The following is a 221,745-nucleotide window of genomic DNA, read 5'->3' on the forward strand; positions in this document are numbered from 1 at the left end:
CTGGATGGCGGCGTTCTCGGCGGGCAGACCGAAGCTGTCCCAGCCGATCGGGTTGAGCACGTTGTACCCGCGGTGCCGCCAGAACCGGGCCACGATGTCGGAGTACAGGTAGTTCTCGGCGTGGCCCATGTGCAGGTCGCCGGACGGGTACGGGAACATCGCGAGGACGTACTTGCGCGGACGGGTGTCACTATCGTCGCCGGCGCGGAACGGGTCGGCCTGCGCCCAGAGCGTCTGCCACCGGTCCTGGATGGCGTGCGGGTCGAAGGCGGTGCCGTCGGCGGAGGCGGAGGTCACGGAGCTGTCGGTCGTGGACACGGAAAACCAATCTGGGAGCGGGTGCGAAGGCACGTCTCCCCAGATTACCGGACCGTCGTGCTCACCAGTCCGGCGGCAGAGCGGCCCCCAGCGCGGCCAGGGGCGCGCGCGCCTTCAGCGCGACCTCGGCGACCTCCGCGGCCGGCTCCGAGCCCCACGTGATGCCGCCGCCGGCGCCGACATAGGCGCCGCCGGGGTGGACGACGATCGACCGGATCACCATCGCCAGGTCGGCGGCGCCGTCGGCACCCACCCACCCGAACGCGCCGGCGAACACGCCGCGGGGGCCGTTCTCGAGGCGGTGCAGGATCGTCATCGCCGACAGCTTGGGGGCGCCGGTCATGCTGCCGGCGGGGAAGGCGGCGTCGATGATGTCGCCGAAGCGGATGCCGGGCCGCAGGCGTCCTCCGACCGAGCTGACCAGCTGGTGAACGGCGGGGTACGACTCCACCTGCAGGAGGGCTTCGGCGGCGACCGTGCCCGGCAGGCAGACCCGTTGCAGGTCGTTGCGCATGAGATCGACGATCATGACGTTCTCGGCACGCTCCTTGGCGCTGGCCAGCAGTTCCGCGGCCAGGGCGGCGTCGGCGGCCGGGCCGGCGCCGCGGGGGCGGGTGCCCTTGATGGGGTGGGTGCGCACGATGCCGTCGGCGATCTGCAGGAACCGCTCGGGACTGGCCGACACGAGCGTGAGGTCCCCGGCACGGATGAAGCCGGCGTGATGACTGGGGGTGGCCTCGCGCAGGGCGAGGAAGGCCGCCACCGGGTCGATCGATCCGGTCACCTCGAACCGCGTCGTCAGACACAACTGGTAGGCGTCTCCGGCGCGGATCGCGTCGCGGCAGCGTTCGATGAGCTCGGCATACGCCGCCGCGCTGTGCCGCGCCCGCACCCTCGCCGTCCCGCGAGCGGGAGCCGCCTGACGTGGGTGGGCGGCGCCACGGCGCGCCCAGTCCGCCACCCGCTCGGCGTAGCCGGCGAGGTCGTCGGCCGGGGCGACGGCCCACACCTGGCGCGCGCTGTGATCGAACGCCACGAAGCGGTCGACCGCCAGCCAGCGGGCCGTGCCGTCGCCGTCGACGGCGGCCGGTGCGCCGGCGCGCGCGGCGGCATCGTCGTACCCCAGCCAGCCGATCCACCCGCCGTGGAAGGCTCCGGGGAGGCCGGCACCGGCATCCATCGCCCGTCCCTGTGCGGCGCACACAACGTGGGCGGGCCCCGCCGACCGGGCCCCCTCCCCCAGCCAGCTCCACCCGTCGGCGGCCTCCGGGCCGGCGTCGAGCCAGAACGCATCGGCGGCGTCGGCAGGGCCGCCGGCGAACACCGTGGCCGGGTCGATCCAGGCGTCGAGGCTGCGCGCGGCGAGAACAGGGAGCACCCTCACAGGTTAGAGGGAAGGGGCAGGCTCTAGCCTTGAGCCGTGAATGAGATCCTCACGTCGTTGCTCGACGCCGTGCAGGCAGTCGACCCGGTCGTGCGGACCCTCATCGCGGGGCTGGCCATCATGCTGGAGACGAGTGTCCTGATCGGCCTCGTCGTCCCCGGCGACACCGTGGTGATCGTCGCCGGCACCGCGGTGTCCTCGCCCGTGGAGGCAGTCGTGCTGGTGGCCGTCGTGATCGTCGGCGCACTGGTCGGCGAGAGCATCGGATTCTTCCTCGGCCGGTGGCTGGGACCGCGCATCCGCTATTCGTGGATCGGCCGCAAGGTGGGCGACCACAAGTGGGAGCGGGCCGAGCTGTATCTGCGTCGCCGGGGCGGTCCGGCCATCTTCCTCTCCCGCTTCCTGCCGGTGCTGCACTCGCTCGTGCCGCTCACCGTGGGCATGAGCGGGTTCGCGTACCGCCGTTTCCTGTGGTGGACGGCTCCCGCCTGCCTGGTGTGGTCGGTGGCCTACGTCGGCGTGGCGATGGCCGCGGCCGGCTCCTACCGCGAGCTGGCCTCCCGGGTGCATTCGGCCGGGTACCTGTTCGTCGGCATCATCGTCCTCTTCCTCGTCCTGGTGTGGCTCGTCAAGCGGATCATCGTCGCGCGGGAGGCCCGCCACTTCCGTCCGGACGACGAGCCGGCGGTCCGGGAACCAGATCATTCCCAGGGCGGCATGCAACACTGAGGTGATGTCCTCTTCACCCGATCCGGACACGAAGGTGCTCTGGCTTGCGCGCCTCGAGTACCGTCTGCACGCCTGGCGCGAGCGCCGCGCACGCCGACGCGGCCACCGGCCCACTGTCGCCGCCTTCCCCGGCTACGGCACCCAGACCTGGGTGCGGGTCCTGGGGCGTGTGCTGATCGTGCCGCCGCAGCCACCCCGCGACGGGGGCGAGTATGCGGGCGTGCGTGGCTGGCGCAGTTTCGCCGCCGTGCCCATCGGGTTCGCCCAGGTGTCGATCACGATCGCCGGCACGACGCATGAGGTGGTGGCCGATCGCGGTGGTGTCGTCGACGTCCGACTGGCGGCGGAGCTGGAGCCCGGCTGGCAGAAGATCACCATGTCGGTCGAGGGGTCTGAGCCCGTGGAGTCGCGCGTGTTCATCGTCGGCGCGGACACCCGCTTCGGCGTCGTGTCGGATGTGGACGACACGGTCATGGTGACGGCGCTGCCCCGTCCGTTGGTGGCCGCGTGGAACTCGTTCGTCGTCAACGAGCATGCCCGCCAGCCGGTGCCCGGCATGGCCGTGCTGCTGGAGGGCATCGTCCGCGACAACCCGGGCACTCCCATCGTGTACCTGTCGACCGGGGCGTGGAACGTCGCGCCGACCCTGGAACGGTTCCTGCGCCGCCACCTGTTCCCCATGGGGGCGATGCTGCTGACCGACTGGGGCCCGACGCACGACCGCTGGTTCCGCAGCGGCAAGGCGCACAAGCACAAGAACCTGCGGCGGCTGGCCGAAGAGTTCCCCGATGTGAAGTGGCTGCTCATCGGCGACGACGGCCAGCACGACGACGACCTCTACACGTCGTTCACGGCGGAGTTCCCCGACCGTGTCGCAGCGGTCGCGATCCGGCGCCTCACGCCGGCCGAGGCGGTGCTCGCCGGTGGCCGCACGGCCGTGGACCACCACACGGCGGCCGCTGTGCCGTGGGTGACCGGCGACGACGGTGCCGCGCTGCGCGAGCGCCTGGCCGACGTCGGGGTGCTCCCGGTCAACTGACCGGCCCCGGGTGTCGGCGCCCGCGCGTACGCTGATCGGTATGTGCGGACGTTTCGTCGTGGCCGATGTCGGTTCCGAGCTGGTCGGGGTGCTGCGCGTCGACGTGGCCGGGGATGACCTGCCCGCGCCCTCGTTCAACGTGGCCCCGACCGATCAGGTGGCGATCGTGCTCGACTCCACCAAGACCGAACCGCCCACCCGGCGGCTCGAGTCCGCGCGCTGGGGCCTGGTGCCGTCATGGGCGAAGGACCCGTCGATCGGACCGCGGGCCATCAACGCCCGTGCCGAAGACGTCGAGGACAAGCCGATGTTCCGGCAGGCGCTGATCAAGCGGCGTGCCGTGATTCCGGCGTCCGGCTACTACGAGTGGAAGACCTTCGAGGGGGTGAAGACGCCGCACTACATCCACCCCGCCGACGGCTCGCCGCTGCTGTTCGCCGGTCTGTACGAATGGTGGCGCGATCCGAGCAAGGCCGACGACGACGCGACGCGCTGGTTGCTGAGCTTCACCATCCTGACCCGTGATGCGGTCGGGTCGCTGGGTTCCATCCACGACCGGATGCCGCTGTTCGTCGACCCGGACTACGCCGACGCGTGGCTCGACCCGACCACCGACAACGTCGGCGACGTGCTGGATGCCGCGATCGACGCCGCGCCCGCCCTGGCGGACACGCTGGAGGCGTACGTGGTCGACCGGGCGGTGGGCAACGTCCGCAACAACGCGCCGCACCTGATCGAACCGGTGGCCTGAAAACACGAAATCCCCGGATGAACCGGGGATTTGGTGGACCTGAGGGGACTCGAACCCCTGACCCCCTGCATGCCATGCAGGTGCGCTACCAGCTGCGCCACAGGCCCGGATGGTCTCGCGGATGCCCAAAACCCTCGGAATCTTGCGCTTCGGCTTCACTCCGGTGGTGCTGAGAGACAGCTTACGCGACTGGCCTTCGATGGATCTGGACGCGCTTGGAGGGATCTCGAAGTATCTGAACCGTCGAGTAAGTGTCGACATCTCGAGTCCGGGCCGATCGGGTGCTGGTGGGCGGGTGCGCACCTTCCCGATGAAGACGGGAGATCGAAATGAACAGCACCACCCCCGCATCATTCGATGCGATGGCACCACCGGTGGAACAGCGCTGGATGAGCATCGTCTTCATGCAGGGCGAAGAAGCCGACGCCGTGCTCGACATGATCGATAAGGACGGACCCGACACCGCAATCCAGCATCTGTCCCAGTGGGACTTCGGCGACGAGACGAGGGATGCCGCACTGGTCAATGGTTACGTCTACGAGGAGATCGCTCAGAGTCCGACAGACCGGGTCGTTCGAGATGAGTCTTCCGAGTATGCGTTCACGTACAACAAGCAGTTCGGATACGTCTCGCTACTCCGCCGCTTCGATCTCGTGCCGTTCCTGGACTGGGACGTCGAGATCGGCCGCATCATCTGCAGCACCAACGCGATCGAGTCGCTCAACGCGAGATACCGGCGCGCAGTGCGCGCACGAGGGCACTTCCCGAACGATGCCGCCGCACTGACGTGCCTCTACCTCGTGACCCGCTCACTTGACCCGACAGGTCGCGGGGTGCGTCTCGTAGCGTGGTGTCACTTCCCGCGGGGTCCTCGTCGTCGTTGACGTAGGAGGGTCATCGTGGGAGACCTGTTGTTCCGCCAAGAACCACGAAAGTGACCCCACGATGACCCACGACCAGTCTGCCCTGACGACCCTGATCGGCGAAGTCCTCGCCGATCCCGACCTGGCCCACTCGGATGTGTTCCGCCGGATGCTGCAGGCCGGCCTGCAGGACCTGATCAATGCGGAGGCGACGGCGAAGATCGGCGCGGCTCCGCATGAGCGCACTCCGGAGCGGACGACCCGTCGCAACGGGGTCCGACCGAAGCTGCTCGCGACCCCGGCCGGGGAGGTGGATCTGGCGATCCCGAAGCTGCGGGAGGGGTCGTTCTTCCCGAGTCTGCTCTCCCCGCGGCGCCGTGTGGACAAGGCGCTCTACGCGGTGATCTGCCAGGCCTGGATCGACGGGGTGAGCACTCGGAAGGTCGACCAGCTGGTCCGGGCCCTGGGCAACGACACCGGTATCAGCCGGTCGACCGTGTCGAGGATCTGCGGCGAGATCGACGAGGCGGTGCAGGAGTTCCTGCACCGGCGGATCGATCACACCTGGTTCCCGTACCTGTTCCTGGACGCCACCTACCTCGACGTCCGCCACCGCGGCCGCGTCGTCTCCCAGGCCCTCGTCGTGGCCACCGGCGTCTCGGGCGAGGGGCGCAGGGAGATCCTCGGGATGGCGCTCGGCGACGCGGAGACCACGGACTTCTGGACCGAGTTCCTCCGCGGCCTGCGCGACCGCGGGTTGAAGGTCGCCACCGACGCCGACCCGCTCGGCGTCGCTTTGGTCACCTCCGACGCGCACGCCGGCCTGAAAGCGGCGGTCAAAGCGATCCTGCCCGGGAGCGGGTGGCAGAGATGCCGAGTCCATTTCGCCCGCAACATCACCCAGAAGATCGGCTCCGCCCGCTCCAAGCCCGTCAACGCGCTGATCTCCACGATCTACGCGCAGACCACCTCAGAGGCCGTGCTCGCCCAATACCAGGCCGTCACCGACAGCCTCCGCGGCTCATTCCCGGAGATCGCGGCCATGCTCGAGGCAGCCGAACCCGACCTCACCGCGTTCGCACCACTGCCGCGGGAGCACTGGCAGAAGGTGTGGTCCAACAACCCGATCGAACGTCTCAACCGGGAGATCAAACGCCGCGCCGACGTCGTGCAGATCTTCCCGGACCGCGACTCCGTGACGCGCCTGATCGGCGCCGTCCTGCAAGAGCAGCACGAGGAATGGGGCTACGGCGAACGCCGCTACTTCTCCGACATCTCCATGCGCAAGCTCGCCCACACCCTCCACGACCACACCGAGCAGCCCCACCCCGAGCTCTACCTCACCGCCTGACCATCACCCGACACAGGAGACAACCGGAGTGACACCACTTCATGGGACTTGACCAGGTCGCGGCAGGGCACACTGGGCCACGAGATGGAAGCCGGCGCTGAACGCGTTCGCGATCGCCTTCGAAGGCCGAATCAACTAATGACCGCTCGACCAGATCCACCGACGGTCCTATAGAAGTCAAGTAAGTCCGAGGTCGATTCTGAGGTCGTGATAGACCTCGCGGGCGATGAAGCGTTTGAGGCAGCGGATCGTGTCCTTCTTCGAGAGGCCTTCCGCGAGCCGTCGGCTGACGTAGTCGATCGTGGGCTGGTGGTAGCGCATGCGGCAGACGGCGATCATGTAGAGCGCGGCGTTCGCCTGACGATCGCCACCTCGATGCAGTCTCATGCGATGCGTCTTGCCCGATGAGACGGGTATCGGTGCAACGCCGCAGAGCCTGGCGAATGCCGCTTCGGAGTGAAGCCGGTCAATGTTCTGCCCCGCGGTGATCAGCAGCTGCGCGGCATGGCCGGGACCGATCGCTAGCTTCGAGATGAGCGTGGGCGCGCAACGCTCGACAAGTTGCTTCAGCGCGGTGTCGGCCTCGGCGATCTCTTCGTCGAGCATCTGGATCCGTCGGGCCAGGGTGCGCAGAGCACGCTTGGTGGCCTGCAGCGGCTCATCGAGACGACTCAGGTCAGGTCGCAGTCCTGAGCATCGTGCGACGAGCACCATCGCGGATCGTTCGGTGAGTTGTTCTCGCAGCTTCGCGGGAGCGGTGACCAGCAGGCTCCGCAATTGGACGAGTGTTCTCGTTCTGGAACGAACCGCGGATTCACGGGCCAGTCGCAGCACCCGAATTGATTCCACCACGCCGGTGGTGATCTTCGGCACCGCGGTGGCCTGGCCGGACAGCGCTTTGCGTGCTGCGGCCTCGGCATCGATCGCGTCGTCCTTTCCGCGGCGGGCTCGCAGGTGCGGATGCGGCTGATTGACCTCGACGACATCGATGCCGGCGGCCAGGAAGAACCGTGTGATTCCTGCCGCGTAGGAACCGGTGGATTCGATGCCGACCTTGTCGACCACGCCAAACCCGGCGAGCCAGTCCAGTGCGTCGCGATAGCCGCGTGAGGACGCCGGGAATGGATGATCGCCGAGCATCTTCCCGTTCGCGTCGAGCGCGACGACGTGATGGGTGTCGGCATGCGCGTCGATACCGCCGATGACGAACACGGCTTGCGTTGCGCGCGCGTTGCTACTCATGCTGGTGACGTCTCCCTTCAATAGGGATGACCTCGCCGGGCCGGGCGGACACAACAATGACGAGTCATTGGTCGAGCAAGGTCCTATGAAGTCACGTCCCGCCCGGTCCGGCCACCCGGAACGAGTGCGCCCCCGGACGGGCCGACCGGTCGGTGTCAGGACAACAGCCCAAGGGCCGCGTCAGTTAATCGGGAGGTCAGGCCCGCCCGGAACCGCATGACCATCTTCATTGTTTATCGGACAGGCCCGAAAGTCCTAGTTGACGCTGTCAGCGGAAACCTCGCCGGCGCTCCGATACAGTAGAGCATGGCCACGCAGGAGCGACCAAACGTCGTCTGGAGGATTGGGATCGTCCTTCTGGGGACCGCCGCGATCTGGAGCCTGATGATTTGGGTCGGGTTGACCGTGTTCGACCGAACGATCAGCCCGCTCAGTCGCCTGGTCAGCGCTGTCATCGTCTTCGGTCTCGCTGTGCCGATGATCGTTCTCGCGCGCAAGCACCTGGACCGCAGACCCTGGTCCACACTCCGCGTCCAGGTCGGTCGTACCGCGTCGCGACCCTTCCTCATCGGAGTCACGTCGTTCCTTGTGCCATCCGCACTGGGCCTGACCGTCGCTCTTTCGGCCGGATGGGTGAGCGTCACCATTCGCGTGCCATGGTGGGAGCTGATCGCGTCGACCGCGTTCCTCATCGTGATGGTGCTCCTATTCGAAGCGATCCCGGAAGAACTCATCTTCCGCGGATATATCTACCGGAACCTGTCAGCTGCGATGGCTCCCATCGCAGCGGTCTTCATCCAGGCTGTGCTGTTCGCCGCCTTCGGTACCGCGCTCTGGGTGCTCACATCCGGATGGTCCGTATTGATCGAACGCGGAACGATCTTCCTCGCGATGGGCATCGTCGCCGGACTCCTCCGGCTCATCTCTGGCAACGTGTGGAACCCGATCGGGTTCCACCTCGCGTTTCAAGTCGTCGCGCAGACCCTGTTCGGACCCCTGATTGCCGTGAGTGACTCCGGCGCGGCGACCGTGTTCGCAATCGTCGTCGCCTTCGTCTTCGCAACCACCATCACCCTGTTGCTGACCCGTCGCCGGCCGAACTGGACCTCCCGCGAATCCGACGACGCACTCGGCGAAGCTCAAGAAGCGCGAACACGGGCGCCTGGTGCGAACGAGGACCGGCTCGCGTAGAACGGAGCCCCGCGTCCGCCGGGCTGTCGCGCTGCGGAGTGTGCGTCGCAACGTGTGTGCGCGATGGGACTGCGCCGCGCGATGACCGAACCGCAATCGCGCAGCGCGCGGACAGGGATCCATATAGGGGCAGTGCCCGTGAGCGGGGCGTCGGCGCGCGCACAGTCTATGAACTAGAACTTGAAAGCGAAGTTTCGGCGTGTTGATCAGCCGGGTTGGCCGCGTCGTTCTCGACTGTGGACACCCAGTTGCCTTCATCGTCACCGATACGCACCTGATTGGCTTCGAACTGTTGACGCACAGTCCACAGGTCCGAGCCCGCCCGATGCCTGCCGAGGAGCTCGTCGGCTGACCCCGTCAGATTGGCGGCGAGGAGACGCACCACAAGTTCATTGATCACGCTCACCAGAGAAGTGTCCAGTAAACGACTACCAAACATTCAAACTCCCTGTTCGGGGAGTGAAGTTTCGGTGCTTTACCGGGAGTTTTGGTGGACCTGAGGGGACTCGAACCCCTGACCCCCTGCATGCCATGCAGGTGCGCTACCAGCTGCGCCACAGGCCCTTGGTCGCCGCTCGCGGCAACCGTTCCAGACTACTACATCCTGGAGGGTGCTTCGAACCATCCCACCCTATTCGGCCGATTCCGGAGCCGGGACTGTGACGGGGATCGCCGGGCAGTCGCTCCACAGGCGCTCGAGGCCGTAGTAGGCCCGCTCCTCCTGGTGGAACACGTGCACGACGAGGTCGCCGAAGTCCAGGAGCACCCACCGGGCCTCGGACCGTCCTTCGCGGCGCAGGCACTTGTAGCCGGCCTCGAGCATCTTCTCTTCGACCGCGTCGGCGATGGCCGCCACCTTGCGTTCGTTGTCGCCGGTGACCAGCAGGAACGCGTCGACCAGCGGCAGCGGGTCGGACACGTCGAAGGCGACAAGGTCTTCGCCGCCCTTGCTGTCGGCGGCCGCGGCGGCCAGCTGGACGAGGTCGAAGGTCGACTCGGCCGCCGTCATCGGAACACTCCGGTCGCCAGAGCGACGATGAGCACACCGGCGAGGGCGAGTGCCAGCACCCCGGCGGTGATGGCCAGCGCCATCATCAGGCGGCTGCCCTTCTCGGGTGCGGGCGGCTTGATGATGTCCTCCGCGCTCTTGATCGTGCTGATGGCCGAGCTCGCGGCGATCGGCGTGGGCGACGACGCGGGCGGCAGCTCACCGTCGACGAGCGTCGCGTCGATCTCCTTGCCGTCCGACGTGCCGGGAGCCCGCCCGGTGGCGCCGTAGTTCTCGGGCAGGCTGAACGCACCGGTAATGAGCACTTCGCCGGTCGCCGTGATCGGCGACACGAGTGAGCCGGCCTCCGGTGTCTGCGACAGGATCAACGCATTGGGCACGGACAGCGACCCGGTCACGCTGCTGCTGCGCGTGAGCAACTGGTCGAAGGACGGGGGCTGCTCCGCGGTTCCGGTCGACCCGCCGACCAGCAGTCCCGCGCCGAAGGCGGCGCCCAGCACGCGGGGGCTCTCTGTCGGAACCGCATCGTCGACTGCTTCGTCCTCAGCGTCCACCGCGCCGTCGAGCGGGGTGTCGAGCGCCGGCTCGACATAGGCGATGACGGCCTCGTCGGCGGGGGGTTCGGCCTCGTGCGGCTCTTCGCCGGCGGGCTCCGCGTCGGTCGCCGCTGCCTCGGCATCCTGGGGTTCGGGTTCGGGGGTCGTGTCGGCGACGGGGTCGGGGTCCGCGTCCGTTGCCGATTCACCGGGCTCGTAGGCGGGCTCCGCCTCCTCGGATGCGGGTGTGAACGCAGCGTCCGGCTCGTCGCCGGCATCCTCGCCGCCGGCGGCGCGGTCTTCCGCGGCCTCCGGCGTGTCTGCGACCTCCGGCGTGTCTGCGGCGTCGGCGGCCTCCGCGGTCTCGTCACCCGTCGCGGCGGCGTCCTCGGCGGGAACGTCCTCCGTCGGGGCATCGTCGCGCACCGCGCCGGGGGTGTCGTACTCGGCCGGGGTGACGGCGGTCTCCCCCGGCGTCGCGGCCGGTTCAGCGGCATCCACCTCGGGGGTGATGACCGGGACGGACGCGGTCCGTAGCTTCTCCTGCAGACGGGCCTGCCGCCGGGTCAGCGCCGGCGCGTTGAGGTCGATCGTCTCGTCCGCGGCCGGCGGGGCGGGGACCTCGACGGGCTCGGCGGCACGCGGCAGCGGCGCCACGGGCGGCGCGGCCGGCGTCGGCACCTCGGTGTCGGCGGTGATGATCGGCGTGGAAGCCGTGTTCCGCAGCTCTCGCAGCTGCCGACGGGTCAGTTGCGGAGTGTCGGGCTGGTCGGGTGTGCTCATGCCTCGCTCCGGTAGAGGTGATGCTTAGCAATGTATTGGACGACGCCGTCAGGGACGAGATACCAGACGGGGTGTCCGCGACGCACGCGGTCTCGGCAATCGGTCGAGGAGATCGCCAGCGCGGGGATCTCGAGTACGCTCACAACGTCTTTCGGCAGGCCGGCTGTGCTCAGCACGTGACCGGGTCGGGAGACCGCGACGAAGTGTGCGAGATCCCACAGCTCATCATGGTCTCTCCAGCTGAGAATCTGCGCAACGGCGTCCGCACCGGAGATGAAGAACAGCTCCGCCCCCGGGTACACCTCGACCAGGTCCCGCAGCGTGTCGATCGTGTAGGTCGCGCCGGCGCGGTCGATGTCGACCCGGCTGACGGTGAACTGCGGGTTGGATGCCGTGGCGATGACAGTCATGAGGTAGCGGTGCTCGCTCGCCGTCACATCGCGCTTCTGATACGGGACGCCGGTGGGGACGAAGACCACCTCGTCCAGGTCGAACGACTGGGCGACCTCGCTCGCCGCGACGAGGTGACCGTGATGGATGGGGTCGAACGTTCCGCCCATCACCCCGATCCGCGCAGCGCGCGTCTGTGCCATCGGGGCGGCCTAGTGGTGGCCGTGTCCCGCCTGCTCGAGGTCGTGGCCGTGGGTCTGCGCATAGGCCTCTGCCTTGTGCGAATGGCGGTTCGCGACGTTGCGGTACGACAGGGTCACGGCACCCAGCAGCAGGAAGATGAGGAGCGCGACGACGCCGTAGCCGATGTTGTCGAAGAGGCCGACATGGTGCTCCTCGGTGGCGGCGAGGGCGACAATCGTGGCGAGGGTCATTCGGGCTCCGTTCGTTGCTCGGGTGGCACACCCAGTTTAGGTGGTCAGTGGCGGATCTGCCCGGCACCACGGGCGAGCCACTTCGTGCTCGTCAGTTCGGGCAGGCCCATCGGCCCGCGGGCGTGCAGCTTCTGGGTCGAGATGCCCACTTCGGCGCCGAAGCCGAACTCGCCGCCGTCGGTGAACCGGGTGGACGCGTTGGCCATCACCACGGCCGCGTCGACCTCGGCGAGGAAGCGCTCGGCGATCGCATCGTCGGCCGTGATGATCGACTCGGTGTGCTGGGTCGAATAGGTGCGGATGTGCGCCAGCGCGGCGTCGAGATTATCGACGACGCGCATCGACAGGTCGAGGCTCATGTGCTCGGTGGCCCAGTCGGCCTCATCGCCGGGCACGACACCGTCGGCGAGCTGCTGTGTTGCGGCGTCGCCGTGCACGGTGACCCCGGCATCCTGCAGCGCGGCGACCACCGGCGGCACGAGGCGCTCGGCGCCGTCGCGCAGCACCAGCACGGTCTCGACCGCGTTGCACACGCTCGGGCGCTGCACCTTCGCGTTGACGACGATGTCGCGGGCCCAGTCCAGGGGTGCGGTGGCATCGAGCACGATGTGCACGACACCGGCGCCGGTCTCGATGACGGGCACGCTCGATTCGGTCACCACCGTCTCGATCAGCTGGGCGCTGCCGCGCGGAACGAGCACGTCGACGATGCCGCGCGCCTGCATCAGCTCGCGGGCCCCGTCGCGGCCGAAGTCGTCGACGGTCTGGATCGCCTCGGGATCGATGCCCCGGTCGGCGAGGGCTCCGCGCATCACCTGCACCAGTGCGGCGTTGGACGACTGGGCGGCGGTCCCCCCGCGCAGGACGACGGCGTTGCCCGAGCGCAGTGCCAGGGCGGCGATGTCGACCGTCACGTTCGGCCGGGCCTCGTAGATCGATCCGATCACGCCGAACGGCACGGACACCTTCTGCAGACGCACGCCGTTGGGCAGCGTGCGCTCGTCGAGCACCCGGCCGACCGGGTCGGGCAGCGCGGCGACGTCGCGCACGGCCGCGGCCAGCGCCCGCACGCGGGTCTCGTCGAGCCGCAGCCGGTCCTGCAGCCCAGTGGACAGGCCGGTGGCACGTCCCCGCTCGAGGTCCTCCGCATTGGCGGCCACGATCTGCGGCACGGCCGCGTCGATCGCGTCGGCGATCGCACGCAGTGCGTCGGCCTTGTCCTGGTCGCCGAGCAGACCGATGCTGCGCGCGGCGGCCTTGGCGGCCAGCATGCGTTCGCGGGCGGTGGTGACAGTCGTGCTCATTCCGCCAGTCTAGCCAGCGCGCCGGCGGTCGGCCGCGCTGGTCAGCGTCCGTCGGCGACCGGGATCGGTGCGGTACGGGAGACGGGCTCCAACTCGGGGTTCGGGGCGAACCAGGTGCCGATGTCGGCGCCGGTGAGCGCCTGGTCGATCATCGTCGCGCTGGTGATGAGCACCGCGACGCCGGCCTGTGCGGCCAGGCGGGCGGCGGAGACCTTGGTGGCCGCTCCCCCGGTGCCGACGCTGTTGACCACGACCGACCCGAACTCGAAGCCCTCGAGGTTCTCGCCGTACTCGATGCGCCGGATGGGTGTGGCCCCGGGCACCTCGGGCGGACGGGTGTACAGGCATTCGATGTCGCTGAGCAGGACCAGGGCGTCGGCGCCGATCAGCCGCGCGACCATGGCGGCGAGCCGGTCGTTGTCGCCGAACCGGATCTCATGCGTGGCGACCGTGTCGTTCTCGTTGACGATCGGGAGGATGCGCAGGCCGAGGAGCCGCTCCATGGCCCGGCGGGCGTTGGACCGCGGCGTGGGGTTCTCCAGGTCCCCGGCGGTGAGCAGCACCTGGCCGGCGACGATGGCGTACGGACGCAGGGCGTTCTGGTAGCGGTAGATGAGCACGTTCTGGCCGACGGCGGCGGCCGCCTGCTGGGTCGCGAGATCGACAGGACGCGAGTCGAGCGCCAGGTAGGGCATGCCGGTGGCGATGGCCCCGGACGAGACCAGCACCACTTCGGTGCCGCGCTGGTAAGCGCCGGCCAGCGCCTCCACGATGGGCTCGATGTTGTGCGCGTTGTCGCCGCTGATCGACGAGGAGCCGACCTTGACGACGACACGGCGCGCCCCGAGAAGCTCAGAGCGCTCGCGCAGGCTCACCGGGCGTCCTCGTCGCCGGCGATCCGTTCCGCCTCCAGCTCGGCGCGGGCGGCGGCCTTCGCGTCCATCCGCTCGTGGTAGCGCTCACGGCGCTCACTGGTGGTGCGGCGCGGGTTCAGGTCGAGGCGGGGGTCCGTGCCGCGCGGCGCGCTCATCAGCTCAGCCGCCGACGACAGCGAAGGATGCCAGTCGAAGACCACGCCGTCGCCTTCGCCGATGACCACGGTCGAGCCGGCCTCGACGCCCAGGCGGAACAGCTCGGTTTCGATGCCCAGCTTGTCGAGGCGGTCGGCGAGGAACCCGACGGCCTCCTCGTTCTGGAAATCGGTCTGCTGCACCCACCGCTCCGGCTTGGCACCCAGGATGCGGTAGATGTTGCCGTAAGTGCCGCCCTCCACCCGGATGGTGAACTCCTTCTCGGAGCCCTTGGGGCGGATGACCACGCGTTCGGCGACCGGCTCGGCGGCGACCGCCGCCCGGTGCTGGGAGACGATGTCGGCGAGGGCGAACGTGAGGGGACGCAGCCCGGCGTGGCTGACCGTCGAGATGTCGAACACGCGGTAGCCGCGCGCTTCGAGGTCGGGGCGCACAAGGTCGGCGAGATCCTGCGCTTCGGGGACGTCAAGCTTGTTGAGCGCGATCAGCTGCGGCCGTTCCAGCAGCGGCACCTGACCTTCGGGGACGGGGTAGGCCGCGAGTTCCGCGAGGATGACGTCGAGATCGGAGATCGGGTCACGGCCCGGTTCGAGCGTCGCGCAGTCCAGGACGTGCACCAGCGCGGTGCAGCGCTCCACGTGCCGGAGGAACTCCAGTCCGAGACCGCGGCCCTCGCTCGCGCCTTCGATGAGGCCGGGGACGTCGGCGACGGTGAACCGCACGTCGCCGGCCTGCACGACACCGAGGTTCGGGTGCAGCGTGGTGAACGGGTAGTCGGCGATCTTGGGCCGGGCCGCCGAGATCGCGGCGATCAGGCTGGACTTGCCGGCGGAGGGGTAGCCGACCAAGGCGACGTCGGCCACGGTCTTCAGCTCGAGGACGATATCGCCCTCCCAGCCGGGGGTGCCCAGCAGGGCGAAGCCGGGGGCCTTGCGCTTGGGCGAGGCCAGTGCGGCGTTGCCGAGGCCGCCCTGCCCGCCGGGTGCCGCGACGAAGCGGGTGCCGGGGGTGACGAGGTCGGCCAGCACCTCGCCGGAGACGTCCTTCACGACGGTGCCCACGGGGACCGGGAGCTCGACCGACTCGCCGAGCGCGCCGGAGCGGTTGTCGCCCATGCCGAACCCGCCGTTGCCGCCGGTGCGGTGCGGCGAGTGGTGGTACGACAACAGCGTGGTGACCTGCGGGTCGGCGACCAGCACGATGTCGCCGCCGTTGCCGCCGTTGCCGCCGTCGGGGCCGGCCAGCGGCTTGAACTTCTCCCGACGCACCGACACGCAGCCGTTGCCGCCCTTGCCGGCGCGCAGATGCAGCGTGACGCGGTCGACGAAGGTCACCATGCTGTTCTCCTGAATGTGAACAGGCGAGGGGCGGGCCTCAGCCCGCCCCTCGCCCTGGGAATCTGTGTGATTACTCCGCTGCCGCGGCCACGATGTTGACGACCTTGCGGCCGCCCTTCGAGCCGAACTCGACCGCACCGGCGGCCAGGGCGAAGAGCGTGTCGTCGCCGCCACGGCCGACGTTGGCGCCGGGGTGGAAGTGGGTGCCGCGCTGACGGACGAGGATCTCGCCCGCGTTCACGGTCTGGCCGCCGAAGCGCTTCACGCCCAGTCGCTGGGCGTTGGAATCGCGACCGTTACGGGTGGAGCTTGCGCCCTTCTTGTGTGCCATCTGCGTCTCTCCCTGGCTTACTTGATGCCGGTGATCTTGACGCGCGTGAGGTCCTGACGGTGCCCCTGGCGCTTCTTGTAGCCGGTCTTGTTCTTGTACTTCTGGATCACGATCTTCGGGCCGCGCTCCTCACCGAGGACCTCGGCGGTGACCTTGACCTTTGCGAGCTTGTCGGCGTCGGTCGTGACGGCATCGCCGTCGACGAGCAGCACCGCGGGCAGCTCGAACTTCTCGCCGACCTTGGTGGCCTGACGATCGAGGACGACGATGGAGCCGACTTCGACCTTCTCCTGACGGCCGCCGGCGCGCACTACTGCGTAAACCACTTCACACCTGTTCTTCTTCAGTGGAGCGCTCGGCTCCGATTGTCTTGTGAGACTGGAAAGTCGTGGTGCCCACTCGCGGCGAACTCGCTCGCCGCCGAGCATGCCGAACCAGCGACACGCGACGCACCAAGGGTCTAGTTTACCGGATGCCGGGCACGACGGCAAAAGCGCCCGGGCGCGTGTCGCGGCCGTAGGATCTGGGGGTGATCCTGATCGACGATGCGCGCTGGCCGGCACACGGCCGCCTGTGGGCGCACCTGGTCAGCGACAGCGACCTGGACGAGCTCCACCGGTTCGCGCAGAAGCACGGCATCCCGGCCCGTGCATTCGATCTCGACCACTACGACGTCCCCGAGGACGCAGTCCCCCGCCTGATCGCCGGTGGCGCACAGCCGGTCACCGCCCACGAGCTGGTGCGCCGGCTGATCGCCTCCGGACTGCGGGTCACCGCGCGGGAGCGCCGCGGCCGCTGACGATCAGTCCTGGCCCGTTTCCGGAGTGGGCGACGCGCTGATCGGGGTGCCGCTGAGCGCCGCCGTGGTCACCCGACGACGCGACCGCCCCTGCCCCGGGGCCTTCGGCTCGGGGAGAGCGTCCAGCACCGAGTCGAGCAGCAGTTCCTTCTCGGTCTTCGGAGTCGACGACGTGGCCGCCGGCTTCTTCTTGCGCGCCTTCTTGGGCCGCTCCGCGGCGGCCGGCGCAGGCGCCGACGTAGGCGCCGGTGCCGTAGCGGACTCTTCGGCGACGGGGTGGATGGTGGATGCCGCGATCTGCGCGAGCGCGGACTTGGCGCCTTCGGTGATCACGTGCGTGCCCCCGTTGCCGGGGGTGGGCGCGGACTGGCGGGAGCGACGCGAGTTGCCGCCACCCTGCGAGGACCGGTGCTTGACGACCGGATCGTGATGCACGATCACCCCGCGGCCGGCGCAGACCTCGCACGGCTCGCTGAAGGTCTCCAGGAGCCCCAGGCCCAGCTTCTTGCGCGTCATCTGCACCAGACCCAGCGAGGTGACCTCCGCCACCTGGTGCTTGGTGCGGTCGCGGCTCAGGCACTCGACGAGCCGGCGCAGCACGAGGTCACGGTTGGATTCGAGCACCATGTCGATGAAGTCGACGACGATGATGCCGCCGATGTCGCGCAGCCGCAGCTGGCGGACGATCTCCTCCGCCGCTTCGAGGTTGTTCTTGGTGACCGTCTCCTCGAGGTTGCCGCCCGATCCGACGAACTTTCCGGTGTTCACGTCGACGACGGTCATGGCCTCGGTGCGGTCGATGACCAGCGAGCCGCCCGAGGGCAGCCACACCTTGCGGTCGAGGGCCTTCTCGATCTGCTCGGTGATGCGGAAGTGGTCGAACGGGTCGGTGTCGCCCTCGTAGCGCTCGACGCGCTCGAGCAGATCGGGTGCGACGCCGGTCAGGTACGACGTGATGGTCTGGTGCGCGTCCTCGCCCTGGATGAGCATCTTGGTGAAGTCCTCGTTGAAGACGTCACGGACGATCTTGACGAGCAGGTCCGGCTCGGAGTGCAGCAGCGACGGCGCTTTGCCGGTCTCGGCCTGGGCGCTGATGTGCTCCCACTGGGCGGTGAGGCGCTGCACGTCGCGCGTCAGTTGCTCCTCGGTCGCGCCCTCGGCCGCCGTGCGGACGATGACGCCGCTGGACTCGGGCAGCACTTCCTTGAGGATGCGCTTGAGCCGCGCACGCTCGGTGTCGGGGAGCTTGCGCGAGATGCCGTTCATGGCGCCGCCGGGCACGTACACCAGGTAGCGGCCGGGCAGTGAGATCTGGCTGGTCAGGCGCGCGCCCTTGTGGCCGACGGGGTCCTTCGTCACCTGCACGAGCACCCGGTCACCCGACTTGAGGGCCAGTTCGATGCGACGCGGCTGGTTGCCCGTCTCGACGGCATCCCAGTCGACCTCGCCCGAGTAGAGCACGGCGTTGCGGCCGCGCCCGATGTCGACGAAGGCGGCCTCCATGCTCGGCAACACGTTCTGCACGCGGCCGAGGTACACGTTGCCGATCAGCGACGCGTCCTGGCTGCGGGCCACGTAGTGCTCGACCAGCACATCGTCTTCGAGGACGCCGATCTGCACGCGGCCGTTCTTGGACCGCACGACCATGACGCGGTCGACCGCCTCACGGCGGGCGAGGAACTCGGCCTCGGTGACCACGGCGCGGCGACGCCCCGCCTCGCGGCCGTCGCGGCGGCGCTGCTTCTTGGCCTCCAGACGGGTCGATCCCTTGATGCGCTGCGGTTCGGTGATGAGCTCGACCGCGCGACGGCGCTGCCCGGACGACGACGAGGACGATGAGGGTGCGGAGGTCTCCCCGCCGTCGTTGGTGCCGGAGCCGGATCCCGAGCCGCGCCGCCGGTTGCGGCGACGGGAGCTGGAGGAGGACTCGTTCTGGTCGTCGTCGCGGTCCTCGCGCGGCGGCAGGGCGAGCACGGGCGGGGCGTAGAAGTGCAGCTCGGTGGAGACGGCGGAGACGAACACCTCGGGCAGCAGGCCCAGGCTCACCGCGGTCACCGGCTCCTCCGTCTTCGGCGCATCTCCCTCAGCGTCAGCCTTCGGCCCGTCCGCCGACGGTGCGTCGGCGGGCCCGGGCGTGTCGGCGTCGCCGGCATCCGGTCCGGGAGTGCTCATCGCATCGGTGCGCGGCTGCTCCTGCGGTTCATCGGTCGTGGGGTTCTCGGTGTTCTCATCGGCCATCGCTGGCTTACTCCTATGCGGACGGCTCCGCGTGCCGTCCGGCGAAACTCTGGCGGCGCCGCTCCGGTTCGGAGGAGCCGCGAACTCACTCGGTCTGCAGTCGCGTCCGGCTCGGTGGCTGAGGCCGCTGGCTGCGGGGCGTTCATCGCCCGAAGTCTTCGATGGTTCCGCACGCGGCGCGGCCGCGGCGGGGTATCGCGATCCATTATCGCACTTTCGGCATGCGATTGCGCAGACATCGTCACGTGAGCCGGATGCCCGCCGGCGGATGGGATAATCCGAGGATGCCGACCCGACTCACGCACACCCGTCCGCAGGCGCTGGCGATCTGGCTCATCGTGGCCGGCGTGATCGGCTGGTACGCCGCGTTCCAGCTCACGGTCGAGAAGTTCCACCTGCTGGCCAACCCCGGCGCGATCGCCTCGTGCGACATCAGTCTGGTCGTGCAGTGCGGCAAGAACCTCGACTCGTGGCAGGGCGCCGTGTTCGGCTTCCCGAACCCGATCGTGGGGGTCACCGGCTGGATGGCCCCGATCGTGGTGGGCGTGGCGATCCTGGCCGGAGCCCGCTTCGCCCGCTGGTTCTGGTGGCTGTTCTGGGCCGGCATGGCCTTCGCCTTCGGCTTCGTGATCTGGCTCATCTCGCAGAGCATCTTCGACCTGGCCACCCTGTGCCCGTGGTGCATGGTCACCTGGGCGGTGACGATCCCGACCTTCTACGCGGTGACCGGGCACCTGCTGCGCAGCGGCCTCGTGCCGGCGCCGGCGGCGGTGCGCTCGGTCGCCGACACGCTCATGGGGTGGCTGCCGCTGCTCGCGGTGCTCAGCTACGCCGTGATCGCCCTGATCGCACAGCTGCGGCTCGACTGGATCGGCACGCTGTAACGGCTCAGAACCAGATGCCCAGCTCGCGTGCGGCCGATTCGGGGCTGTCGCTGCCGTGCACGAGGTTCTGCTGCACCGCAAGACCCCAGTCCCGGCCGAAGTCGCCTCGGATCGTGCCGGGTGCGGCGGTGGTCGGGTCGGTCGTGCCGGCCAGGGACCGGAACCCCTCGATGACGCGGTTGCCGGCCAGGCGGATGGCCACCGACGGCCCCGACATCATGAAGTCGAGCAGTGGCTCGTAGAAGGGCTTCCCGGCGTGCTCGGCGTAGTGGGCCTCGAGCAGCTCCCGGTCGGGCTCGACGAGCTTGATGTCGACCAGCGCGTAGCCCTTGGCCTCGATGCGGGCGAGGATCGCGCCGGTCAGGCCGCGGGCCACACCGTCGGGCTTGACGAGGACGAGGGTCTCTTCGGTGGTCATGAGGGGTCTCCGTTCGTGTCGGGGGTCTGAGCGGCGAGCCGGGCGTTGCGCGCGTCGAGCGCGCCGCCCTTGATCGTCGCATATGCGTACATGCCGCCGAAAATGAGGGCGACGAACAGCAGCGCCGGGACGATGAAGCCGCCGGCGGCGATGATCACCTGCCACACCCAGCCCAGCGCGATGCCCCAGCGGTACCGGAGCACCGGGATGGTGAGGACCAGCACCACGGCGAACACGACGCCGGCGACGATCCCCCACCACGACGGCACATTCGGGAGGGCGTCGAGGCCGTGGAGGGTGAGACCGCCCAGGAACACCACGACCGTCTCGAGGCCCAGAACGATGGATGCCAGGGATTCCCGCGCCCCGCGCACCCGGCGCACACGTGCGTTCACGCCCCGCCTCCCTTCCAGTCCTCATCGGCCGCGAGCAGCAGGGCCTCCCCCGCCAGCACGACGCTGCCGGCGATGACCACGGCCCGGCGGTCGGCGGCCTCGGCCCAGCGGCGCGCCTCCTCGGCCGCGGCGCGCAGACCGTCGTGCACGGTCACCGGCACCCCGGCGGCCTCGACCAGGTCGGCCAGGGCATCCGGGTCGGCGGCGCGCTCGGAGTCGGGCGCGACGGCGAACACGTGCGCGGCGGCCGGTGCGATCTGCGCGACGATGCCGGCGGCGTCCTTGTCTCCCAGCACTCCGAGCACCACGCCCCATTCGTCGAAGTCGAACGAGGTCGCCAGCGCGTCGACGAGCGAGCGCATGCCGTGCGGGTTGTGCGCGCTGTCGACCAGCACGGTCGGCGCGACGCCCAGCAGCTGCAGGCGCCCGGGGCTGGTCACCTCCGCCAGGGCTTCGGCCAGCACATCGGGCGACAGGGCCTGACCGCCGGCGCCGATGAGCGCCTCCACGGCGGCGATCGCCAGGGCCGCGTTGTGTCCCTGGTGGGCGCCGTACAGCGGCAGGTAGAGGTCGTCGTACTGGCCCGCCAGCCCGCGCACCGAGATCATCTGGCCGCCCACCGCGAGGGTCTGCGCGGTCAGCGCGAACCCGTCGTCCTCCACGGCGAGGGTCGCGCCGGTCGCAGCGGCCGCGTCGCGCAGCACCGTCAGCGCCTCGGGCGTCTGTACCGCGGAGACCGCGGCGGCGCCGGCCTTGATGATCCCGGACTTGACCGCGGCGATCTCGGCGATCGTGGCGCCCAGACGGTCGGCGTGATCGACGGCGATCGGCGCGACGACGGCCACGTCGCCGTCGGCCGTGTTCGTCGAGTCCCAGGCTCCGCCCATGCCCACTTCGATGACCGCGACGTCGACGGGGGCGTCGGCGAACGCGACGAAGGCCAGCACCGTCAGCAGTTCGAAGAAGGTCAGCGGCGCGTCGCCGCGGGCGGCGAGCTCCGCGTCGACGATGTCGACGAACGGCTCGACCTCGTCCCAGGCGTCGGCGATCAGTCCATCGTCGATGGGGGCGCCGTCGACCATGATCCGCTCCGTGAAGCGCTCCAGGTGCGGGCTGGTGAACAGGCCGGTGCGCAGGCCGTGCGCGCGCACGATGGACTCGACGATGCGGCTGGTCGAGGTCTTGCCGTTCGTGCCGGTGACGTGCACGACGCGGTAGGTGCGCTGCGGGTCGTCGAGCAGTTCGAGGACCCGGCGGGTGCGCTCGACACGGGGCTGGACCCACTGCTCACCCTGGCGGGTCAGCAGCGCGGCGTACACGGTGTCGGCGCGGGCGCGGTCGTTCATGAGGTCGCCTTTCCGACGCCGGTCGCGTCGATCGTCACGAGGAGCGGGGACTTGTCGGTGCCCAGCGCCCGGGCGCCGCTGACATGCACGCCGCCGTCGGGGTCCACCGCCTCGTCGACGAGCCGGTCCACGTCGTCGGCGGTCACCACGGTGTAGCCGACGGCGAGGGTCTCGGCGGCGATGAGCTCGGCGTGCGTGCGCAGCGCGTCGGCCGGGCCGGCGGCGGCGGTCAGCGTGAGCACGATGCGGTCGGAGACGTCGAGTCCGGCGTTCTTGCGGGCCTCCTGCACGACGCGGATGGCGTCGCGGGCCAGGCCTTCGGCCTCCAGCTCCGGCGTGGTCACGGTGTCCAGCAGCACGAAGCCGCCGCCGGGTCCGGGCAGGAGTGCGATCGCGGTGCCCTCGGCGACCCCGCCCGCCTCCAGGGTCAGCTCGTACTCACCCTCCTGCAGCGCGATGCCGTCGACGACCACGACGCCGTCCGTCTCGGTCCACACCCCGGCCTTGGCCCCGGCGATCACGTGCTGCACCTGCTTGCCCAGACGCGGCCCCGCCGCGCGGGCGTTGACGCTCAGGCGCTGGCTGATGCCGTACTGCTCGGCCAGGCCCTCGGTGAGCTCGACGAGGTCGACCCGCTTGACGTTGAGCTCGTCACGGAGGATGTCCTCGAACTGGGCCAGCCCCGCGGCGTCGGGCACGGCGACGGTGAGCGAGGCCAGCGGCAGACGCACGCGCTTGCCCTCCTTCTTGCGCAGCGCGTTGGCGACCGACGACACTGTGCGGACGGTGTCCATCGCGGAGCGGATGTCGCTCGCGGGCGCGAAGTCTGCGGCATCCGGCCAGTCGGTCAGGTGCACGCTGCGGCCGCCGGTCAGCCCCTGCCACACCCGTTCGGACACGAGCGGGATGAGCGGTGCCGCGACCCGCGTGAGGGTCTCCAGCACCGTGTACAGGGTGTCGAACGCCTCCCGGCTGCGGGGGTCGTCGTCCACCCCCTGCCAGAAGCGGTCGCGAGAGCGGCGGATATACCAGTTGGTGAGCACCTCGGCGAACTCGCGCAGGCGCGCCGCGGCGGTCGTCGAGTCGAGCGCCTCCAGCTCCGCCGCGACATCGCGCACCAGGTCCCCGGTCAGCGCGAGGATGTGCTGGTCGAGCACGTGCGTCGAGTCGGTGCGCCACGTGGCGGTGTATCCCCCGGGACCGGCCGCGTTGGCGTAAGTGGCGAAGAAGTACCAGGCGCTCCACAGCGGCAGCAGGAACTCGCGCACACCGGCGCGGATGCCCTCTTCGGTGACGATGAGGTTCCCGCCACGCAGCACCGACGACGACATGAGGAACCAGCGCATGGCGTCGGAGCCGTCGCGGTCGAACACCTCGCTGACATCCGGGTAGTTGCGCAGCGACTTCGACATCTTCATGCCGTCGCTGCCGAGCACGATGCCGTGGCAGGCGACACCCGAGAACGCCGGGCGGTCGAACAGCGCGGTCGACAGCACGTGCATGACGTAGAACCAGCCGCGCGTCTGCCCGATGTACTCGACGATGAAGTCGGCCGGTGCGTGCTCGTCGAACCACTGCTGGTTCTCGAACGGGTAGTGCACCTGGGCGTAGGGCATCGAGCCCGAGTCGAACCACACGTCGAACACGTCCTCGATGCGCCGCATCGTGGACTTCCCGGTGGGGTCGTCGGGGTTCGGGCGCGTCAGCTCATCGATGTACGGGCGGTGCAGGTCGACCTCCCCGGCCTCGTTGCGCGGCAACCGGCCGAAGTCGCGTTCGATCTCGGCGAGGGAGCCGTACACGTCCACGCGCGGGTGCTCTGGGTCGTCACTGCGCCACACCGGGATCGGCGAGCCCCAGAACCGGTTGCGGCTGATCGACCAGTCTCGCGCGCCCTCGAGCCACTTGCCGAACTGGCCGTGCTTGACGTTCTCCGGGGCCCAGGTGATCTGCTCGTTGTTCGCGAGCAGACGGTCCTTGATGGCGGTGACCCGCACGAACCAGCTCGACACGGCCTTGTAGATCAGGGGGTTCCGGCAGCGCCAGCAGTGCGGGTAGGAGTGCTCGTAGCTGGCTTCGCGCAGCAGGCGCCCCGCGGCGCTGATCAGCCGGATCAGGGGCCGGTTGGCGTCCATCCACAGCTGCCCGGCGACATCGCCGACCTGCGGCAGGAACCGCCCGCCGTCGTCGAGGCTCATGATCAGCGGAATCCCGGCCGCGGCGGTGACGCGCTGGTCGTCCTCACCGTAGGCCGGGGCCTGGTGGACGATACCGGTGCCGTCGCTGGTGGTGACGTAGTCGTCGACGAGGATCCGCCACGCGCGCTCGGTGCCCCACACCTCGGCGTCGGCGTAGTAGTCGAACAGCAGGTCGTAGTGCACCTCGGCCAGCTCGCTGCCCAGGAGCGTGCGCTCCACGGCGGCACGGGCGTCGTCGGCCGACGCGTAGCCCAGGTCCTTGGCGTATCCGCCGAGCAGGTCGGATGCCAGCAGGTAGCGGTGTGCGGCGGCTTCGGCCCGGCTCTCGTGCACGTCGCCGGCACCGTTCGGCCCGCCGGGGACGACGACGTAGGTGATGTCCGGTCCGACCGCGAGGGCGAGGTTGGTGGGCAGCGTCCACGGCGTCGTCGTCCACGCGAGGGCGCGCACGGCGGTGAGTCCCAGGGCTTCCGCCTTGGCGCCGACGAGCGGGAAGGTCACCGTCACGGACGAGTCCTGCCGCATCTGGTAAACGTCGTCGTCCATGCGCAGTTCGTGGTTGGACAGCGGCGTCTCGTCACGCCAGCAGTAGGGCAGCACCCGGTGCCCCTCGTAGGCGAGGTCTTTCTCCCAGAGCTGCTTGAACGCCCAGAGCACCGACTCCATGTACCCGGTGTCCAGTGTCTTGTACCCGCGCCCGAAGTCCACCCATCGGGCCTGGCGGGTGACGTAGTCCTCCCACTCGCGGGTGTACGCGAGGACGGACTCGCGCGCTTTGGCGTTGAAGGCCGCGATGCCCATCTGTTCGATCTCGGCCTTCTCGGTCAGCCCGAGCTGCTTCATGGCCTCGAGCTCGGCCGGCAGCCCGTGCGTGTCCCAGCCGAACACCCGGTCGACCTTCTTGCCGCGCATCGTCTGGAACCGCGGGAAGAGGTCCTTGGCGTAGCCGGTGAGCAGGTGGCCGTAGTGCGGCAGGCCGTTGGCGAACGGCGGGCCGTCGTAGAAGACCCACTCGTCGGCGCCGTCCCGCTGCGCGATCGACGCGGCGAACGTGTCGTCCTGCTGCCAGAAGTCGAGCACCTCGCGCTCGATGGCGGGGAAGCGCGGGCTCGGGACGACCTCGGCCGCGGGGCCGAACGCTGAGGGCTTCGGATAGGTCATGTCTCTCCAGCAGGTTGCGATGCTTCCTGCGAGGACGACCCTCCCGACGGGAGAACCGCGGTACCACCCCGCGTTGCCGGGCCTGGGCCCTGCCACTCTCACTGCGGCTGTGACGGGCCTGCCCCGCCCGGTTCTACTCCCCCGGCCGTGGCCGGGGTTTCTTCCGAGTGCTCCCCGGTGATGGCCGGATCGATGCGTGTGCCCCAATTCTAGCCGGTGACGCGGCCGCTGTCCGCACCGGACGGCGCGCTGCGGTGACGTCGCCGCCGCGCGGGCGTGGAACGCCTTTCAGCCCGCGGCTTCGAGGAGGTCCGCGAGGTGGGCCAGTGCCGCGGGCCCCGTCAGCTCCCCGGCCACCAGCGGCACCTCGATGGGTGCGAGCCCGGGCAGGCGCCGGCGTACGTGCGCGAGGTGCGTGTCCTCCGCCGCGCGGCGCGTGCGCAGCAGTTCGCCGGCGTCGTGGGGCGACCGCCGGTTCGCGATGAGCGCGGCCACGTCGACCTGCAGCGCCCGCAGTCCGTCCACGACCTCCAGGGTCTCCGCGACAGGGAGGGCTTCCGCGGTGAACACGATGACGAACCCCGAGCGCCGCGGGTCGGCGATGGTCTGCTGCAGAGCATCGAACCGGTCGCGGCGCCGTTGCAGGCTCCGGCGCAGTTCGGCCTGGGCGGTCGCCTCCGGGTCGTCGCGGCCGGTGAGGCCCCGCATCGCCGCCGAGAAGCGCTCCGAACGGTCGCGGTTGCGCAGCAGGGTGTCGGTCCATCCCGCCAGCTGCCCCGGCAGCGCCAGCAGGCGCAGGGTGTGACCGGAGGGCGCGGTGTCGAAGATGACGGCGTCGTAGTCCTCCTGGCCGAGCTGCGCCAGTTCCGCGATGCGCTCCAGGACGGCGGATTCGTGGCTGCCCGGGGCGTCTTTGGCGCGCAGCAGGTGCGCGCGGGCGGCGCGGTGCTGCCGCTCGGGCAGCAGACGCAGCATCGTCTCCTCCACCGCCGCGAGGTGGCGCAGGATCGTCGCCTGCGGGTCGATCTCCACCCCCTCGACCGCACCCAGGTCCAGGTCCAGGAGCCGCACGGGCCGGTCTCCCACCGCGCGCTCCCAGAGGTGGCCGAGGTTGTGCGCCGGGTCGGTCGAGACCACCAGGACCCGCTCCCCGGCACGCGCACGCGCGACCGCGAGGGCGGAGGCCAAGGAGGTCTTGCCCACGCCTCCCTTGCCGCCGACGAACAGCACCCGACGGCGGAGAGGCTCTAGCAGCATGAAATGTGGTCCAGGGGCGTGCGCGGCATGCCCATCCGGCGATGCCAGTCGTGGAAGTCGGTGGCCACCAGGGGCACCAGCTCGACACTGTAGTAGGCGGCGGGGTCGGGCACGCCGAGCGCCTCGCCGAGCACGATGAGGGTGAACAGGTCGTCCTCGTCGCGTCGTTCCCGGGCGAGGGTCTGCCGGTAGGGGCCCGCGTAGTAGTCCGCGAGCCCCTGCCGGAAGGCGGCCCAGCGTCGCTTCCGACGCCGGGCCGCCGTGGAGTCACCCATCGATCAGGATCCGTCCCACTCAGACTTCTTCGCGGACGGCCTGCAGCTGGGCGTCTTCGTCGTCGTCCTCCGGCGGCTCGGTGGCCGCCTTGCGCATGGCGATCACCGCCTCGACGGCCACCCACACGCTCGAGGCGATGATGATGATGTCGAGGACCAGCAGGAGCCAGTCCGGGTTCGCCGGGTCGGCGAACGACGACAGCTGCTCGATGGCGGCCCAGAACGAGAGCACGAACACGATGATCAGCGGGATGAGCGCCGGCAGCGGGTTGCGCCGCTTGCGGATCAGCATCACCGCGACGATCGACAGCGTCAACGAGGCCAGCAGCTGGTTGGTGGTGCCGAACAGCGGCCAGATCCGCAGGCCGCCCTCACCGCCCAGCCCCTGCGAGAAGGTCAGACCCAGGCCGACGGCCACGACGATGAAGGTCGCCGGGAGCTTGCCGACCCGCACCTTCATCGATGTCCCGATCTCCTGCACCACGAAACGCAGCAGACGCATACCGGTGTCCATCGTGGTCGCCGCGAACAGCACCGCCATCGTGGCCAGCACCGTGGCGCTGAGCGAGCCGGGCAGGCCGATGCCGGACTCCATGATGGCGCCGCCACCGGTGACGAACGCACCGACGCCGCCGGCGCCGAACGCGCTGTACACCTCTTCCCATTCGGCGACCGTGCGGAAGCCGGCGATCACGGCGAGGATCGTGCCGAGCGACAGCAGTCCCTCGCCGACGGCGCCGAAGTACCCGACGAAGCGGGCGTCGGGCTCCTTGTCGAGCTGCTTCGAACTCGTGCCGGAGGACACCATGCCGTGGAAGCCCGAGATCGCGCCGCACGCGATCGTGACGAACAGCAGCGGCACCATGCTCGGCGTGCCCTCGGGGACGGCCGTGTTGACCACGGGCGCCACGATCTGCAGCCCGTCCGCGGTGAACAGGGTGGCGATCAGCACGGCGCCGAACAGCAGGATGAGGCCCACGAACAGCTGCACCCCGTTGATGTAGTCACGCGGCTGCAGCAGCACCCAGACCGGCAACAGCGACGCGATCGCACCGTAGATGAACAGGGCCAGGATCCAGAAGGTGGCCGGTCCCATGCCCAAGAAGTCGTCTGGCAGCACGACCGGCACCTGGTCGCCGAGGACGATGAGCGCGTAGAGGGCCACGACCCCGACGATGGTCACCGGCAGCAGGTGCCACCGCAGGCGGTACACCGCCACACCCACCAGCAGCGCCACGACGATCGCACCCCACGTGGGGATGACCGCGGTGGGGGTGCTGATCAGCAGGTTCTTGATGACGACGGCGAACGCCGCGATGACCATGAGCAGCAGCAGGAAGATGACGACGAGGAACAGGCTCGCGCCGCGCTTGCCGATGTAGCGCTCCGACAGCGCGCCGATGGAGCGTCCCTTGTTGCGGTTGGACGCCCACAGCGCGCCCAGGTCGTGCATGCCGGCGAAGAAGACCGTGCCGATGGTGACCCACAGGAAGGCGGGCAGCCATCCCCAGATCACGGCGATCGCCGGTCCGACGATCGGCGCGGCGCCGGCCACGGAGGTGAAGTGGTGGCCCCACAGGATGAACTTGTTCGTCGGCACGTAGTCGATGCCGTCGTTCAGTTCGTGGGCGGGTGTGGTGAAGCGGGGGTCCAACCGGAAGATGCTCTTGCCCAGATAACGGGAGTAGAAGAGGTATCCGGCGGCGAAGATCGCCAACCCGATCAGCATCAAGAGGACAGGGGACATGGGACTGTTCATCCTTTCCGGCGGTGGCTTCGTCGCCGACCGCTACCGGGAAGTTAGCATGCCTGGGAAAAGGCTGTGAGGACCACGCCGCGCGGCGGCGCACCGTCGTCCGCGGCACGCCTCGCCCTGCGGTCCACGGTGGCGGCACGGGTAGACTGACGGGACCACCCACACTCAGGCACGCTCACACAGTGCCGCACATATCGTTCGAGGAGACCCATGACCGACGCGCACATTCCCGACAAGCCGGCACTGGAAGGCCTCGAACAGAAGTGGGACGCCGCCTGGGCCGCGCAGGGCACGTATCTGTTCGACCGTGACGCCGCCAAGGCGAAGGGGCGCGCGGGCGTCTTCTCCGTCGACACGCCTCCGCCGACCGCGTCGGGGTCGCTCCACATCGGTCACGTGTTCAGCTACACCCACACCGACATCAAGGTGCGGTACGAGCGCATGCAGGGCAAGACGGTGTTCTACCCGATGGGCTGGGACGACAACGGCCTGCCGACCGAGCGTCGCGTGCAGAACTACTTCGGCGTGCGCTGCGACCCGTCACTGCCCTACGACGCCGACTTCACTCCCCCGTTCCAGGGCAACGCGAAGAGCCTGAAGCCGGCCGACCAGGTGCCGATCAGCCGGCGCAACTTCATCGAGCTGTGCGAGCAGCTCACCATCGAGGACGAGAAGCACTTCGAGAGCCTGTTCCGCCAGCTGGGTCTGTCGGTGGACTGGACGCAGACCTACCGCACCATCTCGGACGAGACGATGCGCACCAGCCAGCTGGCCTTCCTGCGCAACCTGGAGCGCGGCGAGGCTTACCAGGCGCTGGCCCCCACCCTGTGGGACATCGACTTCCGCTCGGCGATCGCCCAGGCCGAGCTCGAGGACCGGGACCAGCAGGCCTCGTTCCACCGCATCGCCTTCCACCGCACCGACGGCGACGGTGACATCCACATCGAGACGACCCGGCCGGAGCTGCTCGCCGCGTGCGTGGCCCTGGTGGCCAACCCCGACGACGAGCGTTACCAGCCGCTGTTCGGCAGCACCGTGCGCACGCCCCTGTTCGACGTCGAGGTGCCGGTGCTCGCCCACCCGCTCGCCCAGCAGGACAAGGGCTCGGGCATCGCCATGGTCTGCACGTTCGGGGATGTGACCGACATCGTCTGGTGGCGCGAGCTGCAGCTGCCCAACCGCACCATCCTCGGCCAGGACGGCCGCATCATGGCCGAGGCCCCCGAGGCGATCGTGTCGGATGCCGGACGTGCCGCCTACGCGGAACTGGTCGGCAAGACGGTGTTCAGCGCCAAGAAACGCATCGTCGAGCTGCTCACCGACTCGGGCGAGCTGCTCGAGGTTTCCAAGCCGTTCTCCCACCCGGTGAAGTTCTACGAGAAGGGCGACCGGCCGCTGGAGATCGTGTCGACGCGGCAGTGGTACATCCGCAACGGCGCCCGCGATGAGCAGTTGCGCGAGAAGCTCATCGCGCTGGGCCATTCGATGTCCTGGCATCCCGACTTCATGCGGGTGCGGTACGAGAACTGGACCAACGGGCTCACCGGTGACTGGCTGATCTCGCGGCAGCGGTTCTTCGGAGTGGCGATCCCGGTCTGGTACGCGCTGGACGAGAACGGCGAACGCGACCACGACCGCGTCCTCACCCCCGACCTGGCCAGCCTCCCGGTCGACCCGACCGTCGACGTGCCCCCGGGGTACACCGAGCAGCAGCGCGGGGTGCCCGGCGGGTTCGAGGGCGAGAAGGACATCTTCGACACGTGGGCGACCTCGTCCCTGACGCCGCAGCTGGCGGGGGGATGGCAGCGCGACGACGAGCTGTGGGAGCTCGTGGCCCCGTTCGACGTGCGCCCCCAGGGTCAGGACATCATCCGCACCTGGCTGTTCTCGACGATGCTCCGCAGCGCGCTGGAGGACGACCGTGCACCGTGGACCGACGCCGCCATCTCCGGCTTCATCGTCGATCCCGACCGCAAGAAGATGTCGAAGTCGAAGGGCAATGTCGTCACCCCGGCGGACATCCTCTCCGGTCACGGCACCGACGCCGTCCGCTACTGGGCGGCCTCGAGCCGGCTGGGTGCCGACGCCGCGTTCGATCCGCAGAACCCGACGCAGGTCAAGATCGGCCGGCGCCTCGCGATCAAGGTGCTCAACGCCGCGAAGTTCGTGCTGTCGTTCCCGGTGCCCGAAGGCGCCGAGATCACGCACGCGCTGGACGCGTCGATGTTGACCACGCTCGACCAGGTCGTGCGCGATGCGACCAGCGCATTCGAGGCCTACGACCACGCGCGCGCCCTGGAGGTCACCGAGTCCTTCTTCTGGACCTTCTGCGACGACTACCTCGAGCTCGTCAAGGAGCGCGCCTACGACCAGACCGACGTCGGGCAGGCATCCGCCGCCCTGGCGCTGCGGCTCGCGCTGTCGACGCTGCTGCGCCTGCTGGCCCCGATCCTCGCGTTCGCGGCCGAAGAGGCGTGGTCGTGGTTCGAGGAGGGCTCCGTCCACACGGCCGCGTGGCCGCAGCCCCTGGGCCTGGACGGAGACGCCGCCGTGCTGCAGGCGGCGAGCGAGGCGCTCATCGGCATCCGCCGCGCCAAAACCGAGGCCAAGGCGTCGCAGAAGACCCCCGTCCGGTCGGTCACCGTGCGCGCCCACGACGACACCATCGCCCGGCTGCGTCTGGCCGAGGGTGATCTGAAGGCGGTGGGCCGAATCGCCGAGCTCGAACTGGTCGGCGGCGCCGACGCGTTCACGATCGACGGCATCGAACTCGCACAGGAGGCATGACATGCAGCTGGGCACCCGCTGGACCAGTGGTGAGGAGCCGCCGCGCGCCGTTCCCGACGCGCTGCGCGCGCAGATCGGTGCGGTGGATGCCGCGATCCCCGTCGACGCGCTCGGTCAGCCGCGGCCGCGGTGGACCCTGACCTGGCTGGAGGGGCGGCCGATCGCCGAACTCGACACCGGCGTGCTCGTCGAGCAGACGGCGACCGGTGAGGTGGTCGTGCGACACGACGAGGACGACGAGGACGACTGATCGCCGTCAGCCGGCGGGCGCGGCCTGCTCGGCCCCGGCGCGTCGCGTGCCCTCGATCAGCAGTCGCACCGCGCACAGGGTGGCGACGGTGACCGCGGCCCCGGCGATGACGTACGGCAGCCGCAGGTCGATGCGCCCGACCCAGCCGCCCAGCAGGGTCGCGACCGGGAACAGCCCCCAGGTGAGGGTGCGGATGATGCCGAGCACGCGTCCGAACAGGCGCCCGGGCACGATCTGCTGACGCAGGCTCCCCCACGGCACGTTCCAGGTCGAGACGGCCGCGGCGGAGACGGCGTACGCGGCCACTGCGGTGCCCACGTCGGGGGCGAGGCCGGTCAGCAGCAGCGACACCCCGGCGACGAGAGTCGCGGTGAACATCACCGGTCCGCGGCCGAACCGGGCCACCAGACGTGGCGCCACAACGGCTCCGGCCAGCGCCCCGAGGCCTATCCCGGCGGTCACGAACCCGATGGCCGCGACCGATACGGCGAGCGTCTCCAGGAAGAACAGCATGGTCGTGGCCTGGCCGAACGACAGCGCCGAGCCGATGAACGAGGTGAACAGCACCATCGTGCGCAGATAGCGGTGGCGCCGGAGGTACTCCAGGGCCTCACCCGCCGACACCCGCGGATGCACCGCGGCGGGGGCCGCCACCACCGGTGTGACCGCCGCGGCTTCCACGGGCACGGCCGCCGCCGCCGGCTCCCCGGGAGCACCCGGCACGGCATCCGATGCCGGCACCGGGTGATCCTGGGCCGCACGCGCGGCCGACAGCGGCAGCAGGAGGGCCAGCACGATGGGCGCGAGATATCCCAGCGCGCCTGCCCACAGCGGCAGGGCGAGCGCCACGGCGAACAGCACGCCGGCGATCGGTGTGGCGATGAAGCTGTCGATCGTGACCTGCGCGGACTGCATCCAGCCGTTCGCGCGGTCGAGCTGGTCGCGGCGGACGACGGCCGGGATGACGGCGTTGGTGGCGTTGTCGAACAGGGTCTCGCCCAGACCGAACACCAGCGTGCCCACGAACAGCGCGGCGAGGTTCAGGCTGTCCGTGACCGCGAGGATCGCGAGCGCCAGCGCGACGAGGCCGCGGATCGCGTTGGCCAGCGCCATGACGACGCGCCGATCGAAGCGGTCGACGATCATCCCCGCCGGCAGCCCGAACACCAGCCAGGGGACGAACGCCAACGCGGAGATGACCGAGATCATCAGCGGGTCGGTCGTCAGTGTGATCGCCGCCAGCGGCACGGCCGTGCGCCCGAGCCCGTCGGCGAGGTTGCTGAAGGCGGCGGCCGTCCACAGCCTGCGGAACGGGGCGCCCAGGGCCCTCTCGGCCCCGGTGGTGCCGGTGGCCATGTTCAGCGGGGCAGCACGCCGAGGGCACGCACGGCACCGGCATCCCGGCGGCGCTCACTGAGCGTCTCGTCGGAGACGCGCTGAGCCACGCGGGCGGCCCGGCGGGCCATGCGGGTGGAGATGAGCTCGCCGGCGGCCGTGGCCATGCGCAGGATCAGCGCTTCGACCCGGGTGGGGCGGACGGATGTGGTCGTGGGGACAGCGATGGCGGTCATGAGGGACGCCCTTCGTCGAGGGGGAAGATATCGGTACGGATGGAGACGGGCCGCACGCCCTCTCCGGTCTGGTCGCGGTACTTGTCCACGACGTCGTCGACGAGCTCCATGATCTTCTCGCCGAGTTCCTGCAACTGCCCGGCGGTCAGTCGCGCGGTGGCGGTCGACAGGAGCGCGGCGTTCTGCCACGGCTCCGGTTCGTGGTCGATCGCGTGGGTGATGAACTCCCGCAGCTGGCGGTGTCGCCGCTCGAGGTACTCGCTCATGACCGCCTCCGATGCGGCACGCCCCGCCGGCGTGCTCATCGCCCCGGGATTCATGAACGACACGCCGCCCACCGGGCGCTCCCACCACCGCTCCCGGCCGGTCCCCCGGTCGGGCACTTCACGGATGAGGTCATGCTTGGCCAGCGCCCGCAGGTGGTAGCTGGTCACCCCGGACGACTCCCCGAGCCGCTCGGCCAGCGAACTGGCGGTCTGGGCGCCGAACTGGCTGAGGATGTCGTAGATCTCGACCCGGAGCGGATGCGCCAGCGCCTTGAGCGCGCCGGTGTCCAGAACCCGCACCTCCGCAGCACGGGTGTGCGCGGTGGGGACTTCCTCGGGGGTGTGGTCTTCAGCCATAATGCAAACATACCTTTGCAAAGAACACTATGCAAGTGTTTCTTTGCGAATTCCTCCACTCGGAATAGGCTGAGGTCCATGACGGATGCCGCGACCAATCCCCTGCTGGCCCCCAGCACTCTCCCGTACGGGCTGCCCGACTATCGCCGGATCCGGCCCGAGCACTACCTGCCGGCGTTCGAGGTGGCGTTCGCCGAGCATCGTGCCGAGATCGACGCGATCACCCGGGTGCGGTCGGTGCCCACCTTCGAGAACACCCTCGTCCCGCTGGAGCGCGCCGGGGAACTTCTCGACCGTGTCGCGCGCACCTTCTACACGGTGTCCTCCGCCGATGCGACCGGCGACATCCAGGCGATCGAGGAGCAACTCGCCCCGCTGATGGCGGCACATCAGGACGCCATCGGGTTGGACGGCCACCTGTACCAGCGGGTGAAAGCCGTTCACGATCGCCTCGACGAGCTTGACCTGGATCCGGAGTCGCGGTATCTCGTCCAGCGCCACTTCACTGAGATGACCCATGCCGGCGCGGCGCTCGACGATGAGCAGAAGCAACGCCTGACGGCATTGAATCAGCGCCTCTCGGTGCTCACGACGACCTTCGAGAAGAACCTCCTGGCCGACACGAACGATCTCGCCGTGGTGTTCGACGACGTCGCCGAGCTCGACGGGCTGACCGAGGGCGAGCTGTCCGCCGCCGCGCGGAACGCGGCCGACCGCGGCCTCGACGGCAAGTATGTCGTGACCCTGACGCTGTTCACCGGGCACCCCCACCTGTCGACGCTCACGCGCGCGGACTCGCGCGCCCGTCTGATGGAAGCATCGCGCGCCCGTGGATCGCGGGGCAACGCGCAGGACAACAGTGCGGTCCTGCTCGAGATCGTCCGGCTGCGTGCCGAGCGTGCCGCGCTGCTCGGGTACGCCAGCCACGCGGCATACGTCACCAGCGATGAGACCGCCGGCTCCCCCGAAGCCGTCCACACGCTCCTGCGCCGGCTCGCCGCCCCGGCTGCCGCCAACGCACGCCGCGAGCGCGACGCGTTGCAGCAGCTCCTCGACGAGGCGGGCGAAGGACGGATGCTGCAAGCGCACGACTGGGCGTACTACACCGAGCAGGTGCGCGCAGCCCGGTACGACCTCGATCGCACCGCGCTGCGCCCATGGTTCGAAGCCGAGCGGGTGCTCCAGGACGGGGTGTTCCGGGCGGCATCCCTGCTGTACGGCCTCACGTTCACCGAGCGCGAGGACCTGCCGGCCTACCACCCCGGTGCCCGCGTCTTCGAGGTGCACAACGAGGACGGCTCCGCGCTGGGCCTGTACATCCTCGACCTGTACACCCGCGACACCAAGCGCGGCGGCGCGTGGATGAACTCCATCGTGTCGCAGTCACGGCTGCGCGGCACCCTGCCGGTCGTGGTCAACAACCTCAACGTGCCGGAGCCGGCGGCCGGGCAGCCCACGCTCCTCACCCTCGATGAGGTCACGACCCTGTTCCACGAGTTCGGACACGCGCTGCACGGACTGTTCGCGACCGTGACGTACCCGCACTTCGCCGGCACCGCGGTGTTCCGCGACTTCGTCGAGTTCCCCAGTCAGGTCAACGAGATGTGGATCTACTGGCCGGAGATCCTCGCCGGGTATGCGCGGCACATCGACACCGGTGAGCCGCTGCCCGACGACGTGGTGGCGAAGATCAGGGAATCGGAGACGTTCAACCAGGGCTTCGCGACCAGCGAGTATCTGGCCGCCGCGTGGCTCGACCAGATGTGGCACTCGCTGTCGGTCGAAGAGGCCGCCGAGGTCGACGACGTCGCCGCGTTCCAGGCGGCCGCCCTGGCGGACATCGGGCTGGACGATCCGGCCGTGCCCCCGCGCTACGCCTCGACCTACTTCGCCCATGTCTTCTCCGGCGGGTACAGCGCCGGGTACTACTCGTACATCTGGAGTGAGGTGCTGGATGCCGACACCGTCGAGTGGTTCCGCGAGAACGGCGGTCTCACACGCGCGAACGGGGAACGCTTCCGGCAGCGTCTGCTCGGTGTCGGTGGCGCGGCGGATCCGTTGGCGGCCTACCGGGACTTCCGAGGCCGGGACGCCGAGATCACTCCGCTGCTGAAGCGCCGGGGGCTGACCGGCTGACCTCGTAGACGAGGCGGGCGAACTGACCGGCGGCGCGCGCGGAGACCAGGCGCAGACGGTCGGACTCGACGCGGCGCGGCAGCAGGGGCGCACCGCCGGTGAGCAGCACCGGCGCGATCGACACGGCGATCTCGTCGAGCGCGTTCGCATCGAGGAACTGGCCGGCGAGGTCTCCCCCGCCGACGACCCAGATGTCGGACGCGCCGGCGGCCGCCCGCAGCGTGGGCAGGGCGTCGGCGACCGCACCGGACAGGAACCTGACGTCGGCGCCCGCGGGGACCGGCAGGCGTCGGGTGGTGAACACGAACGTCGGGCGGTCGCCGTGGAACTCGCGCCACTTCTCGGGGTGGGCGAGGATGTCGGACTCGGCCAGGATCCACTCGTAGGTCGTGGACCCTTCCACGAAGACCCCCACGTCGGTCGGCAGCAGGCCGGGGTCGGGAGTGGCGCCGCCCGGTACGGCGAACAGCCACGCCAAGGAGTTGTGCTCGTCGGCGATCCAGCCGTTGAGCGTGGCAGCGGTGTCGAACAGGATGCGTCCCATGGCGTCAGCCTAGGTCCGGCCTCCGACGTCGACGCCGGCGGGACGCCCCGGTGGGGCGACGGAGGGCGATCAGATCAGGCGCTCTTGCGCTTGGGCTGGCTGAGCACGAGCGTGGGCGGGGCCCCGGCGGTCACCGCGTCGGCGGTGACGACGACCTTCGCCACGTCCTCGGCGGACGGGATCTCGAACATGATCGGCCCCAGCACGTCTTCGAGGATGGCGCGCAGGCCGCGCGCACCCGTCTTGCGGGCCACGGCCAGATCGGCGATCGCCCGGAGCGCGTCGTCGTCGAACTCGAGCTCGACTCCGTCGAGCTGGAACATCCGCTGGTACTGCTTGACGAACGCGTTCTTCGGGCCCGTCAGGATCTCGATGAGTGCGGCCTGGTCGAGCGGCGCGACCGACGTGACCACCGGGAGACGGCCGATGAACTCGGGGATGAGGCCGAACTTGTGCAGGTCCTCCGGCTCGACCTCGCTGAACAGGTCGAGGTCGCGGCCCTTGTCGTGCAGGGGCGCGCCGAACCCGACGCCGTGCCGGCCCACCCGCGAGGAGATGATCTCCTCGAGACCGGCGAAGGCGCCCGCCACGATGAACAGCACGTTCGTGGTGTCGATCTGGATGAACTCCTGGTGGGGGTGCTTGCGCCCACCCTGCGGGGGCACCGACGCGACCGTGCCCTCGAGGATCTTCAGCAGCGCCTGCTGGACACCCTCCCCCGACACGTCGCGGGTGATGGAGGGGTTCTCGGCCTTGCGGGCGATCTTGTCGACCTCGTCGATGTAGATGATCCCGGTCTCGGCGCGCTTCACGTCGAAGTCGGCGGCCTGCAGGAGCTTGAGCAGGATGTTCTCGACATCCTCGCCGACATACCCCGCCTCGGTCAGCGCGGTCGCGTCGGCCACGGCGAACGGCACGTTCAGGCGCTTGGCCAGGGTCTGCGCGAGGTAGGTCTTGCCGCAGCCGGTGGGACCCAGCAGCAGGATGTTGCTCTTGGCGATCTCGACCTCGTCGGCCCGGTGCTCGGCCGGTTGCAGCGTGCTGTGCGCGCGGACGCGCTTGTAGTGGTTGTACACCGCCACCGACAGCGCCTTCTTCGCGGCATCCTGCCCGACGACGTACTCCTCGAGGAAGGCGAAGATCTCGCGCGGCTTGGGCAGATCGAAATCGGCGACGGCGCCCTCGCCGGATTCGGCCATGCGCTCTTCGATGATCTCGTTGCACAGCTCGACGCACTCGTCACAGATGTACACGCCGGGGCCGGCGATCAACTGCTGCACCTGCTTCTGGCTCTTTCCGCAGAAGGAGCACTTGAACAGGTCGGCACTTTCACCGATGCGAGCCATGTTGCGCCTCCTTCAGGCCATGCGGGACGAATTCGAGCCTAACCGCACACGCCGACATGCGGCGGATTTGCGTCGCGTTGTGTCCGAGCCCGGACGACGCTGCCCCGCCGACTGATCGACGGGGCAGCATCATCAGCGGGATCTCTCAGGACGTGATCGCCGCGGGCGTGCGCTTGCGCGAGGTGAGCACCTGGTCGACGATGCCGTACTCGAGCGCTTCCTCGGCCGACAGGATCATGTCGCGGTCGATGTCCTTGTGCACCTGCTCCGCCGAGCGGTTGGTGTGCTTGGCCATCGTCTCCTCGAGCCACGTGCGCATGCGCATGATCTCGGCGGCCTGGATCTCGATGTCCGAGGCCTGACCGTGGCCGGACTCGCCGACGGCCGGCTGGTGCATGAGGATGCGGGCGTTGGGCAGCGCGAGCCGCTTTCCGGGGGCGCCGGCGGCCAGCAGCACGGAGGCGGCCGACGCGGCCTGGCCGAGCACGACGGTCTGGATCTCCGGCGACACGTACTGCATCGTGTCGTAGATCGCGGTCATCGCCGTGAACGAGCCGCCCGGGGAGTTGATGTACATGATGATGTCGCGGTCGGGGTCCTGGGACTCGAGCACGAGCAGCTGGGCCATCACGTCGTCGGCCGACGCGTCGTCGACCTGCACGCCGAGGAAGATCACGCGGTCTTCGAACAGCTTGTTGTACGGGTCCTGGCGCTTGTAGCCGTACGCCGTGCGCTCTTCGAACTGCGGCAGGATGTAGCGGCTGGAGGGCATCTGCAGGCCGTGCGGGAGGCCGTAGGCGGGTGTGTTCATCGTGGTGCGTCCTCCGGAGCTCACTGGTCGGTGCCGCCGCCGCCGATGACATCGGAGGCGGATTCGCGGATGTGGTCGACGAAGCCGTACTCGAGCGCCTCGTCGGCGGTGAACCAGCGGTCCCGGTCGCCGTCGGCGTTGATCTGCTCGACGGTCTTGCCGGTCTGGGCCGCGGTGATCTCGGCCAGGCGCTTCTTCATGTCGAGGATCAGCTGGGCCTGCGTCTGGATGTCGCTGGCGGTGCCGCCGAACCCGCCGTGCGGCTGGTGCAGCAGGACACGCGCGTTCGGGGTGATGTAGCGCTTGCCCTTCGTGCCGGCCGTCAGCAGCAGCTGGCCCATCGAGGCGGCCATGCCGATGCCGACGGTCACGATGTCGTTGGGGACGAACTGCATCGTGTCGTAGATGGCCATGCCGGCCGTGATCGACCCGCCGGGCGAGTTGATGTAGAGGTAGATGTCCTTCTGCGGGTCTTCGGCGGCCAGCAGCAGGATCTTCGCGCAGATCTCGTTGGCGTTCTCATCCCGCACCTCCGACCCCAGCCAGATGATGCGGTCTTTCAGCAGCCTGTCGAAGACGCTCGTCGCGACAAGTGGTTCAGCCATGAATGCTCCTGGTTCCGTTTTCGTACGGTACGAATCTACCGACGCGCCGAACGCGTCCCGCCCGTGTTCGCCGTCGGCATACGACGTGTCGCCCCGACGACGACGAAGGGGGTGGATGCCGCACCTCCGGCATCCACCCCCTCTCGATCGTCTGCTACTCGGCCGCGGGCTCGTCGGCGGCCTTCTTAGCCGGCGCCTTCTTGGCGGGGGCCTTCTTCTTCGCGGGCGCCTTCTCGGCCGGGGCCGTCTCGGCAGCCTCGTCGGCGGCGTCGGTCTTCTTCTTGGCCGGAGCCTTCTTCTTGGCCGGGGCCTTCTTCGCGGGCTCCTCGGCGGCGGGTGCGTCCTCGGCGGGTGCCTCGTCCTCGTCCTCGACGGCGGCGAAGCCGGTCAGGTCGACCGCGTTGCCGGCGGTGTCGACGACCTTCACCTTGCCGAGGGCCACGGCGAGGGCCTTGTTGCGCGCGACCTCGCCGACCATGAGCGGCAGCTGACCGTTCTCCTGCAGCGCGTTGACGAAGTCCTGCGGCGGCATGCCGTACTGCGCCGACGACTGGATGAGGTACTGGGTCAGCTCCTCCTGCGAGACCTGCACCTCGTGCTTCTCGACGATCTTGTCGAGGATCATCTGGGTGCGGAACTGCTTCTGGCTCGCCTCGGTGACCTCGGCGCGGTGCACGTCGTCGTCCAGGCGGCCCTCGCCCTCGAGGTGGGCGTGGACCTCGTCCTCGACCAGCTGCTCGGGCACGGGGATGTCGGTGAGCTCGATGAGCTTCTCGACCAGCTTGTCGCGCGCGGCGGCGCCCTGCGTGAACACGGCCTGCTGCGAGACGCGCTCGGCCAGGCTCTCGCGCAGTTCGGCGATGGTGTCGAACTCGCTGGCCATCTGCGCGAAGTCGTCGTCGGCCTCGGGGAGCTCGCGCTCCTTGACGGCCTTGACGGTCACGGTGACCTCGGCCTCCTCGCCGGCGTGGTCGCCGCCGACCAGCTTCGAACGGAACGTGGTCTCCTCACCGGCGGTGAGCGAGTCGACGGCCTCGTCGATGCCCTCGAGCAGCTCGCCGGAGCCGACTTCGTAGGACACGCCCTGGGCGCGGTCGATCTCGGTGCCGTCGATGGTGGCGACGAGGTCCAGCTCGACGAAGTCACCGGTCGCGGCGGGACGGTCGACGGTCACCAGCGTGCCGAAGCGGGCGCGCAGGTTGTCCAGCTCGGTGTCGAGCGCGGCGGCGTCGGTCTCGACGGCGTCGACCTCGATGGTGACGTCGTCGTACGCGGGCAGCTCGAACTCGGGGCGCACGTCGACCTCGACGGTGACCTTCAGGTCGCCCGAGAAGTCCTTCTCGTTCGGCCACTCCACGATCTCCGCCGACGGGCGGCCCACGATGCGCACCTCGTTGGCGTTGACCGCCTCGCGGTAGAACTGGTCGAGGCCTTCGCTGACGGCGTGCTCGAGGACGGCGCCACGGCCGATCCGCTGGTCGATGATGGGCGCCGGCACCTTGCCCTTGCGGAAGCCGGGGATCTGCACGTCCTGCGCGATGTGCTCGTAAGCGTGCGCGATGCTCGGCTTGAGCTCCTCGGGCGTGACCGAGATGTGCAGCTTCACCCGGGTGGGGCTCAGCTTCTCGACGGTGCTGGTGACCATTCCTGTTGTCTCCTCAAGTCCCGCGCGCGTGCGCGGGCGCTGGTTCGGTCTGTCTGGGTCTGGGGGTCCGTGTCGGGGCGACAGGATTTGAACCTGCGGCCTCCCGCTCCCAAAGCGGGCGCTCTACCAAGCTGAGCTACGCCCCGGGCGCGCACGCAGGCGAGCGCCGAAAAACGGCCGTGGTCAGTCTAGCCGACAATGCGCTGTAGACTCTTCGAGGCGTCCACACGGGCGCGTGCGGGGCGGTAGCTCAATGGTAGAGCCTCAGTCTTCCAAACTGATTACGCGGGTTCGATTCCCGTCCGCCCCTCCACCGAAGAAAGGCCCGGTCAACGTGAGTTTTCCGGGCTCCGCTCGGTGGCAGTAAGGGAGCGAGTTCAGACCCTCTCGTGTACTCACGTGTACTCACGTGCTGACCGAGGGAGGCCACCATGGCTCACACACCCACCGATCTGCTCGCGCCGATCGACTCCCACGCCGCCGCCGCGACACGCCGCGCACGGCTCGCCGCCGCCAGCTGGGCGCCGGCCAACGCGCCCGCCGCGCTGACCGAGGCGGCACGATGAGCCGCGCCGGCCGGCGTGCCCCCGGCCAGTGGGGCACCATCCAGCGGCTGCCCTCGGGCAGGTGGCGCGCGTTCTACCGCATCGAGGGCCGCCGGATCGCAGCGCCTCGCACGTTCGAGTCCAAGACCGCCGCCGGCGAATGGCTGGCCGCCGAGCACGCCGACCGCGCCCGCGGCACGTGGCGAGACCCTGACGCGGGCCGCATCACCCTCGCCGACTACGCGGCCGCGTGGCTCGACGCGCGGCCGGACCTCGCGCCGCGCACCCTGGAGTACTACCGCCGCACGATCGAGCGCTGGATCTCGCCGCGGATCGGGCAGAGCGCGCGCTCGCGCGGCATCGAGCTGGGCGCCGTCGACGTCGCCGACCTCACCCCCGCGCTCATCCGCACCTGGTATGCAGCCGTCATCCAGACCGCCCGCGAGTCCGCGACCACGCGCGCGACGCGGCCGAGCCCCCGCGATCCGCACCCGGCACGCGTGTGGGCGCGAGCACAAGGCCACACCGTCGCGCCCACGGGACGCATCAGCCCCGCGCTGCTGGCCGAGTGGCGCGCGGCCGGGTCACCCGTGCCCGAGGGCCGCCCCGCCCCGGACAACGCGGGTCAGACGGCCGCCGCGAACGCCTACCGTGTGCTGCGCGCCGTGCTGTTCACTGCCGTCAGCGACGGGATGCTCGCGGCCAACCCCTGCCAGATCAAGGGCGCCGGCGTCATCCGCTCCCGTGAGCGCGGGACCGCCAGCCCCGCCGAGGTCGAGCAGCTCGCCGCACACATGCCCCGGCGGCTGGCCGCCGCAGTCACCCTCGCGGCGTGGTCCGGGCTGCGCTACGGCGAGCTGTTCGCTCTCGCCCGCCGGCACGTCGACCTCGACGCCGGCGCCGTGCGCGTCGAGCGCGCGCTCATCCAAGTCTCCGGTCAGCCGATCACGTTCGGACCGACCAAGACCGCCAAGAGCCGCCGAACCGTGCACCTGCCCCGGGGCGTCATCACCACACTGGAGCAGCACATGGCCGAGTTCGTCGACGACTCCCCCGACGCCCTGCTGTTCACCCTCGACAGTGGCGCACCGGTGAGCACTCCGCGACTGTCGAAGCTGTTCGGCCACGCACGGCGCGTCATCGACCGCGAAGACCTCACCTGGCACGACCTCCGCCACACCGGTGCCACCCTCGCCTACCGGATCGGCGCCTCGGTGCCCGACGTGCAGAAGCGGCTCGGGCACACGACGATGCGCGCCGCGCAGATCTATGCGCACGCCGCCGACGACAGCGACCAGCTGCTCGCCGAGCGGCTCGATGCGCTGTTGTCCGCACCTGCCGGCCGCCCGACCCTGCGTGCGCTCGGGTAGCAAACGCGACGAAGTGACACCATGCGTGACTAACCCTCAGCAGCCGACAGAATGTGTTACTTTCTGATCAGCCCGGTATGAGGCCCCGCCGGGGGTCATGCCAGAAACCGGCACAGCGGCGAAGCGAGAGCTTCACCGCATCGGACGTGGATAAGGGCCAACCATCCACGCGAGAGTGGCGGGAACCGTGCTCCTGGGAGAGGGGTATACCGGGTCAGTATCGCTGGGGTGCTGCGTTCAGTCGCAGTCGGGCGTTACGAGTCAGACATCGGGTCTGGCGTAATGGTGAGACCTCCACGGAATGAGGCAACACGCACCGCCCTGAGCGGCGGTCGTGTTCTGCATTCCCAATGGGAGGCATCATGTCCACCAAGCTCGATGACCTGCGCACCCTGAGTCTGCGTGAGACGGTCGAAGCGACCGGCCTCAGTGAGCGCACGTTGCGCTCACTGGTGAGCACCCGTCGCATTCCGTACGTGAAGGTCGGCAAGTTCGTTCGGTTCAAGCCCGCCGACCTCGCCGCATGGATCGACGAGAACACCCGCGAGGCCAGCGCATGACCGCCTCACGGGCGGCCGATCCGCTACCCGAGGGCGCCAGGTTGCCAGCGCGATGCGTCTACGCGCTGCTAAGCGCGCTCCCGCCCGCGGTCCGCGACCTTCCGCCGAACTCGCGGGCGTTGCGCGCCGCGATGGGCGCCTACGTCGCCGCCACGCCCGGCACCGTCATGCCGTCGCGGTCGGAGCTGCGCGACGGCTGGCACTGGCTCAAGCAGCGCGGGGTGATCTGACATGGCATCGGACGAGGCACTCGCGCTGTTCCTACGCGCGTTAACCCGCTGCTCGCCCCGCCAGCGAGACGCGATCGCCGCCGGCACGCTGGCTGGCGCCGAACTCTCAGCGACCATCCTGCGCGCGACCGATGGGAACTTCACGCTCATCGGTGAAACGCTGCGCCTCACCATCGAGGCATGGTTCGAGGTGGAAGCGGGTCTGCGCGCCGGCCTGGGCGCCATGGTGCTCGCCGGCGCCGTCGACGCCTATCCGGTTGCCCATGTCGTCGAGGTGCGACAGGCGGAAGGACGCCCGGGGGCGCTCTGCGTGGAGGTGCTCTGCCCCTACGCGGATCTGCATAGCGATCGTTACCGGGGTCATGAGCGCCACACGCACGGGTGGCCGGCCAGCGTGACCGCTGACCCGGTGACCGGATCGCTGGGCACGCGTACCCCACATTGCGATACCGACGAGCCCGGCCGCGTCGTCTACGAGTTGATCCTTCCCGAACGTCTGCGAGGGCTGCCGCGGTGAACGACGATCTCCTCGACCCGACGACGCACAAGCCGTCCGCTACCAGAATCGCCGCGCACGTGGCCGCGACGCCCACACCGCTCGGCCGTGGTGTCGGCGGTGAGATGTACGAGTACCGCGACGGTGTGTTCGTGCGCGACGAAGACGCGGTGCGCCGACGCGTCGCGGCCGAACTCGGCGACCGCTACTCGGCCACACTGCTCGGCCAGGTCGACGCTCACCTGCTGAACGTCGAGCTTCCCGCGGTCGGACTACCAGAGCTGCCGAGCGGATACCTCGACTACATCGTGCTGGACAACGGCATCTACTGGTGGAAAGACGACGAGATCGAACCTCACTCGCCCGCACTCGGCGCACTCACCAAGCTGCCCATCACCCACGACCCGACTGCGATCCCGCACACCTTCTCGGAGTGGCTCGGCCAGGTGCTGCCCAACGACGCCGACCTCGTGCGGCACGTGTGGGAGATCATCGGCTACCTGCTCATGACCGGCAACCCACTGCAGAAGATATTCCTGCTGCACGGCGCCGGCGGCAACGGCAAGGGAACCTTCATGCGGGTCATCCGGGCGCTGCTCGGCCGAGAGTCCTACAGCTCGATCTCGATGCACCAGCTGGTCGATGACCGATTCGCCACGGCGGGGCTCTACGGGAAGATCGCCAACATCAGCGGCGACCTCTCCAGCAAGTTCCTGAGCGACCCTCAGATCCTCAAGGAGATCACGGGCGGAGACTCGATCAGCGCCTCCCGCAAGTTCGGGCAATCGTTCGAGTTCGTGCCCTACGCCGTCCCCCTGTTCGCGTCAAACAACCACTTCCGTACGTCAGACAACTCGGCCGGCTGGCGGCGGCGCTGGGAAGTCATTGACTTCACCGTGCCCGTCGAAGACCTCGCCGCGCGCGGCGAGCTGCGTGCGCTCGACGAGCAGGTGCTGCTCGACGACGCGGCCGGCATCTTCAACGTGGCAATGGACGGGCTGCGGCGGCTCATGGCCCGCGGCAGGTTCGATGCCCCAGCCGCGGCGCGCGAAGCGACAGACCGCCTCCACGACGCCGACGACCCGCTGCTGCTCTGGCTGGATGAGGACGAGGGCGTCTACCTCGGTGAACTGCAGACCGACTCATGCACACTCGTCTACCAGCGATATCGCCGCTGGTGTCTCGCCCGGGGCTACCGGCCGCTTGCCGACAACATGTTCGGCAGACGGCTCATCGAACGGGTCGACGGCATCACGCGCGTCCGTCGCCGCGACGGCGGCCGGCGCGGCTACTGGTACGAGGGCATCGGAGTCGAGCAGACCGTGCACGACGACCCGCTGTGAGCTAGGGACAGGGAGCTAGGCCCGCCCCCCTCCGCGCCTCCCGGGAGAGAGACCGCGCAGCGAGAATGAGGGGGTGCGGGCCGGTCTGTCCCTAGCTGAACGCACACATTGCCCTAGCTGTCCCTAGTTCTGTCCCCAGTTCCGATGCCAGTCGGCAGTAGCGCTGTCCCGGGTGTCCCTACCTATTCCCATACCTTTACGCATGGAAGAGTAGGAGAAGAAGAGTAGGAACAACTAGGGCCACCCGGGCACTCACCAGCCCCGCCGCCAGCAGCCCGGACCAGTCCTGCGGGTCAGCGGCGGCCCGCCGCGAATCGTCGAGCCGGGATCGTCATTCGACGTGTGCCCCAGCGGCGACCCCGACGCCTCACGGCCTGTCGCTCTTCGCACCCGAGTGCGTCCGCTGCAACCGAGCAGACGGCGGACGACGCGGCGCCGCGATCACCAGCGGCCCGGCGACCTCGGGCGACGCGACCCGGCGCACGTCGAGCGCGCGTCTTTTTTAGTCGGCGGCGTAACCCCCGCCTTCGGCTCCAACAGCAGAATCCCCCCCTGAATGACACTGCGTCGCACGGCCCATGATACTCAGTGTCACCATGCCCCGTCTGCCCGGCCGCGCGCGGCGAAGGTGCGACACGCCGGGCGTTGCCGACACACGAGGGGGTGCGCGTGCCACGCGCGTATAGTGTGAGCCACAAGGGAGCGAGTTCAGACCCTCTCGACACATAGCCCGCCGTTCAACTGGCGCCGGCGCTCACGTCGAAAGGCTCCCAGAATGCCTGGATGCCCCTGCTGCGGAAGTACCGCATTCATCGTCAAACGCCGATACGTTGGCCAGCGACACACCATGGCCGGTCGTCCGGAGAAGGTGCACCTCGTCGCGTGCATCGTCTGCGTGGCCGAGGCGCGCCGACAGTTCAAGACGCTCAACGGCTCCACCGAGGTCGAGGGCGGGTCGCTCTCCGCGCGCGTCGCCGAGCAGCTGGCGGGGGTGATGTCGTGATGTTCGGCATCAAGTCCCGTGATGCGGACGCTCCCACCTCAAGCCTGCCCCGCGTGACCGCGGATCGGCCTGAACTCTGGACACCATACGAGGTGCAGGCGGACTACCCGGCCGCCCGCGCGACCGTCGATGAGAGCGTCACGCTGATCACCGCGGGGGACTGGCTCGGGGAGATGCGCGGTGAAGGAGTCATGTCGCAGCACCCCGAGCGCGCAGGCATCCTCGGCGAGCACCTCGCGCACGCTCTCGGCGCGATTGAGTACGACGGGGTGATACCCGGCCGGGTTCATCACCCCGGCGTGATGACAACCTGGGTCACCCGCCCCGCCAAGCTGGTAACCGGGGAGGACTCGCTCGTGTTCTCCGAGTGGGTCCTGGGTGAACCCAGCGACGAACACAAGGCGCAGCTTGGGCTCTACTACTGGAGCGAAGAGAAGCGGGATGAGTTCCTAGCACTGCTCGACACGACCATTGCCGACGTGCTCAGGAACAGTGACCGCGCGTGGGAGACGTACCGTCACATCCGGGCGATCCAGGAAGCACACCGCATCAAGGACGCCCGGGAGAAGGCAGCCCGCCAGAAGGCTCGTTTCGACGCTGAGCACCTGTGCCCGGTCTGCGAGAAGCACGGGGCCGTCGCGGTCCGACATGTCGCCCTGTACACCGACAAGTCACCGGGGATCAACTCGAAGGTCCCGCGGATGCGATCGTGCCGTGACTGCTGGGCCGAAGCTGTCGACCAGCTGCGCGCCCGCAACGCTGCCGTCCAGCTCGCAGACGGTCGGACCCGAGCCGGCGCCGTGAGCGATTGGCTCGACCAGAACCAGGGCGGATAGCCCGACGCTCCCCGCGCGCGCTCGTCGCATAGCCCTCCCGGCGGGTGCGCGCGGGGTCATCCCCACCTCACGACAGGAGAACGAAACATGGCCGCTGGTGACATCACCATCCGCATCGCCTCGGAGACGAAGGCGTTTCGGCAGGGCGTCGAGGCCGGGATCATCGACCCGCTCGACGACGCCGAGAAGGCCCTCGAAGAACTCGGGCGGAACCGCGGACCGGATCAACTCGAACAGGCGATGAAGGACGCGCAGGACGCGACCGACAAGCTGGGCGACGAAACGAGGCGCACTGCAGACGCGATCGAACGCGAGTTCCGCGAGTCGTACCGCAAGGTCGGGGACTCGGGGAAACAGGGCCTCGGCCGCGTACAGGACGGTGCGAAGGAACTGCAGACCGAGATCGGCTCGAACCTGGGCGAGGCCGTCTCATCATTCCGGGGCGATCTGTCGGACCTGGGGCAAGTCGGGCAGGACACGCTCGGCGGGCTCGCGGCATCCATCGCCGGGACGGGGCCTGCCGGCCTTGTCGGCGCGCTCGCCCTCGCCGCTGGCGCAGCCGGCCTCGGCCTGGTCACGGCCGGCATGGAAGAGGCCAAGAAGAAGCAGGAAGAGCTGAACCGAGCCGCAGCGGAGTGGGCCGAGGCCTATCAGGAGTCGGCCGGAAAGATCGTGTCGGCCGCGCACATCGTCGGCGAAGTGAACGCGATCGCCACCGACCCGGAGCGCTACCAGCAAGCGAGGGACAACGCGCGCGACTGGGGCATCACCGTGTCGACCGCGATGCTCGCCATGGCCGGCGACGCCACCGCGCTCGAAGTGGTGCAGGACTCGCTCACCTCGAAGATGCAGCGATGGGGCGAGGTCGTCAAGGAGACCAGCACCGGCTCAAGCAACTCGTGGGACCGGTCGACCATGACCGCCGAGCAGCGCACGCTCGGCGATGAGGTAGCCCGCGGCACGGAAGCGCTTGAGCTGCAGACCGAGGCGATGCGGCTCGGCCGGGAGCAGTCGGCGAACGCGGCGCGCGCCCTGCACGACTATGCGCTGCGCGCCGGTGAAGCGACCAACGAAACCGACGATCTCGGCAACAAGATCATCAAGCTTCCGGACGGCAAGCAGATCGTGATCGACGCGAACACCAAGACCGCATACGAGGACCTTGACGCGCTCGAGCGGCGGAAGCTGGCGCCCAAGCGACAGCGTGTCATCGTTGACGTTGACGACCGCGCGTGGCGGAACTGGAAGCCGCAGCTGAAGGAAGGCCAGATCGTCGCGAACGTGACGCGCGGGAGGCTGCTGTTTTGACCCTCAACGTCGCGTCTGCGCTCGTGTACGCCGCGCTCCTGAAAGAACGGGAGTCGTCCGAGCAGGTGGGCTTTCAGTTCGAGGGCAGCACGCTTGCGGACGTCGTGTCAGAGCTGGCTAGCGCGGCGGTGGCGATCATCGAGCGACTTTCGGAGCTCCTGGCGGATGAGCTGGGGCTGACCGCTGAGGAACTGCTCGACTCGATCTACGCGCACTGCGCAGCAGCGCAGACCGAAGAGACATTCCGCGAGATACTCGCTGTCTCCGACCTCGCCCCGCCGCGCGACTGCGGCGCAGTCTAGGCTGGCGGCTGCTGGGCGCCGAGCGCACCGGCCATAGTCGCGCTGCGTAGCTCATCGTCGAGCACGTGCACGTAGATGCCCGTCGTCGTCGGCGACGAGTGGCCGAGGAAAGCCTGAGTCGCTCGGAGATCCTTGGTGGCGTTGTACACGCTGGTGCCGGCCGCGTGGCGCAGTGCGTGCGGGTTGACGCCCGTGACTCGCGTGATGATCTTGTTCACGCTCATCGGGTGCATGTGCCCGTCCCCATCCCTCGACGGGAAGTAGTAGCCGCCCCCGGCGGGTGCGATCGCATCCAGCGCCGCCGCCAGCCGCGGCGTGAGCGCCGCGCGGCGCTGCTTGCTCCCCTTGCCGATGATGGTCAACCACGCGCCGGTACGCATCGACGTGTGCAGCGTGGCGATCTCGGTAAGCCGTAAGCCGGCGTCGCGGCCGAGCAGGATCATGGCCCGGTCCCGAGCGCTCGCGCCCTGGAGCGCGGCTTCCAGTCGGTCATCGTCGACGGTGCGTCCCATGCGGTGCGGATTGGGCACCTGGTCGAGCAGCGTGGCGCGGTTCGGGCGGATAAGGCCGAATCGGTCAGCCCAGCTGTAGAACACGCGCAACGACTTAATCATCGTGTTCACGGTCTCCGGTCGCTTGCCGTCACTCTGGTCGCGCACCCACTGGTCGAGCTCGACCGGGGTCACCTCAGCGAGGTCCGGGAAGGTCTTGGCGAGTAGCCGGATATGGCGCGTCCGCTGCTTGATCGTGCCGGCTGCCCGGCGCCGTGACTCCAGGTAGTCGGTGAACGCGGGTAGGAGCGCCTCGGCATCCGTGGGCGGCGTTGTCGGTGCGACCGCGGCTGAGGCCACCGGCGGCGCGCCAGCGGGTTCGAGCACTGGCGCGGGCTCATCCGGCGAGCCGATGAACACCCAGAACTGGCGCCAGCTCGCGACGTGGCCGCACTGCGGGCAGGTCATCGTGTAGGTGCCGCTGGTGATGAATGACACCCGTCCAGCGCACAGGTGCGCGAGCTGCGCCCATCCGCACGCCGGGCAGCGATTCTGCACCGCGTGGCGCGCCGGTCCCCTGTCGTGACCGTTGAGGCCGGTTGCATGGTGGCGTCCCTCGCAGATGCGGCTGATCGTCGCTGTGCCCTTCATTCCGTGACCCCTCTCACACCAGGTAATGCGACTGATGGTTACATATCTCACCGGGTTGAGGCAACTGCTGGTTACACTCGACGCATGAGTCTTGACGAGCTCGCCCGCGCACACGGCGAACTGAACCGCGCAGTGCAGAGCCTCTACGCGCAGCGCGCGCAGCTGATCCTCGACGCGCGCCGTGACGGGCACACGTGGGGCCAGATTGCGGCGGTGCTCGGTATGACCGTTCACGGCGCGATCAAGGCGTCCAAGATGACGGACTGAGGCGGCCCGTTTGGCCGGTTTCGTGTACTCGCGTGTACTCCGGCCCCGTCAATAGGCGTCAAATGGCGTAAACAGGTGTATCTTCGTTTGCGCGGCTGACCTCGGCTTTCCTTGGAATTCCGCGCATCTCAATTGAGGGTCTTTGGACGCTTCCAAACTGATTACGCGGGTTCGATTCCCGTCCGCCCCTCCACTGCTCGATCACGGCGCGCGCGTGCCGGTGCGTCAGCGTGCGTCGACGGCTGCGGCGTGGGCCGCCAGGTGCTCGCGGTAGACATCGGCGTTGCGCCGGATGCCCGCCTTCTCCTCGTCGGTGAGTGCGCGCCGCACCTTGCCGGGCACGCCCGCGACGAGCGAGCCGTCCGGCACGACGGTGCCCTCCAGCACGACCGCTCCCCCGGCGATCAGGCACCCGCTGCCGATCACGGCGCCCGACAGCACGACGCTGCCCATGCCGATGAGCGACGCGTCGCCGATCGTGCAACCGTGCACCACCGCGTTGTGCCCCACCGAGACGTTCGCCCCGATGATCACGGGATGCCCGGAGTCGACGTGCACCGACACGTTGTCCTGCAGATTGCTGCCGGCGCCGAGGGTGATGCCGGCGCTGTCGCCGCGCACCACCGCGTTGTACCAGATGCTCGCCTCCGCCCCGACGGTGACGTCACCGATCACCCGTGCGCCGGGGGCGATGAAGCTCGTCGGGTCGAGCGCGGGGGCGCGGCCCGAGACGGTCAGGACGGTGGCATCAGCGGCAATGGTCATGCCCCCGAGGCTACCGTTAGCACAGCCTTCGCTTCCTTGCGGAATGCCTGCGGCTGAGTAGCGTTGGACTCAATGCGGGACATTTCACCCGCCGAGCGGAGGCGAACAGAGATGACCAAGACACAGAACACGTCAGCGACCGCGGCAGGCCCGGAAGCCGCTGCGGGCACCGCCCAGTTCCTCACCCCGGTCGTTCTGGGGCTGCAGGCGCTGGCGGTCAACGGCAAGCAGGCGCACTGGAACGTCCGTGGCGCGAACTTCATCGCCATCCACGAGCTCCTCGACCAGGTCGTGGCCCACGCGCAGGCGTCGGCAGACGAGGCGGCCGAGCGCATCATCGCGGTGGGACTGCCCATCGACGCACGTGTGGCGACCGTCGCCGAGAAGGCGACCACCACGGCCGTGCCGGCCGGCTTCACCCCCTGGGAGCAGCAGGTCGCGGCGATCGTCGCCGACATCGACGCGCTGCTGCCCGACGTGCAGGCGGCCATCGAAGGCCTCGACGAGGTCGACCTCACCAGCCAGGACGTCGCCATCGGGATCAAGGCGAGCCTCGAGAAGGACCGCTGGTTCCTCTCGGCGCACCTCGCGGCCTGACGACGAACGGATGCCCCGGACCCCGCGGTCCGGGGCATCCGTGTCTCTGTGGTGGCCTCAGCCCCGCAGGTGCGTGAGGGTCCCCTCGATCATGGTCGCCACCGCCTGGGTGGAGGCCAGGGCCGTGCCGGCGGTGAGCGGGTCGCGGTCGACGAGCACGAGGTCGGCGACGTCGCCCACGTCGAGCGCGCAGCCGGTGTCCGTGCCGCCCGCGGTCGATCCGGCCAGGGCCGTCGCGGCCGACACGGCTTGGGACGACATCCAGGCCGGACGCTCGTCGCGGGTGCGCAGCACGGCGGCCGCCATCGCCGCCCACGGGTCCAGCGGCGCCACCGGGGCGTCCGAGCCGAGCAGCAGGTTCGCCCCGGCGTCGTGCAGCGACCGGAACGGGTAGGGCACGGCGGTCTGGGTGCTCCAGATGGTGTCGGTGAGGTCCCGGTCGTCGAGCGCGTGCTCCGGCTGGATGCTGGCGGCGATGCCGAGGCGCGCGAATCGCGCGATGTCGGCGTGGGCGACCAGCTGGGCGTGCTCGATGGTGCCGTGTGCGCCGGTTTCGGCGAACGCGTCGAGGGCGTGGGTGTTGGCGAGATCGCCGATGGCGTGCACGGCGGCCGCCAATCCCCCACCGGTCGCGCGCATCAGCAGGTCGACGAGTTCGTGCGGGGGCACGGTGAGCACGCCCCGGTTGTGCGGGTCGCCGGGATACGGATGCGAGCAGGCGGCGGTCCGGGTGCCCAGTGATCCGTCGGTGATGACCTTGAGCGGCCCCATGCGCACCCGCCCGGCCGCGTCGAGCGCGTCACCGGTGCGCAGTCCCTCCGTGAGCGCACGGTCGAGCAGGTCCGGGTACACGGCGAACGAGACCCGGGTCGCCGCGAAGCCGGCATCGAGCCGGCGCGCCCAGGCTTCGGCGTTCCACGCCATGTCGAAGTCGACGATCCCGACGACGCCGCGGGACGCGGCGTCGCGCAGAGCACGGTCGACGAGTCGGTCACCGCCGACCGGGTCGACGGCGTTGAGGCGTCGGGAGATCTCGAACGCGGGCGCCTCCCGCAGCACCCCGGTCTCGTCGACGGCGAACCCTTCGCGGCGCAGCGCCGCGCTGTTGAGCCACACGCAGTGCACGTCGGCACTGATCAGATAGGTCGGCACCTGCCCGGTGGCGGCATCCAGCAGAGCGAGGGTGGGCACGTCGGGCCAGAGGGCGTCGCGGAAACCCGTGCCCACGCGCCGGCCGTCGGCCAGGATCGGCGCGGTCGACATGATCGCCGCCGCCTCCTGTGCTGTGGCCGCCCCGCCGAGCGCGGTGCGCTGGGCCACGAGGGCCCACTGGACGGTGTGGACGTGATGGTCCCAGAGCCCGGCGACGACCCACGCCCCGTCGGCGTCGAGGACCGCCCCACGGCGGGGCAGCGCCCCGGCCGGTGCGACGTCGACGATGGCGCCGCCGGCCAGATGCAGGTCGACGGGCTCGTCGTCGAACGGGTCGAGCCGGTCGACGCCGGTGAGTCGGGCCCCCGCGATCACATCGACGGTGTCACCCTGCTGCAGACTCATCGGGCCTCGCGCGCGGCGCGGATGCTGTCGTGCGCGCGCCGCATCTCGGCGGGCAGGCGGGGATCGGTGTACGGCCCGCTGCCGGCCTCGAGCTCGGTGATGATCGTGTCGACCATCTCGTCGGTCTTGTTCTGGCTGAGCTTGCGCTTGGCGACGACCTTGGTCGGGGTCAGGCGGAACCCGACGGTGCCGCGCTCCAGCCGGCGGACGAAGTCCTCGTCGTTGGGTGGCTCCCACATGAGACGCGGGTGCGGCAGCGTCTTCTCGAACCGTGCGACCAGCCGGTCCAGCACGCGCAGGTTCTCCTCGGTCGACAGGATCTCGGGGACGCCGCTGAGATGCACCGACACGAAATTCCAGGTCGGGACCGCGGCCACGTCGCCGTACCAGCCGGGCGAGATGTACCCATGCGGCCCCTGCACGATCACCAGCAGCTCCCGCTCGCCGAGACCCAGGATGGCGTCGTCGGGCTTGCCGACATGGCCCACGATCGTGAGGTCGTCGCGGTCCTCGTCCAGCAGCACGGCGTAGTGCGAGGCCACCATCCCCTCCGGCGCGTCGCTGACCAGGATCATCCACGGATTCTCGTCGATGACGCGCCGCAGTTCGGCGAGGTCGGTCATCGCGAAGCTCGGGTTCTGACGCATGGATTCAGCCTAGGGTGCCCACGCGCTAATCTTCGCTCATGACGAGGCTGGACGCGGCCCTGGCGGACGTGACGCAGGGGGTCGAGAAAGCCGACCCCTACCTGACCACCATGGCCCGGGCGCGGGTCGCGCTGCGCGACACCGAGGTGAGCTGGCTGGCCGGGCCTCCCGCCGTCGACGATCTGTGAGCGGTCAGGCCTGGCAGCGCGGACACCAGTAGAGCTTGCGCGCGGCCATCTCCTCGAGCACGATCGCGGTACCGCAGACCCGGCACGGCAGTCCGGCACGGTGATACACCCAGTGCCGATCGTCGCGATGGGCCATCGCCTTGCGGTACGCCTCCGGGTCGAGGTCGTCCATGGTCATCATCTGCCCGGTCTCGACGCCGATCGCGAGCAGTCGCACCCAATCGCGCCACAGGTCGCGCACGGTCGCCTCGGGCACGTCGCGGCCGGGCGTATGGGGGTTCAGGCGCGCGCGGAACAGCATCTCGGCCCGGTAGACGTTGCCGATGCCGCTGACCACGGTCTGGTCCATGAGCAGCTGTCCGATGGCCGTGGGCTTGCGCCGCACGATCGTCGTGAACCGCTCCTCGCCCTCGGCCACGTCACCCACGCGCGGGTCCGGCCCGAGCTTCGCGACCGTCGCCAGCATCTCGTCCGGCGTCTGCAGCTCACACGCGGTGGGTCCGCGCAGGTCGGCGCACGTGGCATCCGTCAGCAGGCGCAGCCGCACCTGACCGACCACCGGCGGCGGCCACTGGTCGCCCTCATCGGCGAGCGGGTTGGTCTGCTCGCTCATGCGCACGTGCACCCGCGCACGACGCGGCGCGCCGATGGAGGTGAGGGAGTTCTCGCCGTCGGCGTCGAACACCGGCTCCTCCAGGTCGGTGCCGCGCTGGTTGGTCTGACCCATGCGCCCGTTGGCCGAGGCGATGGTCGGGTCGACGAGGATCTCCCCGGCGAAGTCCCACGCGCCGTAGAGCCCGAGATGCACCCGCAGCCACAGATCGTCGTCGAACTCGAGGAACATCTGCTTGCCGACCGCACGCACGTCGGTCGGCGTCCGGCCGTCGATGACCGCAGCGCCCTCGGCGAAACGACCCTGCGGGCTGGACGCCGCCACGCGGTGACCCACGAAGTTGCGGGCGAACTGCCGGGCGATGCGGTGGACGGAGTGGCCTTCGGGCATCAGCCCGCTTCCGGATCGATCGCGTCGACCGACTCGCCGCCGCGCAGGTGTGCCCGCGGGTCGGGGGCCAGGGAGCCGTCGATCTCGTAGGCGGCCAGCTGCCCGATGCGCCGGGCGTGGCGCTCCTCACCGGAGAACGGGGTGGCGAGGAAGCGGTCGATGAACGTGACGGCCTCCTCGAAGGTGTGCTGGCGCGCGCCGATCGAGATGACGTTCGCGTCGTTGTGCTCGCGGGCCAGTTCGGCTGTCGACAGGTTCCACACCAGCGCGGCCCGGATGCCGCGGACCTTGTTCGCGGCGATCTGCTCCCCGTTGCCCGAGCCGCCGAAGACCACGCCGAGCGCTTCGACACCGGCGGCCTGGTCGACGGCGACCGCCTGTGCCGCGCGGATGCAGAAGGCCGGGTAGTCGTCGAGCGGGTCGTAGGAGACAGGACCGTGGTCGACGACCTCATGCCCCTGCCGGGTGAGGTGTTCCTGCAGCTGCGTGGAGAAGTCGAGACCGGCGTGGTCCGTCGCGATGTGGATGCGCATGCCCCCATCCTATTCAGCCGTTCTCGCAGGGAGGCCTGCGATATGATGGTTTCATCATGCCATTGACTCCCTCCCAGAAGCCGCTCTATGAAGTGAAAGCGAACCTGTTCAAAGGCCTCGCCCACCCGCTGCGCATCCGCATCCTGGAACTGCTCACCGCCGCCGACGAGGTCAGTGTCGCGGTGCTGCAGACCGACACCGGGCTGGAGGCGTCCCACCTGTCACAGCACCTCGCCGTGCTGCGCCGCCATCGCCTCGTCGAATCCGAGCGGCGCGCCAGCCACGTCTATTACCGGCTGGCAACGCCGCAGGTGGCGGGTCTGCTGACCTCGGCACGCGCCCTGCTGCTGGACCTGCTCGCCGGCGACCGCGACCTGCTCGGGGACGCGGCGCAGCTGCCCGAAATCGGGGTCACACCGTGACCGACGTCGCCCGGCCCGCCCGCACCCGCCGCGTGCTCACCCGCGCCGCGACGCTACTCCCCTCGCGCGCCGACTACACCGGGGCCCGCCGCACCTGGCGCGGGGACCTGGTGGCGGGTGTGACCGTCGGCATCGTCGCCCTGCCGCTGGCGCTGGGATTCGGCATCAGCTCGGGACTCAGCGCGGAAGCGGGCCTGGTGACCGCGATCATCGCGGGATTCCTCGCCGCGATCTTCGGCGGCTCGCACGTCCAGGTGTCGGGTCCGACCGGCGCGATGGTCGTCGTGCTCGCGCCGATCGTCATGAACCACGGCGTCGGCGCGGTGGCCACCGTCACCCTGATGGCCGGCGCGATCGTGCTCGCCGCGGGTGCGCTGCGTCTGGGACGGGCGGTGTCGTTCATCCCCTGGCCGGTGATCGAGGGGTTCACCCTCGGCATCGCGGTCATCATCTTCCTGCAGCAGGTGCCGCAGATCACCACCGGCGCGCCCGCCACCGACCACAGCACGAACGCCGTGATCGCCGCCATCGAGTCGCTGGGCTCGGCCGACCCCGTCTACCTGCTGTGGGCGCTGGGCGCGGCCGCGATCGTGGCCGCCTGCATGCTCCTGGCCCCGCGGATCCACCACGCGATCCCCGGCTCGCTGCTGGGCATCATCGTGGTGACCGTCCTGGTCCTCGTGGTGCCCACGCCGCTGGCGACCATCGGGGAACTGCCCTCGTCTCTCCCGGTGCCCGCACTGCCGACGATCGACCCGGCTGTGCTGCCGGAGCTGGTGATGCCGGCCGTCACCGTCGCGGCCCTGGCGGCCATCGAATCGCTGCTGTCGGCGCGGGTGGCCTCGTCACTGGCCGAGGTGGGCGGCTACGACCCCGACCGGGAGCTGGTCGGCCAGGGCGTCGCCTCCCTGGGCGCGGCGATGTTCGGCGGCATGCCCGCCACCGGGGCGATCGCCCGCACCGCCGTGAACGTGCGTGCCGGCGGGCGCTCGCGGATCGCCTCCGCCTTCCACGCCGTCGTGCTGCTGGGCGTGGTGCTGGTCGCCGCCGGGCCGGTCGGCCAGATCCCGCTGGCGGCGCTGGCCGGCGTGCTCATGGTCACCGCGGTGCGGATGGTGCACCGCGACACCGCCCGCGCCATCCTGCGCTCCACCCGCGCCGACGCGCTGGCGTTCATCCTCACCGCCGTGGTGACGGTGGCCTTCGACCTCATCATCGCGGTGATCATCGGCGTCGCGTTCGCCGGCGTGATCGCGCTGCGCAGCCTGTCGGGGGCCTCCCGCATCCACCGGGAGCAGATCACCGGCGACGCCGAGCCGGGCGACGAGGGGATCGCCATCATCCGCATCGACGGCCCGCTCCTGTTCACCTCGGCCGACCGGGTCCTCGACGAAGTGTCCGGCGTGGCCGGGGTCACCGTCGTGATCCTGCGCATGAGCGCGCTCGAGCTGGTGGATGCCACGGGCGCGCGCAGCCTGGGCGACATCGTCCATGCGCTGGAGCGGCGCGGCATCACCGTGCTCATCAAGGGCGTGCAGCCGCGGCACGAGGGGCTGTTCCGCACGGTGGGGGTGCTCGGCGCCCTCCGCCACCACAAGCACCTGTTCACCACGCTGCCGGAGGCGATCGAGCACGCCCGCAGTCATATCCGACGCCAGTCGGCGGCCGGAGACGCGTAGGCTTTACGGGTTGCCGTCGGCGCCAGCAGCGCCGGCGACCGGCATCCACCCGAACCCATGGGAGTCACGCACGTGCCTGGAGAGAACCTCACCCGCAGCGAAGCGCAGGAGCGCCGCGCGATCATCGACACCACTTCGTACGAGGTGGCACTGGACCTCACGACCGGACCGGAGGTGTTCCGCTCCCGCACCGTGGTCCGGTTCGCGGCCACCGAGGGGGCGGCGACCTTCATCGACCTCATCGCCCGGACCGTGCACGAGATCACGCTCAACGGCCGCGCGATCGACCCGGCCACCGCGTTCGCGGACTCGCGCATCGCCCTCGACGGCCTCGCCGCCGACAACGAGCTCGTCGTGGACGCCGACTGCCTCTACACGAACACCGGTGAGGGACTGCACCGGTTCGTCGATCCGGTCGACGGCGAGGTCTACCTCTACTCGCAGTTCGAGGTGCCCGACTCACGCCGCGTGTTCGCCGTGTTCGAGCAGCCCGACCTCAAGGCGACGTTCCAGTTCACGGTGACCGCGCCGGCGCAGTGGCAGGTCGTCTCGAACTCCCCCACCCCCGAACCGGTCGCGGCCGGTGACGGCGTCGCGACCTGGACGTTCGAACCCACGCCGCGCATCTCGTCGTACATCACCGCGCTGATCGCGGGGCCGTACGAGGCGACCTTCGCCGAACTGACCAGTGCGTCGGGTCGCGTCATCCCGCTGGGTGTCTACGGGCGCAAGAGCCTGTGGCAGCACCTCGACGCCGACTACATCTTCAACAAGACCCGCGAAGGCTTCGCGTACTTCGAGGAGAAGTTCGGCGTCCCCTACCCGTTCGCCAAGTACGACCAGCTGTTCGTCCCCGAGTTCAACGCGGGTGCGATGGAGAACGCCGGTGCCGTCACGTTCACCGAGACGTACGTGTTCCGCTCGAAGGTGACCGACGCCGTGAAGGAACGGCGGGTCGTGACCATCCTCCACGAGCTGGCCCACATGTGGTTCGGCGACCTGGTCACGATGAAGTGGTGGAACGACCTGTGGCTCAACGAGTCGTTCGCCGAGTGGGCCTCGACGATCGCGACCGCCGAGGCCACCGAATGGACCGCCGCGTGGACGACCTTCAACGCGATGGAGAAGACCTGGGCGTACCGGCAGGACCAGCTGCCCTCCACGCACCCGGTCGTCGCGACGATCAACGACCTCGAAGACGTGCAGGTCAACTTCGACGGCATCACCTACGCCAAGGGCGGCTCGGTCCTCAAGCAGCTGGCCGCCTGGGTCGGCATCGAGGCGTTCTTCGCCGGCGTGTCCGCGTACTTCCAGAAGCACGCCTGGGGCAACACCGAGCTGAGCGACCTGCTCACCGAGCTCGAGGCCACCAGTGGGCGCGAACTGGACTCCTGGTCGAAGAAGTGGCTCGAGACCGCCGGGGTCAACACGCTCTCCCCGGCCGTCGCCACCGACGCCGACGGCGTGATCACCCGCTTCGCGATCGTCCAGACCGCGCCGGCGGACTACCCCACCATCCGTCCGCACCGGCTCGGTGTCGGATTCTACGATCTCGACGGCGGCGCTCTCGTGCGCACGCACCACATCGAGCTCGACGTCGACGGCGACCTGACCGAAGTGCCCGAGCTGAAGGGGCGGCGCCGGCCCGACCTCATCCTGCTCAACGACGACGACCTCGCCTACGCGAAGATCCGCCTCGACGAGCAGTCGCTGCAGACCGCGATCGCGCACCTGGGCACGATCGCCGACCCGCTGGCCCGGTCGCTGGTCTGGGGTGCCGCCTGGGACCAGACCCGCGACGCCGAGGCATCGGCGTCCGACTACATCGATCTCGTGCTGGCCAACATCGGCGCCGAGACGGAGTCCACGACCGTGCGCACCACCCTGCAGCAGCTGCAGCTCACCGCGAACGCGTACGTGGCGCCGGCCACGCGCGACGCGGCCCGCGCGAAGGTCGCCGACGGCCTGTGGGCGCTGGCACAAGAAGCGGATGCCGGCAGCGACAGCCAGCTGCAGTTCGTGACCGCGTTCGCCTCGGCCGCGGCCACCGACGCGCACTGGGAGCAGGTGCGTCGCCTGCGTGACGGCGAGACCGTGCTGGAGGGTCTGGAGATCGACGCGGACCTGTCGTGGGCGCTGCTGGTGTCGCTGGCCGCCGGGGGCCGGGTCACCGCCGCGGACATCGACGCGGCCCTGGCCGCCGACAACACGGCCAAGGGCGGCGAGTTCGCCGCGCAGGCCAAGGCGGCCCTGCCCACCGTCGACGCCAAGCGTCAGGCATGGGCGTCGCTGGTCGACTCGGCCGACCTGCCCAACACCGTCGTGCGCTCCGCGGCCCTGGGCCTCGTGCACCCCGCGGGCGTGGCCGCGCTGGAGGCCTTCGTCGAGCCGTACTTCGACATGCTGCTGCCGGTGTGGGAGAACCGCACGTATCAGATCGCGAACTACCTGATCACGGGTCTGTACCCGGCCGCCCTGGCCGACACGCGCCTGCGCGATGCGACGCGTGCCTGGCTGAGCACGCACAGCGACGCTCCCCCCGCGCTGCGCCGGCTCGTCGCCGAGAACCTCGCCGGTGTCGAGCGCGCCCTGTCGGTGCAGGAGCGCGACGCGCAGTAGCCGCCCGGACGAGGCACGTGATACCGCGGTACCGCGCCGCGAGCGCGAGAAGCCCCCTGCCGGCCGTTGTGGCTGCAGGGGGCTTCTCCGTCGGATTCAGCCGGCGCCCCGCGCACGGTCATTAGGATCGAAACCGATGCGCTACCTCGAATCCGAGGGCGACCCTGAGCCCGTCCTCGCGTCCCCCGACTTCTGGGCCGGCTTCCTCGACTGGCTGGCCGCCGCCGGGGCGAACCTGCTCGCCGTGGCGGGGATCATCGTCGGCTGCGTCGTGGTGGCCTGGCTGCTGCGGTTCGTGATCCGGCGGGTCGTGGCACGCATCGTGTCCGGCGCCAAGAACAAGGCCAACGTCGACGACACCCAGGCTCTCGAGCAGTCGCCGCTGTCGGCCGTGCGGCTCGTGCAGCGCACCCGCACGCTCGGCTCGATCCTGCAGAACATCGTCAACATCGCCCTGGTCGTCATCGCCCTGCTGCTGATCGTGCATCAGCTCGCCCCGGACGCCCTCGGCTCCTTCGCCCTGCTGTCGGCGGCGCTGGGCGCCGGGCTGGGCTTCGGCGCCCAGAACATCGTCAAGGACGTGCTCAACGGCATCTTCATCGTGGCCGAGGACCAGGTCGGCATCGGCGACGTCGTCGACCTGGGACTGGCTGCGGGCATCGTGGAGTACGTGAGCGTGCGCATCACCCACGTGCGGGACGTCAACGGCACCCTCTGGTATGTCCGCAACGGCGAGATCACCCGCATCGGCAACATGTCCCAGGGCTGGGCCCGGGTCATCGTCGATGTGGCCGTGCCGACCGGCGCCGACCTGGACGAGGTGGAGGCGCGGCTGCTGGCCACCGCCGGCGAGCTGGCCGGTGACACCAAGTGGCGCACCCGGATCATCGAGCAGCCCGAGATGTGGGGGCTGGAATCGGTCACCGGCGAGGCGCTCGTGATCCGCCTGGTCATGAAGACCCGCGCCAACGCGAAGGACGATGTCGCGCAGGAACTGCGGATGCGTCTGAAGCGCGCCCTCGACGAGATGGGCCTGGAGCTGCCGCAGCTGAACTCGGTGTTGCTCACCGGGCTCGAAGGCGCGCAGCGGGTGCGGGGTGCCAACCCGCCGCGCACCCGCCCGACCCCGGTGGCCAAGCCGCGGGCCCGGCCCGTGTGGCGACCACGGAAGGGCACGCCGCCCGCCGACGCCGAACCGCCGGCATCCCCGCACCCCGCACCCGAACCCCCCGAAGGCGAGACGTCATGACCCGCGAGAACCCGACCAGCTTCTACGACGAGATCGGCGGGCACGCCACCTTCGTCCGGCTGGTGGAAGTGTTCTACGCCGGCGTGGCCGAGGACGAGGTGCTCAAGCCCATGTACCCCGAGGAGGATCTGGGTCCCGCCGCCGACCGCCTGCGGATGTTCCTCGAGCAGTACTGGGGAGGCCCGACCACCTACGGCGAGCAACGCGGCCACCCCCGCCTGCGGATGCGGCATGTGCCGTTCCACGTGAACCCGGATGCCCGGGACCGCTGGCTGAAGCACATGCGCGCGGCGGTCGACGCGCTCGACCTGTCGCCCCTGCACGAGGCGACCATGTGGGATTATTTCGAACGCGCCGCACACGCCATGGTGAACACGTTCGAACCCACCGGGATCGGCCCGGCGCGCACGCCGCACGCCACCGATCTGACGATGCTGCCTACAAAGGAGTAGTCATGCCGCACGACCCGCAGACCCACCAGACCGACGTGCTCATCATCGGGTGGGGGCTGGCCGGTCTCGTCGCCGCCGGCGAAGCGCTCGCGGCCGGGCGCCGCGTCACGATCGTCGATCAGGAACCGCGGACCAACCTCGGCGGGCAGGCGCACTGGTCGTTCGGCGGGCTGTTCTTCATCGACTCGCCCGAACAGCGCCGCATGGGCATCTCGGACTCGCTCGAACTGGCCCGGCAGGACTGGTACGCCACCGCCGGGTTCGACCGCACGGAGGACGCCCGCCCGCGGCAATGGGCCGACGCGTACCTCGACTTCGCGCACGGCGAGAAGCGCGCCTGGCTGCGCGGGCTGGGGATGACGTTCTTCCCCGTCGTGGGCTGGGCCGAGCGCGGCGGCTATCTCGCGACCGGTCCCGGCAACTCGGTGCCCCGATTCCACATCACGTGGGGCACCGGGCCGGGCGTGGTCGCGCCCTTCCAGCAGGCCGTCGAAGACGGTGAGCGCGAGGGCCGGGTGACGGTGCTGGCCCGCCACCGGGTCGGGCGGCTGCTCCTCGCCGACGGTGCCGTCACCGGGGCCGCCGGCGACATCCTCGCGCCGTCGGGTGCAGCCCGGGGCGTCGCGACCTCGCGCGAGGTGGTGGGGGCGTTCGAGATCACCGCCGGGGCCGTCATCGTCGCGGCCGGCGGCATCGGCGGCAACCACGACCTCGTCCGTGCACAGTGGCCGGCGCGACTGGGCACGCCACCGGCATCCATGCTCAGCGGCGTGCCCGCCTACGTCGACGGATCGATGCAGGAGGTCGCCCGGGCCGCCGGCGCGCACCTCATCAACGGCGACCGGATGTGGCACTACGTCGAGGGCATCCAGAACTGGAACCCGGTCTGGCCGCACCACGGCATCCGGATCCTGCCCGGCCCGTCCTCGGTGTGGCTGGATGCCACCGGTGCGCGCCTGCCCGTGCCCCTGTTCCCCGGGTTCGACACGATGGGCACCCTCGCGCACCTGCGCGGCACCGGCCACGACCACTCCTGGTTCGTGCTGTCCTCGCGCATCGTGGAGAAGGAGTTCACCCTTTCGGGCAGCGAGCAGAACCCCGACCTGACCGGCAAGGACATCGCGCTGCTCGCCAGGTCCCGGCTCGGCAAGGGCGCTGCCGGACCCGTGCAGGCGTTCCTCGACCGCGGCGCCGACTTCGTGGTGCGCGACACCCTCGAAGAGCTGATCGCGGGGATGCAGGCGCTGCCGGGCGGGGATGTCCTCGACCCGCACCGCGTGCGCACCGAGGTCGAAGCGCGCGACCGCGACGTCGTCAACGACTTCACCAAGGACGCCCAGATCGCGATGCTGCGGTCGGCGCGGGCCTTCCGCGGCGACCGGCTCGTGCGCACGGCGCCCCCGCACCGCATCCTCGACCCGAAGGCGGGGCCGCTCATCGCGGTGAAACTCCACGTCGTCACCCGGAAGTCCCTGGGTGGCATCGAGACCGACCTGACCGGGCAGGCGCTCGGCGCCGACGGCGCGGCGATCCACGGGCTGTATGCGGCCGGGGAGGCGGCCGGGTTCGGCGGTGGCGGCGTCCACGGCTACCGGGCGCTGGAGGGGACCTTCCTGGGCGGCTGCCTGTTCTCCGGCCGCGTCGCCGGGCGTGCGGCTGCGGCCGCCGTGTAAGTCACCGACCGGTGCGGCGTACCGGTGTGATCCCGGGCACCTGCTGACGGCGCACCAGCACGTGGCCGCGACGCAGGGTCACGCGCGACCAGGCGCCGGACACCCGGACCGGCGCGGTCTCGTCGCCGCCGAGGAAGCCGAAGGTGAACGCGGCGAACGCGACGGCGCGCGGCAACCCGTGCAGCGCCGGGTCGTCCTGCCCCCACACCGCCGTGCGCACGGCGCGCACGACATCCTCCCCCGCCTGCGGCGGGACGCGTGTCGCCACCTCCGCGACCCCGTGCTCGGCGGTGACCGCCAGCACGCCGGCGGACAGCTCACCCACCGGACGCCACTCGGTGCGTGGCGGCGACACCCCGGTCCACGGTGCGCGCACGGCGGTGTCCGGCAGCACGAGGGCCGATCCGGTGCGCAGGAGCGTGGCGGCATCCACGCTCAGGTCACACACCAGCTCCGGATCGACGGCCATCACGCGCATGCCGATGACGGTCGGTGTCGCATCGAGCAGGCCGCGCGGCGTGAGCGCGGCGGCGGTCATCGTCAGCACACCGTCCCCGGCCCGCAGGTGCACGACACCGTCCTCGACGCGGGCGGCCCGCTGCGCGAACGTCAGCGCATCGACGGCGCTCGGCTCGTCGCAGAACAGGAGACGTGGGGCCATCAGCCCTAAACTACCAACGGATCGATGCACCTGGCGTCGACCGGGATGGAGCATGCGTGTCCGAAGATGTCGACCCCGTCGGGGCGCTGCTGGAGGTCCTGACCCTCGACTCGGGGGCGGCGCGTACGACCGAAGACATCTTCACCGGCGTGTCCCACAGCATGCCCACCGGCCGGGTGTTCGGCGGCCAGGTGCTGGCGCAGGCCGTGATCGCCGCCGAGCGCACCATGCCGCCCGACCGCACGGTGCACTCGATGCACGGCTACTTCCTGCGCCCCGGCGACGCCGAACGCGGCATCACCTTCGCCGTCGACCGCATCCACGACGGCAGGTCGTTCTCGACACGCCGTACGCAGGCGTATCAGGACGGGCTGCCCATCTTCTCGATGATCGCCTCGTTCGAGATCGACAGTGCGGGGCTGGACCACCAGGCGCCGATGCCGTCCGACGTGCCGATGCCGGAGGATCTGCCCGACGTCGAAGAGGGTCTGAGCGGACTGCACCCCATGTCCAAGCGGTTCTTCGTGGATCGACCGGTGGAACTGCGCCATGTGCCCTCCCCGATCTACAGCCGGGTCGAGGGCGAGCCGGCACCCCGGCAGTCGGTCTGGATGCGCACCCGGGCGGCGCTGCCCGACGACCCGGCACTGCACCGGGCGGCCCTGGCGTACATGAGCGACCTGAGCATCCAGGAGTCGGTGCTGCGGGCACACGGCGTGAGCTGGTCGCACCCCGGACTGAAGGTGGCCAGCCTCGATCACGCCATGTGGTGGCACCGCCCGGCGCGCGTGGACGACTGGCTGCTGTACGACCAGGAGTCGCCCAGCGCCCGCGGCGGACGGGGCCTGGGCACCGGACGCATCTACACCCGGGAGGGTGTGCTGGTCGCGACCGTCGCGCAGGAGATCATGGTGCGCGTGCCCGCACCGTGACCGGACGCGGTCAGCGCCGGTGCCCGTACGTGATCGCGGGCCCCTGGTACGGCCGCCATGCGTCCCGCATGCGCGCAGACAGCCGGGTGGGCCGGCCGGTCGCGACGTCGACCATCACCACGACCGTCGTCGCCCGGGCGTAGAGCACGCGCGGGCGCTCCTCGACCGGGCTGAACACCTCGTAGCAGACCTCGATGCTCGAGCCACCGATCTTGCCGAACCACATCTGCACGTCGAGGGGCTCGCGCCGGTAGGGCACCGGAGCGAGGTACTCGATCTCCTGGCGGGCGATGAGGGTGATCGTGCCCGACTGCAGGCCCGACTCGACCACGGCCGTGTCGGGTGCCTGTTCGCCGGCCACCGGCATCCAGAACACCCGGACACGGGCCTCTTCGAGCAGCTTCAGCATCGACGTGTTGTTCACGTGGTTGAACGCGTCGAGGTCGCCCCAGCGCAGGTGGATGGGGACGTGGATGCGCCGGTGCCCGGCGTCGGGGGCGGACTCAGTCACGGGTGAGCTTGCGGTGGGTGGTGCGGTGCGGACGCGCCGCCTCCGGGCCCATGCGCTCGATCTTGTTGGCCTCGTACGCCTCGAAGTTGCCCTCGAACCAGTACCACGCCGCCGGGTTCTCGTCGGTGCCTTCGTAGGCGAGGATGTGCGTGGCGATGCGGTCGAGGAACCACCGGTCGTGGGTGATGACCACCGCGCACCCGGGGAACTCCAGCAGCGCGTTCTCGAGCGAGCTCAGGGTCTCGACGTCGAGGTCGTTGGTGGGCTCGTCGAGCAGCAGCAGGTTGCCGCCCTCCTTGAGGGTCAGGGCCAGGTTCAGCCGGTTGCGCTCACCACCGGAGAGGACGCCGGCCTTCTTCTGCTGGTCCGGGCCCTTGAACCCGAACTTGGACACGTAGGCCCGCGACGGGATCTCGGTCTTACCCACCGTGATGATGTCGAGTCCGTCGGACACGACCTCCCACAGGGTCTTGTTCGGGTCGATGTTGGCGCGGGTCTGGTCGACGTAGCTGATCTTCACGGTCTCGCCGATCTTGAGCGAGCCGCCGTCGAGTTCTTCGAGCCCGACGATCGTCTTGAACAGGGTGGTCTTGCCGACGCCGTTGGGGCCGATGATACCGACGATGCCGTTGGGCGGGAGGCTGAAGCTCAGGTCATCGATGAGCAGCCGGTCGCCGAAGCCCTTGCGCAGGTTCTTCGCCTCGATGACGACGTTGCCCAGGCGCGGGCCGGCGGGGATCTGGATCTCCTCGAAGTCGAGCTTCCGGGTGCGCTCGGCCTCGGCGGCCATCTCCTCGTAGCGGGCCAGACGAGCCTTGGACTTGGTCTGGCGGCCCTTGGCCGACGAGCGGACCCACTCGAGCTCGTCCTTGAGGCGCTTGGCGAGCTTGGCGTCCTTCTTGCCCTGGATGTCGAGTCGTTCGGCCTTCTTCTCGAGGTAGGTCGAGTAGTTGCCCTCGTAGCCGATCAGCCGGCCCCGGTCGACCTCGGCGATCCACTCCGCGACGTTGTCGAGGAAGTACCGGTCGTGGGTGATGGCGATGACGGCGCCCTTGTACGCCTTCAGATGCTGCTCGAGCCACAGCACGCTCTCCGCGTCGAGGTGGTTGGTGGGCTCGTCCAGCAGCAGCAGGTCGGGCTTCTGCAGCAGCAGCTTCGCCAGGGCGACGCGGCGCTTCTCACCGCCGGACAGCGGCGCGATCGCGGCGTCGGCCGGCGGAGTGCGCAGGGCGTCCATCGCCTGCTCGAGCTGCGAGTCGAGGTCCCAGCCGTCGGCCGCGTCGATCTCCTCCTGCAGCACACCCATCTCGGCCAGCAGCGCGTCGAAGTCCGCGTCGGGATCGGCCATCAGCGCCGAGATCTCGTTGAACCGGTCGAGCTTGGCCTTGATGGCCACGCCGTCCTGGATGTTCTCGAGGACCGTCTTGGTCTCGTCCAGCTCGGGCTCCTGCATGAGGATGCCGACGCTGTAGCCCGGGGTCAGCTTCGCCTCGCCGTTGGACGGCTGGTCGAGCCCGGCCATGATCTTGAGGATCGTCGACTTGCCCGCGCCGTTGGGCCCCACCATGCCGATCTTGGCGCCCGGCAGGAACGCCATCGTCACGTCATCGAGGATCAGCTTCTCGCCGACCGCCTTGCGGGCACGGACCATCTGGTAGATGTACTCGGCCATGCGTCTGCACGCCCCTTACTGCTCACGGTGATTCGCCGGATCCGGCGGAAGTTCCCTCTAGCCTACCGGCGCGCCCCTCAACGACGCCGCAGAGCGCTCACCAGTCGATGTCGCGGGTGTCCCCGACCAGGCATCCCCCCGAGGGCAGGGCCGGCAGCACGACGGCGGTCGGATCCGGTGTCGACGGGCCGACCTGCCCCACGAGGCACTCCTGGCCCCACAGGACGGAGAACTGGATGCTGTCTGCCGGGTTGTCCACCGTCGTCCGGTCGCGCGTGACCTGCATGGCCTGCTTGTCGAATCCGGCCGCGACGAGCGCGTCGATGTAAAGCCGCCCTTCGACGGCGTCGTGCTCGGCGGCGACCTGTTCGACCACGTCGCGGAACAGGGGCAGGTTGTCAGCCGCCGACCCGTCGGGCACCAGCACGGGACCGGTGGGCGTCGGGGTGGCCGACGGCGTGACCGCCGGTGCGGTGTCGGTCGGCGACGGCGTCGGGGCGGGCGGCGGCGGCGCTGTGCACGCCGTCACGGCCATCACGATCAGCGCCGCGCCGGCTACGGGCACGAGCAGACGGGCTCGTCGGAAGCGGGATGCGGGGAATCGGCGCACCCCGCGATTCTAGGGGCCGCGTCTGCGCCCGACCTGACATCAGGCCACGGTGGCCCCGCCGGCCGGTACCGCGGCCCACTCCGGGGCGTCGGACGCCGGGGCGTCGGACGCCTCCGCCTCCGGCGCCTGCCACGCCGCCGGCGATCCGTCGCTGACCGCATCCTCACGCTCGCCCGTCTTCTCGGACGTCGGCTGGGCGCGCCGGAAGAGGCTGGTCCCCCAGCGCAGGTCATGACCGAGCGCCTCCGCGTCGATCTCCGCGGCCATCCCCTGCTTCTGGCCGGTGTCCCACTCGCGCACGCGGAAGGTCCCGGTCACGATGACCCGCTCGCCCCGATGCAGCGACGCGAGCGCGTGCTCGCCCAGCGCACGATACGCGGATACGGCGTAGAAGCTGGCTTCGCCGTCGACCCACTTTCCGGCACCGCGGTCCCAGTGCCCGTGGTTCGCGGCGAGGCGGAAATTGACGACGGTGTCACCGCTGCCCAGCTTGCGCTGCTCGGGGACGGTCGCGATGTTGCCCACGACGGTGATGCGTTCCTTCATGATGTCTCCTTCGATCGGGAGGCGGCCTGTCCGCCCTGCTCCGGCATCCGCGTGCCCCACGGATGCCGGAGCCCCACCAGCGTCGGGCACGGCGCCGGTCGCCGGGCGGCGATGCGCGGCATCTGTGGACAGATCGGGGCAGAGGTGCCGGTGTGGAGGAAGCGGCGCTCCGGCGAGGCCGTGGTGCGCCCGGCGATGTCGGAGGCCGGACGTATGTTCGACGCGGAAGGGAGAGACATGACCACCGCACTCGCGCACCGTGACCTCGCCGGCCCCGCCCTGACCGCACACGCCCGACTGCTCGCGGTCGGGCCCAACCTGTGGCGCGTCGTCGACACCGACGGCCGCGCGGTCGGTCACCTGGCGGCCCAGCGCGGACCGCACGGCGTGCGCTGGGAGGCACGCCGCTTCCACGTGCCCAGCCGCCGGTTCCGCACCGTGGGGGCGTTCTGGACCGCGGCCGAGGCCGTCGACTGCCTGCGGCTGTCGCGCTAGACGACGGCGTCGACCAGATCGGCGGCCGGGGCCGGCGCGGCCGAGCGCACCGCCGGCCAGCAGTCGACGAGCACCTCCGCGGCGCGCGCGAGCTGATCCGCCGGTTCGGTGAACGGCACCCGCAGGTGCCGGTCCTGGACGCCGTCGACGGCGAAGCGCGACCCCGCCGAGAGGTATACGCCGCGGGCACGCGCGGCCAGCACCAGGCTCGAGCTCAGCGGCGCGTCGAGCTCGATCCACAGCGCGACACCGCCCGACACACGCGGGACCCGCCAGGCGGGCAGTCCCGCCGACAGGGTGTCGACGAGCGCATCGCGTCCGGCGCGCAGCAGGTCCGCGCGCTGGCGGAGGATGTCGGGCAGCAGCGGGATGGTGCGCAGGGCGACCGCCTGCTCGAACTCCGGGGTGCCCAGGTCATGGCGCGGCCGGGCGGCCGCGAGCCGCTGCACGAGGTCGGCGCGGGCGCGGATCCACCCCACGCGCAGCCCGCCCCAGACGGTCTTGCCCAGTGAACCCACCCGCACCACGTCGTGTTCCCGGAACGCCGGCAGCGGCACGGGGCCGTCGATCGCCAGGTCCCCGGTGGTCTCGTCGACGACGATGACGGTGCCCGCCCGCCGTGCCGCCTGCGCGATGGCGGCCTCCTCGGTCTCCGTCATGCAGCGGCCCGTCGGGTTCTGGAAGCGCGGCATGAGGTAGGCCATCGCAGGCCGGGTCCGTTCGAACGCCTGCACCGCGCGATCGAGGTCCCATCCGGCATCCACGGTGACCGGTACCGACACCAGACGCGCCCCCGCCGAGCGGAGGGCCTCCGCCGCGTGCGGATAGGTCGGCGTCTCGATCACCGCGCGCGCCCCGCGGGTCAGCAGCAGACGGCCCAGCAGGTCGATCGCACTCTGCGCACCGGTGGTGACCATGATCTCGTCCACCGAGGTCGGCACGCCGCGCTCGCTGTACCGCTGCGCGATCGCGGCACGCAGCGCCCGGTGCCCCCACACGTCGTAGCCGGCCCGCGCGACCAGTGCCGCGGCATCCTGTGCGACATCGGTGAGGATGCCGGCCAGCCCCGGCCAGGCTGCCGGACTGGCGCGCTGCAGGTCGAGCGCGTCGCCGTCCACCGGGACCGGGCCCGTCTCGCGCCGAGGCAGCGGCAGGGTCACACTGCCGGAGCCGCGCAGGCTCTCGATGTGCCGCGTCGCCCGCAGCTCCCGGTACGCGGCGGCCACCGTCGTGCGGCTGACATGGAGGGCGGCGGCCAGTTCCCGCTCGGCCGGGAGTGCCGTGCGCGGGGCGAGTCGATTGTCCAGGCACAGCAGGCGGATGCCGTCGGCCAGCGCCTCATAGGCGGGCTCGCGTGTGCGCCATCCGCCGAGGGCATGGGCGAGGGCGCGTGCGGTGATCCGGGAGTCCACACGGCCACGCTAGTGGAATTGGACTGCTCACAGAAGGCCAAATGTGCGATTGGATGTCTTCATGCGATTTCTCCGCTTCGCGCAGCTGCTCGTCGGTCTCGGCCTGTTCGGCGCCGGGTGCGCCCTCATGGTGCGCGCCGGGATCGGCCTGGATCCGTGGACGGTCTTCGCCGAAGGCGTCTCGAAGCAGACGGGGATCGGCATCGGGTGGGTCACCAACGCGGTCGGGTTCCTCGTCCTGCTGCTGTGGATCCCGCTCCGGCAGAAGCCGGGCATCGGCACCGTCGCGAACATCCTGTTGGTCGGCACCAGCATGCAGGGCACGCTCGCGGTCGTGCCGGCCGTGCACGGCTGGTGGCTGCAGTTCGCGGTCTTCCTCGGCGGCGTCGTCGTCGTGGCCGTCGCCTCAGGGCTGTACATCGGCGCGAACTTCGGGCCCGGCCCGCGGGACGGCCTCATGACCGGGCTGAATCAGCGCTTCGGCTGGCCGATCTGGGCCGGCCGCCTCGGCGTCGAGGTCACCGTGCTGATCGCGGGCTGGCTGCTGGGCGGCACCGTGGGCCTGGGCACCGTGCTGTTCGCGGTGCTCATCGGCCCGCTCGTGCACGTGACACTCCCCTGGTTCGACCGGCGGCGGCGCCGCCGGGAGCCGGTCCCCGTGGCGGCGACCGCACCGGTGGCGTAGGTACGCCGCCGCTCAGTGCTCGCGGAACATCGGCCAGTCCGCCCCGGGGGGCATGTGGCTGTGCAGGGCGCTCTTGGCGACCTCCATGGTCGGATACGTGCCCAGGCTGGCATCGGCGTCGGCCATCGTGACGGTGTACCCGTCCGCAGTGCGACGGATGCTGCCCGCCACCCTGCCCTGTGAGCCGTACGCGACCCAGAGGGTCGATGCCGGTGATGCGGTGCTCATGCGTGACTCCTTCATCCTCGACTCGTCAGGTGCGACCGACCCTACGCCGCGCCGTCTCCGGGCGCCAGGCCCGCGGCCCCGGGCGGCGGCCCAGCGTGCGCGGGATCGACGCCAGGCGGTACCGTAGGAGGCGCACCTTCACCCTCCATAGCTCAGTGGACAGAGCGAGCGGCTTCTACCCGCCAGGTCGGGGGTTCGAATCCTCCTGGAGGGGCGTCGCCCGCACCGTCGGGCATGTCGGCCGCGGTCAGTAGACTGGCGGCATGGTATCCGCCGCTGAGAATGACCGTCTCGTCTGGATCGATTGCGAGATGACCGGTCTCGATCTCGCGGTCGACGAACTGGTCGAGATCGCTGTGATCGTGACCGACTTCGAGCTGCGTCCGCTCGACGCCGGCTTCCAGACGGTCATCAAGCCGAGTCAGGCGGCGCTCGACCACATGAACGAGTTCGTCACCGAGATGCATCGCGCCTCGGGACTGCTGGATGAGATCGCCGGCGGGGTGAGCCTGGCGGAGGCCGAACTCGAGACGCTCGACTACATCCAGCGGTTCGTTCCCGAGGGCAAGGCTCCCCTGGCCGGCAACACGATCGGCACCGACCGCATGTTCCTCGCCAAGTACATGCCGCGCATCGACCGGTGGCTGCACTACCGCAACGTCGACGTGTCCACCATCAAAGAGCTGTCGCGGCGCTGGTATCCCCGCGCGTACTACAACGCGCCCGAGAAGAACGGCGGTCACCGGGCGCTCGCGGACATCCGCGAATCCATCCGCGAGCTGTCCTACTATCGCCAGGCGGTGTTCGTGGCCCAGCCGGGACCGACCAGCGAGTCGGCGCGGGAGGTCGCGGCGGCGACGGTGTCGTCGTTCGCCTCCGGACTGTAATAGACTGTTCGGGTTGCCTGTACAGGCACATGGTGGGTATAGCTCAGTCGGTAGAGCACCTGGTTGTGGTCCAGGGGGTCGCGGGTTCAAGTCCCGTTACTCACCCCACGTGGGCGAGGCTCACACCCGCGGTCGGCGGAAACCGTCCGGCCCGGGTGTGGGCCTCGTCTCTTTCCGTCTCGGCGGTCCGCGGCCCCGAGAACATCCTCGTCGGCATCGACAAGAGCCTGAGCTGAGGGCCGGCGACCGCGCCGCCGGACCGCAGACCACCCGTCACGGTAGGGTGGGCATGGTGTCTGCGTCGGGGCCCGACGACCCGCCAGGACGAGGGGTGGAAGTGATCGAGATGGATGCCGAGGCGTTCGAGACGCTGGTCTCGGAGGAGCTCGACCGCCTGCCCGACGACATGGTCGCGGGGCTCGACAACGTCATCTTCCTCATCGAGGACCGGCCCGAAGACGGCAGCCTCGACCTGCTCGGCCTCTACGACGGGCTCGCGCTCACCGAACGCGGCCAGTACGGCATGGGTGAGCTGCCCGACCGCATCATGATCTACCGTGAGCCGCACCTGGATGTCTGCGACGATCTCGACGGTCTGCGCGACGAAGTGCACACGACCCTCGTGCATGAGATCGCGCACTACTACGGCATCGACGACGCGCGCCTGCACGAACTCGGGTGGGCGTGATGGCGGGCACTCTCCCCCTGGAAGACGTCGACCTCGAGGCCACCACGGTGGCCTCCCGCCCGTGGCAGACGGTCGTGTGGAACGATCCGGTCAACCTCATGAGCTACGTGGTGCACGTGTTCCGCGAGTACTTCGGCTACTCCCGGGAGCGCGCGCACGCGCTCATGCTCGCCGTGCACCATGACGGGCACGCGGTCGTGGCTTCGGGTGCGCGGGAACAAATGGAACTGCATGCGGCGGCGATGCACGACTACGGACTGTGGGCGACCGTGCGGGAGGCCCCGCAATGAGCGCGCCCGCGGCCCTCCTGGTGCTCACCCGTCTCGAGGCGGCGCACCTGACGGCCCTGACGCTGCAGTTCAGCGAGCTGGTCAGCGGCGCGGTCCCGCCCGCGCACGACCCCGCGGTGGCGCGGCTGGTCCCCGACGCGTACCAGGACGACCCCGCCGCGGCCCAGGAGTTCCGCACACTCACCGAGAGCGACCTGCTCCGGCGCCGCGCCGACGATGCCGCGCGCGTGCTGGCATCCTTGCGCAGCGACGGCGAGCTGCTCGACCCGACCCGGCTGGACCCCGACGACACCTCGGCCGAGTATGCGGTGGCCCTGGATGCCGAGCACGCCGGCGCCTGGCTGCGCACCCTGTCCGCCCTGCGGCTCGTGCTCGCGTCCCGGCTGGGCATCGAGGACGAGACCGACGGGGATCCCGACGATCCCCGGTTCGGCTTCTACGAATGGCTCGGCTATCGGCTCGACGGGCTCGTCCGCGCCCTCGAGGGATGATCAGCACCCTCGAGGGATGATCAGCCGCTCACGGGACGGTGAACACGTGCGTCGCCCAACGCGCGGGCGCGTGACGCCGCGCATGCTCGCGCTCCTGCGCGGCCCAGCGCTCCCAGTGCGGACGGTACGTGTCGCCGTCGCGGGCCAGCGCCCGCTCCCGCCGTGACACGGCCGGTGACTCGAGCCACACGGTGATGTCGGCCAGCGGTGCGGTGCGCGGGGTGAGCGCGCCCGCCCCCTCCACGATCAGCGGGGTGCGCGGGTCGGTCGCAGAGCTCTCGGCCGGCCGGTCCTTCTCCCAGTCCCAACGCCGCCACCGCCCCGGCAGGCCGTCCGCCCGGGGCTGCAGGATGTCAGCGGCGAGGATGTCGCTGGCGGAGGCCAGCCCGTCCCAGCCGGGGTAGATCGTGTCCAGGGCCAACAGCGTCACCGGCGCACCGTCCGAGGACGCCGACTGGGCGATGGCCGCGGCGAGGGTCGATTTGCCGGACCCGGAACGGCCGTCGATGAGCACGACCGGTGCGTTGGTGCGGCAGCGGCTCAGCGCGTCGAGAACCCAGGCGGCGGCGCGGCCCAGCGCCGCGCCGACCGGATCGTCACCGCTTGAGGGCACGGATGATGCGCGCGAGGGCGCGCCCGGCGACCCAGGCCAGGGGCACGGCGACCGCGAGCAACGACACGAGGTTCGGCTCGAACCGCAGATCGTCACCACGGCGGATGTATGCCCCGAGGGGAATGGTCAGGCCTGCGCCGCCGCCTCCCCCGTTCTCGGCGTTGTCCTCGCCGGCGCCGAACGCCGACCAGGAGGCGGCCACCGGGATGAATCGGACGCCGTCGACGTCCTGCTGCTCTCCGTACACGCTGGTGACGCCGAGCGAGGCCGCCTGCTTGCCGAGTTCCAGTGCGAGATTGGGCATGGCTCTACCGTACTGCCCCGGCGCCGCCGGCGGAACGGGGTCGGGCGGTCAATGCTCCTGGTGATGACCCGGTCGCGGACTCGACGGCAGCGCATTCACGTCGCGCCGTGGTCCCAGGACGCTGGCACGCGTCACCGCGGCCCGTCCGAACCGGGCCCGCGCGTCGTCGAGCGCCTCGTCCACCCGGCGCCAGTCCTCGTCCTCATCCCACAGCGCGAGCGCCCCGCCGCCGGTGGTGCGCAGCTTCTCGCCGCGCACCCCGATGAGCCGGACCGGCTGGACGAGGTCGACCCGCGACAGCAGATCGATCGCGACATCGCCGATGCGCTGTCCGACGTGGGTGGGTTCGGGCAGGGACTGGGAACGCGACAGCGTCGTGAAGTCGGCGAAGCGCAGCTTGATGGCGATGGTGCCGGCCTCCCAGCCGCCTTCCCTCAGACGGGCCGCGACGCGGTCGGCCAGCCGCCGCAGCTCGGAGCGGAGGACGGCGGGGTCGGCGACATCCTCGAGGAAGGTCTCCTCGTGGCCGACGGACTTCTCCACCCGGTCGACTTCGACGGTGCGCGGGTCCTCCCCGCGCGCGAGTTGCAGGATTCGCGCTCCCCCGGCCGCGCCCAGGGTGCGCTCGATCACCGACCGCGGGGCGGTGAGGATGTCGGCCACCAGACGGATGCCCCGTCCCTCCAGAGCTTCGGCCGCCTTCGGCCCGACGCCCCACAGGGCACGGACCGGCAGCCCGGCCAGGAACGTCGGGGTCTCGGCGGCGCTGACGACGAGCAGGCCGTCGGGCTTGGACAGGGTCGAAGCGATCTTGGCGACGTGCTTGGTCGCGGCCACCCCGACGCTGCAGGTCAGCCCGGTGTCGGCGCGCACCCTCTCCCGCAGCATCGCCGCGATGCGGCCGGGGCTGCCCCACAGGCGCCGGGCGCCGGAGACGTCGAGGAACGCCTCGTCGATCGACAGCGGCTCGACCAGGGGTGTGACGGAGTGGAAGATGTCCATGACCTGCCGCGACAGCGCGGCATACCGGTCGAAGTGCGGAGTGACGACGATCGCGTGCGGGCACAGGCGCAGGGCCTGCCCGGTCGACATCGCCGAGCGCACCCCGAACCGGCGGGCCTCGTACGAGGCGCTCGAGACCACGCCGCGACCCTCGGCGCCGCCGACGATCAGGGGCTTGCCGGCCAGCGACGGGTCGTAGAGCACCTCGACGGACGCGTAGAAGGCATCCATGTCGACGTGCAGGATGCGCGTGCCGGTGTCGTCGGCGTCCGGCGGCGACACCCGCCGTCCGCTCCCGTCCCCGCGTCCCATGCCCCTATTCTCCGCGCTCGCGCCGACATCGCGGCCCCGCGAAAGAACATCCGGCGGCCGAGAGCACGGGGTTCACCCGTTCTCTCGGCGTGCCGTTGTTCTCGCGCGGACGGCGGTCGGTGCTCCCGGACGGCGGTGGGGGTTGCTACTGGGCGGCGCGTTCGAGGATGAGCTCGCGCACCCGGGCGGCGTCGGCCTGGCCGCGCATGGCCTTCATGACCGCGCCGATGACCGCACCGGCGGCCTGCACTTTGCCGTCGCGGATCTTGGCCAGCACGTCCGGCTGCGCCGCCAGCGCCTCGTCGATCGCCGCGATGAGCGCGCCGTCGTCCGACACGACCGCGAGCCCGCGGGCGTCGACGACCTCCTGCGGCGTGCCCTCGCCCGCGACGACGCCTTCCAGCACCTGGCGGGCGAGCTTGTCGGTCAGCGTGCCGGCATCCACCAGCTTCTGCACCTCGGCGACCTGTGCCGGCTCGATGAGCGAGGCCGCTTCGACGCCCTGCGCGTTGGCGATGCGGCTGATCTCACTCATCCACCACTTGCGGGCGGCGGCCGGCGTCGTCCCGGCAGCGATGGTCGCCTCGACCTCGGCGAGCAGGCCCGCGTTGACCACGCCCTGGAAGTCGATGTCCGCGAAGCCCCAGTCGGCCTTGAGCCGGCGGCGGCGCGCGGCCGGCGGCTCGGGCAGGGCGGCCCGCAGCTGCTCGATGAGCTCTGGCGACGGCTCCACCGGCAGCAGGTCCGGCTCCGGGAAGTAGCGGTAGTCGTCGGCATCCGACTTGGGGCGGCCCGGCGACGTCGTGCCGGTGTCCTCGTGCCAGTGCCGCGTCTCCTGCGTGATGGTGCCGCCGGCGGCGAGGATCGCCGCCTGCCGCTGGATCTCGTACCGCACCGCGCGCTCGACCGACCGCATCGAGTTGACGTTCTTCGTCTCGGTGCGCGTGCCGAGCTTCTCCTGGCCGCGGGGGCGCAGCGACACGTTGGCGTCGCAGCGGAGGTTGCCGCGCTCCATGCGGGCCTCGGAGATGCCCAGGGCGATCACGATGTCGCGGATCGCCGCGACATAGGCCTTGGCCACCTCGGGGGCCCGGTGCTCGGCGCCGAAGATGGGCTTGGTCACGATCTCGACCAGCGGCACGCCCGCGCGGTTGTAGTCGACCAGCGAGTACTCCGCGCCCTGGATGCGCCCGGTCGACCCGCCCATGTGCGTGAGCTTGCCGGCATCCTCCTCCATGTGCGCGCGTTCGATGGGGATGATCACCCGCTCACCGTCGGCCAGCTCGATCTCCACCTCACCGTCGAACGCGATGGGCTCGTCGTACTGCGAGATCTGGTAGTTCTTCCCGAGATCGGGGTAGAAGTAGTTCTTCCGGGCGAACCGGCTCGACGGCGCGATCGAGCACCCCAGGGCCAGGCCCAGGCTGATCGAGTAGCGCACCGCGGTCTCGTTGACGGTGGGCATGGCGCCGGGAAGGCCCATGTCGACGGGTGAGACCAGCGTGTTGGGCGCGGCGTCGTGGTTCGCGGCGTTTGCCGGGTTGCCCGAGGCCGAGAACATCTTCGTCGCGGTGTTCAACTCGACGTGCACCTCGAAGCCGAGCACCGGCTCGTACAGCTCGAGCGCCTTGTCGAAGTCCATCAGCGCATCGCGTGCCATCAGCGGGCCCCTCCGTTCGATCCGTCCAGCGCGGGCGCGCGGTCCAGCAGCAATCCGCCCCACTCGGCAACCAGACGGGCCTCGAGTGCGGCGCCGACCCGGTAGAGCCGGGCGTCCTCGCGCGCCGGCGCGAGGAACTGGATGCCGACGGGCAGCCCGTCGTCGTCCGCCAAGCCCGACGGGATCGAGATCCCCGGGACCCCCGCGAGGTTGGCCGGGATGGTCGTCACGTCGTTGAGGTACATCTGCAGCGGGTCGTCGACCTTCTCACCGAAGCGGAAGGCCGTGGTCGGCGCGGACGGCGTCGCGATGACGTCCACCTGCCCGAACGCCGCGTCGAAGTCCTGCTGGATGAGGGTGCGCACCTTCTGCGCGCTTCCGTAGTAGGCGTCGTAGTAGCCGGCCGACAGCGCGTAGGTGCCCAGGATGATGCGGCGCTTGACCTCTTCGCCGAATCCGGCGTCGCGCGTGGCGGCCATGACGTCCTCGACGGTGCCGCCGGGGACGTCGACGCGCAGCCCGAAGCGGACCGAGTCGAACTTCGCCAGGTTGCTGGAGGCCTCGGCCGGAAGGATCAGGTAATACGCGGCGACCCCGTACTCGAAGTGCGGCGCGCTGACCTCGACGATCTCGGCGCCGGCGGCCTCCATCGCCGCCAGTGCGGCGCGGAACGAGGCGGCGACCCCGGGCTGGAACCCGCTGTCGGGCAGCTCGCGGATGACACCGACCTTGAGCCCCTTGAGGACGGCGCCGGAGGCGCCTTCCCGGGCGGCGGCGGCGAACGAGGGCCACGCGTCGGTGAGCGAGGTCGCGTCGTGCGGGTCGTGCCCGCCGATCACGTCGTGCAGCAGCGCCGAGTCGAGGACGGTGCGGGAGACCGGGCCGACCTGGTCGAGGCTGGATGCCAGGGCGATGGCGCCGTAGCGGCTGACGCCGCCGTAGGTCGGCTTCATGCCCACGGTGCCGGTGACGTGCGCCGGCTGACGGATCGAGCCGCCGGTGTCCGATCCCAGCGCCAGGGGGGCTTCGAACGCGGCCACGGCCGCGGCCGAGCCGCCGCCGGAGCCGCCGGGGATCCGGCCCAGGTCCCACGGATTGCGCGTGGGACCGTAGGCGGAATGCTCGGTCGAGGAGCCCATCGCGAACTCGTCCATGTTGGTCTTGCCCAGCGGCACCAGGCCCGCGGCCCGGGACCGGGCGACGACGGTCGCGTCGTACGGGGACATGAAGCCCTCGAGGATCTTGGACCCGCTGGTGGAGGGCATGTCGGTGGTGACGAGCACGTCCTTGATCGCCAGCGGCACACCGGCCAGTTCGCCGAGCTGCTCGCCGGCGGCGCGGCGCGCGTCGATGTCGGCGGCGACCTCGAGCGCGTGGTCGCTGACATGCAGGAACGCGTGGATGCCGCCGTCGACGGCCGCGATGCGGTCGAGGTGCGCACGGGTCGCCTCGACGCTGGAGACCTCGCCGGAGCGCAGACGCGCGGCGAGGTCGGCGGCGGAGAGTCTGGTCAGATCGGTCATGTCGGCCCCGCTCACTGCTCTTCGCCGAGGATCGCGGTGACGCGGAACCGGTTGTCGGCGGCATCCGGCGCGTTCTGCAGCACCTGCTCGACGGTGAGCATCTCGCCCACTTCGTCCGGGCGGAACACGTTGGACAGGGCGATGGGGTGGCTGGTGGCGGCGACGTCGGGCGTGGCGACCTGCGACACCTTGGCGATGTTGTCGACGATGACGTCGAGCTGGCCGGTCAGCCGATCCACTTCCTGGTCGCTGAGCTGGATCCGGGCGAGGACGCCGAGATGGCGCACGAGATCGGGGGTGATTTCAGACACCCCACCAGTCTACGGTCGCGCCGGGCACCCCCTTTCCCCGCCGGTGTGCGGCGTAGGGTGGAGCGGTGCAGAACTACGACCCGCCGCGCCCCTGGATCGCCAGCTACGCCGAAGGCGTGCCGGCCGACCTGCCCCCGGTGACCGGAAACCTCACCGACCTGCTCGCCGCGTCCGCCCGGGACTACCCCACCGCGCCGGCGCTGCAGTTCTTCGGTCGCACGACCTCGTACCGCGAGCTGGCCGCCGCGGTCGACCGGACCGCGGCCGGGCTCAAGGCCCGCGGGGTGCGCGCCGGCGACCCCGTCGCCATCGTGCTGCCCAACTGCCCGCAGCACATCGTCGCGTTCTACGCCGTGCTGCGCCTGGGCGCCGTCGTGGTCGAGCACAACCCGCTCTACACCGCCCGGGAGCTGCGCAAGCAGTTCGAGGACCACGGGGCGAAGGTCGCGATCGTGTGGAACAAGGTCGTGGCCACGGTGCAGGACTTCCCCGCCGACCTGGCGGTGGACACCCTCATCTCGGTGGACGTGACCCGCGCCATGCCGCTGGGCCTGCGCCTCGCGCTGTCGCTGCCGATCGCGAAGGCGCGCGAGTCGCGGTCGGCGCTCACCGAGCGGGTCTCGGGCACCGTCACCTGGGAGAAGCTGCTCGGCGCCGAGCCGCTGCCGGCCACCCATCCGGCGCCGGCCACCGACGATCTCGCGATCATCCAGTACACGAGCGGCACGACCGGCACCCCCAAGGGTGCGGCGCTCACGCACCGCAACCTGCTCTCCAACGCCCGGCAGGCGCAGGCGTGGGTGCCGTCGATCCAACGGGGTGACGGCTGTGTCGTCTACGCGGTGCTGCCCATGTTCCACGCCTACGGGCTGACGCTGTGCCTGACCTTCGCGATGTCGATGGGCGCGCGACTGGTGCTGTTCCCCAAGTTCGACCCCGACATGGTGCTCGAAGTCACCAAGAAGCACCCGGCGACCTTCCTGCCGCTGGTGCCCCCGATCGCGGACCGGCTGCTGGCCGAGGCGCAGGCGCAGGGGGTCTCGCTGCAGGGCACGTCGATCGCGATCTCCGGTGCGATGGCGCTGCCGCACGACCTGGTGGTGCCGTTCGAGCAGGCGTCGGGCGGGTACCTCGTGGAGGGCTACGGCCTGTCGGAATGCTCCCCCGTGCTGATGGCCAACCCGGTCGCCGACAACCGCGTGCCGGGCACCGTCGGCCTGCCGCTGCCGGGCACCGAGTGCCGGGTCGTCGATCCGGACGACCCGACGGTGGACGTCCCGGCCGGTGAGCGCGGTGAGCTGCTCGTCCGGGGGCCGCAGGTGTTCAGCGGGTACTACGGCAAGCCCGAGGAGACCGAGCGCGTCTTCGTCGACGGGTGGTTCCGCACCGGCGACATCGTCACGATCGACGAGGCCGGGTTCGTGCGCATCGTCGACCGGATCAAGGAGCTCATCATCACCGGTGGCTTCAACGTCGCGCCCACCGAGGTGGAGAACACGCTGCGGCAGCATCCGCGGGTGGCCGATGTGGCCGTGGTGGGTCTGCCCAGCGAGCACTCCGGCGAGGAGGTCGTGGCCGCGGTCGTCCCGGACGGGGACGAGGACCTCGATGTCGAGGAACTGCGCGAGTGGGCTCGCGGCATCCTCACGCCGTACAAGGTGCCGCGCCGCGTGTCCGTGGTCGACGAGCTTCCGAAGTCGCTCATCGGCAAGGTGCTGCGCCGGCAGGTGCGGGAGTCCCTGCTGCAGCTGACGACGGGCGGCTGAGCGCCGGCGGGCTCACTCCAGCGCGGACGGGCCCTGTTCGACGAGCAGCCGGAACTGTGCGGCGTCGATGATGCGCACCCCGAGGGCCTCGGCCTTGGCGAGCTTGGATCCGGCACCGGGTCCGGCGGCGACGAAGTCGGTCTTCTTCGAGACGCTCGACGCGGCCTTGCCGCCCGCCGCGATGATCGCCTCCTGCGCCCCTTCCCGGGTGTATCCCTCCAGCGTGCCGGTGGCCACGACGGTGATCCCCTCGAGGACGCCGCCGGTGGCCTGTGCCCCCGGTCCGGGGTGACCCGGGGTGGCCCACCGGACCCCGGCGTCGGCCCAGCGCTGCACGATCTCCTGGTGCCAGTCCACGGCGAACCAGTCCTGCAGCGATTCGGCGATGATGCTGCCCACGCCTTCCACGGCGGCGAGTTCTTCGGTCCCGGCGGCGCGGATCGCGTCCAGCGACCCGAACCACTGTGCGAGCGCCCGGGCGGCGACCGGTCCGACATGGCGGATGTTGAGCGCGACCAGCAGCCGCCACAGGTCCTTCGTCTTGGCCTTCTCGAGCTCGGCCAGCAGCGTGATCGCCTGGGACGACGGCTGCGGCCCCTCCTTGCCGGCCTTGCGCTCGGCCGCCGTGGGGTTGCGGCGGAACGGGGCGCGCACCTTCGCGACGCCGTCGTCGTCGACGCGCGGCAGCCCCGTCTCGGCATCGCGGACGACGAGTTCGATCGGCACCAGCTCGTCCAACGTCAGGGCGAACAGTCCCGCCTCGGTCTGCAGCGGTGGTGTGGCCGGGCGCAGCGGCTGTGTGAGCGCCGCGGCGGTGACCTCCCCGAGCGCTTCGATGTCGAGCGCGCCGCGGGACCCGATGTGCTCGACGCGGCCGCGCACCTGCGCCGGACACGACCGCGCGTTCGGGCACCGCAGGTCGATGTCGCCCTCCTTCATGGGACGCAGCGCGGTGCCGCACTCGGGGCACTCGGCGGGCATGACGAAGGCGCGCTCGCTGCCGTCGCGCAGGTCGACGACCGGCCCGAGCACCTCGGGGATGACGTCGCCGGCCTTGCGGAGCACGACCGTGTCGCCGATGAGCACCCCCTTCGCCTTCACGACATCCTGGTTGTGCAGGGTGGCCTGCCGCACGACGCTACCGGCGACGTGCGCGGGCTCCATCACCGCGAACGGCGTGGCCCGGCCGGTGCGGCCGACGGACACGACGATGTCGAGCAGCCGCGTCTGCACCTCCTCCGGCGGATACTTGTACGCGATCGCCCAGCGCGGGGCCCTGCTGGTCATGCCGAGCTCGTCGTGCAGCGACAGCTCGTCGACCTTGACGACGATGCCGTCCAGTTCATGCTCGATGTCGTGGCGGTGCTCGCCGAAGTGCGCGACGAACTGGGTGACCTCGTCGATGTCGGCGCACACCCGTGTGTGCGGGCTGGTGGGCAGCCCCCACTGCGACAGCAGCTCGTACACCTCGCTCTGCGCGGCCACCGGCGGGTCGGGCCATGCACCGATCCCGTGCACGTACAGGGCGAGCGAGTCGATGCGCAGGAGCGCGGCCTCACGCTCGAGACCCGTCTTCTTCTCCAGCTGCTGACGCAGACCCCCGCTGGCCGCGTTGCGCGGATTCGCGAAGGCGGGGAACCGGCGGGCGGCGGCCGTACGCGCCTTCTCCTCGTCGAACGCGCGCTGCGCGCCCGCGCGGGCCTCGTGCCGGGCGCGTGCATCCTCGAACGCGCGCTCGCGGAACTGCGCCTGCGCGGCGTTGAGCCGCTCGAACGCGGCCACCGGGATGAAGACCTCGCCGCGCACCTCGACCAGCGGGGGGTGCCCGGTGCCCGACAGACGGGACGGGATGCCGGCCACGCGCAGCGCGTTCTCGGTGACGATCTCACCGACGCGGCCGTCGCCGCGGGTGGCGGCCGAGGTGAGCACGCCGTTCTCGTAGCGGAGGCTGATGGCCAGGCCGTCGATCTTCAGCTCCGTCAGCCAGGCGACGTCGCGGCCGGCCGCGAGCCGGGTCTTGGCCGCCCAGTCGCGCAGCTCGTCGACGGAGAACACGTTGTCGAGGCTCAGCATGCGTTCGGCATGCTCGATGGTGGCCAGGCCGGTCGATTCGGCCGCCCCGACCATCTGCGTGGGCGAGTCCTGGCTCTGCAGCTCGGGATGGAGCCGCTCGAGCTCGGCCAGGCGCCGCATCCAGCCGTCATAGGTCGCGTCGTCGACCAGCGAGGTGTCGCGGCCGTAGTACGCCTCTTTCGCCTGGAGGAGACGACCGGTCAGGTCTTCGGCTTCAGCGCGGGCGTCGGGGAGCGAGATCTCGTTGTCCGGCACCTCGCCAGTCTACGAGCCACCCCGGACATCGGCACCGGGCGCGGGGGTGGCGTCAGGCGCCGACCGGCACCGCCGACACGGTGCGGTCGATGGTGAACTGTCCGAGCACGCGGGTGCCGTCGTACAGCACCGCCGTCTGCCCGGGCGCGACCCCGTCGAACGGCGTGTCGGGCACGACGGTCACCGTGCCGTCTGCGATCTCGGCGCGCGCGGGCACCGGCTCGGCGTGGGCGCGGATCTGCACGTCGCAGGCGAAGGCGGACGACACCGGCGGCCGGCCGGCCCAGCTGTGCCGCGCCCCGGAGATCTCGGCGGTGGCCAGCGCCTCCTTGGGGCCCACGACGACGGTGTTCGACACCGGGCGCACCTCGAGCACGAAGCGCGGCTTGCCGTCGGGGGCGGGCACGCCCAGCTGCAGGCCGCGTCGCTGACCGACGGTGTAGGCGTGGGCGCCCTCGTGGCTGCCGACGACCGCGCCGGTGCGGTCGACGATCTCACCGGACCGGCTGCCCACCTTCTCGGCCAGCCAGCCGCGGGTGTCGCCGTCGGGGATGAAGCAGATGTCGTGACTGTCGGGCTTCTGCGCCACCGTAAGCCCGCGTTCGGCCGCTTCGGCGCGCACCACGGCTTTGGACGGCGTGTCACCCAGCGGGAAGTACGTGTGCGCGAGCTGGTCGGCGGTGAGCACCCCCAGCACGTACGACTGGTCCTTGGCCGCGTCCGACGCCCGGTGCAGTTCGCGGCCGTCGGGGCCGTCGACGAGCAGGGCGTAGTGGCCGGTGCAGACCGCGTCGAAGCCGAGCTCGATGGCACGGTCCAGCAGCGCGGCGAACTTGATCTTCTCGTTGCAGCGCATGCAGGGGTTCGGGGTGCGCCCGGCCCGGTACTCGGCCACGAAGTCCTCGATGACGTCGTCGCGGAACCGCTCCGAGAAGTCCCACACGTAGAACGGGATGCCCAGCCGGTCGGCGGCGCGGCGCGCGTCCATGGCGTCCTCGATCGTGCAGCAGCCCCGGCTTCCGGTGCGGAGGGGCCCGCCGGCACGGGACAGCGCGAGGTGCACGCCGACGACGTCGTGCCCCGCGTCGACGGCCCGGGCGGCCGCGACGGCGGAGTCGACGCCTCCACTCATGGCCGCCAGAATCCGCATGGGTCGATTCTACGGGCCGTCTCCTGGGTCGGGCCTGGACTCAGCGACCGGGACGCGCGACCGCCCGTGCGTAGGCGTCGGGCAGCGCGGCGATCACGGCATCCACATCGGCGGCGGTGGAGGTGCGTCCGAGGGTGAGGCGCAGCACCGAGCGGGCCTGCGCCTGGTCGAACCCGAGGGCGCGCACCACGTGCGAGGGCTCGGCGACGCCGGCCTGGCACGCCGATCCCGTCGAGGTGGCGATGCCCTGCTGGTCGAGCAGGAACAGCAGCGACTCCCCCACCGCGCCCGGCAGCAGGATGTGCACGTTGCCGGGCAGGCGCCGCTGCGGATCACCGAGCAGTCGTGCTTCGGGGACACGCTGGTGGATGCCGCGGATCAGCCGGTCGCGCAGGGCGGTCAGCCGTGCCGATTCGGCGGCGCGTTCGGACACCGCGGCGGACAGGGCGGCGGCCAGTGCTGCCGCCCCGGGCAGGTCCTGGGTGCCGGCACGCAGGCCGCGCTGCTGCCCTCCGCCGTGGATGAGGGGCGTCAGCCGCGCATGCCGGGACACGACGAGCGCTCCGGTGCCCACCGGGGCACCGAGCTTGTGTCCGGACAGGCTCAGGGCCACCAGGCCCGCCGGGCCCTGCGCGGCACCGCGGAGGCGGGAGAACGACAGGTCGAGGTGCCCGACCGCCCCGACCGCGTCCAGGTGCAGCGGCGTGCCGGCCGCCGCGGCGGCCGCGCACAGCGCGTCGATGTCGTTGATCGTGCCCACCTCGTTGTTGGCCACCAGCGCGGTTGCCAGCGCCGCCTCGTCGACTGCGGCGGCGAAGTCGGCGGTCGAGATCGCGCCCTGGTGGTCCACCGGCACCGGCCGCACCGGCGCGGGGCCCTGCGCGGCCAGCCAGCCCACCGCCTCCAGCGTCGCGTGGTGCTCGCCGTCGGGCAGCACGATCGCATCGGTGTCGGCACGTCGCGCCCACCACAGGCCCTTGACCGCGAGGTTGATCGACTCGGTGCCCCCGGAGGTCAGCACCACCTCGATCGGGTCGCAGCCCAGCGCGTCGGCGATGCGGTCGCGGGCATCCTCCAACGCGCGGCGCGCGTCCTGCCCGGCGCCGTGCACCGAGGACGTATTGCCCACCTGCTCGGTGGCGGCCAGCCACGCCGCCTTCGCCTCCGGCCGCAGCGGGGTGGTCGCCGCGTGGTCGAGATAGACCCCCATCGCCGCTCCTCCCGGCATCCACCGATGCGGTTACTACTGTAGAGCGCATGCCCCCCAACCCCGCCCTGACCACCGCGACCGGCCTGGACTCCGCAGCGTGGGACCGGCTCGGCGTCACCGGGCACGACGGCGGCGGCACGCTGCGCATCTGGTCGCACCACGCCGATGCGGTGGAGCTCGTGCTGTTCGACACGACCGACATCGACTGGATCGTCGACACCGTCGACCTGACCCCGGTGGGCGACGGCGTGTGGGAGGGGTTCCACCCCGAGCTGCGCCCCGGGCGGCACTACGCGGTGCGGGTGGCCGGACCGCACGGGCCGGGCAACATGTTCAACCCCGAGACCCTGCTGCTGGACCCGTATGCGCGGGGGCTGGTGGGGGCGGAAACGGAGAACTGGCGGGCCTCGGTGGTCGACTCGACCTTCGACTGGGGCGGCGTGGCCAAGCCGGAGACACCGCTGGACCGCACCGTCATCTACGAAGCGCATCTGAAGGGGCTCACCAAGCGTCATCCGGGCGTGCCGCCGGCGCTGCACGGGACGTACGCGGGGCTCGGCCACCCGGCCATGATCGAGCACCTGCTCACCCTCGGTGTGACGGCCGTGGAGCTGTTGCCCATCCATGCATCCACGACCGAACCCCGGCTGCGGGCGCTGGGGATGACCAACTACTGGGGATACAACAGCGTCGGGTTCTTCGCGCCGCATTCGCTCTATGCGACCGCCGCCAGCCGCATCGCCGGCCCCACGGCGGTGCTCAACGAAGTCAAGCAGATGGTGAAGTCGCTGCATGAGGCCGGTCTCGAGGTGATCCTCGACGTGGTCTACAACCACACCGCCGAACTGGAGATCGGCGGGCCCCGCTCGAGCTTCCGCGGCATCGACAACCGCTCGTACTACCGGCAGGACCACGCCGGCGCGTACATCGACGAGACCGGCTGCGGCAACGCGCTCAACACGGCCACCCCGGCGGTCGCCCGCATGGTCCTCGACTCGCTTCGGTACTGGGCCGGCGAGGTGCAGGTCGACGGATTCCGGTTCGACCTGGCCGTGACCCTGGGCCGGGATCGGGAGCACGCGTTCACCGTGGACCATCCGCTGCTGCAGGCGATCGTCGCCGACCCGGCCCTGGCGGGCGTCAAGAAGATCGCCGAGCCGTGGGATCTGGGGCTGGGCGGCTGGCAGACCGGCGCCTTTCCGCCCGGCTGGATGGAGTGGAACGACCGGTACCGCGACCGGGTGCGCAACTTCTGGCTCAGCGACGTCGACTACGCGCGCCGCGCGGAGGTGTCGCCGGTCGGGGTCGGGGGGCTCGCGACCCGCCTCGCCGGCTCGGCGAACACGTTCAGCCGCGAGCGGGGACCGCTGGCCGGCGTGAACTTCGTCACCGCGCACGACGGGTTCACCCTGCACGACCTCGTGTCGTACGACGTCAAGCACAACGACGCCAACGGCGAGCACGGCCGGGACGGCACCGACACGAACCGCTCCTTCAACCACGGCCCCGAAGGCGACACCGACGACCCGGAGGTGCGGGCCGTCCGGCGCAAGGCCATGCGCAACCTCATCGGCACGCTCCTGCTGTCGGCCGGCGTGCCCATGATCACCGCCGGTGACGAGTTCGGCCGGACCCAGCAGGGCAACAACAACACGTACTGTCACGACTCCGCCCTCACCTGGCTGGACTGGGAGCACGACGACTGGCAGCGTGACCTCGCCGCGCACGTGCGGCACCTCATCCGCCTGCGCCGCGAGAACCCGGCGCTGCGCCCGCGCCGTTTCGACCACGCCGTCGTAGAGGTCCCCGAGGCGTCGGTGATCGACTGGTACGACGAGCACGGCGAGACGATGTCGATCGAGCGGTGGACCGACCCGTCGCACCGCACCCTCCAGTACGACGCCCGCTCCACGCCGAACGGCGAACCGGCCAACCGCATCCTGCTGGTCGTCCACGGCAACGAGCGACCGATGGACGTCGCCCTGCCGCAGGTGGAAGGCATCGCGAGGTTCGTCCCCCTCTGGTCGAGTTTCGACGAGGCACCCGGGCCCGAGGGACCTCCCCTCGCGCCGGGATCGGTGGTGCCGATGCCCGGGACCGGGCTGCGGCTTTTCCGGGCCGAGCCGCCGACGACGTAGTCGGCGCGCGGCAACGACGGTAGGTTCGAGGCGTGGCCACCACGACACGCACCGCCCCCGCCGAGTCCGTCCGCAGCGGTTCGCAGATCCCGCTGCGTCCCGCCCCCGCCGCCGTGCGCACACCCGCCGAAGTGTCGGGGCGGATCCCGATGACCGGCCACCGCCCCGCGACGCCGACCGCCGGATTCACCCCGAAGGCGTTCACCGGGGAGGCGGTGCCGTTCGAGGTGCGCGCCTTCCGCGAAGGCCACGACCTCATCGGGGTGCACCTGCGGCTCACCTCCCCCTCCGGTGTGGAGACCCTGCACCGGCTCACCGCCCTCGGCGACGGCTTCGACCGGTGGCGGACGGTGGTCAGCCCGCTGGAACAGGGACGATGGAGCTTCCGTTTCGAGGCGTTCGGCGACGAGTTCGCGACGTGGCAGCACGCCGCCGAGGTGAAGATCGCCGCCGACGTCGACACCGCGCTCATGCGGGAGATCGGCGCCGTACTGTTCGACCGCGCCGGCGCGGACAAGAAGCGTCCCGCCGCCGAGCGACGCGCCCTGGCCGGGGCGGCCGCCGCACTGCGCGACCCGTCGGTCAGCGACGAGTCCGCGCTCGTGCTGGTGCGCGACCCCACCCTCGCCGCGTTCTTCGCGGAGCGTCCCCTGCAGTCGCTGATGACGCTCGACGCCCCGCGCGAGCTGCTCGTCGAGCGCGAGCGGGCCGGCGTGGGCGCCTGGTACGAGTTCTTCCCGCGCTCGGAGGGCGCCCGCCGCCGCCGTGACGGCACCATCGCCAGCGGCACGTTCCGCACCGCCTCCCGGCGCTTGCCGGCGGTCGCGGAGATGGGCTTCGACGTGGTCTACCTGCCGCCCATCCATCCGATCGGGCACCGTCACCGGAAGGGCCCGAACAACACCCTCACCGCGGGACCGGGGGATCCGGGGTCGCCGTGGGCGATCGGATCGGATGCCGGTGGCCACGACGCCATCCATCCCGACCTCGGCACGCCGGCCGACTTCCGTGCGTTCGTGAAGGCCGCCCGGGACCTCGGCATGGAGGTGGCGCTGGACCTCGCCTTGCAGGCGTCGCCGGATCACCCCTGGGTGACCAGCCACCCGGAGTGGTTCACGACGCTGCCCGACGGCTCGATCGCCTACGCCGAGAACCCGCCCAAGAAGTATCAGGACATCTACCCGATCAACTTCGACAACGACCCCGAGGGGATCTGCGCCGAGGTGCTGCGCATCGTGCGCCACTGGGTCGCACAGGGCGTGAAGATCTTCCGCGTCGACAACCCGCACACCAAGCCGCTGTGGTTCTGGGAGTGGCTGATCCGCACCGTGAACGCGGAGGATCCCGACGTCGTCTTCCTCGCCGAGGCGTTCACCCGGCCCACGCCCCTGCAGGCGCTGGCGATGGCCGGGTTCCAGCAGAGCTACTCGTACTTCACGTGGCGCAACACGAAGGCCGAGCTGGAGGAGTTCCTCGGCTGGATCTCCGACCAGACGGCGGACTTCATGCGTCCGAACCTGTTCGTCAACACCCCTGACATCCTCACCGAGTATCTGCAGTACGGTGGGCGCCCCGCCTACAAGATCCGTGCCGCCCTCGCGGCCACCGCCGGCGCGAACTACGGCGTGTACGCCGGCTACGAGCTGTTCGAGAACGTCGCGCGTCCCGGCTCTGAGGAGAACATCGACAACGAGAAGTACGAGTACAAGCTGCGGGACTGGGCGGCCGCCGAGGCGGCCGGCGACTCGCTGGCGCCGTACCTACGCCGGCTCAACGAGATCCGCCGCGCCCATCCCGCCCTGCGGCAGCTGCGGGGATTGAGCATCCACTGGAGCGACGACGACGCCATCCTGGTGTTCGTCAAGCACCTGCCCGCCGCCCTGTCGGCCACCGGCGTCGCCGACACCATCATCGTGGTGGTCAACGTCGACCCGCATTCGATGCGGCAGACCATGGCCCACATCGACTCCTCGGTGTTCGGAATCCCCCGCGGACAGGACTACGAGGTCGAGGACCTCATCACGGGGGCGACCTGGACCTGGAACCAGGACAACTTCGTGCGGTTGGACGCCTTCGTCGAACCGGTGCACATCCTCCATGTGAAGGGGTCGCGATGACCGGGCTGTCCGACGCCGTGCTCGACCGCCTCGCCGAGGGCGCCCACCACTCCCCCCACGATGTGCTCGGCGTCCACCCCGACGGCGACGGCTGGGTCATCCGCGCCCGGCGGCCGCTGGCCGCGCGGGTGACCGCCGTCACGCACGACGGTTCGCGCGTCGCACTGTCGCACGTGCGTGCGGGCATCTGGGCCGGGCACACCGCCGTGCAGCCCCGCTCGTACGAACTGGTCACCGCGTACGAGGACGGTTCGGAGCACCGTGCCGACGACCCGTACCGTCACCTGCCGACCGTGGGCGAACTCGACCTGCATCTGATCGGCGAGGGCCGCCACGAGCAGCTCTGGGAGGTGCTGGGGGCGCGCGTGCGGTCCTACCCCGGCGTGACCGGCGTGTCCTTCACCGTCTGGGCACCCCATGCGCAGGCCGCGCGGGTGGTCGGCGACTTCAACGGGTGGGACGGGCGCGGCCACGCGATGCGCTCGCTGGGCGGCACGGGCGTGTGGGAGCTGTTCGTCCCCGGACTGGGCACCGGCAGCACCTACAAGTTCGAGCTGCTCACCCCCGACGGCGACTGGGTCATGAAGGCCGACCCGATGGCGCGGCAGGCCGAGGTGCCGCCCGCGACGGCGTCGGTCGTCACCGACAGCGCCTACACCTGGTCCGACGACGCCTGGATGATGGCCCGAGCCGCGCAGGACCCGCTGGCCCGCCCCATGTCCACGTACGAACTCCACCTCGGATCGTGGCGCCCGGGCCTGGGCTACCGCGAGGTGGCCGACTTCCTGATCGCGTACCTGCAGGAGCAGGCCTTCACCCACGTGGAGTTCCTGCCGCTGGCCGAGCACCCCTTCGGCGGCTCGTGGGGGTATCAGGTCACCGGGTACTACGCCCCCACCAGCCGCTTCGGCACCCCCGACGACCTGCGTTACCTCATCGACCGCCTGCACCAGGCCGGCTTCGGGGTGATCATGGACTGGGTGCCCGGGCACTTCCCCAAGGATGCGTTCGCGCTGGCCCGCTTCGACGGGCGCCCGCTGTACGAGCACGGCGACCCGCGCCGCGGCGAGCACAAGGACTGGGGCACGCTCATCTTCGACTACGGGCGGCGCGAGGTGCGCAACTTCCTGGTCGCCAACGCGCTGTACTGGTTCGACCAGTTCCACGTCGACGGACTGCGGGTGGATGCCGTGGCATCCATGCTCTATCTCGACTATTCGCGCCAGGACGGCGAGTGGGAGCCCAACATCCACGGCGGGCGTGAGAACCTCGAGGCGATCGGCTTCCTGCAGGAGGTCAACGCCACCGCGTACAAGCGCTTCCCCGGGATCGCGATGATCGCCGAGGAGTCCACGAGCTACCCGGGGGTGACCACGCCCACCAGCGCCGGGGGGCTCGGCTTCGGGTTCAAGTGGAACATGGGCTGGATGAACGACTCGCTCGAGTTCATCAAACGCGACCCGATGTACCGCGCGCACCACGAGGGCGAGCTGTCGTTCTCGTTCGTCTACGCGTTCAGCGAGCACTTCGTGCTGCCCATCAGCCACGACGAGGTCGTCCACGGCAAGGGGACGCTGTTCACGCGGATGCCGGGCGACCACTGGCAGAAGCTGGCGAACATGCGGCTGTTCCTGGCCTACATGTGGGGTCACCCCGGCAAGCAGCTGCTGTTCATGGGCCAGGAGTTCGGGCAGATGTCGGAATGGTCCGAAGCCCGCGGGCTGGACTGGTGGATGCTGGATCAGCCGCCGCACCGGCAGCTGCACCACTTCGTGAGCGCCCTCAACCGGACGTACCGGGACCTCCCGCCGCTGTGGACGCGTGACAGCGACGCGGCGGCCTTCACCCGGCTGGGCGCGCCGACTTGGAACCCCAACGTGTCCGCGTTCGCCCGGCGGGACCACGACGCCGGCACCGTGGCGGTGGTGTGCAACTTCTCCGGCGTCCCGGTCTACGACTACGAGCTCGAGCTGCCCGGTGCCGGCGAGTGGACGGAGGTGCTCAACTCCGACGCGACCGAGTACGGCGGGTCGGGCGTGGGCAACTTCGGCGCCGTGCACGCCGACGCCACCGGCCGCGCCCGGCTGGTCCTGCCGCCGCTGGGGGCGCTGTGGCTCAGCGCGCGCCGCTGATCCGGCTCAGAACAGCAGGGAGGACAGTCGGCCGCGCGCGCGGATGACCCGCGGGTCGGTGTCGCCGACGAGCCCGAACAGCTCGACGAGACGGGCCTGCACCGGCGCCCGCTCGTCGGCGGGCAGCGCGGCGAACAGGTCGAGCAGGCGCGCGAACGCGTCGTCCACGTGGCCGCCGGCGACGTCGAGGTCGGCGACGGTGAACTGCGCGTCGACATCGGTCGGTGCCGCGGCGGCGGCGGCGCGCGCCTCCTGCAGGTCGACGCCCTGCACGCGGCGCAGCAGGCGCACCTGGCCGAGACCGGCGCGGGCGTCGGCGTCCTTCGGGTCCTCGGCCAGCGCGCGCTCGTAGGCGCTCTCGGCGGCGGCGTAGTCGCCCGACTCGATCGCGTCGAAGGCCTCCTGGTGCAACGGCGGCAGCGCGGGCTCGGCGGCGGCCTCAACACCGGCGGGCTGGTCGCCGACCGGGATCGTGCCGGTCACGCCGTGCTGGGCCGCCAGCTGCAGCAGCTGTGCGAACACGTCGCGCACCTGCTGCTCGGGCACCGCACCGGTGAACAGCGGCACCGGCTGGCCGGCGACGAGGGCGACGACCATGGGGATCGACTGGGCCTGGAAGCCCTGCGCCAGTTGCGGGTTCGCGTCCACGTCGACCTTGGCCAGGACCAGACGGCCGGCCAGCTCGGTGATGACCTTCTCGAGCACGGGGCTCAGCTGCTTGCACGGCCCGCACCATTCGGCCCACAGGTCGACGACGACCGGGACGGTCTTGGACAGTTCGAGCACCGGACCGAACGACTGGTCGGTGACGTCGAAGATCAGCTGGGGGGCGGAGCCGCCCGGGGCGCCGTCGGCCGGCGCGGCCGGGGCGGTCGGGCGGGAACGCAGGCTGGACAGGTCGACGGCACCGCGGAGCACGGCACCGGCTGTGGGATCGCTCACTCTTTCTCCACCTTCGCTGACAGGATGCTGGACGAGTAGCCCAGCACTTGGATGCGCTCGCTCGAGCTCTGGGCCGGGACGAAGAAGAACAGCTGGTCGGCGAACACGGTCGTGAACCCGACGGCCGACTGGGTGGCGCCGGTCAGCGCCTTCACGCTCGGGCTGTCGTCGAGCTTGATGACGGCGTCGTCGTCGGTGGCCCGCACGGTGTCGCTGTCGTTCACGGTCACCGCGACGATAGCCCCGCTGTCCAGGGTCGCCAGAGACAGCGGCTCCTGACCCCCGGCGGTGGCGGAGAAGGTCAGCGAACCGGTCTTGCTGCCGGTCTCGTTGAAGGTCTTCAACCGCTCGGCACGGTTCGAGGTGACCTGGGCGCGGAACGCGTCGGTCTCCAGGTCGAAGTATGGGGCGAACTCGCTGTCCTCACCCTTGTCGAGCACGTCCGCGTAGGCGGCCGCGAGCTCGTCGGGCGGCAGCACCAGGAACGGCGAGCTGGGCTCCACCGCGATCGCCCCCACGTAGGGCGGTGCGAGGTTCATGGTCGCTCCGGCGGTCAGGTCGGCGGTGTAGACGAGCTTGTAGTCCGACCAGGCGTCGGCCTGGCTGGCCATCATGACCGTCGCCGCCCCGTCGTCCTGCTCGACGACCGCCATGAAGGTGCGGGGCCAGCCGTCGTACGCCTGCGGCAGGAGGTTGGTGATCGGGCCGGAGGGCACCGGATCCAGCGGCGCATAGTCGTCGATCTCTTCGCGCAGGGTGTAGTTGGTCTTGCGCACATCCAGCGCGGACCCGACCAGGCGGGTGGCGGCCAGGTCGGCGTCGAGGGCTTCGTCGGCCTCAGCGACCCGCTCCGAGATGCGCGCGAGGATGCGCTCGGCCTGCGTTTCGGTCACGGCCGGCTGACCCTGCCCCTCGGGGACGACGATCGTCTCGGTCGGTGTCGGCGACGGTGTCGAGCCCAGCTGCGGCCACGCGTCGGCGCTGCAGCCGGCCAGGACGACGGCGCTGACGGCCGCGATCGGGAGGACGGCGAACGCGCGCTTGCCCGACGAGATCTGGCGGCGGCTCGGAGCGGCGGAGATGACGCCCTTGTCCGCGGCATCCACGGACAGGTCGATCGGCTCGGTGGGCGGCATCGGCAGGCCCTTGCGCCGGGGACCGCGCGAGCGTCGCACATGCCGCAGCCCGAGCAGGTACAGCACGATGCCCAGCGCCAGCAGGAGACCTCCGCCGACGATGAGCGGACCGGCCCACGGGGTGGTGGCGCCCGTCGGCCAGGTCAGGGACAGCTTGTGGGGGGCCGGAGCGGTGCCGTCGGCGGCGATGAGCATGCTCACCTCATCCGGCAGCTGCAGGGACGTGATCAGCACGTCCTCCTGCTGGAACTGGTCCAGCCACAGGTCGGAGTCCACCGGGCTCAGCCCGGGCTCCGCGGCCTCTTCGGCCGGCCCGGCGGTCTCCGCGTCGGGTGCGGTGGTCTCGGCGGGTGTGGGGACCTCACCGTCGGCACCCTCCCCCGCCGCCACGGTCGTCGTGACGATCTCGCCGTCGGACACGGTCACCGCGACGTAGTCACTGCGCGCCAGCCACGCCTTCATGTCGGCGGTGCGTCCGTACGCGCCGAAGATGGCGCCCTCGCCCTGCGCACGCAGCGTCTGCGCGCCGTCGTGGCTGTTGAACACAGCCCCGTCGATGAGGATGAACGGCACGTCCTGCGCGATGTCGATGGACTGGCTCTGCGTCTTCGGCGCCTGGAAGACGGTGCGCTGGGCGATCCCGGCACCGATCATGACCGTGGCCAGCACGAAGGCGACCACAGCCCACACGAAACGCACGAAACGACACCTTCCTGCACCCCGCTCTGGCTCGCGAGCTCGGCATCACGCCGTCGGGTACGACAATCGACATCCCAGACTAGCGAAAACGACCTGAATGTCGCCCGGGAGCGGCCCGGATCACGTGTGTGTGCGCCGGTGCCGACTATCCTGACGACACCACGAAAGAGAGCCGCCGCGTGAAAATCCAGCATCCGTTCCGCACCGCACTGATCGCCACCCTGGGTGTGGGTGTGGGCATCATGATCATCACCGGCATCACGACGCTGTCCACCGTGCTCCTGTACGTCGGCACGGCGCTGTTCCTCTCGCTGGGTCTGGACCCGCTGGTGTCGTGGCTCGAACGCCGGGGACTCCCCCGCTGGGGGGCGCTGGTGATCACCTTCGTCGGCGTGCTCGCCGCGTTCGCGGGGATCATCCTCATGGTGGTGCCGATCATCGTCGCCCAGATCAGCCAGCTGGTCAAACAGGTGCAGGACCTGGTCGAGGACGCCGTCGACGGCACGTGGGACCCGGTGCAGGCGGTGCGCGACTGGCTGAGCGACACCTTCCCGCTGCTGAACGTCGACCAGGTGTTCCAGTATGTCTCCGACTGGTACGAGACCCTCGACATGGCCGAGATCGGCGGGGACATCGGTGCCACGCTCATCGGCATCGGCGGGGCGGTCCTGGCGGGGATGACCGGCGCGCTGATCGTCCTGATCCTGACGATCTACTTCACCGCGTCCACCCCGTCGTTGAAGGCGGCGATGTACCAGCTTGTGCCCGCGTCTCGGCGCGCGCGGTTCATCGACCTGTCCGAGCAGATCACCGCGTCGGTCGGCTACTACGTCATGGGGCAGGTGACTCTGGGACTCATCAACGGCGTGCTCAGCGCCATCTTCCTGAGCATCATCGGCGCACCGTTCCCCGCCGTGCTCGCCGTCATCGCGTTCTTCTTCTCGCTGATCCCGCTGGTGGGCACCCTGACCGGGTCGACCATCATCGTGCTGGTCTGTCTCATCCCGGGCCTCAGCTCCCCGCTGACAGCGCTCGTCGCCCTGGTCTGGTACCTCGTGTACATGCAGGTGGAGGCGTATCTGCTCTCGCCGCGCATCATGAACCGCGCCGTCTCGGTGCCCGGCGCCGTCGTGGTCATCGCGGCCCTGTCCGGCGGCGCGCTGCTGGGTCTGCTGGGCGCGCTGATCGCGATCCCGGTGGCGGCGAGCATCCTCATCATCTACCGCCAGGTCATCATCCCGCGCCAGAACGAGCTGTGAGGCCCGGTGCAGCTCAGGGCCGCTCCGGCGGCCAGTGCGTCGGCAGGGGCAGCGCGTCGGGGTTCACGGCGGCGACGATCTCCGTGAGCACGCGGCGGGTCTGGCTCTCCCCGACCCACAGGTGGCGGGCGCCCTCGACGGCGATCAGCGTCGCCTCGGGCAGCACGGCGAAGCGTTCGCGTGCCTGCGCGGGCGGCAGATAGTCGTCGAGCTCCGGGACGACCACGACCATGCGTCGCGGGTCGCCCGCCCAGGCGGCCACGTCGGCAGCCGTCGCGCGGTGCAGCGGCGGCGACAGCAGGATCACGCCCTCGATGCCGTGGTCGCGTCCGTACTTGAGGGCCAGTTCGGTGCCGAACGACCAGCCCACCAGCCACGGCCGGGGCAGACGGCGGGCACGGACGAAGTCCATCGCGGCGGCCAGGTCGAAGGCCTCCTCACCGCCCCCGTCGAAGGACCCCTCACTGGTCCCCCGCGGTGATGTGGTTCCGCGGGTGTTGAAGCGCAGCACGGCAAGGTCGGCCAGGGCGGGCAGTCGTGCGGCGGCCTTGCGCAGGATGTGCGAGTCCATGCAGCCGCTCGCCGTCGGCAGCGGGTGCAGGGTGACCAGGGTCGCGACCGGTGTGTTCTCCGGCAGCGCGAGCTCCCCGACCAGCGTCAGATCGTCGAGGGTGTACAGTTCGATGTCCTCGCGCCGCGCGGGCAGCAACACCGGCCCCCGGATCTCCATGTCAGCCGATCCTCCAGCAGGCGGTGTGCCAGTGGCGCCGGGCGGCGAGGTCGGCGGCGTCGCCCAGGATGCCGTCGGCGCGCCACACCACGACATGGGCCACGCCCGGAGACACCTCCCGTGTGCAGCCGGGGCAGGTGTACGACTTCTGCGCCTGCGTCGCCGACACCGGCTGCACCGTCCAGTCCACGCCGCGGCGTGTCTCGGTGCGCTTCCACCCGCTCAGCAGGCGTTCGAACGAGTCGTCGCGACGCTGCGGCCGACGACGGTGTGACCGCGGCATCCGCTCAGTACCAGCCGGACCGCTGCGACTTCGCCCAGGCGCCGCAGGGCGTGCCGTAGCGGGCCTTGATGTAGCCCAGACCCCAGGAGATCTGCGTCGCGGGGTTGGTCTCCCAGTCCGCGCCGGCCGACGCCATCTTGCGCCCGGGCAGCGCCTGTGGGATGCCGTAGGCGCCGCTGGACTTGTTGTAGGCGTTCACCCGCCAGCCGGATTCCTTCTTCCACAGCGCGACCAGGCAGGCGAATTCGTCGTCGCCCCACCCGCGCGCGGTCACCATGTCGTAGGCGATGGCCTGGGCGCTGCCGGGGTTCGGCGTCACGAACGGCGGGGCCCAGCCGGTGGAGGCCACGCTGCCCGCGCGCGGGGTGGGCGTCGGCTTCGGCTTGGGCTTCACGTACACCGTGTAGACGATGTCGTCACGGCCGAGGTCGGCGCCCGCGGCGTCGGCGGCGGCCACGTACTGGCGCGCGTCGGCGACCGTGTTGGCGTACAGCGACATCGGGTCGACCTGAGCGGCCTCGGCCGGGGCGACGGTGGTGCCCAGCGGGCCGAGATACGCGACGGTGAACCCGAGGACGGCGAGCACCGAGAACACGCTGAGCACCCGGCGCCGGCGCGAGAACCGCACCGGCGGGGCGGATCGGGGTGCCGCAGCACTCACCGCGACCGCGCGCCGCGTCGTGGGGCTCAACTCGTTGCCGGAAGTCACAGTGCCCCCGAGTCTATCCCGTGGGCCCGCGCGCGTCACTCACCCGACGGCGAGCATGACCTCCACCACGGCGTCCAGCACCGCGTCGACCTGCGCCTCGCGATAGCCGCCGCGCTGCATGCGGAAAGCGACCGAGCGCACCTGGTCGACGGTGACGCCCTCCCCCGTCTCCAGATAGTGCGCGATCTTGTCGGACACCAGGTCGACCTCATCCACGCGGTACCCGTAGTGGAGCCACCCGACGCGGTCGAAGCGCTCCTTGGGCGCACGGGTGAGCCGGTCGAGCACTTCCTGCCCGCGCTTGCGCGACGCGCCGACCCAGGCCCGGGCGCCGCTGCGCGACAGGGCGTCCTCCCGCTCCTGCGCGGCGAACGCGTCCTCGATCCTGCTCAGCGCGGCATCCACCGCGGTGATCTCGTACCCGTGGCGCACGAGGTGGAAGGCGGCCTGCCGGACATCCCCGGCGCCGAGGTTGCGGGGCGCATCGGGCGCCGAATCGAACGACATCCGGGCCTGCTCGAGGAACGCGTCCACGGCGGCGGGGTCGTATCCGCGGCGGCGGCCCGTCGTGCGCGGGAACGGCGCGCGGTCGGCGGCGGTCTCGGAGGTCATGCGGCCACCAGGGGGAAGAAGAGGAAGTACATCGCCAGTGCGACGACGGTCGACGGGAGGATGGAGTCGAGCCGGTCGAGCACCCCGCCGTGGCCGGGCAGCCACGAGCTCATGTCCTTGATGCCCAGGTCGCGTTTGATCATGGACTCGCCGAGGTCGCCGATGGTGGCCGACAGCAGGACGGCGAGGCCGAAGATCAGACCCACCCAGAACGGCACGTGCAGGACGAACATGCCCATGATGACGCCACCAGCCACCGCCGCGACGACCGCGCCCGCGAAGCCCTCCCAGGTCTTCTTCGGGCTGATGCGCGGCGCCATCGGGTGCCGGCCGAAGGCGAGACCGCTGGCATAGGCGCCGGTGTCGGATGCCACGGCGATGACCACCATGGTCAGCACCCACAGCTCGCCCTGGTCCTCACGGAGCAGCACCAGCAGCAGGCTCGTGAGGAAGGCGACGTACAGCGGCAGCAGGCCGGCCACCAGCACGTCGGTGACCACATCGCCGTACCGCCGGCCGTCGCGGGCGGTCATCTGGGCCAGGAGCCGCCAGACCACGAGGGTCGCGACGGCGCTGAAGGTGATCACCCAGTGCGTCCAGTGCCCGATGAAGTAGCCCGCGAGGATGATGACGCCGCCCAGCAGCAGCTGCGGCACGATGTCGACCCGGCGGCCGTGCACCTGCAGCGCACGACTGAACTCGAAGATCCCCAGCAGGGCGACCGGCAGCGCGAACAGGATGAACAGCCATTTGATGAACAGCAGCGATCCCAGCAGGGCCGCACCGAGCGCGAGTCCGATGAGGATCGCCATCAGCAGGTTGCGGCCGGTGCGCTGGTTGATGCGCTCGTTGGCCTGCTCGAAGTCGGCGCGGGCCTTCCCGATCTGCTGCTCGATGTCGGCGCGGGCCTTGCCCAGCTGCATCTCGAAGTCCGACCGCGCCTCCCGCACGTGCTGCTGGAAAGACGGGACCTCCGACGCGCGGCGGGCCTCGGCCCGGGAGCGCGGCGGCTCCGAATCCGGCGCGCGAGAGTCGGGGTCGGTCATCGGGTCAGACCTCGAGGAGTTCGGCTTCTTTGCGCTTGAGCGCCTCGTCGACGGCATCAACGTGGGCGCGCGTCACGGCGTCCAGTTCCTTCTCGGCGCGCACGAGCTCGTCCTCGCCGACCTCGGACTTGAGGGCGTCCAGCTCGTCCTTCGCCTTGCGCCGGATGCCGCGCAGGTGCACCTTGGCGTCTTCGCCCTTGGACCGGACCAGCTTGACGTACTCCTTGCGACGCTCCTGCGTCAGCTCGGGCATCGTGACGCGGATCAGGTTGCCATCGTTGGTCGGGTTCGCCCCCAGGTTGGGCATGTCACGGATCGCCTGCTCGATGGCCTTGAGCGCCGACTTGTCGTACGGAGTGACCACGAGGGTGCGCGCCTCACTGCTGTTCAGCGACGCCAGCTGTGCCAGCGGCGTGGGGGTGCCGTAGTAGTCCACCAGCACCTTCTGGAACAGCTGCGGGTTGGCACGCCCGGTGCGGACGGTCGCGAAGTCGTCCTTCGCGGCCTCCACGGCGCGGTCCATGCGTGCGGTCGTGTCTGCCAGGATCTCCGCGATCACGGTCACTCCATTCGTCGATGCGTTCTGTCAAGTCTAGTGCGGCGCACCGCCCCGACTCAGACGGTGACGAGGGTGCCGATCGGCTCGCCCAGCAGTGCGCGGGTGACGTTGCCGGCCGGCTCCATGCCGAACACGCGCATGTCGATGCGGTTGTCCATGCAGAGGCTGAACGCGGTCGAGTCGACGACCTTGAGGCCGCGCTGCAATGCGTCGCGGTACGTGATGGTGTCGATGCGCTCGGCACCGGCATCCGTCTTCGGGTCGGCGGTGTACACGCCGTCGACGCCGTTCTTGGCGACCAGCACCTCGTCGGCACCGATCTCCAGCGCACGCTGCGCGGCCACCGTGTCGGTGGAGAAATACGGGAGCCCCGCACCGGCGCCGAAGATCACGACCCGGCCCTTCTCCATGTGGCGCTCCGCCCGGCGCGGGATGTACGGCTCGGCGACCTGGGTCATCGAGATCGCGGACTGGACGCGGGTGGCGGCGCCTGCCTGCTCGAGGAAGTCCTGCAGGGCGAGCGCGTTCATGACGGTGCCCAGCATGCCCATGTAGTCGGCGCGCCCGCGGTCCATGCCGCGCTGGCTGAGCTCGGCGCCGCGGAAGAAGTTGCCGCCGCCGACGACGACGGCGATCTCGACGGTGTCGGCCGCCGCGGCGATCTCGCGTGCGATCTGGCTGACCACATCGGGGTTGACACCGAGACTGCCGGCCCCGAAGGCCTCGCCGGACAGCTTCAGGAGGACGCGGCGGCGTCCGGTGGCCTCATCGAGCACAGGGGGTTCCTCTCGTCGCGAATGCAGACTATCGAATGGCATGCAAAAGGGGTCCGCATCCGAAGATGCGAACCCCCGGCATGATTACGCGCCGACCTTGAAGCGGGCGAAATCAGTGATGGTGATGCCGGCGTCGGCAGCCACCTTCGCGACCGACAGCTTGTTGTCCTTCGCGTAGTCCTGGTCGAGCAGGGCGACCTGCTTGAAGTACGCGTTGACACGGCCCTCGACGATCTTGGGCAGGGCCGCCTCGGGCTTGCCCTCGTTGCGGGAGATCTCGGTGACGATCTCACGCTCCTTCTCGACGTCGGCCTCGGGCACCTCGTCGCGCGAGAGGTAGCTCGGGTTCGCGAACGAGATGTGCTGGGCGATGCTGCGCGCGGTCTCGGCGTCGTCACCGGTGTAGGCGACGACCACGCCGATCTGCGGCGGCAGGTCCTTGCTGGTCTTGTGGAGGTAGATCTCGAAGTTGTCGCCGCTGAGGGTGCGCACGCGACGCAGTTCGACCTTCTCGCCGATGATGGCGGCCTCGTCCGAGATGAGCTGCGCCACCGGGGTGCCGTCGGCGTCGGCCGCGAGGGCGGCCTCGACCGAGTCGGCGCCGGCGGCCGCGGCGGCGGCGAGCACCTTGTCGGCCAGCGCGCCGAAGCGCTCGTTCTTGGCGACGAAGTCGGTCTCGGTGTTGAGCTCGATGATCGTGACGGTGTCGCCGTTGCGCACAGCGGCGACCAGACCCTCGCTGGTGGAGCGGTCGGCGCGCTTCGCGTTGCCCTTCGCGCCCTTCAGGCGCAGGATCTCGACGGCCTTCTCGAGGTCGCCGTCGGCCTCCTCGAGCGCCTTCTTGGTGTCGACCATTCCAGTGCCCAGCTGCTCGCGCAGGGTCTTGATGTCAGCGATGCTGAAGTTTGCCATGTGTGGTGGCTCCTAGGTTGTCGTGATGTTCGGGGGCGGGGCGGGCCGGGGCCCGCCCCGAACGGCGCTTACTCGGCGGCGGGAGCCTCGGCAGCGGCAGCCTCGGCCGCGGGGGCCTCGGCGTCAGCAGCCTCGGCAGCGGGGGCCTCAGCGTCGGCAGCGGCCTCGGCGGGCGCAGCGGCTTCCGCCTCGGCGACCTTCTCGGTCGGAGCGGACGACTGCTCCGGCGCACCCTGCTCGAGCAGTTCGCGCTCCCACTCGGCCAGCGGCTCGGCCGCCTCGGCGGCGTCGGCGGGCTGGTGGCGCTGGATCAGGCCCTCGGCGGCGGCGTCGGCGATGATGCGGGTCAGCAGGCTGACCGAGCGGATCGCGTCGTCGTTGCCGGGGATCGGGTACTGGAACTCGTCCGGGTCGGCGTTCGTGTCGAGGATGCCGATGACGGGGATGCCGAGCTTGCGGGCCTCGTCGACGGCGAGGTGCTCGCGCTTGGCGTCGACCACCCAGATGGCCGAGGGGGTCTTCTGCAGGTTGCGGATACCGCCCAGCGACTTGTGCAGCTTGTCGAGCTCGCGCTTCTTGAGCAGGAGCTCCTTCTTGGTGAACCCGCTGTCGGCCGGGTTGTCGAAGTCGAGCTCCTCGAGCTCCTTCATGCGGGCCAGACGCTTGCTGACGGTCGCGAAGTTGGTGAGGAGGCCACCGAGCCAGCGCTGGTTGACGTAGGGCTGGCCCACGCGGGTCGCCTGCTCGGCGATGACTTCCTGCGCCTGCTTCTTGGTGCCGACGAACAGGACGGTGCCGCCGTGCGCGACCGTCTCCTTGACGTATTCGTAGGCGCGGTCGATGTAGGCGAGCGACTGCTGCAGGTCGATGATGTGGATGCCGGAGCGCTCGGTGAGGATGAAGCGCTTGACTTTCGGGTTCCAGCGGCGGGTCTGGTGCCCGAAGTGGACGCCGCTGTCGAGCAGCTGGCGGATCGTGACGACGGCCATGGCCGTTCTCCTGTTCTGGCGCCGCAGCGCCGTGTTTCGGTTTCTCCACCGCGGTTGCGGTGATCCTGGTGCCCGGCGCACACCCACTGCCCGCCGGAGCGGACAGACCTGGGGTGTGGATGCCACACGCTCGACCTGCGAGCGTGCTCTGGGCACGCGTAGTCACCCCGACGAGCGGGGCGCGGCTCTCAGTGTATCAGCCGCAGGGCTTCCTCCCCTGCCGCGTGCGGTGCGGATTCCTCCACAGATCCAGCCGCTTCGCCCCGTCCCGGAACCCCGCCGCTCACACTCGACGGATGCGCCGTCATCGGTTCCATGTGGCGATCGGCATCCTCCTGTGCGGGCTCGTGTCGGCCGGCGGACTCGGCGTGGCCGCGGCGGCGGGTGCTCCGGCGGTCAGCACCGTCGACAGCACCCCCGCGCCGGCCCGATGGGCTTGGCCCCTCGCGGGCCATCGGCTCGTCCTCCCCTACGAGGCGCCGGCGCACGAATACGGGGCGGGGCACCGCGGAGTGGACCTGCGCCCGACCGTGGACGACGTGGTCCGCGCGCCCGCGCCGGGCGTCGTCGCGTTCTCCGGCACCGTCGTCGATCGCGGGGTGCTGACCATCGATCACGAGGACGGCCATGTCTCGACGTTCGAGCCGGTACGCGACCCGCTGCCGGCGGGTACCCGGGTCGGCCGCGGCGACGCGGTGGCCCGGCTCGGGTTCGGCGGGCACACCGCGCCGGGCGCGCTGCACTTCGGTGTGCGCCGCGACGGCGCCTACATCAACCCGTTGCTGCTGCTGGGGTCGGTGCCGACAGCGGTGCTGCTGCCCTGCTGCTGAGGCTCACGCCCGCGGATGGGCGAGACGGTAGGCGGCGGCGAGCTTCTCGGCGGACACGTGCGTGTAGATCTGGGTGGTGCCCAGGCTTGCGTGACCGAGCATCTCCTGCACGGTGCGCAGGTCCGCGCCGCCGTCGAGCAGGTGGGTTGCGGCGGAGTGGCGCAGGGCGTGCGGCCCGACGTGCTCGACGCCCAGCGCCGGCCCCAGTGCCCGGGTCACCACGTCGTATGCGGCGCGGGGGCCCAGTCGTGCGCCGCGGACGCCCAGGAACAGGGCGGCCGGGTCGCGATCGGCGCGGGCGGCCAGGGCCGGCCGGCCGCGCACGAGGTACGCCTCGATCGCCTCCGCGCCCGGCACCCCGAACGGTACGACACGCTGCTTGTCCCCCTTGCCGACGACGCGGGCGGTGCGCCGGGTCAGGTCGACGTCGTCCACGTCGAGTCCGCACAGCTCGGAGACGCGGATGCCGGCGCCGTAGAGCAGCTCGAGCAGTGCCGCGTCGCGCAGCGCGACCGGCGAACCGTCCGCGGCCGCGGCCTGCGCGGCGTCGAGTACCTCGCGCATCGTCTGCACGGTCGCCACCTGCGGCAGTGTGCGGCCCCGCTTGGGGGCGACCAGGCGCACGGCCGGGTCGGCGGTCACGTGCCCGGCATCCAGCGCCCACGCGAACAGCCCGCGTACCGACGCGGCGCGACGGGCGATCGTCGAGCGGGCGTCGCCGCGCCGGGTGGCGACCCACAGCCATTCGCGCAGCGTCTCGAGGTCGACGGCCGTCAGCTCCCGGTCGCCGGTGACGGCGATGAGGTCGCGCAGGTCCGCACGGTAGGCGCGCACCGTCGCCGCGGAGAGCCGGCGCACCCGCGCCAGGTGCTCGGCGTACGCGTTGGCGGCGTCGGACAGGTTCACGCCTCCACTGTGGTGCGCATACGGCGTCCGGGGGCGACGGCACACCGGCCGGTGGTCAACCCGACCTGCGGCGACGCCACCGGTCGTCGCACCGTTCGACGGCTCCCTCGAGGTCGAGCAGGCCGAGCACCGCCTGCACCTCCCCCGGCGCCATGCCGCTGCGTCGGGCCACGTCGTCGACGGTGCGCGCCGTGCGGGTGCTCAACGCATCGCACACCCGGGTCGCATCGTCGGTGCGACCGCCGGTCGTGGCGGGACCGCCGCCGCTGCCGGGGCCGAAGCCGGCGAGTTCGACGACGTCGTGGACACCGGTGATGCAGACGGCGTCCGCCTCCCGGAGCAGCCGGTGGCACCCCTGCGAACCGGCGCTGGTCACCGGCCCGGGCACCGCGCCGAGCGGGCGGCCCAGCTCCGCTGCGTGATGTGCCGTGTTCAAGGAGCCGCTGCGCCACCCGGCTTCGACCACGACGGTCGCGTCCGTCATCGCCGCGATCAGCCGGTTGCGCGCCAGGAAGCGCCACTTGGTGGGGGCGGTGCCGCACGGCACCTCCGCCGTGACGACGCCGTCGCGTGCGATCTCGTCGAGCAGCCGCACATGCCCGGCCGGGTAGGGGCGGTCGATGCCGCCGGCCAGGACCGCGATCGTCGGGCCGCCGCTGTGCAGCGCAGCCCGGTGCGCCGCACCGTCGATGCCGTACGCGGCGCCGGAGACGACGGTGACCCCGCTCGCGGCCAGGCCGCCGGCGAGCTCGGCGGCCATCTGCTCGCCGTAGGCGGTGGCGGCGCGCGCCCCGACGATGGCGACGGCGCCGTCTTCTGCACGCAGCCGTCCGGCGGCGCCGCGCACCCACAGGCACACCGGTGCGTGCACGCCCAGTGCGTCCACGCGATGCGGCCAGTCGGTGTCGGCCGGGGTGAGCAGTCGGGCTCCGCACCGCCGGGCCGGGGCGAAACCGTCGGCCAGCGTGGTCAGCCGAGGCCCCCAGCGCTTGCGCGCACCGGCGAGCGTGGCCGCGTCGATCCCCGCCTCGGGCGCGTCCGGGCGCCCGTCGCCGAGGACCGCCAGGGCCGCCTCTGCCTCGAAGGCGGCGATCAGTGCTCCTGCCACCCCGTCCCCGGGCTCTATCAGACACGACCACGCGCCGCGGGCCCAGCGGTCGCGCGCCCCGGCGTCGACGGCGTCGACCGGTATGCCGAGCGCGGCCGCCACGACCGCGTCCGCCGGGTGCAGGATGCTCGTCATGTCGTGGTTCCCTTCTTCAGATACAGCGCGCGGCCGATGTCGCCGGCTGCCAGCCGGTCGCGGCCGGCCAGGTCGCACACGCTCCACGCGACGCGGAGCACCCGGTCGTAGCCGCGGAGGGTGAGTGAGCCGCGGTGCAACGCCGCGTCGAGCGGGCGGCGCACCGCGGGCGCCGGCGCGAGCGGCCCCGAGCGCAGCCACGTGCCGGAGACCTCGGCGTTGGTCCGCCAGGGCGTGCCGCGCAGGCGTCGGGTCGCCCGGTCGCGGGCGGCCGCGACCTGGTCCCGCGCCCGTGCGGTGGTGGTCGTCGACACCGGCACGCCCGCGGCGTGGGCCACGGCCACGCGGCGGAGCCCCAGCTCGATGTCGATGCGGTCGAGGAGCGGCCCCGACAACCGGGACAGGTAGCGCCGGATCGCCAGTGACGGGCAGGCACACGACCCGCCGGGGACGCCGTAGTCGCCGCACGGGCAGGGGTTCGTGGCCAGCACCAGTTGGAAGCGTGCGGGGAACGTCGCCCGGAACCCCGCACGGTGGATCTCGATCTGGCCGGACTCCAGGGGCTGGCGCAGGGCGTCGAGCGCGTGCGCCCCGAACTCACCGGCCTCGTCGAGGAACAGGACCCCGCCGCTGGCGCGGGCGATCGCCCCTGGCCGCACCACCCGGGAGCCCCCGCCGACGAGGGCGGCGGCGCTCGTCGAGTGGTGCGGCGCCTCGAACGGCGCGGTCCGGTCCAGACGATTCACACCCTGCCCGGCAAGGGACCGGATGGACGCGGCCTGCAGCGCGGCGGCATCGTCGAGCGGCGGCAGGATGCCGGGCAGCCGCCGCGCCAGCATCGTCTTTCCGGCACCGGGCGGCCCGCTCATCAGCAGGTGGTGGCCCCCGGCCGCGGCGACGATGAGCGCGTCGACGGCGTCCGGCTGGCCGATGACGTCGGCCAGTTCCGGGGGTGCGGGCGGGTCCTCGGGCGGGACCGGGTCGGCCGGTGGCGCCGGGGCGTCATTGTCGGCGTCGACGGCGAGTCCGTGCAGGCGGACGACGTCGCGCAGGCCGGCCGCCCCGTGCACCTCGATACCGGTCACGAGCGCCGCCTCGGCCACAGCCGCCGCCGGAACGACGACGCGGGGGAAGCCGGCCGCGGCGGCCGCCATCACCGCCGGGAGGATGCCCGCGGTCGGCCGCAGCCGGCCGTCGAGGCCCAGTTCCCCGAGGTGCACCGTGGCGCCCAGGGAACCGGCATCCATCGGGTACTCGGTCGCCAATGCCGCCACGGCGATGGCGACGTCCAGCCCCGTGCCCTGCTTGGGCAGGCTCGCCGGGGACAGGTTTACGGTGAGTCGGCGGCGCGGAAGCCGCAGTCCGCTGTTCTGGCACGCGTTGTGCACCCGCTGGTGCGCCTCGGAGATCGCTTTGTCGGCCAGCCCGATGATCACGAACTGCGGTGTCTGGCTCGACACGTCGGCCTCGACTTCGATGGGGTGGCCGGCCAGCCCGGTGAGCGCGACCGACCAGGTGCGGCCGACCATCAGCCGACGTCCTCGAGGTGCTCGACCCGCGCCGACGCGGGGTCGGGTCCGGTGAGCGCGATGAGGTCCAGGCGCAGCCGGCGGCCGCGTGCGAGGGCCGGATGGGCGCTCGCCCACGCCCCGGCCAGCCGCCACAGGCGCGCCAGCTTGCGGCCGTCGACGGCTTCGAAAGGGTGGCCGAACCGTTCGGTGCGGCGCGTCTTGACCTCGACGACCACCAGCTCCCGACCGCGTACCGCGACGATGTCGAGCTCGCCCTGCGCGCATCGCCAGTTGCGGTCGACGACCGCGAATCCGAGGTCGGTCAGGTGGCGGGCGGCGCGATCCTCACCGGATCGCCCGAGCTCGTCCTTGGCTGCCATGTAGGCATCGTCCCGGGCTGGGCACGGAGCCTGGCACGCATCTCACGGATCTGTGGAGAGGCGGACCGTCCGGCCCGCTGGGGAGGAGGCTCCGCGAGCGACCGGCTCAGTTGTCGAGCGACAGCTCCTCGGGCAGCTGGAAGTCCCGGCGCTGCAGCTCTTCGACGTTCACGTCCTTGAAGGTGAGCACCCGCACGGACTTCACGAACCGGTCGGCGCGGTAGATGTCCCACACCCACACGTCGTTCATCGAGATCTCGAAGTAGAAGTCGTGCTCGGTGTCCCGACGGACCACGTTGACCTCGTTGGCGAGGTAGAAGCGCCGCTCGGTCTCGATGACGTACTGGAACTGCGAGACGACGTCGCGGTATTCCTTGAACAGCGCCAGCTCGAGCTCGCGGTCGTAGTCTTCGAACACTTCGTCGTCCATGGTGCTTCCATCCTAGGCCTGTCAGCGGGCGCGGACGGCCGCCGTCACCGGCCCCGCGACCGGGTCGATCGCCCACGACGCGCGGTGGTGACCGCTGAGCCCGTGGGTGCGGATCGCGGCCCGGTGGGCGACGCTCGCGTAGCCCTTGTTGCGGTCCCAGCAGTAGACCGGTGCGTCGTCGTGCATGGCGACCATCAGCTCGTCGCGCGCGACCTTGGCGAGGATGGATGCCGCGGCAGCGCCCGCGCAGTCTCGGTCGGCCTTGATGACCGGCCGCACCGGCAGCACGCCGCCGGCGGGCGTGATGTAGTCATGGTTGCCGTCGAGGACGACGACGGCGCCGGTCAGGTCGATGCCGGAGGTGAGCTCGTCGATGGCGCGCAGCGCGGCCAGGCCCAGGGCCCGGATGATCCCGACCTCGTCGATCTCGGCCGCGCTGGCCCAGCCGACCGCTGCGGCGGGCACCCATTCGCGCACCCGGTCGGCCAGCTCGGGCCGGCGCGCCTCGGCGACGAGCTTCGAGTCGCGCAGCCCCGCGATCACGCGGGAGCGGGACAGGCGCGCGTCGACGACGGTCGCACCGACGGCGACCGGGCCGGCGAGGGCCCCCCGCCCGACCTCGTCGCAGGCGATGACCACCGAGTGCTCGCGCAGCAGTCGGCGCTCGAGCGTGAACCGGGGCACCGTGACGGTCATGGCGCTCCCGAGGCGGCCGGCACGCCCGCGAACACGCCGTGGTGCGAGTCGATGAGGCCGAACCGGTTCAACGGCCAGGTGATGAGGAAGGCGCGCCCCACCACGTTGTCGATGGGCACGAAGCCCTGCGACGGCTGATCGGTGTGGGCCCGGGAGTCGCGGGAGTTGTCGCGGTTGTCGCCGAGCACCCACAGCGCCCCGTCCGGCACGACGACGTCGAACGGCACCTCGGTGGGGGCGGTCTGCCCGGCGGCGAGCTTCAGGTACGGGGTCTCGTCGATGGGCACGTCGTTGACGGTGATCTGCCCCATCGCGTTGCAGCACACGACGTGGTCGCCGGGGACCCCGACGATGCGCTTGATCAGGTGGTCCTTGCTGTCCGGGGCGGAGATGCCCACCAGCGCCAGCACCCAGTCGAGCGCTTCGACGACCGGAGCCCGCGGCGGCGTCACCGTCACCGGCAGCCACCCGCCCGGGTCGCGGAACACGATCACGTCACCGCGCTCGTACGCGCCGAACCGCGGGGTGAGCTCGTCGACGAGGATGCGATCGTCGATCTGCAGGGTGTCCTCCATCGACCCGGAGGGGATGAAGAAGGAGCGCACCAGGAACGTCTTGACCAGGAACGACACCAGCACGGCGATCAGGACGATCACCAGCACGTCGCGCGCCAGCGCCCAGAACCGGCTGCCCGGCCGCTGCCCGCTCGGTCCGCCGGCGTCGGCCGAAGCCGTCTGCTCCGAAGTCATGCCCGTCCTTCACCACCACGCCACCGCACCTGTCGCGGCCCGCCTTCAAGGGTCGCATACTTCCCCGATGCGCCCGTGCCGCCCGCCCCGGTGCGGCAGAACGAAAATGCCCCGGAGCACGAGGCTCCGGGGCATTGCTGAGTAAGCGCGGGCGTCAGTTGGCGCGCTTCTCCTTGATCTTGGCCTTCTTGCCGCGCAGGTCGCGCAGGTAGTAGAGCTTGGCGCGACGCACGTCACCGCGGGTGACGACCTCGATGCGGTCGATGATCGGGCTGTGCACCGGGAAGGTGCGCTCGACGCCGACCTGGAAGCTGATCTTGCGGACCGTGAAGGTCTCACGCACACCGTCACCCGAACGGCCCAGGACGATGCCCTGGAACACCTGGATGCGGGAGCGGCTGCCTTCGGTGATGTTGACGTGCACCTTGACGGTGTCACCGGGGGCGAAGTCGGGGATGTCGCTGCGCAGCGATGCTGCGTCGACGATGTCGAGGATCTGCATGATCGTCACTTCCTGCAACCGCCACAGGTCGGCTGCGGGTCAGAGAGATAAGGGTCTGTGCGCCCGCGGCGGCCGACGTGCGGCACCGTGCTCCCCTGAGGCAGAGCCTGTCTCGGGCACAAACAACTATTCTGCCATGGACGCGACCCGGCGCCAAACCGTGACGCCGCGCCTCACCCGGTGCGGCGCGTGGTTTCCTCCGTGACGACGAACACGTCCGGCTGCGCGGCGTCGGGAGCGGCCGGCGGCGGCGGGGCCAGGTACGACACACCCGAGCGGGTGCGCAGCAGCGCCGTGGGCTTGGCTTCCCGGAACAGCTGCCACAGCGACAGCCAGATCAGGCCGACGAACACGACGATCGCGCCGACCAGCAGCGGCCAGAACGCCGCCTCGGCGTAGAAGCCGACACCGATGGTGAGCAGGTGCCACACGCCGAAGCCGGCGACATCCCACCACGACACCTCGCGGGTGGCGCGCACGGTGCCGCGGGCGCGCACCAGCAGCGTGAGCACGAGCTGCCCCACCAGCACCGACGGCATCGCGATGAGCAGGACCCACAGCAGCGCCCATCCGCTCGCGCTGAACGCGATCCAGCCGATCAGCAGCCACAGGGGCAGCACGAACGCCGCCGGTATCAGCCATCGGAAGAACGCGCGTCGCAGCCCCATGCCTTCGATCGTACGCCTGTCCGGCAGAATGGAACCTGAGGAAAGGACCTGCATGATCGAGCTGCGCACCCCCGCCGAGATCGAGGCGATGCGCCCGGCCGGACGATTCGTCGCCGAGGTGCTGGCGACGCTCCGGGACGAGACGAAGGTGGGCACCAACCTGCTGGACATCGACCGGCGGGCGCACGAGATGATCCGCAAGGCGGGCGCCGAGTCGTGCTACATCGACTATCACCCGTCGTTCGGCGCGAGCCCGTTCGGCAAGGTCATCTGCACATCGATCAACGACGCCGTGCTGCACGGTCTGCCCCACGACTACACGCTGCGGGACGGCGACCTGGTCTCCCTCGACTTCGCCGTCGCCGTCGACGGCTGGGTCGCCGACTCGGCGATCTCGTTCATCGTCGGCACGCCCCGCGACGAAGACCTGCGGGTCATCGACACGACCCGGCGCGCCCTGGCCGCGGCGATCGACGCCGCGCAGCCGGGCGGCCGCATCGGCGACATCTCGGCGGCGATCGCCGCGGTGGCGCACGGCGAGGGCTACTCGATCAACACCGACTTCGGCGGGCACGGCGTCGGCCGCGTCATGCACGGCGATCCGCACGTGCCCAACAACGGCCGGGCCGGCCGCGGCTACCCGCTGCGCGAGGGGCTTGTGCTCGCCCTGGAACCGTGGTTCCTGCAGTCCACCGACGAACTGGTCACCGATCCGGACGGGTGGACGCTGCGCAGCGTCGACGGTTCGCGGGGCGCACACTCCGAGCACACGATCGCCGTCACCGCCGACGGCCCCCTGGTCCTCACCGACCGCTCCTTCCTCGGCGTCGACTGATCTTCACACGCGCTTCCCCCGCCGTGTGAGGGAAACGTTCGCTGTGCGTAACCGTGGCGGTGGCCGCGCGGAAACACCGTCTGCCTAGCGTGAACCCACGTTCAGCGAAGGGAGACGACGGTGACGGAGATCGCATCGCAGCACGTGGTGGTGGTGGGCGCCGGCATGGTCGCCCACCGTTTCGTGGAGAGCCTGCTCAGCCGCAGTGAGCCTTCCGCGCGCATCACCGTCATCGGCGAGGAGGACCGCGACCCGTACGATCGGGTCGGACTGACCTCGTTCTTCGCCGGCGCCTCCCCCGACGATCTCACCCTCGACCGGTCGGTGCTGGGCGACCCGCGGGTGCGCTTCGTGCGGGGGGATGCCGTGCAGCGCATCGACCGGTCCGCGCGGCGGGTCACCACCGCGGCCGGGCTGAGCGTCGGGTACGACCGGCTCGTCCTGGCGACCGGGTCGCTGGCCGCACGGCTGACCCTCGACGGCTTCGACACCCCCGGATGCTTCGTGTACCGCACGCTGGACGACGTCGAGGCGCTACGCGCGTTCGTCGCCCGTCGCCGCAGCGAGCTGGGCCGTCCGCTGGTGGGCACCGTCGTCGGCGGCGGGCTGCTGGGGCTGGAAGCGGCGGGCGCACTCCAGGAGCTCGACGTGCACAGCACCGTCATCCAGTCGACGGATCGGCTGATGTCGGCCCAGGTGGACGTCGCCGGCGGCGCGGTGCTGCAACGGCTCATCGAACAGCGCGGGCTGGCCGTGCGCACCGAGACGCTCACCACGCGGGTCGACGCCGACCGCACCGGTCAGGTCGCGGGGCTCGAGTTTCGGGACGGGTCGTACGCCGCCTCGGACGTCATCGTCTTCACCGTCGGCGTGCGACCCCGTGACGACCTGGGCCGCGCGGCGGGGCTGGACGTGCACCCGCGCGGCGGGATCATCATCGACGAGGCCTGTGTGACCAGCGACCCGCGCATCCTCGCCATCGGCGAGGTCGCCTGCTACGACGGCCGATGCGTGGGCCTGGTGGCCCCCGGCTATGCGATGGCGGAGGTGGCCGCCGCGACCCTGCAAGGCGACCAGGCCACCTTCCCGGGTTACGACCTGTCCACCAAGCTCAAGCTCGGGGGCGTCGACGTCGCCAGCTTCGGCGACGCGTTCGCCGAGACGCCCGGCGCGCTCGACGTGGTCTACGCCGACCCGGTGGGCGGCGTGTACAAGAAGCTGGTCCTCTCCGACGACGCCACGACGTTGCTGGGCGGCATCCTCGTCGGGGACGCCGGAGCGTACGGAGCGCTGCGCCCGCTGGTGGGCCGGCCGCTGGGCGCCGACCCGGTCTCGTACCTCCTCCCCTCCGACGGCGTGGCCGCACCGACCGGGGAGCTGCCGGACGACGCGCTCGTCTGCTCGTGCAACAGCGTGACGGCCGGCCGCATCCGCACGGCCGTGCACGAGGACGGGTGCGCCGACGTGGCATCCATCAAGACGTGCACCAAGGCGGGGGCGGCGTGCGGGTCCTGCGTGCCCATGATCACCCGGATCCTCGGCGCCGAACTGGCCGCGAGCGGGGCCACGCTCAGCACCGCGATGTGCGAGCACTTCGAGCTGTCCCGCGCACAGCTGTTCGACGCCGTCCGGGTCTCCGGCCTGCGCACCTTCAGCGCCGTCATCGAACGCTTCGGCATCGGTCGCGGCTGCGACATCTGCAAGCCGGCGCTGGCCAGCATCCTGTCGACCCTGGTGGGAGACCACGTGCTCGCCGGTGAGAACGCGACCCTGCAGGACACCAACGACCATGTCATGGCGAACCTGCAGAAGGACGGCAGCTATTCGGTGGTCCCCCGCATCCCCGGCGGGGAGATCACCCCCGAGGGGCTGGTGGTGATCGGCCAGGTCGCCGGCGAGTTCGGGCTGTACACGAAGATCACCGGTGGCCAGCGCATCGACATGTTCGGCGCGCGGCTCGAACAGCTCCCGGAGATCTGGAAGCGCCTGGTCGACGCCGGGTTCGAGTCCGGGCACGCCTACGGCAAGTCGCTGCGCACGGTGAAGTCGTGTGTCGGGTCGACCTGGTGCCGGTACGGCGTGCAGGACTCGGCGGGGATGGCGGTCCGGCTCGAGCTTCGCTACCGGGGACTGCGGTCGCCGCACAAGATCAAGATGGGCGTGTCCGGCTGTGCGCGGGAGTGCGCTGAGGCGCGCGGCAAGGACGTCGGCGTCATCGCCACCGAGGCCGGCTGGAACCTCTACGTCGGCGGCAACGGCGGGTTCACCCCGCGGCATGCGGAGCTGCTGGCGGAGGGGCTCAGCGACGCAGAGCTGCTCACGGCGATCGACCGGTTCCTGATGTACTACATCTTCACCGCCGACCGGCTGCAGCGCACGGCGCCCTGGGTCGAGGCGCTCGAGGGCGGGATGGCGGGGCTGCGCGCAGTGATCTTCGACGACAGCCTGGGCATCTGCGCCGACCTCGACCAGGCCATGGCCGCGCATATCGGTGCGTACGAAGACGAGTGGAAGGCCACGCTGGAAGACCCCGACAAGCTGCGCCGGTTCGCGTCGTTCGTGAACGCACCGACCACCCCCGACCCATCGCTGGGCTACACGATCGAGCGGGGGCAGCCGCGGCCGGCCACGGCCGCCGAACGCGAGTCCGGCGCCGTGCTCATCGCCGGTACGACCCTGGAGGTGCGCCGATGACGCTCATCGACCCGCAGACCTCGCCCGCACCGACCGCCGAATGGATGCCGGTGTGCGCGCTGACCGCTCTGGAGGTGGAGCGGGGCCGTGCGGCGCTGCTGGACGGCGAGCAGCTCGCTCTGTTCCTGCTCCCGGACGGCCGGGTGCACGCCGTGCAGAACCTCGACCCGTACAGCGGCGCGCATGTCCTCTCCCGCGGCATCGTGGGCACCCGTCAGGGTGCGCCGACCGTCGCGTCGCCCATGTACAAGCAGGTGTTCGACCTGCGCACGGGCGCGTGCCTCGACGCGGGCGGCATGGAGCCGCGCGCGCTGCGGGTGTGGCCGACCGCGGTGCGCGACGGGGTCGTGTTCGTGCGCCGAGCTCAGCCCTCGTCGGCGGGCAGCAGGTCGGGGCGCACCTGACGGGTGCGTTCGAGGCTGCGTTCGTGCCGCCACTGCGCGATGGCCCCGTGGTTCCCGCTGAGCAGTACCGCGGGCACCTCCTCGCCGCGCCAGGTGGCCGGCTTGGTGTAGCTGGGGTATTCGAGCAGCCCCGACTCGTGCGATTCCTCGACGAGGCTGGCAGGGTTCCCGACGACCCCGGGGATGAGCCGGGACACCGCCTCGACGATGGCCATCGCCGCGACCTCGCCGCCGTTGAGCACATAGTCGCCCAGGCTCACCAGGCGCACCCGCTGGGTGCGCGCGTAGTGGTCGACGACGCGCTGGTCGATGCCCTCGTAGCGGCCGCAGGCGAAGACGAGGTGCGACTCGGTCGCCAGTTCGCGGGCGGTCTGCTGCGTGAACACCTCACCGGCCGGCGACGGCACGATGAGCACCGCCTCCGGGGTGAGCAGCTCGTCGAGGGCTTCGCCCCACGGCTCCGGCTTCATCACCATGCCCGCTCCCCCGCCGTACGGCGTGTCGTCGACGGTGCGGTGGCGGTCGTGGGTCCAGTCCCGCAGGTCGTGCGCCCGGATGTCGAGCAGTCCGGTGCCGCGCGCCTTGCCGATCAACGAGAGATCGAGCACGTCGAAGAAGGTCGGGAAGATCGTGACGATGTCGACGCGCATGGATCGAGTCTAGGCAAAGAGCAAGCTCCTCCTGCCGGTGACCACTCCTTCGGCACGGACGATCCGGTCGGGACGTCACACGCCCGAAACACGGCGCACATTCGGTCGCAAACGCCCGCGCGTACCGTCGGGGCCATGACGACGATCATGGGGCTGGAGATGGCCGGTCGGCTCGCCGTTCTCGTGGGCGGCGGCGAGGTCGCGGCGCGGCGCCTGCGGCGTCTGCTCGACGACGGGGCGAAGGTGCGGCTGGTGGCCCCGGTGCTCGCCGAGGCGACCGCGGCGCTGGTCGCCGCGCACGACGTGCACTGGGTGCGCGCCCGGTTCGCACCCGCGCACCTGGACGGCGCCTGGCTGGCCCACACCGCCACCGGCGACAGCCGGGTGGATGCCGCGGTGGTGCGCGCGTGCGAGGCGGCCCGCGTCTGGTGCGTCGATGCCGGGGGCTCAGGCCACGGCAGCGCCCGGTTCACCGCGCAGACCGGCGGGGACGACGTGCTGGTCGGCGTCGTGTCGGCCACCGGGGCCGATCCCCGCCGCAGCGCGCGCGTGCGTGACGCGATCGCCGCACAGTTGGACGAAGGCACGCTGCCGGTGCGTCGCGTGCGGCCCGGCCGCGGGTCGGTGCATCTGGTCGGCGGCGGCCCCGGACCGGACGACCTGGTCACCGTGCGCGGCCGGCGGCTGATCGCGGCGGCGGACGTGGTCGTGCACGACCGGCTGGGCCCGACCGCGCTGCTGGCCGGTCTCGACGCGGACGTCGAGATCATCGATGTCGGCAAGGCACCGGGGCGCCACACGATGCCGCAGGAGGCGATCGGCCGGCTGCTGGTCGACCGCGCGCGTTCCGGCGCCCGGGTGGTCCGCCTCAAGGGCGGTGATCCGTTCGTGTACGGCCGCGGCGGCGAGGAGGTCGCGGCGTGCCTGGCCGCCGGCATCCCCGTCGATGTGGTGCCCGGCATCAGCAGCGTCATCGCCGTCCCGCAGGCGGCGGCCATCCCCGTCACCCACCGCGGCACCGCCGCGGCACTGCACGTCGTGAACGGGCAGGACCCGCTGACCGCGGCGACCCACGCGGCGCTGCGCGAAGCCGGCACCACCGTGGTCGTGATCATGGGGGTCAGTGCCCTGGGCCGCTTCACCGCCGCAGCGCTCGCGGGCGGAGCCGACGCGCAGCGACCGGTCGCGTTCATCGAGAACGGCCACACCGCCGCGCAGCGGACGATCCGCACCACGCTGGGCGCCGCAGCGGCGGACGCCCAGCGGCACGGCCTGCGCAACCCCGCCGTCATCGTCGTCGGCGACGTCGCTCGCGCCAGGCTGCTGCTGCCGGCCGACCAACCGACCCTCGAGCACGTATGACGCTGCCGGCCGCCCGTCCCCTGTCGACCGCGCTGGCCGGCTGCACCGTGCTGCTCCCCGTGGACCGCCGCTCGGGCGAACTGTCGTCGGCATTGGAACGGCACGGGGCGCGGGTGATCGTCGCCCCGGCGCTGTCGATCGTGCCGCACGTCGACGACGACCAGCTCATCGCCCGCACCCGGCGGCTCATCGCCGATCCGCCCGACGTGGTGGTCGCGACCACCGGCGTCGGCTTCCGCGCCTGGATCGAATGCGCGGACGAAGCAGGCCTGCACGCCGAGCTGCTGGACGTGCTCGGCCGCGCCCAGCTGGTCGCGCGGGGGCCCAAGGCGCGCGGAGCGATCCAGCAGGCGGGTCTCGTCGCCGACTGGGTGGCCGAGTCCGAGACGGCCGCCGAGGTGCGCGACTACGTGCTGGCCGTCGGTGTCGCCGGTCGCCACGTGGCCGTGCAGCACCACGGGTCGGGCGCGGACGGACTCGACGAGGCGTTCGCCGCGGCCGGGGCGCGCACCACCGCTCTCACCGTGTACCGCTGGGGGCCGCCGCCCGACCTGCCCCTCGTCGAGCAGTCCGCACGCCTGGTCGCCGAGGGTGAGGTGGATGCCGTGCTGTTCACCTCCGCGCCCGGTGCCCACGAGTGGCTCACCGCGGCGGGCCGCGTCGGCGTGGGCGACGCCGTCCGCGCCCGCGCACTCGCGGGCAGCACGTTGTTCGCGGCTGTAGGCCCGATCACGGCCGCGCCGCTGAGAGAGGCGGGCATCGTGCCGCTGGTGCCCGAGCGCGGGCGGCTCGGCGCCCTGGTCCGGCTGGTCGTCGCGACCCTCGGCGGTGCCGACAGGGCGCTGTCCACCTGTGCCGGGCAACTGCACGCACGCTCCGGTGGTGCCGTGCTGGACGGGCGCTTCATCCCGCTGTCACGGTCGGCGGCCGACCTGCTGCGCCGGCTCGCGCTGCGCCCCGGTGCGGTCGTGAGCCGGGCAGAGCTGGCCGCCCTGCTGCCCCGCGGCGAGGCCAGCCCCCACGCTGTCGAGGTGGCCATCGCGCGGCTGCGGCAGGCACTCGGCGCGCCGGGGCTGGTCACGACCGTCTACAAGAGGGGATACCGACTCGACATGCACGGACCCGAAGGCCCGCACAGCGAGGCCCGCTCGTGACCGGCCCCCTCATCGCCTGCGCCCACGGGACGCACTCGGCTGCCGGGCGTGCCGCCGTCGACGCCGTGCGCGAGCGCATCCAGGCGATGGCCGCGCACCTGCCGGTGCTCGAGGCCTACGTGGACGTGCACGGTCCGGATCTCGACGCCGTCGCGGCCCACCCGGCCGCCCGCGGCGGTGTCATCGTGCCGCTGCTGCTGTCGACCGGGTTCCACACCGAGGTCGACATCCGGCGCGCCGCGGCGACCGGGGGCCTGCGGGTCGCCCGACCGTTGGGACCGCACCCCCTGTTGGCCGACGTGCTCGTCGACCGTGTCGTCGCCGCCGGCGCCGACAGGGCGTGGCCGCTCGTGGTCGCCGCGGCCGGCTCACGGCGCGCGGCCGCCGCCGACGACGTCGCCGCCCTGCGCGCCCTCGTGGCGCAGCGGTGGGCCGGCCCGGTCACCGTCGGGTTCGTGTCGGCCATGACGCCGACCGTCGCCGAGGCGGTCGCACGGGCGCGCGTCGGGGGCGCGGCGGTCGCGGTGGCGCCCTACCTTCTGGCGCCGGGGCACTTCGCCGACCTGGTGGCCCAGGCGGGCGGGACGATCACGGGCGCGCCACTGGGCGACGACCCCCGCGTGGCGGCCGTGGCGCTGGAGCGTTACGCGGAGGCGCCGGTCTCGCCGGTCTCGCCGGTCTGACCCGCCTCGGCGGGCACGTCGGCGGAGGGTGTCTCGTCGTCCGGTGCGGGCGGCAGCTCCTCGAAGAGCCCCGCCGGCGGGGTCACGACCACACGGCCGGCGGCGATGTCGACCTCGGGGACGATCGCCTTCACGAACGGGACCAGGATCTCGCTGTCTCCGGCATCCACCGGGCGCACGATGAGCAGATCCTGGGCGGGGAGGTGGTCGACGCGGATGACCCGCCCGACCACGACGTCGTCGCGGACGACGTCGAGCCCGACCAGCTGATGGTCGTACCAGGCGTCGTCCTCGGCCGGAGCGGTCTGGTCGTCCTGGTCGATCCACAGGATCGCGCGCACGATCGACTCCGCGGCGGTGCGGTCGTCGATGCCCTCCAGGAAGACCACCGGGTGGGAGTTCAACCACTTGAACTCGCGCACCGTCACGGTCTGCCCGTGCCAGGGCGACGATTCGGGGACCTGCAGGGTGAACACCGCGCCCGGCGTGAACCGCCCATCGGGATCGTCGGTGTAGAGCTCGAGCTTCAGGGCGCCTTTCAGGCCGTGGGCCTTGACGAGGCGCCCGACGCGGAGCTGGGTGCGGGCGGGCTTGGGTGCCACGTCAGTCGTCCGCGACGTCGACGCGCACGCGGGCGCCGTCGGCGAGGGCGGAGATGAGCGTGCGCAGAGCCTTGGCGGTACGTCCGCCGCGCCCGATCACACGTCCTCGGTCGTCGGCGTGCACGCGCACTTCGAGGACCTCGCCGCGGGGCGACGTGGAGGAACGGATGACGACATCGTCCGGGTGATCGACGATCCCCTTGACGATGTGCTCGAGCGCGGCGGCCAGCACCGGATTACTCGGACTCGGTCTCGGCGGGCGCCTCGGCGGCGTCCTCGGCCGGAGCCTCGACCGGCTCTTCGGCCTTCTTCTCGGCCTTGGGCTTGATGACCGACTTCTTGGCGGTGTCGACGGTGAACTCGGCCTTGGCCTCGGCGGTCTTCACGGTCGAGACGGCGTCCTTGTCGCCCTTGAACTTGCCCCAGTCACCGGTGAGCTTCAGCAGCGCGGCGACCTGCTCGGTCGGCTGCGCGCCCACCGACAGCCAGTACTGGGCGCGGTCGGAGTCGACCTCGATGAACGAGGGCTCCTCGGTCGGGTGGTACTTGCCGATCTCCTCGATGACACGGCCATCGCGCTTGGTGCGCGAGTCCGCCACGACGATGCGGTAGTACGGCGCACGGATCTTGCCGAAGCGCTTGAGACGAATCTTGACAGCCACAATTCTCCAAAGTGGTAGATGAGTTGTTGAACGTCGCCTGGAGCGTGGGGTGCACACCCGGCGGGAGCTCTGCGGTGGTCCGGAGCACTGGATAGAGGGTCGAGTGCGCGCGGTCCAGCTGTCTATTTTGCCAGATGTCACGGGTTGCCGCGAACCGGCCATCCGTCCGTGTCGCGCCGTGCCGACGGCGTGCGAAACTGTGCGCATGACGGTGCCCTTCGCCATCTCCGCCCGCTCGTCGGTCGGCCTCGAGTGGGAGATCATGCTCGCCGACCGGGACACCGGTGACCTGGTGCCGCGCGCTCCGGACATCATCGCCGGGCTCGCCGAGCACGCCGCCCTGGAACGGCACACGATCACCGGCGAGCTGCTGACCAACACGGTCGAGGTCACCAGCGGCGTGGCCGACACGGTCGCCGCCGCCGCCGACGACATCGCCGACGCGATCGCCGATGTCCGCGCGGTCACCGATCCGCTGGGCGTGGAGCTGCTGAGCGCCGGCAGCCATCCCTTCGCGCAGTGGTACGACCAGGAGGTCACCGACAACACCCGCTACCACACGCTCATCGAGCGGACGCAGTGGTGGGGGCGCAACATGATGATCTGGGGCGTCCACATGCACGTGGGGGTCGAGGACGTGAACAAGGTGTTCCCGTTGATCGGCGCGCTGGCCGGCTACCTCCCGCACCTGCAGGCGCTCTCGGCGTCGAGCCCGTTCTGGGCCGGGGAGCGCACGGGCTACGCCTCGAACCGTTCGCTCGTGTTCCAGCAGCTGCCCACGGCGGGGCTGCCCTGGCCGCTGCGCGACTGGGCGGAGTTCGAGAGCTACCTCGACGACATGACCGCCACGGGCGTCATGGCCGACGCCACCGAAGTGCGTTGGGACATCCGCCCCGCCCCGCGCTGGGGCACCATCGAAGTGCGCGCCTGCGACGGCATGTCGACGCTGCCGGAGCTGGCCGCGGTCACCGCGCTGGTGCAGGTGCTGGTGGAGAGCTTCTCTCGCCGGCTGGACGCGGGCGAGCCTCTGGAGCATCTGCAGCCGTGGTTCGTGCGCGAGAACAAGTGGCGCGCCGCGCGGTACGGATTGGACGCCCGGGTGATCGTCGACCGCGCCGGGACGCAGCGGGACGTCACCGACCACCTGCGGGAGCTGATCGAGCAGCTGACCCCGGTGGCCGAGGAGCTGCACTGTGCGCGGGAGTTCGCGCATCTGGGCGTCATCCTCGACGGCGGGGCCAGCTACGCGCGTCAGCTCGCGGTGGCCGAAGCGGCCGACGGCGATCTGCGGGAGGTCGTCCAGCACCTCATCCGGGAGTTCCGCGCCGGTCCCACGCTGCGCGACCACCACCTGGCGACCGTGGCCCGCTGAGCCGGGGCCGCCGGGGCGTTGCCCCGGACAGAGGTGGATGCCGCGGGTCAGCCCTTGCCGAGGAGCTTCTGCAGCTCGGCGAGATCGGCCTGGCTGGGCTGCGGCGTGCCACCGATCCCGAATCCCGAACCGGTGGGCGCCGAGGTCGCCAGGCCGGCGTTCTCCGCGGCGCGCTTGGCGGGGTTCCCCGATCGCGACCCGCCCTTCTTCTTGGCCTGCTTGCCGCGCTTGCTCGACGCGCCCGGCTTGCCGCCGATGGGGCCCATGCCGGGGACGTTCGGCACGCCGCCGCGTGCGACCGTCTTCATCATCTTGGCCGCCTGGTCGAAGCGCTGCACGAGCTGGTTGACGTCGGTGACGGTCATGCCCGAACCCCGGGCGATGCGCAGCCGCCGGGAGCCGTTGAGCACCTTCGGGTTGCGTCGCTCCGCCGGCGTCATCGACCGGATGATCGCCTCGGTGCGGTCGATCTCGCGCTCATCGAAGTCCTCGAGCTGCTGCTTCATCTGCCCCATGCCCGGCAGCATGCCGAGCATCTTCTTCATGGAGCCCATCTTGCGCATCTGCTGCATCTGCTCGAGGAAGTCCTCGAGCGTGAACTGCTCGTTGGCGAGCTTCTCGGCGACCTTGAGGGCCTCTTCCTCGTCGAAGGCCTGCTGGGCCTGCTCGATGAGGGTCAGGATGTCGCCCAGGTCGAGGATGCGACTGGCCATGCGGTCGGGGTGGAAGGGCTCGAGGTCGTCCAGGCCCTCGCCGGTGGACGCGAAGATGATCGGGCGGCCGGTCACCGAGGCCACCGACAGGGCGGCACCACCGCGCGCGTCGCCGTCGAGCTTGGAGAGCACGACACCGGTGAAGTCGACGCCTTCCTGGAACGCCCTGGCGGTGTTCACGGCGTCCTGGCCGATCATCGCGTCGATGACGAACAGCACCTCGTCGGGATCGGTCGCCTTGCGGATGTCCGCGGCCTGCTTCATGAGCTCGGCGTCGACGCCCAGGCGGCCGGCGGTGTCGATGATGACCACGTCGTGCTGCTGGCGCCGCGCGGTCTCCACACCGTCGCGTGCCACCTTCACCGGGTCGCCGACGCCGTTGCCCGGCTCGGGGGCGTAGATGGTCGCACCCGCCTGCTCGGCGACGACCTGCAGCTGGTTGACGGCGTTGGGGCGCTGCAGGTCGGCGGCGACGAGCAGGGGCGTGTGCCCGTCCTTCTCCAGCTGCTTCGCGAGCTTCCCCGCGAACGTCGTCTTACCCGAGCCCTGGAGGCCGGCGAGCATGATGACGGTGGGCGGCGTCTTCGCGAACTGCAGCCGGCGCTGCTCACCGCCGAGGATCGCGACGAGCTCGTCGTTGACGATCTGCACGACCTGCTGGGCCGGGTTCAGCGCGCGGTTGACCTCATCGCCGAGAGCCCGCTCACGGACCTTGCCGGTGAAGTCCTTGACCACCGGCAGCGCCACGTCGGCGTCCAGGAGTGCGCGGCGGATCTCGCGGACGGTCCCGTCGACGTCTGCCGGGGTCAGCTGTCCCTTCTTGCGGAGGTTGCGGAAGGTGTCGGTCAGCCGATCAGAGAGTGTGCCGAAAGTCGCCATGATGCCCTGATTCTACGGGAGGCGGTCAGCGGTCGAGTTCGTGCCCGAGACCCGCGACAGTGCGCCCTCGAGCACCGCGCCGAGGTCGGTGTGCCCCGAGCCGAGGGCCGCCCAGCGCCAGATCGCGGCCATCACCGCTCCCGCGTAGGCCGCCGCGGTCACCTCCGCTCCCAGATCGTCGCCGACGGCCTCGCCCGCGCGCAGCCGCTCGGCGATCGCCGTCGCCAGTCGTGCCTGCCGCACCGCGCGTTCCCGGACGAGTTCGTCCTCGAGGCCCATCGCCTCGGCGTTCGCGATCGCCAGGGCCAGGCTGTCCGGCGGGTATCCGTGCCCGAAGGCGCGCAGGGCCTCGGCCACCGGCATCCCCGGGTCGCGGAGGCGCTCGAGGACGTCGGCGGCGTGCAGGTCGAACGCACCCCAGAGGATGTCGGCCTTCGACGCGAAGTAGTTGAAGAAGCTCGACCGGCTGACCCCCGCCCGCGTCGTGATGTCGGCGATGGCGGTCTGCGCGTAGCCGCGTTCGAGGAACAGCTCGCAGGCCGCCTCAGCGAGGGTGTCGGGCGATGACGCCCGCGGCCTGCCCCCACGCGGTTCGTCGTTCACGTCACGGTCGGTCATGGACCCAGCGTACGGTCGCACGGATTCGGACTCGCAGGGCGTATTGTTGGACGCGGTCCAACTACTCGCCACAAGCGAAGGAGCATGATGCTCGACATCCAGACGATCGGTCTCGCCCCGCAGTTCGTCCCCTACCCCGACGGGTGGGCGCTGCAGCGGCGCATCCACGACGAGGTGGTCGCCGGCACGCGGCCCGACACGCTGCTGCTGCTCGAACACGAGCCGGTGTTCACGGCCGGTGCCCGCACGGCGCGGCACGAGCGTCCGACCGACGGCACTCCGGTCGTCGACGTGGACCGGGGCGGCAAGATCACCTGGCACGGGCCCGGTCAGCTCGTCGGCTATCCGATCGTGCGACTGCCCGAGCCCATGGACGTGGTGGCCCACGTGCGCCGGCTGGAGGAGGTCCTGATCGACGTGCTGCGCGGCTACGACGTGGACGGGTACCGCGTCGAGGGTCGCAGCGGTGTGTGGGTGCGCCGCCCGCTGTCCGAGGACAAGATCGCCGCCATCGGCGTGCGCGTGCAACGCGGTGTGACCATGCACGGGTTCGCCCTCAACTGTGACAACTCCCTTGCGCCGTTCTCGCAGATCGTGCCGTGTGGCATCTCCGACGCGGGCGTGACGACGCTCAGCGAGGTGACCGGCCGCGACATCACCCCGGCCGACGTGGTCGAGGCCGTTTCCGCGGCGTTCACGGCCTCGTTCGCCACGGAGATCGCGGCATGAGCGGCTGCGGCACCCCGGCATCCGCCCCGCACACGGCCCCCGGCGGACGCAAGCTGCTGCGCCTGGAGGTCCGCAACGCGGCCACGCCGATCGAGCGCAAGCCGGAGTGGATCAAGACCAAGGCCCGCATGGGTCCGGAGTACCAGGCGCTGCAGTCGCTCGTGAAGGACGAGGGCCTGCACACGGTGTGCCAGGAGGCCGGGTGCCCCAACATCTACGAGTGCTGGGAGGACCGGGAGGCGACCTTCCTCATCGGCGGCTCCCAGTGCACCCGGCGGTGCGACTTCTGCCAGATCGACACCGGCAAGCCGGACGCGTACGACACCGACGAGCCGCGCCGCGTCGCCGAGAGCGTGCGCCGCATGCAGCTGCGCTACGCGACCATCACCTCGGTCGCCCGCGACGACCTGCCCGACACCGGGGCGTGGCTGAACGCCGAAACGGTGCGCCGCATCCACGCGGAGAACCCGGGCACAGGCGTCGAGCTGCTGGCCAACGAGCACAACGCCGACCCGGCGCTGCTCGGCCAGATCTTCGACGCGCGTCCCGAGGTGTTCGCCCACAATGTGGAGACGGTGCCGCGCATCTTCAAGCGCATCCGGCCCGCGTTCCGGTACGAACGGTCCCTCGACGTGCTGACGCAGGCGCGGGATGCCGGGCTGATCACCAAGTCGAACCTGATCCTGGGCATGGGCGAGGAGCCGGAGGAGGTCGTCCAGGCGCTGCAGGACCTGCACGACGCGGGCACCGACATCGTCACCATCACGCAGTACCTGCGGCCCTCGCCGCGCCACCTGCCGGTGGCCCGGTGGGTCAAGCCCGACGAGTTCACCGCGTTCAAGGAGGAGGCCGAGCGGATCGGCTTCCTGGGCGTACTGGCCGGGCCGCTGGTGCGGTCGTCGTACCGGGCCGGGCGCCTGTGGGCGCAGTCGATGCTCTCGAAGGGGCGGCAGATCCCCGCCGGCCTGGAGCATCTGGCCGCCGACATCGCAAGCGGTGACCGGAGCTTCGCGCAGGCGGTGTAGTAGGGGTTCGCCGTGGCGGCACCGGTCGGGCAGAATCGCAGCAACACGATGCCCGAGGAGAACCGTGGCCACCAGCGACCCCGCGATAGACCCCGCTGTGCTCGCGGCGCATATGCGCCAGCAGCTCGAAGCCCATCCGCCCGTGTTCGCGAGGGTCGATACCCCCGCGGACGAAGCGCGCACGTGGCTGACGCGCCAGTGGGCCGCTCAGGCCGAGCGGGACGACGCGCCGGCCCTGCACCCGGAGGTGCTGGCAGACCTCGGCGAGCTTCTCACCGCCTCCTGGTGGGAGCAGGTGTTCGAACAGGACGACACCGACACGGCGGCCAGCGACAGGCTCCGCCGCGCCCTGCCACCGGCGGTCCGCGCCGCAGCGGCATTGCCCTCCGGTGGCACCGTTCTGGCCCTGTACCTGCGACATCTGGTCAACGAGGCATGGGAGTTGTCGTGGGACCACACCCTGCTCACCCTCGCCGTCGACACGGCGTGCACCGCCGCTGCTGAGGTCACCACCGACGGAACGGCGCGGGCCGCCTGGGAGCTGCTGGACTTCCTCCGCAGCGAGTTCCGCACGGAGACCGCACTGTTGACAGGGCGCGTCGACGCGGCGGCCGCAGCGGCGGCAGCCACCGCCGATCACGCCGCTCGCATCGTCGCGGATCTTTCAAGACTCCCCAGCGGTGCGGCCCGTGACGCTGTCCGCGAAGAAGCGGTGCGCGAAGCGCTCTACTACCGAACCGTGGCGGGGTGCGCGCGCACCATACGCGCCCTCGTCGCCGGTGAGAAGCGCACGATCAACCTCGACGCCTCGCGTCGCCGAGTGGACGCTGCAGGCTTCGGACCCCGGGATCTCAGCGAGCTTCGGGCGCACTTCGCCGCGGTCGCAGCGGTTTATGATGCGCGGGATCGGGACCGACTGCGAATCGATCGTGGCCGCGTGCGCATGGTCTACCCCTTTGGTATCCGCACTGGCCCCGACCATGACGAAATCTCGATCGTGGCCGCGCTGCGAGACGCCGTCGCCGAGCGGCGCAGCGCAGGTGGAGAGTTGGGTGGGCTCGCCGTGAAGGACATCCGCGGGCGTCTGGACCTGGCTGATGTCTGGCAGGGGACGGACACGTTCGGCCGGGGCTATCGGGGCGCAACCTTCGAACTGGCCCCGCTGACCTTCGCCGGCGCATCACCGGATACACCGGCGGAGGTCATCGTGCCTACCGTTCAGTTGTCGGAACTGGGCAACCACGCGCTCGTGTTCGACATCGACCTGTCCGCTGCAGAAGCGCACCGTGTTGCCGAGACCATCAGTCTCGCCTCGCCGGTGTACGGTGACCTGCACGAGATCCCCGATCTCGTCCAGCTGCGCACTGCGTCCGGCGAACTGTTGGCAGGGCTTCCGGCCGTGGTGAGCGCGATGTGGGACTCTCTGCGCGCACTGCTGGAGCACATCCGCATCGGGGATGCCGGCGAGGCACAGCTGGCAGCGCGCGCCGGTTCATTCGGCGTCATCGTCACTGTCCTCGCCGCCAGCCGCATCACCGGCTCAGGCTCGGTCGTGCCCTTGACCACTGCCGCAGAGTTGACTGACCTGTGGGGCGTGCAGTCGCTTATCCACCCACTGCCCAGCGGCGCGGCAGGCATCGTGGACTGGGCGATGTACGACCTCGACCGGGTGTCGACGTGGCCGTTGTTGCACCTCAACCGTGAACTGTTGGCGGCCAACAGCAATGTCACCCTGTTGGCGAGCTTCAGCTCGCCCGCGTACGCCGTGCATGAGATCGGAAGTTTCGCCACCTTCGCGCATTCTCTCCACGGCCTGTACCAGGGGTGGCAGGACACCGTTCGTGAACATGCCGAGATGATCGCGGGCCTGTTGCGCAGCGCTGAACGCCTCCTCGCCCGCTCGGACACGCTCGACCGCACGGGTGCGCACAGTATCTCCGCGCGACGGGGCATCGTCATCGAAGAGTTGGAGCGGCTTGTGCGGCGCGTCGAGCGCGCCGAACTGTCGCTCCAGACATTCGTGCAGTCGAACGAGGCAATCATGCTGTTCATCGAGTCCCCTGGCCTCGTCGCCTCGCCGCCCTTGCGCGTCGACCTCGACACCGTTCTGTCATCCAATGGGTATGAGCGGCTGCGCACCGGCTACACACAGGCCGTCCGCGACGTCGTGGGCACACCCCTCCGCCCGTTACTTGACGTGGTCCACGGGCGCATGCAGCAGACATACGCTGCGCACAGCGCGGCGCTGGACGCGGAGCGGGAACGCCGCGCTCACCGGGCCGCCGCTGCGCAGGAGGAACGCGATCGGAGGCTCGCCCGAGTGATCGAGATCCTCAGCGTCGTCTTCGCGGTCATCGGGCTGTCGGGGCTGGTGTCGATCCTGCAGGACGGACACCCGGACTGGGACGGAACGGTCTCGTGGGTGCTTGTCACCGCGGTGCTCGTAGCCGCCGGCGCGTGCGGCGGGCTGTTGCTGGTGACGACCCGCACGCGCCGACGTGATCGGACGACAGAGCGAGAGACGTCATGATCAGCGTGGTGACCGAAGGGGCTGCGATCGATGGGATCTGGGACGAGATCCTGCGCCCTAACTTCCCCGACGCGGAGTTGGTCGAACGTGCCGCGTTCCGGCAGGGGGTCGCCGACGGGATGTTCGAGGTGCTCGCCTGGCTCGACGGCACCGAACCGGTCGGCGCCATCGTGGGCGAGCAGCACGGCGGCACCGTGTTGGTGTCCTGGCTCGCGGTCGGCGCGCGGGGGCGGGGTGGCGGGGTCGGCGGTGCTTTGCTCCGCGCGGGCGTCGGGCGCTGGCTCGCCCGTCCCGGCGTTACGCTCGTGCTCGCCGAAGTCGAGCGCCCCGACATGTTCGCGGCCCACCCGGTGTACGGCGACCCACGGCGCCGGTTGGCGTTCTATGCACGCACCGCACCGGGCGTCGTTGACCTGCCCTATTACCAGCCGGCGTTGGCACCAGGTCTTCCGCGCGTCCACGGGCTCCTGCTCACCGTGGTCGGTACCACGGAGTCCGCCCCCGCGCCCCGAGCGCTGAGCACCGATGAGTCCGCGGCGGTGCGGAGCTATCTCCAAGCGGTGCTCCACGACGATCCCGCCGGAGCAGCGGTGCTCACCGCCGCCGCGCGGCCGCTGCGACTCCTCCCGTTGGACGATTACACGCGCGTGCAGCGCTCGGACCGGCTCAGTCCGCGCTTGTGACGGACTGCACCGAACCGTCGGAGCTGAGGTTCACCAGCAGCACTTCGTCGGTCGCGTCGCGGTCGAGCGCGTACTCCAGCACGGCGAACGGGTCGGAGCCGCCGTGCTCGTCCGCCAGGATCGTCATGCTCACCAGTTCGAGCGAGCGGATGACGTCGATGTGCACATCCCCCGAGACGTCGACGAGGTAGTCCGCCAGCTCCGAGCCGAGCTGCTCCTGCTGCTGCAGGATGTACTCGGTCACCTCGCTCGTGCGGTCGTCGAGCTCGGACACCATGGCGTTGCGCGCCCGCAGGTCGATCGACTCGAGCGAGGACACCATGGCGGCGGCGACGTCCAGCGCGTCGGAGGACACATCATCCTGGTCGGGCGCGGTCAGGTCGACCGTCACCCGCTGGTCGCCGAAGTCCACGACCTCCGACCAGAAGATCGATCCGTCCGGACCGGACTCCAGCAACCCGAAGTAGTCGTGCTCGATGGCCATATGCCCATGAAACCAGCCTCGCCGCCGGTTCGCGACCCCGGCGCGGTGGTTCACACTCAATCCACGAGTGCCGCGGCGAAGACGTGTGGGGTGAAGCCGGTCAGATCCCCGATCCCCTCGCCCTGTCCGAGCAGCTTGACGGGGATGCCGGTGCGCTCCTGCACCGCCAGGACGAACCCGCCGCGTGCAGAGCCGTCGAGCTTGGTGAGCACGAGCCCGGTCACGCCGGCGTGCTGCAGGAACGCCTCGGCCTGCATCACCCCGTTCTGCCCGGTGGTCGCGTCGAGCACGAGCAGCACCTCGCTGATGGGCGCCTGTTTTTCGATGACCCGGCGGATCTTGGTCAGTTCGTCCATCAGGCCCCCCTTGGTGTGGAGCCGGCCGGCGGTGTCGACCAGGACGATCTCGGTGCCGGTGCGCTTGGCGTAGTCGATGGTCTGGAAGGCGACGGATGCCGGGTCCTGACCTTCCTGCTGCGGGCGTACGATCGCCGCCCCGCCGCGTTCGGCCCACGTGGCCAGCTGGTCGACGGCGGCGGCGCGGAAGGTGTCGGCGGCGCCGACGACCACCGACCGGCCGAACCGCTGCAGATAGTGGGCGAACTTGCCGATCGTGGTGGTCTTGCCCACGCCGTTGACACCGACCACGAGCACCACCGCGGGACGCTCGGTGAGCTTGAGCGTCGTGTCGAACTTCGCGAAGTGCTCCTCCAGGGTCTCCTTCAGCATGCGCTGCAGGTCGCGGGGGTCGGTCGTGCGGAACCGGTCGACCTTCTCGCGCAGTTCGTCGACGATCCGCTCGGTCACGTCGGGACCGAAATCGGCGGTCAGCAGAGCCGTCTCCAGGTCGTCCCACGTGTTCTCGTCGATCGTGGGTTTGGTGAACATGCCGCGCAGGGCGCGGCCGAGCGACCAGGACTTCTCCGCCATGCGGACCAGCCTATCCGGGCCGGTCAGGCGATCTCGCGTTCGCGCACCCGCTGCCCGACGACGGCCGAGACGCCGTCCTGCCGCATCGAGACGCCGTAGAGGGCGTCGGCGATCTCCATCGTCCGCTTCTGGTGGGTGATGACGATCAGCTGGCTGGACTCGCGGAGCTGCTCGAACACGCCCAGCAACCGCCCGAGGTTGGCGTCGTCCAGGGCCGCTTCGACCTCGTCGAGGATGTAGAAGGGGCTGGGCCGGGCCTTGAAGATCGCGGTGAGCAGCGCCACCGCCGCCAGCGACCGCTCGCCGCCGGACAGCAGCGAGAGCCGCTCGATCTTCTTGCCGACCGGACGCACCGCCACCTCGATGCCCGTCGTGAGCGGGTTGTCCGGATCCGTCAGCGAGATGCTGCCGGCCCCGCCGGGGAACAGGATCGGGAACACCTCGCCGAACGCGGTGCGGGTGTCTTCGAACGCCGCCAGGAAGATGGTCTGCATCCGCTCATCGAGCTCTTCGATGATCGTCAGCAGGTCCTTCCGGGTCTCGGTGAGGTCGTTGAGCTGTTCGGTCAGGAACGCGTGCCGCTGCTCGAGCGCGGCGAACTCCTCCAGCGCGAGCGGGTTGACCCGGCCGAGCTGGGCGAGCTTGCGTTCGGCGTCCTGCAGACGGCGACGCTGGGCGACCGCGTCGAAGGCGACGCCCTCGCCCTCGCCGTCATCGGCGGGAACCGGCTGGTCCGGACCATATTCCGCAACGAGAATACGCTCGTCGAGGCTCAGTTCGGATGCCACCCGCTCCAGCAGGCTGGTGACGTGCAGCCGCTTCTCGTGCATCTGCAGTTCAAGCCCGTGGACACTCTCGGTCAGGGCGCTGAGCCGCTCCCGCACGGTCGCCTCCTGCGCACGCAGCTGTGCGAGTTCGGCGGTCACCTCGGTGCGCGTCTGCTCGGCCAGCGACAGCTCCACCCGCGCCTGGGTGACCGAGCGGTCCACCGAGTCGAGCACCGGCGGCAGCTGGTCGGCGACCTCCGCGGCCAGGGCACGCTGGGCGCGCCGGATGACCGCGCGCCGCGCGGCTTCCTCGGCCGCCGCACGCTCGCGCTCGCGCTGCCGTTCCAGCTGCGTGACGCGAATCTCGCCGGCCCGCACCCGCTCGCGCAGCGTCTCGACGTCGAGGCGTGAGCGCATCTCCGCGTCACGCGCCTGCTCGAGTGCTTCCAGCAGACCGTCGCGGGCGGACGCGTCGAGGATGGGACGCGGGGCGGCCAGCGCCCGCTCGAGCTGGTCGTTCGCGGCCTGGGCGGCGGACTCGGCGTCGGCGACCGCCGCCTGCGCCTGCGCTAGGCCCGCCTGCAGGCGGTCGCACTCGGCGACGGCGGCTTCATGGCGCACCGTCGCGCGGTTGACCTGTTCGGCGTGGGCGGCCAGCGCGGCGTCATGCTCGCGGAGGGCCTGCAGCGTCTGCTTCGTGCGGGTGCGGGCATGGTCCCACTGCTGCTGCGCGGCGGTGAGCGCTTCGCGCAGCGAGTCGGCGACGACCGCGATCTCACTGAGCCGGTCCCGGGCCGCATCACGCTCCGCGGCCAGTTCGAGCCGCGAGCGTCCACCCCCGGACCCGGCCCGGATGGTGTGCTCGGTGACGACTTCCCCGGTGCGGGTGACGACGACGACCGGTCCCCCGAGCTCGCGCGCGGCCAGTTCGCGTCCGGCACGGTGTGCGTCGGCGATGTCGTCGACGATCACCACGTAGGAGAGCGCGCCGGTCACGCCTTCCGGTGCGGTGACCACCTCGCGGGCCGGGGTGACCCCGGCGATGCCGTCCAGCCGCGGCGTCCGCGCCGGGCCGTCGGCCACGGCGATGTCCACGGCGCCCAGGTCGGCGTCCCGCGCGGTCGCGGCCAGTTCGAGCGCGGCGGCGACATCGTCGACGAGCACGCCTTCGGCCAGGGAGCCCAGGGCCGCCGCGATCGCCGCCTCGAAGCCGGGCTTGACCTTCACCGCATCGGCGACCACGCCGCGGACACCGCGCCCACCGCGTTCGATGAGCGCCGCCGCGGCGTTGCGCACGTCCAGCGCGCGGCTCAGGGCCGCCGCCTGCGCGGTCAGGGATTCGACCTCGCGTTCGGCGGCATGCAGCCGCTCCCGCAGCGCTCCCACCTCGGCTTCGGCCTGCGTCGCGTCGTGCTGGGCACGCTCGTAGGCGGCGGTGTGCTCGGCAGACGAATTCTCCGGGACCAGGTCGGGGTCGACACCGGCGAGGGCTTCCTCCGCCTCCGCGCGGCGCTGCAGTGCGGCATCCAGGGCCCGCTGCTGACGATCGACGGCGGCGCGGACCGCCTCCAGCCGGGAACCGGCGGCGTCGGCGGCACCCCGCAGGGTGGTCAGGCGCATGTCGTGCTCGGAGACGAGCGCGCTCTGGGCGGCGATGTCCGCGTCGAGCGCGTCGAGCTCGGCGCGGGCGCGGATGACGTCGCGCGCGGCGGCGGCGGCCGCGTCCTGCGCCGCGCCCAGTCCCCCGGCGATGTCGTCGACCTCGGCGCGGGCTTCGTCGATGGCGGCCTGGGAGACGGTGGCGACCTCCACGTCGAGGCGGCCGTCGTCGTCGAGCAGCGCCTGCCGCTGACCGGCGAGGGAGTACAGTCCGCGCAGGCGCTCCTGCACCTGCTCGAGGGCGAACGCCGCGGCGCGGGCCGCGTCGACGGCTTCGGACTGCTGCTGCGATTCGAGCGCCGCCACGCGCACCTTGAGCTGATCGGCCTCATCCTGGAGGACCAGCCGCTCGGCGTGACGTTCCTGCTCGCTGCGCGCGTGGTCAGCCAGCTGCGTGCGCAGCGCCACGAGCTCGTCCGCGTACAGCCGCGCCTTCGCGTCGCGCACGACGGCCGCGATGGTGGCCGCTTCCCGGGCGATCTCGGCCTGCTTGCCGAGGGGCTTCAGCTGGCGGCGCAGTTCGCCGGCGAGGTCGCTCAATCGGGTGAGATTGGCCTCCATCGCGTCGAGCTTGCGGAGGGTCTTCTCCTTGCGGCGCCGGTGCTTGAGGATCCCGGCCGCCTCCTCGATGAACCCGCGTCGGTCCTCGGGGCTGGCCTGCAGGACCGTGTCGAGACGGCCCTGCCCCACGATGACGTGCATCTCCCGCCCCAGGCCGGAGTCGCTCAGCAGCTCCTGCACGTCCAGCAGCCGACAGGTCTCGCCGTTGATGGCGTACTCGCTGGCGCCGTTGCGGAACAGGGTGCGGCTGATCGTCACCTCGGTGTACTCGATCGGCAGGGCGCCGTCGCTGTTGTCGATCGTCAGCTGCACCTCGGCGCGGCCGAGCGGACCGCGCGTCGCGGTGCCGGCGAAGATGACGTCCTCCATCTTGCCGCCGCGGAGGGTCTTGACCCCCTGTTCGCCCATCACCCATGCCAGCGCGTCGACGACGTTCGACTTGCCGGAGCCGTTGGGACCGACGATGCAGGTCACGCCCGGCTCCAGCACGAACGTGGTCGGCTGCGCGAAGGACTTGAAGCCCTTGAGCGTCAGGCTCTTCAAATGCATCCGGCCGGCCTCCGCGAAGTGATGATGCAACAACGCTAGCGGACAGGTCTTGACGCGCAGCGCCTTGCGGGTCTAGTGTCGGCTATCGCGTCAGAAGTCGAGAAAGGAGGTCCCCGACATGATTACGAACATGACTGCCGAAGCGGCGTTCGCCGCACGCACGGGGATCGTCTCCTTCGGCGCCACGCACGGCACCTGCTGAGTCCCGCGGGCTAGAAGTGTGCCCGTCCGGCCCGGTCCGGACCGCACGCCGCCCCCGGTGACCGGCCGAGGTGATCCTCCGGCCCCGCCCGTCCTCCCTGCCGCGCCGGCCTGTGCGCCGTCGCTCCCCGCCCGTCTCGGCCTCCGTCCCGAGCGTGGCCCGCCGCACATCCGCGGCTCTTCGCTGTCAGCGCTCTCACGAAAGAGAACACCATGAACACCCTGCTCGCTCCCGAGCGCTCGTCGTCCGTCCTGCATCCGTCGATGCTGGCCGGTCGCACTCCGCGCCCGTCGGCGGCCGACCGGTTCGCGATGCGCGTGGCCCTGTGGCTGCTCATGCGCAGCACGCATCCGGTCGCCGACGACCGCGAGCTGCGCCGGTCACGGCACGAGCTCGCCCGGCTCCGCACCCAGCGCGAACTCGCCTGGGAACGGCGCCACCACCTTCAGCCCACATTCTGACGCGCGGTGCCCCGGCCGAATGCCGGGGCCCCACCCACACGAACGGACCACACCATGTCACTGACCGCCACGGGGATCGAGTTCCGACCCCTCACCGTCCCCGCATCCGTCGACAGTCCCGACGCCGCGGACTTCATCGAGATGATGCGCGTGCGCAACACCGTCTACGCGGAGATCGCCGGAAACGACGACGACGCCATGACCCCGGCCGCCCTGCTGCCGCACTACCAGCCCGACCCGGACGAGACCCGCTTGATGTGGCTCGCCGTCCACGACGGCGAGGTGGTCGGGCGCGTCGGAGTCGACATCCCGCACGAGAAGGGTTCGAAGAACGCGTTCTGGCTGATCGAGCTGCTGCGCGCCCACCAGGGCCAGGGCATCGGCTCGCAGGCCTATGCGCTCATCGAGCGCACGGCCCGCGGGCACGGGCGCACCGTGCTGCAGTCGTGGGCCGAGCACCCCGACGTCCCGGGTCCCCGTCTGGCCGCGCCGACCGGTTACGGACAGATCCCCCATGACCGCGCGGCACGCTTCTACCAGCGCCACGGGTACGCCCTCGAACAGATCGAGCGCAAGAGCGCGCTCGACCTGACCTCGACGGCAGCACACATCGCGCAGCTCACCGCGGCGGCCGCGGACACGGCGACCGGGTATCGGATCCTGCAGTGGGAGCTGCCGACGCCCCCGGAGTACCGCGACGGGTACGCCTGGGTGAAGTCGCGCATGTCCACCGACGCGCCGGCGGCCGGCCTCGAGTTCGACGAGGAGACATGGGACGCGGCGCGCATCGAACGCCACGACCAGCGCTACGTCGAGGGCGGCCACACCGTGCTCGTCACCGCCGCGCAGCACGTCGACAGCGGCAGGCTGGTCGCCTTCAACGAGCTGGTGATCGGCGCCGACCGCACCGAGGCGACGCATCAGGAGGACACCCTCGTGCTGAAGGAGCACCGCGGACACCGCATCGGCATGCTCGTGAAGTGCGCGGGCCTGCAGACCTGGCACACCCGGATCGCGCCGTCCTCCCCCCGGGTCATCACCTACAACGCAGAGGAGAACCGCCCGATGCTCGACATCAACGAAGCCATCGGCTTCACCCCGGTCTCGTACAGCGCCGGCTGGAAGAAGGTGCTCACATGACCACTGTCGCCCCGGAGCTGACCATCACCCGCGTGCCGGTCCCGCCGCACCTGGATGCGCCGGAGGCGCGGGAGCTGCTCGCGATGATGGAGGTGTTCAACACCGCGGTCGAGCACGACCTCGGCATGGACCACCTGCGCTGGGAGGCCGCCGAGGAGCTGCCGCTCTGGCAGGACCAGACCTATCGCCACCTGCGCGGTTTCGTCGCCCACCGCCGCGGCCGGGCCGTCGGTGCGCTCCAGGTGACCGCACCGACCGAGCCCGGCGCGCGGGAGCTGGAGTTCGATCTACTCGTGCTGCCGGAAGAACGCGGCGCCGGGATCGAGGATGCGCTCCTGGAGGTGCTGCTCGGGCAGGCGCGGGAGCTCGGCCGTGACCGGGTGCAGACCTACACGCTGCACCGGGCCGACGCGCCGGGGGCGCCGATCGCCTCCCCCACCGGGTTCGGCGCCATCAGCGCGGACGTGCACACCGACCTGTTCGCCCGTCACGGGTTCCGCCTGCTGCAGGTCGAACGCAACAGCACCTTCGATCTGACCGGCGACCTCTCACCGGTGCGGGTCATGCTCGCCGATGCCGAGGCCGCCGCGGGCGCGGACTATCGGCTGGTCTGCTGGACGGCGCCCACGCCGCAGCACCACCAGGCGGGCTTCGCGTACGTGCTCTCCCGGATGGCCACCGATGTGCCCACCGGCGGGATGACGTTCACCGAGGAGCATTGGGATGCCGCGCGGGTCGCGCGTCGCGACGCACGCATGCAGGCCAGCGGACTGACGGTGTCGGTCGCGGCGGTCGAGCATGTGCCCTCCGGCACCCTGGTGGCGTACAACGAGCTGTCGATCGGCGCGGACCGGTCCCGCCCCACGCACCAGTACGGCACACTCGTGCTGAAGGAGCACCGCGGGCACCGCCTCGGCACGATCGTGAAGTGCGCGAACATCCTGCGCTGGCGCGAGCTGGTCCCGACCTCGCCGATGATCACCACGTTCAACGCCGAGGAGAACCGGCCCATGCTCGACGTCAACGAGGCGGTCGGCTTCCGCCCGCTGACCTACGCGGGAGCGTGGCAGCTCGATCTGAGTGCGGCCGGTTAGCGGGCACGCACCCGGCGCTGGCAGCGCGGACAGAAGTGCGACGAGCGGTTCATGAACGCGGCGCGCCGGATCGCTCCGCCGCACCGCGGGCAGGGCTGACCGCCGCGGCCGTACGCGTTCAGGGAGTGCGCGAAGTAGCCGGACTCGCCGTTGACGTTGACGTAGGTGGCGTCGAAACTCGTGCCGCCTTCGGCCAGGGCCTTCTCGAGCACGGCCCGCACCTCGCCCAGCAGCCGCCCGGTCGCCCGGGAGGTGAGCAGGCGTGCCGGCGATTCGGGATGGATGCGCGCGGCCCACAGTGCCTCGTCGGCGTAGATGTTGCCGATGCCGCTGACCACCGTCTGATCCAGCAGCACCCGTTTGACGGCCGAGTCCCGACGTGCCAGCATCCGGGCGAACGCGGCGTCATCGAACGCGGGGTCCAGCGGGTCGCGGGCGATGTGGGCGACCTGTCGGGGCGTGGATGCCACGGTGGACCCGCGCCCGCCGGCCGCGCCGTCGGGTGTGGGCTCGAGGTCGTCGATCGCGAGGGAGCCGAAGGTGCGCTGGTCGGCGAACACGACCGCGACGTCCCCGTGCCGGGGATGGACGATGTCGAGACGCACGCGCTCATGACGCTGCGGCGGCGCGCCCGACGGGCGCAGGAGGAGCTGGCCGCTCATCCCCAGATGCGCGAGCAGAGCCCGCGTGCTCGCACCGTCGGCATCCCTCAGCGGCAGCCACAGGAACTTGCCGCGCCGCACCGCGGCGTCCAGCGTGCGTCCGGTCAGCTCGGCCTCGAAACCGGCGGCGTCACCGAGATGGCGGGTGAGGGCCCGGTCGTCGAGCACGGTGACGGCCTCGACCCGGGCGCCGGTGACGGCGGGTTCGAGGCCGTGGCGCACGACCTCGACCTCGGGCAGCTCAGGCACGCTGCGACAGCTCGCGCCACACGGCTAGGGCGCCGGCCATCTCGGCCTGCTTCTTGCTCGAGCCCTGCCCGGCGCGGGCCACCTCACCGACGGTGACCGTCGCGGTGAAGACCCGGTGGTGGTCGGGGCCGTCGGCTTCGACCACATAGGTGGGCGGTCCGAACCCGCTGCGGGCGGCCAGTTCCTGCAGGCTCGTCTTCGGATCCATCGCCGCGCCGTAGCGCTCCGGGTCGGCCATGAGCGGCTCGATCAACCGCAGCACCAGCCCGGTCGCAGCCTCGGGGCCGGCGGACAGGAAGGTCGCGCCGATGACGGCCTCCATCGTGTCGGCGAGGATCGAGTCCTTGTCGCGCCCACCGGTCTGGTCCTCGCCCCGCCCCAGACGCAGGTGCGCGCCCAGGCCGATGCTCCGGGCGACTTCGGCCAGGGCCACCGTCGAGACCACGCTGGCCCGCCGCTTGGCGAGGTCACCCTCCTCCAGCTCGGGGTGGTGGGTGAACAGGTGCACCGTCACCGCCTGCCCGAGGATCGAGTCGCCGAGGAACTCGAGGCGCTCGTTGTGGGCGATGCCACCGTTCTCGTAGGCGAACGACCGGTGGGTCAGGGCCAAGGACAGAAGCTCGGGGTCGATATCGACCCCGAGCTTGTCGAGGAGCACGTCGTGCTCAGTGTGGAGATCGGTCACGGCAGCGGCCGCGACTCTCAGATGTCGGCGACCTTGCGGCCCTTGTACTCGAGGAACAGCTCGGTGCCCTGCGAGTCGGTGACGACCTTCGCCTGGTGGGGACGGCTGTAGACGACCTTGCCGTTCTCGATGGTCTTGACCAGGGCGGGCGCCTCGGCCTTCCACTGCGCGCGACGCGAGCGGGTGTTCGAACGGGAGACCTTCCGCTTCGGGGGGTTACCTGCCATGGCTAGCTCTTCTCTGTGTTGTCGGCGACACCATGCGAGGCATCGGCGTCGTGGTCTGGGGTGTAGGCCTTCAGCGCGGCCCAGCGCTCGTCGATCGGGTGCTCCAGCACGGTACCCGGGGCCAGCTTCTCACCCGAAACCGGGTCAAGGCCGGGGCAATCCGGCTGACAGACCGGCTGGAACGGAAGCGACAGGACGATCGCATCCCTGACCGGAGTTTCAAGATCCACGTGGTCGTCTTGAACCTCGAAGTCGATCGCTTCGTCACCAGAATACCCGAACAGTTCCTGAAACTCGACTTCGACAGGTTGGGTGATGTCGGTGAGGCAGCGCCCGCAGACGCCGGTCGCGGTGGTCTCGATCTCCGCCGAGACGAGGATCCCCTCGTGCACGGACTCCAGGCGCACGGACAGGTCGACGGGTTCGTCACCGGCGACGGACAGCAGTCCCTCGCCCCATTTCTCGGGCGCCGGAACCGTCAGCGAGTGCTCGCGCATCTGCCCGGGCTGGCGGGCGATGTCACGGATGGGGAGGACGAAGGGACCGTCGGAGCGCTTTCTGGTCACGGTGGTCCATCGTAGTCGCCCCGCACCGGGCCCGGGTCAGATGCCGCGCGCGCCCGTGTCGAGGAACTGCGCCACCGGTGCCGGGACGAACGGCGAGATGTCGCCGCCGAGCGAGGCCACCTGGCGCACCAGGGAGCTGGAGACCAGGGCGTGTGCCGGGTCGGGCAACAGGAACACGGTCTCGATCTGTGCGAGGTGACGGTTCACGATGGCCATGGGCGTCTCGTACGCCACGTCGACCTGGGATCGGATCCCCTTGACCAGCACGCCGGCGTTCACGTCGGTGGCGTAGTCGACCAGCAGTCCCACGCTCCACGAGGCGACGACGACGTTGCCTTCGATCTGCTGCTCGGCGATCGACTGCTCCAGAAGGCTCAGTCGCTGGGCGATGGGCAGCATGGCTTCTTTGCCAGGGTTGTGCACGACGAGCACGTGCAGCTCGTCATAGAGCATCGCAGCCCGCCGAATGACGTCGAGATGTCCCAGCGTCGGCGGATCGAACGAGCCCGGGACGACGGCGATCCGGTTGTTCATGCTCCCAGCCTAGTGAATCCGCGCGTCAGTTCTTCGCCAGGGCGGCCCGCTCCTGCTGCCCGACCTGCCGCTCGATGGCCGCGGCCAGCCCCGGGTGTGCGGCCAGGGTGGGGTCGGCGGCGAGCACCGCTTCGGCCGCGGCACGCGCCTCGACGATCATGTCGGCGTCCGTGATGACCCGCAGCAGGCGCAACGAGGAACGGGCACCGGATTGGGCGTCGCCGAGCACGTCGCCTTCGCCCCGCAGCTGCAGGTCGACCTCGGCCAGCTCGAAGCCGTCGGTGGTGGCCGCGACTGCGTCGACGCGGGCCATGGCGGGGCTGCCGGGTGGAGCCTCCGTGACCAGCAGGCACAGCCCCGGAACCGTTCCCCGGCCGACCCGGCCGCGCAGCTGGTGCAGCTGTGACACGCCGAAGCGGTCCGCTTCGAGGATCGCCATCGTCGACGCGTTGGGCACGTCGACACCGACTTCGACGACCGTGGTGGCCACGAGCACATCGATCTCGCCGCGGGCGAACGCCTGCATGACGGCATCCTTCTGCTCGCCGGGCATCTTGCCGTGCAGGATCTCGACGCGGATGCCGGTGTACGCCGGGTGCCGGGCCAGCAGCTCCTGCACCTGCACCACGCCCCACCGCGTCTTCGGCTGTTCCCCCTCGACCGCCGGGGCCACAGGCGCGTCGGCTTCGGCCGCCCGGCCGCCGGCATCGGCATCGATGGCCGGGCACACCACGAACGCCTGGTGGCCCTTGCCGACCTCTTCGGCGATGCGGTCCCACACGCGCGCGAACCAGGCCGGCTTCTGGAGGAGGGGGGCGACATAGGTGGAGATCCCGGCCCGGCCGGGCGGGAGGGTGCGGATGGTCGACACGTCGAGGTCGCCGAACACGGTCATGGCCACCGTGCGCGGGATGGGGGTCGCGGTGAGCACGAGGACGTGCGGCGCCGAGCCCTTCGCGCGGAGCGTCTCCCGCTGCTCGACGCCGAACCGGTGCTGCTCGTCGACGACGACCAGGCCCAGTTCGGCGAAGGTCGTCGACGCGCTCAGCAGCGCATGCGTACCCACGACGATCCGCGCCTGCCCGGATGCCACCCGCAGCGCCGCCTTGCGCCGCTCGGCCACCCCCAGCTGCCCGGTCAGCAGCGTCGGGATCAGCTCCGGCGCCAGCTGCGGCCCGAGCATCCGGGTGATGGAGCGCAGGTGCTGCGCGGCGAGCACCTCGGTCGGCGCGATCAGCGCGGACTGGCCGCCGGACTGCGCCACCTGCAGCATGGCGCGCAGCGCCACCAGCGTCTTGCCGGAGCCGACCTCCCCCTGGACGAGGCGGTTCATCGGCCACGGCCCCACCAGGTCGGCGGCGATGCGGTCGCCGACCGAGATCTGGTCGGCCGTGCGCTGGAAGCCCAGCGCGGCGTCGAACCGCGCCAGCAGGTCACCGGCGGGGCGGGGCGTGGCGGCCAGTTCGCGCACCTGCTGACGCTGTTGCAGGAGTGCGGCCTGCAGCACGAACGCCTCATGCATGCGCAGCGTCCGACGTGCCGGTTCGATCTGGTCCATCGTGGCGGGGGCGTGGATGCGGGTGAGGGCTTCGTGCGCCGGGAGCAGGCCGTGCTCGCGCCGGAAGGCCTCCGGCAGCGGCTCGGGCACGCCGGTGAGTGCACCGAGAACCTGCTCGACGGCCTTGGCGATCTTGGTGCTCGTGACCGTGCTGGTGGCCGGATACAGCGGGATGGGCAGATCACGTTTCTGCTCGGCGGTGGCCCGCGCCGATTCCTCGTCGTCGAACAATTCGAACGCCGGGTGGGCGAACTGCTTGCGCCCGTTGTAGATGCTGACCTGCCCGCTGAAGATGCCCTGCGCGCCGACCTTGAGGGCGGCGGCGGCCTTGGGGTTGAAGAAGGTCAGCGACACCGTGCCGATGCCGTCGCCGATGACGACCTCGACAATGCGGCCCTTGCGCTGGCGCATCGGACGCGACGAGACCCCGCGCACTTCGGCGACGATCGTGACGAGCTCCCCCACCGGCAGCGAATCGATCGGCGTCAGCTCGCCGCGCCGCGCATAACGACGGGGATAGTGGTCGAGCAGGTCACCCACCGTCACCATGTCGAAGGCACGGGCCAGCGCCTTGGCGACCTGCGCACCCACGGCGACCTCGAGTCGGGTCTCGAGGGTCACCGGCGGCATGACTCGAGTGTAGGCGCGAGCCCGGACAGGCCGCGCCCAGCCGGACCGCCTAGCCTGAGACCGTGATCACCCGAATCCTCGCGCGCGTGTTGTGGCGGTTCAGCCGGTGGACGCTGCGCACCGAACCGGCCCCCACCCGCCCGACGCTGCTGATCGGCGCTCCGCACACCTCGAACTGGGACTTCGTCCTCATGCTGGGCATCGCCTGGCGATTGGGGATCCCCGTGCGCTGGCTGGGCAAGGCGAGCCTGTTCGCCGGCTGGCGCGGTCCGATCATGCGCCGCCTGGGCGGCATCCCCGTCGACCGGGCCGACGCCGGGAAGATCGTCTCGGAAGTGGTGGCGCGCGTGCACGCCGGCGAGGTGTTCGGATTGGTCGTCACGCCCGACGGCACGCGCGGCGCCAACCCGTACTGGAAGACCGGCTTCTACCGCATCGCCCGACAGGCCGGCCTCCCGGTCACCCTCGGCTACGTCGACCGCACCACGATGACCACCGGGCTGGGACCCACGATCGAGCTCACCGGGGACGTCGCCGCCGACATGGACCGGATCCGTGCGTTCTACGCCGACAAGGCGGGCGTCCGGCCGCACCTGCGCACCGAGCCGCGGCTGCGCGACGAGTCGGAGCAGGCGTCCGCCGATATCGTGGCAGGGTGACGCGCATCATCTCCGGCCGGGCAGGGTCGCTGACCCTCGCGGTGCCGGATGCCGGAACCCGGCCCACCAGCGACCGCGTCCGCGAGTCCCTGTTCGGCGCCCTCGAGGCCGGGGGCCTGCTCGACGGCGCCCGCGTCGCCGACCTGTACGCCGGCTCCGGAGCGCTCGCGCTCGAATCGTTGAGCCGTGGGGCGGCGACGGCCGACCTCGTCGAGCGCAACGCCCGCGCCGCCGGGGTCGCCGAGCGCAACGTGCGCACCGTGCTGCGCGCCGTGCCGGACGCACGCGCCCGCGTGCACCGGGTCAGCGCCGACCAGTTCCTGCGTGCGGCGTCGGGCGCGTACGACCTCGCCTTCCTCGACCCGCCGTACGACGTGGGCGAGGCCGAACTCACGGCCACGCTCGCGCTGCTCGTGCCCCGGCTCGAGCCGGACGCGGTCGTCCTCATCGAACGCGCGGCCCGCTCCCCCGAGCCGCAGCTGCCGGACGGACTGGTGCCCGACCGTTCGAAGCGCTACGGCGACACCGTGGTGTGGTGGGCGCGACCCGCGACCCGCTGACCGTGGCCGCTCAGCCGCGCCGGGCGTCCCAGTCGCGGTACGGGTCCCAGCCGCCGCGTCCGGCGTAGGCGCGGCCCCGCACGGTCACCGCCTCCGGTCCCCGCTCGAGCACCCGCCCGACCGTGCGGAAGCCCGCCGGCATCACGTCGGCCGGGAAGGCGGCCAGCAGCGCGTGGTCCTCCCCACCCGTCAGCGCCCCCGGGTCGTCGATCGCGGCGATGTCGATCGTGACCCTCGAGGCGTCGGCCATGCGTCGGGCGTCGAGCAGCAGCCCGTCGGAGACATCCATCATCGCGGTCGCCCCCGCGTCGGCGGCGACCACGCCCAGGGCGATCGGCGGCCGGGGCGACAGCTGCGCGTCGAGGTCGGCGCTCTCCTGGGCGTTCAGCCGTGCCCGATCGACGGGCACGGGCTCCCCGTCGGCGGTGCGGAACCGGTCGAACAGGAGGTGCAGTCCGCGCGCCGCCCGCCCCAGTTCTCCCGCGACGGCGACGACATCGCCGGGGCGGGCGCCGGAGCGCAGCACCGGTGCGCGCCCGTCGAGCACGCCCAGGGCGGTCACCGCGATGGTGAGGGTGTCCGAGACCGTCAGGTCGCCGCCTTCGACGGCGCTGCCGGGCGCCAGCTGCGCACACGCGTCCCGCAGCCCCACCGCCAGCTCGGTCACGAACGACACCGGTATGTGCTCCGGAACGGCCAGGGCCACGATCAGCGCGGTGGGGCGGGCCCCCATCGCGGCGACGTCGGCGAGGTTGACCGCGGCCGCCTTGGCGCCCAGCTGACGTCCGGTCGACCAGGCGAGCCGGAAGTCGGGTCCGTGGACGAGCGTGTCAGTGGTCACCACGACGCGTTCACCGGGCGCCGCGAGCACGGCGGCGTCGTCGCCAGGGCCCACCAGCGCCTGCGACGATCCCGCCAGCTCACCCAGGATCCGGGCCAGCAGCTCGGTCTCGCTGAGGTCGCCGACGGTCTGCTCGCGCCCGGAATCCGCAGTCATCCCCCCACGGTAGCCTGGAGCGGTGCCCCTCCCCCGCCTCGCCCTGTCCGTCGCCGCGGTCGCGATCGGCGCCGCGGCGCTGACCGGATGCTCCGCGACCGTGTCGATGCAGCCGGCGCCGGAGGCGAACGACCCGCGGTGCGCGGCCGTCATGGTGCAGCTGCCGGACACCCTCAGCGGCGAAGACCGCCGGTGGACCGATGCCCAGGCCACCGCCGCCTGGGGCTCGCCCAGCCGGGTGCTGTTCACGTGCGGCGTGCCCGAGCCGGGGCCGACGACCCTGCGCTGCGAGGAGGTGGCGACCGTCGACTGGATCATCGACGAGTCCGAGGCGCCGCGCTTCCGTGTGACGACCTATGGGCGCACCCCCGCCGTGGAGCTGTACCTCGACACGACGATCACCGACGACAGCGAGGTCTCCAGCCGCAGCGTGCTCGACGCGATCTCGCCTCTGATCGCCCAGCACATCCCGGCCCACCGGTCGTGCGTCGACCGCGTGGATGCGACCCCGGTGCCCGAGCCGGTCGAGCCCTGATCGCCGCGGTCAGCGCCGCGCGGCTTCGATGAGCTCGGTCACCAGCTGCTCGTAGCTCACTCCCGACGCGATCCAGCACTTCGGGAACATGGAGATGGGCGTGAACCCGGGCATGGTGTTCACCTCGTTGACGTAGAACTCGGTGCCGGTGAAGAAGAAGTCGACGCGCGCCAGCCCTTCGCCGCCGACGGCTTCGAACGCGCGCACGGCGATGCGCTGCATCTCGGCGAGCTCTCCGTCGGACAGGTCGGCCGGGCAGATCAGCTCGACACCGTCGCTGCCGAGATATTTCGCCTCGAAGTCGTAGAAATCGCGGCCGGTGACGATGATCTCACCCGCGACGCTGACCCGCGGCTCGGCTCCGTCACGCCCCGCGAGCACGCCGCATTCGATCTCGCGGCCGTCCACGGCCTGCTCGATGAGTGCGGTCTCGTCCTCTGCCCAGGCGCGTTCCAGCGCGGCATCCAGTTCGCCCCAGTCGCTCACCTTCGACACGCCGACGCTCGAGCCGGCCCGGGCCGGCTTGACGAACACCGGCAGTCCCAGCGACTGCGCCCGGCGCTCGACGAGCGCACGGTCGTGTGCGTACGCGCGGCGCGTGACGCTCCACCAGGGCACGACCGGCACGTCGGCGGCCTTGAGGACGCGTTTGGCCATGTGCTTGTCCATCCCGATGGCGGACATCAGCAGGCCCGCCCCCACGTAGGGCAGGTCGAGCAGCTCGAGGAACCCCTGGATCGTGCCGTCCTCGCCGAAGCGGCCGTGCAGGATCGGGAAGACCACGTCGACCTCGCCGAGCGAACGCTCCCGGCCGTCCGCGTCCCGGACGCGCAGCTCCCGCGAACGCGCCGAGTCGGGCCAGATGAGCCGCGTGCCGTTGTCGGCCACCTCGGGCAGCCGCGCCGCATCGAGGGCGAACTTGTCGGGATCGTCGTCTTCGAGGACGTACGCACCGTCGCGCGTGATCCCGATCGGGATCACCCGGTAGCGGTCACGGTCGATCGCCCGGAGCACGCCGCCCGCCGTAGCGGAGCTGATCGAGTGCTCGCTGGAACGTCCGCCGAAGAGCACCGCCACCGTCGCTGTTTCCATTCTGGGTCCTCTCACTGGTCGGCGGTTCGTCGTCGGTGGTCAGGTGGGGGGCGATGTCGCGCGGGTTCATGGTGCCGTCGAGGACGCGCTTGACCTGTTCCACGATGGGCATCTGCACGCCCGACTGGCGGGCCAGCTGCAGGATCGGCGCGACCGAGCCGAGGCCCTCGGCGGTCTGGTTCATCTGCTTCACGACATCCTGGAAGCTGTAGCCCTGACCGAGAAGGCGGCCGGCGGTGTTGTTGCGGCTCAGCGGCGACTGGCAGGTGGCGATCAGGTCGCCCAGCCCCGCCAGGCCCTGCAGGGTCTCCGGCTGGGCGCCCTGCGCGACGGCGAAGTCGGTCATCTCGACCAGCCCGCGGGTGATGATCGAGGCTTTCGTGTTCTCGCCGTAGCCCACGCCGTCGACGATTCCGATGGCCAGGGCGATGAGGTTCTTGAGCACCCCGCCGAACTCGGTGCCGATGACGTCGGTGTTCACGAACGTGCGGAAGTAGCCGTTGCGTGCGCGGCGCGCGACCGCCTCGGCCGTGTCCTGGCTCGTCGACGAGATGACCGCCGCGGTGGGCTGCTCGCGCGCGATCTCGAGCGCCAGGTTGGGACCGGATGCCACGGCGATGCGGGCCGGGTCGCAGTCGAGCTCCTGCTCGATGACCTGACTCATGCGCAGGCCGCTGCGCTTCTCGACACCTTTCATGAGCGACACGATGGGCACGTCGCCGTGGGCGACCAGCGGACGCACCGCCTTCAGGTTCTGCCGCAGCGCCTGGCTCGAGATGGCCAGGTACACCTGGGTGGCGCCCTCGAGCGCTTCGGACAGGTGATGGGTCGCGGTCATGCTGCGCGGCAGGTTGACCCCGGGGAGGTATTCGCTGTTGCGCTTGCCCTCGCTGATCTCCTGCGCCAGCTCGGCGCGGCGTGCCCACATCGTCACCTGCGCGCCGCCGTCGGCGAGCACCTTTCCGAACGTGGTGCCCCAGCTGCCCGCGCCCACCACCGCGACACGCGGAAGCGCGGCATCCTGCCTACGATTCAAGTCGACCCGTCTCCTTCTGACCATGGTCGGAGGGATTCCAGCGCTGCGCGGGCGGGGTCTGTCCACGCAGGCGACCGAGCAACGCCGAGATGTCCGCCATGATGGCGTCGGTCGCGGCGTTGAGGTTCGTGCCGCCGCGCTGCGCCCCGGCATCGGCCAGCCGGTAGGCCGACAGATCGACGGGTGGTCCGAATGCGACCTTCACGCGTTTGCGCAACGGCCACAGACTCAGCTTGCCGTATCGCGGGAGGATGCGCTGCACGCCCCACGTCGCCATCGGGATGACGGGGAGATCGCCGGCCAGGGCCAGGCGGGCCGCGCCCGTCTTGCCACGCATGGGCCACAGGTCGGGCTCGCGGGTGAGCGAACCCTCCGGATAGACGATGACCCCGCGGCCGTGCTCGGCCAGGGTCGCCGCCTGCTGCACGGACTGGGTGGCCGCCCCGGCGCTGGAGGTCCGGGCGACGGGCACCATGCCGGTGGCGCGCAGGAGCGCGCCCAGCACGGGCACCTTGAACAGGCTCTCCTTGGCCATGAACCGCGGCGCGCGGCCGAGCCGCCAGGAGGCGACGGCGACGATGAGCGGATCGAACTCGCTGTAGTGGTTGGGTGTGAGCACGTAGGCGCCTTCGACCGGCAGGTGCTCGGCCCCTTCGATCTCGATCTTGGCGAGCAGGCCGATGATCGGCACGACGACGACGGCGGCCGGCCAGAAGGCGCTGGGCCGGGTCTTCTCCGTCGACGCGCGTCGACGAGCGGTCGCGCCCACCGGGTCAGCCCACCACGTCGAAGTCGGCGCCCAGGGACGTCAGCTTCTCGAGGAACTTCTCGTAACCGCGCCGGATGATGCCGATGTTGCGGACGGTGGACTCCCCCTCGGCGGCGAGGGCGGCGATGACGTAGCTGTAGCCGCCGCGCAGGTCGGGCACCACGACATCCGCGCCGTGCAGCGGCGTCGGACCCTGGATGACGGCGGCCTGCTCGAGCGCCCGCCGCGGCACCCGCCGGTCCGGCGAGGCGATCCCTTCGGGGTGCACGACGATGTCGGCGCCCATCTGCACGAGGGCACGGGTGAAGCCCAGCCGGTTCTCGTACACCGTCTCGTGCACGACGGACTGGCCGTCGGCCTGGGTGAGCGCGACGATGAGCGGCTGCTGCCAGTCGGTCATGAAGCCCGGGTGCACGTCGGTCTCGACCATGACGGGCTTGAGGGCACCGCCGCGGTGGAACCGGATGCCGTCCTCGGCGATGTCGAACTCGCCGCCGACCTTGCGGAACACGTTGAGGAAGGTGAGCATCTCGGGCTGCTTCGCGCCGGCGACGAAGATGTCGCCGTCGGTGGCCAGCGCCGCACACGCCCAGGAGGCGGCCTCGTTGCGGTCGAAGATGCAGCGGTGGTCGAACCCGCGCAGGCTGTCGACGCCCTCGATGAAGATGACCCGGTTGGGCTCGTACGAGATGATGGCGCCCATCTTCTGCAGAACCGCGATCAGATCCATGATCTCGGGTTCGATGGCGGCGCCGCGCAGCTCGGTCGTGCCCTTGGCGCGCACCGCGGTCAGCAGGACCTGCTCGGTCGCGCCGACACTCGGGTACGGCAGTTCGATGTCCGCACCGTGCAGCCCCTCCGGGGCCGACAGGCGGATGCCGCTGGGCAGCTTCTCGACGACCGCGCCGAACGCGCGGAGCGCGTCGAGGTGGAAGTCGATCGGCCGGTCGCCGATCCGGCATCCCCCCAGGTCGGGGATGAATGCCTGACCGAGCAGGTGCAGCAGCGGGCCGCAGAACAGGATCGGGATGCGGGAGGCCCCCGCGTGCGCGTCGATCTCTTCGAAGTGGGCCGACATGGCGCCGCTCGGGTCCAGCCGGAGCACGCCCTCACCGTCGTCGGTCACGGTCACCCCGTGCACCTCGAGGAGGGAGCGGACGACCTGCACGTCGCTGATGTCGGGGACGTCACGCAGCACCGACACGCTCTCGCCCAGGAGGGACGCGACCATCGCCTTGGTCGCGAGGTTCTTCGCGCCCTTGACCTCGACCCGCCCGCGCAGCGGCCGGCCGCCGCGGATGGCGAGGGTGTCCCCCGGACGTTCCGTCTCCCCTCCGCCGGGTGCTGATGACGCCGACGCGCTCAGGAGTGTGTTCATCCGATGGGCCTCACTGGTATCTCGAGGAAGAAGGGCGATCGCGCTCCGTTGTGCGCAGCGGCGTCGGGCTGCCGGACTACCGGACAGGAAGCGTCCGGGGTCGCCACGCCTCACGGCGCGCCTCGAACTGCGAGATCTTGTCTTCGTTCCGCAGTGTCAACCCGATGTCGTCGAGCCCTTCGAGGAGCCGCCACCTAGTGTAATCATCGATCTCGAAGGCGACCTGGAAGTCGCCGATCCGGGCGGTGCGGTCCTCGAGGCTGACCGTCATCGGGGTGCCGGGAGCCGCCTCGATCGCCTGCCAGAGGGCGGCGATGTCGGGTTCGGCGACGACACCGGTCAGCAGGCCCTGCTTGCCCGCGTTGCCGCGGAAGATGTCGGCGAAGCGCGAGCTGAGCACGACCTTGAAGCCGTAGTCGCGCAGGGCCCATACGGCGTGTTCGCGGCTGGAGCCGGTGCCGAAGTCGGGGCCGGCGACGAGGATCGACGCGCCCTGATAGGCGGGCTGGTTCAGCACGAACTCGGGGTCCTGCCGCCACCCCGCGAACAGGGCATCGTCGAATCCGGTCTTGGTGACGCGCTTGAGGTAGACCGCCGGGATGATCTGGTCGGTGTCGACGGCCGAGCGCTTCAGGGGCGCGGCCACGCCGGTGTGTGTCGTGAACTTCTCCATGTCAGGCCTCCGCCCCGGTCAGAACCTGCAGGTCGCTCGGACTGGCCAGCCGACCCAGCACGGCGGTGGCGGCGGCCACCAGCGGTGACACCAGGTGGGTGCGCCCGCCCTTGCCCTGACGCCCTTCGAAGTTGCGGTTGCTCGTCGAGGCGCAGCGCTCCCCCGGTGCGAGCTGGTCGGGGTTCATGCCCAGGCACATCGAGCAGCCGGCGAACCGCCACTCGGCGCCGAAGTCGGTGAACACCTTGTCGAGACCCTCGGCTTCGGCTTCCAGGCGCACGCGGGCCGAGCCCGGCACGACCATGACGCGCACGCCCTCCGCCTTCGTGCGTCCCCGCACGATCGACGCGAACTGGCGCAGGTCCTCAATGCGGCTGTTGGTGCACGATCCCATGAACACGGCGTCGACGGCCACATCCTTGAGGCGGGTGCCGGGCGCCAGGTCCATGTACTCCAGGGCGCGCTCGGCGGCGGCGCGCTCGTTCGGGTCCGTGAAGTCGTCCGGCGAGGGCACGGTGCCCGACAGCGACACACCCTGACCGGGGTTGGTGCCCCAGGTCACGAACGGCTCGAGCTCGTTCGCGTCGAGGAAGACCTCGGCGTCGTAGACGGCGCCCTCGTCGGAGGGCAGCGTGCGCCAGTAGGCGACGGCTTCGTCCCAGTCGGCGCCCTGCGGCGCGTGCGGGCGGCCCTTGAGGTAGGCGAACGTGGTCTCGTCGGGGGCGACCATGCCGGCGCGCGCACCGGCTTCGATGGACATGTTGCAGATGGTCATGCGTCCCTCCATCGAGAGCGCGCGGATGGCCGAGCCGCGGTACTCGAGCACGTAGCCCTGACCGCCGTTGGTGCCGATCTTCGCGATGACGGCGAGGATGATGTCCTTGGCCGTGACGCCGGGCTTGAGCTCGCCCTCGACGGTGATGGCCATCGTCTTGAACGGCTTCAGGGGCAGCGTCTGCGTGGCCAGGACGTGCTCGACTTCACTGGTGCCGATGCCGAAGGCCATCGCCCCGAATGCGCCGTGGGTCGAGGTGTGCGAGTCACCGCACACGACGGTGATGCCCGGCATCGTCAGGCCCAGCTGCGGGCCGACCACGTGCACGATGCCCTGCTCCTTGTCGCCGAGCGAGTGCAGCCGCACACCGAACTCCTCCGCGTTGCGGCGCAGCGTCTCGATCTGCGTGCGGCTGGTGGGGTCGGCGATCGGCTTGTGGATCTCGAGCGTCGGCGTGTTGTGGTCTTCGGTGGCGATCGTCAGATCGAGGCGACGCACCGGCCGCCCCTCGGCGCGCAGACCGTCGAACGCCTGCGGGCTGGTGACCTCGTGCACCAGATGCAAGTCGATGTAGATGAGGTCGGGCTGGCCGTCCTCACCCTTGACGACGAGGTGGTCGTCCCACACCTTCTCGGCCAGCGTCCGGGGGTGCTCGGGTACGGAAATGCTCATGCTGTCTCGTTCTCCTCTGAAGGGGGTCAGGCCCAGGACGGACTCCGCGACGAGAGAGGGCTCAGAGTGAGGTCCCGTCGCGGCCGCTAAGGAGGAGCCGGGCGATGTGCACCCGGCCAGAATATCACCGACGGCACGGCCGGGCCGCGCGACGGCCGTCGAGACCGCGTCACGCGGCGACGCACGAGGGCTCGCGACGGCTTGATTCGTGCGGGCCGCCGGAGCCCGCGCGATGGGTCACCCCAGGCCGTTCTCGCTGAGCCACTCCGCGGCGATGTCGGGCGCGGACAGCTTGTCCTCGGTCGATTGCACGTTGAGGGCGACGAGTGCCTCGGGCGTGAGGGCGGCGCTGATGGGATCGATCACCCCGGCGATCGAGTCGGCCACCGACACGCTCACCAGCGGCACCACGTTCGAGGCGAGGAACAGCCCCTCCGGGTCCTCGAGCACGACGAGATCCTGCGTCTGGATGCGCGGATCGGCCGTGAACACGTTCGCGACGTTGACGGTTCCGGCCACGAGCTCTTCCACGGTCGTGTCGCCGGTCGCGCTGAAGGCCACCTCGACGCCATACGTCTCCGCCAGCCCTGTGGGTCCGTACGGTCGTTCGGCCAGCTCCGGCGGTCCGCCCAGCGTCAGCGGCACATCGACGTCGGCGAGGTCGGCGATCGTGGTCAGGTCGTATTCTTCGGCGAACGCGCGGGTGACGGTGTACGAGTCCTGATCGGTCGCGCTCGCCTGGTCGAGCACGGTGAGTCCTTCGGGGAGCGCGTCGGCCAGCGCCGCGTACACGTCGTCGGCGCTGCGGGCCTCGGTGTCGGGGTCGAAGAACTGCAGCAGGTTCCCGGAGTACTCGGGGAACAGCGTGATCTCGCCGGATTCGACCGACGGCAGGTAGGCGTCGCGCTGCCCGATGTTGAAGGAGCGCTCCACATCGAACCCGGCGCCCTCGAGCGCCTGCGCGTAGATCTCGGCGATGATCTCGTTCGAGTAGTAGGCCTGAGAGCCGACGACGATCGTCGTGCCGTCGGAGTCGGCAGGTGTGCTGGGGTCGGCGAGGGGGTCGCTCTGTGCGCAGCCGGCCAGGGCCAGGGCGCTCGCGGCGACGAGGGCGATCACAGCGGTGGTGCGTGCGGTGTGCATTGTCGGTTCCTTACTGTGCGGTGGTCAGGGGTCGGGGCGCCCGCGCCGATCGGCTGCGGGCGCTGACAGCGGGGCGCCGGCCGGCGGCGCGCACCCCATGTGGCAGGGCGAAACGCTGCGCGAGGGCGAACAGTCCGTCGAGGACGAGGGCGAGCACGGCGACGAGGATCGCGCCGCCGAGCACCATGTCGAACCGGCGGAGATTCAAGCCGGTGATGATGTACTGCCCCAGCCCGCCGAGGTTGGCGTAGGCGGCGATCGTGACCGTGGCCACGACCTGCAGGGTGGCGGCACGCAGGCCGCCCACCAGCAGCGGCATGCCGAGCGGGATCTCGATGCGGCGCAGCACCTGGCCGCCGGTCATGCCCATCGATCGGCCGGCGTCGACGACGGCCCGGTCGATGGCCTCGAACCCTGTGTAGGCGCCGGCCAGCAGCGACGGGATGGCCAGCAGCACGAAGGTGATGACCGCGGCCTCCGGTTTGTGCAGCACCCCGAGCACCAGGATGAGCAGCAGCAGCAGGCCGAACGACGGGACGGCGCGGGCGGCACCGGAGACCGCCACGGCAAGGTCCCGGCCCCGGCCGGTGTGCCCGATCGCCCACCCGACGGGAACGGCGATGACCGCCGCAAGCAGCACGGAGAGGAAGGTGTACACGAGGTGTTCGACCAGCGCGGTCGGAATGGGCGCCATGCCCGCGCCCGGCTCGCCGGAGAAGATCCACGCCAGCGCGTCGCCGACCAGGTTCATGCGCCCACCGCCGTCGCCTCGCGCCGCCCGGGCCCCGCCGCGGTGCGCGCCCAGGGCAGCAGGACCCGCCCGGCCCACACCAGCAGCAGGTCGATGAGCAGGGCGATCACCGCCACCGCGACGATGCCCGCCAGGATCTCCTCGACGATGCGGCGCTGGTAGCCGTTGGTGAACAGGTAGCCCAGGTTCGTGATGCCGATGAGGATGCCCACCGTCGCCAACGCGATCGTGCTGACCGCCGTGACGCGCAGGCCCGCCAGCACGACCGGGCCGGCCAGCGGGAAGTCGACACGGAAGAACCGGCGCGCGCCGCCGTACCCCATGGCGGTGGCGGCCAGCCGCACATCGGGATCGACCGCGTCGAGCCCGTCGGCGACGGCGCGCACCATCAGCGCCACGCCATAGAGGGTCAGCGCGATGATCAGGTTCAGCTCACTGAGCGGGCTGATGCCCAGCACGGTGGGCAGGAGCATGAGCAGCGCCAGCGACGGGATCGTATACAGCAGACCGACGAGCGCGACGATGCTCCCGCGCAGCACGCGGAAGCGCCACGCGACCCAGCCCAGCGGCACCGCGATGAGGAACGACGCGATGATGGCGATCGCGCTCTGCCGCAGATGCTCGAGGGCCAGGACCGCGATGAGATCCAGGTTGTCGAGCACCCAGTTCACGCGACGTCCTCACCGAGGATCGTGCCCTGGGTGCGACCCTCGGTATCGACGACGACCGTGCCCCGGGGCGTCTGCTTCAGCCGCAGCGCCCGCGCCCCGCGCTCGGCCCCGATGAATCGGGCGACGAACTCGGATGCCGGCGCCTCGATGATCTCGCTCGGCGAACCCACCTGCGCGATGCGCGCCCCCTTCTGCAGGATCACCACCTGATCGCCCAGCAGGAACGCCTCATCGATGTCGTGGGTGACGAACACGACCGTCTTGTCGAGGTCGCGCTGCAGCCGGATGATCTCCTGCTGCAGCTCCCGCCGCACGATGGGATCGACCGCCCCGAAGGGCTCGTCCATGAGCAGGATGTTCGGGTCGGCGGCGAGCCCCCGCGCGACCCCCACCCGCTGCTGCTGGCCGCCGGAGAGCTGATGGGGGTAGCGCAGTGCCAGCGACCGGTCCAGGCCCACGACATCGAGCAGTTCGAGGGCTCGCACACGGGCGTCACGGCGCCGCTGCCCGCCAAGCACGGGGACGGTGGCGATGTTGTCGACGACGGTGACGTGCGGCAGCAGGCCGGCGCTCTGCATGATGTAGCCGATGCTGCGGCGCAGCGCCACGGGATCGCGCCGGGCGATGGGCTCACCGTCGATCTCGATGTGCCCCGAGGTCGGTTCGACCATCCGGTTGATCATGCGCAGCAGCGTCGTCTTGCCGCAGCCGGAGGAGCCCACCAGGACGGTGGTCTTGCGTGCGGGGAGGACGAGGCTGAAGCCGTCGACGGCCATCGTCCCGTCGGGGTACCGCTTCGACACGTCACGGAACTCGATCACCGGCACACCTCCCGGTGCCACTCAAGCACATCCCCCGGACACGCCGCATCGGGTGGCGCCGTCCCCTCTCCCGGTGTAGGCGGGCCGCGACCGGTCGGTCAGGCCCGGTCGTCGCCGTGCGGCGTCTCGACGGTCGGCGGGACGCCCTTCTCGTCGGCGACGGCCTCCGCCGCATCGCGGTCGGCGGGGGGCACCGTCTCCCCGCCGACGTGCGGCTTCGGCTTCGGCTTGGGCTCGGCGCGACGCTCCCTCGCGGACGCCACCAGACTGGCCACCGTGGCCACGACCATCGACGCGACGATGACGCCGAGCGACATCCAGGTCGAGATGTCGGGTACCCAGTGGATTCCTTCGCCGCCGTTGATGAACGGCACCTCGTTCTCGTGCATCGCGTGGAAAATGAGCTTCACGCCGATGAACGCCAGGATGAAGGCGATGCCGTAGTGCAGGTAGCGCAGCCGGTCGAGCAGGCCGCCCAGCAGGAAGTAGAGCTGGCGCAGTCCCATGAGCGCGAAGATGTTGGCCGTGAACACGATGAACGCGTTCTGGGTGATGCCGAAGATCGCCGGGATGGAGTCGAGCGCGAACAGCAGGTCGGTCATGCCGATGGCGGCGAACACGATGATCATCGGCGTGAACATCTTCTTGCCGTCCACGACCGTGCGGATCTTCGCTCCGTCGTAGTTCTCGCTGATGTCCACCGTGCGGCGCAGCGTCCGCACGACGAAGCTCTCCTTCTTGACCTCGTCGTCGTGGACGGCCCCGGGGAACGCCTGCTTCCACGCCGTCCAGATCAGGAAGGCGCCGAACACGTAGAAGATCGGCAGGAAGTTCTCGATGATGGCCGCACCCAGCAGGATGAAGATGCCGCGCAGGACGAGGGCGATGATGATGCCGACCATCAGCACCTTCTGCTGGTATCGACGCGGCACCGAGAACTGCGTCATGATCAGCACGAACACGAACAGGTTGTCGATCGAGAGGCTGTATTCGGTCAACCAGCCGGCGACGAATTGACCGGCATACTCTCCGCCCGCGAAGATCCACATGAGGCCCGCGAAGATGAGGGCCAGCGTCACGTAGAACACGACCCACAGGGTCGACTCCTTGTTGGAGGGGATGTGGGGCCGTTTGACGATCAGCAGCAGATCGGCGATCAGGATCGCCAGCAGCACGGCCATCGAGCCGATCTCGAACCAGACAGGAAGCTCCATGAAAGCCTTTCGAGGGGAGGAGGAATCGTCGAAAGTCTCTCCCCCGCTGTCGCGGCGCGCATCCGGGGCTCCGACTGCGGACCCCGTGGTGACGGATGCGCGAGGTCGGGATACTCCCTCTCGCTCGCACAAGGATACAGGCAGTGTGAGACGTTTCCGCCGGGCCCGACACTGGGTGTGCGAGAGATGAAGAGGAGCGGATGACCTCGACGGGTGTGCCGACCGACGCCGAACTCGTCGCCGCGGCGGCGAGCGGGAGCGAGGCCGCCTTCCGGCAGCTGTACCGCGCGTACCTGCGGCCGGTGTTCTGGCTCGCCTATGGGCTCGTGGGCACGCGGGCCGACGCGGAGGATGTCGCGCAGGAGACGTTCCTGGCGGCGTGGCGGAAACTGCCGGGCTTCGAGCTGGCCGGTGATTCGCTGCTGCCGTGGCTGGTCACGATCTGCCGGTTCCAATGCGCCAACCGCATCCGCCGGCAGCAACGTGACCGCGAGAACTCCGCGGCGCTGACGGAGGGGGCGCTGCCGGCATCCATCGACGTGGAACAGCAGGTGGTCACATCGGACCTGGTCGAGCGCATCCTGCGCGAGGTGGGGACGCTCAGCCGGCTCGACCAGGACATCTTCCGCCTGTGCGCCGTGGACGGCTTCGGCTACCAGGCCGCCGCCGAGCAGCTGGGCGTCACGCACGGGGCCGTCCGCAACCGTCTCTCCCGCATCCGCACGCGACTGCGCGATGCCGTCGAACCGGAGGGGACATGACCGAGCACGACCAGACTCTGCCCGAGCTCAGCGACGAGCGCATCGCCGAGCTCGAGAAGCAGCTTTTCGCCGATATCCACGCCGAACAGTCCGGCATCGACGCGCGCGCGCAGCGCCGCCGCAGCACACGCGGCAGGCTCTGGCTGGCCGGTGGTGCCGCCGCCGCGATCATCGTGGTGGCCGCCGTCATCGCACCGCAGCTGAACCTGGGTATGAGCGGGGCGCAGTCCGATGGTGCCTCCGCACCGGAGTTCGCGCCGCACGCGGGCGGCGACCTCGATGGCGCCGGCGCCGCTGAAGACAGCATGTCCGGCGCCGTGACCGACGAGGCTCTCACCGACGCGCCGACGCGCGGGGGCGACGACGTTGCGGGGCCGGCACGCGAGATCATCGCGACGGCGTCCGCCTCGGTGCGCGTCGGGGATGCGCGCGCCGGCGCCGCCGAGATCGCCGACCTCGCCCAGGACGCCGGTGGGTACGTCGAGGCGCTGAGCATCGGCGCCGAGGGCGAGCGCGCCTTCGAGGGCTACGACAGCGGCTCGGTCGCACCCGCGCCGCAGACCACGACGTGGCTGTCGGTGCGCGTGCCGGCTGCTGAGCTCGAGAGCGTGATCGACGGCCTGGAGGATGTCGGTGAGGTCACCGCGTCGCAGCTGGACCGTCGCGATGTCACCGGCGAGGCGGTTGACCTGCGGGCGCGCATCGATGCATTGCGCACGTCGGTCGAACGCCTCGAGTCGCTGATGGCCGATGCGTCGTCGACCGCTGATCTGCTGGCAGCCGAGAGCGCGCTGGCCGAGCGCCAGGCCCAGCTCGAGTCTTACGAGCAGCAGCTGACGCATCTTGAAGACCAGGTCGGCATGTCCGCTCTCACCGTGTCGCTGTACGAACCGTCCCAGGTGGTGGAGGCCGACCCGGCGGGCTTCGGCGACGGCATCGTCGCCGGCTGGAACGGCCTGGTGGCGACCCTCAACGGTGTCGTCATCGGCGTCGGGTTCCTCCTCCCGTGGCTGGGCGTGCTCGCCGTGCTGGGCGTGATCGCCTGGCTCATCCGCCGCGCCGTGCGTCGGCGGCCACGGGCGGAATGACGAAAGGCCCGCCCAGTCGGACGAGCCTTTCGGTTGTTGGTGACCCCAGCGGGATTCGAACCCGCGTTACCGCCGTGAGAGGGCGGCGTACTAGGCCGCTATACGATGGGGCCGTTTCACGCAACCGTTTGATTATGCCATGCCCTGCGGTCGCGGACAAAATCGAGGCCGGGATCGAGGCCGGGCTTGCCCCCGCCGCGCGTTCACCGTTGACTGGGAGCATGCGCGTCACGAAACACGAACATGCCTGTCTGCGCCTCGAGAGCGGCGGCAAGACCCTCCTGATCGACCCCGGCAGCTTCACCCTGCCGCTGGCCGACCTGTCCGACCTCATCGGCGTGGTGATCACCCACGAGCACGCCGACCATTGGACCCCGGAGCACCTCGACCGGCTGCGCAAGGGACGCCCCGACCTCCCCGTCTACGGTCCGGCCGGGGTCGCCCGGGCCGCCGCCGACCACGACATCACCGTCGTGTCCCCCGGGGACACCGTGACGCTCGACCCGTTCTCGCTGTCTTTCCACGGCGGCACTCATGCGGTCATCCACGAATCCATCCCGCTCGTGGACAACGTGGGCGTACTCGTCGACGACGCGTTCTACTATCCGGGCGATTCCTACGCCGTCCCCGAGGGCGCGGACGTGCGCCTGCTCGCGGCACCGGTGGGCGCGCCGTGGCTGAAGATCGGCGAGGCCATGGACTTCGTGCTGGCCGTGCAGCCGCGTCGCGCGTTCGCGACGCATGACATGACGCTCTCGCGCAGCGGACTGCAGATGGGGCGTGCGCGGCTCGCCTGGGCAGTCGAACAGCACGGCGGCGAGTTCATCGAGCTCGAGCCCGGCGACGGCGCCGACGTGTGAGACGCCGAAGGCGGATGCCGGAGGCGTGACCCCCGGCATCCGCCTTTGTTGTGCGGGCTTACTCGGCGTCGTGGTCGGTCTCGAGGAACGCCACGAGACCGTCGAGCGCCTCCTCGGCACCGTCGGCGTCGGACTTGAGGGTGACGACGGTGCCCTGCGTGGCACCGAGGCCCATGAGCGACAGGATGCTGCCGGCGTTGAGGTCCGGGCCGCCCTCCACCGCGATGGTGACGGGGACACCGGTGGCCTGCACCGCCTGCACGAACAGCTTCGCGGGGCGGGCATGCAGACCTGAGCTGCTGGCGATGGTGGCGGTGCGTTCGGCCATGTGTCTCTCCTTGAAGTTACGCGGCGACCGGTTCGGCGAACGCCGCTTCGGCCTGATCGAGCTCTGCGCGACCGACGTACTTCTTGAGCACGACGAGCACGAGTGCTGTCACGACCGTACCGGCCAGCAGCGCCACCACGAAACCCCAGATGGGGCTGATGGCGAACAGGACGAAGACTCCGCCGTGCGGTGCGAAGCTCGTGACGCCGAACACCATGCTCAGCGCGCCGGTGACGGCCCCGCCCACCATCGACGCCGGGATCACGCGCAGCGGGTCGGCCGCGGCGAACGGGATCGCCCCCTCGCTGATGAACGCGGCACCCAGCAGCCAGGCCGCTTTGCCGTTCTCCCGCTCGACGGGCGTGAAGAGGGGGCGGGCGAGCACGGTGGATGCCAGGGCCAGGCCGAGCGGTGGCACCATTCCCGCGCACATGACCGCCGCCATGATCAGGTACGGCGCCGTGTTCTCGGCCGAAGCCGCCGCCAGTCCGGTGGTCGCGAACACGTAGGCGACCTTGTTGACCGGGCCGCCCAGGTCGAAGCACATCATGAGCCCCAGGATGATGCCGACGGCCACAACGCCGGCGCTGCTGGCCGTCAGGGTGGTCAGGGCGTCGGTCAGTGCCACCATGAGTGCTGCGATCGGACCCCCGAGCAGCAGGATCATCAGCCCCGATGCCACGATCGAGCCGAACAGCGGGATGAGCACGACCGGCATGAGGCCGCGCAGCCAGCGGGGAACGCGCAGACTGCCGAGCCACCACGCGGCGACGCCCGCGAGCAGTCCGCCGATGATCCCGCCGATGAAGCCCGCGTTCATGGTGACCGCGACGGCGCCCGCGACGAATCCGGGGGCGATGCCGGGACGGTCGGCGACCGCGAAGGCGATGTAGCCGGCGAGGGCCGCGACGAGGAAGCCCATCGAGGTCGAACCGATGACGAACGCGACCGCACCCAGGTATTCGGCGAGCCCGCCGGCGGGCAGGTTCCACAGCGCGTTGTCGATGATGATCGCATAGGCCTTGTTGTCGGCGTTGACGTCCGCGCCGCCGAGAAGGAAGCCCAGCGCGATGAGCAGACCGCCGCCGGCGACGAACGGGATCATGTAGCTCACGCCGGTGAGCAGGATGCGCTGGATGCGCGCACCCCACGACAGATTCGCGGTCGCTGCCGGCACGTTCGCCGTGTCGGCTCCGGCGACGGCCGGCACGCGCGGGGCGCCCGGGTCGGATGCGGCGGCGACGGCCTCGGCGATCATCTGCGCAGGCTGCTCGATGCCGCGCTTGACGCCGGAGCGGACGACGGGCTTTCCGGCGAATCGGTGCTGCTCGCGCACGTCCACGTCGGTGGCGAAGATGATCGCGTCCGCCTGTTGGATGGTCTCGGCCGGGAGTGCTGCGTAGCCGCTCGAGCCCTGCGGCTCGACGGCGAGCTCGACGCCGGCCTTCGCCCCGGCTGCCGAGAGCGCATCGGCGGCCATGAAGGTGTGGGCGATGCCGGTCGCGCACGAGGTGACGGCCACGATGCGTGCCGGGCGGCCGTCTACCGTGTTCGCCGCCGGCGCGGCGCCCGTCATGTCGGTTGTCGCCGGTGCGGACGCGGCCACAGGTGTCGCCGGCACCGCCGACTCGGACACGGCAGAGCCGGCCTCGACGGCCTCTGCCGTCTCGCCGATGGCGTCCTGCACGATGGCCACGACGGCATCGGCGGAGGTCGCGCCGCGCAGCGCGCCGGTGAACTCCTCGCGCATGAGGCTGCGCGCCAGGCGCGACAGCACAGCAAGGTGCTCCTCCGCGGCGGTGTCGGGCGCGGCGATGAGGAACACCAGGTCGGCGCCGCCGTCCGGCGCGCCGAACGACACTGCCGGATCGAGTCGGGCGAAGGCCAGCGAGGCGCGGGTGACGGCCGCGCTCTTCGCGTGCGGAATGGCGATTCCGCCGGGCAGGCCGGTCTCGTCCTTCTCCTCACGTGCCCAGGCATCGGCGGCGAGAGCGGCGGCGTCGGTAGCCCGGCCGGCTTCGGCCACCCGCGCGGCGAGTGCTTCGATGACGGCGCGCTTGTCGGTGCCGAGCGGCTCATCGAGACTGACGAGCTGCGGGGTGATCGTGTGTGACACCATGACCTCCTCTGGTCGTGTGCTTCAGCGGGTGAGAGCGCGCACCGGCACGTCGCCGGGCGGAAGATCTGCGGGAGTGGGCGCCTGAGTGCCCACCAGGGACGTGGCGGCGGCGCCATAGCGGATGCTGTGTCGCAGACACTCGGCGGGGTCGGCGCCGGCGGCTTCGGCCAGCAGGTAGCCCGCCAGTGTGCTGTCGCCGGCTCCCACGGTGCTGCGGGCACGGATGGGCGGGGGCGCCGCCGCCCACGCCCCTTCGCGGGTGACCAGAACGGCACCCGCCGCTCCCAGGGTGACCAGCGCCGACCCGACCTTCCCGGGCACCAGCCCGTTGGCCACCGTGACGACCGCATCGGCGGCATCGGCATCGGCCGGCCACGCCAGGCCGGTGAGCTCGGCCAGCTCTTCGTCGTTGGGCTTGATGAGGTCTGCCACACCGGCATCGACGACCGCGGCCAGCGCCGGCCCCGAGGTGTCCACAGCGATCCGCGGCGTGCGGGCACCCCCACCGAATCGGATGGCTTCGATCACCCGGACATAGAAGTCCTCACCGACGCCCGGTGGCAGCGAGCCCGCCAGGACCACCCACCGCGCCTCACCGGCTGCGGCGGCCACGGTCGCCGTCAGCGCGGCGGCCTCCTCGGCGCTGAGCGCGGCCCCCGGCACGTTGATCTTGGTGGTCTGACCGTCCGGCGCCGTGAGGGTGATGTTGGTGCGGACGGTGCCGCGCACGGGCACCGGCCGGGTCGTCAGTCCGGTCTCGGCCAGCACCGTGGCGAACGGGTCGGCCGCCGCCAGAGGCAGCACGGCGACGGTACCGGCACCGGCAGCGTGGACGACGCGCGAGACGTTGATGCCCTTGCCGCCCGCGTGCTCATGCGCGTCCCGAGCGGTGTGCACCTCGCCCACACGCAAAGGCGCCACCAGATCGATTGTGCGATCGAGCGCGGGATGGGCGGTCAGAGTGACGATCATGCCACCCACACCTCCACGTCGTTCTCGGCGAGAGCCGATGCCAGTAATGCCGGTGGCGCGGCGTCGGTGACGAGCGTGTCGACGTCGGCGAGCCCCGCGAAGGAGACGAGCAGCTCCTGATCGAGCTTCTCGGCGTGGGCTGCCACCACCACCCGGCGCGCCGACGCGACGACCGCACGCTTGACGGCGGCCTCCTCCGGGTCGGGTGTGCTCAGACCGAAGACGGCCGAGACGCCGTTCGTGCCCACGAACGCGACATCAGGCCGCAACCCCTCGACGGCCCGCACCGTCGCCGTGCCCACCGCTGCTGCCGTCAGTCCCCGGACGCGACCGCCGATAGCGGTCAGTGCGATGCCCGGTGCACCGGCGAGCAGGTGCGCGACGGTCATCGAATGGGTCACGACCTCGAGCGGCCGCCCGGCCGATGCGCGGCGATCGAGCAGCAGTCCCGCGATCGCCGCCGTTGTCGTCCCGGCATCCAGATACACCGAACCGGTGAAGTCGTAGCCGAGACTTGCCACGGCACGCCGGGCGATCGCTCGCTTGGCCTCGCTGTGTCGCTGCGTCCGGTCGGCCAGCGACGGCTCGGCGATGCTGCTGGCGCGCTGCGACACCGCTCCGCCGTGCACACGACGCACGATGCCCGCGCGCTCGAGCTGTGCCAGATCACGGCGGATCGTCTCGGTGGTCACCTCGAAGCGGCGTGCGAGATCGACGACCGCGACGCTGCCGTCCACGGCCACCGACTGCTCGATCAGGTGCTGCCGCTCCGTTGCGTACATGTGGCTCCCCTTGCGTTAGCCACACGGTACAACACAACCACATACACTCACAAGCGGAGATATGCAGAAGGTCCCGGCCGCATCGCAGCCGGGACCTTCGCGCGTGATGGTGCGTCAGGCCTCGCTCATGGCGGTGACCTCGGCCTGGCCGCGCGCGGCGAGGGCCGCCGCGCGGGCGGCGAGGCGACGGGTCTGCTCGGCCTGGCCGGCGTCGAGGATCTCCTGGTCGACCGGGTAGGACTCCACCTTGTTCACGCCGTTGTACTTGGCGATGTAGGCGTCGAGCTCGGGGCCGCTCTCCCACGAGGTGATGAGGCAGTACCGCGGCTCGTCGCCGGGGTGGGTGGCGGCGTGCCACAGACGCTGGGTGTCGACGATCAGCTGCGCGCCGGCCGGCAGCGCGATGCGGGTCTCACCGCTGGGGTCGGTGCGGTTCTCGCGCAGCACGAAGTAGCTGGTCTTGTCGTCGGTGAGGTTGAAGAAGCCGCGCACGACCCAGCCGGTGCCGTCCGGGTTGAGGCGGTTGTTGTCGTCCTGGTGCAGGTTGTAGAGGCAGTCCGCGTAGGTGTTGGGCTGCAGTTCGATGATGCGGCAGCGTCCGACGTTGGCGCCGGGTTCCTTCGCGCGGGCGGTCAGAGTGGGGGCCTTCTCCGTCTGCGAGTCGATCCACACGCCATCCTTGTCGGTGCGCGGCGGCTTGTGGTTCCAGAACCCGTTGCATTCGATCTCACCCTTGGCCGAGGCCAGCGGCGCGAACCGGGTGTCGCCGGAGGATTTCCAGTCGACGTACTCGACGTCGAGCCACTCCTTCGGGTCGATCTCCTTGTTGTAGCGGTCGAGGACGACGTATCCGGTCTCCTCGAGTGCGGCGGACTTGATGTAACCCATGATTCGGATCATGACCTTTCGTAGACGGGCCAGCGCGTTTTTACAGGCCCAACTTCGGCAAGCCTAGCCAGCGGTTCTGGATGGTCCCCGTGTCGCGGCCGGGAAACGGGGAACCCGACTAGACTCGACGAGGTTTCGGTGAGGAGCGATTCTGCGAGCATGACCACAGCCACGAATGTCGAAGCAGCCGCTGTCAACACGATCGGGTGGGGGCTTGTCAAGTTTTCTGTGTAAGCGGTTCGGAATTGGTGGTCAGAGGTAGGGGTTGATTCGCTCGGGGTAAGCCAGGGCGAGTTGCTCAAGGGCTTGTTTCCAGTTCGTCGTGACGTTGCCCTCGATGAGTCGGCCGCTGGCTTTGCGCTTGCTCGCGGGCAGGCCGCGTTCCTTCTCTCGTTCGCGGGCTCGTTTGTCCTCGATGTCGCAGATCGCGAGCCAGAGCAGCTTGACCGCAGCAGCGTCGTTGGGGAAATGGCCACGGTTCTTGGTGATCTTCCGCAGCTGGTAGTTCAGCGATTCAATCGCGTTCGTCGTGTAGATCACCCGCCGCAGCTCGGGCGGGAACGCGAGGAACGGGGTGAACTTGTCCCAGGCGTCCTGGAACGATTTCACCGCCGACGGGTATCGCTTCCCGAGCTCGGACGCGCTGAACTCCTCGAGCGCCTCGAGGGCGGTGTCCTCGTTCGCAGCCTGGTAGATCGGTTTCAGCGCGGCGGCGACGGCCTTGCGGTCCTTGTAGTTCACGAACCGCATCGCAGCCCGGATGAGATGCACGACGCAGGTCTGCACGGTCGCTTCCGGCCACGTCGCCGCGATCGCCTCGGGGAACCCGGTCAGCCCGTCGCAGCAGACGATCAGCACGTCGCGGACGCCGCGGTTGGCGAGTTCGGCGCACACCGACGCCCAGAACTTCGCACCCTCGGTGGCCTGCACCCAGATCCCCAGGACGTGCTTGATCCCGTCCATGTCGACCCCGACAGCGATATGAGCGGCCTTGTTGCGGACATGCCCGCCATCGCGGATCTTCACGATGATCGCGTCCAGATAGATCACCGGATACAGCGACTCGAGCGGCCTCGTCTGCCAGGCGAGGACCTCGTCGGCGACCTGGTCGGTGATCTTCGAGATCGTCTCATGGCTGAGCTCGGTGCCGATCGTGTTCGCGAGATGGTGCTGAATGTCGCGGATCGTCATCCCGCCCGCGTAAAGCGAGATGATCATCCCATCCAGCCCGTCCAGCCGCCGCTGCCCCTTCGGGACCAGCATCGGCGTGAACGACCCGTTCCGGTCGCGCGGGACCGCAAGCTCGATATCACCGATCTCGGTCGACACCGTCTTCGGCGTCGACCCATTGCGGGAGTTCGGATACAGCGACGCCTCGGCATCGCCGCGGTCGTAGCCGACATGCTCCGTCAGCTCCGCATCCAGCCCCCGCTCCAGCGCCGCCTTCAACATCCCGCCCAGCATCCCGTGCTCGCCCGTCAAGGGCTCGCCCGCGTCGATCTTCGCGAAGATCTCATCCATCGCTCCCGACGCCTTCAACTGATCAGCAAGCTCCTTCTGCCTCCGACGACGCTCCTCGCGCTCCGGGCTGATCGCATCCATAGTCACAGTGTTTCTCCTTCAGGGGGGTGAACCTCACCCCCTTACACAGACCATTTGACAGGCTCTCGGGTGGCTGTCGGCATCCGACACCACCATCGTGGTCCCGGTGTATCAGCGGCAGTATCGCTGGGACATCGGCGGGTGCGAGCAGCTGCTGGGCGACATCCGCGCCGTCGCCGACACGCACGACACGCACACCCATTTCATCGGCTCGATCCTGTCGACGGCCAGCACCGCGGCCGCCGACGACGCGCACCTCGTCCTCATCGACGGGCAGCAGCGCATCACGACGCTGATGCTGCTGATCGCCGCCCTGCACCACACGCTGCGCGACGACGATCCGGTGCTGGCCCGCGAGCTGGAGCGGGTGCTGGTGCGCGCCGACGATCCGCAGCGCACCAAGCTGCGTCCGCACCGCGCGTGGGCCGAGGTGTTCGAGAGCGTGGTGCTCGATCGGCGTGACGGCGCCGACGCGCGCGAGTCCCGGTTCGACGACAACTACGCGTTCTTCCGCAGCCAGATCCGTCCCGACGAAGCGGCCCACATCTGGCGTGGGCTGCAGAAGCTCGAGCACGTGTCGATCACGCTCGGCGCGCAGGCCAACGCGCAGCAGATCTTCGAGAGCCTCAACTCGACGGGGCAGCCGCTGCGCGACCACGAGCTGATCCACAACTACGTGCTCATGGGCCTCTCGCACGCCGAGCAGAACGAGATCGAGGCCGAGTACTGGCTGCCGATCGAGCAGAACACCGGGGATCAGATCGGCGCGTTCTGGCGGCACTACCTCGTCATGCTCACCGGCCGCGAGGTCGCCGTGGTCGGCGAGCGGGGCGTGTACGACGCGTTCCGGCACCGGTTCCCCCGCCTCGACGCCGGCGCGCTGCGCGACCTGGCCGCACAGTGGCGCGAGTACTCAGAGATCTATGGCGGGCTGCTCGACCCGGCCCAGATCGCGGATGCGGAGCTGGGCCGTCACCTCGGATACGTGAACACGTTCGGGCGCGGCGTCTACCCGCTGATGATGCGGCTGTCCCACGACCTGGCGCACGGCGCGCTCCCCCGCGCCACGGTCATCGACGCGCTGGAGCAGGTCCAGTCGCTGCTGCTGCGCCGGCAGATCGCGGGGCTGACCAACGAGCGGCTCGTCGCGCGCCTGTGCCGCGCCGCCGACGACGGGCCCGAGGCGCTCCGCCGCGCGATCGCGCGCATCACACCGTCCGACGAGCGCACCCGCGTCGGCCTCAAGTACAGCGCGCTCCCCCACCCCCACTACGTGCTCGGCCGCCTCGCCGGGCTCGACAGCGTCGCGGGACTCGACGTCGAGCACGTCTTCCCGTTGGCGCCGTCCGACGACTGGTCCGGCGACGGCGTGCGACGCTTCGCCGAGTACAGCGACGACGAGCAGAACAGCCACCGCGCCCTGGCGCAGACCCTCGGCAACACAACGCTCCTCGAGCAGCCCCTGGCCGACCGCGCCCTGGATGTCTCGTTCGCCGACAAGCGCCCGCTGTATGCGCGCAGCGGGGTCGTGCTCACCCGTCAGGTGGCGGATGCCGGTGCCTGGAACACGGCGGCGATCGCCGAGCGCACCGCGCGCCTGACCGACCGCTTCGTGGAGGTCTGGCAGCGGCCGGCGGTAGTGGACATCGACGACGACGACCTGACGCCGATCCTCGATGCGGTCAAGCGCCGCGGCTGGCCGCGGGGATGGCAGCGGGAGTTCGACTACGTCGAGTATCGCGGTGAGCACTGGGAAGTGCCCGACGTGAAGTACCTGTTCAACCGCATCTTCAAGCGGCTGTGGGCCGACTCGCGGCAGAGCGTGATCGACTTCAGTGCCCGGCGCGGCGGCCCGGTCTACGCGGAGGTCGCGTGGAACGGCCACTGGGACGAGCTGGGCGACGGCCACCACCTGTACATGGGGTGGGACTCGAAGTACATGCTCACCGCGGTGCAGGGCGTGCTCGAAGAGGCCGGGTGCGCGTCCGAGGTGTTCGTCAAGTACTCCTACATCGGCAACGCGATGCGCTGAGGCGCGCCTCGGCTGCGCCGCGACGGGTCAGCGGCCGCACTCCTGGGTCTGTTCGGTGAGGATCCAGTCGGCGCCGGGGCGGTGCATGACGATCTTCCCGCAGTCACCGGATGCGAGGTAGGTGACGAACAGGACCGCGTCGGTCTCGGTTTCGGTCTGCACGTCGATGTCGACGGTGGCGTCCTGATCGAAGGCCCGGTACAGGTCGGCCGTGGCGACCATCATGTCCGGGCAGTTGTCCACGCGGAACATGCCACCGTCGTTGATCTCCGCGATCATCCGCTCGACCAGTTCCGGGGAGAGTGCCCCGCATGCCCGGTCGACGTCCGGCTCCCGCGAGGCTTCGAGCCAGGCCAGGAAGGCGTCCGCGGCGCCCTCGCGAGCGGGGTCGGGTGACGGCTCGGCACTCGCCACCGGCGTTTCGACCGGGGCCGGCTCGACCGGAGCGGCGGCCGACGGCGCAGCGGGCGACGGTGTCGCGGCGCACGCGCTCAGCGCGAGGGCGACGGCCGCGATGGCGAGCAGACGGACAGGGCGGCCGAGCGGAATCCTCACCGTCTCATTTTGGCAGAACCGCCGTTACGCGCAGACCCGGCGGAAACGACGAAACCCGCGGAATTCCGCGGGTTCTGTCTTGCTGGGGTACCTGGACTCGAACCAAGAACAACTGAACCAGAATCAGCCGTGTTGCCAATTACACCATACCCCAAGGGGGCTCCGACCGAAGCCGTACCGAGGGTCAAGCTTAGCCCACGATCCCGGCCCGGCCAAACCGGCACCTGCTCAGGCGAGTCGCGCCTGCAGGGCCGCCAGCCGGGCCAGCGACGTGTCCTTGCCCAGCAGCTCCATCGACTCGAACAGCGGCGGCGAGACGCGGCGGCCGCTCACGGCGACGCGCAGCGGACCGTAGGCGACCCGCGGCTTCAGGCCCAGCCCATCGATGAGTGCGGACGACAGCGCGTCCTGCACGGCGGCGGTGGTGAACCCGTCGGCGAGCAGCGGCTCGAGTGCGGCGATGCCGGCGGCGAGCACCTCCCCCGCGTTGGCGGGCAGACCCTTGAGCGCATCGGCGTCGGGCTCGACCTCATCGCGGAAGAGGAAGCCCAGCAGTCCCGGCGCCTCCCCGAGCAGCTGCATGCGCTCCTGCACGAGCGGGGCCGCGGCATCCAGCATCTGCTGCTGCTGCGCGGTCGGCGGCTCGGCGATCAGACCGGCCGAAGCCAGGTACGGCACCAGACGCGCCGCGAAGTCGGCCGGCTCAAGACGGCGCACGTGATCGCCGTTGATCGACTCGGCCTTCTTCTGGTCGAAACGCGCCGGGTTGGGGTTCACGGCGGTGATGTCGAACGCGTCGATGAGCTCCTGACGGGTGAACACGTCACGGTCGGGCGCGATCGACCAGCCCAGCAGCGCCAGGTAGTTCAGCAGCCCCTCGTGGATGAAGCCGCGCTCGCGGTGCAGGAACAGGTCGGCCTGGGGGTCGCGCTTGGACAGCTTCTTGGTGCCGGTCTCGCCGAGCACGAGGGGCATGTGCGCGAAGCGCGGCACGAACGTGGTGACCCCGGCGTCGATGAGCGCGGCGTACAGCGCGAGCTGACGCGCCGTCGACGGCATGAGGTCTTCGCCGCGCAGCACGTGGGTGATGCCCATGAGCGCGTCGTCGACCGGGTTGGTGAACGTGTACAGCGGCACTCCCCCGGCCCGGAAGATCACGAAGTCGGGGAACGACCCGGCCGGGAAGGTGACCTCCCCGCGGATGAGGTCGACGTAGGTCAGGTCCTCGTCGGGCACGCGCAGCCGCCAGGCCGGCTCGCGGCCCTCGGCGCGGAAGGCGGCCTTCTGCTCGTCGGTGAGGTCGCGGTCGTAGTTGTCGTAGCCGAGCTGCTTGGCCCGTCCGGCCGCCGCGTTGCGGGCATCGATCTCCTCCGCCGTCGAGTACGACTCGTAGACGGCGCCGCTGGCGACGAGCTTGTCGAGCACCTCGCGGTAGATGTCGTGCCGCTGCGACTGCCGGTACGGCGCGTGCGGCCCGCCCTTCTCGACGCCCTCGTCCCAGTCGATCTCGAGCCAGGTGAGCGCGTCGACGAGCTGCCGGTAGCTCTCCTCGCTGTCGCGCGCCGCGTCGGTGTCCTCGACCCGGAACACCAGCTTGCCGCCCGTGTGGCGCGCATACGCCCAGTTGAACAGGGCCGTGCGGACCATGCCGACGTGCGGCAGGCCCGTCGGCGAGGGGCAGAAGCGGACGCGGACGTCGCTGCCGGTGGCGGTCGTGGTCAGGGGGTGAGGTGCACTGGACATCCCCTCCAGTCTAGGTCGCCACGCGCACTGATCAGCGGCGGGCGTACGGGGAGAGCACGACCACGCCGACCACCACGCACAGCGCCACCAGCGCGAGTCCGCCGTAGCCGATCCACCCGAGGATGAAGCCGGCCAGCACCGCACCCACCGCGGCGGAGAAGGTCATGATCGTGTCACTGACTCCCTGCCGGCGCGGCCGCATCGCGGTGAGCGTGGACTCGGTCAGCAGTGCCGCCCCCGACACGGTCGCGGCGCTCCAGCCCAGGCCCAGCAGGAACAGCGCGATCAGCACCAGCCATTGCGAGTGCGCACCGAACGCGGCCAGCAGCAGCGACGCCACCAGCACGGCCTGGCCGAGAAGGATCACCGGGATCCGCCCCCACCGGTCGGCGAGCATGCCGAACAGGGGCGACAGTCCGTACATCCCGAACACGTGCAGGGCGATGGTGACCCCGACGATGGTGGTGACGTGCGCGGGGTCGAGGTGCGCCAGGTGGACGGGGGTCATCGCCATCACGGAGGCCATGACGACGTGGCTGCCGGTCACCGCGAAGATGGCGTAGCGCGCCGCCACGGGCCGGTCGGCCTCGACGATGTGCGCCTGGGCCGCCTGGCGGCTGCGGGCCAGGTGCTGGGCGACCTGCAGCGGATCGGGTCGCAGCGCGACGATGTAGAGGATGAACGCCCCCAGCTGCGCGACGATCGAGAACGCGTAGGAGCCGGTCAGCGGTGGCATGCCGATCGCCTGCCCGAGTGCCTCCCCCGGCGTGAGCATGAGCGGCCCGACGACACCGCCGATCGTGGTGGCCCACACCACGGTGCCGAGGTCCCGGCCGCGCCGCTCGGTGGCGGCCAGGTCGGTGGCGGCGAAGCGCGATTGGAGGTTGCCGGCGTTGCCCGCGCCGATGAGGATGACGCCGAGCAGCAGCAGCGGGAAGACGCGGACGGCGGCGGCGGTGATGACCACGGCGATGCCGATGAGCGCCAGCAGGTTGCCCAGGGTCAGAGCGAAGCGGCGTCCGCGCGCGGACGCCAGGCGCGCGAGCGGGATGGCGCACAGGGAGGCTCCGAGCGTGACCGCCGCGGTGGCCAGGCCCGACAGGGAGTCCTGGCCCGAGATGTCGGCGGCCAGCAGCGCACCCAGCGACACCGTCGCGCCGAAGGCGATCCCGCCGAGCACCTGGCCGGCGGCGAGGGTGCGCACCGTGCGGCGTTGGATGCGTGCGATGTCGCCGTAGGCGCCGGCATCCCCCACCGCCGCGGCGGCGGAACGGTGTTCAGGCATCGCGCACGGGGTTGCGCAGGGTTCCCAGGCCCTTGATCTCGATCTCGACCGTGTCCCCGGCGGAGAACGGGCCGACGCCGGCCGGGGTTCCGGTCAGGATCACATCGCCCGGCAGCAGCGTGAAGGCCGCGGAGGCGTAGGCGATGATGTCGGCGACCGAATGCACCATGTCGGAGATGGGTGCGTCCTGGCGCACTTCGCCGTTGACGCGGGCGATCAGCTGCGCGTCACTGTCGGGATCGAACTCGGTCTCGATGGCCGGGCCCAGGGGGCAGAACGTGTCGAAGCCCTTGGCGCGGGACCACTGCCCGTCGCTGCGCTGCAGATCGCGTGCCGTGACGTCGTTGCCGATCGTGTAGCCGAAGACGTGGTCGAGCGCCGTCTGGGGCGTCACGTTCTTGGTGATCCGGCCGATGACCACGGCGAGCTCACCCTCGAAGTCGGTCTGCTGCGACTGCGGCGGCCGCACGATCGCGTCGCCCGGTCCGATCACCGACGTGTTCGGCTTGAGGAACAGCAGCGGTTCGGCCGGGGCCTCGTTGCCGAACTCCGCGGCGTGTTCGCGGTAGTTGCGGCCGACGGCGATGATCTTCGATCGGGGGATGACCGGCGCCAGCAGCGCGACCTCGCCCAGCGGAACCCGCTCGCCGGTGGTGTCGAACCCAGCGAACAACGGGTCGCCCGCCAGCACCACCAGGTCGGTGTCGTCGACGATGCCGTAGCGGATGGTGTCGCCCTGGGCGAAGCGCGCGACGCGCATCAGGCGTCCAGTCGGGTGAGCCACCCGTGGGTGTCGTCGGCCCGGCCGTACTGGATGTCGGTGAGGTGTCCGCGCAGTTCGAGCGCCAGCGTCCCGGTGGGCTGCGCGTCCTCGAACCCGGCCGCCTTGAGCACGCCGATGGGGGTGACCACGGCGGCCGTGCCGCAGGCGAACACCTCGACGATGTCTCCGGAGGCGACGCCCTCGCGCCACTCGGCCAGCGAGACCGCGCGCCGCTCGACGCGGTGGCCGCGGTCCTGGGCCAGCTGCAGGATCGAGTCCCGCGTGATGCCTTCGAGGATCGACGGCGACTCGGGGGTGACGAGCGTGCCGTCCTTCTTCACGAACACGACGTTCATGCCGCCGAGCTCTTCGACGTTGCCGTCACCGTCGAGGAAGACGACCTGGTCACAGCCCTGGTCGTAGGCCTGGGACTGCGGCAGCAGGCTGGCGGCGTAGTTGCCGCCGGTCTTGGCCGCCCCGGTTCCGCCCTTGCCGGCGCGGGCGTAGTCCTCGCTGAGCCAGATCTTCACGGGCTTGACCCCGCCGGTGAAGTACGCGCCGGCCGGGCTGGCGATCAGGTAGTACCCGACCTTCTGTGCGGGGCGCACCCCGAGGAACGCCTCCTTGGCGAACATGAACGGCCGCAGGTACAGGCTCTGGTCGGCGCCGGCGGGCACCCAGTCGGCGTCCACGGCGATCAGCTCGCGCAGCGACTGCAGGAAGTAGGGCACGGGCAGTTCCGGCAGCGCCAGCCGCCGCGCCGAGCGCTGCAGGCGGCGGGCGTTCTGCTCGGGCCGGAAGGTGTGGATCGAGCCGTCGGCGTGCCGGTACGCCTTGATGCCCTCGAAGATCTCCTGGCCGTAGTGCAGGACGGCCGCGGCGGGGTCGAGGGAGATCGGCCCGTAGGGCTGGACGCGCGGGCGGTGCCAGCCGCCCTTCGCCGACCAGCAGATGTCGACCATGTGGTCGGTGAAGCTGGTGCCGAACCCGGGGTCGGCGAGGATCTCAGCGCGACGCTGCGGGCTGGTCGCCGCGAGGTTCTTGGTGACGGCGAACTCGAGCGGGGCCAGGTCGGCGTCGGCCTGTGCGGTGGGGTCGGTGAGGGTCATGTTCCATCCTGTCTGTGCGCCACGGCATCACCGGCGGGCACGTCCAGGTTACGCCTGAACGCGGGCCGTGATGGCGTCGCCGACCTGTGCGGTGGTGCGTGCGGTGCCGTCCCGTTCGGCGATGTCCTGCTCGATCGCGCGGGACACGCGAGCGGCTTCATCGTGCAGCCCGAGGTGATCGAGCAGCAGCGCGATGGAGCCGATCGCCGCGGTGGGGTCGGCCTTCTGCTGACCTGCGATGTCCGGCGCCGAACCATGCACGGGCTCGAACATCGAGGGGAACGCGCCGTCGGGGTTGATGTTCCCCGAAGCGGCGAGGCCGATGCCTCCGGTGACGGCGCCGGCCAAGTCGGTGAGGATGTCGCCGAAGAGGTTGTCGGTGACGATCACGTCGAAGCGGCCCGGGTTCGTGACCAGGAAGATCGTCGCCGCGTCGACGTGCAGGTAGTCTACGGCAACGTCCGGGTGCTCCGTCGCCACCTCGTCGACGATCCGCTTCCACATGCCGCCGGCGTGCACGAGCACGTTGGTCTTGTGCACGAGCGTGAGCTTGCGGCGGCGGCGCTCGGCCTGCGCGAACGCGAACCGCACGACGCGCTCGATGCCGTAGGCGGTGTTCACGCTGGTCTCGTTGGCGACCTCGTGGGGCGTGCCGGTGCGGATCGACCCGCCGTTGCCGACGTAGGGGCCCTCGGTGCCCTCGCGCACGACGACGAAGTCGATCTCGCCGGGCTCGGCCAGCGGGCCGGGCGCGCCGGGGTACAGCTTCGAGGGCCGCAGGTTGACGTAGTGGTCCAGCGCGAAGCGCAGCTTGAGCAGGAGCCCCCGCTCGATGTTCGCGTCCTTCAGGCGCGGGTCCCCCGGCACGCCGCCGACGGCTCCGAGGAGGATCGCATCGTGCGCCTTGATGGCGTCGAGGTCCTCGTCGGACAGGGTGTCACCGGTCTGCAGGTACCGATCCGCCCCGAGGGAGAAACGCGTCTTCTCGAAGGTCACTCCGGATGCCGCGGTCACGGCATCCAGCACCTTCTCGGCCTCGGCGACCACTTCGGGTCCGATGCCGTCGCCGGGAATGACGGCCAGCTTCACGATGCGCGACATGGCTGCCCCCTTCGGTTCAGGACTCGGTGATCTCGATGGCGCGCAGCAGGTCGGCCTGGATGGCCGAGGCCACCTCGTCCAGCAGCACGTCGGGCACGGGCGAGTCGACGGTCAGCACCGACAGGGCCTGGCCGCCGGCGGCCGAGCGCGCGATCTGCAGACCGGCGATGTTGATGCCCGCCTCGCCGAACTTCTGGCCGTACACCGCGACGATTCCGGGCCGGTCGGTGTAGAGCATGACGATGTGGTGCTTCTCGATGGGAAGCTCGAGCGCGTAGTCGTTGATGCCGACGAGCTTCTCGATCTGCTTGGTGCCGGTGAGCGTGCCCGACACGGCCAGTTGCGAACCGTCCGAGAGGGCGCCGCGCAGCGTGATGACGTTGCGGTACTCGTCGGAGTCGTCGTCGACGATCAGGCGCGACTCGACGCCGCGCTGCTCCGCCAGCAGCGGCGCGTTCACGTACGACACCGATTCGCTGACGATGTTGGTGAACACGCCCTTGAGTGCGGCGAGCTTGAGCACGCTGACGTCGTACTGGTTGAGCTCGCCGTGCACCTCCACGTCGAGGCTCGTGAGCGGGCTGTGCGCGAGGGCGGAGAAGATCTGGCCGAGCTTCTCGACCAGCGGGATGCCGGGGCGCACGTACGGGTCGATGACACCACCGGCGACGTTGACCGCGTCGGGCACGAGTTCGCCGCCGAGGGCCAGGCGCACCGACTTGGCGACCGAGACACCGGCCTTCTCCTGCGCCTCATCGGTGGAGGCGCCCAGGTGCGGGGTGACCACGACGTTGGGCAGATCCAGCAGCAGCGCGGCCGACCCGTCGGCGGCCGGCGGTTCGGTGGTGAACACGTCGAGACCGGCGCCGGCGATCTCACCGGTGGTGAGCGCCTTGTGCAGTGCCTCCTCGTCGATGAGCCCGCCGCGGGCGACGTTGACGATGTACGCGCTGCGCTTCATGAGCCGGAACTGGTCGGTGGAGATCATGCCGGTCGTCTCGGGGGTCTTCGGCATGTGGATGGTGATGAAGTCGCTCTGCTCGAGCAGTTCGTCCAGGGTCACCAGCTGGACGCCGAGCTGCTGGGCGCGGGCGCTGGTCACGTAGGGGTCGTAGGCGATGACGCTCATGCCGAAAGCCTGCAGGCGCGCGGCGATGAGCGCGCCGATGCGGCCGAGGCCGATGATGCCCAGCGTCTTCTCGAACAGCTCGACGCCGGTGTAGGCGCTGCGCTTCCACTGGCCGGCGGCGAGGGAGTCGTGCGCGGCGGGGATGCGGCGGGCCAGGCTCAGGATGTGCCCGATGGTCAGCTCGGCCGCCGAGATGATGTTCGAGGTCGGGGCGTTGACCACCATGACGCCGGCGGTGCTGGCCGTCTTGATGTCGACGTTGTCCAGGCCCACACCGGCCCGGGCGATCACCTTGAGCGCGGGCGCGGCGGCGATGGCCTCGGCATCCATCTTCGTCGCCGAGCGGATCAGCACGGCGTTCGCCTCGGCCAGCGCCGGCAGCAGTGCGGCGCGGTCGGCGCCGTCGACGTGGCGGATCTCGAAGTCGGGACCGAGGGCGTCGATGGTTGCGGGAGAGAGCTGTTCGGCGATCAGAACGACTGGCTTGGGCACGGCACACCTTCGGGGCTTCGCAGGGCGGGGTGATTCGCCTCGCCGCACGTCGTCGGGGCGTGGCCCTCCCAGCCTACCGCTCGTGCAGTGGCGCCCCCGACGAGCATTACGAACCGAGCAGCGATCCCCCGGCGGCCACCGCATAGCCGACCACGTTGAGCCAGAACACCGCGACCAGGCCCAGCCCGGTCAGCAGCAGCAGCGCGAAGGCGCCCGCGGTGCGGCGCAGCCCCAGTGCGAGCGCGCCGGCGAAGACGATGATCGGGAACACGACGGCGAACAGCAGCACCGTCCAGCCCAGCGCGTTCAGCCCGACCGCTCCGCCGGCCTGCGCGATGAGGAAGGCCAGGGCGTTCCAGACCGCGTAGGCGTAGAAGAGGCCGAAGGCGCCCGCGATCGTGGCCGCCACCCAGGTGCGCATGGAGCGGGTCGTGGTGGTCATCGTCCGAACGCTCCCACCATGATGAACGGCCACGGCACCAGCAGCACGGCCCCGGCGGCGAGCCACGCGAAGCGCAGCCACGTCTTCGTGAAGCGGGTGAGCACGTAGGTCGTCGTGAACCAGATGGCGGGGGCGAGCACCGCCAGCACGAACGCGGGCAGGTAGGCGGCCGGCGAGACGAGGAAGACCGCGACGTCGCGCAGCCGCAGACCGCCGACGATCCAGCCGATCGTGTAGAGCAGGTACACCCCGCCGAGCACGCCCAGCGCGACCAGGGCCGCGTTGCCGATGGGCGCAGGCTCATCGACGGATGCCGCGGTGCCGGCCTCGTCGGCTGCGACCGCGCCCGCGGTGTAGGCGGCGCTGCCCTTGCCCAGGGCGGTGTAGCCGTCGGGTAGCGGTTCGGGGGCGGTGTCGGCGGCATCCGGAGCGGGCGCGGTGACGTCGGTCGGCGGCTCCGCGGGGTCGGGCGCCGGGGTGCGCACGTCGAGAGTCGGGTCGTCGTCACCGTCCCAGCTCAGGGCTGCGTCGTCGTCGCGTCCGGTCGTCACCCCTTCAGCGTACTGTCCGGCCGTGCACTGCGGCCACGGCGGCGGCGACCACCGCCGGATCGGTCACGTCATACCCGTCGGCTCCGCCGCCCGGGCCGGCCGCCGCGTCCAGACCGGCGCGTCCGCGCGCGGACAGGTGCACGGCCGCGACGCCGGTGCGGACGATCTGCGGGATGTCGCCGGGCACGATGCCGCCGCCGGCCATCACCTCGATGGCGTCCCCGCCGCGCTGCACGAACCCCGCCAGGCGGTCGAGGCCGAGCACCGACCGGGCGGCGCCGCCGGAGGTGAGCACCCGGTCGATGCCTTCGGCGACGAGCGCGTCGAACACCGCCTCCGGGTGCGGCGCGGCGTCGATGGCGCGGTGGAACACGACGGTCGCGGCGTCGGCCGCCGCCCGCCAGCGGCGGAGCGCCTCCCGGTCCGCTCCCCCGTCGGCCGTCAGCGCGCCGACCACCACGCCGCCGGCGCCGGCGCCCACGGCAGCGGCGATGTCCGCGGCCGCCAGCGCCACCTCGGCGGCGTCGTAGACGAACCCGCCGCCGCGCGGCCGCACGAGCACATTGACCCGCGCGCCGCCCACGGCGGCGCAGGCCGCTTCGATGAGACCGATGGACGGGGTCAGGCCGCCGACCTCGAGCGCCTGGCACAGTTCGAGCCGGTCGGCGCCGGCGTCGATCGCGGTGCGTGCCCCACCGGCATCCTGGACGGCGATCTCGACGGCGACGGTCACCGGGTCAGGCTACTGCGCGCCCGGGCCCGGGCGCGAGTGCCGCCGCGCAGCAGAAAGCCCGCCCGCCGCCGGCCCCGGGTGGGGGCGGCGACGGACGGGCGGAGCCGTGCCGGGTCGGACGGCGGTCTCAGTGCGAGGTCAGCGCGCGGCCGAGCCCTCGACGTAGCCCTCGTCCTGCTGCTTCCAGGCGAACAGGGCGCGCAGGTCCTTGCCGACGGCCTCGATCGGGTGCGAGGCGGCCTTGGCGCGCAGCTCCTGGAACTCGGGAGCACCGGCATCCTGGTCGGCGATGAAGCGCTCGGCGAACGCGCCGGACTGGATGTCGGCGAGCACGCCGGCCATGTTCTGCTTGACACGCTCGTCGATGACGCGCGGGCCCGAGACGTAGTCGCCGTACTCCGCGGTGTCGGAGACCGACCAGCGCTGCTTGGCGATGCCGCCCTCCCACATGAGGTCGACGATGAGCTTGAGCTCGTGCAGCACCTCGAAGTAGGCGATCTGCGGCTGGTAGCCGGCCTCGGTGAGGGTCTCGAAGCCGTACTGGATCAGCTGCGACACACCGCCGCACAGCACGGCCTGCTCGCCGAACAGGTCGGTCTCGGTCTCCTCGGTGAAGGTGGTCTTGATGACGCCGGCGCGGGTGCCGCCGATCGCCTTCGCGTACGACTTGGCGACGTCCCAGGCCTGGCCCGAGGCGTCCTTCTCGACGGCGATGATGTCGGGGATGCCGCGACCGGCCACGAACTCGCGGCGCACGGTGTGGCCGGGGGCCTTCGGCGCGACCAGGATCACATCGACCCCCTCGGGGGCCTCGATGTAGCCGAAGCGGATGTTGAAGCCGTGCGCAAAGGCCAGCGTCTTGCCGGCGGCCAGGTTCGGCTTGATGTGGTCGTTGTAGATGCCGCGCTGGTGCTGGTCGGGCGCGAGGATCATGATGAGGTCCGCCCACGCGGTGGCGTCGGCGACGCTCTTGACCTCGAAGCCGTCCTCCTGTGCCTTGGCGATGGACTTGGAGCCGTCCTTGAGCGCGATGACGACCTCGACGCCCGAGTCGCGGAGGTTCTGCGCGTGCGCGTGACCCTGCGAGCCGTAGCCGACGATCGCGACCTTCTTGTTCTGGATGAGCGAAAGGTCGGCGTCGGCGTCGTAGAAGATCTCGGCCATGTGTGTTTTTCTCCTTGGGTAGTGGTTCGGGGGTCAGCCGCGCAGGATGCGCTCGGTGATGGATTTGCCGCCGCGGCCGATGGCGAGCAGGCCCGACTGGGCCAGCTCCTTGATGCCGAACGGCTCCAGCGCCCGCAGGATCGCGTCGATCTTGCCGCGGTCGCCGGTCACCTCGACCACGAGGGCGTCGGTGGCGTAGTCGACGACGGAGGCGCGGAACAGGTTCACGACCTCGATGACGTTCGAGCGGGTCTGGTTGTCGGCGCGCACCTTGATGAGCATGTGCTCGCGCTGCACCGACGCCGCGGCGTCGAGCTCGACGATCTTGATGACGTTCACGAGCTTGTTCAGCTGCTTGGTCACCTGCTCCAGCGGCAGCGCGTCGACATCGACCACGACGGTGATGCGCGACAGGCCGGGCACCTCGGTCACGCCGACGGCGAGCGACTCGATGTTGAAGCCGCGACGGGCGAACAGACCGGCGACACGCGTGAGCAGACCGGGCTTGTCCTCCACCAGGAGACTCAGGACATGACGGGACATCTCAGTCCTCCTGATCGAACGCGGGCGCGTGGTCACGCGCGTACTGGACATAGCTGTTGCTCACGCCCTGCGGCACCATCGGCCACACCATGGCATCGGCGCTGACGACGAAGTCGATCACGACCGGGCGGTCGTTGGTCTCCAGCGCCGTCTTGATCGCGGCATCCACGTCCTCTTCCTTGTCGACGCGCAGCGCAAGGCAGCCGTACGCCTCGGCGAGCTTGACGAAGTCGGGGATGCGGATGGTGTCGTGACCGGTGTTCAGATCGGTGTTCGAGTACCGGCTGTCGTAGAACAGGGTCTGCCACTGCCGCACCATGCCCAGCGACGAGTTGTTGATGATCGCGACCTTGATCGGGATGTTGTTGATGGCGCAGGTGGCCAGCTCCTGATTGGTCATCTGGAAGCAGCCGTCGCCGTCGATGGCCCACACGACGCGGTCGGGCTCGGCGACCTTGGCGCCCATGGCCGCGGGCACGGAGTAACCCATGGTGCCCGCTCCCCCGGAGTTCAGCCAGGCGTTGGGACGCTCGTACTTGATGAACTGTGCGGCCCACATCTGGTGCTGGCCCACGCCCGCCGCGTACACCGCTTCGGGGCCGGTCAGCTCGCCGATGCGCTGGATGACGTACTGGGGCGCCAGCAGCCCGTCGCTGGTGGGCGCGTAGCCGAGAGGGAACTCGTCGCGCAGCCCGTCGAGGTACGACCACCACTCCTCGATGTCGGGCTTGGTGCCGGCGGTCACGCCCAGGAAGGCCGCGTCCAGGTCGACGAGCACGTCCTTCACGTCGCCTACGATGGGCACGTCCGCGACCCGGATCTTGGAGATCTCGGCCGGATCGACATCGACGTGCACGACCTTCGCGTTGGGGGCGAACAGCGCCGCCTTGCCGGTCACGCGGTCGTCGAACCGGGCGCCGAGCGCCACGATCAGGTCGGCCTCCTGCAGCGCGAGCACCGCGGGCACCGTGCCGTGCATGCCGGGCATGCCGAGGTGCTGCGGGTGCGAGTCGGGGAACGCCCCGCGCGCCATGAGGGTGGTGACCACGGGGGCGCCGGTCGACTCGGCGAGGCTCCGCAGCTCGTCGGACGCCCGACCGCGGACCACGCCGCCGCCCACGTACAGCACGGGCTTGCGCGCCTCGGCCAGCATCTGGGCCGCAGCCTGGATCTGCTTGCCGTGGGCCTTGGTCACGGGGCGGTAGCCGGGCAGGTCGATCTTGGGCGGCCAGACGAACGGCACCTCGGCCTGCTGGGCGTCCTTGGTGATGTCGACCAGCACCGGGCCGGGGCGGCCGGTGCCCGCGATCTCGAACGCCGCCGCGATCGCGGCGGGGATCTCCTCGGCGGTCTTGACCAGGAAGGAGTGCTTGGTCACCGGCATCGTGATGCCGACGATGTCCGCCTCCTGGAACGCGTCGGTGCCCATGAGGGTGGAGAACACCTGACCGGTGATGCACACCAGCGGCATCGAGTCCATGTAGGCGTCGGCGATCGCGGTGACGAGGTTGGTCGCGCCGGGACCGCTCGTGGCGATCGCGACGCCCGTCTTGCCGGATGCCGCGGCGTAGCCCTCGGCGGCGTGGCCGGCCCCCTGCTCGTGACGCACGAGGATGTGCCGCAGCGCCGTCGAGTCCATGAGCGGGTCGTACACCGGGAGGATCGCGCCGCCGGGCAGACCGAACACGTCGGTGACGCCGAGCAGTTCGAGCGAGCGGACGACCGCCTGGGCGCCGGACATCACCGGAGCGGCGGGGGTGCGGGAGGGCGGCCGAGGCACGGCCATCGTCGTGTCAGAAGACATGGAGGAGACCTTCGGATCGATGGGAGGAGGAAATCAGAGGGCCTAGCCCGTCGTCGCGCCCTCCGCAGCGGAGCGCACGAGCTTCGAGTACTTGGCCAAGACGCCACGGGTATAGCGCGGGGGAAGGGGCTCCCAGCCCTCACGGCGGGAGCTCAGCTCTGCCTCGTCGACGAGTAGATCGAGAGTGCGAGCCGCGATATCGACCCGTATCAGATCACCATCGCGCACGAAGGCGATCGGACCGGCGTCCACCGCTTCGGGTGCTATGTGGCCGATGCACAGGCCGGTTGTGCCGCCTGAGAATCGCCCGTCCGTCAAGAGTAGTACATCTTTTCCGAGCCCCGCGCCCTTGATGGCCGCGGTGATGGCGAGCATCTCGCGCATGCCCGGGCCACCCTTGGGTCCCTCGTAGCGGATGACGACGACGTCGCCGGCGGCGATCTCGCCGGCCTCGAGCGCGTCCATCGCGGCGCGCTCCCGCTCGAACACTCGGGCGGGGCCCTCGAACACGGCGGCGTCGAAGCCGGCCGTCTTGACCACGGCGCCCTCGGGCGCGACCGAGCCGTGCAGGATCGTGATGCCGCCGGTGGCGTGGATGGGGTTGTCGAAGGTGTGGATGACGGTGCCGTCGATCGGGTCGGGGTCGAGGTCGCGCATGTTCTCCGCGAGCGTCTTGCCGGTCACGGTGAGTGCGTCGCCGTGCAGCAGGCCCTCGTCGAGCATCGCCTTCATGATGACGGGGATGCCGCCGTGGCGGTCGACGTCGTTCATGACGTAGGCGCCGAACGGCTTCATGTCGGCCACGTGCGGCACCTTGTCGCCGATGCGGTTGAAGTCGTGCAGGCTCAGCTCGACGTCGGCCTCGCGGGCGATCGCCAGCAGGTGGAGCACGACGTTGGTGGAGCCGCCCAGCGCCATGGCCAGGGCGATCGCGTTCTCGAACGCCTCGGGGGTGAGGATGTCGCGGGTGGTGATGCCCTGGCGCAGCAGGTTGACCACCGCCTCGCCCGAGCGGTGCGCGAAGTAGTCACGGCGCCGGTCGGCCGAGGGCGGGGCCGCCGAGCCGGGCAGGCTCAGGCCGAGCGCCTCGGCGACGGAGGCCATCGTATTGGCGGTGTACATGCCGCCGCAGGCGCCCTCCCCCGGCGCGAACGAGCACTCGATGCGCTTGAGGTCCGCCTCGCTCATGCGGCCGGACAGGCACGCGCCGACGCCCTCGAACGAGTCGATGATGGTGATCTCCTTCTCGGTGCCGTCCGAGAGCTTGACCCAGCCGGGGGCGATCGATCCGGCGTAGAGGAAGACGCTTGACAGGTCGAGGCGCGCGGAGGCCATGAGCATGCCCGGGATGGACTTGTCGCAGCCGGCCAGCAGCACCGTGCCGTCGAGGCGCTCGGCCATGACGACCGTCTCGACGGAGTCGGCGATGACCTCGCGCGACACGAGCGAGAAGTGCATGCCCTCGTGGCCCATCGAGATGCCGTCCGAGACGGAGATCGTGCCGAACTGCAGCGGGTATCCGCCGCCGGAGTGCACGCCCTCCTTCGCGCCCTGCGCGAGGCGGTCGAGGCTCAGGTTGCAGGGGGTGATCTCGTTCCAGCTCGAGGCGATGCCGATCTGGGGCTTGTCCCAGTCCTCGTCGCCCATGCCTACGCCGCGGAGCATCCCGCGTGAGGTGGTGGCTTCGATGCCGTCGGTGACCACGCGGCTGCGCGGCTTGATATCGATCGATTCGTCAGGGGTAGGCATGCCCGCAGTCTATTCCCGGTCGGCGGCGCGCATGTCCGCCAGGCGCGTCAGCAGGGTCGCGAGCGCGTCGATGTCGGGCACGCGCAGCGTGGCTGCCGAGTCGCCGGCGCCCACCCGCACGCCGAGGTCGTCGGGGCCGAGCGAGGCAATGGCGTCCTCGTCCGTGACGTCGTCTCCGGCGAACAGCACGGCGGTGGCGCCGGTCGCCTCCCGCAGCACCTGCACAGCGGTGTCCTTCCCCTCGGTGCGGAACGCGTACTCGGTGAGGTTGTGGCCGACGCGGCGGCGCCAGTGCGGCGCCCGCTCGGTCATCATCTCCGCGACGCGGTCGTGCACGTCGTCGGCCGATCCGGCATCCACCAGTCGGGAGTGGATGCCGAAGCCGAACTCCTTGGCCTCCACCCAGGCGCCGGGGATGTCGGCGACGGCCTGCTCGGCGCGGACCCGCAGGCGGTCGCGCAGTGCGAGCTGATCCGGGTCGTCGGCCGCGGGTGTGGCCGGGACCGTCACCTCCGGCGGCGTCCAGTACTCGGCGCCGTGCGAGCCGGCCAGCAGCACCGCGGAGGTGTCGCCGTGCTCGGCGATGACGCGCAGATGGGCCAGCGTGCGGCCGGAGACGAATGCGACGACGGTGTCGGGCGTGGCCAGCAGCGCCTCGACGGCGTCCCGGGCGGCCGGTGCCATCCGCGCCGTCATCGGCTCGTCCACCAGCGGGGCGAGGGTGCCGTCGAAGTCGAGGGCGACCAGCAGCCGCTCGGTGTGGGCCAGGCGCGTCAGGGCGTCGGTCACGACCGCTGCGCCCGCATGCGTTCGAGGTCGGCGATGAAGCGCGCCGACCAGTCGGACACGTCGTGGTCGCGCACCCGGCGGCGCAGGGCCCGCATGCGCCGTCTCTGTTCCTTCGGCTCGAGCTCGATCGCGCGCATGATCGCGTCCTTGAGTCCGTCGATGTCGTGCGGGTTGACCTTGATGGCCTGCGTGAGTTCGTCGGCGGCGCCGGCGAACTCGCTGAGCACGAGGGCGCCGTCGCCGTGCACGCGACTGGCGATGTACTCCTTGGCGACGAGGTTCATGCCGTCGCGCAGCGCGGTCACAAGCATGACGTCCGCCGCCAGGTACAGGGCGACCATCTCCTCGCGCGGGTAGGACTGGTGCAGGTACCGCACGGCGGAGTGGTCGACGGTGTCGAACTCGCCGTTGATGCGCCCCACGGCCTGCTCGATCTCATCGCGCAGCTGCATGTAGGCGCCGACCCGCTCGCGGCTCGGGCTGGCCACCTGCACGAGCGTGACGTCGTCGACCGAGAGCCGGCCGTCGGCCAGCAGCTCGCCGTAGGCCTTCAGCCGGTGCCGGATGCCCTTGGTGTAGTCGAGCCGGTCCACGCCCAGCAGCAGCGTGCGGTCGCCGAGGCCTTCGCGGATCTCGCGGGCGCGCGCCTGGATGCCGGGGTCCCGGGCCAGCTCCTCGTACTGCGACACGTCGATCGAGATCGGATAGGCCTTGGCGACGGCCACCCGCTTGGAGCCGTCGGCGTCGGTGACGGTGATCGTGCCCGCCTTGGTCTCGTAGGCGAACTGGCGGCGCACGGCACGCGCGAAGTTGCCCGCATCGGCGACCCGCTGGAAGCCGACGACGTCGGCGCCGAGCAGTCCCTCGAGCACCTGGCGGCGCCACGGCAGCTGCGAGTAGAGACCGTATGCCGGGAACGGAATGTGATGGAAGTAGCCGATCACGAGGTCGTCACGCAGCTCGCGCAGCATGCGGGGCACCAGCTGCAGCTGGTAGTCGTGCACCCACACCGTGGCCCCCGGCGCTGCGGCGTCGGCGGCCGCCTGCGCGAAGCGGCGGTTCACGCGCACATAGGCGTCCCACCACTCCCGGTGGTAGCCGGGCGGGGCGATCACATCGTGGTACAGCGGCCAGATCGTGTCGTTGGAGAACCCCTCGTAGTACAGCTCGATGTCCTCGCCCGTCAGCGTCACCGGCACCAGGCGCATGCCGTCGAAGTCGAACGGAGCGATGTCCAGGTCGGCGCGGCCGGGCCACCCGACCCACGCGCCGTCGATCGTGCGCATGAACGGCTCGAGGGCGGTGACCAGTCCGCCGGGCGAGCGCCGCCACGGCTCGGCGGGGTCGTCCGAGTGATCGACGGGGAGGCGGTTGGAGACGACGACGACATCGGAGACGGAAGCAGGTGTGGTCACCCCTCCAATCTATCGACGCCGTCGCGTCCTGTCCGGTGCGCAGGTAGCGTGGAGGGATGCGCAACTACGTGTTCGGAACCGGGATCGTGTCGGCGGCCACCGGAGGCCTGGCGCTGCTGCGCGCCCTCCGCGAGGGCGAGCCGTTCACGTGGCGTGTCGCGCTGGCCTGGGTGAGCTGGGGCATCACGCTCGCCCTGGCGATCGGCGCGATCGTCGACACCAAGCGTGCCCGGCGCGGCGAGCTCGTCGCCGGCGACTCCCCCATCTCGGGCAAGGAGCCCAAGCTGGCGCGCGCGGCGCGCCACGAGCACCGCCGCTGACGCCTCAGCGGGTGAGGATGAGCGCTTCGCCCTGACCGCCTCCGCCGCACAGCCCCACCGCGGCGGTGCCGGCGCCGCGACGTACGAGCTCGTGCACGGCGTGGACGACCAGTCGTGCCCCGGACGCGCCGATGGGGTGGCCGATGGCGATGCCGCCGCCGTGCGGGTTGACGATCTCCTCGGAGAGGCCGAGTTCGGACTGCGACCGCGCCACGACCGCGCCGAAGGCCTCGTTGATCTCGACGACGTCGAGGTCGGCCGCGGTGATGCCCTGCCGGGTCAGCGCCTGCTCGATGGCCCGCGCCGGCTGCGCGTGCAGCGAGTTGTCCGGCCCGGCGACCTGACCGGCCGCGCCGACGACGGCGAGGACCGGCCAGTCCTGGTCGTCGGCGTGTGCCCGGGTGGTGAGCACGACCGCGGCCGCGCCGTCGGAGATCTGGGACGAGTTGCCGGCGGTGATCGAGCCGTCCGGCGCGAACGCGGGGCGCAGGCCCGCCAGCGTCTCCACGGTGGTCTCGGGCCGCACGCCCTCGTCGGCGGTGACCTGCACCGGCTCACCCCGGCGCTGCGGGATCTCCACCGGGACGATCTCGGCGTCGAACACGCCGGCTGCGGCGGCCGCGGCCGCGCGCTGGTGCGACAGGGCCGCGACGCGGTCCTGCGCCTCGCGGGTCATCTCGAACCGCGGGTTGAGCCGCTCGGTCGAGGTGCCCATGCTCTCGCGGTCATACGCGTCGGTCAACCCGTCGTAGGCCATGTGGTCGAGCACCTCGACGGAGCCGTACGACCAGCCGTCGCGCGAGCCCACGAGCAGGTGGGGTGCGCGGGTCATCGACTCCATGCCGCCGGCGACGACGACGGTCGCATCGCCGCTGGCGATCATGCGCTTGGCGTCGATGATCGCGGTCAGACCCGACAGGCACACCTTGTTGACGCTCGAGGCGGGGACGTCCCACCCGATGCCCGCGCCGATCGCCGCCTGGCGGGCCGGGTTCTGCCCCGATCCGGCCGGCAGCACCTGCCCGAGGATGACGGCGTCCACGGAGGTGGCGGGGATGGCCCCGCGCTCCAGGGCGCCGGCGATGGCCTTCGCGCCGAGCTCGGGGGCCGTCAGGGCCGCGAGCTGTCCTTTGAGGCGGCCCTGCGGCGTGCGGGCGGCGGCGACGATGACGATGTCGTTGGCAGTCATGAGGTGAGCCCTTCGGGGATGATGAGGGGGGGTTCGGTGGCGGCGATGACCTCGTCGACGCTGACGCCGGGCGCGGTCTCGACCAGCACGAGACCATCATCGGTCACGTCGATGACGGCCAGGTCGGTGATGATGCGGTCCACGACCCCTTTGCCGGTCAGCGGCAGCGAGCACTCGTCGACGATCTTGGCCGAGCCGTCTTTGGCGACGTGCTCCATGAGCACGATCAGCTTTCCGGCGCCGTGCACGAGGTCCATCGCACCGCCGGGACCTTTGACCATCTTTCCGGGGATCATCCAGTTGGCCAGGTCGCCGCGGCGCGACACCTGCATGGCGCCGAGGATCGCCGCGTCGATCTTGCCGCCGCGGATCATGCCGAAGCTGGTCGCCGAGTCGAAGAACGAGGTGCCGGGCAGGGTCGTGACCGTCTCCTTCCCGGCGTTGATGAGGTCGGGGTCGACGGCGTCCTCGGTCGGGTACGGGCCGACGCCGAGGATCCCGTTCTCGGACTGCAGCACGACGGTCACCGAGTCGGGCACGTAGTTCGGCACGAGCGTGGGCAGGCCGATGCCCAGGTTGACGTACGCGCCGTCACTGAGTTCGGCGGCCGCCCGGGCGGCCATCTCGTTGCGGGTCAGGGCCATGTCATGCTCCTTCGGGGATGTCGCGGCTGAGAGCCTGCGCGACCGAGACGGTGCGTCGTTCGATGCGCTTCTCGATGTCGAGGCCGACCTCCACGATGCGGTGCACGTAGATGCCCGGCAGGTGGATCTGGTCGGGGTCGAGCTCACCGGGCGCGACGAGCTCTTCGACCTGCGCGATGCACACCCGCCCGGCCATCGCCGCGAGCGGGTTGAAGTTGCGGGCGGCCTTGTTGAAGATCAGGTTGCCGTGGGTGTCACCCTTCAGGGCATGGACGAGGGCGTAGTCGGTGACGATGGCCTCCTCGAGCACGAACTCGCGCTCCTGCCCGTTCACCTCGAAGGTGCGCACGTCCTTGCGAGGGGATGCCACGGCGACACCGCCGTTGCCGTCGTAGCGGCGTGGCAGCCCGCCCTCGGCGACCTGGGTGCCCACACCGGTCTGCGTGTAGAAGGCGGCGATCCCGGACCCGCCGGCGCGCAGCTTCTCGGCGAGGGTACCCTGCGGCGTCAGCTCGAGCTCGAGTTCGCCGGAGAGGAACTGGCGTTCGAACTCCTTGTTCTCGCCGACGTACGACGAGGTCATCTTGCGGATGCGCTTGGCGTTCAGCAGCACGCCCAGGCCCCAGTCGTCGACGCCGCAGTTGTTCGACACGATCGACAGGTCACCGGTCCCCTGCGCCAGGAGCGCCTCGATCAGTGCGATGGGGTTGCCGGAGAGGCCGAACCCGCCGACGGCCAGCGATGCGCCGTCCGGGATGTCGGCGACCGCCTGCGCCGCGGAGGGGTAGGTCTTGTCGATCACGCGCACTCCTTCGTGTCGTATTTCCGACGCCGCCGCGGCGTCCCTTCCAGCATCGGCGCCCGCCGGTTCCGACGCCAAGCCGGCGCTTGCCATATGGGCATCGGTCGCCGTAGTGTCCACATTATGGAATCCACGACGCGCACGGTCCCCGGCGCTCAGGCGATCGCGCGGGCGGCCGCGCTGCTGCGGCTGGTGACCGCCGGCGGCGAGGTCGGGCGGCCGCTGCAGGAGCTGGCGCGCGACGCCGGGCTATCGCGGTCGACGGCGCACCGTCTGCTGTCGGCGCTGCGGGCCGAAGGCCTGGTCGACCAGGATGAACGCACCGCCCGGTGGCTGCCCGGACCCGAGCTCTTCCTCATGGGCTCAGTCGCCGCGGCGCGGTATGACGTGACGCATCTGGCGCGGGATATCGTCCGGTCGCTGGCGGTCAAGACCGAGGAGAGCGCGTTCCTGTCGGTGCGGCGCGGCGACGAGACGGTGTGTCTGTACCGCGAGGAGGGGTCGTTCCCGATCCGGTCTTTCGTCCTCAGCGAGGGCGTGCGCTTCCCGCTCGGTGTGGCCTCGGCGGGCCTGGCGATCCTGTCCTTCCTGCCCGCCGCCGAGGTCGACGCGTATCTCGACCGGCATCCGGAGATCGCCGCCGACTGGGGAGACGCCCACGATGCGGGCGCCCTGCGCGCCCGTCTGGCCGAGACGCGCGACCGCGGTTACGCCGTCAACCCGGGCCTGATCGTGGCCGGCAGCTGGGGCATGGGGGCGGCGGTGTTCGACCAGCAGGGTCGTCCGGAGTGGGCGCTGAGCCTGACCGGCGTGGAGTTCCGCTTCGGACCCGACCGGGTGGCCGGGCTGGGCCGCCTGCTCATGGCGCACGCGCACCAGCTGACCACCCGCATCGTGTCGGCCCGGCGCCGCCTCAGCCCACGGCAGTGAGCTGTCGCAGCACGGTCTCGGCCACCCGCTGCGCACCGGCGGGCGCCATCACCACGGTGTAGTGGTTGAGTCGCTCCCACCGCTCGTGCACGACCGAGGGGTACTCGGCGAGCAGCCGTTCGAGGTGCTCGGGGGCGTACAGGCCCGGCTCCTCGTTCTGCAGCCCGCGGGGCACCGTGATCAGCCGCGTGGGATGCCGGTCGATCCGGCCCAGTGCAGACAGCAGCGCCTCGCCGCCGTGCAGGTCGGCGGTGTCCTCCTCGACCATGCGCAGGCTCGTGGCCGGGCGGCGCTGCGGCCCGTCGGGAACGAGGTCGTAGTCGAGGTAGTGCTCCAGCTCGGGCGTCCAGTCCGCGGCGAAGGCCGGATGGGTCCGCCAGAAGTCCAGGTACGCGGTGGTGTCGGCGAACCGCATGTCCAGGCGCGCGGCCGTCGGCCCCAGGATCGCGGCGACCAGCTCGGCCGGCGACAGGCCCTCGGGGGCGGCCACGGGCAGTCCCCCGTCGACGAGAAGCAGCTCGGTCACCAGGTCGGGATGCCGGTCGGCGAACACGACCGCGACGAACCCGCCCATGGAGTGCCCGACCACGACGGTGGGCGCCAGGTCCAGGGCGGCGAACACAGCCGCCAGATCGTCGGCGTGCCGCGCCATGCCGGCGGACCCGCCGACGGTGCTGCTGCGGCCACGACCGCGCAGGTCGGGCGCGATGACGCGGACGCCCGGCAGGGCTTCGGCGACGAACTGCCAGGCCAGGTGCGACGCGGTCACCCCGTGGACGAGCACGGCGGTGGGTGCGCCGGCATCCCCGCCCTCGGGGTCCCACACGCCCACGCGCAGGTCTCCCCCGGGAACGGCCACATCGACCGTGCGATAGCGGTGCGTCATCGTGCCGTCCACCCGCCGTCCATCGTGTAGCTGGCGCCGGTGACCATGGCCGAGTGGGGCGAGGCGAGCCAGCCGGCCAGCGAAGCGACCTCTTCGACCTCGACCAGGCGCGGGATCGCCGATTCGGTGAGCATGATCTTCTCGACCACCTCGTCGGGACCGATGCCGTGGATGCGCGCCTGATCGGCGATCTGCTTCTCCACCAGGGGCGTGCGGACGTAGGCCGGGTTGATGCAGTTGCTCGTGACGCCGTGCGGCCCACCCTCGAGGGCCGCGACCTTCGACAGTCCTTCCAGGGCGTGCTTGGCCGACACGTAGGCGGACTTGAACGCGCTCGCGCGCAGGCCGTGCGCACTGGAGATGTTGATGATGCGCCCCCAGCCGCGCTCGTACATGCCCGGCAGGGCGGCGCGGATCAGCAGGAACGGCGATTCGACCATGAGCCGGTGCATGAACCGGAAGCGTTCGGGGTCGAACTGCTCGATGGCCGCGACGGTCTGGATGCCGGCGTTGTTGACGAGGATGTCCACATCGAGGTGCAGGTCCTCCTGCGCGGCGGTGTCGGACAGGTCCACCACCCAGGCTTCGCCGCCGACCGTGGTCGCCGCGGCGTGCGCGGCGTCGGCGTCGACGTCGGCGACGGTCACGTGGGCGCCGCGCCGGGCGAACTCCTCGGCGCACGCCAGCCCGATGCCGCTGCCGGCGCCGGTGATGAGTGCCCGCCGACCGGCGAGATCCTGTTCAGCCACGGCGTTCTCCCTTGCTCGTGCGCGCTGCCAGCGCGTTGCGGATGAAGCGCATCATGTCGTCGACCACGGCCGGGTCGATCTGCGCGGGCGCGTTGCCGTCGGCGTCGCGCTCCCAGAGCAGGTAGCGCATGCCGATCAGCTCACCGGCGCCCATGAGCGCCCAGGCGGTGACCTCCGGATCGAGCGCCTCGTCGACGTCGCCCTGCCGCTGTGCGGCCCGCAGACCCGCCTCGTACCCTTCGACGATGCGGGTGTAATGCAGGCGCAGCGTCTCCGGGGAGACGAACTCGGCTTCGCGCACGACGCGGTACAGCGCGGGGTGGGCGGCAGTGAACCGGAAGAACCCCTCGAAGCCGGCGCGCTCGGCGGCGATGCGGTCGGTGGCGCCGGCCATCGCCTCGGCCATCGAGTGGCGGACGCGGCGGTTGAGGTCCACGACCAGCTCTTCGAAGATCTGCTGCTTGCCGTCGAAGTAGAGGTAGAAGGTGCCCAGGCCGATGCCGGCGTGCTCGGTGATCTTCACGATCGACGCCTCGTGGTAGCCGTACTCGGCGAACACCTGCTCGGCGGCCTCGAGCAGGCGGCGGCGCGTGGCCTCGCCGCGCTGGGTCAGCGGCTTGCCGCTGGCCGACAGCACGACGGGCGGTTCCAGGTCGACGGGGTCAGCCGCGGTCACGGGCATCCTCCTCGGTCAGGGCCGCGGCGCGGTCACGCAGCCGGGCGCGGGCGATCTTCTCGATCGACGATCGGGGCAGTTCGGTGACGATCTCGGCGCGCACCGGAACCTTGAAGCCGGCCAGCTCGGTGCGGGCGTGGGTGAGCACCTCGTCCTCGCTGAGGACCACGTCGTCGACCGGCACGACGAAGGCGACGCCGCGCTCCCCCCAGACAGGGTGGGGGGCGCCCACGACGGCGGCGTCGGCGATCAGCGGGTGGCGCAGCAGCGCCTGCTCGACTTCGGCGGGGGCGACGTTCTCGCCGCCGGAGATGAAGATGTCCTTCATCCGGTCGACGACTGTGTACACGCCGTCGGCGTCCCGGTGCACGACGTCGCCGGTGCGCAGCCACGGCCCGGACATGGTGCGCGCGGTGGCGGCGTCGTCGTCGAGGTAGCCGGCGAAGACGCTGGGGCCGCGGACCCACAGTTCGCCGGTGGCCACACCGGCCAGCGGCAGCTCGGTCGCGGGGTCGACGACCTGGACGTCGACGTGCGGGTAGGGACGGCCGACGGCTCCGGGGTGGTTCGGCGCCTCGTCGGCGCGCAGCGCCAGCACGTTGGGGGCCGCCTCGGTGAGCCCGTAGCCCTGGGCGAGCGGGACGCCGGCGTCCAGCCACTGCCGGGCCAGGGCCGGCGGCATGGTCGCCCCGCCCACGACGGCCGCGCGCAGGGTGCGGACGGCCGCCGGCGAGAAGAGCGGGTCGTCGGCGAGCAGCCGGTACTGGGTCGGCACGCCCATCATGGCGGTCACGCCCCGCTCGGCGATGAGCTGGAGCACGCGGTGCGGCTGGAAGGAACGCTCCAGCACGACCGTCGCCCCCACCGACCAGGCCAGCAGCGGCTGCACGTTCCACGCCGCGATGTGGAACTGCGGCAGCATCGCCAGCACCACGTCGTCGGCGTTCAGCGGTACCGCTCCGGCCAGCGCGAGGTTGTTCCAGAAGCAGTTGGCGTGGGTGAGCACCACGCCCTTGGGCGCGGCCTCGCTGCCCGAGGTGAAGATGATCAGCAGCGGGTCGTCGTCGCGGACCGGGCCCGCCGGGCGCACACCGCCCCGGCGGGCGGGCACCCGGGTCTCGATGCCGGTCGTGCCCAGGGTCGCTGCGGGCGGCCGCCGGTCGGTCCGGGCCAGTGCCTCCTCGGCCAGCCCCTCGTACTCGTCCTCGATCAGCACGAGCGCGGCGTCGGTCCGGGTGATCACCGCGGCGAGCTCGCGCGGCGTGAGCCGCCACGACAGTGGGGCGAACGCGACCCCGGCGCGGGCGCAGGCGAAGAAGGCCACCACGTGGTCGATCGAGTTGCCCGAGACGGTGGCGAACCGGTCGCCCGGGCCGTAGCCGGCGGCGCTGAGCGCGGCGGCGAGGTCGCTCACGCGGCGTTCGAGAGCGCGGTACGAGATCGTCACCCCGCGATCGTCGATGGCGATGCGGTCGCCGTCCCGCGCTGCGCGGTCGCGCAGCCACCGGGCGATGGTGTGCGGCTCGTCGAGCAGGTCGGGCGTCATGTGCGCACCTCCGACCGTTCGGCCGGCTCGGCCGCCTGTTCGGCGTCGTCGATCCGGCTGAGCTGCGTGCGGGTGCGCTCGCCGCGGCGACGCCGCACCGCGGCATCCACGGTCCCGGCGATCCCGCCGGGCAGGAACATGACCACGAGGATGAACATGACGCCCAGCAGGAACAGCGGCTCCGACAGCGGGATGCGCAGCACGTCGGGCAGCGCCTCGATCCATTCGGAGCGCGCCAGGACCGTCAGCCGCTGGTCGAGGATCGTGTACAGCACACCACCCAAGATGGCACCCCAGCGGAACCCGACGCCACCGAGCACCACCATCACCAGCACCGTGATCGTCAGATCGGCGCCCACGGCGTAGGGCTGTGTGCCCGACTGCAGCAGCATGTAGGCGACACCGCCCAGCGACGCGCAGCCGGCGGCGACGAGGAACACGACGAGCTTCGCCGCGTAGGGCCGCATGCCCAGCACCCGCACGCGCAGTTCGTTCTCGCGGGTGGCTTCGGCCAGGTGTCCCAGGCGTGAGCGGTCGACCCACAGCACGACGAGGTACACCACCACGAGCACGATCAGGGTGAACCAGTACAGGTTGCGGGTGTTGACGACGCCGACGAGCCAGTCGGGCACCTGCTCGGTGGGCAGGCGCATGCCCTCCTCACCGCCGGTGATCTGCTGGTTGCGGCGCACCAGCACCGAGCCGGCCTGCGCGAAGGCCAGCGTCACCATGGCGAAGGGAATGCCGGAGACCCGCATGGCGACCGCTCCGGTCAGCAGCGCGATCAGCAGCCCGCCCACCAGGGCGATGAACACGCCCGGGAACAGCGGCACACCCAGGTATTTCAGCCCGATGCCGAGCCCGTAGGCGCCCGCGCCGAAGTACAGCGCGTGCCCGAACGAGAGCATCCCGGCGGTCCCCAGCAGGAGGTTGTACGACAGGGCCACTGCGGCGAACACCATGCACAGCGAGAGCAGAGCGAGTGTGCCGGGCGTGTAGGTCGGGCCGGGCAGGATGCCGGGGACGGAGATGTTCAGCAGCGGCAGCACCGCCATGATCACGACCAGGATGCCGCCGGCGACGAACGGCAGGTAGGTGCCGGCCCGGCCGCGGATGAGCGTGGGTACTCCGGTGGTGACGGTCATGCTGCCCTCCCCATGAGGCCGCGGGGCCGCACGAGCAGCACGACCGCGAGCAGGGCGACGACGATGAAGTCGCCGGTGCCCTCGAGATAGAAGTTGGCGAACTGCTGGAGCACGGCCACCAGCACCGAGGCGATGGCGGCGCCCGTGAGGGAGCCGAGACCGCCGATGACCGTGACGATGAACGCGAAGATCAGCAGCCCCGAGCCCAGATGCGCCGAGACGAAGGTCGAGTAGTGCATCGCCAGCACCCCGCCGATGCCCGCGGCGGCACCGCCGATGGCGAACACGAGCGTGAAGCTGCGGCGCACGTCGATGCCCAGCGCCGTGACCATCGAGCGGTTCTCGACGCCGGCGCGGATGATCATGCCGTACCGGGTCTTGCGCAGGAACAGCACGAGCGCGGCCAGCACGATCGCCGCGGCGGCGATGAGCACCCAGTAGGTGTTGGGGATGCGGGCGCCGAGCACCTCGGTGGTGCCCCGCAGCCACACCGGCCCGGAGATGTTGATCGCGTCGGTGCCCCAGATGCCCTCGAACAGGGCGACGGCGGCGAACGAGAGTCCGACGGTGACCAGCACCTGCTCGATGTGGCGCTCGTAGAGCGGCCGGATGAGGACCAGTTCGGTGAGGGTGGCGAACACCGCACCGACGACGGCACCGACCAGGATCGACACCAGGAACGAGCCCCACGACGCGGTGCCCAGCGCCTGCGCCACCTGCCAGCCGATGAAGGCGCTCAGGGTGAGGAAGGCGCCGTGCGCGAAGTTGAGCACGTGCATGAGGCCGTAGATGAGGCTCAGGCCCGAGGCGACGAGGAAGTACAGCGCCCCCAGCCCGATGCCGGTGAGCAGGATCAGGATGAGACTGCTCATGCCGCCGCCTCCGCACTGACGCCCAGCAGGCGCGTCGTCAGGGCGCTGTCGGCGAGGATCTCGCCGGCGTCACCGGTGTGCACGACCCGGCCCCCGGCGATGACGATGGCGCCGTCGGCGAGGCGACGGACCACGTCGAGGTTCTGCTCGACCAGCAGGATCGGCACCGTCTTGGCCGCCTCGGCCAGCGCGTCGGCGACCTCGGACACGATCTTGGGGGCGAGGCCCTTGGTGGGTTCGTCGACCAGGAGCAGCACGTTGTCGTTGAGCAGAGCGCGGGCGACCGAGACCATCTGCTGCTGGCCGCCCGAGAGAGTGCCCGCCATCTGCCCGCGCCGCGCGACCAGGTCGGGGAAGAGTTCTGCGACGAACTCGCGCCGCGGGTTCTTGGTGCGTTCGGCCATGGCGAGGTTCTCGGCGACGGTGAGTCGGGCGAACACCTCGCGGTCTTCGGGCACGTAGCCCACGCCGCGCTGCACGATGCGGTGCGTGGGCAGCGTGTCGATGCGCTCGCCGGCCAGGGTGACGGCGCCGCGCCGCTGGATGAGGCCCAGGATGCCGCGGATGGTCGAGGTCTTGCCGACGCCGTTGCGGCCCAGCACCGCGGTGATGCCGGTGGCGGGCACCTCGAACGAGACGTCTTCGACGACCTGCTGGCCGGCGATCGAGGCGCTCAGGTGCTCGACGGTGAGGATCGGGGTCATGCTGCGGTTCCCAGGTAGGCGCTCTGCACGAGCGGATCGGCCATGATCTGCGCGGGGGTGTCGAAGGCGATGATCGAGCCGGCGTACATGACGGCGACCTTGTCGACCAGGCCCATGAGCACCTCGATGTGGTGTTCGACCATCAGCACGGTGCAGTTCTTCTCCCGCTGCATCGCGCGGATGTTCTCGATGAGGCCGGGCACATCGCCGGAGGCGACGCCCGCCATCGGCTCGTCCAGCAGGACGATGGAGGCGTCGGTGGCCAGCAGCACGGCGATCTCGAGCTTGCGCTTGTCCCCGTGCGAGATGTCACCGGCCGCGGTGTCGAGCTTGTGGTCGAGCCCGACCAGGGTCAGCTTCTCGAGCGCCAGGGCGGTGGCCGCGTCGGTGCGGCGGGGGAACCGCAGCAGCGAATAGTTGCCGCCGAGGCTGACCTGGGCGGCCAGCCGGACGTTCTCGAGGACGCTGAGCCGGGGGAACAGGCTCGACGTCTGGAAGGTGCGCCCCAGCCCCGCCCGCGCCCGGTGCGGCACCGACATCCGGGTGATGTCGGCGCCGTCCATCAGGATGCGCCCTGCCGTGGGCCGGAGGATGCCGGAGATCACGTTGAACAGCGTGGTCTTGCCGGCACCGTTCGGGCCGATCACGCCGACCAGGGAGCCGGGCGTGATGTCGAGGTCGACGTCCTTGAGGATGGTCGCTCCCCCGATCTGCAGGCCGAGGCCGTCGATCGTGAGCGCAGACGGGGTTGAGGTGCTCATCGAGAGGTGACTCCGATCGCTTACTGGGCCTCGGCCGGCGCGACGTCGTCGGCGGCGACCGTCGCGACCAGCTCGGGCACGAACGAGTCGCCGTCGGCGACGAGCTTCACCTGGTACATCTCCTGCAGGAGGGCGTGGTCGCTCGCGCGGACCGTCGTGGTGCCCTTGGGACCCTCGAAGGAGTAGCCCTCCAGTGCGGAGACCATGGCATCCACATCGCCGGCACCCTCGCGGATCGCGTGTACGAGCATGAGCGCGGCGTTGAAGCCGTCGGGGGTGAACAGGTCGGGGATGCCGCCGGCGGCGGTGACCGCTTCGACCATGGCGTCGTTGACCTCGTTGTCGGGGCCACCCGGGAAGTAGTGGTTCAGGAAGCTGATCTTCTCGGAGGCCTCGCCGTAGGCGCCGAAGGTGACCGCGTCGCCGAGCCCGGTGACCACGGGGATGTCGTCGAGCACGCCCTGCTGGCTCATCGCCTGCCACATGGCGCCGGAGGTGGCGCCGGCCCAGGCGACGAACACGAGGTCGGGGTCGCCCGCGAGCACCTGCTGCGCGAAGGTGGTGAACTCGGTCACGTCCTCAGCCACCAGCACGCTGTCGACCTCGGCGCCCTTGGGTCCGAGGATGGCCTCGACAGCGGCCTGGTTGCCCTGGCCGAACGCGGTGTTCTGGGCGAACACGGTCACCTTCTTGCCCTCGATGTCGTCGAGGAAGGTGCCCGCGGTGGCCACGTCCTGCGCCGACTGGCGGCCGGTGCGGAACGTGTAGTCGTTGAAGCCGGTGACGGCGTCGGCCGCGGCGGGGCCTGACAGGAACAGCACCTGGTTCTGCCCGGCCTGCTCGGCCAGGGCCAGCGCGACGCCGGACGAAGCGCTGCCGGCGAGGATCTGCACGCCTTCGCCGATGAGCTCCTTGGCGATGGTGACCGCCGTGTCGGGGTCGCCGGCGTCGTCGCGGTAGTCGACCGTGATCTTGGTGCCGTCGACTTCGCCGGTGCCGTCGGTGGCGTAGTCCAGGCCGGCGCGGAAACCGTCGAGGTACTGGGCGCCGTACCCGGCCAGCGGGCCGGTCTCGCTCGTGATCACGCCGACGGTCACCTCGGCCGGACCGCCGCCGTCACCGGGGTTCGCGTCGGCGGGCGCGTCAGCCGGCGGCGCACATGCCGTCAGGACGAGGGCAGCCGTGGCGACCACGGAGCCCAGGAGAAACTTCTTCGTAACTCGCATGTGAGTGCCTTTCACCATTGGAAGCAAACCTGAGAGCTGATTCAGGTTGTGCCTATCATGCGCGGCGGCTCCGCAGATGTCAACTCGGTGAAACGACGAAACCCCCGCTGCGCGTGTCGCGACAGCGGGGGTTTCGGGGTGGTGCACCCCCTGGGACTCGAACCCAGAACCCACTGATTAAGAGTCAGTTGCTCTGCCGATTGAGCTAGAGGTGCATCTGGTCAGCCATCAGGCGAACCGAGGGTCAACGTTACCATCTTGATGCCCGGGTTCGCCAATCGAGCCACGGTCGGCACCGTAAGCTTGAGACGTGACTCCCCCCGGTGCCGCTCTGAGCTGGTCGACGCCCTACGACGGTGATCTGTCCGCCGACCTCGAGGTGGCGCAGCGGGCGGCCGATGCGGCCGACGCGGTGACGATGGCGCGGTTCGATTCCGCCGATCTCGACATCCAGCTCAAGGCCGACGCGTCGTTCGTCACCGAAGCGGATCTGGCCGCCGAGCAGGCCGTGCGGGCGGTGCTGACCGGGGAGCGCCCGGACGACGGTCAGTTCGGCGAGGAGTTCGGTGTGACCGGCACCGGCTCGCGCCAGTGGATCATCGACCCGATCGACGGCACCGCGAACTACCTCAAGGGCATCCCGATGTGGACGACCCTCATCGCCCTGGTCATCGACGGTGTCCCACGCGTGGGCGTGGCCAGCCAGCCGGCGATCGGCCGCCGCTGGTGGGCGGCGTCCGGCCTGGGCGCGTGGACGAACCAGCCCGGAGGCCCGCCGCGCCGACTCGCCGTGTCGTCGGTGACCGACCTCGCCGAGGCGAGCGTCAGCTTCCAGAGCATCGCGCAGTGGGACGGTGCCGGACGCACCGACGCGCTGCTGCGCCTGTCCCGCTCGGTGTGGCGCGACCGCGGCTACGGCGACGCCTGGCCGTACATGCTGCTGGCCGAAGGGCGTCTCGAGTTCGTCGCCGAGTTCGACGTGAAGGAGTACGACATCGCGGCGCTCGTGCCGATCATCCACGAGGCCGGCGGGAAGTTCACCGACATCGAGGGCAACGATTCCCTGTCGTCCCGCTCGTCCCTGGCCACCAACGCCCGCCTGCATGACGCCTTCCGCGCCGTCATCGACGACACCTCCCACTGACCCGCACCCGGAGCACGCCCCCACCATGCCCTCACCCCGTCTCCCCCGCATCGCCGCCGCCGTGGCCCTGGGCGCAGCGGCCCTGCTCACCGTCGCGTGCGCCGCGACGCCGGAGCCCGGACCTACGCCGGTGGATGCGGCGACCGACGCCGCCGTCGACCCGGCGCCGGTCGCAACCCCCGCGCCGGCGGAGACGACCGCTCCCGAGCCCGAGGAGCCGATCGAGGTGACCTGTGACACGCTCATCTCGGCCGACCTGCTCGCCGACCTCGAAGCGCAGGGCTGGACCGCGAAGGAAGAGCCGTTCGCGATCGGTGAGGCCACCTTCGACGACGGGGTGAGCTGCATGTGGGGAGACTTCTCGACAGCCACCGGCAACGTGCTGATCTTCGCGTGGGCACCCGTCACCGCCGCCGAGACCGAGGCCGCGCAGGCACAGCTCGAAGCCGACGGGTGGATCCGTGAGACCGGCGACGCCGGCGTCTACTATACGGAGGACCCTTCCCTCGCGCTCAACGTCGACGAGAACGGTTACGGCATGACCTACCTGTTCGCCGACGACAGTGTCGCACTGTCGGACACCAAGCAGGGCCTGCTGCTCATCGAGGATCCCGCCGCCTGAGCCCGCGGCATCCACGTGCCGACGAGAAAGGGCCCGGGCGTCGCATGATGCGCGACTCCCGGGCCCTTTTCCTGTGACAGTGGCGTCGTGGAGATGGGGGGAATCGAACCCCCGTCCATCGCTGGGATACTGCGTCTTCTCCGGGCGCAGTCTGTGCAGACGTTCTGCTCGGCTCCGACCTTTGTCACAGACACCTAAGTCGACGAGCCCAGTCTGGGAGAAGTCCCGAACGGCGTCCAGACGCCACCGTTCAGCAAGACCCCTAGATGACGCCAGGGTCCGTAGCGGGGTCGCCTACGGTCTGACGGACTTCAGGCTCGCTTACGCAGCGAGGGCGAAGTCAGTGCGCTTTGCATCGGCACTTATTGGTTCGCAGAGATCGTTAACGAGATAACCCTGCATCCTCGGCCCGCTTCCCGCAGATTCGCAGGCGATGTCGAAACCGATCATCCCCGTGAGCCTGGCGGCGAATGAGCCACTGTCACGCTGTGGAGTTGTGGACTCGGATGCCGGGGCACCCGAGCGTTACAGCCTACAACACCGGGAGTGCCCGCGCCATTCCGCGTAGAGTCACGGCATGAGCGAAGTGATCATCACCGTGCGCGGCGAGCACGAGACGCGTCTCGCCCCGGAAGAGGCCGTCGTGAGCGTCAGCGTGCGCAGGGACGGGCCGGACCGCGGCGCGGTCGTGGAGCAGGTGGCCGCCCTCGCCGGTCCGCTGCGCGAGGATCTCACCGCACAGGCGGCCGACGGCGCGGTCCGGGAATGGTCCAGCGGGCAGGTGTCGGTGTGGGCGCACCGCCCGTGGAACGAGCAGGGTGCCCAGCTGCCGCTCGTGCACACCGCCGCCGTGGAGATCGCGGCGACCTTCGCCGACCTCGCCGCCCTGTCGGGCTGGCTGACTCGCACAGCCGAGATCGACGGCGTGCACGTGGACGGCGTGCAGTGGCGCCTCACCCGCGAGACGGCGGCGGCGACACGCACCGAGGTGGCGGCAGCGGCTGTGCGTGACGCGGTCGAGCGCGCGACGGCGTACGCGGCGGCCCTGGGTCGCACGGCGGTGACGGCGCTCGAGATCGCCGACGTCGGTCTGCTGTCGCAGCCGGATGCCGGCCGCCCCGAGATGCTGCGGATGTCCAAGGCGTCGTTCGCGGCGGATGCCGGCGGCCCGACACTCGAGCTCCGCCCGGCGGACGTGGTGGTCACCGCAGCCGTGGAGGCGCGTTTCGCCGCGCGCTGACCGGCCGGTCTGCGCCCGTAGAGTCGATGGCATGAGCCTCAGCACCTCACCCGCCGCTCCCGTCGTCCGTCCGGGCATCGCCGACCGGCTCTCCCGCATGATCTCGCTGCCGACGGTGTCAGCTGAGCTGGACAGCCGCGGCATGGCGCCGTTCGAGGAGTTCGTGGCGCTCCTGGGCGAGCTGTACCCCCTGGTCCACACGCACCTCGAGCGGGAGCGCATCACCGATCTCGGCCTGCTTTACCGCTGGCCGGGCGCCGACCCCACCGCCGCACCGGTCGTGCTCATGGCCCACTACGACGTCGTGCCCGTCGACGAGTCCGACGCGTGGTCGCACCCGCCGTTCGCCGGCGTCGTCGCCGACGGCTGGGTATACGGGCGCGGGGCGCTCGACGACAAGGGCCCGCTGATCGTGACGATCGAGGCCGTCGAGAACCTGCTGGCGGCCGGGTTCACGCCCCCGCGCGACGTGTACCTGTCGTTCGGCGGCAACGAGGAGACCTACGGCGGCGCGGCACGGCGGATCGCCGAGCACCTGCACGAACGAGGCATCGTCCCGTGGCTCGTGCTCGACGAGGGCGGCGCCGTGGTCGATGCGCCGCTCCCCTTCGTCACCGGCACGGCCGCCATGATCGGCGTGGGCGAGAAGGGGGTGGCCACGGTCCGGCTCGCCGCCCGCGGTGACGGCGGCCACGCCTCGACACCGCCGGCCCTCACCGCGGTCGGGCGCGTCGCCCGTGCCGTGGGCCGGCTCACGCCCGGCACCTTCCCGGCGCGGGCGCCCGCCGCCGTCACCCGCATGCTCGACATGTTCACCGCCCGCACCACGGGGCCGGCCAAGCTGCTGTATCGGCTGCTCGCCACGGTCCCCCCGCTGACCGCGCGCCTCTTCGCCGCACTGGGCGGCGAACCGGCGGCGATGGTGCGCACCACGGTGGCGGCGACCATGTCCGCCGGCGGCACTGCGGCGAACGTCCTGCCCTCACAGGCCAGCGCGATCCTGAATCTGCGGATCGCGCTCGGCGACACGGTCGCCGGTACCGTCGCCCGCGTGCGGCGCCGCATCGACGACGCGCAGGTCACCGTCGAGCTGCTCGAGGGCAGCGACCCGTCCCCCGAGTCCGCGGTCGACTCCGCGCAGTTCGCGCTGCTGCGCGACGCGCTGACGGCCTCCCACCCCGAGGCGATCGCCGTGCCCTACGTGATGATGGCGGCCACCGACTCGCGGCACTTCCACCGGTTCTCCCCCGCGGTGTTCCGCTTCGCGCCGCTGGCGATGTCCGCCGCCCAGCGCGCCGCCATCCATGGCGTCGACGAGCGGGTGGAGATCAGCGAGCTGGAACGCGGCGAGCGATTCCACCGCGCGCTGCTGCAGCGGCTACAGTGATCCCACCCGAATCGCCTGCAAGGAGCACGATGTCCGCTCGCGCCACGCTGGGGACGCTCGCCGGCGTCGTCGGCTTCCTCGCCTTCGTCGAGTTCACCAGTGGTGTGCTGCAGGGTTGGTACACCCCGATGCTCACCGACGTCGCCCGGCACCTCGGCATCCACGACGCCGACGTGAACTGGCTCGAGGGCACGCAGCTGATGCTCTCCGCGCTCGTGGTGCCCGCGCTGGCCAAGCTCGGCGACATGGTCGGACACAAGCGCATCCTGCTGGTGTCGACGGCGCTGACCGCCGCCGCCTCGCTCGCGCTGCCGTTCACCGACTCGTTCGCGGTGTTCCTGGTCGCCTGGGCCCTGCAGGGGTTCTACGTCGTGTGGCTGCCGCTGGAGATCGCCCTGATCTGGTCGCGGTCGCGCCGTATGACCGGGCGCGCCGCGATCACCGCCCGCGCGGCGGGGCTGCTGGTGGCGGCGCTCGAGCTGGGTGCGATCTCCGGCGCGCTGGCCGGCGGGGCGCTGGTGGACGTGCTGCCGCTGTGGATCGTCCTGCTCATCCCCGGCCTCCTCGTGGTGGTCTGCTTCTTCGTCGTGCTGTTCGGCGTGCAGGAGTCGCCGGAACCGACCGGCGGGCGGCTGGACACGGTGGGCCTGGTTTTGATCTCCCTGGCCCTGATCGCGTTCACCGGGGGGCTCAGCTTCCTGCGCCTCAACGGGGTCGCCGACCTGCTGCCGTGGCTGCTCGTGGCGCTGGGGCTCCTGCTGGTGTGGCCGTTCGCGGTGTGGGAGCTGCGGCATCCTGACCCGCTCATCGACGTGCGCATGTTCCGGTCGCCGGCCCTGGGGCCGGTGTTCCTCACCGCCGGCCTGTTCGGCGTCAGCGTGCTGGGCGCACAGGCGCCGCTGTCGACGTTCGCGCGCACCGATCCGGACGTGTACGGCTACGGGCTGGGCACGAGCGGGTTCGCGACGTCGCTCATCATCGGCGTGTATCTGATCGCCATGATCACCGGCGCCCTGCTGTTCCCCGTCGTGTCCCGCCGCCTGACCCCGAGGATCACGCTCATCGGCGCCGCGCTGTGCGTGGGCGTCGGATTCCTGCTGTTCCTCCCGTTCCATACCGCGTACGCGCAGGTCATCGGCAACATGGTCGTGGTGGGCCTGGGGTCGGGTGCGCTCGTGGCCGCCCTGCCGGCGGCCGCCGCGGCGGCGGCCCCGGCCACCCAGACGGGGGTGGCGACGGGGCTTACGAACTCGGTGAAGACCGTCGGAGGTGCGATCGCGTCGTGCGTGTTCGGCATCGCCCTGTTCCACGGTGCGACCGGCGCCGGCGTGGCCGCCGACGGCACGGCCGGCTCGTTCGCGGGCTATGTCACCGTCTGGATCGTCTGCGGCGTCACGGCGCTGGTGGCGGCGGTGCTGCTGCTGTTCGTGCCGAAGGAGTCGTTCACCGACCGGACGGCCGACGCCGCGGTGACCGCGGCCTGACGGCTACTCGCCGAGCCGGTTGCGGGTGCGCATGGCCCGCTCGGCCTCGCGCTTGTCCTCGCGCTCGCGGATCGTCTGGCGCTTCTCGTACTCGCGCTTGCCCTTGGCGACCGCGATCTCGACCTTGGCCCGCCCGTCGGAGAAGTACAGCTTCAGCGGCACGAGGGTGTAGCCGCCGGCCGAGATCGCGTGCGACAGCTTGATGATCTCGTCCTTGTGCAGCAGCAGCTTGCGGGTGCGCTTGGCGGCGTGGTTGGTCCAGTGCCCCTGCGAGTACTCGGGGATGTTCACCGCGTCGAGGAAGGCTTCACCGCGGTCGATATAGGCGTAGCCGTCGCTGAGGTTCGCGCGCCCTTCGCGCAGCGACTTGACCTCGGTGCCGGTGAGCACCAGGCCCGCCTCGTAGGTCTTCTCGATGCTGTACTCGTGGCGCGCGCGACGGTTGGTCGCGACGACCTTCTCACCGCGCTCGCGGACCATGACAGTTCTCCTCGATCGAACCGATCGCCCGGGCGGCGATGCGGCAGCAGGCCAGTCTAGCCCAGCCGCCGGCTCACGCGCGCAGCCAGCGGCGGATCGCGAAGCCCGCCGACAGCGCCGCCAGCACGAGTCCGATGCCGATGATCAGCGGGATGACCAGGGCGACATCCGCCGGCCCCACCCAGCTGGTGACGAAGTCGATGCGGTCGCTGAGGTACTGGCGCACCCCGAAGTGCACGCCGGCGACGATCGCCCCGCTGGCCAGCAGCGAGCCGATGAACGCGGCGAACACCCCCTCCAGGATGAACGGAGTCTGGATGAACCGGTTGGACGCGCCCACCAGGCGCATGATGCCCAGCTCGCGTCTTCGCGCGAACGCGGACAGCCGGATCGTCGTGCCGATCAGCAGCACGGCGGCCACGAGCATGAGACCGGCGATGCCGACGGCGACGTAGGTCGCGATCGTCAGCGCCGAGAACAGCGGTTCGAGGTACTGCATCTGGTCCTTGACCTGCTCGACCCCGTCCTGACCGCCGAAGGCCTCGCCGAGCACCTCCGTCTGGTCGGGGTCGACGAGGTTCACCCAGAACGTCTCCCCCAGCTGCTCGGGCGTGATGAAGTCGGCGTAGTCGTCGCCGTACAGGTCGAGCACGTTCTGGTAGGCCTCGTCGCGGGTCTCGAACCGCACGTCGCGGACGATGTCGGCCAGCGCGGGGCTGTCGAGCTTCTCCTGCACGGCGGCCACCTGCTCTTCGGTGGCGACGCCGTCGGCGCAGGTCGTGGCCGTCGAGTCGGCGCGGCACATGAACAGCGCGACCTGCGCCCGGTCGACCCAGTAGTCACGCATCAGGCCGATCTGCAGCTGCATGAGCATCGCCGCACCCACGAACGACAGCGACACGAACGTGACGAGCACGACCGACACCACCATCGACGCGTTGCGCCGCAGCCCCGACAAGGCCTCGGCAAGGATCAGGCGCACTCTCATGAGGTCGGCCCCACTTCGTCGTCCTCGTCGCCGTCCAGGCCGAGCCGGTCGGCGACGCCCAGTCCGTTCAGGCCCAGGCCCGCCAGGTCGACGTCGGGCGCGTCGATGCGGATGGCCCGGTCGGCGGGCGTCTCGGCCACGGGGGCCGGCTCGGGGGTGGATGCCGCGGGCGGGGCCTCGGGGGCGGGCGTATCGGTTGCCGGCGCTGGGCTCTGTGCGGCGGCGCCGGCCGCCGGGGCGGCGTCGGGTGCTTCGCGCGCGATCTCCCGCTGCAGCTCGAGCACCGCGGTGAGGGCGGCGACGGCCGCGGCGCCCTTCTCCTGCGCGGGGGCCAGGGTCGGCAGTTTCGACGTGTCGCCGTAGCCGCCGTGGTGGTCGTCCCGGACCATGACGCCGCCGCGCAGCTCGATCACGCGGCGCTGCATCTGGTCGACGAAGGCCGCTTCGTGGGTGGCCATGACCACGGTGGTGCCGCCGGCGTTGATGCGCGCCAGCAGCTGCATGATGTCGATCGAGGTCGCCGGGTCGAGGTTGCCGGTCGGCTCGTCGGCCAGCAGGATCTGCGGCCGGTTGACGAGGGCGCGCGCGATGGCGACACGCTGCTGCTCACCACCGGACAGCTCGTGCGGGAGCCGCTTCTCCTTGCCTTCCAGGCCCACCAGCGACAGCACCTCGGGCACCGCCTGTTGGATGAACCCGCGCGAGGAGCCGATCACCTGCAGTGTGAAGGCGACGTTCTGGAACACCGTCTTGTTCGGCAGCAGCCGGAAGTCCTGGAACACCGACCCGACGTGGCGCCGGAAGTACGGCACCTTGCGGGTGGAGAGGGTGCGCAGGTCGCGCCCGAGCACGACCACCCGACCCTGGCTGGGGGTGTCCTCCCGCAGGATGAGGCGCAGGCACGAGGACTTTCCCGAGCCCGAGGCGCCCACGAGGAAGACGAACTCCCCGCGCAGCACTTCGAAGTCGACGTCGTTCAGTGCCGGCTTGCTCGTCCCGCGGTACTGCTTGGTGACGTGTTCGAACCGGATCATGGCTGTGTAAGCCTAAGCAGGCCGCCGCCGTTCGCCTCGCGCGACACCCCGCGCCCCGGCATCCCCTGCCCGGCGGAGGTCAGTCCTCGTCGTCCTTGCGCTTGCGCCAGCGGATGCCCGCCGAGATGAGGCCGTCGAGGTCGCCGTCGAAGACCGAGGCGGGGTTGCCGACTTCGTAGCCGGTGCGCAGGTCTTTGACCAGCTGCTGGCCGTAGAGGAAGTAGGACCGCATCTGGTCGCCCCAGCTGGCGGTGATGGTGCCGGCCAGTTCCTTCTTCTTCGCGGCCTCTTCCTCCTTCTTGAGCAACAGGAGGCGGGTCTGCAGCACGCGCATCGCGGCGGCGCGGTTCTGGATCTGCGACTTCTCGTTCTGCATCGAGACGACGATGCCGGTCGGGATGTGGGTCAGCCGCACCGCCGAGTCGGTGGTGTTGACCGACTGGCCGCCGGGCCCGGACGAGCGGAACACGTCGACGCGGATGTCGTTCTCGGGGATCTCGACCTCGACGGCCTCCTCCATCACCGGGATGACCTCGACGGCGGCGAAGCTGGTCTGCCGCTTGTCGGCCGAGCCGAAGGGGCTGATGCGGGCGAGGCGGTGGGTGCCGGCCTCGACGGACAGGGTGCCGTAGGCGTAGGGCGCGTCGACCTCGAACGTCGCCGACTTGATGCCGGCGCCTTCCGCGTAGGAGGTGTCCATGACCTTGACCGGGTAGTTGTGCCGCTCGGCCCAGCGCAGGTACATGCGCAGCAGCATCTCGGCGAAGTCGGTCGCGTCATCGCCGCCGGCGCCGGAGCGGATCGTCACGACGGCGGCGCGGTCGTCGTACTCGCCGTCGAGCAGGGTCTGCACCTCGAGCTGGTTGATCGTCTTGTCGAGGGCGGCGAGTTCGTCGCGCGCCTCGGCGGCCGAGTCCTCGTCGTCCATCTCGACCGCCAGCTCCACCAGCACCTCGAGGTCGTCGAGGCGCTGCCCCACCTCGGTGACGCGCTTGAGCTCGGCCTGGCGGTGACTGAGGGCGCTGGTCACCTTCTGCGCCTGCTCGGGGTCGTCCCACAGGTCGGGGGCGCCGGCCGCTTCGCTGAGTCGGGCGATCTCGGCTTCGAGCGCGGGCACGTCGACCACCGCCCTGATGTCGGCGTACGTGGTGCGCAGGGCCTGGATGTCGGCGGAGAGATCGAGTTCGAGCATGACACTCCAGACTAACGTGGATGTGGTGACCTCCAGCGACCCGCCGACCCCGATCGGTGCGGTGCTGTGGCGTTTCGCCCCGATGATCTACGGGCCGACGCTGCTGTTCGCCCTCGGCGAGGGGGCCGTGCTGCCCCTGTTGCCGAGCCTGGCCGCGCGCCTGGGCGCCGATGTGCCGATGGCCGCGCTGGTGGCGTCGTTCCTCGTCGTCGGCCAGTTGTGCGGCAACATCCCCGCCGGGTGGGCGGTGGCCCGCTGGGGTGAGCGGCCCACAATGGCGGTGGGCGGCACGCTCGCCCTGGGCGGTGCGGCGGGCCTGGCTCTGGCGCCGCACGTGGTCGTCCTGGCCGCGGCGGTGTTCCTCATCGGGTTCTGTGCGGCCGCGTTCGGCCTGGCCCGGCACTCGTTCATGACCACCCGGGTGCCGCTGGCGTTCCGCGCGCGGTCGCTCGCCCTCCTGGGCGGCACGTTCCGGCTGGGGATGTTCGTCGGGCCGTTCGTGGCCGCGGGGCTGCTCGCGCTGTTCGCCGATGAGGACGCCGCGGCATGGTTCTTCGCGGGATGCCTGGTGGCGACGGTGGCGCTCGTGCTGCTCGGCCCCGACCCGGAGACGACCGTCACCACCGGTGTCGACGCCCGACTGACCGAAGACACCGGCGAGGCGGTCACCGGTTCGATCCCGACCCTCGAACGGGCGGGCGTGTTCCGCACGATGTGGCAGCACCGGGCGGTGCTGTCCCGGCTCGGCCTGGCGGCGGCGAGCCTGTCGGCGGTGCGCTCGGCGCGCCAGGTGGTGCTGCCACTGTGGGGCGTGTCGCTCGGGCTCGACGCGCAGACGATCGCATTGGTGGTGGGGGTCTCGGGCGCACTCGACTTCGTGCTGTTCTATGCGAGCGGCCAGGTGATGGACCGGTTCGGGCGGCTCTGGGCGGCGCTGCCGTCCATGCTGCTCATGGGCGCGGGCTTCGGCGGTCTGGCGCTGACCCATGACGTCACCGACGCGAACATGTGGTTCGCGATGTTCGCCGCCGTGCTCGGAGTCGGCAACGGCCTGTCCAGCGGCATCCTCATGACCCTGGGCGCCGACGCGGCACCGCAGGCCGACCCGGCGCCGTTCCTCGGCTCGTGGCGCACCCTGTCGGATGCCGGTGGCGCCCTCGCCCCGCTCATGGTCTCCGCCGTGGCGGCGCTGGGCACCCTCGCCCTCGCGTCGGGCGTGATGGGGCTGATCAGCGTGGCCGGCGCCGCCGCGTTCTGGCGGTGGGTGCCGCAGTTCGTCCCGCGCGGGCGCTGAGCCCCCGACCCCCGACGCCCGTCACCCGAGGGCGTTGCGGCTGGTGGCGGTCGCCTGCAGCGGGACGCCGTCGGGAACGAACAGCGTCAGAACAGGCGGATGCCAGGTGGTCACGACCGTGACCCGGGCGGACACCCCGTCGGGGGTGCTTGCGGCGGCCAGCTGCACCTCGGGGAACGAGGCGACGATATCCGCCGCCTGCGCGTGCACGCCTTCGTCGGTGAGCAGCGCGGTCGCCGTCCCGCCGTCGGTCGACAGCACGAATCCGTCGGCGCCGGCCAGTGCCGCGGCGTCGGCGACGGCGTCGGCCCGCTTCTGGGCGACGTACAGACTCGTCGCATCCGCGCACACGAGCACGAGGACCAGCGCCAGCACGACATAGCCGAGCGTGAGCAGCAGCACCGTGCCTTCGTCGTCGGCGCCGCGTGGCGGCCTGCGCGTCATTGATCGACTCCCCAGAACCGGGACACCTTGTGCACCGCCACCGCCTCGACGGGCACGCGCACGAGCGTGTCGAGCTCCAACACCGGCGGCACGAGGGGCAACGGCACCGAGGCTGCGACCGTGACGACCAGGGTGGCCCCGGCCTCGGGGCATTCGGTGCCGGTCGGCCGGCACGTGGCGGCCACGTCCACCTGGTCGGGGTCGAGCCCGTATTCGTCGACGATCGCGGCGAGGATCCGGTCGGCCCGCTCGTCGGCCGTGCGGGCGTCGGGTGCGGTGGCGATCGCCCGCGCGAGGTGTCGGGCCCCGGCATCCGCCCCCAGCGCCGCGGCCTGGATCGCCCCGAGCGCGACGATCAGATACACGATGGGCACCAGCAGCACGACCCCGATGACGATGAACTCGAGCGACGCCGACCCGCTGTCATCGTCAACCGAGCGATTCCACAGGCGCATGGGCGGTCACCTCCAGCCCGGCGGCGGGACCGAGCAGCCCCAGCAACGGCAGGGTCGCCTGCACCGTGACTTCGACGGAAGGGTGCCCGAACCGACGGGTCTCGCGCGCCGAGACGGTCCCCGCGAAGCCCTCGCCGACGCTCCGGGCGAGGATCTCCTCGGTGCGGGCGATGCCGTCCGGCAGGGTCGTGTCGGCCAGCGCGGCCCGGTACGCGCCTTCGACGGCCGCGTCGTGGACGATGTTGCGGACATACACGGCCAGACCCAGCTGCAGCACCGCGACGGTGAGGACCGTGAGCACGATCCCGACAAGCACGAACTCGACCGGACTGGAGCCGCGCTCATCGTCGGCCGCGGCGCGGAGCCGGTTCAGAAGCCGGCGACGCTCCGGATCGCCTGGTCGAACAGGCCCTGCAGGGCGGGGCCGGCCAGGGCCCACAGCATGACCACGAGTCCTGCCGTCATCAGGGTGACCAACACCCAGCCGGGCACGTCGCCCCGCTCGTCGGCGACGGTGGCGTGCAGCCGTGTCCGCCAGCGTGCCCACGCACGCCGTGTGTTCTCGATCATGTCGTCCTCCTTCGTGGTCGGTCATCCGATCCCCAGCCTGAGCATCACGACACCGGGGAACACCGCGAACACCACCGAGAGCGGCAGGATGAGGAACACGAGCGGCAGCAGCATCGCGATCTCCTTCTTTCCGGCCTGCTCGATGAGGTCGCGCTTGGCGTCTTCGCGCACATCAGCCGCCTGCGCCTGCAGCACCTGCGCGAGCGGCGCGCCGCGTTCGATCGCCGCGGTGAGCTGATCGGTCGCACGCGACAGCGCCGGCACATCGAGGCGTCGAGCGAGGTCACCGAGCGCGTCGGCGAGACTCGAGCCGGTGCCGGTGGCCAGCACGGCGCGGCGGACCTCGCGGGTGAGCTCACCGCTGCCCACCTCCCCCACCCGGCGCAGCGCATCCCGCAGGCCCTCACCGGCGGCGAGGCACAGCGCGAGGAACTCGAGCACCGTCGGCAGCTCTTCGGCGATGCGTGCCGTGCGCCGCCGGACCGCCGAGGTGAGCCGCAGGTCGTAGCCGACGGCGCCGACGGCCGCCAGCAGCGGCGGTAGCAGCACCATGACCGGTGAGCCCTGGCCGACCAGGGTCACCGCGACGACGGCCACCGCGCCCACCAGGGCACCTGCCAGCGCCCAGCCCAGCTGCCGCGCGCGGAAGGCGACCGGGTCCGGGCGGTGTCCGGCGCGTTGCAGCCGCCGCGTCAGCGCCTCGTCCGCGCCCAGGATGGCCGCGATCCGGTTGCCGGTGCGCCGCCATCCGGCCCAGGTGACCGGGCCCGCCAGGGGCGTCACCCCGCGCGGGTCGGCGACATCGCGCACGTACGGGGCGATCCGGCGGCTCAGGGTGGGGGCCGCCCAGCGCGGGATGCGGTGTGCGATCAGCAGCAGCCCGGCCGCGAACGCGCCGCCGAGGATGAGGGCGGTCGCGGTCATGGTGGCCAGGCTCATCCGAACCACCGCCGCGGTTCGGGAAGTCGGCCCACACCCAGCATCACCCGATAGGCGACGAACGACACGGCGGCGCCGACGAGGATGACGGCCACGCCCTGGGGGCTCGTGTACGCGGCCGCGCCTTCGGGCCGCGTCGACAGCAGCACGAGGACGATCCACGGCGCCACTACGCCCAGCACCGCGGCCCCGCGGATCCAGGACTGCCGGGATTCGACCTCCGCGCGCAGGTTGGTGTCGGCGCGCACCGACGCCGACAACGCCCGCAGCACCGCCGTCAGTTCGGTGCCGCCCACCTGCCGCGCCATCCGCAGGGTCTCCACGATCCGGTCCGCGACCGGGTCGGCCATGCGGGCCTTCAGCCGCAGAGCACTCGAGTCGAAGTGCCCCGAGGCGGCCACGTCGCCCGCGAACGCCGTGAACGCGGGACGCAGCGGTGCCGGACCGGTCTCGGCGAGGGCGCTGACGGCATCGGGTAGGGACATTCCCGACCGCACCGACGCGATGAGCAGGTCACACACATCGGGCCAGAGCGCGCGCCGCATCCGGCGCAGGCGCCGTGCCCGGCCCCGCAGCCACAGGGCCGGTGCCGCGGCGCCGACACCCACCGCGACCAGCACCACGGCGGGCAGCTGCGTCAGCAGCCAGCCGGTGGCGGCGGCGAACACCGCAGTACCGGCCGAGATCACGATCAGACGGCCCGCGGGGGTGTGCGCGTAGCCCGCCTCCTGCAGCAGCCGCGTGAGCACCCCCTGCGCGACGGCTTCGCGTCGGGGCCGGTCCGCGCCGCCGCGTGCCGGCCACAGCCAGGGCGCCAGCGTCAAGAGGATGCCGGCGGCGAGGGTCACGCCCCAGACGAGCGTCACGGTGCTCCCGCCCGCCATCGCGGACGCGTCTCGATGACACCGTCGACGACCCGCCCGGTCGGCGCGACGATCTCGGCGACATAGCGGTGGCCGTCGGCGGAGCGGGCACAGTGCACGACGAGGTCGACGCACGCTGCGAGGGCCGGCTGCACGAAGGCGGCGTCGATGTTGCGTCCCGCCAGCAGCGGCAGTGCCGTGAGCTTGGTGAGCGCCTCATCGGCGGAGTTCGCGTGGATCGTGGCGGCACCCGGAACGCCGGTGTTCAGCGCCAGCAGCAGGTCGAGCGCCTCGGCGTCGCGGACCTCCCCCACGACGAGACGATCGGGCCGCATGCGCAGCGCCTCCTTGACCAGGCGCCGCAGGCTCACCTCGCCGGTCCATTCGAGGCTCGGCTGCCGGCCCTGCAACGCGACCATGTCGGGCGCCTGCACGGCGAGTTCGAACGTCTCCTCCACCGTGACGATGCGATGCTCCGGCGGGCACGCGGCGATGAGGGCGGCCAGCAGGGTCGTCTTGCCCACGTGGGTCGCGCCGGACACGACGACCGTGCGCCCGGCGGCGAGCGCCTCGCGCAGGAGCGCGGCCGGCTCGGCGGGCAGCGACCCGGCTGCGGTCAGATCCTCCAGTGTGCGATGGGAGCGGAGGAACTTGCGGATGTTCACCGCCCAGTGCGCGCGCGTGATGTCCGGGATGACCACGTGCAGCCGGGACCCGTCGGGCAGCGAGGCGTCGACGAACGGCTGGCTGAGATCGACCCGTCGACCGGTGGCGTGCAGCATCCGCTCGACCAGGTCGCGGACCCCGGCTTCGGTGAGCACGACGGGAGCCCGCTCGCTGCGCCCCTGCCGCGCGACGTAGACGCGGTCGGGCGCGTTGATCCAGATCTCCTCGATCGTCGGGTCGTCCAGCAGCGCCTGCAGCGGCCCGTACCCGGCGACGGCGGCCAGCACATCGCGCACGCACGCGGCCTCATCGTCGATGAGCTCGAGCCCGCGGGCCGGGGCGAAGTCGTTGTGCCGGCGCACCTCCGACCACGCGATCTGACTCGCCCGCTCGCGGTCACGCGACGGGTCGGCCTGCTCCTCACGCAGCCGGTCGCGCACCCGCGCCGCCACCGCATGGGTGACCGTGTCGGCGGATCCGGGAGCGTAGGCGAGGCTCACCCCGGCATCCTGACAAAGACCGCGGTTCCCGCGTGCGAGTTATCCACAGCGGATGGTCGGGGTAACCCCCGTGGCAGACCCCGGCCTTGCCCATAGACTGAACCTCACGCGGGAGTGGTGGAATTGGCAGACACGCAGGATTTAGGTTCCTGTGCCTCCGGGCGTGTGGGTTCAAGTCCCACCTTCCGCACGGGCTGGGGCCGTCTGCTCCGCTGCGCCCTTTCCCTTGCGTGACACGACGAACAGGACTGCTGTGCACTCCACCGCCCTCATCCCGTGGCTCGATCCCGAAGCGATCATCGCTGCCGCCGGCCCCTGGGCCCTGCTGGTCGTCTGCTTCATCGTCTTCGCCGAGACCGGCTTGCTGGTGGGCTTCCTGCTGCCCGGCGACACGCTGCTGCTGATCTCCGGCATCCTGTCCCACTCGACCGACTTCGCCCCGCAGGGCGTGTTCGGGGTCAACGTGTGGTGGGTGGCGCTGCTGATCGGTCTGGCCGCGTTCGTCGGCGGTGAGGTCGGGTACTGGATCGGCCACAAGGGCGGTCCCGCCGTGTTCGAACGCAAGGAGTCGGGCCTGTTCAGCCGCCGCAACGTCGAGCGCACGAACATGTTCTTCGAGCGCTACGGCGGGCTCACGATCATCGTGGCGCGATTCGTGCCGATCGTGCGCACCTTCGCCCCCGTCGCCGCCGGGGTCGGCCACATGAACTGGCGCACCTACACGTTCTACAACCTCGTCGGTGCGGTGCTGTGGGGCTTCGGCCTCACCATGCTCGGCTTCGTCATCGGCTATATCCCGCCGGTGGCGTGGTTCGTGCAGGAGTACATCGACCTGATCCTGCTGGCCGCCGTGGCCGGCACGGTGCTGTTCGCCGTCTGGCACTACCTCGCCGAGCGCCGCAAGGCGCGGCGCGCCCTCGAGCAGGCCGGAGGCTAAGACGCCTTCTTCGGCTTCTTCTTGGCCGGCGCCTTCTTCTTCTTCGCAGGTGCCTCGTCCCCGGCATCCTTGTCGCCCCGTGCCGCGCGCGAGCGTTCGACGCTGGCCCGCAGCGCCGCCATCAGGTCGATGACCTCGCCGCCGCCGTCGGCCTCGGCCTGCTCGCCGAAGGTGTCGGACGTGTCGAGCGCGTCGCCCTTCTCGAGCTTCGCGTCGATGAGCGTGCGCAGTTCGCGCTGGTACTCGTCGGTGTATTCGTCGGGGTCGAAGTCGCTCGAGAAGCTGTCGACGAGGGATGCCGACAGTTCCAGCTCCTTGTCGGAGATCTTGACCGACTCCTCCAGCGCCGGGAACGCCGCCTCGCGCACCTCGTCCGCCCACAGCAGCGTCTGCAGCACGAGCACGTCGCCGCGCACGCGCAGTGCCGCGAGCCGGGTCTTCTGCCGCAGGGAGAACCGCACGACGGCGGTGCGGTCGGTCTGTTCGAGGGTGCGCCGCAGCAGCACGTAGGCCTTCGGCGAGGCGGAGTCCGGCTCGAGGTAGTAAGCCCGGTCGAGGGTTAGCAGGTCGATCTGCTCGGTGGGGACGAACTCGACCACCTCGATCTCCCGGCTGCGCTCGGACGGCAGGGAGGCCAGGTCCTCCTTGGTGAGCACGACGGTGCGCTCGCCGTCGTCGTACGCCTTGTCGATGTCGGAGTACGGCACCACCTCGCCGTCGATCTCGCAGATCCGCTGGTACCGGATGCGTCCCCCGTCGGCCGCGTGCACCTGGTGCAGCGGCACGTCGTGGTCTTCGGTGGCCGAATAGACCTTCACGGGCACGTTGACCAGACCGAAGGTCAGTGCGCCTTTCCAGATCGCTCTCATCACACCAGTAGACACCGGTCACACCTGTCAAGGCCAGGGGTTGCATTTTCACCGCCGAGTAGCCTTGCGGCATGGCGGGCACCCAGCAGGTCACGGTCGAAGGGCGCCGCCTGCGTCTGAGCAACCTGGAGAAGGTGCTGTACCCGGCCACCGGCACCACCAAGGGCGAGGTCATCGATTACGTCACCCGCATGGCGCCGCTGCTGCTGCCGCACCTGTCGGGGCGGCCGGTGACGCGGCTGCGGTGGCCCGAGGGCGTGGACCACGACCCGTTCTTCGCCAAGGACCTCGAGCGCGGCGCCCCGGACTGGGTCGCGCGGCGCCCGATCGAGCACTCCAGCGGCAGGAAGGAGTACCCCCTCGTCCACGACCTGCCCACCCTCGTCTATCTCGCGCAGGTCGCCAGCCTCGAACTGCACGTGCCGCAGTGGCGGTTCGACACCCATGGGCAGCGCTCGAACCCCGACCGGCTGGTGCTCGACCTCGACCCCGGCCCCGGTGTGGGCCTGGCCGAGTGCGCCGAGGTGGCCCGGTGGGCCCGCCCGATCCTCACCGACGTCGGCATGACGCCGTTCCCGGTCACCAGCGGCAGCAAGGGCATCCACCTGTACGCGCACCTCGACGGCACGCAGACCAGCGATCAGATCTCCGCGTTCGCGAAGGAGCTCGCCCGCCTGCTCGAGGCCGACCATCCCGATCTGGTGGTCAGTCAGATGTCGAAGGGCCTGCGTGGCGGCAAGGTGTTCCTCGACTGGAGCCAGAACAACGGGTCGAAGACGACGATCGCGCCGTACTCGCTGCGCGGCCGCACCCGCCCCACGGTGGCCGCGCCCCGCACCTGGGAGGAGCTCGCCGACCCTGACCTGCGTCACCTGGAGTTCGACGAGATGCTCACCCGGGCCGATGAGCTCGGGGACCTGCTGGCACCGCTCGCGCCGCCCGCGCCGGGCAGCACGGCACTGAGCGTGTACCTGGCCAAACGCGCCCCCGGACGCACACCCGAGCCCATGCCCGTCTCCCCGGCCGCCGCCGACGGCACCGGCACCCGCTTCGTGATCCAGGAGCATCACGCCCGGCGGCTGCACTGGGATCTGCGGCTGGAGCGCGACGGGGTGCTGGTCAGCTGGGCGGTGCCCCGCGGCATCCCCGACTCCCCCGACCGCAACCATCTCGCGGTCATGACCGAGCCCCACCCGCTGGAGTACCTCGACTTCGCCGGCGAGATCCCCGCGGGCGAGTACGGCGCCGGCACCATGACCATCTGGGACACCGGCACCTACGCCGCCGAGAAGTGGCGCGACGACGAGGTGATCTTCACGCTCACCGGGCGCAGCGGCGGGCCGCTGGGAGAAGTGCGCCTGGCGCTGATCCGCACGTCCGGCGCCGGCGAGAAGTCGCAGTGGCTGCTACACCGCATGAAGGATGCCGGTGCCCCCGCCGCCCGCCCGAAGGCGCGCCCCGGGCGTGCGGACCCGGGCACGCGTGCGGGGCGGTCGGACCCGGGCGCACGTGTCGCCCCTCTGGACGCGGCGCCGGCCGCGATGCTGTCGACGAACGCGACCCCCGACCAGGCCGCCCGGGCCGCCGCGCGCTGGGGAGGCACACCGTGGGTCGAGTTCAAGTGGGACGGCGTGCGGGCGCTGGGGATGTGGGACGGCCGCCGGTTGCGGCTGCGGGCCCGCAGCGGCACCGATATCACGGCGCGCTACCCCGAACTGACCGGCGACGTCGACCTGGGTCTCGGGTCGGCCCCCGCCGTGCTCGACGGCGAGATCGTCGCGCTGGATGAGGCGGGCCGCCCCAGCTTCCACCGCCTGCAGCGGCGCATGCACCTGACCGACCCTCGCGAGGTGACCCGCGAAGCCGGCCGGGTGCCGGTCGCCTTTTTCGTGTTCGACCTGCTCGCCGTCGGCGACGTGGACCTCACGGACCGGCCGCTGGCGCAGCGGCGCACCCGCCTCGAGGAGGTCACCGCCGACGCGAGCGCACCGCTGACGGTGCCCCCGGTCACCGACGATCTGGATGCCGCGCTGGCGGCCGCGCGGGAGCTGCGCCTCGAGGGCGTGGTCGTGAAGGATCCCCGATCGCGCTATCGCCCCGGCATCCGCAGCGAGCAGTGGCTGAAGGTGAAGCTGACGCAGACGCAGTCGGTCGTGATCGGTGGTATCCGGCCCGGCAAGGGCGGACGGACGGGCTCGATCGGCTCTCTGCTGGTGGGCATCCCCGGAGCCGACGGGCTCGAGTACGTGGGCCGGGTGGGTTCGGGGTTCTCCGAGGCGGCGCTGCGCCGGCTGCAGGCGCTGCTCGATCCGCTGCGCTCCGAGACCAACCCGTTCGCCGGGGTGCCGGCCGCGGACGCCGGCGACGCCCACTGGGTGCGGCCCGAGCTGGTCGGCGAGGTCGAGTTCGGCGAGTTCACCCCCGGCGGCACGCTGCGCCACGCCCGGTGGCGCGGGCTGCGCGGTGATGTGGACCCCGCCGACGTGCGACGGGAGGGCTGAGCCCGCTCAATCGTGCGCGTGGTGGTCGCTGTGCCCGGCCGGCTCCAGCTGGAAGGTCGAGTGCTCTACGTCGAAGTGCGCCGCCAGGCACCCCTGCAGCTCTCCCAGCACGTCCGCGGTGCGCCCCTGCGCGAACACCGCGTCGTCGACGACGACGTGCGCGGTGAACACCGGTGCTCCCCGGGTGAGCTGCCACACGTGGATGTCGTGCACGTCGACGACCCCGTCGGCTCCGAGGATGTGGGCGCGGATCTGCCCGACGTCGGTGCCGTGCGGCGCCCGTTCGGCCAGCACCGACACGACCTCACGCAACAGGGTGACCGCCCGGGGCACGATCATCACGGCGATGACCAGCGATGCCAGTGCGTCCGCCGGCATCCACCCGGTGACGGCGATGACGATCGCCGCGACGATGACGACGGCCGAGCCGATGAGGTCGCCGAGCACCTCGAGATAGGCGCCGCGCACGTTGATGCTCGTGCGCTGCGCCGCGCTGAGCAGGTAGAGCGAGACGGCGTTGGCGATCATGCCGACCACGGCCACGACGAGCATGAGGCCGCCGGCGACCTCGACCTCGCCGGGGTCGAGGAGCCGTCCGAGCCCTTCGACGACGATGACCGTGCACAGCACGATGAGGATCAGGGCGTTCAGCAGCGCCCCGAACACCTCCGCACGCTGGTAGCCGTAGGTGTTGCGCGCGTCGGGCGGCCGCGCCGCGACGGCCCCGGCGATCAGCGCGATCACGAGCGCCGAGCTGTCGGTGAACATGTGCGCGGCGTCCGCCAGCAGCGCCAGCGACCCTGACAGCGCCGCACCGACGACCTGCACGATCATGACGGTGACCGTCAGCGCCAGAGACATCGCCAGCAGCCGGCGATGGCTCGCCGCGCGGATGCCGGTGGGCGCATGATCGTGCATGCTTCGAGGCTACGATGCCGCGGACGTGACAGCGGCCCGATCCGGCCAGTCGGGAATGATCCTGGTTATCAGTCCAAATGGGCCAGCAGCGGCACCAGCGCGGTGAAGGCACGGGCACGGTGGGAGGCGGCGTTCTTCTCGGCCGGCGTGAACTCCGCGGACGTGCGCTCGGGACCGGACTGGCCGTCCGGGATGAAGATCGGATCGTACCCGAAGCCGTTCTCACCGGCCGGCGCCACAGCCAGCCGGCCCGGCCACACGCCCTCGACGGTGTGCTCGGCGCCCCCGGGCACCACCAGTGCGATCGTCGAGACGAACTGCGCGCCGCGGTGCGGGTCGGCGATGTCGCTGAGCTGATCCAGCAGCAGTTCGAGGTTGGCGCGGTCGTCCTTGCGGTGCCCGGCCCAGTAGGCCGAGAACACCCCGGGCGCACCGCCGAGCACGTCCACGCGGATGCCGGAGTCGTCGGCCAGCGCCGGCAGACCGGTGTGGGCCGCGGCGGCCCGCGCTTTGATCAGCGCGTTCTGCGCGAAGGTCACGCCGTCCTCGACCGGCTCGGGACCGTCGTAGCCGATCACCTCGAGGTCGGGGCGGGCGGCGGCGACGATCTGGCCGAACTCGGCCACCTTGTGCGGGTTGTGGGTGGCCAGGACGATCCGCGAGGCCATCGCGTCAGGCCTCCAGCGCGGCGGTCTGCAGGTCGCGCAGGGTCGCGCACCCGCCCAGGCCCAGTTCGAGCAGCGCGTTGAGCTCGCGCTTGTCGAACGGCGCGCCCTCCGCGGTGCCCTGCACCTCGACGAACAGGCCGCGGCCGGTCACGACGAGGTTCATGTCGGTCTCGGCACGCACGTCTTCGACGTAGGCCAGGTCGAGCAGCGGGGTCTGGTCGACGATGCCGACCGACACGGCGGACACGGAGTCGATGAGCACGCGGGAGTTCTTGCCGATGTGCCCGCGGCCCCGGCCCCACTCGATCGCGTCGGCGAGGGCGACATAGGCGCCGGTGATCGCCGCGGTGCGGGTGCCGCCGTCGGCCTGCAGCACGTCGCAGTCGATGACGATGGTGTTCTCCCCCAGCGCCTTGGTGTCGACGACGGCCCGCAGTGCGCGTCCGATGAGACGCGAGATCTCGTGGGTGCGGCCGCCGACCCGCCCCTTGATCGACTCGCGGTCGTTGCGGGTGTTGGTCGCCCGCGGCAGCATCGCGTATTCGGCGGTGACCCACCCCTTGCCCTTGCCGGTCAGCCAGCGCGGCACGCCGCCGGTGAACGACGCGGTGCACAGCACCTTCGTGCCGCCGAACGAGATCAGCGCCGACCCTTCGGCCTGCGCGCTCCAGTTGCGCTCGATCGTGACGGGGCGCAGCTGGTCGGCGGCGCGACCGTCGGCACGGGTGATGTCGGTCATGGCGTGATTCCCTTCGGTAGGTCGATGGCGCCGGTCTGCACCAGGCGCACGGCGTCCACGCCGCGGCCTATGAGGCGGTCGGCGAGGGCGAGGAACTCAGCGGCCGAGTCGCCGGTGGCCTCGTACTCGTGGGTGGCGGTGGCGTCGGCCCCGGCGAGAAGGTCGCGCGAGACCAGCTGGCGGTACACGTCCTTCGCGGTCTCGGTGTCGCTGGACACGAGCGAGACATCGGGGCCCATGACGTAGCTGATGGCGCCCTCGAGGAACGGATAGTGGGTGCAGCCCAGCACGAGGGTGTCCACCCCCGCATGACGCAGCGGCGACAGGTACTCCTCGGCGACGGCGAGCACTTCGGATGACCCGGTGACACCGGCCTCGACGAACTCGACGAAGCGGGGGCAGGCCTGCGCGAACACGGTGAGCTTCTCGTTGACCCCGAGCATGTCCTGATAGACCCCGGAGCCGATCGTGCCGGCTGTGCCGATGACCCCGATGCGGCCGTTGCGGGTCGTCGACATCGCGGTGCGCACGGCCGGGCCGATGACCTCGACGACCGGCACCGAATAGCGCTCCCGCGCGTCGCGCAGCAGGGCCGCCGATGCGGTGTTGCACGCGATCACGAGCATCTTCACGCCCTGGTCGACAAGGGTGTCGAGCACCTCGAGCCCGTAGCGGCGGACGTCGGCGATGGGCTTGGGACCGTACGGCGAATGGGCGGTGTCCCCGATGTAGGTGATCGACTCGCGCGGCAGCAGCTGCGAGATCGCGCGTGCGACGGTGAGTCCACCGACCCCGGAGTCGAAGATCCCGATCGGCGCATCATCCACGGTGCTCCAGCCTACCCCGGGGTCAGTACGCTGATCGCATGAGCGACGCGCCCAGCACTGCCCTGCTGACCGACCGGTATGAGTTGACGATGATCGATGCCGCGCTGCGGGACGGCACGGCCGGGCGTCGATGCATCTTCGAGCTGTTCGCGCGTCGCCTGCCCGGCGCCCGCCGGTTCGGGGTCGTCGCCGGCACCGGCCGGCTCCTGGAGGAGCTGCGCGCGTTCCGCTTCGGGGACGACGAGCTGCGCTTCCTGCGCGACAAGCGGGTGGTCGGGGTCGAGACCCTCGCCTTCCTGGAGGGCTACCGGTTCACCGGCACCATCACCGCCTACCGCGAGGGCGAGCTGTACTTCCCGGGCTCCCCGATCCTCACCGTCGAGGGCACCTTCGCCGAAGCGGTGATCCTGGAGACTCTGGCGCTCAGCATCCTCAACCACGACTCCGCCGTGGCGAACGCGGCTGCCCGCATGAGCATCGCCGCCGGAGATCGGCCGCTGGCCGAGATGGGTTCCCGGCGCGCGGCCGAGCGCTCGGCCGTCGCGGCGGCCCGCGCCGCCTACATCGCCGGGTTCGGGGCGACCAGCAATCTCGAGGCGGGTCGCCGCTGGGGGGTGCCGACCATGGGCACGGCCGCGCATTCGTGGACCCTGCTGCATGACAGCGAGGAGGCCGCGTTCCGGTCGCAGGTGGAGGCTCTGGGGCTGCAGACCACCCTGCTGGTCGACACCTACGGCATCGAGCAGGGCGTCGCCACCGCGATCGCGGTCGCCGGCACCGGACTGGGCGGGGTGCGCATCGACTCCGGCGACCTGCCGACGGTCGCCGCACAGGTGCGCGCGCAGCTCGACGAGCTCGGCGCGACCGGGACGCAGATCACGGTCACCAGCGATCTGGACGAGTTCTCCATCGCGGCGCTGGCGGCCTCACCCGTCGACTCCTACGGGGTCGGCACGTCGGTGGTCACCGGATCGGGCGCCCCCACCGCCGGCATGGTCTACAAGCTCGTCGCCCGCGAGGCGGCGGACGGGTCGTGGGTCGCGGTGGCCAAGCATTCCACGGACAAGGCGAGCCGGGGCGGGCGCAAGGCCGGTTTCCGCACGCTCGACCACGGCACCGCCACCAGCGAGCTGATCGTCGTCGCGGACGGGTTCGAGACGCTGCCCGACGCCGCCGACCACCCCGACGCCCGCGCGCTGCAGGTGACGATCGTCGACCACGGCGAACTGGATGCCGGTGCCCTCGGCGTCGAGGGCGTCGCCGCCGCCCGCGCCCATCACCTCCGGGTGCGCGAGGAGCTGCCGGTGCAGGCGCTCGCGCTCAGCCGCTCCGACCCGGCGCTGCCGACGGTCTTCGTCGACGCCGCCGTGTCCGGTCAGGCCATCATCGAGTCGTAGATCTCCTTGCAGGTGGGGCACACCGGGAACTTCTCGGGGTCGCGTCCCGGCGTCCACTTCTTGCCGCACAGTGCACGCACCGGCTTGCCGGTGATCGCCGACTCGAGGATCTTGTCCTTCTTGACGTAGTGCGAGAAGCGCTCGTGGTCACCCGGCTCGATGTTCTCCTCGCGCAGGAGCTCTTCGAGCTCGCGGTCGAGGGTGGTGGTGCCGCCCTGATCAGGGCGGTCCAGTGGCGTGCTCATGCCGTTGAGTGTAGTCGCGTCGCCGCGTGCCGGGGCGGGTGCCCGGTCACGTCGACTCCGCGAACTCCATCAGGCGGGTGCCCCGGCGGCGGAACACGGCGCCGCCGATGACCACCCCCAGAACGAGCACCGCGAGGCCGATGCCCAGCCCGCCCCACAGCGTCGTCCACGCCCACGAGATGCTCTGCGACATGCTGCGCCAGGCCCACCACAGGACGGGCGCGCTCAACACGATCGCACCGACGAAGACGGCGCCCTGGGCGAGGCCGCCTCCCGTGCGCTGCGGCTGCTGGAAGGGCCCGTCGCCGGGACGGGAGGCCGGGTACGGTGCCGCAGCCGATGAGATGGACGACAGGCCCAATCCGCACAGGAAAAGGCTGGCGCACACCCCGGCCAGCGCCGGCAGCAGGGCCCACCGACCGTGCACGGCGATGGCGACGGGGACCGCGACCGCCAGCACGGGCACCGCGGTCAGCAGCACCGGCACGAGCCGTCCGATCCGGTCGGCGGTGCCGCGCACCCCACTGGCCACATGCATCCACAGCGCCGTCGAATCGTAGGCGAGGTCGTTGTGCACGATCCAGCCGAAAAACAGGGCCATCAGCGGCGCGGGCACGAGGGCGACGATCGACAGCGGCACCCCGACCACCAGCAGGGGGACGGTGACGAGGATGCCGGCGATCGGCACGACGATCAGATT

The 221,745-nt window shown here is 70.8% G+C and carries 223 protein-coding genes, 10 tRNA genes, 1 other RNA gene and 1 pseudogene (2 of these 235 only partly in view); 78 read left to right on the forward strand and 157 right to left on the reverse strand.

Translation table 11 applies throughout. The features are described from left to right. Nucleotides 1-318: the start of a leucine--tRNA ligase gene (leuS, locus tag ACQ143_RS02180; RefSeq protein WP_449569080.1), read on the reverse strand. 2,274 nt of this gene lie to the left of the window's left edge; 318 of the gene's 2,592 nt are visible here — the first part of the coding sequence; it begins with the start codon at nt 316-318; the stop codon falls past the left edge of the window. Nucleotides 319-379: 61 nt separating this feature from the next. Next, nucleotides 380-1,696 carry an aminodeoxychorismate synthase component I gene (gene pabB, locus ACQ143_RS02185; RefSeq protein WP_449569081.1) on the reverse strand — a complete coding sequence of 439 codons (1,317 nt, stop codon included), beginning with the start codon at nt 1,694-1,696 and terminating at the stop codon, nt 380-382. A gap of 42 nt (nt 1,697-1,738) precedes the next feature. On the opposite strand from pabB, the gene ACQ143_RS02190 reads away from it, so the two are divergent. The 3 genes from ACQ143_RS02190 to ACQ143_RS02200 are packed head-to-tail and all read left to right on the forward strand — an operon-like array spanning nt 1,739 to nt 4,221. Then, on the forward strand, nt 1,739-2,431 hold the full coding sequence (locus tag ACQ143_RS02190) for a DedA family protein (protein ID WP_449569082.1): 693 nt from the start codon (nt 1,739-1,741) through the stop codon (nt 2,429-2,431). A gap of 4 nt (nt 2,432-2,435) precedes the next feature. Next, entirely contained in the window at nt 2,436-3,470 is a 1,035-nt protein-coding gene (locus tag ACQ143_RS02195; RefSeq protein WP_449569083.1) for an App1 family protein, read from the forward strand. A 40-nt stretch (nt 3,471-3,510) separates the two neighbouring features. After that, entirely contained in the window at nt 3,511-4,221 is a 711-nt protein-coding gene (locus tag ACQ143_RS02200; protein WP_449569084.1) for an SOS response-associated peptidase, read from the forward strand. A gap of 31 nt (nt 4,222-4,252) precedes the next feature. On the opposite strand, the gene ACQ143_RS02205 is transcribed toward ACQ143_RS02200, so the two are convergent. Next, nucleotides 4,253-4,328, reverse strand: a tRNA-Ala gene (locus ACQ143_RS02205). A gap of 546 nt (nt 4,329-4,874) precedes the next feature. Between ACQ143_RS02205 and ACQ143_RS02210 the strand changes: the two are divergent. Continuing rightward, a pseudogene (locus tag ACQ143_RS02210) lies at nt 4,875-5,054 on the forward strand (transposase); the annotation flags it as partial. 112 nt (nt 5,055-5,166) lie between these two features. Continuing rightward, nucleotides 5,167-6,435, forward strand: a complete 1,269-nt coding sequence (locus ACQ143_RS02215; RefSeq protein ID WP_449569085.1) for an IS256 family transposase — start codon at nt 5,167-5,169, stop codon at nt 6,433-6,435. A 177-nt stretch (nt 6,436-6,612) separates the two neighbouring features. Here the strand turns inward: ACQ143_RS02215 and ACQ143_RS02220 are convergent, their stop codons facing one another. Beyond that, nucleotides 6,613-7,677: an IS110 family transposase gene (locus ACQ143_RS02220; RefSeq protein WP_449569086.1), complete on the reverse strand. Its 1,065-nt coding sequence runs from the start codon at nt 7,675-7,677 to the stop codon at nt 6,613-6,615. A 306-nt stretch (nt 7,678-7,983) separates the two neighbouring features. On the opposite strand from ACQ143_RS02220, the gene ACQ143_RS02225 reads away from it, so the two are divergent. Further along, nucleotides 7,984-8,868 carry a CPBP family intramembrane glutamic endopeptidase gene (locus tag ACQ143_RS02225; protein ID WP_449569087.1) on the forward strand — a complete coding sequence of 295 codons (885 nt, stop codon included), beginning with the start codon at nt 7,984-7,986 and terminating at the stop codon, nt 8,866-8,868. A gap of 166 nt (nt 8,869-9,034) precedes the next feature. Here ACQ143_RS02225 and ACQ143_RS02230 read toward each other — a convergent pair whose 3' ends face one another. From ACQ143_RS02230 to rplU, 11 genes are all read right to left on the reverse strand, one after another. Continuing rightward, complete coding sequence (locus tag ACQ143_RS02230; protein ID WP_449569088.1) at nt 9,035-9,274, reverse strand: hypothetical protein; 240 nt, start codon at nt 9,272-9,274, stop codon at nt 9,035-9,037. Between the two features lie 82 nt (nt 9,275-9,356). Then, nucleotides 9,357-9,432 (reverse strand) — tRNA-Ala (locus tag ACQ143_RS02235). A gap of 67 nt (nt 9,433-9,499) precedes the next feature. After that, entirely contained in the window at nt 9,500-9,877 is a 378-nt protein-coding gene (gene rsfS / locus ACQ143_RS02240) for a ribosome silencing factor (RefSeq protein ID WP_449569089.1), read from the reverse strand. Then, nucleotides 9,874-11,196 carry a hypothetical protein gene (locus ACQ143_RS02245; protein WP_449569090.1) on the reverse strand — a complete coding sequence of 441 codons (1,323 nt, stop codon included), beginning with the start codon at nt 11,194-11,196 and terminating at the stop codon, nt 9,874-9,876. The genes rsfS and ACQ143_RS02245 overlap by 4 nt, the downstream gene beginning before the upstream one ends. Further along, entirely contained in the window at nt 11,193-11,789 is a 597-nt protein-coding gene (nadD, locus tag ACQ143_RS02250; RefSeq protein WP_449569091.1) for a nicotinate-nucleotide adenylyltransferase, read from the reverse strand. The genes ACQ143_RS02245 and nadD overlap by 4 nt, the downstream gene beginning before the upstream one ends. Before the next feature lie 9 nt (nt 11,790-11,798). Further along, nucleotides 11,799-12,020 (reverse strand): hypothetical protein, encoded by a 222-nt coding sequence (locus tag ACQ143_RS02255; RefSeq protein ID WP_449569092.1) that lies wholly within the window; start codon nt 12,018-12,020, stop codon nt 11,799-11,801. 44 nt (nt 12,021-12,064) lie between these two features. Continuing rightward, nucleotides 12,065-13,324 (reverse strand): glutamate-5-semialdehyde dehydrogenase, encoded by a 1,260-nt coding sequence (locus ACQ143_RS02260; protein ID WP_449569093.1) that lies wholly within the window; start codon nt 13,322-13,324, stop codon nt 12,065-12,067. Between the two features lie 41 nt (nt 13,325-13,365). Then, on the reverse strand, nt 13,366-14,199 hold the full coding sequence (proB, locus tag ACQ143_RS02265) for a glutamate 5-kinase (protein ID WP_449569094.1): 834 nt from the start codon (nt 14,197-14,199) through the stop codon (nt 13,366-13,368). Beyond that, nucleotides 14,196-15,692, reverse strand: coding sequence for a GTPase ObgE (gene obgE, locus ACQ143_RS02270; RefSeq protein ID WP_449569095.1), 1,497 nt, complete (start codon nt 15,690-15,692; stop codon nt 14,196-14,198). Before obgE ends, proB begins: the two co-directional genes overlap by 4 nt. Nucleotides 15,693-15,762: 70 nt before the next feature. Next, a complete protein-coding gene (gene rpmA, locus ACQ143_RS02275) occupies nt 15,763-16,023 on the reverse strand; it encodes a 50S ribosomal protein L27 (protein WP_449569096.1) in 261 nt (86 codons plus the stop codon). A 17-nt stretch (nt 16,024-16,040) separates the two neighbouring features. After that, nucleotides 16,041-16,349 carry a 50S ribosomal protein L21 gene (gene rplU, locus ACQ143_RS02280; protein WP_449569097.1) on the reverse strand — a complete coding sequence of 103 codons (309 nt, stop codon included), beginning with the start codon at nt 16,347-16,349 and terminating at the stop codon, nt 16,041-16,043. A 203-nt stretch (nt 16,350-16,552) separates the two neighbouring features. On the opposite strand from rplU, the gene ACQ143_RS02285 reads away from it, so the two are divergent. Beyond that, entirely contained in the window at nt 16,553-16,822 is a 270-nt protein-coding gene (locus tag ACQ143_RS02285) for a DUF4031 domain-containing protein (RefSeq protein ID WP_449569098.1), read from the forward strand. A 3-nt stretch (nt 16,823-16,825) separates the two neighbouring features. Here the strand turns inward: ACQ143_RS02285 and ACQ143_RS02290 are convergent, their stop codons facing one another. Then, entirely contained in the window at nt 16,826-19,060 is a 2,235-nt protein-coding gene (locus tag ACQ143_RS02290; RefSeq protein WP_449569099.1) for an Rne/Rng family ribonuclease, read from the reverse strand. 284 nt (nt 19,061-19,344) lie between these two features. On the opposite strand from ACQ143_RS02290, the gene ACQ143_RS02295 reads away from it, so the two are divergent. After that, nucleotides 19,345-19,944, forward strand: coding sequence for a vitamin K epoxide reductase family protein (locus ACQ143_RS02295; protein ID WP_449569100.1), 600 nt, complete (start codon nt 19,345-19,347; stop codon nt 19,942-19,944). Between the two features lie 4 nt (nt 19,945-19,948). Here ACQ143_RS02295 and ndk read toward each other — a convergent pair whose 3' ends face one another. The 7 genes from ndk to ACQ143_RS02330 all read right to left on the reverse strand — a co-directional run bounded on the left by ndk (nt 19,949) and on the right by ACQ143_RS02330 (nt 28,741). Beyond that, nucleotides 19,949-20,362: a nucleoside-diphosphate kinase gene (gene ndk, locus ACQ143_RS02300; RefSeq protein ID WP_449569101.1), complete on the reverse strand. Its 414-nt coding sequence runs from the start codon at nt 20,360-20,362 to the stop codon at nt 19,949-19,951. After that, nucleotides 20,359-20,757 carry a DUF4233 domain-containing protein gene (locus tag ACQ143_RS02305; RefSeq protein WP_449569102.1) on the reverse strand — a complete coding sequence of 133 codons (399 nt, stop codon included), beginning with the start codon at nt 20,755-20,757 and terminating at the stop codon, nt 20,359-20,361. Before ACQ143_RS02305 ends, ndk begins: the two co-directional genes overlap by 4 nt. Then, nucleotides 20,754-22,103 carry a bifunctional folylpolyglutamate synthase/dihydrofolate synthase gene (locus ACQ143_RS02310; RefSeq protein WP_449569103.1) on the reverse strand — a complete coding sequence of 450 codons (1,350 nt, stop codon included), beginning with the start codon at nt 22,101-22,103 and terminating at the stop codon, nt 20,754-20,756. The genes ACQ143_RS02305 and ACQ143_RS02310 overlap by 4 nt, the downstream gene beginning before the upstream one ends. Further along, nucleotides 22,100-25,462 (reverse strand): isoleucine--tRNA ligase, encoded by a 3,363-nt coding sequence (gene ileS, locus ACQ143_RS02315; RefSeq protein ID WP_449569104.1) that lies wholly within the window; start codon nt 25,460-25,462, stop codon nt 22,100-22,102. The genes ACQ143_RS02310 and ileS overlap by 4 nt, the downstream gene beginning before the upstream one ends. Nucleotides 25,463-25,750: 288 nt before the next feature. Next, nucleotides 25,751-26,719, reverse strand: coding sequence for an ArsA family ATPase (locus tag ACQ143_RS02320; protein WP_449569105.1), 969 nt, complete (start codon nt 26,717-26,719; stop codon nt 25,751-25,753). Further along, nucleotides 26,710-26,994 (reverse strand): cory-CC-star protein, encoded by a 285-nt coding sequence (locus ACQ143_RS02325; protein WP_449569106.1) that lies wholly within the window; start codon nt 26,992-26,994, stop codon nt 26,710-26,712. The genes ACQ143_RS02320 and ACQ143_RS02325 overlap by 10 nt, the downstream gene beginning before the upstream one ends. Before the next feature lie 19 nt (nt 26,995-27,013). After that, nucleotides 27,014-28,741, reverse strand: a complete 1,728-nt coding sequence (locus ACQ143_RS02330) for a carbon starvation CstA family protein (protein ID WP_449569107.1) — start codon at nt 28,739-28,741, stop codon at nt 27,014-27,016. Between the two features lie 219 nt (nt 28,742-28,960). On the opposite strand from ACQ143_RS02330, the gene valS reads away from it, so the two are divergent. Beyond that, nucleotides 28,961-31,537, forward strand: a complete 2,577-nt coding sequence (gene valS, locus ACQ143_RS02335; protein ID WP_449569108.1) for a valine--tRNA ligase — start codon at nt 28,961-28,963, stop codon at nt 31,535-31,537. Between the two features lies 1 nt (nt 31,538). Beyond that, nucleotides 31,539-31,787, forward strand: coding sequence for a hypothetical protein (locus ACQ143_RS02340; protein ID WP_449569109.1), 249 nt, complete (start codon nt 31,539-31,541; stop codon nt 31,785-31,787). Nucleotides 31,788-31,793: 6 nt separating this feature from the next. On the opposite strand, the gene ACQ143_RS02345 is transcribed toward ACQ143_RS02340, so the two are convergent. The 3 genes from ACQ143_RS02345 to ACQ143_RS02355 are packed head-to-tail and all read right to left on the reverse strand — an operon-like array spanning nt 31,794 to nt 33,981. Beyond that, nucleotides 31,794-33,143: an MFS transporter gene (locus ACQ143_RS02345; protein ID WP_449569110.1), complete on the reverse strand. Its 1,350-nt coding sequence runs from the start codon at nt 33,141-33,143 to the stop codon at nt 31,794-31,796. 2 nt (nt 33,144-33,145) lie between these two features. Next, a complete protein-coding gene (locus ACQ143_RS02350; protein ID WP_449569111.1) occupies nt 33,146-33,358 on the reverse strand; it encodes a hypothetical protein in 213 nt (70 codons plus the stop codon). Beyond that, the gene (locus ACQ143_RS02355; protein ID WP_449569112.1) at nt 33,355-33,981 is read right to left on the reverse strand and encodes an ArsR/SmtB family transcription factor; all 627 of its coding nucleotides are present in this window, start codon (nt 33,979-33,981) and stop codon (nt 33,355-33,357) included. Before ACQ143_RS02355 ends, ACQ143_RS02350 begins: the two co-directional genes overlap by 4 nt. A gap of 78 nt (nt 33,982-34,059) precedes the next feature. On the opposite strand from ACQ143_RS02355, the gene ACQ143_RS02360 reads away from it, so the two are divergent. Beyond that, nucleotides 34,060-36,117, forward strand: a complete 2,058-nt coding sequence (locus ACQ143_RS02360; protein ID WP_449569113.1) for a M3 family metallopeptidase — start codon at nt 34,060-34,062, stop codon at nt 36,115-36,117. Here ACQ143_RS02360 and ACQ143_RS02365 read toward each other — a convergent pair. The 6 genes from ACQ143_RS02365 to ACQ143_RS02390 form a co-directional block, all read right to left on the reverse strand. Next, complete coding sequence (locus tag ACQ143_RS02365) at nt 36,080-36,661, reverse strand: dihydrofolate reductase family protein (RefSeq protein WP_449569114.1); 582 nt, start codon at nt 36,659-36,661, stop codon at nt 36,080-36,082. The two genes, ACQ143_RS02360 and ACQ143_RS02365, sit on opposite strands and share 38 nt — an antisense overlap. A gap of 74 nt (nt 36,662-36,735) precedes the next feature. Next, nucleotides 36,736-38,007: an ATP-dependent Clp protease ATP-binding subunit ClpX gene (clpX, locus tag ACQ143_RS02370; RefSeq protein ID WP_449569115.1), complete on the reverse strand. Its 1,272-nt coding sequence runs from the start codon at nt 38,005-38,007 to the stop codon at nt 36,736-36,738. A gap of 145 nt (nt 38,008-38,152) precedes the next feature. Then, complete coding sequence (locus tag ACQ143_RS02375) at nt 38,153-38,818, reverse strand: ATP-dependent Clp protease proteolytic subunit (protein ID WP_449569116.1); 666 nt, start codon at nt 38,816-38,818, stop codon at nt 38,153-38,155. A gap of 20 nt (nt 38,819-38,838) precedes the next feature. After that, the gene (locus ACQ143_RS02380) at nt 38,839-39,423 is read right to left on the reverse strand and encodes an ATP-dependent Clp protease proteolytic subunit (RefSeq protein WP_449569117.1); all 585 of its coding nucleotides are present in this window, start codon (nt 39,421-39,423) and stop codon (nt 38,839-38,841) included. A 154-nt stretch (nt 39,424-39,577) separates the two neighbouring features. Next, complete coding sequence (tig, locus tag ACQ143_RS02385) at nt 39,578-41,068, reverse strand: trigger factor (protein ID WP_449569118.1); 1,491 nt, start codon at nt 41,066-41,068, stop codon at nt 39,578-39,580. 72 nt (nt 41,069-41,140) lie between these two features. Further along, nucleotides 41,141-41,214, reverse strand: a tRNA-Pro gene (locus ACQ143_RS02390). 93 nt (nt 41,215-41,307) lie between these two features. Between ACQ143_RS02390 and ACQ143_RS02395 the strand changes: the two genes are divergently transcribed. From ACQ143_RS02395 to ACQ143_RS02440, 10 genes are all read left to right on the forward strand, one after another. Continuing rightward, nucleotides 41,308-41,381, forward strand: a tRNA-Gly gene (locus tag ACQ143_RS02395). A 118-nt stretch (nt 41,382-41,499) separates the two neighbouring features. Then, nucleotides 41,500-41,634 carry a hypothetical protein gene (locus ACQ143_RS02400; protein WP_449569119.1) on the forward strand — a complete coding sequence of 45 codons (135 nt, stop codon included), beginning with the start codon at nt 41,500-41,502 and terminating at the stop codon, nt 41,632-41,634. Next, complete coding sequence (locus ACQ143_RS02405) at nt 41,631-42,983, forward strand: tyrosine-type recombinase/integrase (RefSeq protein ID WP_449569120.1); 1,353 nt, start codon at nt 41,631-41,633, stop codon at nt 42,981-42,983. Before ACQ143_RS02400 ends, ACQ143_RS02405 begins: the two co-directional genes overlap by 4 nt. A gap of 362 nt (nt 42,984-43,345) precedes the next feature. Continuing rightward, complete coding sequence (locus ACQ143_RS02410; protein WP_449569121.1) at nt 43,346-43,543, forward strand: helix-turn-helix domain-containing protein; 198 nt, start codon at nt 43,346-43,348, stop codon at nt 43,541-43,543. A 231-nt stretch (nt 43,544-43,774) separates the two neighbouring features. Beyond that, nucleotides 43,775-44,290 carry a hypothetical protein gene (locus tag ACQ143_RS02415; protein WP_449569122.1) on the forward strand — a complete coding sequence of 172 codons (516 nt, stop codon included), beginning with the start codon at nt 43,775-43,777 and terminating at the stop codon, nt 44,288-44,290. Then, entirely contained in the window at nt 44,287-45,612 is a 1,326-nt protein-coding gene (locus tag ACQ143_RS02420; protein ID WP_449569123.1) for a DNA primase family protein, read from the forward strand. Before ACQ143_RS02415 ends, ACQ143_RS02420 begins: the two co-directional genes overlap by 4 nt. 847 nt (nt 45,613-46,459) lie before the next feature. Further along, complete coding sequence (locus ACQ143_RS02425; protein ID WP_449569124.1) at nt 46,460-46,615, forward strand: hypothetical protein; 156 nt, start codon at nt 46,460-46,462, stop codon at nt 46,613-46,615. Beyond that, on the forward strand, nt 46,612-47,451 hold the full coding sequence (locus tag ACQ143_RS02430) for a hypothetical protein (protein WP_449569125.1): 840 nt from the start codon (nt 46,612-46,614) through the stop codon (nt 47,449-47,451). Before ACQ143_RS02425 ends, ACQ143_RS02430 begins: the two co-directional genes overlap by 4 nt. 87 nt (nt 47,452-47,538) lie before the next feature. Next, nucleotides 47,539-48,759 (forward strand): hypothetical protein, encoded by a 1,221-nt coding sequence (locus ACQ143_RS02435; RefSeq protein WP_449569126.1) that lies wholly within the window; start codon nt 47,539-47,541, stop codon nt 48,757-48,759. Then, complete coding sequence (locus tag ACQ143_RS02440) at nt 48,756-49,061, forward strand: hypothetical protein (protein ID WP_449569127.1); 306 nt, start codon at nt 48,756-48,758, stop codon at nt 49,059-49,061. Before ACQ143_RS02435 ends, ACQ143_RS02440 begins: the two co-directional genes overlap by 4 nt. Here ACQ143_RS02440 and ACQ143_RS02445 read toward each other — a convergent pair. Then, the gene (locus ACQ143_RS02445; RefSeq protein WP_449569128.1) at nt 49,058-50,050 is read right to left on the reverse strand and encodes a tyrosine-type recombinase/integrase; all 993 of its coding nucleotides are present in this window, start codon (nt 50,048-50,050) and stop codon (nt 49,058-49,060) included. The genes ACQ143_RS02440 and ACQ143_RS02445 overlap by 4 nt on opposite strands. Before the next feature lie 237 nt (nt 50,051-50,287). On the opposite strand from ACQ143_RS02445, the gene ACQ143_RS02450 reads away from it, so the two are divergent. Further along, nucleotides 50,288-50,470: a hypothetical protein gene (locus tag ACQ143_RS02450; protein ID WP_449569129.1), complete on the forward strand. Its 183-nt coding sequence runs from the start codon at nt 50,288-50,290 to the stop codon at nt 50,468-50,470. Between the two features lie 225 nt (nt 50,471-50,695). On the opposite strand, the gene ACQ143_RS02455 is transcribed toward ACQ143_RS02450, so the two are convergent. Further along, the gene (locus ACQ143_RS02455) at nt 50,696-51,235 is read right to left on the reverse strand and encodes a gamma carbonic anhydrase family protein (RefSeq protein WP_449569130.1); all 540 of its coding nucleotides are present in this window, start codon (nt 51,233-51,235) and stop codon (nt 50,696-50,698) included. Between the two features lie 111 nt (nt 51,236-51,346). On the opposite strand from ACQ143_RS02455, the gene ACQ143_RS02460 reads away from it, so the two are divergent. Beyond that, nucleotides 51,347-51,832 (forward strand): Dps family protein, encoded by a 486-nt coding sequence (locus tag ACQ143_RS02460; protein WP_449569131.1) that lies wholly within the window; start codon nt 51,347-51,349, stop codon nt 51,830-51,832. Between the two features lie 57 nt (nt 51,833-51,889). Here the strand turns inward: ACQ143_RS02460 and ACQ143_RS02465 are convergent, their stop codons facing one another. Further along, nucleotides 51,890-53,389, reverse strand: coding sequence for an amidohydrolase (locus ACQ143_RS02465; protein ID WP_449569132.1), 1,500 nt, complete (start codon nt 53,387-53,389; stop codon nt 51,890-51,892). Next, entirely contained in the window at nt 53,386-54,036 is a 651-nt protein-coding gene (locus ACQ143_RS02470; RefSeq protein WP_449569133.1) for an FMN-binding negative transcriptional regulator, read from the reverse strand. The genes ACQ143_RS02465 and ACQ143_RS02470 overlap by 4 nt, the downstream gene beginning before the upstream one ends. A gap of 38 nt (nt 54,037-54,074) precedes the next feature. On the opposite strand from ACQ143_RS02470, the gene ACQ143_RS02475 reads away from it, so the two are divergent. Beyond that, nucleotides 54,075-54,224: a hypothetical protein gene (locus tag ACQ143_RS02475; protein ID WP_449569134.1), complete on the forward strand. Its 150-nt coding sequence runs from the start codon at nt 54,075-54,077 to the stop codon at nt 54,222-54,224. A 4-nt stretch (nt 54,225-54,228) separates the two neighbouring features. Here the strand turns inward: ACQ143_RS02475 and ACQ143_RS02480 are convergent, their stop codons facing one another. Further along, the gene (locus ACQ143_RS02480) at nt 54,229-55,227 is read right to left on the reverse strand and encodes an Fpg/Nei family DNA glycosylase (RefSeq protein ID WP_449569135.1); all 999 of its coding nucleotides are present in this window, start codon (nt 55,225-55,227) and stop codon (nt 54,229-54,231) included. Beyond that, a complete protein-coding gene (locus ACQ143_RS02485; RefSeq protein WP_449569136.1) occupies nt 55,227-55,760 on the reverse strand; it encodes a ribose-5-phosphate isomerase in 534 nt (177 codons plus the stop codon). The genes ACQ143_RS02480 and ACQ143_RS02485 overlap by 1 nt, the downstream gene beginning before the upstream one ends. A 56-nt stretch (nt 55,761-55,816) precedes the next feature. Between ACQ143_RS02485 and ACQ143_RS02490 the strand changes: the two genes are divergently transcribed. From ACQ143_RS02490 to ACQ143_RS02515, 6 genes are all read left to right on the forward strand, one after another. Beyond that, complete coding sequence (locus tag ACQ143_RS02490; RefSeq protein WP_449569137.1) at nt 55,817-56,182, forward strand: ArsR/SmtB family transcription factor; 366 nt, start codon at nt 55,817-55,819, stop codon at nt 56,180-56,182. Beyond that, nucleotides 56,179-57,861 carry a SulP family inorganic anion transporter gene (locus ACQ143_RS02495; protein WP_449569138.1) on the forward strand — a complete coding sequence of 561 codons (1,683 nt, stop codon included), beginning with the start codon at nt 56,179-56,181 and terminating at the stop codon, nt 57,859-57,861. The genes ACQ143_RS02490 and ACQ143_RS02495 overlap by 4 nt, the downstream gene beginning before the upstream one ends. 72 nt (nt 57,862-57,933) lie before the next feature. Continuing rightward, nucleotides 57,934-60,480, forward strand: coding sequence for an aminopeptidase N (gene pepN, locus ACQ143_RS02500; protein WP_449569566.1), 2,547 nt, complete (start codon nt 57,934-57,936; stop codon nt 60,478-60,480). A 136-nt stretch (nt 60,481-60,616) separates the two neighbouring features. After that, entirely contained in the window at nt 60,617-61,729 is a 1,113-nt protein-coding gene (locus tag ACQ143_RS02505) for a mechanosensitive ion channel domain-containing protein (protein ID WP_449569139.1), read from the forward strand. After that, nucleotides 61,726-62,181: a globin gene (locus tag ACQ143_RS02510; protein WP_449569140.1), complete on the forward strand. Its 456-nt coding sequence runs from the start codon at nt 61,726-61,728 to the stop codon at nt 62,179-62,181. The genes ACQ143_RS02505 and ACQ143_RS02510 overlap by 4 nt, the downstream gene beginning before the upstream one ends. Before the next feature lie 2 nt (nt 62,182-62,183). Then, nucleotides 62,184-63,854, forward strand: coding sequence for an FAD-binding dehydrogenase (locus tag ACQ143_RS02515; RefSeq protein WP_449569141.1), 1,671 nt, complete (start codon nt 62,184-62,186; stop codon nt 63,852-63,854). Between the two features lies 1 nt (nt 63,855). Here ACQ143_RS02515 and ACQ143_RS02520 read toward each other — a convergent pair whose 3' ends face one another. Then, nucleotides 63,856-64,515 carry a hypothetical protein gene (locus tag ACQ143_RS02520; protein ID WP_449569142.1) on the reverse strand — a complete coding sequence of 220 codons (660 nt, stop codon included), beginning with the start codon at nt 64,513-64,515 and terminating at the stop codon, nt 63,856-63,858. Nucleotides 64,516-64,571: 56 nt separating this feature from the next. Here ACQ143_RS02520 and ACQ143_RS02525 point away from each other — a divergent pair, with 56 nt between their 5' ends. Continuing rightward, complete coding sequence (locus ACQ143_RS02525) at nt 64,572-65,447, forward strand: acyl-CoA thioesterase (protein WP_449569143.1); 876 nt, start codon at nt 64,572-64,574, stop codon at nt 65,445-65,447. A 10-nt stretch (nt 65,448-65,457) separates the two neighbouring features. Here ACQ143_RS02525 and ACQ143_RS02530 read toward each other — a convergent pair whose 3' ends face one another. The 4 genes from ACQ143_RS02530 to ssb form a co-directional block, all read right to left on the reverse strand. After that, the gene (locus ACQ143_RS02530; protein WP_449569144.1) at nt 65,458-65,958 is read right to left on the reverse strand and encodes an acyl-CoA thioesterase; all 501 of its coding nucleotides are present in this window, start codon (nt 65,956-65,958) and stop codon (nt 65,458-65,460) included. Further along, entirely contained in the window at nt 65,951-67,630 is a 1,680-nt protein-coding gene (ettA, locus tag ACQ143_RS02535; protein WP_449569145.1) for an energy-dependent translational throttle protein EttA, read from the reverse strand. The genes ACQ143_RS02530 and ettA overlap by 8 nt, the downstream gene beginning before the upstream one ends. 97 nt (nt 67,631-67,727) lie before the next feature. Continuing rightward, complete coding sequence (locus tag ACQ143_RS02540; RefSeq protein ID WP_449569146.1) at nt 67,728-68,240, reverse strand: DUF6993 domain-containing protein; 513 nt, start codon at nt 68,238-68,240, stop codon at nt 67,728-67,730. 39 nt (nt 68,241-68,279) lie between these two features. Continuing rightward, the gene (ssb, locus tag ACQ143_RS02545) at nt 68,280-68,786 is read right to left on the reverse strand and encodes a single-stranded DNA-binding protein (protein ID WP_449569147.1); all 507 of its coding nucleotides are present in this window, start codon (nt 68,784-68,786) and stop codon (nt 68,280-68,282) included. Between the two features lie 237 nt (nt 68,787-69,023). Between ssb and ACQ143_RS02550 the strand changes: the two genes are divergently transcribed. Then, nucleotides 69,024-69,281 carry a hypothetical protein gene (locus ACQ143_RS02550; RefSeq protein ID WP_449569148.1) on the forward strand — a complete coding sequence of 86 codons (258 nt, stop codon included), beginning with the start codon at nt 69,024-69,026 and terminating at the stop codon, nt 69,279-69,281. On the opposite strand, the gene yczR is transcribed toward ACQ143_RS02550, so the two are convergent. Next, nucleotides 69,278-70,693: a MocR-like transcription factor YczR gene (gene yczR, locus ACQ143_RS02555; RefSeq protein WP_449569149.1), complete on the reverse strand. Its 1,416-nt coding sequence runs from the start codon at nt 70,691-70,693 to the stop codon at nt 69,278-69,280. The two genes, ACQ143_RS02550 and yczR, sit on opposite strands and share 4 nt — an antisense overlap. Before the next feature lie 61 nt (nt 70,694-70,754). Here yczR and yczE point away from each other — a divergent pair, with 61 nt between their 5' ends. After that, nucleotides 70,755-71,378 (forward strand): membrane protein YczE, encoded by a 624-nt coding sequence (gene yczE / locus ACQ143_RS02560; protein ID WP_449569150.1) that lies wholly within the window; start codon nt 70,755-70,757, stop codon nt 71,376-71,378. A gap of 12 nt (nt 71,379-71,390) precedes the next feature. On the opposite strand, the gene ACQ143_RS02565 is transcribed toward yczE, so the two are convergent. Beyond that, nucleotides 71,391-71,606, reverse strand: coding sequence for a methyltransferase (locus ACQ143_RS02565; protein WP_449569151.1), 216 nt, complete (start codon nt 71,604-71,606; stop codon nt 71,391-71,393). Between the two features lie 141 nt (nt 71,607-71,747). Between ACQ143_RS02565 and ACQ143_RS02570 the strand changes: the two genes are divergently transcribed. The 6 genes from ACQ143_RS02570 to ACQ143_RS02595 all read left to right on the forward strand — a co-directional run bounded on the left by ACQ143_RS02570 (nt 71,748) and on the right by ACQ143_RS02595 (nt 73,962). Continuing rightward, nucleotides 71,748-71,820: transfer RNA gene (locus ACQ143_RS02570), tRNA-Arg, on the forward strand. A 49-nt stretch (nt 71,821-71,869) separates the two neighbouring features. Beyond that, nucleotides 71,870-72,493, forward strand: a complete 624-nt coding sequence (gene orn / locus ACQ143_RS02575; protein WP_449569152.1) for an oligoribonuclease — start codon at nt 71,870-71,872, stop codon at nt 72,491-72,493. Between the two features lie 32 nt (nt 72,494-72,525). Further along, nucleotides 72,526-72,601, forward strand: a tRNA-His gene (locus ACQ143_RS02580). A 223-nt stretch (nt 72,602-72,824) separates the two neighbouring features. After that, nucleotides 72,825-73,181: a metallopeptidase family protein gene (locus ACQ143_RS02585; RefSeq protein ID WP_449569153.1), complete on the forward strand. Its 357-nt coding sequence runs from the start codon at nt 72,825-72,827 to the stop codon at nt 73,179-73,181. Further along, entirely contained in the window at nt 73,181-73,471 is a 291-nt protein-coding gene (gene clpS / locus ACQ143_RS02590) for an ATP-dependent Clp protease adapter ClpS (RefSeq protein ID WP_449569154.1), read from the forward strand. Before ACQ143_RS02585 ends, clpS begins: the two co-directional genes overlap by 1 nt. Then, complete coding sequence (locus ACQ143_RS02595; RefSeq protein ID WP_449569155.1) at nt 73,468-73,962, forward strand: DUF2017 family protein; 495 nt, start codon at nt 73,468-73,470, stop codon at nt 73,960-73,962. The genes clpS and ACQ143_RS02595 overlap by 4 nt, the downstream gene beginning before the upstream one ends. Nucleotides 73,963-73,990: 28 nt before the next feature. Here ACQ143_RS02595 and ACQ143_RS02600 read toward each other — a convergent pair whose 3' ends face one another. From ACQ143_RS02600 to gatC, 6 genes are all read right to left on the reverse strand, one after another. Then, nucleotides 73,991-74,575 (reverse strand): hypothetical protein, encoded by a 585-nt coding sequence (locus ACQ143_RS02600; protein WP_449569156.1) that lies wholly within the window; start codon nt 74,573-74,575, stop codon nt 73,991-73,993. Next, nucleotides 74,559-74,879 carry a hypothetical protein gene (locus ACQ143_RS02605; protein ID WP_449569157.1) on the reverse strand — a complete coding sequence of 107 codons (321 nt, stop codon included), beginning with the start codon at nt 74,877-74,879 and terminating at the stop codon, nt 74,559-74,561. The genes ACQ143_RS02600 and ACQ143_RS02605 overlap by 17 nt, the downstream gene beginning before the upstream one ends. A gap of 48 nt (nt 74,880-74,927) precedes the next feature. Next, nucleotides 74,928-76,193: a DNA polymerase IV gene (gene dinB / locus ACQ143_RS02610; protein ID WP_449569158.1), complete on the reverse strand. Its 1,266-nt coding sequence runs from the start codon at nt 76,191-76,193 to the stop codon at nt 74,928-74,930. A 145-nt stretch (nt 76,194-76,338) separates the two neighbouring features. Further along, on the reverse strand, nt 76,339-77,853 hold the full coding sequence (gatB, locus tag ACQ143_RS02615; protein ID WP_449569159.1) for an Asp-tRNA(Asn)/Glu-tRNA(Gln) amidotransferase subunit GatB: 1,515 nt from the start codon (nt 77,851-77,853) through the stop codon (nt 76,339-76,341). After that, entirely contained in the window at nt 77,853-79,376 is a 1,524-nt protein-coding gene (gatA, locus tag ACQ143_RS02620) for an Asp-tRNA(Asn)/Glu-tRNA(Gln) amidotransferase subunit GatA (protein ID WP_449569160.1), read from the reverse strand. The genes gatB and gatA overlap by 1 nt, the downstream gene beginning before the upstream one ends. An 11-nt stretch (nt 79,377-79,387) precedes the next feature. Then, nucleotides 79,388-79,687, reverse strand: a complete 300-nt coding sequence (gatC, locus tag ACQ143_RS02625) for an Asp-tRNA(Asn)/Glu-tRNA(Gln) amidotransferase subunit GatC (RefSeq protein WP_449569161.1) — start codon at nt 79,685-79,687, stop codon at nt 79,388-79,390. Nucleotides 79,688-79,752: 65 nt separating this feature from the next. Between gatC and ACQ143_RS02630 the strand changes: the two genes are divergently transcribed. Further along, entirely contained in the window at nt 79,753-81,453 is a 1,701-nt protein-coding gene (locus ACQ143_RS02630) for a long-chain-fatty-acid--CoA ligase (protein WP_449569162.1), read from the forward strand. A 12-nt stretch (nt 81,454-81,465) separates the two neighbouring features. Here ACQ143_RS02630 and ligA read toward each other — a convergent pair whose 3' ends face one another. The 3 genes from ligA to ACQ143_RS02645 are packed head-to-tail and all read right to left on the reverse strand — an operon-like array spanning nt 81,466 to nt 86,141. Beyond that, entirely contained in the window at nt 81,466-83,781 is a 2,316-nt protein-coding gene (gene ligA, locus ACQ143_RS02635) for an NAD-dependent DNA ligase LigA (protein WP_449569163.1), read from the reverse strand. A 52-nt stretch (nt 83,782-83,833) separates the two neighbouring features. Then, entirely contained in the window at nt 83,834-84,931 is a 1,098-nt protein-coding gene (gene mnmA / locus ACQ143_RS02640; protein ID WP_449569164.1) for a tRNA 2-thiouridine(34) synthase MnmA, read from the reverse strand. Between the two features lie 40 nt (nt 84,932-84,971). Beyond that, complete coding sequence (locus tag ACQ143_RS02645) at nt 84,972-86,141, reverse strand: cysteine desulfurase family protein (RefSeq protein ID WP_449569165.1); 1,170 nt, start codon at nt 86,139-86,141, stop codon at nt 84,972-84,974. A gap of 47 nt (nt 86,142-86,188) precedes the next feature. Between ACQ143_RS02645 and glgX the strand changes: the two genes are divergently transcribed. The 3 genes from glgX (at nt 86,189) to glgB (ending at nt 92,528) form a co-directional block, all read left to right on the forward strand. Beyond that, complete coding sequence (gene glgX, locus ACQ143_RS02650) at nt 86,189-88,279, forward strand: glycogen debranching protein GlgX (protein WP_449569166.1); 2,091 nt, start codon at nt 86,189-86,191, stop codon at nt 88,277-88,279. 149 nt (nt 88,280-88,428) lie between these two features. Next, nucleotides 88,429-90,396 carry a maltotransferase domain-containing protein gene (locus ACQ143_RS02655; RefSeq protein WP_449569567.1) on the forward strand — a complete coding sequence of 656 codons (1,968 nt, stop codon included), beginning with the start codon at nt 88,429-88,431 and terminating at the stop codon, nt 90,394-90,396. After that, entirely contained in the window at nt 90,393-92,528 is a 2,136-nt protein-coding gene (gene glgB / locus ACQ143_RS02660; RefSeq protein WP_449569167.1) for a 1,4-alpha-glucan branching protein GlgB, read from the forward strand. Before ACQ143_RS02655 ends, glgB begins: the two co-directional genes overlap by 4 nt. A 6-nt stretch (nt 92,529-92,534) precedes the next feature. On the opposite strand, the gene ACQ143_RS02665 is transcribed toward glgB, so the two are convergent. Continuing rightward, complete coding sequence (locus ACQ143_RS02665; protein WP_449569168.1) at nt 92,535-93,470, reverse strand: tetratricopeptide repeat protein; 936 nt, start codon at nt 93,468-93,470, stop codon at nt 92,535-92,537. Beyond that, nucleotides 93,467-95,305, reverse strand: coding sequence for a glycosyl transferase (locus ACQ143_RS02670; RefSeq protein WP_449569169.1), 1,839 nt, complete (start codon nt 95,303-95,305; stop codon nt 93,467-93,469). The genes ACQ143_RS02665 and ACQ143_RS02670 overlap by 4 nt, the downstream gene beginning before the upstream one ends. Nucleotides 95,306-95,484: 179 nt before the next feature. On the opposite strand from ACQ143_RS02670, the gene ACQ143_RS02675 reads away from it, so the two are divergent. After that, complete coding sequence (locus ACQ143_RS02675) at nt 95,485-96,564, forward strand: AI-2E family transporter (RefSeq protein ID WP_449569170.1); 1,080 nt, start codon at nt 95,485-95,487, stop codon at nt 96,562-96,564. Between the two features lie 13 nt (nt 96,565-96,577). Here the strand turns inward: ACQ143_RS02675 and ACQ143_RS02680 are convergent, their stop codons facing one another. The 9 genes from ACQ143_RS02680 to rpsB form a co-directional block, all read right to left on the reverse strand. Beyond that, a complete protein-coding gene (locus tag ACQ143_RS02680) occupies nt 96,578-97,294 on the reverse strand; it encodes an alpha/beta hydrolase (protein WP_449569171.1) in 717 nt (238 codons plus the stop codon). Between the two features lies 1 nt (nt 97,295). Then, a complete protein-coding gene (locus tag ACQ143_RS02685; protein WP_449569172.1) occupies nt 97,296-97,577 on the reverse strand; it encodes a hypothetical protein in 282 nt (93 codons plus the stop codon). A 4-nt stretch (nt 97,578-97,581) separates the two neighbouring features. Next, nucleotides 97,582-98,286 (reverse strand): aggregation-promoting factor C-terminal-like domain-containing protein, encoded by a 705-nt coding sequence (locus ACQ143_RS02690; RefSeq protein WP_449569173.1) that lies wholly within the window; start codon nt 98,284-98,286, stop codon nt 97,582-97,584. 39 nt (nt 98,287-98,325) lie between these two features. Further along, a complete protein-coding gene (locus tag ACQ143_RS02695; protein ID WP_449569174.1) occupies nt 98,326-98,898 on the reverse strand; it encodes a DivIVA domain-containing protein in 573 nt (190 codons plus the stop codon). Further along, complete coding sequence (locus tag ACQ143_RS02700) at nt 98,895-99,944, reverse strand: phosphatidate cytidylyltransferase (protein ID WP_449569175.1); 1,050 nt, start codon at nt 99,942-99,944, stop codon at nt 98,895-98,897. Before ACQ143_RS02700 ends, ACQ143_RS02695 begins: the two co-directional genes overlap by 4 nt. A 4-nt stretch (nt 99,945-99,948) precedes the next feature. Then, complete coding sequence (gene frr, locus ACQ143_RS02705) at nt 99,949-100,503, reverse strand: ribosome recycling factor (protein ID WP_449569176.1); 555 nt, start codon at nt 100,501-100,503, stop codon at nt 99,949-99,951. Nucleotides 100,504-100,559: 56 nt separating this feature from the next. Beyond that, nucleotides 100,560-101,279, reverse strand: coding sequence for a UMP kinase (pyrH, locus tag ACQ143_RS02710; RefSeq protein ID WP_449569177.1), 720 nt, complete (start codon nt 101,277-101,279; stop codon nt 100,560-100,562). An 84-nt stretch (nt 101,280-101,363) separates the two neighbouring features. Continuing rightward, nucleotides 101,364-102,191, reverse strand: a complete 828-nt coding sequence (gene tsf / locus ACQ143_RS02715; protein WP_449569178.1) for a translation elongation factor Ts — start codon at nt 102,189-102,191, stop codon at nt 101,364-101,366. Between the two features lie 68 nt (nt 102,192-102,259). Beyond that, entirely contained in the window at nt 102,260-103,180 is a 921-nt protein-coding gene (gene rpsB / locus ACQ143_RS02720) for a 30S ribosomal protein S2 (protein ID WP_449569179.1), read from the reverse strand. 296 nt (nt 103,181-103,476) lie between these two features. Here rpsB and ACQ143_RS02725 point away from each other — a divergent pair, with 296 nt between their 5' ends. Then, nucleotides 103,477-104,010 carry a murein hydrolase activator EnvC family protein gene (locus ACQ143_RS02725; protein ID WP_449569180.1) on the forward strand — a complete coding sequence of 178 codons (534 nt, stop codon included), beginning with the start codon at nt 103,477-103,479 and terminating at the stop codon, nt 104,008-104,010. 3 nt (nt 104,011-104,013) lie between these two features. Here ACQ143_RS02725 and ACQ143_RS02730 read toward each other — a convergent pair whose 3' ends face one another. The 9 genes from ACQ143_RS02730 to ACQ143_RS02770 all read right to left on the reverse strand — a co-directional run bounded on the left by ACQ143_RS02730 (nt 104,014) and on the right by ACQ143_RS02770 (nt 111,095). Next, nucleotides 104,014-104,916: a tyrosine-type recombinase/integrase gene (locus ACQ143_RS02730; protein WP_449569181.1), complete on the reverse strand. Its 903-nt coding sequence runs from the start codon at nt 104,914-104,916 to the stop codon at nt 104,014-104,016. A gap of 55 nt (nt 104,917-104,971) precedes the next feature. Continuing rightward, nucleotides 104,972-106,159: a DNA-processing protein DprA gene (dprA, locus tag ACQ143_RS02735; RefSeq protein ID WP_449569182.1), complete on the reverse strand. Its 1,188-nt coding sequence runs from the start codon at nt 106,157-106,159 to the stop codon at nt 104,972-104,974. Next, nucleotides 106,156-107,691: a YifB family Mg chelatase-like AAA ATPase gene (locus ACQ143_RS02740; RefSeq protein ID WP_449569568.1), complete on the reverse strand. Its 1,536-nt coding sequence runs from the start codon at nt 107,689-107,691 to the stop codon at nt 106,156-106,158. Before ACQ143_RS02740 ends, dprA begins: the two co-directional genes overlap by 4 nt. Beyond that, nucleotides 107,688-108,050 carry a YraN family protein gene (locus tag ACQ143_RS02745; protein ID WP_449569183.1) on the reverse strand — a complete coding sequence of 121 codons (363 nt, stop codon included), beginning with the start codon at nt 108,048-108,050 and terminating at the stop codon, nt 107,688-107,690. The genes ACQ143_RS02740 and ACQ143_RS02745 overlap by 4 nt, the downstream gene beginning before the upstream one ends. 106 nt (nt 108,051-108,156) lie before the next feature. Further along, entirely contained in the window at nt 108,157-108,480 is a 324-nt protein-coding gene (locus tag ACQ143_RS02750; protein WP_449569184.1) for a DUF2469 family protein, read from the reverse strand. Nucleotides 108,481-108,501: 21 nt separating this feature from the next. Continuing rightward, on the reverse strand, nt 108,502-109,176 hold the full coding sequence (locus tag ACQ143_RS02755) for a ribonuclease HII (RefSeq protein ID WP_449569185.1): 675 nt from the start codon (nt 109,174-109,176) through the stop codon (nt 108,502-108,504). Continuing rightward, a complete protein-coding gene (lepB, locus tag ACQ143_RS02760) occupies nt 109,173-109,925 on the reverse strand; it encodes a signal peptidase I (RefSeq protein ID WP_449569186.1) in 753 nt (250 codons plus the stop codon). Before lepB ends, ACQ143_RS02755 begins: the two co-directional genes overlap by 4 nt. 154 nt (nt 109,926-110,079) lie before the next feature. Then, a complete protein-coding gene (gene rplS, locus ACQ143_RS02765) occupies nt 110,080-110,427 on the reverse strand; it encodes a 50S ribosomal protein L19 (RefSeq protein WP_449569569.1) in 348 nt (115 codons plus the stop codon). Between the two features lie 173 nt (nt 110,428-110,600). Next, nucleotides 110,601-111,095, reverse strand: coding sequence for an MFS transporter permease (locus ACQ143_RS02770; protein WP_449569187.1), 495 nt, complete (start codon nt 111,093-111,095; stop codon nt 110,601-110,603). Between the two features lie 52 nt (nt 111,096-111,147). Between ACQ143_RS02770 and map the strand changes: the two genes are divergently transcribed. From map to nirD, 3 genes are all read left to right on the forward strand, one after another. Continuing rightward, complete coding sequence (gene map / locus ACQ143_RS02775) at nt 111,148-111,930, forward strand: type I methionyl aminopeptidase (protein WP_449569188.1); 783 nt, start codon at nt 111,148-111,150, stop codon at nt 111,928-111,930. Between the two features lie 144 nt (nt 111,931-112,074). Next, nucleotides 112,075-114,624, forward strand: coding sequence for a nitrite reductase large subunit NirB (gene nirB, locus ACQ143_RS02780; RefSeq protein WP_449569570.1), 2,550 nt, complete (start codon nt 112,075-112,077; stop codon nt 114,622-114,624). Continuing rightward, complete coding sequence (gene nirD / locus ACQ143_RS02785) at nt 114,621-115,028, forward strand: nitrite reductase small subunit NirD (protein WP_449569189.1); 408 nt, start codon at nt 114,621-114,623, stop codon at nt 115,026-115,028. The genes nirB and nirD overlap by 4 nt, the downstream gene beginning before the upstream one ends. On the opposite strand, the gene trmD is transcribed toward nirD, so the two are convergent. Beyond that, nucleotides 114,989-115,678: a tRNA (guanosine(37)-N1)-methyltransferase TrmD gene (gene trmD, locus ACQ143_RS02790; RefSeq protein WP_449569190.1), complete on the reverse strand. Its 690-nt coding sequence runs from the start codon at nt 115,676-115,678 to the stop codon at nt 114,989-114,991. The two genes, nirD and trmD, sit on opposite strands and share 40 nt — an antisense overlap. A gap of 135 nt (nt 115,679-115,813) precedes the next feature. Between trmD and cobA the strand changes: the two genes are divergently transcribed. The 3 genes from cobA to ACQ143_RS02805 are packed head-to-tail and all read left to right on the forward strand — an operon-like array spanning nt 115,814 to nt 118,877. Continuing rightward, the gene (gene cobA, locus ACQ143_RS02795; RefSeq protein ID WP_449569191.1) at nt 115,814-117,040 is read left to right on the forward strand and encodes a uroporphyrinogen-III C-methyltransferase; all 1,227 of its coding nucleotides are present in this window, start codon (nt 115,814-115,816) and stop codon (nt 117,038-117,040) included. After that, the gene (locus ACQ143_RS02800; protein ID WP_449569192.1) at nt 117,037-118,194 is read left to right on the forward strand and encodes a uroporphyrinogen-III synthase; all 1,158 of its coding nucleotides are present in this window, start codon (nt 117,037-117,039) and stop codon (nt 118,192-118,194) included. The genes cobA and ACQ143_RS02800 overlap by 4 nt, the downstream gene beginning before the upstream one ends. Further along, complete coding sequence (locus tag ACQ143_RS02805; protein WP_449569193.1) at nt 118,191-118,877, forward strand: sirohydrochlorin chelatase; 687 nt, start codon at nt 118,191-118,193, stop codon at nt 118,875-118,877. The genes ACQ143_RS02800 and ACQ143_RS02805 overlap by 4 nt, the downstream gene beginning before the upstream one ends. Here ACQ143_RS02805 and rimM read toward each other — a convergent pair. From rimM to rpsP, 3 genes are read right to left on the reverse strand one after another with little or no spacing between them, the layout of a single operon-like run. Then, nucleotides 118,838-119,479 (reverse strand): ribosome maturation factor RimM, encoded by a 642-nt coding sequence (gene rimM / locus ACQ143_RS02810; RefSeq protein ID WP_449569194.1) that lies wholly within the window; start codon nt 119,477-119,479, stop codon nt 118,838-118,840. The two genes, ACQ143_RS02805 and rimM, sit on opposite strands and share 40 nt — an antisense overlap. A gap of 1 nt (nt 119,480) precedes the next feature. Further along, the gene (locus ACQ143_RS02815) at nt 119,481-119,711 is read right to left on the reverse strand and encodes an RNA-binding protein (protein WP_449569195.1); all 231 of its coding nucleotides are present in this window, start codon (nt 119,709-119,711) and stop codon (nt 119,481-119,483) included. 4 nt (nt 119,712-119,715) lie between these two features. After that, nucleotides 119,716-120,141 (reverse strand): 30S ribosomal protein S16, encoded by a 426-nt coding sequence (rpsP, locus tag ACQ143_RS02820; protein WP_449569196.1) that lies wholly within the window; start codon nt 120,139-120,141, stop codon nt 119,716-119,718. Nucleotides 120,142-120,346: 205 nt separating this feature from the next. Between rpsP and ACQ143_RS02825 the strand changes: the two genes are divergently transcribed. After that, nucleotides 120,347-121,513 (forward strand): glutamate--cysteine ligase, encoded by a 1,167-nt coding sequence (locus ACQ143_RS02825; protein ID WP_449569197.1) that lies wholly within the window; start codon nt 120,347-120,349, stop codon nt 121,511-121,513. Between the two features lie 47 nt (nt 121,514-121,560). On the opposite strand, the gene ffh is transcribed toward ACQ143_RS02825, so the two are convergent. Both ffh and ACQ143_RS02835 read right to left on the reverse strand, forming a co-directional pair. Continuing rightward, nucleotides 121,561-123,105 (reverse strand): signal recognition particle protein, encoded by a 1,545-nt coding sequence (gene ffh, locus ACQ143_RS02830; RefSeq protein ID WP_449569198.1) that lies wholly within the window; start codon nt 123,103-123,105, stop codon nt 121,561-121,563. A 12-nt stretch (nt 123,106-123,117) separates the two neighbouring features. Next, nucleotides 123,118-123,723 carry a TetR/AcrR family transcriptional regulator gene (locus ACQ143_RS02835; protein ID WP_449569199.1) on the reverse strand — a complete coding sequence of 202 codons (606 nt, stop codon included), beginning with the start codon at nt 123,721-123,723 and terminating at the stop codon, nt 123,118-123,120. Between the two features lie 84 nt (nt 123,724-123,807). Between ACQ143_RS02835 and lipB the strand changes: the two genes are divergently transcribed. The 4 genes from lipB to ACQ143_RS02855 all read left to right on the forward strand — a co-directional run bounded on the left by lipB (nt 123,808) and on the right by ACQ143_RS02855 (nt 128,690). Continuing rightward, the gene (lipB, locus tag ACQ143_RS02840) at nt 123,808-124,452 is read left to right on the forward strand and encodes a lipoyl(octanoyl) transferase LipB (protein WP_449569200.1); all 645 of its coding nucleotides are present in this window, start codon (nt 123,808-123,810) and stop codon (nt 124,450-124,452) included. Next, entirely contained in the window at nt 124,449-125,477 is a 1,029-nt protein-coding gene (gene lipA / locus ACQ143_RS02845; protein ID WP_449569201.1) for a lipoyl synthase, read from the forward strand. Before lipB ends, lipA begins: the two co-directional genes overlap by 4 nt. Before the next feature lie 64 nt (nt 125,478-125,541). After that, nucleotides 125,542-128,007 carry a hypothetical protein gene (locus tag ACQ143_RS02850; RefSeq protein WP_449569202.1) on the forward strand — a complete coding sequence of 822 codons (2,466 nt, stop codon included), beginning with the start codon at nt 125,542-125,544 and terminating at the stop codon, nt 128,005-128,007. An 8-nt stretch (nt 128,008-128,015) separates the two neighbouring features. Beyond that, on the forward strand, nt 128,016-128,690 hold the full coding sequence (locus ACQ143_RS02855; RefSeq protein WP_449569203.1) for a GNAT family N-acetyltransferase: 675 nt from the start codon (nt 128,016-128,018) through the stop codon (nt 128,688-128,690). On the opposite strand, the gene ACQ143_RS02860 is transcribed toward ACQ143_RS02855, so the two are convergent. From ACQ143_RS02860 to smc, 3 genes are read right to left on the reverse strand one after another with little or no spacing between them, the layout of a single operon-like run. Next, nucleotides 128,674-129,174: a DUF2004 domain-containing protein gene (locus tag ACQ143_RS02860; protein WP_449569204.1), complete on the reverse strand. Its 501-nt coding sequence runs from the start codon at nt 129,172-129,174 to the stop codon at nt 128,674-128,676. The two genes, ACQ143_RS02855 and ACQ143_RS02860, sit on opposite strands and share 17 nt — an antisense overlap. A 56-nt stretch (nt 129,175-129,230) precedes the next feature. Beyond that, on the reverse strand, nt 129,231-130,103 hold the full coding sequence (ftsY, locus tag ACQ143_RS02865; RefSeq protein WP_449569205.1) for a signal recognition particle-docking protein FtsY: 873 nt from the start codon (nt 130,101-130,103) through the stop codon (nt 129,231-129,233). A 23-nt stretch (nt 130,104-130,126) separates the two neighbouring features. Further along, nucleotides 130,127-133,639, reverse strand: a complete 3,513-nt coding sequence (gene smc, locus ACQ143_RS02870) for a chromosome segregation protein SMC (RefSeq protein ID WP_449569206.1) — start codon at nt 133,637-133,639, stop codon at nt 130,127-130,129. Nucleotides 133,640-134,053: 414 nt separating this feature from the next. Here smc and ACQ143_RS02875 point away from each other — a divergent pair, with 414 nt between their 5' ends. Genes ACQ143_RS02875 through ACQ143_RS02885 form a run of 3 tightly spaced genes read left to right on the forward strand, consistent with a single transcriptional unit; the run spans nt 134,054 to nt 136,536 of the window. Then, nucleotides 134,054-134,302, forward strand: coding sequence for a hypothetical protein (locus ACQ143_RS02875; RefSeq protein WP_449569207.1), 249 nt, complete (start codon nt 134,054-134,056; stop codon nt 134,300-134,302). Between the two features lie 54 nt (nt 134,303-134,356). Further along, nucleotides 134,357-135,442, forward strand: a complete 1,086-nt coding sequence (locus ACQ143_RS02880; RefSeq protein ID WP_449569208.1) for a GNAT family N-acetyltransferase — start codon at nt 134,357-134,359, stop codon at nt 135,440-135,442. After that, on the forward strand, nt 135,439-136,536 hold the full coding sequence (locus tag ACQ143_RS02885) for an N-acetyltransferase family protein (protein WP_449569209.1): 1,098 nt from the start codon (nt 135,439-135,441) through the stop codon (nt 136,534-136,536). Before ACQ143_RS02880 ends, ACQ143_RS02885 begins: the two co-directional genes overlap by 4 nt. On the opposite strand, the gene mutM is transcribed toward ACQ143_RS02885, so the two are convergent. The 6 genes from mutM to ACQ143_RS02915 form a co-directional block, all read right to left on the reverse strand. Then, entirely contained in the window at nt 136,533-137,447 is a 915-nt protein-coding gene (gene mutM, locus ACQ143_RS02890) for a bifunctional DNA-formamidopyrimidine glycosylase/DNA-(apurinic or apyrimidinic site) lyase (protein WP_449569210.1), read from the reverse strand. The genes ACQ143_RS02885 and mutM overlap by 4 nt on opposite strands. Then, a complete protein-coding gene (gene rnc / locus ACQ143_RS02895) occupies nt 137,440-138,132 on the reverse strand; it encodes a ribonuclease III (RefSeq protein ID WP_449569211.1) in 693 nt (230 codons plus the stop codon). The genes mutM and rnc overlap by 8 nt, the downstream gene beginning before the upstream one ends. A 17-nt stretch (nt 138,133-138,149) precedes the next feature. Further along, a complete protein-coding gene (gene rpmF, locus ACQ143_RS02900; RefSeq protein WP_045248451.1) occupies nt 138,150-138,359 on the reverse strand; it encodes a 50S ribosomal protein L32 in 210 nt (69 codons plus the stop codon). Between the two features lie 2 nt (nt 138,360-138,361). Beyond that, nucleotides 138,362-138,856 carry a YceD family protein gene (locus ACQ143_RS02905; protein ID WP_449569571.1) on the reverse strand — a complete coding sequence of 165 codons (495 nt, stop codon included), beginning with the start codon at nt 138,854-138,856 and terminating at the stop codon, nt 138,362-138,364. Nucleotides 138,857-138,961: 105 nt separating this feature from the next. Continuing rightward, entirely contained in the window at nt 138,962-139,459 is a 498-nt protein-coding gene (gene coaD, locus ACQ143_RS02910; protein ID WP_449569212.1) for a pantetheine-phosphate adenylyltransferase, read from the reverse strand. A gap of 25 nt (nt 139,460-139,484) precedes the next feature. Next, entirely contained in the window at nt 139,485-141,647 is a 2,163-nt protein-coding gene (locus tag ACQ143_RS02915; RefSeq protein WP_449569213.1) for an ATP-dependent DNA helicase RecG, read from the reverse strand. 62 nt (nt 141,648-141,709) lie between these two features. On the opposite strand from ACQ143_RS02915, the gene ACQ143_RS02920 reads away from it, so the two are divergent. Further along, nucleotides 141,710-142,306: a 1-acyl-sn-glycerol-3-phosphate acyltransferase gene (locus ACQ143_RS02920; RefSeq protein WP_449569214.1), complete on the forward strand. Its 597-nt coding sequence runs from the start codon at nt 141,710-141,712 to the stop codon at nt 142,304-142,306. Further along, complete coding sequence (locus ACQ143_RS02925) at nt 142,303-142,866, forward strand: RsmD family RNA methyltransferase (RefSeq protein ID WP_449569215.1); 564 nt, start codon at nt 142,303-142,305, stop codon at nt 142,864-142,866. The genes ACQ143_RS02920 and ACQ143_RS02925 overlap by 4 nt, the downstream gene beginning before the upstream one ends. A gap of 10 nt (nt 142,867-142,876) precedes the next feature. Here the strand turns inward: ACQ143_RS02925 and thiL are convergent, their stop codons facing one another. Then, nucleotides 142,877-143,863: a thiamine-phosphate kinase gene (thiL, locus tag ACQ143_RS02930; RefSeq protein WP_449569216.1), complete on the reverse strand. Its 987-nt coding sequence runs from the start codon at nt 143,861-143,863 to the stop codon at nt 142,877-142,879. Nucleotides 143,864-143,885: 22 nt separating this feature from the next. Between thiL and ACQ143_RS02935 the strand changes: the two genes are divergently transcribed. Beyond that, a complete protein-coding gene (locus tag ACQ143_RS02935; RefSeq protein ID WP_449569217.1) occupies nt 143,886-144,398 on the forward strand; it encodes a DUF3515 domain-containing protein in 513 nt (170 codons plus the stop codon). Between the two features lie 9 nt (nt 144,399-144,407). On the opposite strand, the gene ACQ143_RS02940 is transcribed toward ACQ143_RS02935, so the two are convergent. The 11 genes from ACQ143_RS02940 to ACQ143_RS02990 all read right to left on the reverse strand — a co-directional run bounded on the left by ACQ143_RS02940 (nt 144,408) and on the right by ACQ143_RS02990 (nt 155,393). Next, entirely contained in the window at nt 144,408-145,490 is a 1,083-nt protein-coding gene (locus tag ACQ143_RS02940) for a D-alanine--D-alanine ligase family protein (protein WP_449569218.1), read from the reverse strand. Continuing rightward, nucleotides 145,390-146,550, reverse strand: a complete 1,161-nt coding sequence (locus tag ACQ143_RS02945; RefSeq protein WP_449569219.1) for an NAD(P)H-dependent glycerol-3-phosphate dehydrogenase — start codon at nt 146,548-146,550, stop codon at nt 145,390-145,392. Before ACQ143_RS02945 ends, ACQ143_RS02940 begins: the two co-directional genes overlap by 101 nt. Then, nucleotides 146,516-147,295 carry a lysophospholipid acyltransferase family protein gene (locus ACQ143_RS02950; protein WP_449569220.1) on the reverse strand — a complete coding sequence of 260 codons (780 nt, stop codon included), beginning with the start codon at nt 147,293-147,295 and terminating at the stop codon, nt 146,516-146,518. Before ACQ143_RS02950 ends, ACQ143_RS02945 begins: the two co-directional genes overlap by 35 nt. A 4-nt stretch (nt 147,296-147,299) precedes the next feature. Next, nucleotides 147,300-148,673: a UDP-N-acetylglucosamine 1-carboxyvinyltransferase gene (murA, locus tag ACQ143_RS02955; protein ID WP_449569221.1), complete on the reverse strand. Its 1,374-nt coding sequence runs from the start codon at nt 148,671-148,673 to the stop codon at nt 147,300-147,302. A gap of 76 nt (nt 148,674-148,749) precedes the next feature. Next, a complete protein-coding gene (gene leuD, locus ACQ143_RS02960) occupies nt 148,750-149,346 on the reverse strand; it encodes a 3-isopropylmalate dehydratase small subunit (protein WP_449569222.1) in 597 nt (198 codons plus the stop codon). A 1-nt stretch (nt 149,347) separates the two neighbouring features. Then, nucleotides 149,348-150,793 carry a 3-isopropylmalate dehydratase large subunit gene (gene leuC, locus ACQ143_RS02965; protein ID WP_449569223.1) on the reverse strand — a complete coding sequence of 482 codons (1,446 nt, stop codon included), beginning with the start codon at nt 150,791-150,793 and terminating at the stop codon, nt 149,348-149,350. Nucleotides 150,794-151,030: 237 nt separating this feature from the next. Next, the gene (locus ACQ143_RS02970; protein WP_449569224.1) at nt 151,031-151,936 is read right to left on the reverse strand and encodes an ABC transporter substrate-binding protein; all 906 of its coding nucleotides are present in this window, start codon (nt 151,934-151,936) and stop codon (nt 151,031-151,033) included. Nucleotides 151,937-151,946: 10 nt separating this feature from the next. Beyond that, nucleotides 151,947-152,687 carry an ABC transporter permease gene (locus ACQ143_RS02975; protein WP_449569225.1) on the reverse strand — a complete coding sequence of 247 codons (741 nt, stop codon included), beginning with the start codon at nt 152,685-152,687 and terminating at the stop codon, nt 151,947-151,949. Beyond that, nucleotides 152,684-153,358: an ABC transporter permease gene (locus ACQ143_RS02980; RefSeq protein ID WP_449569226.1), complete on the reverse strand. Its 675-nt coding sequence runs from the start codon at nt 153,356-153,358 to the stop codon at nt 152,684-152,686. Before ACQ143_RS02980 ends, ACQ143_RS02975 begins: the two co-directional genes overlap by 4 nt. After that, nucleotides 153,355-154,179: an ABC transporter ATP-binding protein gene (locus ACQ143_RS02985; protein WP_449569227.1), complete on the reverse strand. Its 825-nt coding sequence runs from the start codon at nt 154,177-154,179 to the stop codon at nt 153,355-153,357. The genes ACQ143_RS02980 and ACQ143_RS02985 overlap by 4 nt, the downstream gene beginning before the upstream one ends. A 98-nt stretch (nt 154,180-154,277) precedes the next feature. After that, entirely contained in the window at nt 154,278-155,393 is a 1,116-nt protein-coding gene (locus ACQ143_RS02990) for a TerC family protein (protein ID WP_449569228.1), read from the reverse strand. A gap of 200 nt (nt 155,394-155,593) precedes the next feature. Between ACQ143_RS02990 and ACQ143_RS02995 the strand changes: the two genes are divergently transcribed. After that, nucleotides 155,594-156,154 (forward strand): RNA polymerase sigma factor, encoded by a 561-nt coding sequence (locus tag ACQ143_RS02995; protein WP_449569229.1) that lies wholly within the window; start codon nt 155,594-155,596, stop codon nt 156,152-156,154. Beyond that, the gene (locus ACQ143_RS03000) at nt 156,151-157,242 is read left to right on the forward strand and encodes a DUF4349 domain-containing protein (protein ID WP_449569230.1); all 1,092 of its coding nucleotides are present in this window, start codon (nt 156,151-156,153) and stop codon (nt 157,240-157,242) included. The genes ACQ143_RS02995 and ACQ143_RS03000 overlap by 4 nt, the downstream gene beginning before the upstream one ends. A 37-nt stretch (nt 157,243-157,279) precedes the next feature. On the opposite strand, the gene ACQ143_RS03005 is transcribed toward ACQ143_RS03000, so the two are convergent. Further along, nucleotides 157,280-157,355, reverse strand: a tRNA-Glu gene (locus tag ACQ143_RS03005). A 108-nt stretch (nt 157,356-157,463) separates the two neighbouring features. Here ACQ143_RS03005 and ACQ143_RS03010 point away from each other — a divergent pair. Then, the gene (locus ACQ143_RS03010) at nt 157,464-158,102 is read left to right on the forward strand and encodes an MBL fold metallo-hydrolase (protein ID WP_449569231.1); all 639 of its coding nucleotides are present in this window, start codon (nt 157,464-157,466) and stop codon (nt 158,100-158,102) included. A gap of 58 nt (nt 158,103-158,160) precedes the next feature. Here ACQ143_RS03010 and ACQ143_RS03015 read toward each other — a convergent pair whose 3' ends face one another. The 6 genes from ACQ143_RS03015 to ACQ143_RS03040 all read right to left on the reverse strand — a co-directional run bounded on the left by ACQ143_RS03015 (nt 158,161) and on the right by ACQ143_RS03040 (nt 164,793). Beyond that, entirely contained in the window at nt 158,161-158,430 is a 270-nt protein-coding gene (locus tag ACQ143_RS03015; RefSeq protein WP_449569232.1) for an HPr family phosphocarrier protein, read from the reverse strand. 16 nt (nt 158,431-158,446) lie between these two features. Then, the gene (locus tag ACQ143_RS03020; RefSeq protein WP_449569233.1) at nt 158,447-160,546 is read right to left on the reverse strand and encodes a PTS fructose transporter subunit IIABC; all 2,100 of its coding nucleotides are present in this window, start codon (nt 160,544-160,546) and stop codon (nt 158,447-158,449) included. Nucleotides 160,547-160,570: 24 nt separating this feature from the next. Next, entirely contained in the window at nt 160,571-161,521 is a 951-nt protein-coding gene (locus ACQ143_RS03025) for a 1-phosphofructokinase family hexose kinase (RefSeq protein WP_449569234.1), read from the reverse strand. Beyond that, nucleotides 161,518-162,303, reverse strand: a complete 786-nt coding sequence (locus ACQ143_RS03030; RefSeq protein WP_449569235.1) for a DeoR/GlpR family DNA-binding transcription regulator — start codon at nt 162,301-162,303, stop codon at nt 161,518-161,520. Before ACQ143_RS03030 ends, ACQ143_RS03025 begins: the two co-directional genes overlap by 4 nt. 114 nt (nt 162,304-162,417) lie before the next feature. Then, entirely contained in the window at nt 162,418-163,191 is a 774-nt protein-coding gene (locus ACQ143_RS03035) for a hypothetical protein (protein ID WP_449569572.1), read from the reverse strand. Between the two features lie 252 nt (nt 163,192-163,443). Next, entirely contained in the window at nt 163,444-164,793 is a 1,350-nt protein-coding gene (locus tag ACQ143_RS03040; protein ID WP_033105388.1) for an IS256 family transposase, read from the reverse strand. A 73-nt stretch (nt 164,794-164,866) separates the two neighbouring features. Between ACQ143_RS03040 and ACQ143_RS03045 the strand changes: the two genes are divergently transcribed. Then, a complete protein-coding gene (locus tag ACQ143_RS03045) occupies nt 164,867-166,825 on the forward strand; it encodes a DUF262 domain-containing protein (RefSeq protein ID WP_449569573.1) in 1,959 nt (652 codons plus the stop codon). A gap of 27 nt (nt 166,826-166,852) precedes the next feature. On the opposite strand, the gene ACQ143_RS03050 is transcribed toward ACQ143_RS03045, so the two are convergent. From ACQ143_RS03050 to ACQ143_RS03130, 17 genes are all read right to left on the reverse strand, one after another. Continuing rightward, a complete protein-coding gene (locus tag ACQ143_RS03050) occupies nt 166,853-167,380 on the reverse strand; it encodes a hypothetical protein (RefSeq protein WP_449569236.1) in 528 nt (175 codons plus the stop codon). Nucleotides 167,381-167,462: 82 nt separating this feature from the next. Next, nucleotides 167,463-167,534: transfer RNA gene (locus ACQ143_RS03055), tRNA-Gln, on the reverse strand. A gap of 74 nt (nt 167,535-167,608) precedes the next feature. After that, nucleotides 167,609-169,123, reverse strand: coding sequence for a glutamate--tRNA ligase (gene gltX, locus ACQ143_RS03060; protein WP_449569237.1), 1,515 nt, complete (start codon nt 169,121-169,123; stop codon nt 167,609-167,611). Nucleotides 169,124-169,154: 31 nt separating this feature from the next. Continuing rightward, entirely contained in the window at nt 169,155-170,408 is a 1,254-nt protein-coding gene (locus ACQ143_RS03065) for an MFS transporter (protein WP_449569238.1), read from the reverse strand. Further along, nucleotides 170,401-171,168 carry a fumarylacetoacetate hydrolase family protein gene (locus ACQ143_RS03070; RefSeq protein ID WP_449569239.1) on the reverse strand — a complete coding sequence of 256 codons (768 nt, stop codon included), beginning with the start codon at nt 171,166-171,168 and terminating at the stop codon, nt 170,401-170,403. Before ACQ143_RS03070 ends, ACQ143_RS03065 begins: the two co-directional genes overlap by 8 nt. Next, the gene (locus ACQ143_RS03075; protein ID WP_449569240.1) at nt 171,168-172,280 is read right to left on the reverse strand and encodes a branched-chain amino acid aminotransferase; all 1,113 of its coding nucleotides are present in this window, start codon (nt 172,278-172,280) and stop codon (nt 171,168-171,170) included. Before ACQ143_RS03075 ends, ACQ143_RS03070 begins: the two co-directional genes overlap by 1 nt. A 48-nt stretch (nt 172,281-172,328) precedes the next feature. Further along, the gene (locus ACQ143_RS03080) at nt 172,329-173,381 is read right to left on the reverse strand and encodes a 3-isopropylmalate dehydrogenase (RefSeq protein ID WP_449569241.1); all 1,053 of its coding nucleotides are present in this window, start codon (nt 173,379-173,381) and stop codon (nt 172,329-172,331) included. Nucleotides 173,382-173,397: 16 nt separating this feature from the next. Then, nucleotides 173,398-175,002 (reverse strand): phosphoglycerate dehydrogenase, encoded by a 1,605-nt coding sequence (gene serA, locus ACQ143_RS03085; protein WP_449569242.1) that lies wholly within the window; start codon nt 175,000-175,002, stop codon nt 173,398-173,400. A 106-nt stretch (nt 175,003-175,108) separates the two neighbouring features. Beyond that, the gene (locus ACQ143_RS03090) at nt 175,109-175,444 is read right to left on the reverse strand and encodes a bacitracin resistance protein (RefSeq protein WP_449569243.1); all 336 of its coding nucleotides are present in this window, start codon (nt 175,442-175,444) and stop codon (nt 175,109-175,111) included. Beyond that, complete coding sequence (locus ACQ143_RS03095) at nt 175,441-175,995, reverse strand: DNA polymerase III subunit gamma/tau (RefSeq protein WP_449569244.1); 555 nt, start codon at nt 175,993-175,995, stop codon at nt 175,441-175,443. The genes ACQ143_RS03090 and ACQ143_RS03095 overlap by 4 nt, the downstream gene beginning before the upstream one ends. 4 nt (nt 175,996-175,999) lie before the next feature. Next, nucleotides 176,000-176,728: a copper homeostasis protein CutC gene (locus tag ACQ143_RS03100; protein ID WP_449569245.1), complete on the reverse strand. Its 729-nt coding sequence runs from the start codon at nt 176,726-176,728 to the stop codon at nt 176,000-176,002. A 138-nt stretch (nt 176,729-176,866) separates the two neighbouring features. Next, a complete protein-coding gene (gene ilvC / locus ACQ143_RS03105; RefSeq protein WP_449569246.1) occupies nt 176,867-177,892 on the reverse strand; it encodes a ketol-acid reductoisomerase in 1,026 nt (341 codons plus the stop codon). A gap of 33 nt (nt 177,893-177,925) precedes the next feature. Further along, nucleotides 177,926-178,435: an acetolactate synthase small subunit gene (ilvN, locus tag ACQ143_RS03110; RefSeq protein WP_449569247.1), complete on the reverse strand. Its 510-nt coding sequence runs from the start codon at nt 178,433-178,435 to the stop codon at nt 177,926-177,928. 1 nt (nt 178,436) lies between these two features. After that, on the reverse strand, nt 178,437-180,239 hold the full coding sequence (locus ACQ143_RS03115; protein ID WP_449569248.1) for an acetolactate synthase large subunit: 1,803 nt from the start codon (nt 180,237-180,239) through the stop codon (nt 178,437-178,439). Nucleotides 180,240-180,281: 42 nt separating this feature from the next. After that, on the reverse strand, nt 180,282-181,988 hold the full coding sequence (ilvD, locus tag ACQ143_RS03120) for a dihydroxy-acid dehydratase (protein ID WP_449569249.1): 1,707 nt from the start codon (nt 181,986-181,988) through the stop codon (nt 180,282-180,284). Nucleotides 181,989-181,997: 9 nt separating this feature from the next. After that, entirely contained in the window at nt 181,998-182,777 is a 780-nt protein-coding gene (gene otsB / locus ACQ143_RS03125; RefSeq protein WP_449569250.1) for a trehalose-phosphatase, read from the reverse strand. Next, complete coding sequence (locus tag ACQ143_RS03130) at nt 182,774-184,201, reverse strand: alpha,alpha-trehalose-phosphate synthase (UDP-forming) (protein WP_449569574.1); 1,428 nt, start codon at nt 184,199-184,201, stop codon at nt 182,774-182,776. Before ACQ143_RS03130 ends, otsB begins: the two co-directional genes overlap by 4 nt. A gap of 47 nt (nt 184,202-184,248) precedes the next feature. Here ACQ143_RS03130 and ACQ143_RS03135 point away from each other — a divergent pair, with 47 nt between their 5' ends. Next, entirely contained in the window at nt 184,249-184,512 is a 264-nt protein-coding gene (locus ACQ143_RS03135; protein ID WP_449569251.1) for a hypothetical protein, read from the forward strand. A gap of 4 nt (nt 184,513-184,516) precedes the next feature. On the opposite strand, the gene ACQ143_RS03140 is transcribed toward ACQ143_RS03135, so the two are convergent. The 3 genes from ACQ143_RS03140 to ACQ143_RS03150 are packed head-to-tail and all read right to left on the reverse strand — an operon-like array spanning nt 184,517 to nt 187,147. Then, entirely contained in the window at nt 184,517-185,701 is a 1,185-nt protein-coding gene (locus ACQ143_RS03140) for an acetyl-CoA C-acetyltransferase (protein WP_449569252.1), read from the reverse strand. After that, complete coding sequence (locus ACQ143_RS03145; RefSeq protein WP_449569253.1) at nt 185,698-186,345, reverse strand: CoA transferase subunit B; 648 nt, start codon at nt 186,343-186,345, stop codon at nt 185,698-185,700. The genes ACQ143_RS03140 and ACQ143_RS03145 overlap by 4 nt, the downstream gene beginning before the upstream one ends. Nucleotide 186,346: 1 nt before the next feature. Further along, nucleotides 186,347-187,147: a CoA transferase subunit A gene (locus tag ACQ143_RS03150; RefSeq protein WP_449569254.1), complete on the reverse strand. Its 801-nt coding sequence runs from the start codon at nt 187,145-187,147 to the stop codon at nt 186,347-186,349. Nucleotides 187,148-187,270: 123 nt separating this feature from the next. Here ACQ143_RS03150 and ACQ143_RS03155 point away from each other — a divergent pair, with 123 nt between their 5' ends. Further along, nucleotides 187,271-188,077 (forward strand): IclR family transcriptional regulator, encoded by an 807-nt coding sequence (locus ACQ143_RS03155; protein WP_449569255.1) that lies wholly within the window; start codon nt 187,271-187,273, stop codon nt 188,075-188,077. Here the strand turns inward: ACQ143_RS03155 and ACQ143_RS03160 are convergent. From ACQ143_RS03160 to ACQ143_RS03205, 10 genes are all read right to left on the reverse strand, one after another. Further along, a complete protein-coding gene (locus tag ACQ143_RS03160; protein ID WP_449569256.1) occupies nt 188,061-188,963 on the reverse strand; it encodes an alpha/beta fold hydrolase in 903 nt (300 codons plus the stop codon). The genes ACQ143_RS03155 and ACQ143_RS03160 overlap by 17 nt on opposite strands. Beyond that, nucleotides 188,960-189,712 (reverse strand): 3-hydroxybutyrate dehydrogenase, encoded by a 753-nt coding sequence (locus ACQ143_RS03165; protein ID WP_449569257.1) that lies wholly within the window; start codon nt 189,710-189,712, stop codon nt 188,960-188,962. Before ACQ143_RS03165 ends, ACQ143_RS03160 begins: the two co-directional genes overlap by 4 nt. Next, nucleotides 189,705-190,388, reverse strand: a complete 684-nt coding sequence (locus ACQ143_RS03170; RefSeq protein WP_449569258.1) for a TetR/AcrR family transcriptional regulator — start codon at nt 190,386-190,388, stop codon at nt 189,705-189,707. Before ACQ143_RS03170 ends, ACQ143_RS03165 begins: the two co-directional genes overlap by 8 nt. Further along, nucleotides 190,375-191,934: a class I adenylate-forming enzyme family protein gene (locus ACQ143_RS03175; RefSeq protein ID WP_449569259.1), complete on the reverse strand. Its 1,560-nt coding sequence runs from the start codon at nt 191,932-191,934 to the stop codon at nt 190,375-190,377. The genes ACQ143_RS03170 and ACQ143_RS03175 overlap by 14 nt, the downstream gene beginning before the upstream one ends. Continuing rightward, on the reverse strand, nt 191,931-193,079 hold the full coding sequence (locus ACQ143_RS03180; protein WP_449569260.1) for a branched-chain amino acid ABC transporter permease: 1,149 nt from the start codon (nt 193,077-193,079) through the stop codon (nt 191,931-191,933). Before ACQ143_RS03180 ends, ACQ143_RS03175 begins: the two co-directional genes overlap by 4 nt. After that, nucleotides 193,076-193,951: a branched-chain amino acid ABC transporter permease gene (locus tag ACQ143_RS03185; protein ID WP_449569261.1), complete on the reverse strand. Its 876-nt coding sequence runs from the start codon at nt 193,949-193,951 to the stop codon at nt 193,076-193,078. The genes ACQ143_RS03180 and ACQ143_RS03185 overlap by 4 nt, the downstream gene beginning before the upstream one ends. Then, nucleotides 193,948-194,655, reverse strand: a complete 708-nt coding sequence (locus ACQ143_RS03190; protein ID WP_449569262.1) for an ABC transporter ATP-binding protein — start codon at nt 194,653-194,655, stop codon at nt 193,948-193,950. The genes ACQ143_RS03185 and ACQ143_RS03190 overlap by 4 nt, the downstream gene beginning before the upstream one ends. Continuing rightward, nucleotides 194,652-195,416 (reverse strand): ABC transporter ATP-binding protein, encoded by a 765-nt coding sequence (locus ACQ143_RS03195; protein ID WP_449569263.1) that lies wholly within the window; start codon nt 195,414-195,416, stop codon nt 194,652-194,654. The genes ACQ143_RS03190 and ACQ143_RS03195 overlap by 4 nt, the downstream gene beginning before the upstream one ends. A gap of 20 nt (nt 195,417-195,436) precedes the next feature. Next, the gene (locus ACQ143_RS03200; RefSeq protein WP_449569264.1) at nt 195,437-196,642 is read right to left on the reverse strand and encodes a substrate-binding domain-containing protein; all 1,206 of its coding nucleotides are present in this window, start codon (nt 196,640-196,642) and stop codon (nt 195,437-195,439) included. A gap of 139 nt (nt 196,643-196,781) precedes the next feature. Further along, nucleotides 196,782-196,857 (reverse strand) — tRNA-Lys (locus ACQ143_RS03205). A 95-nt stretch (nt 196,858-196,952) separates the two neighbouring features. Between ACQ143_RS03205 and ACQ143_RS03210 the strand changes: the two genes are divergently transcribed. After that, nucleotides 196,953-197,786 (forward strand): inositol monophosphatase family protein, encoded by an 834-nt coding sequence (locus tag ACQ143_RS03210; protein WP_449569265.1) that lies wholly within the window; start codon nt 196,953-196,955, stop codon nt 197,784-197,786. A gap of 25 nt (nt 197,787-197,811) precedes the next feature. Beyond that, nucleotides 197,812-198,408 carry a hypothetical protein gene (locus ACQ143_RS03215; RefSeq protein WP_449569266.1) on the forward strand — a complete coding sequence of 199 codons (597 nt, stop codon included), beginning with the start codon at nt 197,812-197,814 and terminating at the stop codon, nt 198,406-198,408. Between the two features lie 85 nt (nt 198,409-198,493). On the opposite strand, the gene ssrA is transcribed toward ACQ143_RS03215, so the two are convergent. Continuing rightward, nucleotides 198,494-198,862: a transfer-messenger RNA gene (gene ssrA, locus ACQ143_RS03220) on the reverse strand. 123 nt (nt 198,863-198,985) lie between these two features. Here ssrA and ACQ143_RS03225 point away from each other — a divergent pair. From ACQ143_RS03225 to ACQ143_RS03235, 3 genes are read left to right on the forward strand one after another with little or no spacing between them, the layout of a single operon-like run. Then, the gene (locus ACQ143_RS03225) at nt 198,986-199,648 is read left to right on the forward strand and encodes an SIMPL domain-containing protein (protein ID WP_449569267.1); all 663 of its coding nucleotides are present in this window, start codon (nt 198,986-198,988) and stop codon (nt 199,646-199,648) included. A gap of 31 nt (nt 199,649-199,679) precedes the next feature. After that, nucleotides 199,680-201,035: a M20/M25/M40 family metallo-hydrolase gene (locus ACQ143_RS03230; RefSeq protein WP_449569268.1), complete on the forward strand. Its 1,356-nt coding sequence runs from the start codon at nt 199,680-199,682 to the stop codon at nt 201,033-201,035. Nucleotides 201,036-201,064: 29 nt separating this feature from the next. After that, nucleotides 201,065-202,519, forward strand: coding sequence for an MFS transporter (locus ACQ143_RS03235; protein WP_449569269.1), 1,455 nt, complete (start codon nt 201,065-201,067; stop codon nt 202,517-202,519). A gap of 3 nt (nt 202,520-202,522) precedes the next feature. Here the strand turns inward: ACQ143_RS03235 and smpB are convergent, their stop codons facing one another. From smpB to prfB, 4 genes are all read right to left on the reverse strand, one after another. After that, on the reverse strand, nt 202,523-202,999 hold the full coding sequence (gene smpB, locus ACQ143_RS03240) for an SsrA-binding protein SmpB (RefSeq protein ID WP_449569270.1): 477 nt from the start codon (nt 202,997-202,999) through the stop codon (nt 202,523-202,525). 73 nt (nt 203,000-203,072) lie between these two features. Beyond that, a complete protein-coding gene (ftsX, locus tag ACQ143_RS03245) occupies nt 203,073-203,987 on the reverse strand; it encodes a permease-like cell division protein FtsX (RefSeq protein WP_449569271.1) in 915 nt (304 codons plus the stop codon). Then, nucleotides 203,984-205,021: a cell division ATP-binding protein FtsE gene (ftsE, locus tag ACQ143_RS03250; RefSeq protein ID WP_449569272.1), complete on the reverse strand. Its 1,038-nt coding sequence runs from the start codon at nt 205,019-205,021 to the stop codon at nt 203,984-203,986. Before ftsE ends, ftsX begins: the two co-directional genes overlap by 4 nt. A gap of 79 nt (nt 205,022-205,100) precedes the next feature. After that, nucleotides 205,101-206,213, reverse strand: a complete 1,113-nt coding sequence (gene prfB / locus ACQ143_RS03255) for a peptide chain release factor 2 (protein ID WP_449569273.1) — start codon at nt 206,211-206,213, stop codon at nt 205,101-205,103. An 82-nt stretch (nt 206,214-206,295) separates the two neighbouring features. Here prfB and ACQ143_RS03260 point away from each other — a divergent pair, with 82 nt between their 5' ends. Continuing rightward, nucleotides 206,296-207,507 (forward strand): MFS transporter, encoded by a 1,212-nt coding sequence (locus ACQ143_RS03260; RefSeq protein WP_449569575.1) that lies wholly within the window; start codon nt 206,296-206,298, stop codon nt 207,505-207,507. 21 nt (nt 207,508-207,528) lie between these two features. On the opposite strand, the gene ACQ143_RS03265 is transcribed toward ACQ143_RS03260, so the two are convergent. The 7 genes from ACQ143_RS03265 to ACQ143_RS03295 are packed head-to-tail and all read right to left on the reverse strand — an operon-like array spanning nt 207,529 to nt 211,944. Continuing rightward, a complete protein-coding gene (locus tag ACQ143_RS03265) occupies nt 207,529-207,951 on the reverse strand; it encodes a pilus assembly protein TadG-related protein (RefSeq protein ID WP_449569274.1) in 423 nt (140 codons plus the stop codon). Continuing rightward, complete coding sequence (locus ACQ143_RS03270; RefSeq protein WP_449569275.1) at nt 207,948-208,406, reverse strand: TadE family protein; 459 nt, start codon at nt 208,404-208,406, stop codon at nt 207,948-207,950. Before ACQ143_RS03270 ends, ACQ143_RS03265 begins: the two co-directional genes overlap by 4 nt. Then, nucleotides 208,381-208,722 carry a TadE/TadG family type IV pilus assembly protein gene (locus ACQ143_RS03275; protein ID WP_449569276.1) on the reverse strand — a complete coding sequence of 114 codons (342 nt, stop codon included), beginning with the start codon at nt 208,720-208,722 and terminating at the stop codon, nt 208,381-208,383. Before ACQ143_RS03275 ends, ACQ143_RS03270 begins: the two co-directional genes overlap by 26 nt. 53 nt (nt 208,723-208,775) lie before the next feature. Next, nucleotides 208,776-208,976, reverse strand: a complete 201-nt coding sequence (locus ACQ143_RS03280; RefSeq protein WP_449569277.1) for a hypothetical protein — start codon at nt 208,974-208,976, stop codon at nt 208,776-208,778. A gap of 21 nt (nt 208,977-208,997) precedes the next feature. Beyond that, nucleotides 208,998-209,900, reverse strand: a complete 903-nt coding sequence (locus ACQ143_RS03285) for a type II secretion system F family protein (protein WP_449569278.1) — start codon at nt 209,898-209,900, stop codon at nt 208,998-209,000. Nucleotides 209,901-209,911: 11 nt separating this feature from the next. After that, nucleotides 209,912-210,781 (reverse strand): type II secretion system F family protein, encoded by an 870-nt coding sequence (locus ACQ143_RS03290; protein ID WP_449569576.1) that lies wholly within the window; start codon nt 210,779-210,781, stop codon nt 209,912-209,914. Then, nucleotides 210,778-211,944: a CpaF family protein gene (locus ACQ143_RS03295; RefSeq protein ID WP_449569279.1), complete on the reverse strand. Its 1,167-nt coding sequence runs from the start codon at nt 211,942-211,944 to the stop codon at nt 210,778-210,780. Before ACQ143_RS03295 ends, ACQ143_RS03290 begins: the two co-directional genes overlap by 4 nt. 108 nt (nt 211,945-212,052) lie before the next feature. Between ACQ143_RS03295 and ACQ143_RS03300 the strand changes: the two genes are divergently transcribed. Then, nucleotides 212,053-212,134: transfer RNA gene (locus tag ACQ143_RS03300), tRNA-Leu, on the forward strand. Between the two features lie 63 nt (nt 212,135-212,197). After that, nucleotides 212,198-212,881, forward strand: coding sequence for a DedA family protein (locus ACQ143_RS03305; protein WP_449569280.1), 684 nt, complete (start codon nt 212,198-212,200; stop codon nt 212,879-212,881). Here the strand turns inward: ACQ143_RS03305 and ku are convergent. After that, nucleotides 212,878-213,750, reverse strand: coding sequence for a non-homologous end joining protein Ku (gene ku, locus ACQ143_RS03310; protein ID WP_449569281.1), 873 nt, complete (start codon nt 213,748-213,750; stop codon nt 212,878-212,880). The genes ACQ143_RS03305 and ku overlap by 4 nt on opposite strands. Nucleotides 213,751-213,821: 71 nt before the next feature. Here ku and ACQ143_RS03315 point away from each other — a divergent pair, with 71 nt between their 5' ends. After that, nucleotides 213,822-216,251 carry an ATP-dependent DNA ligase gene (locus ACQ143_RS03315; protein ID WP_449569282.1) on the forward strand — a complete coding sequence of 810 codons (2,430 nt, stop codon included), beginning with the start codon at nt 213,822-213,824 and terminating at the stop codon, nt 216,249-216,251. A gap of 6 nt (nt 216,252-216,257) precedes the next feature. Here the strand turns inward: ACQ143_RS03315 and ACQ143_RS03320 are convergent, their stop codons facing one another. The 4 genes from ACQ143_RS03320 to murI form a co-directional block, all read right to left on the reverse strand. Next, on the reverse strand, nt 216,258-217,169 hold the full coding sequence (locus ACQ143_RS03320) for a cation diffusion facilitator family transporter (protein ID WP_449569283.1): 912 nt from the start codon (nt 217,167-217,169) through the stop codon (nt 216,258-216,260). A gap of 68 nt (nt 217,170-217,237) precedes the next feature. After that, nucleotides 217,238-217,837, reverse strand: a complete 600-nt coding sequence (gene rdgB, locus ACQ143_RS03325) for an RdgB/HAM1 family non-canonical purine NTP pyrophosphatase (protein ID WP_449569284.1) — start codon at nt 217,835-217,837, stop codon at nt 217,238-217,240. A gap of 4 nt (nt 217,838-217,841) precedes the next feature. Beyond that, the gene (gene rph, locus ACQ143_RS03330) at nt 217,842-218,576 is read right to left on the reverse strand and encodes a ribonuclease PH (protein ID WP_449569285.1); all 735 of its coding nucleotides are present in this window, start codon (nt 218,574-218,576) and stop codon (nt 217,842-217,844) included. Continuing rightward, complete coding sequence (murI, locus tag ACQ143_RS03335) at nt 218,573-219,403, reverse strand: glutamate racemase (RefSeq protein WP_449569286.1); 831 nt, start codon at nt 219,401-219,403, stop codon at nt 218,573-218,575. The genes rph and murI overlap by 4 nt, the downstream gene beginning before the upstream one ends. 38 nt (nt 219,404-219,441) lie before the next feature. On the opposite strand from murI, the gene ACQ143_RS03340 reads away from it, so the two are divergent. After that, entirely contained in the window at nt 219,442-220,800 is a 1,359-nt protein-coding gene (locus ACQ143_RS03340; protein ID WP_449569287.1) for a nicotinate phosphoribosyltransferase, read from the forward strand. Here ACQ143_RS03340 and ACQ143_RS03345 read toward each other — a convergent pair. Together ACQ143_RS03345 and ACQ143_RS03350 are read right to left on the reverse strand one after the other, a co-directional pair. Then, nucleotides 220,779-221,045, reverse strand: coding sequence for a DUF3039 domain-containing protein (locus ACQ143_RS03345; RefSeq protein WP_449569288.1), 267 nt, complete (start codon nt 221,043-221,045; stop codon nt 220,779-220,781). The genes ACQ143_RS03340 and ACQ143_RS03345 overlap by 22 nt on opposite strands. Nucleotides 221,046-221,091: 46 nt before the next feature. Then, nucleotides 221,092-221,745: the end of a hypothetical protein gene (locus ACQ143_RS03350; protein WP_449569289.1), read on the reverse strand. The gene runs 906 nt beyond the window's last position; 654 of the gene's 1,560 nt are visible here — the last part of the coding sequence; its start codon lies off the right edge, out of view; it ends in the stop codon at nt 221,092-221,094.

This window comes from Microbacterium pollutisoli, from assembly GCF_053586795.1.

Coding starts and splice junctions, on each gene's coding strand:
- ACQ143_RS02195 (WP_449569083.1), top strand. CDS start 2,436: ATGTCCTCTTCACCCGATCCGGACACGAAGGTGCTCTGGCTTGCGCGC.
- ACQ143_RS02200 (WP_449569084.1), top strand. CDS start 3,511: ATGTGCGGACGTTTCGTCGTGGCCGATGTCGGTTCCGAGCTGGTCGGG.
- ACQ143_RS02215 (WP_449569085.1), top strand. CDS start 5,167: ATGACCCACGACCAGTCTGCCCTGACGACCCTGATCGGCGAAGTCCTC.
- ACQ143_RS02220 (WP_449569086.1), bottom strand. CDS start 7,677: ATGAGTAGCAACGCGCGCGCAACGCAAGCCGTGTTCGTCATCGGCGGT.
- ACQ143_RS02225 (WP_449569087.1), top strand. CDS start 7,984: ATGGCCACGCAGGAGCGACCAAACGTCGTCTGGAGGATTGGGATCGTC.
- rsfS (WP_449569089.1), bottom strand. CDS start 9,877: ATGACGGCGGCCGAGTCGACCTTCGACCTCGTCCAGCTGGCCGCCGCG.
- ACQ143_RS02245 (WP_449569090.1), bottom strand. CDS start 11,196: ATGAGCACACCCGACCAGCCCGACACTCCGCAACTGACCCGTCGGCAG.
- nadD (WP_449569091.1), bottom strand. CDS start 11,789: ATGGCACAGACGCGCGCTGCGCGGATCGGGGTGATGGGCGGAACGTTC.
- ACQ143_RS02255 (WP_449569092.1), bottom strand. CDS start 12,020: ATGACCCTCGCCACGATTGTCGCCCTCGCCGCCACCGAGGAGCACCAT.
- ACQ143_RS02260 (WP_449569093.1), bottom strand. CDS start 13,324: ATGAGCACGACTGTCACCACCGCCCGCGAACGCATGCTGGCCGCCAAG.
- obgE (WP_449569095.1), bottom strand. CDS start 15,692: ATGGTGACCTTCGTCGACCGCGTCACGCTGCATCTGCGCGCCGGCAAG.
- rpmA (WP_449569096.1), bottom strand. CDS start 16,023: ATGGCACACAAGAAGGGCGCAAGCTCCACCCGTAACGGTCGCGATTCC.
- ACQ143_RS02290 (WP_449569099.1), bottom strand. CDS start 19,060: ATGGCCGATGAGAACACCGAGAACCCCACGACCGATGAACCGCAGGAG.
- ACQ143_RS02295 (WP_449569100.1), top strand. CDS start 19,345: ATGCCGACCCGACTCACGCACACCCGTCCGCAGGCGCTGGCGATCTGG.
- ndk (WP_449569101.1), bottom strand. CDS start 20,362: ATGACCACCGAAGAGACCCTCGTCCTCGTCAAGCCCGACGGTGTGGCC.
- ACQ143_RS02310 (WP_449569103.1), bottom strand. CDS start 22,103: ATGAACGACCGCGCCCGCGCCGACACCGTGTACGCCGCGCTGCTGACC.
- ileS (WP_449569104.1), bottom strand. CDS start 25,462: ATGACCTATCCGAAGCCCTCAGCGTTCGGCCCCGCGGCCGAGGTCGTC.
- ACQ143_RS02320 (WP_449569105.1), bottom strand. CDS start 26,719: ATGCTGCTAGAGCCTCTCCGCCGTCGGGTGCTGTTCGTCGGCGGCAAG.
- ACQ143_RS02325 (WP_449569106.1), bottom strand. CDS start 26,994: ATGGGTGACTCCACGGCGGCCCGGCGTCGGAAGCGACGCTGGGCCGCC.
- ACQ143_RS02330 (WP_449569107.1), bottom strand. CDS start 28,741: ATGTCCCCTGTCCTCTTGATGCTGATCGGGTTGGCGATCTTCGCCGCC.
- valS (WP_449569108.1), top strand. CDS start 28,961: ATGACCGACGCGCACATTCCCGACAAGCCGGCACTGGAAGGCCTCGAA.
- ACQ143_RS02340 (WP_449569109.1), top strand. CDS start 31,539: ATGCAGCTGGGCACCCGCTGGACCAGTGGTGAGGAGCCGCCGCGCGCC.
- ACQ143_RS02345 (WP_449569110.1), bottom strand. CDS start 33,143: ATGGCCACCGGCACCACCGGGGCCGAGAGGGCCCTGGGCGCCCCGTTC.
- ACQ143_RS02350 (WP_449569111.1), bottom strand. CDS start 33,358: ATGACCGCCATCGCTGTCCCCACGACCACATCCGTCCGCCCCACCCGG.
- ACQ143_RS02355 (WP_449569112.1), bottom strand. CDS start 33,981: ATGGCTGAAGACCACACCCCCGAGGAAGTCCCCACCGCGCACACCCGT.
- ACQ143_RS02360 (WP_449569113.1), top strand. CDS start 34,060: ATGACGGATGCCGCGACCAATCCCCTGCTGGCCCCCAGCACTCTCCCG.
- ACQ143_RS02365 (WP_449569114.1), bottom strand. CDS start 36,661: ATGGGACGCATCCTGTTCGACACCGCTGCCACGCTCAACGGCTGGATC.
- clpX (WP_449569115.1), bottom strand. CDS start 38,007: ATGGCTCGCATCGGTGAAAGTGCCGACCTGTTCAAGTGCTCCTTCTGC.
- ACQ143_RS02375 (WP_449569116.1), bottom strand. CDS start 38,818: ATGAACACACCCGCCTACGGCCTCCCGCACGGCCTGCAGATGCCCTCC.
- ACQ143_RS02380 (WP_449569117.1), bottom strand. CDS start 39,423: ATGGCTGAACCACTTGTCGCGACGAGCGTCTTCGACAGGCTGCTGAAA.
- tig (WP_449569118.1), bottom strand. CDS start 41,068: ATGGTCACCAGCACCGTCGAGAAGCTGAGCCCCACCCGGGTGAAGCTG.
- ACQ143_RS02400 (WP_449569119.1), top strand. CDS start 41,500: ATGGCTCACACACCCACCGATCTGCTCGCGCCGATCGACTCCCACGCC.
- ACQ143_RS02405 (WP_449569120.1), top strand. CDS start 41,631: ATGAGCCGCGCCGGCCGGCGTGCCCCCGGCCAGTGGGGCACCATCCAG.
- ACQ143_RS02410 (WP_449569121.1), top strand. CDS start 43,346: ATGTCCACCAAGCTCGATGACCTGCGCACCCTGAGTCTGCGTGAGACG.
- ACQ143_RS02415 (WP_449569122.1), top strand. CDS start 43,775: ATGGCATCGGACGAGGCACTCGCGCTGTTCCTACGCGCGTTAACCCGC.
- ACQ143_RS02425 (WP_449569124.1), top strand. CDS start 46,460: ATGGCCGGTCGTCCGGAGAAGGTGCACCTCGTCGCGTGCATCGTCTGC.
- ACQ143_RS02435 (WP_449569126.1), top strand. CDS start 47,539: ATGGCCGCTGGTGACATCACCATCCGCATCGCCTCGGAGACGAAGGCG.
- ACQ143_RS02450 (WP_449569129.1), top strand. CDS start 50,288: ATGAGTCTTGACGAGCTCGCCCGCGCACACGGCGAACTGAACCGCGCA.
- ACQ143_RS02455 (WP_449569130.1), bottom strand. CDS start 51,235: ATGACCATTGCCGCTGATGCCACCGTCCTGACCGTCTCGGGCCGCGCC.
- ACQ143_RS02460 (WP_449569131.1), top strand. CDS start 51,347: ATGACCAAGACACAGAACACGTCAGCGACCGCGGCAGGCCCGGAAGCC.
- ACQ143_RS02465 (WP_449569132.1), bottom strand. CDS start 53,389: ATGAGTCTGCAGCAGGGTGACACCGTCGATGTGATCGCGGGGGCCCGA.
- ACQ143_RS02470 (WP_449569133.1), bottom strand. CDS start 54,036: ATGCGTCAGAACCCGAGCTTCGCGATGACCGACCTCGCCGAACTGCGG.
- ACQ143_RS02475 (WP_449569134.1), top strand. CDS start 54,075: ATGACGAGGCTGGACGCGGCCCTGGCGGACGTGACGCAGGGGGTCGAG.
- ACQ143_RS02480 (WP_449569135.1), bottom strand. CDS start 55,227: ATGCCCGAAGGCCACTCCGTCCACCGCATCGCCCGGCAGTTCGCCCGC.
- ACQ143_RS02485 (WP_449569136.1), bottom strand. CDS start 55,760: ATGCGCATCCACATCGCGACGGACCACGCCGGTCTCGACTTCTCCACG.
- ACQ143_RS02490 (WP_449569137.1), top strand. CDS start 55,817: ATGCCATTGACTCCCTCCCAGAAGCCGCTCTATGAAGTGAAAGCGAAC.
- ACQ143_RS02505 (WP_449569139.1), top strand. CDS start 60,617: ATGCGCTACCTCGAATCCGAGGGCGACCCTGAGCCCGTCCTCGCGTCC.
- ACQ143_RS02510 (WP_449569140.1), top strand. CDS start 61,726: ATGACCCGCGAGAACCCGACCAGCTTCTACGACGAGATCGGCGGGCAC.
- ACQ143_RS02515 (WP_449569141.1), top strand. CDS start 62,184: ATGCCGCACGACCCGCAGACCCACCAGACCGACGTGCTCATCATCGGG.
- ACQ143_RS02520 (WP_449569142.1), bottom strand. CDS start 64,515: ATGGCCCCACGTCTCCTGTTCTGCGACGAGCCGAGCGCCGTCGATGCG.
- ettA (WP_449569145.1), bottom strand. CDS start 67,630: ATGGCCGAGTACATCTACCAGATGGTCCGTGCCCGCAAGGCGGTCGGC.
- ssb (WP_449569147.1), bottom strand. CDS start 68,786: ATGAAGGAACGCATCACCGTCGTGGGCAACATCGCGACCGTCCCCGAG.
- ACQ143_RS02550 (WP_449569148.1), top strand. CDS start 69,024: ATGACCACCGCACTCGCGCACCGTGACCTCGCCGGCCCCGCCCTGACC.
- yczE (WP_449569150.1), top strand. CDS start 70,755: ATGCGATTTCTCCGCTTCGCGCAGCTGCTCGTCGGTCTCGGCCTGTTC.
- ACQ143_RS02565 (WP_449569151.1), bottom strand. CDS start 71,606: ATGAGCACCGCATCACCGGCATCGACCCTCTGGGTCGCGTACGGCTCA.
- orn (WP_449569152.1), top strand. CDS start 71,870: ATGGTATCCGCCGCTGAGAATGACCGTCTCGTCTGGATCGATTGCGAG.
- clpS (WP_449569154.1), top strand. CDS start 73,181: ATGGCGGGCACTCTCCCCCTGGAAGACGTCGACCTCGAGGCCACCACG.
- ACQ143_RS02595 (WP_449569155.1), top strand. CDS start 73,468: ATGAGCGCGCCCGCGGCCCTCCTGGTGCTCACCCGTCTCGAGGCGGCG.
- ACQ143_RS02605 (WP_449569157.1), bottom strand. CDS start 74,879: ATGCCCAATCTCGCACTGGAACTCGGCAAGCAGGCGGCCTCGCTCGGC.
- dinB (WP_449569158.1), bottom strand. CDS start 76,193: ATGGGACGCGGGGACGGGAGCGGACGGCGGGTGTCGCCGCCGGACGCC.
- gatB (WP_449569159.1), bottom strand. CDS start 77,853: ATGGCACGCGATGCGCTGATGGACTTCGACAAGGCGCTCGAGCTGTAC.
- gatA (WP_449569160.1), bottom strand. CDS start 79,376: ATGACCGATCTGACCAGACTCTCCGCCGCCGACCTCGCCGCGCGTCTG.
- mnmA (WP_449569164.1), bottom strand. CDS start 84,931: ATGCGGATTCTGGCGGCCATGAGTGGAGGCGTCGACTCCGCCGTCGCG.
- ACQ143_RS02645 (WP_449569165.1), bottom strand. CDS start 86,141: ATGGGGGTCTATCTCGACCACGCGGCGACCACCCCGCTGCGGCCGGAG.
- glgX (WP_449569166.1), top strand. CDS start 86,189: ATGCCCCCCAACCCCGCCCTGACCACCGCGACCGGCCTGGACTCCGCA.
- ACQ143_RS02655 (WP_449569567.1), top strand. CDS start 88,429: ATGACCGGCCACCGCCCCGCGACGCCGACCGCCGGATTCACCCCGAAG.
- glgB (WP_449569167.1), top strand. CDS start 90,393: ATGACCGGGCTGTCCGACGCCGTGCTCGACCGCCTCGCCGAGGGCGCC.
- ACQ143_RS02680 (WP_449569171.1), bottom strand. CDS start 97,294: ATGGAGATCCGGGGGCCGGTGTTGCTGCCCGCGCGGCGCGAGGACATC.
- ACQ143_RS02685 (WP_449569172.1), bottom strand. CDS start 97,577: ATGCCGCGGTCACACCGTCGTCGGCCGCAGCGTCGCGACGACTCGTTC.
- ACQ143_RS02695 (WP_449569174.1), bottom strand. CDS start 98,898: ATGACCTCCGAGACCGCCGCCGACCGCGCGCCGTTCCCGCGCACGACG.
- ACQ143_RS02700 (WP_449569175.1), bottom strand. CDS start 99,944: ATGACCGACCCCGACTCTCGCGCGCCGGATTCGGAGCCGCCGCGCTCC.
- tsf (WP_449569178.1), bottom strand. CDS start 102,191: ATGGCAAACTTCAGCATCGCTGACATCAAGACCCTGCGCGAGCAGCTG.
- rpsB (WP_449569179.1), bottom strand. CDS start 103,180: ATGGCCGTCGTCACGATCCGCCAGCTGCTCGACAGCGGCGTCCACTTC.
- ACQ143_RS02725 (WP_449569180.1), top strand. CDS start 103,477: ATGCGCCGTCATCGGTTCCATGTGGCGATCGGCATCCTCCTGTGCGGG.
- dprA (WP_449569182.1), bottom strand. CDS start 106,159: ATGACGAGCATCCTGCACCCGGCGGACGCGGTCGTGGCGGCCGCGCTC.
- ACQ143_RS02745 (WP_449569183.1), bottom strand. CDS start 108,050: ATGGCAGCCAAGGACGAGCTCGGGCGATCCGGTGAGGATCGCGCCGCC.
- ACQ143_RS02750 (WP_449569184.1), bottom strand. CDS start 108,480: ATGGACGACGAAGTGTTCGAAGACTACGACCGCGAGCTCGAGCTGGCG.
- ACQ143_RS02755 (WP_449569185.1), bottom strand. CDS start 109,176: ATGACCGTCACGGTGCCCCGGTTCACGCTCGAGCGCCGACTGCTGCGC.
- lepB (WP_449569186.1), bottom strand. CDS start 109,925: ATGACTTCGGAGCAGACGGCTTCGGCCGACGCCGGCGGACCGAGCGGG.
- rplS (WP_449569569.1), bottom strand. CDS start 110,427: ATGCAGATCCTCGACATCGTCGACGCAGCATCGCTGCGCAGCGACATC.
- ACQ143_RS02770 (WP_449569187.1), bottom strand. CDS start 111,095: ATGGGGCTGCGACGCGCGTTCTTCCGATGGCTGATACCGGCGGCGTTC.
- map (WP_449569188.1), top strand. CDS start 111,148: ATGATCGAGCTGCGCACCCCCGCCGAGATCGAGGCGATGCGCCCGGCC.
- nirD (WP_449569189.1), top strand. CDS start 114,621: ATGACGCTCATCGACCCGCAGACCTCGCCCGCACCGACCGCCGAATGG.
- trmD (WP_449569190.1), bottom strand. CDS start 115,678: ATGCGCGTCGACATCGTCACGATCTTCCCGACCTTCTTCGACGTGCTC.
- cobA (WP_449569191.1), top strand. CDS start 115,814: ATGACGACGATCATGGGGCTGGAGATGGCCGGTCGGCTCGCCGTTCTC.
- ACQ143_RS02800 (WP_449569192.1), top strand. CDS start 117,037: ATGACGCTGCCGGCCGCCCGTCCCCTGTCGACCGCGCTGGCCGGCTGC.
- ACQ143_RS02825 (WP_449569197.1), top strand. CDS start 120,347: ATGACGGTGCCCTTCGCCATCTCCGCCCGCTCGTCGGTCGGCCTCGAG.
- ffh (WP_449569198.1), bottom strand. CDS start 123,105: ATGGCGACTTTCGGCACACTCTCTGATCGGCTGACCGACACCTTCCGC.
- ACQ143_RS02835 (WP_449569199.1), bottom strand. CDS start 123,723: ATGACCGACCGTGACGTGAACGACGAACCGCGTGGGGGCAGGCCGCGG.
- lipB (WP_449569200.1), top strand. CDS start 123,808: ATGATGCTCGACATCCAGACGATCGGTCTCGCCCCGCAGTTCGTCCCC.
- lipA (WP_449569201.1), top strand. CDS start 124,449: ATGAGCGGCTGCGGCACCCCGGCATCCGCCCCGCACACGGCCCCCGGC.
- ACQ143_RS02860 (WP_449569204.1), bottom strand. CDS start 129,174: ATGGCCATCGAGCACGACTACTTCGGGTTGCTGGAGTCCGGTCCGGAC.
- ftsY (WP_449569205.1), bottom strand. CDS start 130,103: ATGGCGGAGAAGTCCTGGTCGCTCGGCCGCGCCCTGCGCGGCATGTTC.
- smc (WP_449569206.1), bottom strand. CDS start 133,639: ATGCATTTGAAGAGCCTGACGCTCAAGGGCTTCAAGTCCTTCGCGCAG.
- ACQ143_RS02875 (WP_449569207.1), top strand. CDS start 134,054: ATGAACACCCTGCTCGCTCCCGAGCGCTCGTCGTCCGTCCTGCATCCG.
- ACQ143_RS02880 (WP_449569208.1), top strand. CDS start 134,357: ATGTCACTGACCGCCACGGGGATCGAGTTCCGACCCCTCACCGTCCCC.
- ACQ143_RS02885 (WP_449569209.1), top strand. CDS start 135,439: ATGACCACTGTCGCCCCGGAGCTGACCATCACCCGCGTGCCGGTCCCG.
- rpmF (WP_045248451.1), bottom strand. CDS start 138,359: ATGGCAGGTAACCCCCCGAAGCGGAAGGTCTCCCGTTCGAACACCCGC.
- ACQ143_RS02905 (WP_449569571.1), bottom strand. CDS start 138,856: ATGCGCGAGCACTCGCTGACGGTTCCGGCGCCCGAGAAATGGGGCGAG.
- coaD (WP_449569212.1), bottom strand. CDS start 139,459: ATGAACAACCGGATCGCCGTCGTCCCGGGCTCGTTCGATCCGCCGACG.
- ACQ143_RS02915 (WP_449569213.1), bottom strand. CDS start 141,647: ATGCCGCCGGTGACCCTCGAGACCCGACTCGAGGTCGCCGTGGGTGCG.
- thiL (WP_449569216.1), bottom strand. CDS start 143,863: ATGACTGCGGATTCCGGGCGCGAGCAGACCGTCGGCGACCTCAGCGAG.
- ACQ143_RS02940 (WP_449569218.1), bottom strand. CDS start 145,490: ATGGAAACAGCGACGGTGGCGGTGCTCTTCGGCGGACGTTCCAGCGAG.
- ACQ143_RS02945 (WP_449569219.1), bottom strand. CDS start 146,550: ATGGTCAGAAGGAGACGGGTCGACTTGAATCGTAGGCAGGATGCCGCG.
- murA (WP_449569221.1), bottom strand. CDS start 148,673: ATGAACACACTCCTGAGCGCGTCGGCGTCATCAGCACCCGGCGGAGGG.
- leuD (WP_449569222.1), bottom strand. CDS start 149,346: ATGGAGAAGTTCACGACACACACCGGCGTGGCCGCGCCCCTGAAGCGC.
- leuC (WP_449569223.1), bottom strand. CDS start 150,793: ATGAGCATTTCCGTACCCGAGCACCCCCGGACGCTGGCCGAGAAGGTG.
- ACQ143_RS02970 (WP_449569224.1), bottom strand. CDS start 151,936: ATGCACACCGCACGCACCACCGCTGTGATCGCCCTCGTCGCCGCGAGC.
- ACQ143_RS02975 (WP_449569225.1), bottom strand. CDS start 152,687: ATGAACCTGGTCGGCGACGCGCTGGCGTGGATCTTCTCCGGCGAGCCG.
- ACQ143_RS02990 (WP_449569228.1), bottom strand. CDS start 155,393: ATGGAGCTTCCTGTCTGGTTCGAGATCGGCTCGATGGCCGTGCTGCTG.
- ACQ143_RS02995 (WP_449569229.1), top strand. CDS start 155,594: ATGACCTCGACGGGTGTGCCGACCGACGCCGAACTCGTCGCCGCGGCG.
- ACQ143_RS03000 (WP_449569230.1), top strand. CDS start 156,151: ATGACCGAGCACGACCAGACTCTGCCCGAGCTCAGCGACGAGCGCATC.
- ACQ143_RS03010 (WP_449569231.1), top strand. CDS start 157,464: ATGCGCGTCACGAAACACGAACATGCCTGTCTGCGCCTCGAGAGCGGC.
- ACQ143_RS03015 (WP_449569232.1), bottom strand. CDS start 158,430: ATGGCCGAACGCACCGCCACCATCGCCAGCAGCTCAGGTCTGCATGCC.
- ACQ143_RS03025 (WP_449569234.1), bottom strand. CDS start 161,521: ATGATCGTCACTCTGACCGCCCATCCCGCGCTCGATCGCACAATCGAT.
- ACQ143_RS03030 (WP_449569235.1), bottom strand. CDS start 162,303: ATGTACGCAACGGAGCGGCAGCACCTGATCGAGCAGTCGGTGGCCGTG.
- ACQ143_RS03035 (WP_449569572.1), bottom strand. CDS start 163,191: ATGGGTTACATCAAGTCCGCCGCACTCGAGGAGACCGGATACGTCGTC.
- ACQ143_RS03040 (WP_033105388.1), bottom strand. CDS start 164,793: ATGGATGCGATCAGCCCGGAGCGCGAGGAGCGTCGTCGGAGGCAGAAG.
- gltX (WP_449569237.1), bottom strand. CDS start 169,123: ATGTCCAGTGCACCTCACCCCCTGACCACGACCGCCACCGGCAGCGAC.
- ACQ143_RS03065 (WP_449569238.1), bottom strand. CDS start 170,408: ATGCCTGAACACCGTTCCGCCGCCGCGGCGGTGGGGGATGCCGGCGCC.
- ACQ143_RS03070 (WP_449569239.1), bottom strand. CDS start 171,168: ATGCGCGTCGCGCGCTTCGCCCAGGGCGACACCATCCGCTACGGCATC.
- ACQ143_RS03075 (WP_449569240.1), bottom strand. CDS start 172,280: ATGACCCTCACCGACCCCACCGCACAGGCCGACGCCGACCTGGCCCCG.
- ACQ143_RS03080 (WP_449569241.1), bottom strand. CDS start 173,381: ATGTCGCGCATCGTGAAGCTGGCCGTCATTCCCGGCGACGGCATCGGA.
- ACQ143_RS03090 (WP_449569243.1), bottom strand. CDS start 175,444: ATGACCACCACGACCCGCTCCATGCGCACCTGGGTGGCGGCCACGATC.
- ilvC (WP_449569246.1), bottom strand. CDS start 177,892: ATGGCCGAGATCTTCTACGACGCCGACGCCGACCTTTCGCTCATCCAG.
- ilvN (WP_449569247.1), bottom strand. CDS start 178,435: ATGTCCCGTCATGTCCTGAGTCTCCTGGTGGAGGACAAGCCCGGTCTG.
- ACQ143_RS03115 (WP_449569248.1), bottom strand. CDS start 180,239: ATGTCTTCTGACACGACGATGGCCGTGCCTCGGCCGCCCTCCCGCACC.
- ilvD (WP_449569249.1), bottom strand. CDS start 181,988: ATGCCTACCCCTGACGAATCGATCGATATCAAGCCGCGCAGCCGCGTG.
- ACQ143_RS03135 (WP_449569251.1), top strand. CDS start 184,249: ATGCGCAACTACGTGTTCGGAACCGGGATCGTGTCGGCGGCCACCGGA.
- ACQ143_RS03140 (WP_449569252.1), bottom strand. CDS start 185,701: ATGACTGCCAACGACATCGTCATCGTCGCCGCCGCCCGCACGCCGCAG.
- ACQ143_RS03145 (WP_449569253.1), bottom strand. CDS start 186,345: ATGGCCCTGACCCGCAACGAGATGGCCGCCCGGGCGGCCGCCGAACTC.
- ACQ143_RS03155 (WP_449569255.1), top strand. CDS start 187,271: ATGGAATCCACGACGCGCACGGTCCCCGGCGCTCAGGCGATCGCGCGG.
- ACQ143_RS03160 (WP_449569256.1), bottom strand. CDS start 188,963: ATGACGCACCGCTATCGCACGGTCGATGTGGCCGTTCCCGGGGGAGAC.
- ACQ143_RS03175 (WP_449569259.1), bottom strand. CDS start 191,934: ATGACGCCCGACCTGCTCGACGAGCCGCACACCATCGCCCGGTGGCTG.
- ACQ143_RS03180 (WP_449569260.1), bottom strand. CDS start 193,079: ATGACCGTCACCACCGGAGTACCCACGCTCATCCGCGGCCGGGCCGGC.
- ACQ143_RS03185 (WP_449569261.1), bottom strand. CDS start 193,951: ATGAGCAGTCTCATCCTGATCCTGCTCACCGGCATCGGGCTGGGGGCG.
- ACQ143_RS03190 (WP_449569262.1), bottom strand. CDS start 194,655: ATGACCCCGATCCTCACCGTCGAGCACCTGAGCGCCTCGATCGCCGGC.
- ACQ143_RS03195 (WP_449569263.1), bottom strand. CDS start 195,416: ATGAGCACCTCAACCCCGTCTGCGCTCACGATCGACGGCCTCGGCCTG.
- ACQ143_RS03200 (WP_449569264.1), bottom strand. CDS start 196,642: ATGCGAGTTACGAAGAAGTTTCTCCTGGGCTCCGTGGTCGCCACGGCT.
- ACQ143_RS03215 (WP_449569266.1), top strand. CDS start 197,812: ATGCCCTCACCCCGTCTCCCCCGCATCGCCGCCGCCGTGGCCCTGGGC.
- ACQ143_RS03225 (WP_449569267.1), top strand. CDS start 198,986: ATGAGCGAAGTGATCATCACCGTGCGCGGCGAGCACGAGACGCGTCTC.
- ACQ143_RS03230 (WP_449569268.1), top strand. CDS start 199,680: ATGAGCCTCAGCACCTCACCCGCCGCTCCCGTCGTCCGTCCGGGCATC.
- ACQ143_RS03235 (WP_449569269.1), top strand. CDS start 201,065: ATGTCCGCTCGCGCCACGCTGGGGACGCTCGCCGGCGTCGTCGGCTTC.
- smpB (WP_449569270.1), bottom strand. CDS start 202,999: ATGGTCCGCGAGCGCGGTGAGAAGGTCGTCGCGACCAACCGTCGCGCG.
- ftsX (WP_449569271.1), bottom strand. CDS start 203,987: ATGAGAGTGCGCCTGATCCTTGCCGAGGCCTTGTCGGGGCTGCGGCGC.
- ftsE (WP_449569272.1), bottom strand. CDS start 205,021: ATGATCCGGTTCGAACACGTCACCAAGCAGTACCGCGGGACGAGCAAG.
- prfB (WP_449569273.1), bottom strand. CDS start 206,213: ATGCTCGAACTCGATCTCTCCGCCGACATCCAGGCCCTGCGCACCACG.
- ACQ143_RS03260 (WP_449569575.1), top strand. CDS start 206,296: ATGATCTACGGGCCGACGCTGCTGTTCGCCCTCGGCGAGGGGGCCGTG.
- ACQ143_RS03265 (WP_449569274.1), bottom strand. CDS start 207,951: ATGACGCGCAGGCCGCCACGCGGCGCCGACGACGAAGGCACGGTGCTG.
- ACQ143_RS03270 (WP_449569275.1), bottom strand. CDS start 208,406: ATGCGCCTGTGGAATCGCTCGGTTGACGATGACAGCGGGTCGGCGTCG.
- ACQ143_RS03280 (WP_449569277.1), bottom strand. CDS start 208,976: ATGATCGAGAACACACGGCGTGCGTGGGCACGCTGGCGGACACGGCTG.
- ACQ143_RS03285 (WP_449569278.1), bottom strand. CDS start 209,900: ATGACCGCGACCGCCCTCATCCTCGGCGGCGCGTTCGCGGCCGGGCTG.
- ku (WP_449569281.1), bottom strand. CDS start 213,750: ATGAGAGCGATCTGGAAAGGCGCACTGACCTTCGGTCTGGTCAACGTG.
- ACQ143_RS03315 (WP_449569282.1), top strand. CDS start 213,822: ATGGCGGGCACCCAGCAGGTCACGGTCGAAGGGCGCCGCCTGCGTCTG.
- ACQ143_RS03320 (WP_449569283.1), bottom strand. CDS start 217,169: ATGCACGATCATGCGCCCACCGGCATCCGCGCGGCGAGCCATCGCCGG.
- rdgB (WP_449569284.1), bottom strand. CDS start 217,837: ATGGCCTCGCGGATCGTCCTGGCCACCCACAACCCGCACAAGGTGGCC.
- rph (WP_449569285.1), bottom strand. CDS start 218,576: ATGACCGACATCACCCGTGCCGACGGTCGCGCCGCCGACCAGCTGCGC.
- ACQ143_RS03340 (WP_449569287.1), top strand. CDS start 219,442: ATGAGCGACGCGCCCAGCACTGCCCTGCTGACCGACCGGTATGAGTTG.
- ACQ143_RS03345 (WP_449569288.1), bottom strand. CDS start 221,045: ATGAGCACGCCACTGGACCGCCCTGATCAGGGCGGCACCACCACCCTC.